206 protein-coding genes, 2 tRNA genes and 1 pseudogene (1 of these 209 running past the window's edge) are annotated in these 230,686 nt (G+C 54.6%); 106 read left to right on the forward strand and 103 right to left on the reverse strand.

The genetic code is table 11. The features are described 5' to 3' along the window. Nucleotides 1-406 precede the first annotated feature (406 nt). From HED22_RS15810 to cysE, 13 genes are all read right to left on the reverse strand, one after another. Nucleotides 407-483: transfer RNA gene (locus HED22_RS15810), tRNA-Met, on the reverse strand. 195 nt (nt 484-678) lie between these two features. Further along, nucleotides 679-1,824: a tRNA 2-thiouridine(34) synthase MnmA gene (gene mnmA, locus HED22_RS15815; RefSeq protein WP_167723990.1), complete on the reverse strand. Its 1,146-nt coding sequence runs from the start codon at nt 1,822-1,824 to the stop codon at nt 679-681. 129 nt (nt 1,825-1,953) lie between these two features. Next, nucleotides 1,954-2,658 carry a thiaminase II gene (gene tenA / locus HED22_RS15820; protein ID WP_167723992.1) on the reverse strand — a complete coding sequence of 235 codons (705 nt, stop codon included), beginning with the start codon at nt 2,656-2,658 and terminating at the stop codon, nt 1,954-1,956. 122 nt (nt 2,659-2,780) lie between these two features. Further along, nucleotides 2,781-2,978, reverse strand: a complete 198-nt coding sequence (iscX, locus tag HED22_RS15825) for a Fe-S cluster assembly protein IscX (protein WP_167723994.1) — start codon at nt 2,976-2,978, stop codon at nt 2,781-2,783. A gap of 55 nt (nt 2,979-3,033) precedes the next feature. Further along, nucleotides 3,034-3,369 carry a ferredoxin family 2Fe-2S iron-sulfur cluster binding protein gene (locus HED22_RS15830; protein ID WP_008890652.1) on the reverse strand — a complete coding sequence of 112 codons (336 nt, stop codon included), beginning with the start codon at nt 3,367-3,369 and terminating at the stop codon, nt 3,034-3,036. Nucleotides 3,370-3,523: 154 nt separating this feature from the next. Further along, nucleotides 3,524-5,422, reverse strand: coding sequence for a Fe-S protein assembly chaperone HscA (hscA, locus tag HED22_RS15835; protein ID WP_167723996.1), 1,899 nt, complete (start codon nt 5,420-5,422; stop codon nt 3,524-3,526). Nucleotides 5,423-5,447: 25 nt separating this feature from the next. Continuing rightward, nucleotides 5,448-6,068 carry a Fe-S protein assembly co-chaperone HscB gene (gene hscB / locus HED22_RS15840; RefSeq protein ID WP_167723998.1) on the reverse strand — a complete coding sequence of 207 codons (621 nt, stop codon included), beginning with the start codon at nt 6,066-6,068 and terminating at the stop codon, nt 5,448-5,450. Between the two features lie 146 nt (nt 6,069-6,214). After that, the gene (locus tag HED22_RS15845) at nt 6,215-6,556 is read right to left on the reverse strand and encodes an iron-sulfur cluster assembly accessory protein (RefSeq protein ID WP_167723999.1); all 342 of its coding nucleotides are present in this window, start codon (nt 6,554-6,556) and stop codon (nt 6,215-6,217) included. Nucleotides 6,557-6,600: 44 nt separating this feature from the next. After that, the gene (iscU, locus tag HED22_RS15850; RefSeq protein WP_167724001.1) at nt 6,601-7,005 is read right to left on the reverse strand and encodes a Fe-S cluster assembly scaffold IscU; all 405 of its coding nucleotides are present in this window, start codon (nt 7,003-7,005) and stop codon (nt 6,601-6,603) included. 74 nt (nt 7,006-7,079) lie between these two features. Further along, nucleotides 7,080-8,303 (reverse strand): IscS subfamily cysteine desulfurase, encoded by a 1,224-nt coding sequence (locus HED22_RS15855; RefSeq protein WP_167724003.1) that lies wholly within the window; start codon nt 8,301-8,303, stop codon nt 7,080-7,082. A 28-nt stretch (nt 8,304-8,331) separates the two neighbouring features. Continuing rightward, a complete protein-coding gene (locus HED22_RS15860; RefSeq protein ID WP_167724006.1) occupies nt 8,332-9,459 on the reverse strand; it encodes a cysteine desulfurase family protein in 1,128 nt (375 codons plus the stop codon). A 49-nt stretch (nt 9,460-9,508) separates the two neighbouring features. Then, nucleotides 9,509-9,991 carry an Rrf2 family transcriptional regulator gene (locus tag HED22_RS15865; protein WP_167724008.1) on the reverse strand — a complete coding sequence of 161 codons (483 nt, stop codon included), beginning with the start codon at nt 9,989-9,991 and terminating at the stop codon, nt 9,509-9,511. An 80-nt stretch (nt 9,992-10,071) separates the two neighbouring features. Then, nucleotides 10,072-10,791 (reverse strand): serine O-acetyltransferase, encoded by a 720-nt coding sequence (gene cysE, locus HED22_RS15870; protein ID WP_167724010.1) that lies wholly within the window; start codon nt 10,789-10,791, stop codon nt 10,072-10,074. Between the two features lie 245 nt (nt 10,792-11,036). On the opposite strand from cysE, the gene HED22_RS15875 reads away from it, so the two are divergent. Then, entirely contained in the window at nt 11,037-11,675 is a 639-nt protein-coding gene (locus tag HED22_RS15875; protein ID WP_167724013.1) for an alpha/beta hydrolase, read from the forward strand. 43 nt (nt 11,676-11,718) lie between these two features. Here HED22_RS15875 and HED22_RS15880 read toward each other — a convergent pair whose 3' ends face one another. Next, complete coding sequence (locus tag HED22_RS15880) at nt 11,719-12,834, reverse strand: anhydro-N-acetylmuramic acid kinase (protein WP_167724404.1); 1,116 nt, start codon at nt 12,832-12,834, stop codon at nt 11,719-11,721. A gap of 127 nt (nt 12,835-12,961) precedes the next feature. Here HED22_RS15880 and HED22_RS15885 point away from each other — a divergent pair, with 127 nt between their 5' ends. After that, nucleotides 12,962-13,624, forward strand: a complete 663-nt coding sequence (locus tag HED22_RS15885; RefSeq protein WP_167724015.1) for a cupin domain-containing protein — start codon at nt 12,962-12,964, stop codon at nt 13,622-13,624. A 154-nt stretch (nt 13,625-13,778) separates the two neighbouring features. Next, nucleotides 13,779-15,032 carry a tyrosine--tRNA ligase gene (tyrS, locus tag HED22_RS15890; protein ID WP_167724017.1) on the forward strand — a complete coding sequence of 418 codons (1,254 nt, stop codon included), beginning with the start codon at nt 13,779-13,781 and terminating at the stop codon, nt 15,030-15,032. Nucleotides 15,033-15,107: 75 nt separating this feature from the next. On the opposite strand, the gene HED22_RS15895 is transcribed toward tyrS, so the two are convergent. Continuing rightward, nucleotides 15,108-18,632: an AsmA-like C-terminal domain-containing protein gene (locus tag HED22_RS15895; RefSeq protein ID WP_167724019.1), complete on the reverse strand. Its 3,525-nt coding sequence runs from the start codon at nt 18,630-18,632 to the stop codon at nt 15,108-15,110. A gap of 274 nt (nt 18,633-18,906) precedes the next feature. On the opposite strand from HED22_RS15895, the gene HED22_RS15900 reads away from it, so the two are divergent. Both HED22_RS15900 and bcp read left to right on the forward strand, forming a co-directional pair. After that, a complete protein-coding gene (locus tag HED22_RS15900) occupies nt 18,907-21,882 on the forward strand; it encodes a bifunctional [glutamine synthetase] adenylyltransferase/[glutamine synthetase]-adenylyl-L-tyrosine phosphorylase (RefSeq protein ID WP_167724021.1) in 2,976 nt (991 codons plus the stop codon). A gap of 91 nt (nt 21,883-21,973) precedes the next feature. Next, a complete protein-coding gene (gene bcp / locus HED22_RS15905; RefSeq protein ID WP_167724023.1) occupies nt 21,974-22,438 on the forward strand; it encodes a thioredoxin-dependent thiol peroxidase in 465 nt (154 codons plus the stop codon). On the opposite strand, the gene HED22_RS15910 is transcribed toward bcp, so the two are convergent. Further along, complete coding sequence (locus HED22_RS15910) at nt 22,425-22,610, reverse strand: hypothetical protein (protein ID WP_167724025.1); 186 nt, start codon at nt 22,608-22,610, stop codon at nt 22,425-22,427. The genes bcp and HED22_RS15910 overlap by 14 nt on opposite strands. 55 nt (nt 22,611-22,665) lie before the next feature. Here HED22_RS15910 and HED22_RS15915 point away from each other — a divergent pair, with 55 nt between their 5' ends. The 3 genes from HED22_RS15915 (at nt 22,666) to adhP (ending at nt 25,552) form a co-directional block, all read left to right on the forward strand. Further along, complete coding sequence (locus tag HED22_RS15915; protein ID WP_167724028.1) at nt 22,666-23,436, forward strand: response regulator; 771 nt, start codon at nt 22,666-22,668, stop codon at nt 23,434-23,436. A gap of 134 nt (nt 23,437-23,570) precedes the next feature. Then, entirely contained in the window at nt 23,571-24,398 is an 828-nt protein-coding gene (locus HED22_RS15920) for a ferritin-like domain-containing protein (protein ID WP_167724030.1), read from the forward strand. Nucleotides 24,399-24,529: 131 nt separating this feature from the next. Next, entirely contained in the window at nt 24,530-25,552 is a 1,023-nt protein-coding gene (gene adhP, locus HED22_RS15925) for an alcohol dehydrogenase AdhP (protein WP_167724032.1), read from the forward strand. Between the two features lie 62 nt (nt 25,553-25,614). Here the strand turns inward: adhP and HED22_RS15930 are convergent, their stop codons facing one another. The 3 genes from HED22_RS15930 to HED22_RS15940 all read right to left on the reverse strand — a co-directional run bounded on the left by HED22_RS15930 (nt 25,615) and on the right by HED22_RS15940 (nt 28,399). Continuing rightward, a complete protein-coding gene (locus tag HED22_RS15930) occupies nt 25,615-26,247 on the reverse strand; it encodes a glutathione S-transferase family protein (protein ID WP_217701902.1) in 633 nt (210 codons plus the stop codon). 113 nt (nt 26,248-26,360) lie between these two features. Continuing rightward, the gene (locus tag HED22_RS15935) at nt 26,361-26,882 is read right to left on the reverse strand and encodes a methylated-DNA--[protein]-cysteine S-methyltransferase (protein WP_254870128.1); all 522 of its coding nucleotides are present in this window, start codon (nt 26,880-26,882) and stop codon (nt 26,361-26,363) included. A 2-nt stretch (nt 26,883-26,884) separates the two neighbouring features. Continuing rightward, nucleotides 26,885-28,399 carry a DNA-3-methyladenine glycosylase 2 family protein gene (locus HED22_RS15940; protein WP_254870130.1) on the reverse strand — a complete coding sequence of 505 codons (1,515 nt, stop codon included), beginning with the start codon at nt 28,397-28,399 and terminating at the stop codon, nt 26,885-26,887. 247 nt (nt 28,400-28,646) lie between these two features. Here HED22_RS15940 and HED22_RS15945 point away from each other — a divergent pair, with 247 nt between their 5' ends. Further along, a complete protein-coding gene (locus HED22_RS15945; protein WP_167724038.1) occupies nt 28,647-30,785 on the forward strand; it encodes a methyl-accepting chemotaxis protein in 2,139 nt (712 codons plus the stop codon). Nucleotides 30,786-30,925: 140 nt separating this feature from the next. On the opposite strand, the gene HED22_RS15950 is transcribed toward HED22_RS15945, so the two are convergent. The 6 genes from HED22_RS15950 to HED22_RS15975 form a co-directional block, all read right to left on the reverse strand. After that, a complete protein-coding gene (locus HED22_RS15950; RefSeq protein ID WP_167724040.1) occupies nt 30,926-31,531 on the reverse strand; it encodes a nucleoside deaminase in 606 nt (201 codons plus the stop codon). Nucleotides 31,532-31,649: 118 nt separating this feature from the next. Then, entirely contained in the window at nt 31,650-31,904 is a 255-nt protein-coding gene (locus HED22_RS15955) for a hypothetical protein (protein ID WP_167724042.1), read from the reverse strand. A 256-nt stretch (nt 31,905-32,160) separates the two neighbouring features. Next, nucleotides 32,161-33,289 (reverse strand): peptide chain release factor 2 gene (gene prfB, locus HED22_RS15960; protein WP_167724044.1). Its coding sequence is split into 2 segments (ribosomal slippage): nt 32,161-33,219 and nt 33,221-33,289, totalling 1,128 coding nucleotides; the frame shifts between segments, so codons are not numbered across the junction. Nucleotides 33,290-33,462: 173 nt separating this feature from the next. Next, entirely contained in the window at nt 33,463-35,034 is a 1,572-nt protein-coding gene (locus HED22_RS15965) for an alkaline phosphatase (protein ID WP_167724046.1), read from the reverse strand. A 259-nt stretch (nt 35,035-35,293) separates the two neighbouring features. Beyond that, nucleotides 35,294-37,717, reverse strand: coding sequence for a penicillin-binding protein 1A (locus HED22_RS15970; RefSeq protein ID WP_167724048.1), 2,424 nt, complete (start codon nt 37,715-37,717; stop codon nt 35,294-35,296). Nucleotides 37,718-37,975: 258 nt separating this feature from the next. Then, nucleotides 37,976-39,259 (reverse strand): N-acetylmuramoyl-L-alanine amidase, encoded by a 1,284-nt coding sequence (locus tag HED22_RS15975; RefSeq protein ID WP_254870132.1) that lies wholly within the window; start codon nt 39,257-39,259, stop codon nt 37,976-37,978. Between the two features lie 649 nt (nt 39,260-39,908). On the opposite strand from HED22_RS15975, the gene HED22_RS15980 reads away from it, so the two are divergent. Beyond that, nucleotides 39,909-42,917, forward strand: coding sequence for a ribonuclease E/G (locus tag HED22_RS15980; RefSeq protein WP_167724050.1), 3,009 nt, complete (start codon nt 39,909-39,911; stop codon nt 42,915-42,917). Between the two features lie 103 nt (nt 42,918-43,020). Here HED22_RS15980 and HED22_RS15985 read toward each other — a convergent pair whose 3' ends face one another. The 4 genes from HED22_RS15985 to HED22_RS16000 all read right to left on the reverse strand — a co-directional run bounded on the left by HED22_RS15985 (nt 43,021) and on the right by HED22_RS16000 (nt 47,225). After that, nucleotides 43,021-43,233 (reverse strand): hypothetical protein, encoded by a 213-nt coding sequence (locus HED22_RS15985; protein WP_167724052.1) that lies wholly within the window; start codon nt 43,231-43,233, stop codon nt 43,021-43,023. A gap of 36 nt (nt 43,234-43,269) precedes the next feature. After that, nucleotides 43,270-44,526, reverse strand: a complete 1,257-nt coding sequence (locus tag HED22_RS15990) for a hypothetical protein (RefSeq protein ID WP_167724055.1) — start codon at nt 44,524-44,526, stop codon at nt 43,270-43,272. 90 nt (nt 44,527-44,616) lie between these two features. Then, nucleotides 44,617-45,765 carry a pyridoxal phosphate-dependent aminotransferase gene (locus tag HED22_RS15995; RefSeq protein WP_167724057.1) on the reverse strand — a complete coding sequence of 383 codons (1,149 nt, stop codon included), beginning with the start codon at nt 45,763-45,765 and terminating at the stop codon, nt 44,617-44,619. A gap of 71 nt (nt 45,766-45,836) precedes the next feature. Continuing rightward, entirely contained in the window at nt 45,837-47,225 is a 1,389-nt protein-coding gene (locus tag HED22_RS16000) for a gamma-glutamyltransferase (protein ID WP_167724059.1), read from the reverse strand. Here HED22_RS16000 and HED22_RS16005 point away from each other — a divergent pair. From HED22_RS16005 to HED22_RS16015, 3 genes are all read left to right on the forward strand, one after another. Next, complete coding sequence (locus HED22_RS16005; protein WP_368484510.1) at nt 47,212-48,567, forward strand: M48 family metalloprotease; 1,356 nt, start codon at nt 47,212-47,214, stop codon at nt 48,565-48,567. The genes HED22_RS16000 and HED22_RS16005 overlap by 14 nt on opposite strands. Nucleotides 48,568-48,641: 74 nt before the next feature. Continuing rightward, nucleotides 48,642-49,250 carry a hypothetical protein gene (locus HED22_RS16010; RefSeq protein ID WP_167724063.1) on the forward strand — a complete coding sequence of 203 codons (609 nt, stop codon included), beginning with the start codon at nt 48,642-48,644 and terminating at the stop codon, nt 49,248-49,250. Between the two features lie 87 nt (nt 49,251-49,337). Further along, the gene (locus HED22_RS16015) at nt 49,338-50,099 is read left to right on the forward strand and encodes a DsbA family protein (RefSeq protein ID WP_167724066.1); all 762 of its coding nucleotides are present in this window, start codon (nt 49,338-49,340) and stop codon (nt 50,097-50,099) included. Between the two features lie 134 nt (nt 50,100-50,233). Here HED22_RS16015 and thiS read toward each other — a convergent pair whose 3' ends face one another. Further along, a complete protein-coding gene (thiS, locus tag HED22_RS16020; protein WP_167724068.1) occupies nt 50,234-51,229 on the reverse strand; it encodes a sulfur carrier protein ThiS in 996 nt (331 codons plus the stop codon). A gap of 321 nt (nt 51,230-51,550) precedes the next feature. Between thiS and HED22_RS16025 the strand changes: the two genes are divergently transcribed. From HED22_RS16025 to HED22_RS16045, 5 genes are all read left to right on the forward strand, one after another. Continuing rightward, nucleotides 51,551-51,838, forward strand: a complete 288-nt coding sequence (locus HED22_RS16025; protein WP_167724070.1) for a type II 3-dehydroquinate dehydratase — start codon at nt 51,551-51,553, stop codon at nt 51,836-51,838. Nucleotides 51,839-51,848: 10 nt separating this feature from the next. Next, the gene (gene accB / locus HED22_RS16030; protein WP_167724072.1) at nt 51,849-52,298 is read left to right on the forward strand and encodes an acetyl-CoA carboxylase biotin carboxyl carrier protein; all 450 of its coding nucleotides are present in this window, start codon (nt 51,849-51,851) and stop codon (nt 52,296-52,298) included. A 17-nt stretch (nt 52,299-52,315) separates the two neighbouring features. Then, complete coding sequence (accC, locus tag HED22_RS16035) at nt 52,316-53,665, forward strand: acetyl-CoA carboxylase biotin carboxylase subunit (protein WP_167724074.1); 1,350 nt, start codon at nt 52,316-52,318, stop codon at nt 53,663-53,665. Nucleotides 53,666-53,867: 202 nt separating this feature from the next. Further along, nucleotides 53,868-54,533: a leucyl/phenylalanyl-tRNA--protein transferase gene (aat, locus tag HED22_RS16040; protein WP_167724076.1), complete on the forward strand. Its 666-nt coding sequence runs from the start codon at nt 53,868-53,870 to the stop codon at nt 54,531-54,533. Nucleotides 54,534-54,576: 43 nt separating this feature from the next. Then, the gene (locus HED22_RS16045; RefSeq protein ID WP_167724078.1) at nt 54,577-55,059 is read left to right on the forward strand and encodes a GNAT family N-acetyltransferase; all 483 of its coding nucleotides are present in this window, start codon (nt 54,577-54,579) and stop codon (nt 55,057-55,059) included. Between the two features lie 82 nt (nt 55,060-55,141). Here the strand turns inward: HED22_RS16045 and serA are convergent, their stop codons facing one another. Continuing rightward, entirely contained in the window at nt 55,142-56,383 is a 1,242-nt protein-coding gene (gene serA / locus HED22_RS16050) for a phosphoglycerate dehydrogenase (protein ID WP_167724080.1), read from the reverse strand. A 244-nt stretch (nt 56,384-56,627) separates the two neighbouring features. Here serA and HED22_RS16055 point away from each other — a divergent pair, with 244 nt between their 5' ends. Beyond that, nucleotides 56,628-57,794 carry a GNAT family N-acetyltransferase gene (locus HED22_RS16055; protein ID WP_167724082.1) on the forward strand — a complete coding sequence of 389 codons (1,167 nt, stop codon included), beginning with the start codon at nt 56,628-56,630 and terminating at the stop codon, nt 57,792-57,794. A 79-nt stretch (nt 57,795-57,873) separates the two neighbouring features. Here HED22_RS16055 and HED22_RS16060 read toward each other — a convergent pair whose 3' ends face one another. From HED22_RS16060 to HED22_RS19830, 6 genes are all read right to left on the reverse strand, one after another. Further along, nucleotides 57,874-59,556 carry a methyl-accepting chemotaxis protein gene (locus HED22_RS16060; RefSeq protein ID WP_167724084.1) on the reverse strand — a complete coding sequence of 561 codons (1,683 nt, stop codon included), beginning with the start codon at nt 59,554-59,556 and terminating at the stop codon, nt 57,874-57,876. A gap of 11 nt (nt 59,557-59,567) precedes the next feature. Further along, nucleotides 59,568-60,185, reverse strand: a complete 618-nt coding sequence (locus HED22_RS16065; protein ID WP_167724086.1) for a hypothetical protein — start codon at nt 60,183-60,185, stop codon at nt 59,568-59,570. A 552-nt stretch (nt 60,186-60,737) separates the two neighbouring features. Further along, complete coding sequence (locus HED22_RS16070) at nt 60,738-61,280, reverse strand: hypothetical protein (protein WP_167724088.1); 543 nt, start codon at nt 61,278-61,280, stop codon at nt 60,738-60,740. Nucleotides 61,281-61,386: 106 nt separating this feature from the next. Then, nucleotides 61,387-63,705, reverse strand: coding sequence for an ATP-dependent Clp protease ATP-binding subunit ClpA (clpA, locus tag HED22_RS16075; RefSeq protein WP_167724090.1), 2,319 nt, complete (start codon nt 63,703-63,705; stop codon nt 61,387-61,389). A gap of 3 nt (nt 63,706-63,708) precedes the next feature. Further along, entirely contained in the window at nt 63,709-64,035 is a 327-nt protein-coding gene (clpS, locus tag HED22_RS16080) for an ATP-dependent Clp protease adapter ClpS (protein ID WP_008890601.1), read from the reverse strand. 314 nt (nt 64,036-64,349) lie between these two features. Beyond that, entirely contained in the window at nt 64,350-65,162 is an 813-nt protein-coding gene (locus HED22_RS19830; protein WP_167724092.1) for a phasin family protein, read from the reverse strand. Here HED22_RS19830 and HED22_RS16090 point away from each other — a divergent pair. Continuing rightward, entirely contained in the window at nt 65,128-65,571 is a 444-nt protein-coding gene (locus HED22_RS16090; protein WP_167724094.1) for a hypothetical protein, read from the forward strand. The genes HED22_RS19830 and HED22_RS16090 overlap by 35 nt on opposite strands. Nucleotides 65,572-65,839: 268 nt before the next feature. Here the strand turns inward: HED22_RS16090 and HED22_RS16095 are convergent, their stop codons facing one another. After that, nucleotides 65,840-66,589, reverse strand: a complete 750-nt coding sequence (locus HED22_RS16095; RefSeq protein ID WP_167724097.1) for a hypothetical protein — start codon at nt 66,587-66,589, stop codon at nt 65,840-65,842. Between the two features lie 215 nt (nt 66,590-66,804). On the opposite strand from HED22_RS16095, the gene HED22_RS16100 reads away from it, so the two are divergent. Further along, the gene (locus HED22_RS16100) at nt 66,805-68,073 is read left to right on the forward strand and encodes a D-alanyl-D-alanine carboxypeptidase (RefSeq protein WP_167724098.1); all 1,269 of its coding nucleotides are present in this window, start codon (nt 66,805-66,807) and stop codon (nt 68,071-68,073) included. Between the two features lie 86 nt (nt 68,074-68,159). On the opposite strand, the gene pgmG is transcribed toward HED22_RS16100, so the two are convergent. The 6 genes from pgmG to HED22_RS16130 form a co-directional block, all read right to left on the reverse strand. After that, nucleotides 68,160-69,575, reverse strand: a complete 1,416-nt coding sequence (gene pgmG / locus HED22_RS16105) for a phosphoglucomutase/phosphomannomutase PgmG (protein ID WP_167724100.1) — start codon at nt 69,573-69,575, stop codon at nt 68,160-68,162. Between the two features lie 8 nt (nt 69,576-69,583). After that, complete coding sequence (locus HED22_RS16110; protein ID WP_167724102.1) at nt 69,584-70,900, reverse strand: UDP-glucose/GDP-mannose dehydrogenase family protein; 1,317 nt, start codon at nt 70,898-70,900, stop codon at nt 69,584-69,586. 80 nt (nt 70,901-70,980) lie between these two features. Then, nucleotides 70,981-71,868 carry a UTP--glucose-1-phosphate uridylyltransferase GalU gene (gene galU, locus HED22_RS16115; protein ID WP_167724104.1) on the reverse strand — a complete coding sequence of 296 codons (888 nt, stop codon included), beginning with the start codon at nt 71,866-71,868 and terminating at the stop codon, nt 70,981-70,983. 113 nt (nt 71,869-71,981) lie between these two features. Further along, entirely contained in the window at nt 71,982-72,809 is an 828-nt protein-coding gene (locus tag HED22_RS16120; protein ID WP_167724106.1) for a DnaJ domain-containing protein, read from the reverse strand. Further along, the gene (locus HED22_RS16125) at nt 72,809-73,531 is read right to left on the reverse strand and encodes a VWA domain-containing protein (protein ID WP_167724108.1); all 723 of its coding nucleotides are present in this window, start codon (nt 73,529-73,531) and stop codon (nt 72,809-72,811) included. Before HED22_RS16125 ends, HED22_RS16120 begins: the two co-directional genes overlap by 1 nt. A 67-nt stretch (nt 73,532-73,598) precedes the next feature. Continuing rightward, a complete protein-coding gene (locus tag HED22_RS16130) occupies nt 73,599-74,498 on the reverse strand; it encodes a division plane positioning ATPase MipZ (RefSeq protein ID WP_167724110.1) in 900 nt (299 codons plus the stop codon). A 239-nt stretch (nt 74,499-74,737) separates the two neighbouring features. On the opposite strand from HED22_RS16130, the gene HED22_RS16135 reads away from it, so the two are divergent. The 6 genes from HED22_RS16135 to HED22_RS16160 all read left to right on the forward strand — a co-directional run bounded on the left by HED22_RS16135 (nt 74,738) and on the right by HED22_RS16160 (nt 82,054). After that, the gene (locus HED22_RS16135) at nt 74,738-75,727 is read left to right on the forward strand and encodes a hypothetical protein (RefSeq protein ID WP_254870143.1); all 990 of its coding nucleotides are present in this window, start codon (nt 74,738-74,740) and stop codon (nt 75,725-75,727) included. A 28-nt stretch (nt 75,728-75,755) separates the two neighbouring features. Continuing rightward, the gene (locus HED22_RS16140) at nt 75,756-76,892 is read left to right on the forward strand and encodes an NAD(P)/FAD-dependent oxidoreductase (RefSeq protein ID WP_167724112.1); all 1,137 of its coding nucleotides are present in this window, start codon (nt 75,756-75,758) and stop codon (nt 76,890-76,892) included. A gap of 32 nt (nt 76,893-76,924) precedes the next feature. Beyond that, nucleotides 76,925-78,100 (forward strand): endo alpha-1,4 polygalactosaminidase, encoded by a 1,176-nt coding sequence (locus HED22_RS16145; protein WP_167724114.1) that lies wholly within the window; start codon nt 76,925-76,927, stop codon nt 78,098-78,100. 149 nt (nt 78,101-78,249) lie between these two features. Beyond that, nucleotides 78,250-78,849, forward strand: coding sequence for a 2-hydroxychromene-2-carboxylate isomerase (locus HED22_RS16150; RefSeq protein WP_167724116.1), 600 nt, complete (start codon nt 78,250-78,252; stop codon nt 78,847-78,849). A 111-nt stretch (nt 78,850-78,960) separates the two neighbouring features. After that, a complete protein-coding gene (gdhA, locus tag HED22_RS16155; protein WP_167724118.1) occupies nt 78,961-80,310 on the forward strand; it encodes an NADP-specific glutamate dehydrogenase in 1,350 nt (449 codons plus the stop codon). Between the two features lie 67 nt (nt 80,311-80,377). Then, complete coding sequence (locus HED22_RS16160; RefSeq protein ID WP_167724120.1) at nt 80,378-82,054, forward strand: thiamine pyrophosphate-binding protein; 1,677 nt, start codon at nt 80,378-80,380, stop codon at nt 82,052-82,054. 97 nt (nt 82,055-82,151) lie between these two features. Here the strand turns inward: HED22_RS16160 and HED22_RS16165 are convergent, their stop codons facing one another. Further along, entirely contained in the window at nt 82,152-82,385 is a 234-nt protein-coding gene (locus HED22_RS16165; protein ID WP_167724122.1) for a hypothetical protein, read from the reverse strand. Between the two features lie 537 nt (nt 82,386-82,922). Here HED22_RS16165 and HED22_RS16170 point away from each other — a divergent pair. After that, a complete protein-coding gene (locus HED22_RS16170) occupies nt 82,923-83,972 on the forward strand; it encodes a Glu/Leu/Phe/Val dehydrogenase (RefSeq protein WP_167724124.1) in 1,050 nt (349 codons plus the stop codon). 90 nt (nt 83,973-84,062) lie between these two features. Here HED22_RS16170 and HED22_RS16175 read toward each other — a convergent pair whose 3' ends face one another. The 3 genes from HED22_RS16175 to putA all read right to left on the reverse strand — a co-directional run bounded on the left by HED22_RS16175 (nt 84,063) and on the right by putA (nt 89,110). After that, nucleotides 84,063-84,296 (reverse strand): bacterioferritin-associated ferredoxin, encoded by a 234-nt coding sequence (locus tag HED22_RS16175; RefSeq protein ID WP_167724125.1) that lies wholly within the window; start codon nt 84,294-84,296, stop codon nt 84,063-84,065. 164 nt (nt 84,297-84,460) lie between these two features. Further along, nucleotides 84,461-85,090 (reverse strand): BON domain-containing protein, encoded by a 630-nt coding sequence (locus tag HED22_RS16180; protein WP_167724127.1) that lies wholly within the window; start codon nt 85,088-85,090, stop codon nt 84,461-84,463. Nucleotides 85,091-85,306: 216 nt separating this feature from the next. Then, nucleotides 85,307-89,110, reverse strand: a complete 3,804-nt coding sequence (putA, locus tag HED22_RS16185) for a bifunctional proline dehydrogenase/L-glutamate gamma-semialdehyde dehydrogenase PutA (protein WP_167724129.1) — start codon at nt 89,108-89,110, stop codon at nt 85,307-85,309. A 204-nt stretch (nt 89,111-89,314) separates the two neighbouring features. On the opposite strand from putA, the gene HED22_RS16190 reads away from it, so the two are divergent. Together HED22_RS16190 and HED22_RS16195 are read left to right on the forward strand one after the other, a co-directional pair. Further along, on the forward strand, nt 89,315-89,788 hold the full coding sequence (locus tag HED22_RS16190; RefSeq protein WP_167724131.1) for an Lrp/AsnC ligand binding domain-containing protein: 474 nt from the start codon (nt 89,315-89,317) through the stop codon (nt 89,786-89,788). 135 nt (nt 89,789-89,923) lie between these two features. Beyond that, on the forward strand, nt 89,924-90,556 hold the full coding sequence (locus HED22_RS16195; RefSeq protein ID WP_167724133.1) for a 2-hydroxychromene-2-carboxylate isomerase: 633 nt from the start codon (nt 89,924-89,926) through the stop codon (nt 90,554-90,556). An 11-nt stretch (nt 90,557-90,567) separates the two neighbouring features. Here the strand turns inward: HED22_RS16195 and HED22_RS16200 are convergent, their stop codons facing one another. Next, a complete protein-coding gene (locus tag HED22_RS16200) occupies nt 90,568-91,425 on the reverse strand; it encodes a hypothetical protein (RefSeq protein WP_167724135.1) in 858 nt (285 codons plus the stop codon). Between the two features lie 340 nt (nt 91,426-91,765). Here HED22_RS16200 and HED22_RS16205 point away from each other — a divergent pair, with 340 nt between their 5' ends. The 5 genes from HED22_RS16205 to HED22_RS16225 are packed head-to-tail and all read left to right on the forward strand — an operon-like array spanning nt 91,766 to nt 97,637. Further along, the gene (locus tag HED22_RS16205; RefSeq protein WP_167724136.1) at nt 91,766-93,376 is read left to right on the forward strand and encodes a carboxyl transferase domain-containing protein; all 1,611 of its coding nucleotides are present in this window, start codon (nt 91,766-91,768) and stop codon (nt 93,374-93,376) included. Between the two features lie 7 nt (nt 93,377-93,383). Beyond that, nucleotides 93,384-94,196 (forward strand): enoyl-CoA hydratase/isomerase family protein, encoded by an 813-nt coding sequence (locus HED22_RS16210; RefSeq protein WP_167724138.1) that lies wholly within the window; start codon nt 93,384-93,386, stop codon nt 94,194-94,196. Nucleotide 94,197: 1 nt separating this feature from the next. Next, nucleotides 94,198-96,201 (forward strand): acetyl/propionyl/methylcrotonyl-CoA carboxylase subunit alpha, encoded by a 2,004-nt coding sequence (locus HED22_RS16215; RefSeq protein WP_167724140.1) that lies wholly within the window; start codon nt 94,198-94,200, stop codon nt 96,199-96,201. Continuing rightward, nucleotides 96,201-97,130 carry a hydroxymethylglutaryl-CoA lyase gene (locus HED22_RS16220; RefSeq protein WP_167724142.1) on the forward strand — a complete coding sequence of 310 codons (930 nt, stop codon included), beginning with the start codon at nt 96,201-96,203 and terminating at the stop codon, nt 97,128-97,130. Before HED22_RS16215 ends, HED22_RS16220 begins: the two co-directional genes overlap by 1 nt. A gap of 3 nt (nt 97,131-97,133) precedes the next feature. Beyond that, a complete protein-coding gene (locus tag HED22_RS16225) occupies nt 97,134-97,637 on the forward strand; it encodes a GNAT family N-acetyltransferase (RefSeq protein WP_167724144.1) in 504 nt (167 codons plus the stop codon). Here the strand turns inward: HED22_RS16225 and HED22_RS16230 are convergent. The 5 genes from HED22_RS16230 to HED22_RS16250 form a co-directional block, all read right to left on the reverse strand. Beyond that, the gene (locus HED22_RS16230) at nt 97,634-99,016 is read right to left on the reverse strand and encodes an MATE family efflux transporter (protein WP_167724146.1); all 1,383 of its coding nucleotides are present in this window, start codon (nt 99,014-99,016) and stop codon (nt 97,634-97,636) included. The two genes, HED22_RS16225 and HED22_RS16230, sit on opposite strands and share 4 nt — an antisense overlap. A gap of 61 nt (nt 99,017-99,077) precedes the next feature. Further along, nucleotides 99,078-100,424: a hypothetical protein gene (locus tag HED22_RS16235; protein WP_167724148.1), complete on the reverse strand. Its 1,347-nt coding sequence runs from the start codon at nt 100,422-100,424 to the stop codon at nt 99,078-99,080. A gap of 390 nt (nt 100,425-100,814) precedes the next feature. Then, complete coding sequence (locus HED22_RS16240; protein ID WP_167724150.1) at nt 100,815-101,342, reverse strand: DUF934 domain-containing protein; 528 nt, start codon at nt 101,340-101,342, stop codon at nt 100,815-100,817. After that, nucleotides 101,329-102,984: a nitrite/sulfite reductase gene (locus HED22_RS16245; protein ID WP_167724152.1), complete on the reverse strand. Its 1,656-nt coding sequence runs from the start codon at nt 102,982-102,984 to the stop codon at nt 101,329-101,331. Before HED22_RS16245 ends, HED22_RS16240 begins: the two co-directional genes overlap by 14 nt. Nucleotides 102,985-102,995: 11 nt before the next feature. Continuing rightward, nucleotides 102,996-103,289 (reverse strand): DUF2849 domain-containing protein, encoded by a 294-nt coding sequence (locus tag HED22_RS16250; protein WP_167724153.1) that lies wholly within the window; start codon nt 103,287-103,289, stop codon nt 102,996-102,998. A gap of 216 nt (nt 103,290-103,505) precedes the next feature. Between HED22_RS16250 and HED22_RS16255 the strand changes: the two genes are divergently transcribed. Next, nucleotides 103,506-103,922 carry a DUF1489 family protein gene (locus HED22_RS16255; RefSeq protein WP_167724155.1) on the forward strand — a complete coding sequence of 139 codons (417 nt, stop codon included), beginning with the start codon at nt 103,506-103,508 and terminating at the stop codon, nt 103,920-103,922. A 2-nt stretch (nt 103,923-103,924) separates the two neighbouring features. On the opposite strand, the gene HED22_RS16260 is transcribed toward HED22_RS16255, so the two are convergent. After that, on the reverse strand, nt 103,925-104,872 hold the full coding sequence (locus tag HED22_RS16260; protein WP_167724157.1) for a transcriptional regulator GcvA: 948 nt from the start codon (nt 104,870-104,872) through the stop codon (nt 103,925-103,927). A gap of 138 nt (nt 104,873-105,010) precedes the next feature. Between HED22_RS16260 and HED22_RS16265 the strand changes: the two genes are divergently transcribed. From HED22_RS16265 to HED22_RS16275, 3 genes are all read left to right on the forward strand, one after another. Then, the gene (locus tag HED22_RS16265) at nt 105,011-105,253 is read left to right on the forward strand and encodes a DUF1127 domain-containing protein (RefSeq protein ID WP_167724159.1); all 243 of its coding nucleotides are present in this window, start codon (nt 105,011-105,013) and stop codon (nt 105,251-105,253) included. Nucleotides 105,254-105,485: 232 nt separating this feature from the next. Beyond that, nucleotides 105,486-106,538, forward strand: a complete 1,053-nt coding sequence (gene ppk2 / locus HED22_RS16270) for a polyphosphate kinase 2 (protein WP_167724162.1) — start codon at nt 105,486-105,488, stop codon at nt 106,536-106,538. 123 nt (nt 106,539-106,661) lie between these two features. Continuing rightward, a complete protein-coding gene (locus HED22_RS16275; protein WP_167724164.1) occupies nt 106,662-107,531 on the forward strand; it encodes an NAD(P)-dependent oxidoreductase in 870 nt (289 codons plus the stop codon). Between the two features lie 78 nt (nt 107,532-107,609). On the opposite strand, the gene HED22_RS16280 is transcribed toward HED22_RS16275, so the two are convergent. Then, nucleotides 107,610-109,106, reverse strand: a complete 1,497-nt coding sequence (locus tag HED22_RS16280; protein ID WP_254870147.1) for a S41 family peptidase — start codon at nt 109,104-109,106, stop codon at nt 107,610-107,612. A gap of 384 nt (nt 109,107-109,490) precedes the next feature. On the opposite strand from HED22_RS16280, the gene HED22_RS16285 reads away from it, so the two are divergent. The 7 genes from HED22_RS16285 to rsmA all read left to right on the forward strand — a co-directional run bounded on the left by HED22_RS16285 (nt 109,491) and on the right by rsmA (nt 119,080). After that, nucleotides 109,491-111,257 carry an acyl-CoA dehydrogenase gene (locus HED22_RS16285; protein ID WP_167724166.1) on the forward strand — a complete coding sequence of 589 codons (1,767 nt, stop codon included), beginning with the start codon at nt 109,491-109,493 and terminating at the stop codon, nt 111,255-111,257. A gap of 214 nt (nt 111,258-111,471) precedes the next feature. Then, on the forward strand, nt 111,472-112,590 hold the full coding sequence (gene lptF, locus HED22_RS16290; protein ID WP_254870149.1) for an LPS export ABC transporter permease LptF: 1,119 nt from the start codon (nt 111,472-111,474) through the stop codon (nt 112,588-112,590). Further along, complete coding sequence (gene lptG, locus HED22_RS16295) at nt 112,587-113,690, forward strand: LPS export ABC transporter permease LptG (RefSeq protein ID WP_167724167.1); 1,104 nt, start codon at nt 112,587-112,589, stop codon at nt 113,688-113,690. Before lptF ends, lptG begins: the two co-directional genes overlap by 4 nt. Nucleotides 113,691-113,711: 21 nt before the next feature. Beyond that, complete coding sequence (locus HED22_RS16300) at nt 113,712-115,877, forward strand: LPS-assembly protein LptD (RefSeq protein WP_254870151.1); 2,166 nt, start codon at nt 113,712-113,714, stop codon at nt 115,875-115,877. Nucleotides 115,878-115,883: 6 nt separating this feature from the next. After that, nucleotides 115,884-117,164 carry a peptidylprolyl isomerase gene (locus tag HED22_RS16305; protein WP_167724171.1) on the forward strand — a complete coding sequence of 427 codons (1,281 nt, stop codon included), beginning with the start codon at nt 115,884-115,886 and terminating at the stop codon, nt 117,162-117,164. A 24-nt stretch (nt 117,165-117,188) separates the two neighbouring features. Further along, the gene (gene pdxA / locus HED22_RS16310) at nt 117,189-118,205 is read left to right on the forward strand and encodes a 4-hydroxythreonine-4-phosphate dehydrogenase PdxA (protein WP_167724173.1); all 1,017 of its coding nucleotides are present in this window, start codon (nt 117,189-117,191) and stop codon (nt 118,203-118,205) included. Between the two features lie 5 nt (nt 118,206-118,210). Next, nucleotides 118,211-119,080 carry a 16S rRNA (adenine(1518)-N(6)/adenine(1519)-N(6))-dimethyltransferase RsmA gene (rsmA, locus tag HED22_RS16315; protein WP_167724175.1) on the forward strand — a complete coding sequence of 290 codons (870 nt, stop codon included), beginning with the start codon at nt 118,211-118,213 and terminating at the stop codon, nt 119,078-119,080. Between the two features lie 23 nt (nt 119,081-119,103). Here rsmA and gmk read toward each other — a convergent pair whose 3' ends face one another. Together gmk and HED22_RS16325 are read right to left on the reverse strand one after the other, a co-directional pair. Further along, a complete protein-coding gene (gene gmk, locus HED22_RS16320; protein WP_167724177.1) occupies nt 119,104-119,736 on the reverse strand; it encodes a guanylate kinase in 633 nt (210 codons plus the stop codon). A 21-nt stretch (nt 119,737-119,757) separates the two neighbouring features. After that, nucleotides 119,758-120,642 (reverse strand): YicC/YloC family endoribonuclease, encoded by an 885-nt coding sequence (locus tag HED22_RS16325; RefSeq protein ID WP_167724179.1) that lies wholly within the window; start codon nt 120,640-120,642, stop codon nt 119,758-119,760. 193 nt (nt 120,643-120,835) lie between these two features. Between HED22_RS16325 and HED22_RS16330 the strand changes: the two genes are divergently transcribed. Beyond that, a complete protein-coding gene (locus HED22_RS16330; RefSeq protein ID WP_167724181.1) occupies nt 120,836-121,627 on the forward strand; it encodes an SDR family oxidoreductase in 792 nt (263 codons plus the stop codon). A 63-nt stretch (nt 121,628-121,690) separates the two neighbouring features. On the opposite strand, the gene mltG is transcribed toward HED22_RS16330, so the two are convergent. The 5 genes from mltG to fabD all read right to left on the reverse strand — a co-directional run bounded on the left by mltG (nt 121,691) and on the right by fabD (nt 126,440). Then, the gene (gene mltG / locus HED22_RS16335; RefSeq protein ID WP_167724183.1) at nt 121,691-122,665 is read right to left on the reverse strand and encodes an endolytic transglycosylase MltG; all 975 of its coding nucleotides are present in this window, start codon (nt 122,663-122,665) and stop codon (nt 121,691-121,693) included. A 296-nt stretch (nt 122,666-122,961) separates the two neighbouring features. Beyond that, complete coding sequence (gene fabF / locus HED22_RS16340; RefSeq protein ID WP_167724185.1) at nt 122,962-124,221, reverse strand: beta-ketoacyl-ACP synthase II; 1,260 nt, start codon at nt 124,219-124,221, stop codon at nt 122,962-122,964. A gap of 87 nt (nt 124,222-124,308) precedes the next feature. Then, nucleotides 124,309-124,545 (reverse strand): acyl carrier protein, encoded by a 237-nt coding sequence (locus HED22_RS16345; RefSeq protein WP_008890547.1) that lies wholly within the window; start codon nt 124,543-124,545, stop codon nt 124,309-124,311. A gap of 170 nt (nt 124,546-124,715) precedes the next feature. Next, on the reverse strand, nt 124,716-125,456 hold the full coding sequence (fabG, locus tag HED22_RS16350; protein ID WP_167724187.1) for a 3-oxoacyl-[acyl-carrier-protein] reductase: 741 nt from the start codon (nt 125,454-125,456) through the stop codon (nt 124,716-124,718). Between the two features lie 42 nt (nt 125,457-125,498). Next, nucleotides 125,499-126,440 (reverse strand): ACP S-malonyltransferase, encoded by a 942-nt coding sequence (gene fabD / locus HED22_RS16355; protein ID WP_167724189.1) that lies wholly within the window; start codon nt 126,438-126,440, stop codon nt 125,499-125,501. A gap of 637 nt (nt 126,441-127,077) precedes the next feature. On the opposite strand from fabD, the gene rpsF reads away from it, so the two are divergent. The 12 genes from rpsF to HED22_RS16415 all read left to right on the forward strand — a co-directional run bounded on the left by rpsF (nt 127,078) and on the right by HED22_RS16415 (nt 138,313). Further along, nucleotides 127,078-127,455 (forward strand): 30S ribosomal protein S6, encoded by a 378-nt coding sequence (rpsF, locus tag HED22_RS16360; RefSeq protein WP_167724191.1) that lies wholly within the window; start codon nt 127,078-127,080, stop codon nt 127,453-127,455. A 22-nt stretch (nt 127,456-127,477) separates the two neighbouring features. Further along, complete coding sequence (gene rpsR / locus HED22_RS16365; protein WP_033067602.1) at nt 127,478-127,711, forward strand: 30S ribosomal protein S18; 234 nt, start codon at nt 127,478-127,480, stop codon at nt 127,709-127,711. 47 nt (nt 127,712-127,758) lie between these two features. Next, nucleotides 127,759-128,697 carry a DUF2232 domain-containing protein gene (locus HED22_RS16370; protein WP_167724193.1) on the forward strand — a complete coding sequence of 313 codons (939 nt, stop codon included), beginning with the start codon at nt 127,759-127,761 and terminating at the stop codon, nt 128,695-128,697. Continuing rightward, complete coding sequence (rplI, locus tag HED22_RS16375) at nt 128,697-129,320, forward strand: 50S ribosomal protein L9 (RefSeq protein ID WP_167724195.1); 624 nt, start codon at nt 128,697-128,699, stop codon at nt 129,318-129,320. The genes HED22_RS16370 and rplI overlap by 1 nt, the downstream gene beginning before the upstream one ends. Before the next feature lie 206 nt (nt 129,321-129,526). Then, complete coding sequence (locus HED22_RS16380) at nt 129,527-131,065, forward strand: replicative DNA helicase (protein WP_167724198.1); 1,539 nt, start codon at nt 129,527-129,529, stop codon at nt 131,063-131,065. A gap of 49 nt (nt 131,066-131,114) precedes the next feature. Next, complete coding sequence (gene alr, locus HED22_RS16385; protein WP_167724200.1) at nt 131,115-132,236, forward strand: alanine racemase; 1,122 nt, start codon at nt 131,115-131,117, stop codon at nt 132,234-132,236. A 59-nt stretch (nt 132,237-132,295) separates the two neighbouring features. Next, a complete protein-coding gene (locus HED22_RS16390; protein WP_008890538.1) occupies nt 132,296-133,069 on the forward strand; it encodes an ABC transporter permease in 774 nt (257 codons plus the stop codon). 18 nt (nt 133,070-133,087) lie between these two features. Next, complete coding sequence (locus HED22_RS16395) at nt 133,088-133,864, forward strand: ABC transporter ATP-binding protein (protein ID WP_167724202.1); 777 nt, start codon at nt 133,088-133,090, stop codon at nt 133,862-133,864. A 57-nt stretch (nt 133,865-133,921) separates the two neighbouring features. Then, the gene (gene radA, locus HED22_RS16400; RefSeq protein ID WP_167724204.1) at nt 133,922-135,334 is read left to right on the forward strand and encodes a DNA repair protein RadA; all 1,413 of its coding nucleotides are present in this window, start codon (nt 133,922-133,924) and stop codon (nt 135,332-135,334) included. Nucleotides 135,335-135,391: 57 nt separating this feature from the next. Beyond that, nucleotides 135,392-136,078, forward strand: coding sequence for a CvpA family protein (locus HED22_RS16405; RefSeq protein ID WP_044827423.1), 687 nt, complete (start codon nt 135,392-135,394; stop codon nt 136,076-136,078). A gap of 64 nt (nt 136,079-136,142) precedes the next feature. Then, on the forward strand, nt 136,143-137,603 hold the full coding sequence (purF, locus tag HED22_RS16410) for an amidophosphoribosyltransferase (RefSeq protein WP_167724206.1): 1,461 nt from the start codon (nt 136,143-136,145) through the stop codon (nt 137,601-137,603). Then, the gene (locus tag HED22_RS16415; protein ID WP_167724207.1) at nt 137,600-138,313 is read left to right on the forward strand and encodes an SDR family NAD(P)-dependent oxidoreductase; all 714 of its coding nucleotides are present in this window, start codon (nt 137,600-137,602) and stop codon (nt 138,311-138,313) included. Before purF ends, HED22_RS16415 begins: the two co-directional genes overlap by 4 nt. A gap of 85 nt (nt 138,314-138,398) precedes the next feature. Here the strand turns inward: HED22_RS16415 and HED22_RS16420 are convergent, their stop codons facing one another. From HED22_RS16420 to HED22_RS16435, 4 genes are read right to left on the reverse strand one after another with little or no spacing between them, the layout of a single operon-like run. Then, nucleotides 138,399-139,970 (reverse strand): ABC transporter permease, encoded by a 1,572-nt coding sequence (locus tag HED22_RS16420; RefSeq protein ID WP_167724209.1) that lies wholly within the window; start codon nt 139,968-139,970, stop codon nt 138,399-138,401. After that, nucleotides 139,957-140,727, reverse strand: a complete 771-nt coding sequence (locus HED22_RS16425) for an ABC transporter ATP-binding protein (protein ID WP_167724211.1) — start codon at nt 140,725-140,727, stop codon at nt 139,957-139,959. The genes HED22_RS16420 and HED22_RS16425 overlap by 14 nt, the downstream gene beginning before the upstream one ends. A 1-nt stretch (nt 140,728) precedes the next feature. Continuing rightward, on the reverse strand, nt 140,729-141,709 hold the full coding sequence (locus HED22_RS16430) for an ABC transporter substrate-binding protein (protein ID WP_167724213.1): 981 nt from the start codon (nt 141,707-141,709) through the stop codon (nt 140,729-140,731). A 52-nt stretch (nt 141,710-141,761) separates the two neighbouring features. After that, nucleotides 141,762-142,499, reverse strand: coding sequence for a 5-formyltetrahydrofolate cyclo-ligase (locus HED22_RS16435; protein ID WP_062957494.1), 738 nt, complete (start codon nt 142,497-142,499; stop codon nt 141,762-141,764). Between the two features lie 113 nt (nt 142,500-142,612). On the opposite strand from HED22_RS16435, the gene HED22_RS16440 reads away from it, so the two are divergent. Both HED22_RS16440 and HED22_RS16445 read left to right on the forward strand, forming a co-directional pair. After that, nucleotides 142,613-143,461, forward strand: a complete 849-nt coding sequence (locus HED22_RS16440) for a MurR/RpiR family transcriptional regulator (RefSeq protein ID WP_167724215.1) — start codon at nt 142,613-142,615, stop codon at nt 143,459-143,461. A gap of 119 nt (nt 143,462-143,580) precedes the next feature. Further along, nucleotides 143,581-144,021 carry a c-type cytochrome gene (locus HED22_RS16445; RefSeq protein ID WP_254870162.1) on the forward strand — a complete coding sequence of 147 codons (441 nt, stop codon included), beginning with the start codon at nt 143,581-143,583 and terminating at the stop codon, nt 144,019-144,021. Between the two features lie 82 nt (nt 144,022-144,103). Here HED22_RS16445 and der read toward each other — a convergent pair whose 3' ends face one another. The 3 genes from der to HED22_RS16460 form a co-directional block, all read right to left on the reverse strand. Then, nucleotides 144,104-145,639, reverse strand: a complete 1,536-nt coding sequence (gene der / locus HED22_RS16450; protein WP_167724217.1) for a ribosome biogenesis GTPase Der — start codon at nt 145,637-145,639, stop codon at nt 144,104-144,106. Nucleotides 145,640-145,754: 115 nt separating this feature from the next. Then, complete coding sequence (locus HED22_RS16455) at nt 145,755-147,089, reverse strand: PQQ-like beta-propeller repeat protein (protein ID WP_254870164.1); 1,335 nt, start codon at nt 147,087-147,089, stop codon at nt 145,755-145,757. Nucleotides 147,090-147,158: 69 nt separating this feature from the next. Next, complete coding sequence (locus tag HED22_RS16460; RefSeq protein WP_167724219.1) at nt 147,159-147,809, reverse strand: tetratricopeptide repeat protein; 651 nt, start codon at nt 147,807-147,809, stop codon at nt 147,159-147,161. Between the two features lie 495 nt (nt 147,810-148,304). Here HED22_RS16460 and HED22_RS16465 point away from each other — a divergent pair, with 495 nt between their 5' ends. The 3 genes from HED22_RS16465 to HED22_RS16475 all read left to right on the forward strand — a co-directional run bounded on the left by HED22_RS16465 (nt 148,305) and on the right by HED22_RS16475 (nt 150,002). Further along, nucleotides 148,305-148,730, forward strand: a complete 426-nt coding sequence (locus tag HED22_RS16465) for a hypothetical protein (protein WP_167724221.1) — start codon at nt 148,305-148,307, stop codon at nt 148,728-148,730. A 135-nt stretch (nt 148,731-148,865) separates the two neighbouring features. Continuing rightward, nucleotides 148,866-149,222, forward strand: coding sequence for a DUF2794 domain-containing protein (locus HED22_RS16470; RefSeq protein WP_167724224.1), 357 nt, complete (start codon nt 148,866-148,868; stop codon nt 149,220-149,222). A gap of 75 nt (nt 149,223-149,297) precedes the next feature. After that, nucleotides 149,298-150,002, forward strand: coding sequence for a tetratricopeptide repeat protein (locus tag HED22_RS16475; RefSeq protein ID WP_368484511.1), 705 nt, complete (start codon nt 149,298-149,300; stop codon nt 150,000-150,002). Nucleotides 150,003-150,041: 39 nt separating this feature from the next. Here HED22_RS16475 and fliN read toward each other — a convergent pair whose 3' ends face one another. Beyond that, nucleotides 150,042-150,344 (reverse strand): flagellar motor switch protein FliN, encoded by a 303-nt coding sequence (gene fliN / locus HED22_RS16480; protein ID WP_167724226.1) that lies wholly within the window; start codon nt 150,342-150,344, stop codon nt 150,042-150,044. Between the two features lie 238 nt (nt 150,345-150,582). Here fliN and HED22_RS16485 point away from each other — a divergent pair, with 238 nt between their 5' ends. Beyond that, nucleotides 150,583-151,695 carry a PLP-dependent cysteine synthase family protein gene (locus HED22_RS16485; RefSeq protein ID WP_167724228.1) on the forward strand — a complete coding sequence of 371 codons (1,113 nt, stop codon included), beginning with the start codon at nt 150,583-150,585 and terminating at the stop codon, nt 151,693-151,695. Nucleotides 151,696-151,809: 114 nt separating this feature from the next. Here the strand turns inward: HED22_RS16485 and HED22_RS16490 are convergent, their stop codons facing one another. Continuing rightward, nucleotides 151,810-152,313, reverse strand: coding sequence for an Hsp20/alpha crystallin family protein (locus tag HED22_RS16490; RefSeq protein ID WP_167724230.1), 504 nt, complete (start codon nt 152,311-152,313; stop codon nt 151,810-151,812). Nucleotides 152,314-152,625: 312 nt separating this feature from the next. Between HED22_RS16490 and HED22_RS16495 the strand changes: the two genes are divergently transcribed. Then, complete coding sequence (locus HED22_RS16495; protein ID WP_167724232.1) at nt 152,626-153,720, forward strand: NADH:flavin oxidoreductase/NADH oxidase; 1,095 nt, start codon at nt 152,626-152,628, stop codon at nt 153,718-153,720. Between the two features lie 136 nt (nt 153,721-153,856). Here HED22_RS16495 and groL read toward each other — a convergent pair whose 3' ends face one another. Further along, entirely contained in the window at nt 153,857-155,515 is a 1,659-nt protein-coding gene (groL, locus tag HED22_RS16500; protein WP_167724234.1) for a chaperonin GroEL, read from the reverse strand. A 60-nt stretch (nt 155,516-155,575) separates the two neighbouring features. Next, on the reverse strand, nt 155,576-155,863 hold the full coding sequence (groES, locus tag HED22_RS16505) for a co-chaperone GroES (RefSeq protein WP_175581279.1): 288 nt from the start codon (nt 155,861-155,863) through the stop codon (nt 155,576-155,578). A gap of 131 nt (nt 155,864-155,994) precedes the next feature. Here groES and HED22_RS16510 point away from each other — a divergent pair, with 131 nt between their 5' ends. Further along, entirely contained in the window at nt 155,995-156,309 is a 315-nt protein-coding gene (locus HED22_RS16510) for a hypothetical protein (RefSeq protein WP_167724238.1), read from the forward strand. A gap of 53 nt (nt 156,310-156,362) precedes the next feature. Beyond that, nucleotides 156,363-157,088, forward strand: coding sequence for a hypothetical protein (locus tag HED22_RS16515; RefSeq protein WP_167724240.1), 726 nt, complete (start codon nt 156,363-156,365; stop codon nt 157,086-157,088). A gap of 39 nt (nt 157,089-157,127) precedes the next feature. On the opposite strand, the gene HED22_RS16520 is transcribed toward HED22_RS16515, so the two are convergent. The 4 genes from HED22_RS16520 to glmU form a co-directional block, all read right to left on the reverse strand. Beyond that, nucleotides 157,128-158,609: a hypothetical protein gene (locus HED22_RS16520; RefSeq protein ID WP_167724242.1), complete on the reverse strand. Its 1,482-nt coding sequence runs from the start codon at nt 158,607-158,609 to the stop codon at nt 157,128-157,130. Nucleotides 158,610-158,735: 126 nt separating this feature from the next. After that, nucleotides 158,736-160,559, reverse strand: coding sequence for a glutamine--fructose-6-phosphate transaminase (isomerizing) (glmS, locus tag HED22_RS16525; protein WP_167724244.1), 1,824 nt, complete (start codon nt 160,557-160,559; stop codon nt 158,736-158,738). Between the two features lie 133 nt (nt 160,560-160,692). Then, complete coding sequence (locus HED22_RS16530; protein ID WP_167724246.1) at nt 160,693-160,977, reverse strand: hypothetical protein; 285 nt, start codon at nt 160,975-160,977, stop codon at nt 160,693-160,695. 40 nt (nt 160,978-161,017) lie between these two features. Next, on the reverse strand, nt 161,018-162,373 hold the full coding sequence (gene glmU / locus HED22_RS16535) for a bifunctional UDP-N-acetylglucosamine diphosphorylase/glucosamine-1-phosphate N-acetyltransferase GlmU (RefSeq protein WP_167724247.1): 1,356 nt from the start codon (nt 162,371-162,373) through the stop codon (nt 161,018-161,020). Nucleotides 162,374-162,631: 258 nt separating this feature from the next. On the opposite strand from glmU, the gene HED22_RS16540 reads away from it, so the two are divergent. Both HED22_RS16540 and HED22_RS16545 read left to right on the forward strand, forming a co-directional pair. Beyond that, complete coding sequence (locus tag HED22_RS16540; protein ID WP_167724249.1) at nt 162,632-163,303, forward strand: HAD family hydrolase; 672 nt, start codon at nt 162,632-162,634, stop codon at nt 163,301-163,303. A 138-nt stretch (nt 163,304-163,441) separates the two neighbouring features. Further along, nucleotides 163,442-164,419: a methyltransferase domain-containing protein gene (locus HED22_RS16545; RefSeq protein ID WP_167724251.1), complete on the forward strand. Its 978-nt coding sequence runs from the start codon at nt 163,442-163,444 to the stop codon at nt 164,417-164,419. Between the two features lie 404 nt (nt 164,420-164,823). On the opposite strand, the pseudogene HED22_RS19695 reads toward HED22_RS16545, so the two are convergent. The 6 genes and pseudogenes from HED22_RS19695 to chvE all read right to left on the reverse strand — a co-directional run. Continuing rightward, a pseudogene (locus HED22_RS19695) lies at nt 164,824-164,970 on the reverse strand (dihydroxy-acid dehydratase); the annotation flags it as partial. Between the two features lie 196 nt (nt 164,971-165,166). Next, on the reverse strand, nt 165,167-168,121 hold the full coding sequence (locus HED22_RS16555; RefSeq protein ID WP_167724253.1) for a cytochrome P460 family protein: 2,955 nt from the start codon (nt 168,119-168,121) through the stop codon (nt 165,167-165,169). A gap of 355 nt (nt 168,122-168,476) precedes the next feature. Beyond that, nucleotides 168,477-170,225, reverse strand: coding sequence for an L-arabinonate dehydratase (gene araD, locus HED22_RS16560; RefSeq protein ID WP_167724255.1), 1,749 nt, complete (start codon nt 170,223-170,225; stop codon nt 168,477-168,479). A 152-nt stretch (nt 170,226-170,377) separates the two neighbouring features. Then, a complete protein-coding gene (gene mmsB, locus HED22_RS16565) occupies nt 170,378-171,562 on the reverse strand; it encodes a multiple monosaccharide ABC transporter permease (protein WP_167724257.1) in 1,185 nt (394 codons plus the stop codon). Between the two features lie 10 nt (nt 171,563-171,572). Continuing rightward, nucleotides 171,573-173,096, reverse strand: a complete 1,524-nt coding sequence (gene mmsA, locus HED22_RS16570; protein ID WP_167724259.1) for a multiple monosaccharide ABC transporter ATP-binding protein — start codon at nt 173,094-173,096, stop codon at nt 171,573-171,575. Between the two features lie 162 nt (nt 173,097-173,258). Continuing rightward, nucleotides 173,259-174,338: a multiple monosaccharide ABC transporter substrate-binding protein gene (gene chvE / locus HED22_RS16575; RefSeq protein ID WP_167724261.1), complete on the reverse strand. Its 1,080-nt coding sequence runs from the start codon at nt 174,336-174,338 to the stop codon at nt 173,259-173,261. Nucleotides 174,339-174,571: 233 nt separating this feature from the next. Here chvE and HED22_RS16580 point away from each other — a divergent pair, with 233 nt between their 5' ends. The 4 genes from HED22_RS16580 to msrB all read left to right on the forward strand — a co-directional run bounded on the left by HED22_RS16580 (nt 174,572) and on the right by msrB (nt 177,334). Further along, nucleotides 174,572-175,558, forward strand: a complete 987-nt coding sequence (locus tag HED22_RS16580) for a LysR family transcriptional regulator (RefSeq protein ID WP_167724263.1) — start codon at nt 174,572-174,574, stop codon at nt 175,556-175,558. Between the two features lie 161 nt (nt 175,559-175,719). Next, complete coding sequence (locus HED22_RS16585) at nt 175,720-176,274, forward strand: AAA family ATPase (RefSeq protein ID WP_167724265.1); 555 nt, start codon at nt 175,720-175,722, stop codon at nt 176,272-176,274. Nucleotides 176,275-176,286: 12 nt separating this feature from the next. After that, nucleotides 176,287-176,763, forward strand: a complete 477-nt coding sequence (locus HED22_RS16590; protein ID WP_254870172.1) for a thermonuclease family protein — start codon at nt 176,287-176,289, stop codon at nt 176,761-176,763. Between the two features lie 130 nt (nt 176,764-176,893). Continuing rightward, nucleotides 176,894-177,334, forward strand: a complete 441-nt coding sequence (msrB, locus tag HED22_RS16595) for a peptide-methionine (R)-S-oxide reductase MsrB (RefSeq protein WP_167724266.1) — start codon at nt 176,894-176,896, stop codon at nt 177,332-177,334. Nucleotides 177,335-177,396: 62 nt separating this feature from the next. Here the strand turns inward: msrB and HED22_RS16600 are convergent, their stop codons facing one another. From HED22_RS16600 to HED22_RS16625, 6 genes are read right to left on the reverse strand one after another with little or no spacing between them, the layout of a single operon-like run. Then, on the reverse strand, nt 177,397-177,870 hold the full coding sequence (locus tag HED22_RS16600) for a polynucleotide kinase (protein WP_167724268.1): 474 nt from the start codon (nt 177,868-177,870) through the stop codon (nt 177,397-177,399). Then, nucleotides 177,867-178,457: a histidine phosphatase family protein gene (locus HED22_RS16605; protein ID WP_167724271.1), complete on the reverse strand. Its 591-nt coding sequence runs from the start codon at nt 178,455-178,457 to the stop codon at nt 177,867-177,869. Before HED22_RS16605 ends, HED22_RS16600 begins: the two co-directional genes overlap by 4 nt. A 25-nt stretch (nt 178,458-178,482) precedes the next feature. Further along, nucleotides 178,483-179,571, reverse strand: a complete 1,089-nt coding sequence (locus HED22_RS16610) for an MBL fold metallo-hydrolase (protein ID WP_167724273.1) — start codon at nt 179,569-179,571, stop codon at nt 178,483-178,485. Beyond that, nucleotides 179,571-180,653 carry an ABC transporter ATP-binding protein gene (locus tag HED22_RS16615; protein WP_167724275.1) on the reverse strand — a complete coding sequence of 361 codons (1,083 nt, stop codon included), beginning with the start codon at nt 180,651-180,653 and terminating at the stop codon, nt 179,571-179,573. Before HED22_RS16615 ends, HED22_RS16610 begins: the two co-directional genes overlap by 1 nt. After that, a complete protein-coding gene (locus HED22_RS16620; RefSeq protein WP_167724277.1) occupies nt 180,641-182,377 on the reverse strand; it encodes an iron ABC transporter permease in 1,737 nt (578 codons plus the stop codon). The genes HED22_RS16615 and HED22_RS16620 overlap by 13 nt, the downstream gene beginning before the upstream one ends. Next, on the reverse strand, nt 182,377-183,354 hold the full coding sequence (locus tag HED22_RS16625; RefSeq protein ID WP_175581280.1) for an ABC transporter substrate-binding protein: 978 nt from the start codon (nt 183,352-183,354) through the stop codon (nt 182,377-182,379). The genes HED22_RS16620 and HED22_RS16625 overlap by 1 nt, the downstream gene beginning before the upstream one ends. 202 nt (nt 183,355-183,556) lie before the next feature. Between HED22_RS16625 and HED22_RS16630 the strand changes: the two genes are divergently transcribed. Further along, the gene (locus HED22_RS16630; protein WP_167724280.1) at nt 183,557-184,339 is read left to right on the forward strand and encodes a DeoR/GlpR family DNA-binding transcription regulator; all 783 of its coding nucleotides are present in this window, start codon (nt 183,557-183,559) and stop codon (nt 184,337-184,339) included. Here HED22_RS16630 and HED22_RS16635 read toward each other — a convergent pair whose 3' ends face one another. After that, nucleotides 184,340-185,113: a class II glutamine amidotransferase gene (locus HED22_RS16635; RefSeq protein WP_167724282.1), complete on the reverse strand. Its 774-nt coding sequence runs from the start codon at nt 185,111-185,113 to the stop codon at nt 184,340-184,342. It lies immediately after the preceding gene. A gap of 205 nt (nt 185,114-185,318) precedes the next feature. Between HED22_RS16635 and HED22_RS16640 the strand changes: the two genes are divergently transcribed. The 13 genes from HED22_RS16640 (at nt 185,319) to HED22_RS16700 (ending at nt 193,248) form a co-directional block, all read left to right on the forward strand. Continuing rightward, nucleotides 185,319-185,394, forward strand: a tRNA-Thr gene (locus HED22_RS16640). Nucleotides 185,395-185,611: 217 nt separating this feature from the next. After that, the gene (locus tag HED22_RS16645; protein ID WP_167724284.1) at nt 185,612-187,138 is read left to right on the forward strand and encodes a hypothetical protein; all 1,527 of its coding nucleotides are present in this window, start codon (nt 185,612-185,614) and stop codon (nt 187,136-187,138) included. Further along, a complete protein-coding gene (locus HED22_RS16650; RefSeq protein WP_167724286.1) occupies nt 187,135-187,650 on the forward strand; it encodes a hypothetical protein in 516 nt (171 codons plus the stop codon). The genes HED22_RS16645 and HED22_RS16650 overlap by 4 nt, the downstream gene beginning before the upstream one ends. A 243-nt stretch (nt 187,651-187,893) precedes the next feature. Beyond that, on the forward strand, nt 187,894-189,102 hold the full coding sequence (locus HED22_RS19765; protein ID WP_167724288.1) for an RNA polymerase sigma factor: 1,209 nt from the start codon (nt 187,894-187,896) through the stop codon (nt 189,100-189,102). A 167-nt stretch (nt 189,103-189,269) separates the two neighbouring features. Next, nucleotides 189,270-189,593, forward strand: coding sequence for a RebB family R body protein (locus HED22_RS16660; RefSeq protein WP_008890488.1), 324 nt, complete (start codon nt 189,270-189,272; stop codon nt 189,591-189,593). A gap of 241 nt (nt 189,594-189,834) precedes the next feature. After that, nucleotides 189,835-190,158, forward strand: coding sequence for a RebB family R body protein (locus tag HED22_RS16665; RefSeq protein WP_167724291.1), 324 nt, complete (start codon nt 189,835-189,837; stop codon nt 190,156-190,158). Between the two features lie 248 nt (nt 190,159-190,406). Further along, a complete protein-coding gene (locus HED22_RS16670) occupies nt 190,407-190,742 on the forward strand; it encodes a RebB family R body protein (protein WP_167724293.1) in 336 nt (111 codons plus the stop codon). A 127-nt stretch (nt 190,743-190,869) separates the two neighbouring features. Continuing rightward, nucleotides 190,870-191,169, forward strand: coding sequence for a RebB family R body protein (locus tag HED22_RS16675; protein WP_167724295.1), 300 nt, complete (start codon nt 190,870-190,872; stop codon nt 191,167-191,169). An 11-nt stretch (nt 191,170-191,180) separates the two neighbouring features. Continuing rightward, nucleotides 191,181-191,489, forward strand: a complete 309-nt coding sequence (locus HED22_RS16680; RefSeq protein ID WP_167724297.1) for a RebB family R body protein — start codon at nt 191,181-191,183, stop codon at nt 191,487-191,489. Nucleotides 191,490-191,658: 169 nt separating this feature from the next. Further along, on the forward strand, nt 191,659-191,883 hold the full coding sequence (locus HED22_RS16685) for a RebB family R body protein (RefSeq protein WP_062957537.1): 225 nt from the start codon (nt 191,659-191,661) through the stop codon (nt 191,881-191,883). Nucleotides 191,884-191,966: 83 nt separating this feature from the next. After that, nucleotides 191,967-192,290: a RebB family R body protein gene (locus tag HED22_RS16690; RefSeq protein WP_167724300.1), complete on the forward strand. Its 324-nt coding sequence runs from the start codon at nt 191,967-191,969 to the stop codon at nt 192,288-192,290. Between the two features lie 57 nt (nt 192,291-192,347). Further along, nucleotides 192,348-192,611, forward strand: coding sequence for a RebB family R body protein (locus HED22_RS16695; RefSeq protein WP_167724302.1), 264 nt, complete (start codon nt 192,348-192,350; stop codon nt 192,609-192,611). Nucleotides 192,612-192,687: 76 nt separating this feature from the next. Continuing rightward, nucleotides 192,688-193,248 (forward strand): hypothetical protein, encoded by a 561-nt coding sequence (locus HED22_RS16700; RefSeq protein WP_167724304.1) that lies wholly within the window; start codon nt 192,688-192,690, stop codon nt 193,246-193,248. A gap of 5 nt (nt 193,249-193,253) precedes the next feature. On the opposite strand, the gene HED22_RS16705 is transcribed toward HED22_RS16700, so the two are convergent. The 3 genes from HED22_RS16705 to HED22_RS16715 all read right to left on the reverse strand — a co-directional run bounded on the left by HED22_RS16705 (nt 193,254) and on the right by HED22_RS16715 (nt 197,108). Then, nucleotides 193,254-194,558, reverse strand: a complete 1,305-nt coding sequence (locus HED22_RS16705; RefSeq protein WP_167724306.1) for an adenylate/guanylate cyclase domain-containing protein — start codon at nt 194,556-194,558, stop codon at nt 193,254-193,256. A gap of 226 nt (nt 194,559-194,784) precedes the next feature. Continuing rightward, on the reverse strand, nt 194,785-196,386 hold the full coding sequence (locus tag HED22_RS16710; RefSeq protein WP_167724309.1) for an ATP-binding protein: 1,602 nt from the start codon (nt 196,384-196,386) through the stop codon (nt 194,785-194,787). Continuing rightward, the gene (locus HED22_RS16715) at nt 196,383-197,108 is read right to left on the reverse strand and encodes a response regulator (protein WP_167724311.1); all 726 of its coding nucleotides are present in this window, start codon (nt 197,106-197,108) and stop codon (nt 196,383-196,385) included. Before HED22_RS16715 ends, HED22_RS16710 begins: the two co-directional genes overlap by 4 nt. 210 nt (nt 197,109-197,318) lie before the next feature. Between HED22_RS16715 and HED22_RS16720 the strand changes: the two genes are divergently transcribed. Together HED22_RS16720 and HED22_RS16725 are read left to right on the forward strand one after the other, a co-directional pair. Next, nucleotides 197,319-197,996 carry a hypothetical protein gene (locus HED22_RS16720; RefSeq protein WP_167724313.1) on the forward strand — a complete coding sequence of 226 codons (678 nt, stop codon included), beginning with the start codon at nt 197,319-197,321 and terminating at the stop codon, nt 197,994-197,996. 219 nt (nt 197,997-198,215) lie between these two features. After that, nucleotides 198,216-198,668 (forward strand): GNAT family acetyltransferase, encoded by a 453-nt coding sequence (locus HED22_RS16725; RefSeq protein WP_167724315.1) that lies wholly within the window; start codon nt 198,216-198,218, stop codon nt 198,666-198,668. An 11-nt stretch (nt 198,669-198,679) separates the two neighbouring features. On the opposite strand, the gene HED22_RS16730 is transcribed toward HED22_RS16725, so the two are convergent. Further along, the gene (locus HED22_RS16730; protein ID WP_167724318.1) at nt 198,680-200,467 is read right to left on the reverse strand and encodes a Na/Pi cotransporter family protein; all 1,788 of its coding nucleotides are present in this window, start codon (nt 200,465-200,467) and stop codon (nt 198,680-198,682) included. A gap of 135 nt (nt 200,468-200,602) precedes the next feature. On the opposite strand from HED22_RS16730, the gene HED22_RS16735 reads away from it, so the two are divergent. Further along, the gene (locus HED22_RS16735) at nt 200,603-200,872 is read left to right on the forward strand and encodes a TfoX/Sxy family DNA transformation protein (RefSeq protein WP_167724320.1); all 270 of its coding nucleotides are present in this window, start codon (nt 200,603-200,605) and stop codon (nt 200,870-200,872) included. A gap of 5 nt (nt 200,873-200,877) precedes the next feature. Here the strand turns inward: HED22_RS16735 and glpD are convergent, their stop codons facing one another. The 3 genes from glpD to HED22_RS16750 form a co-directional block, all read right to left on the reverse strand. Next, nucleotides 200,878-202,431, reverse strand: coding sequence for a glycerol-3-phosphate dehydrogenase (gene glpD, locus HED22_RS16740; RefSeq protein ID WP_167724322.1), 1,554 nt, complete (start codon nt 202,429-202,431; stop codon nt 200,878-200,880). Between the two features lie 252 nt (nt 202,432-202,683). Next, nucleotides 202,684-204,618 (reverse strand): asparagine synthase (glutamine-hydrolyzing), encoded by a 1,935-nt coding sequence (gene asnB, locus HED22_RS16745; protein WP_167724324.1) that lies wholly within the window; start codon nt 204,616-204,618, stop codon nt 202,684-202,686. Nucleotides 204,619-204,716: 98 nt separating this feature from the next. Then, nucleotides 204,717-206,618, reverse strand: coding sequence for a sigma-54-dependent Fis family transcriptional regulator (locus tag HED22_RS16750; RefSeq protein ID WP_167724326.1), 1,902 nt, complete (start codon nt 206,616-206,618; stop codon nt 204,717-204,719). Nucleotides 206,619-206,982: 364 nt separating this feature from the next. On the opposite strand from HED22_RS16750, the gene adh reads away from it, so the two are divergent. Continuing rightward, on the forward strand, nt 206,983-208,503 hold the full coding sequence (gene adh, locus HED22_RS16755) for an aldehyde dehydrogenase (protein ID WP_167724328.1): 1,521 nt from the start codon (nt 206,983-206,985) through the stop codon (nt 208,501-208,503). A gap of 72 nt (nt 208,504-208,575) precedes the next feature. After that, nucleotides 208,576-208,974 (forward strand): DUF779 domain-containing protein, encoded by a 399-nt coding sequence (locus HED22_RS16760; protein WP_167724330.1) that lies wholly within the window; start codon nt 208,576-208,578, stop codon nt 208,972-208,974. A gap of 164 nt (nt 208,975-209,138) precedes the next feature. Here the strand turns inward: HED22_RS16760 and HED22_RS16765 are convergent, their stop codons facing one another. After that, a complete protein-coding gene (locus tag HED22_RS16765; protein ID WP_167724332.1) occupies nt 209,139-210,149 on the reverse strand; it encodes a YeiH family protein in 1,011 nt (336 codons plus the stop codon). 111 nt (nt 210,150-210,260) lie between these two features. Between HED22_RS16765 and HED22_RS16770 the strand changes: the two genes are divergently transcribed. Then, on the forward strand, nt 210,261-211,154 hold the full coding sequence (locus HED22_RS16770) for a LysR substrate-binding domain-containing protein (RefSeq protein ID WP_368484512.1): 894 nt from the start codon (nt 210,261-210,263) through the stop codon (nt 211,152-211,154). A gap of 34 nt (nt 211,155-211,188) precedes the next feature. Here the strand turns inward: HED22_RS16770 and HED22_RS16775 are convergent, their stop codons facing one another. Next, the gene (locus tag HED22_RS16775) at nt 211,189-212,112 is read right to left on the reverse strand and encodes a hypothetical protein (protein ID WP_167724334.1); all 924 of its coding nucleotides are present in this window, start codon (nt 212,110-212,112) and stop codon (nt 211,189-211,191) included. Nucleotides 212,113-212,444: 332 nt separating this feature from the next. On the opposite strand from HED22_RS16775, the gene HED22_RS16780 reads away from it, so the two are divergent. Genes HED22_RS16780 through HED22_RS16790 form a run of 3 tightly spaced genes read left to right on the forward strand, consistent with a single transcriptional unit; the run spans nt 212,445 to nt 214,950 of the window. Beyond that, nucleotides 212,445-213,833: a cytochrome ubiquinol oxidase subunit I gene (locus HED22_RS16780; protein ID WP_167724336.1), complete on the forward strand. Its 1,389-nt coding sequence runs from the start codon at nt 212,445-212,447 to the stop codon at nt 213,831-213,833. Continuing rightward, nucleotides 213,830-214,828 (forward strand): cytochrome d ubiquinol oxidase subunit II, encoded by a 999-nt coding sequence (cydB, locus tag HED22_RS16785; protein ID WP_167724338.1) that lies wholly within the window; start codon nt 213,830-213,832, stop codon nt 214,826-214,828. The genes HED22_RS16780 and cydB overlap by 4 nt, the downstream gene beginning before the upstream one ends. After that, nucleotides 214,828-214,950: a DUF2474 family protein gene (locus HED22_RS16790; RefSeq protein ID WP_167724340.1), complete on the forward strand. Its 123-nt coding sequence runs from the start codon at nt 214,828-214,830 to the stop codon at nt 214,948-214,950. Before cydB ends, HED22_RS16790 begins: the two co-directional genes overlap by 1 nt. A gap of 98 nt (nt 214,951-215,048) precedes the next feature. Here HED22_RS16790 and HED22_RS16795 read toward each other — a convergent pair whose 3' ends face one another. From HED22_RS16795 to HED22_RS16805, 3 genes are all read right to left on the reverse strand, one after another. Further along, nucleotides 215,049-216,269, reverse strand: coding sequence for a PLP-dependent aminotransferase family protein (locus HED22_RS16795; RefSeq protein WP_167724342.1), 1,221 nt, complete (start codon nt 216,267-216,269; stop codon nt 215,049-215,051). 249 nt (nt 216,270-216,518) lie between these two features. Next, the gene (locus HED22_RS16800) at nt 216,519-217,721 is read right to left on the reverse strand and encodes an MFS transporter (protein WP_217701903.1); all 1,203 of its coding nucleotides are present in this window, start codon (nt 217,719-217,721) and stop codon (nt 216,519-216,521) included. 201 nt (nt 217,722-217,922) lie between these two features. After that, nucleotides 217,923-218,807 carry a hypothetical protein gene (locus HED22_RS16805; RefSeq protein WP_167724343.1) on the reverse strand — a complete coding sequence of 295 codons (885 nt, stop codon included), beginning with the start codon at nt 218,805-218,807 and terminating at the stop codon, nt 217,923-217,925. A gap of 356 nt (nt 218,808-219,163) precedes the next feature. Between HED22_RS16805 and cysD the strand changes: the two genes are divergently transcribed. From cysD to HED22_RS16850, 9 genes are all read left to right on the forward strand, one after another. Beyond that, complete coding sequence (cysD, locus tag HED22_RS16810) at nt 219,164-220,069, forward strand: sulfate adenylyltransferase subunit CysD (protein WP_167724345.1); 906 nt, start codon at nt 219,164-219,166, stop codon at nt 220,067-220,069. Beyond that, a complete protein-coding gene (cysN, locus tag HED22_RS16815) occupies nt 220,069-221,988 on the forward strand; it encodes a sulfate adenylyltransferase subunit CysN (RefSeq protein ID WP_167724347.1) in 1,920 nt (639 codons plus the stop codon). The genes cysD and cysN overlap by 1 nt, the downstream gene beginning before the upstream one ends. Nucleotides 221,989-222,150: 162 nt before the next feature. Continuing rightward, a complete protein-coding gene (locus HED22_RS16820) occupies nt 222,151-222,954 on the forward strand; it encodes an ImuA family protein (RefSeq protein ID WP_167724349.1) in 804 nt (267 codons plus the stop codon). Continuing rightward, on the forward strand, nt 222,866-224,491 hold the full coding sequence (locus HED22_RS16825; protein ID WP_254870181.1) for a DNA polymerase Y family protein: 1,626 nt from the start codon (nt 222,866-222,868) through the stop codon (nt 224,489-224,491). Before HED22_RS16820 ends, HED22_RS16825 begins: the two co-directional genes overlap by 89 nt. A gap of 4 nt (nt 224,492-224,495) precedes the next feature. Continuing rightward, nucleotides 224,496-227,867: an error-prone DNA polymerase gene (locus tag HED22_RS16830; RefSeq protein WP_167724351.1), complete on the forward strand. Its 3,372-nt coding sequence runs from the start codon at nt 224,496-224,498 to the stop codon at nt 227,865-227,867. A 161-nt stretch (nt 227,868-228,028) separates the two neighbouring features. Continuing rightward, nucleotides 228,029-228,634 (forward strand): hypothetical protein, encoded by a 606-nt coding sequence (locus HED22_RS16835; protein WP_167724353.1) that lies wholly within the window; start codon nt 228,029-228,031, stop codon nt 228,632-228,634. 95 nt (nt 228,635-228,729) lie between these two features. Then, nucleotides 228,730-229,443, forward strand: coding sequence for a GNAT family N-acetyltransferase (locus HED22_RS16840; RefSeq protein ID WP_167724355.1), 714 nt, complete (start codon nt 228,730-228,732; stop codon nt 229,441-229,443). Between the two features lie 117 nt (nt 229,444-229,560). Further along, complete coding sequence (locus HED22_RS16845; RefSeq protein ID WP_167724357.1) at nt 229,561-230,199, forward strand: CDP-alcohol phosphatidyltransferase family protein; 639 nt, start codon at nt 229,561-229,563, stop codon at nt 230,197-230,199. 150 nt (nt 230,200-230,349) lie between these two features. Next, nucleotides 230,350-230,686 carry the start of an ABC transporter substrate-binding protein gene (locus tag HED22_RS16850; protein ID WP_167724359.1) on the forward strand. Its footprint extends 767 nt past the window's final position, so the window shows 337 of its 1,104 coding nt (coding positions 1-337); its start codon is at nt 230,350-230,352; its stop codon lies off the right edge, out of view.

The following is a 230,686-nucleotide window of genomic DNA, read 5'->3' on the forward strand; positions in this document are numbered from 1 at the left end:
TTGTCCGTTACATTTGATATTGTTGCCATAAAAGTCAACTACCAATTCGGATATATCATCTATGCCAATTGTTCATGCGCTTCAAATTTGACCAAACATCAATCAGAATCACTTAATAAAACTATAAGCAGCAAAACACCTCAAGAAAAGACACCCATCAAACAAACACTTGTGTTCCGAAATATCGAAATCACCTCACTGTGACGCTTCTCTGGAGGGAATTGCAAAAAAACCAGCCTTTGGGCTGCTTTTTATCCTTGGGCGTTGCCCGGCGGACCGTTGCGCTTCGCGCAACGTCTCTCGAAAGCTGCGTCCCTCGCTTTCTCGCGAACCAGGGGGTTTAAGCCCTCTCCTGCCGCGTGCGAATCAAAGAAGCCCTGAACCGTTGGTTCAGGGCTTCTTTGATTGGTAGCGGAGGAGGGACTTGAACCCCCGACACGCGGATTATGATTCCGCTGCTCTAACCAGCTGAGCTACTCCGCCACAAGCAATTTTGTGGTGCTCCGCGCGGTGCGGAACGAGGCGGTTTTTAAGTCAGGGAGCCGTCCCCGTCAAGCGCCTTTTTGCCGATTTTGTCAAAAAACCTTTCGGTAAAACTTCTGGCAAAACTTCTGGTGAAACTGGCGGGCGAGGAACATCTGCCCTCGCCCGTCCTATTTGGTCATCAGGCGTGATGGATCAGGCAGCGCTTGCCGCCCCGCCGATCAGCTCTTCGCGGGTGATCCAGCCACCGCCAAGGACACGTTCGCCCTGATAGAACACACCCGCCTGCCCCGGTGCGATGCCAAACTGCGCATCGTGCAGTTCAATGCGGGCTTCGCCAGATGCTTCGGGGAAGATGGTGGCTGTGGTCGGCTGCATAGCAGAGCGCAGTTTGACTTCGACCTCAACCCCGTTTTCATCAATCTGATCGCCATCAAGCCAGTTAAGCTCGCGGACATAGACCAGTTTCTTGGCCAAGGCCGCCTTCGGCCCGACAATCACCTGACGTTTTTCCGGCGAGAGTTTGACGACATAAAGCGGTTCTGCCGTGCCACCGATATTAAGCCCACGCCGCTGCCCGACCGTGTAATGGATCAGGCCGCGATGATCGCCCAGCACATTGCCATCAAGGTCAACGATCTCGCCCGGCTCGCCCGCTTCGGGACGGAGGCGTTCGACCAGACGGGCATATTTGCCATCCGGGACAAAGCAAATGTCCTGACTGTCGGGCTTGTCCGCAACTTCCAAACCGTATTTGGCCGCCAACGCACGGGTTTCTGCCTTGCTCATCAAATGACCCAGCGGGAAGCGCAGGAAATCGAGCTGTTCCTGGGTGGTGGTGAACAGGAAATAGCTTTGATCACGGTTGGGATCGGCCGCACGGTGCAGTTCGGCCCGACCATTGGCGCCGAGTTTACGCTGCACATAATGGCCGGTTGCCATGCAATCGGCCCCAAGGTCATAGGACGTTTCAAGCAGATCGCGGAATTTGACGGTCTGATTGCATTTCACGCACGGGATCGGGGTTTCGCCGCGCATGTAGCTATCGGCAAAATCATCAATCACTTCTTCGCGGAAGCGTGATTCGTAATCGAGCACGTAATAGGGAATGTCGATATCCTCGGCCACCTTGCGCGCATCATAAATATCGCGCCCGGCACAACAGGATTTCGCACGGGTCGGGGCATTGGCCCCCATATCATAAAGCTGAAGCGTGATGCCCACCACGTCATAGCCTTCTGATTTCAGAAGGGCTGCAACGGCAGAGCTATCCACCCCGCCCGACATGGCGACAACCACGCGGGTATCTTCCGGGGCTTTATCAAAGCCAAGACTATTCATTTTTCCCACCCATCTGCGGGTCAAGGCCGCAGCGACAAGAAGTTGTACAAAGATCGATCTCAAACGACCAACGGGCAGCGCGTACGCCACCCGTGACGGTTTATTCGGGCTTATATAGGCGATATTGGCCTATTTTGCCAGATCAAGTCCCATCTGCCAGAAATCGGCTTCTAGGCGGCTTGCCATCGTAAAGGTTTCGACCAGCCCTTCGAGGCGGCGATGCCCCCCACGCGTGGCAGAGGTATGTTCAAGCAACTCGATCTCGGCCTTTGCCACGTCCTGAAATTCATCGGACGCGTACATTTCAATCCATGCCCAATATGGATTGCCTTCAAGCACAGTATCAGAACTTGCCATCAGGCGGTTTGCGATTTCGGCATAGCCCACCATACAGGGCATCAGGGCGACCTGAAGGTCCACCACATCGCCTTGATGACCACGATCGAGCACATAGCGGGTATAGGCGACACAGGCGCGGGCCTCGGGCTCAGCGACGATATCAGCCTCGGACAGGCCCCAGCCTTTGCAGAAATCGAGATGCAGGCTCATTTCCATATCAAGGATGGCATGCACGGTGCCGGAGAATGCGCGCATGGCATGCAGGTCTTCGGCCTTATAGACCGCAAGCGCATAGGCGCGCGAAAACTGGATCAGAAACAGGTAATCCTGAATGAGGTAATGCTTGAATGCGGCTTCTGGCAGGGTGCCGTTGCCAAGCTGTTTGACGAAGTCATGCGTGACATAGCTTTGCCATGCTTCGGGGGCGCAGGTGCGCAATTTGCCAAACAGGCTGTTAACCGGGATGATATCGGTGAAGGTGGCGGGTTGACCCATGATGGTGCTTTCCCTTTTTTCTGTTTGCTCAAACAAAAACGGACCAGCCCGCATTTTGCAGGCCGGTCCGGTATTTCGTGATCAGGGTGCAGGCCATCTGGCGCACATCACGCTCATCAAAATCAGTCTTCGCGCTCGTCGATCCAGGCCATCTGGATGGCTTCGAGGATTTTCTCGTTCGATTTCGCGGGATCGTCTTCGAACCCTTCAAGCTCCGTGACCCATTTATGCAGGTCGGTAAAGCGAAGGTTGAGGTTATCCTTGTCAGGATGGGCGTCCTCAAGCTCGATCGCGATGTCCTGAATGTCTGTCCAACGCATATCCGTCTCCTTTGGTGCCGGGGCGGCATGCCGCCCGGTCAGCAGAAGGTGAAACTTACTTGTCGACCATCATGTTGCGGGTCGCGGACGGCAGTTTGACACGCAGACCGTCAAGCTCGTCGCTCATGATGATCTGGCAGCCAAGACGCGAGGTCTCGGTCAGGCCAAAGGCAAGATCAAGCATGTCTTCTTCGTCTTCGGACGGCTCGTCCAGCTTGTCAAACCAGTCATCTTCAAGAATGACGTGGCAGGTCGAGCACGCCAGTGACCCTTCGCAGGCCCCTTCAAGGTCAATGCCGTTCTTGTGGGCGGCTTCCAGAACAGACAGGCCGTCGGCAACTTCGAATTCCTTTTCGGTGCCATCCGGCTCAACAAAAACGATCTTAGGCATTTGTGCCTTTCTCCTCGATAATACTTTTCGTTCGATCTCTGTTAGTGCGCCCCACTTTGCGGTGCGCTTATCCGGCCTGACCTTGGCGGTTGTCGGGGACAATCGCCGCAGTTCGCCGGTTTGTCAATTCCACCGGTGTCGATTAATTCACTTCTTAGTTCACTTCATCGACATTTTGCCCGGCCAAGGCCTGGCGGATCCGGCTATCCATTCGCGCCTCGGCAAACGGGCGCGATGCATTTTCAAGTGCCTCGGCGGCGTCATTGATCGCATCGCGGTCCTCGCCTGCCATGGCTGTTTCAAGGTTGGCAATCGCCTGATTGATATTGGCCTCGTCTTCCTTGGTCAGAAGGGCGCGATCAGCCTCCATCGCGGCATTGACCGCCAGGATGTTGCGGCGCGCCTCAACGCGGGCCTCGGTCAGGACGCGCATTTCCATGTCTTCGCGGGCATGAACCATGCTATCGCGCAGCATGTTCGCCATATCGCTTTCATTGATGCCATAGGTCGGCTTGACCGCGACTTCCTGTTCGGTGCCGGTGGTTTCTTCGCGTGCCGAAACAGTCAAAAGGCCATCGGCATCGACGTTGAACTGCACGCGAATGCGCGCAGCCCCGGCGGCCATCGACGGAATCCCGGTCAGGGCAAAGCGCGCCAGTGAACGGCATTGATCAACCATTTCACGTTCGCCCTGCACCACATGGATCATCATGGCCGACTGGCCATCCTGATAGGTGGTGAATTCCTGTGCCTTTGACACAGGGATCGGGGTGTTGCGGTCAATGACCTTTTCAACAATCCCGCCCATGGTTTCAAGGCCGAGCGACAGCGGGGTCACATCCAGAAGAAGGTTGTCAGAACCGCCTGTCAGCGCCTCTGCCTGAAGGGCCGCGCCAAGGGCAACAACTTCATCCGGGTCGATGTCAGAAAGCGGTTCCTGTTCAAACAGATCGGCCACCGCCTTGCGCACGGCAGGCACGCGCGTGGAGCCGCCCACCAGCACCACACCCTTGACGTCCTCAGCCAGGACATCGGCGTCATCAAGAACCTGTTCGGTGATGGTCGCTGTACGCGCGACCAGCTTGGCGATCATCGCATCGAACTGATCGCGGGTAATACTGTGTTTGGTTTCCGTGCCGTTCAGCGCCACGGTAACGTCGACACTGTCCTGATCGGTCAGGCTTTCCTTGACCGTGCGCGCGGCCTTCAGCAGGCGTTTGGCGTCCGACGCATCAAGGTCATCGGTTGCCCCGCCATCCTTGCGCGCGGCCAGAAGATGTTCGGCAATGGCGTGATCGAAATCATCGCCGCCAAGGGCCGCATCACCACCGGTGGCTTTTACCTGGAAGACGCCCTTTTGCATTTTAAGCAGCGAAATATCGAAGGTGCCACCGCCAAGGTCATAAACAGCATAAAGCCCCTCTGCCCCGTTATCGAGGCCATAGGCAAGAGCCGCTGCGGTTGGTTCATTGACCAGACGCAGGACTTCGATCCCGGCCAGCTTGGCGGCATCCTTGGTCGCGGTGCGCGCACCATCATCAAAATAGGCCGGCACCGTGATCACGGCCTTTTCGACCGGCTGATCAAGGCTTTCTTCGGCACGGGCACGCAGTGCGCGAAGGATATCGGCAGAAACCTCCACCGGGGTCAGAACACGATTGCCGACATTCAGGCGCACCATCATCGGTTCGCCATTCTCGGTTTCGGATTTTTCCGGCACTTCGACGTGATAGGGCAGCGTACCGGCGATTGTTTTGACGTCCTCAATCCCGCGGCCCATCAGGCGCTTGACCGAGGACACAACACGGCTGGCATCGGTATTGATCTGATCACGTGCGGCTTCGCCGACCAACGGTGTGTCATCGCCATAATAGACAACAGACGGCACAATCGCATTGCCACCGGATTTATCGCGCAGAACTTCGGGCTTTTCGGAGTTGGAAATCGCAACCACCGAATTGGTGGTTCCAAGGTCGATCCCGACAGCGATCTGGCGTTCATCCTCGTGCGGGAGGGGTGTTTCGCCGGGTTCGTGGATTTTTAGCAGGGCCATCTTTACGTCCAGTCTTTTTGTATGATCAGGCAGCGGCAAGGCGCGATTTCTTCGCGCGCGCTTCCTCGGTCATTTTCACGAGATACCTCAGACGGGTAGCCAGTTTCTTGGCCGCGTCATAGGATTTTCTGTCAAAGGCGGTGCCCAGTTCCTTCTCACAGGCACGCGCCTGTTTGCGGGTATCCTTGATCATCGCATCGATGGTGGTCTTGTCCGCCGCGTCATCAAGGGCCTCGCGCATTTCCATCGCTTCCATCAGAAGCTCCGGATCATTGACGGTATGGCCTTCGCCGCCTTCGGGCTCATGACCGGCCTGACGCAGCATGTAATGCGCACGTGCAACCGGGTTCTTGAGCGTCTCGAACGCTTCATTGAGGCTTGCGGCCTGCTGCGATGACAGCGCCTGCTCACGGCCGGATTTTGAGGCAAACCGGTCGGGATGGAGCATTTGTTGCTGTTTGAGATAGGTCGCCTCCATCGCATCGACATCAACGTCAAAGCTGTGATCCAGACCAAAGCGGGTAAAATGATCCAGCTGGCCGGGGGCCTGAATGGCGTTGCAGGTTTCGCAAAACAGTGCGCTGGCCGCGACCGGCCCCTTGCAGGACCAGCAAACCTTGTGCGCAGATTGTTCGGTATTGCTCACGCGATGCACTTCCGAGGATTTAAAGACAAAAACAAATCAGTTTAAAAAGGTGACCGGAATTCGGTCAGATCACCCTTTTCAGGCGATGGCCCCGGCGATGTCGCCAGGGCCATAACCATTCAGAAAGCAGGGAAAGCCCGGCCTGATCAGACGTGGAAGGATTCACCGCAACCGCAACGACCTTTTTCGTTGGGGTTCCGGAAAACAAAGCCTTCTTCCATCTTGTTGACCTCGTAATCCATCTCTGTGCCAAGCACGAACATGATGGCTTTGGGGTCGATCAGGATTCTCACGCCGTCATCAAGTTCGACGACTTCTTCAAAGCCATCGGCACCATCCGCATATTCCAGCGTGTAGGACAGGCCCGAGCACCCTTTGCTGCGCACACCAAGCCGGATGCCATGCGAAGGTTTCCCACGGCTATCAAGCAGCGCCTTGATGTGATCAAGGGCGACCGGTGTGACAGAAATTGGTGACGGTAGAGCCATTTTATTCTCCCAATATTCCGAAAACGATGGGAACGTGACGCTGCTTATTCAGCAGCGTCAACGTCCGCTGCGCCGTTTTTGGTTTTGTAGTCGCTGATGGCGGCTTTGATCGCGTCTTCAGCCAGGATCGAGCAGTGAATTTTCACTGGCGGAAGAGCCAGTTCCTGCGCAATCTGCGAGTTCTGGATCGCACCGGCTTCGTCAAGCGACTTGCCTTTGACCCATTCGGTGATCAGCGAGCTCGACGCAATGGCCGAACCGCAACCGAAGGTCTTGAACTTCGCATCTTCAATGATCCCTTCCGGGGTCACCTTGATCTGCAGCTTCATGACGTCACCGCAGGCCGGTGCACCAACAAGGCCGGTACCAACAGACGTTTCGTTCTTGTCCATGGAACCAACGTTGCGCGGGTTTTCGTAATGGTCGATCAGCTTTTCACTATAAGCCATGATAGGAATCCTCCTAAAAGTCCTGTGTCTCTCTCACGAGATTGATTACGTCAAACGTTTGTTTTCGGCCGTGCTTAGTGTTCAGCCCACTCGATCGACTTGATGTCGATGCCTTCTTGCGCCATTTCCCAAAGCGGGCTCATTTCGCGCAAACGCTCAACTGCGGTGCAGATCGCGTCAACAGCTTCGTCGAGCTCTTCCTTGGTGGTGTAGCGACCAATGCCGATACGAAGGGATGTATGGGCCAATTCTTCATCAACACCAAGAGCACGCAGAACATATGACGGTTCCAGCGATGCCGAGGTGCAGGCAGAGCCTGACGATACGGCAATGTTCTTGATGTCCATCAGAAGGCTTTCACCTTCGACATAGGCAAACGAAATGTTCAGGTTGCCGGAAACACGCGCGTGCTCGTCACCATTGACATAGATGTCTTCAAGACGATCACGGAAACGCTGCAGGGTGTAGTCACGCAGCTTTTCGATGCGGGCGTTTTCTTCGGCCATTTCATTGGACAGAATGTCACACGCCTTGCCAAGACCGACGATCAGCGGGGTCGGCAATGTACCCGAACGCATGCCGCGTTCCTGACCACCACCGGTGATCTGGGCAATGACACGTACACGCGGGCGACGGCGAACATACAGCGCACCAATGCCTTTCGGGCCATAGATCTTGTGACCGGAAATCGACATCAGGTCGATTTTCATGTCATCAACATCAAGGTCAATCTTGCCAACCGCCTGCGCACAGTCGGTATGGAAGAAGACTTTGCGTTCACGGCAGATTTCACCGATTTCCTTAAGCGGCTGGATCACACCGATTTCGTTGTTCACACCCATGATAGACACAAGTGCGGTTTCGTCGGTGATGGCAGCTTTAAGCTCTTCAAGGTCGATCAGGCCGTTTTCCTTAACGCCAAGATAGGTCACTTTGTAACCTTCCTGCTCAAGGTGACGGGCACTGTCGAGCACACATTTATGCTCGGTCACGACCGTGATCAGATGCGGCTTTTTCTTGCCATAGAACTTCATCACGCCCTTGAGTGCGAGGTTGTTTGATTCGGTCGCACCCGAGGTAAAGATGATTTCCTTGGCCGATGCGCCAATGATCTTGGCAACCTGGCCACGTGCAACTTCAACCGCGTCTTCTGCTTCCCAGCCAAAGCTGTGGTTGCGTGAATGCGGGTTACCGAATTTCTCGGTGAAGTATGGCAGCATTGCCTCAACAACCCGCGGGTCGGTCGGCGTCGTTGCCTGGTAGTCCAGATAGATCGGCTTTGCTTTAAGCTCGTTCATTTTAAAGGCTTCCTCACTCACTCTCTTGTCAGGCAGCGTGACGCGCTTTTTTACGCGCTGCATTGCCCCTCATCCGGCTCCAAACGCGGACAAATGTATCAATATCCTCTTTGGTGCTTTCCAGCCCCAGACTGACCCGAATGGCCGAGCCTGGCTCGTCAACACCCATCTCTTTGAGTACGTGGCTTTCACGTACTTTGCCTGATGAACAGGCTGATCCCGAACTGATGGCCACACCTGCCAGATCCAGCGCCATGACCTGGGTTTCCCCGGGCATTCCAGGCAAGATCAGGCAACTTGTATTCACCAGTCGATCCGTTCCCTTGGCGGCAATCAGAAGCTCTGGCGCCTCTGATGCCAATTCTGTTTCGAGACGGTCGCGCAAGGTTGCGATATCCGCCATCTTTGCCATGTTGGCTTCGGCACGTTTGGCCGCGGCTTCAAAGCCTGCAATGCCGACAACGTTTTCCGTACCACCACGACGGTATTTCTCCTGCCCGCCACCCCGGATCTGGGGGACCAGCATCACGCCCGGTGCAATCGCAAGCGCGCCAATGCCTTTGGGACCGCCGATCTTGTGGGCCGAGACCGACAACATATCGACCAGCAAGCGGCCCATATCGACCGGCATCCGGCCCAACGCCTGTACAGCGTCGCAATGGACCTTGGCACCATATTCGCGCGCCAGCAGACCGACCTTGGCAACCGGCTGGATAACGCCGGTTTCGTTATTGGCCAGCATGACCGACACCAGAACCTTTTGCCCCGCCTCGGATGCGTCTTTGAGCATCGCATCAAGGGCCGCCAGATCAATCACACCATTGGCATCGACCGGGATGCGCTTGGCATCGCTTCGTGCTTCAATGACCGATGGATGTTCAACCGCACTTGTAAATACGGTGACATCTTCCAGTCCGTTCAATGCCAGATTGTTGGCCTCTGTCCCGCCACTGGTGAAGACGATCCGTTCTGAATCACCACCCAGCAAATCAGCAATGGTGCGCCGGGCATGATCAACGATCTTGCGGGCCGCACGGCCACTGGCATGAACCGACGACGGATTACCTGCCACATCCATCGCAGCGATCATGGCCTGCTTTGCTTCCATGCAAAGCGGCGCGCTGGCGTTGTAGTCGAGATAAACCTGCTCGGTCATCAGTTTAAAATCATCCTTATTCGCATCTGCCCTCGATATAGAGGAGCATTTACTGCGCCGCAACCTGCGACGGTTCTTCGATCTGGGTTGTATTACCGGTGAAAGACCGAAGCGTTCCCGCCACGTTGCGATCCACCACATCGGCAAGACTGACAGAGGCCAGATACAGGTAAATCTGATTACCCAACTCTTCCCACAATGCGTGGGTCTGGCAGCGGCCCTTGTTGGTCTTGCAGCCTTTTGGCGAACCGGATTTGCAACGGGTTGCGCGGATCGGCTCATCGACAGCCAGAATGACATCGGCAACACGGGTTTCCGTGGCTGTGCGTGCCAGCAGATACCCACCGCCGGGACCACGCACGGAACGGACCAGACCGCCCTTGCGCAATTTGCCAAACAGCTGCTCGAGATATGAAAGTGAAATTTCCTGACGGTCCGCAATATCTGCAAGTGCGACCGGTCGGTCCTTGCTGCTTTCAGCGAGATCGACCATCGCCATAACGGCATAGCGGCCTTTTGTACTCAGCTTCACGGTGCGTCCTCCTGCCTTGCTTTCGGGTTACCCCATCAGCGGGCTTGTTCATTCACATTGCGCGGCTTACTACGCAAATTCTATTCCGATGATGCGACGATACGCGGTTTCTCCGGTGCGGGTTCCTCGCCGGCTTTTTCAGCCTCAAGCGCCACGACCTTGTCGCGCAGCGTCTGAACTTCACGACCGAGTTCATCAAGGGCACGTGCCACCGGATCGGGCAGATCGCCAATCGGCGTACCATAGGCGCAGAACCGGTCATCCTGTTCGCGGCGCACGATCTTGGCCGGGATACCAACGACAGTCGCACCTTCGGGTACTTCGCTCAGAACCACGGCATTGCCGCCAACACGTGCATTCTTGCGCACGGTAAACGGACCCAGGATCTGTGCGCCGGACCCGACAATCACACCATCCTCAAGGGTCGGGTGACGTTTCAGGCCGCGCTGGCCATCGCTGTTGACACTGGGTGACGTCCCGCCAAGGGTAACCCCCTGATAAAGCGTGACATCATCGCCAAGTTCGGCGGTCTCGCCGATCACAACACCCATGCCATGGTCGATAAAGAAGCGTTTGCCGATCTTGGCACCCGGGTGAATTTCAATCCCGGTAAGCCAGCGCAAAATCTGCGACAGGAAACGTGCTGTCAGGCGGAAACCACGCTGCCAAAGCCAGTGCGTACCGCGATATCCCATGATCGCATGGAACGCCGGATAGCTGATCACGACTTCCCAACGGGATCGCGCCGCAGGGTCGCGGGCAATCATCGCGTCAATTTCCTGACGAATTAGCTTGAACATGGGGCGGTCCACTGTGTAATTAGTACCTTCGATTCCCGGCAACCGAACCTACGCCCGACCTCGCGCAAATCGCGAAAGCGGGTGAGACAGGCACCATCGGGTTAGCCGGAATATAGGATAACCGAGTAACTTGGTCAAGTATTTGCCCAAAGCAATTTATGCGCAAACACGAAAAAACTCACAAAAACACTCGGATATTTTTGTTACACACATCTTTCCATTCGTGGACAGGAGCAGTCTGATCCATGCCTGAGGTCATTTTTAACGGCCCCGAAGGTCGCCTTGAAGGTCGCTACCATCATAACGGCGCTGACGATTCGCCCATCGCACTTATCCTCCATCCGAACCCGCAACAGGGTGGCACAATGAATAACAAGTTGTGCTTCAACATGTTCAACATGTTCAAGGATCGCGGCTATTCCGTGATGCGCTTCAACTTCCGCGGTGTTGGCCGTTCGCAGGGTGTGTTCGATCAGGGGATCGGCGAACTCTCGGATGCGGCATCCGCCCTTGACTGGATGCAGACATACAACGCCAATGCACGTGCAACATGGGTGGCTGGCTATTCGTTCGGTTCCTGGATCGCGATGCAGCTTCTGATGCGCCGCCCGGAAATTGACGGCTTCATTTCAGTCGCTGCCCCGGCAAGCGAGCATGACTTCACTTTCCTTGCTCCCTGCCCGTCTTCAGGCATTCTGATCCACGGAACGCAAGACACCAACATTCCGGTCGCCTCGGTCAACAAGCTTGCCGACAAGCTTAATGCCCAGAAAGGCATCGAAGTTGACATGTGCGCGATTGACGGTGCGGACCATTACTTTGCCAAACAGCAAGATGATGTGATCAAGCATTCGGCTGCCTATCTCGACAAGCGCGGCGCGTAAGCACCCCGCCTGCTTTGACGCAGACAAACAAAAGGCCGCCTGATCAGGCGGCCTTTTTTGTTCGATAAAGCTTACCGCCACAACACGGTTCCGGCACGCCGGTCGTTCCAGGGAAACTCAGTGGCAAGTCGCGCAAATGGCGCACGGCAAGGAAGCCGAAACATTCTGCCTCAACCGCATCCCCGTCCCAGTCGAGATCATCAACAGATCGCACCGGGACACCAAGACGATTTGCCAGCGTATTCATGATGTAGTCATTATGCCGCCCACCACCGCAGACAAACCAGCTTTTCGGCGCTGTCGGCAGGTGGTTTACCCCGGCAACGATGGCAGCCACCGTGCAATTGGCCAGCGTCGTGGCCCCGTCAGGCACATTCAGCTTGGCCTCGACCACCAATCCATCGATCCGTAATGCCATGTCTTCGCGGTCCAGGGATTTCGGCGGAACACGATCAAAGTATGGATCCTCAAGGAATTTGACTTCGACCATCGGATCGCCTGTGCCAGATGCCGCGGTTGCCCCGTTCAAATCAACCGGGTTACCGGTGTGGCGCAACATCCAGTCATCAAGCCTGGCATTGCCCGGCCCGCAATCAAACGCCAGCAACGCATCATCCGCATCGATATAGGTGACATTCGACACACCACCAATGTTCAGAACCGCGACGGGCAGTTCGACACCGGCACTTTTGATCAGGGCCGCATGATAGATCGGCGCAAGTGGCGCCCCCTCTCCGCCGGCCGCCACATCAGCCAACCTGAAATCAGCCACAACCGGAATACCGGTTTTTTCAGCCAGCATGTGCGGCGTGCCGATCTGGCGCGTCAGGCCATTGCCCGGTTCATGAAACACCGTCTGCCCATGAAAGCCGATCACGCCAATTTCACTGGCAGAAACACCTGATTTATCAAGCAGCATGTTAACGGCATCAACATGCACCTGGGTCAAGTCGTCGGCAACAACATGTTCGGTATTGGTCGCAGCACGATTGCCAAAACAGGCCCGCATACGTTCGCGCAATTCCGGGATATAGGGCACGAAAACCGAGTGCCCGGTCCGGCGCACTTCAATGCCATCGGTTTCAATCAGAGCCGCATCAACACCATCAAGCGACGTGCCGCTCATCATGCCGATTGCCTTGATCCATCCGCGATCCATTTCGTACCCCATTCATCACTCAATTTTGATAGCTTACTTCCGCGTATGGATGCGCCACAAGATTGAATCCGTCCGTCAGACGTGGTTGCTTGTTTTTTTGCCGACCCGCCCACTGGAAATGAATGTCATGAGACTGAATGCAGATTTCACCAAAAGAGTTGTCGTCCGGCCGGATGACTATCACTGGCAAAAATCCCCTGCCAACGGTGTCGAGCGCATGATGCTTGATCGCATCGGCGACGAAGTGGCCCGCGCGACAACGATTGTGCGGTTTGCGCCAAATTCCTATTTCGATGCCCACACTCATGACGGCGGTGAAGAAATACTTGTTCTGGATGGCGTGTTTTCCGACGAAACCGGTGACTATGGTGCAGGAAGCTATATTCGCAATCCAATCGGAACCCGGCACCAACCCTTTACCAAGGAAGGCTGCACCATTCTTGTCAAACTGCATCAGTTTGATGCCGCCGATGATCAACAAGTCAATATTGATACCCGATCACAACCGTTTCTTCCCGGTGTCGCGCCGGGTCTAACGGTTTTGCCGTTGCATGACCACGGCACCGAACATGTTGCGCTTGTGCGCTGGCAACCGGGAACACAGTTTTCTGCGCATCGTCACTGGGGCGGTGAGGAGATTTATGTCATCGAAGGGACATTTTCCGACGAGCACGGCACCTATCCGGCGGGAAGCTGGCTGCGCACTCCACATCTGAGCATGCATACGCCTTTTACCGATGAAGGCTGCCTGATTTACGTCAAGACCGGCCATCTGGATGCTGCGGCCTGAGACTGGTTTTCAGGCGGGTCAAATCAGTCAAAAATCATTTGGGCAATGGTAGCCGGGTCTATCGTTGCCCATTTTGCTGTGAATGTGCTAGATCATCGCGTCCGCACCTTTGTGCGGCCCTTATTTTGATCACAACCAACATAGCGCAAAAACCATGACTGAACTGAAGTCTGATTTTCTCCGCGTCATGAATGACCGCGGTTACATCCACCAATGTACTGATCTTGAAGGCCTTGATGCCTATGCATCGGATAATACGGTGGTGTGCTATGTGGGCTATGATTGCACTGCAGACAGCCTGCATGTCGGATCGCTGGTATCGATCATGATGCTGCGCTGGTTGCAGAAAACCGGCCACAAACCGATTGTCCTGATGGGCGGCGGCACCACCCGTGTTGGCGACCCGACAGGCCGCGATGATGCGCGCCCGGTTCTGACCGATGAAATCATCGAAGCCAACATGGCCGGCATCAAGAAGGTGTTCCAGCAGTTCCTGAGCTTTGGCGATGGCCCGACCGATGCGGTCATGGTCAACAATGCCGACTGGCTGGATAAGCTGAACTATATCGAATTCCTGCGTGATTTCGGTCGCCACTTCTCGGTCAACCGGATGCTGGCATTTGATTCCGTCAAGCTGCGCCTTGAACGCGAACAGTCGCTGAGCTTCCTTGAGTTCAACTACATGATCCTGCAGGCCTATGACTTTGTGGAGCTGAACCGCAATTATGGCTGCACGCTGCAGATGGGCGGATCGGATCAGTGGGGCAACATCGTTAACGGTGTCGAGCTTGGCCGTCGCGTGGATGACAAGTCGCTGTTCGGCCTGACCACGCCGCTGATGACCACCGCATCCGGTGCGAAGATGGGCAAGACGGCGTCTGGTGCCGTGTGGCTGAACGAAGAACGCCTGTCGTCGTATGACTACTACCAGTTCTGGCGCAACACCGAAGATGCGGACGTGATCAAGTTCATGCGTCTGTTCACGGAAATGTCGCTTGATCAGATTACCGAATACGAAAAGCTTGAAGGCTCGCAGATCAACGAAGCCAAAAAGGTTCTGGCATTCGAAGCCGTCAAGCTGTGCCGCGGCGAAGAAGCCGCCCTTGCCGCTGCTGAGACAGCGCGCAAGACCTTTGAAGAAGGTGTACTGGCTGATGACCTTCCGACCGTCGAGGTTGCAAAGGCTGATCTGGATGCCGGTATTCCGGCCTTCGATCTGTTCCGCCGTGCAGAACTTGCAAAATCGGGCGGTGAGGCCCGTCGCCTGATCAAGGGTGGCGGTGCGAAAATCAATGACGAAAAAGTCAGCGACGAAAACGCAACCATCGCGGCAGACGCAGTGAACGCAGATGGCGTCATCAAGGTTTCAGCTGGCAAGAAGCGCCACGTCCTGATCAAGCCGGTCTGATCTCGTCATACCAAGCTTAAAAACAAAAAAGCCCCGCCGATGATCGTGCGGGGCTTTTTTGTTTGCGCGGGTTACCTAGCCTGGTTCCGCACCAGTAATCAGGTTGCGGAATACGCCGGGTACAAAGGTCGACAGCGGATTGACCGTGATGTCTGGCTCGTCCAGATCGCCTTCAATCGTGTAGGTCGGCGCAAAGATCCCACCGCCCTCTTCCCCGACCAGAATATCACCAAGGATCGGAATGGCGCCGAGAGCCGAATTCAGCGCATAGATCGGCACGATAGAGCCGGCAAGGCGGATTTCCGATTTCGCCAGATCGATCGAGCCATTTGCCGTCACCCCGACGGCAGCACCGTTTGCCGCAACCTTTGACAGGGACAGCACATCATTTACATAGGTGAAGTCGCCATTCAGCTCGTTAAATGAAATGCCGTTGCCCTGCAAAACGTCCCCAAGACCGGTGAGCGAAGCCGCACTGAGCACGCGGGCCGCAATCGGCGCATTAACCACACGAAATTCGGCGATACTGGCCTGACCAGTGAAAGGCTGGGCAAGGTCGCGCTCATCGACTGTGCCTTCGATCGTCAGGCGTCCCCCCAGAAGATTGTCATACATATCGACCGCACGCAGGAAGCGCCCGGCATCCTCGCTGGTCAGGGTGACCTTGCGGGTCTGGAAATCCTCGCGGGCAACCTGGGCAAACACATTGGCGCGGTCGCCAAATGCCCCATTAAGCACAAGACGATCCCATTCCTGCCCGATGGTATGGATGGAACCGCGCACATCGGCCAGCAATTCACCATTGGCCATGACCATTTGTTCGATATTCAGGAACACCTCGGTGGAGCCGCCGGTACGTTCAGCACGTTCACCGATCCCGCCACTATAGGGGCCTGACAGGTCCTTGCCCGCAATATCATCATCGCCTTCGTCATCAACGATCCAAGGGGTGGCGATCAATTGGCGAGCGGTGATTTCAAGTTCGCGTTGATCAGATTCCTGACGCAGCGTGATTTTGCCGTCATTCAGAAGCGGCTCTTCCCCCTTTAACAGGAAGCCGCCAGCTTCAAGCGTGACAAGATAGTTTTGCGCCTCGGGTTCACGATCAGCCGTGTTTTCATCAGACGCGCTAGTGTCAATGAAGGGACGTAAATCAAACTGCGCGCCGCGAAGGTCAACCAGCAAACGACCGCCTTCATCCATACGAAGGGTACCGGCAAGATCAATATTCTCGCGAAAACGGGTGTCTTGCAGATCAACCAACCACCTGTCAGCCATCGCGTTATCACCGCGCCAGTTGGCGCGACCGCTGGCTTCAAGTGCCGGTGCCGAGATGGCAAAACTGTCAATCACACCACCGCCATCAAACTGGACGGCAACATCGAACTTCGCCGATGCGGCAGCGCCCGGTTCCTTGCGATAGCCCATTGCCTCAATCGGAACGGAAATGCCAACATCGGCCAGATCAACATCACCGACCACGCGAACCTGACCGGAAGCAACGCGGATATCAAGATCCCCCTTTGCCATCCCGTTCAGGTAGGGACCCGGATCGAGTTCGATATCGGGTAAAACAGCAAGATCAAGGTCGCCCGATAGTTTGTATTGGCTTTTGACAGCTGCATCTGCGTCAAACGTTTCAACCCAACTGATGTTGGTTTTACCTGCTCCAACCGTTGCCGTACCGCCCAGTTCCAGTCCCTTGGTATTGACCTGCAGTTCAAAACTGCCATCAGCGATATCCATGCCGCGGAATGCCGACAAAATCTCGGCATTCTCGATGCGCGCCGCTGCAGCAACATCAACATCGTCAAAGGTCACATCCCGCAACAGCGGGAAATGGAGGCGGACACGTGTCGCCTGTTCACCACTGATCCGCGCCGGGTCAATGCCAAGGCGGGTGGCAAAACCAAGCGGTTTTGCCTCGATCAGTTCAAGCGCCTTGCGGGCACTGCCCTGTGCGACAATTTCGATATCGGCATAGGGTGTCGGCTCATCAAGCTTGGTAAAAATGATGCTGGCATCGGTGACCTGAATACCATCTGCCTCGCCGGTATTTACAAAGATGCTGAAACTTGTCTCGTCAAACTCTGCACGTCCGGCGGAATTCAGCACTTCGGGCATTTCACCCAGATAATGCACCGTTACACCCGACATCGTCATCTGACCACCAAGGTCATCCAAGACGACGTCACCCGCCTCATCCTGATGCAGTTCGGTATGCAATGTTGCCTGATGGACAATGCCTTCGGACAGGTTGGTCACAACCCAAGTGCGGGCATCATACCCCACCCCTTCGGGCCAGAGCCGATCCAGATCACTGGTCGCAACATCCTTGGCAGAGAGATCAAGGTTCACCTGCCATTGCCCGAACGGATCAAGCACAACCCCCTGAAGTTTCGCCGAGGCATCACCGACATTGAGCACAACATTATCAACACTGAACCGGCCGGGCACGAAACTCGTGACAATCTGTCCATCCGTGACGCGGTAGGTCGCACGCATTTCTTCGGGGAGCGTGATAACGCCAGCCCCGACACTCAGATCCGTTGACGCAGAAATCAACTCGCCATCCTGATCAAAGCGCGCCGCCACTTTGCCCGAGACAGGAACATAAAAATCACGAAGCTTTTCAAAGATATCAGAGATACTGACAAGCTCGGCAAGTTCCACCTCGCCCAGATCGGCCTCAAGATCAACCTCACCGCTTTCGATGCTGTAATCGCCGGTTACCCGGACCTGGGTTGAAATATCACCGGCACTGACCTGTAACGCGGCCTCTGCCCCGATGCCGAAAGCCCGGCGCGTTAAGAGAATATCGGCCTGTGGTGCTGCCCAGACGATGCCGAGTTTCTCGTCACGTACCTCAAGGTCTGCATTGACGACCCCAAAGCTTTCAAAATAGGCCGCAGCCGGAATATCGGTACGTTCGCCCGACAGGATGGAAAAGATGTCGTGCAGAACAGAATTGCCAGACCGTTCGACCGATGCTGTTTCAATGCCCGCGGTTTCGGTCCGGTTCACGGCTTCTTTCGGCTCAATGTCGTTAGCGCCGGGCAAATCAATCACGACGGATGATCCACGGCCCTTCTCATAGGTTTGTCCGACCGGGGCCGTCGTGCCATTCCCTTCGCCTTCGGCTTCAGCAAGGGTCGCGACATCCTCTGCCGCCTCTTGGGCAATGTAGCCGACATCAATTGTGCCATCAGCACTTCGTTCAAGGCGGATGCGCGGGCCAATCAGATTAAGCTGACGCAAGGCCAGAACACCTTCAAACAGTGCCTTGCTGGAAAATACGACATCGGCCTCGGGGACGTGGAGGAGTTCCTGATTATCCGGGCCAAAGACGCTGACATCGCGCAATCCGACATCAAATTTTTCATCCCAGCCACGCCAGCGCAGAACGACGTCGTCCACTGCCAACCGGTTATTGCCCATTGATTGATTAAGATGGTCGACCAGATACGGGGTCAGGCGATGCAGGGACACCGGTTCCTGCGACAGCCGCCAAATCGTGACTGCTGCGAACACGCCGACAAACAGGACGATGGCTGATAAAGTCAGCGCCAGCCATCCGGCAAAGGTCTTAACGTGGCGCACTCTTTGGTCCCTGTGTTCCCGATGTCATATGCTGCGATATCAATAATCTGTCATATCTGGCATGGTTGTCGATGTGTCATTGGCAACCATATTATCCGAGAATGCCAGACAGTTATTGATCTATATCCCTTTTTGTCCGATCACAGAAAAGCTAGAAACAGATAAGTCATCCTGTTGATCAGGACGTCCAACTCCTTGCAGAGATTATGCAATCAGGCGCAACCCTTTGCATAGCGCGGTTTGTGACCATTTCGCAATACAAGGAACGCAAAAAGTGTCTCTTTCCTGGATTTCACAGGACCTGCCCAAACCCTTCGATTCCGACCGTGTTACCAATGCGTTCGAACGCTGGAACGCGCTGGGTGATCGACCCGTGTTTGAAAGCCTGTCAGAAAAAATTGGCGAGATTGCGTCCAATCCCAAAAAACGCGCAGTTCTTGAAGCCCTGTTTGGCAACAGCCCCTATCTGACCAACCTTTGCTTACGCGATCCTGAAACGGTCTGTGACGTTTTTGACAGTGGTCTTGAGCAGGCCTTTGCCAAGGCCCTCAATCCGGTCCGGACCAGCGCGGATGCCCGCGATCTGGATCAGGCATCCACCATGGCCACTGTTCGCATTGCAAAGCGCCGGGCTGCCCTTGTGATTGCCATGGCAGACATCAGCAAGGCCTGGCCGCTCGATCGTATCACATCCGCCATAAGTGAAACCGCCGAACGCACGCTTGATTTCACCATGGCACATTGTCTGTCGGCGATGGCGCGCCTGCGCAAATATGATCTGCCGAACCCGGAAAACCCGCTTGAAGGATCGGGCATTTTTGCCATTGGCATGGGCAAGCTTGGTGCGGGGGAACTGAACTATTCATCAGATATCGACCTGATCTTCCTGCATGATCAGGATGTGACCGGCTATATCGACCCGGATCGCATCCAGCAGGATCTGGTCCGCATGGTGCGTGACATTACACGGATCATGGAAGAACGTACCGGCGACGGATATGTTTTCAGAACCGACTTGCGGCTGCGCCCTGATCCGGCATCTACACCGCCGATCCTGTCGATGATTGCGGCTGAAACATACTACGAAACGGTCGGGCAGAACTGGGAACGCGCTGCCATGATCAAGGCGCGCATCGTCGGCGGCGACCGCGTTTCCGGTAACGAGTTCCTTGAAATTCTGCGCCCGTTTGTCTGGCGCAAGCATCTTGATTTCATTGCCATTCAGGACATTCATTCGATCAAGCGCCAGATCAATGCCCATAAGGGCGGCAGCAAGATCAACATTCCCGGACACAACATCAAGCTCGGTCGTGGTGGCATTCGCGAGATCGAGTTCTTTGCCCAGACACAGCAATTGATCTGGGGCGGGCGTGAAATCGCGCTGCGTGGCAAGGCGACCTGCGACACATTGCGCACGCTGACCAAATTCGGCCAGGTATCGGAGAAGGTCCGCGATGAAATGCTTGCGGCCTATGATTTCCTGCGCACGGTCGAACACCGCCTGCAAATGATCAACGACCAGCAGACGCAAACCCTGCCCGACAATGATGAGGGTTTGCTGGCACTGGCAACCTTCCTTGGTTATGACGCGCTTGAAGCATTCAAGGCGGATTTACTGCTTCATCTGCGCAATGTTGAAAACAATTATGCCGAATTGTTTGAAGACGACACGACCCTTGCAGGTGCCAGCGGAAATCTGGTTTTCACCGGTACGGAAGATGATCCGGAAACCTTGGCCAACCTGCGCGAGATGGGCTTTGAAAATGCGGAAAATGTTTCGGTCACAGTCCGGGGCTGGCACCATGGCCGCTATCGCGCCACGCGATCACGCCGTGCGCGCGAAATCCTGACCGAATTAATGCCGACCCTGTTGGGCGCACTTGGCAAGACAACCAACCCGGATATGGCGTTTCGGGCGTTTGACGATTTCCTCAAAGGTCTTCCTGCCGGTGTGCAGCTGTTTTCCCTGTTCACGGCCAATCCGCAATTGCTGGAACTGCTGGCGCAGATCGCCGGAACGGCCCCGCGCATGGCGAAATATATCGGGCGCAATGCCGCGGTGCTTGATTACGTTCTGATGTCGGGCTTCCACGAAGAACTGCCCGATGCTGATGCCATGATCACCGAACTGGATGCCCGGCTGTCGCGTGAAGACATGGTCGAAGACTGGCTGGATGCCGCACGCCGCTGGGCGAATGACCAGAAATTCCAGATTGATGTGCAAACCATCCAGAACCGCCACACGCCGCACGAAGCTGGCCGGGCCTTGGCCGATGTTGCCGACGTCGCCATTCGCGCCCTGTTCCCGCGCATTGCAGATGATTTTGCCACAAAACATGGGAAGTTTGCCGATGGTGGGCTTGCCGTCTTTGCACTTGGCAAGCATGGCGGTCAGGAACTCTCACCGGGTTCCGACCTTGATATGGTGTTCATCTATGAGGTGCCCGAAGACGCAGAGGAATCCGATGGCGAGAAGCCGCTGTCGCCGGGGCACTATTACATCAGGCTCAGCCAGCGATACATAAATGCCCTGTCGGCGCCGACTGCCGAGGGCGTGCTGTTTGAAACCGACCTGCGCTTGCGCCCCAGTGGGTCCAAAGGGCCGCTTGCCACCCATTTCAAAAGTTTTGAGACCTATCAGAACAACGAAGCATGGACGTGGGAGCATATGGCACTGACGCGCCTTCGTGCCGTTTATGGACCCAAGACATTGTGCGACAAGGTAATCGACACCACCAACAAAGTGTTGTGCAAACAGCGCGATCCAGACCAGTTGGTCCGCGCAGTCTATGACATGCGCAATCGCATGGAAGCGGGCAAAGGCGACAATCACCCTTGGGCGATCAAGATGCGTCGCGGCGGTTTGGTGGACCTCGAATTCATTGCGCAATATCTGCAATTGCGTCACGCCCACAAGCACCCCGAAATCCTGTCACCGACAACCCGCGAGGTTTTCAAAAATCTTGGCGCGGCAGGTATTATTGATGGGGATGAGGCCGAGTTTCTGGCAAATGCCAGCTCGTTCTGGTTGGCCTTGCAGGCGATGCTGCGTCTGACGACCGAAGGCCCGTTTGATCCCGACAAGGCCAGCGAGGATTTGCAAACAATGTTGGCCAGTGCCGGAAAATGTGATGATTTCGCGGGCTTGCAGGACAAGATGGAAAATACCGCTACGCGCATCAAGGATGTCTATGATCGCGTGATTTCTGCACCTGCCGAAAAGGTCGCGCCACAGGATCCACCACAATGATCCAATGGCCCTTGCCAAGCTTATAAGGCTTTGTATTTTCACGGATGCAAAACATGTCCCAAAAGGGCAGCGAACAGATAAAGGATGGACCATGACAGTTGATGTTGGTGACAAGGCCCCGGATTTCGAACTGCCAACCGATGGCAATGGCAGCGTTAAACTGTCTGATTTGGCAGGCAAGCCGGTGGTGATCTATTTCTATCCCAAGGACATGACGCCCGGCTGCACGACCGAGTCTTGCGAATTCCGCGATGCAGAACCCGATTTCAGCGCGGTCGATGCGCAGATTATCGGCATTTCCAAGGATAGCGCGGAACGTCACGACAAATTCAAGGCCAAGCATGACCTGAACTTCATTCTCGCTTCTGACGAGAACGGCACCACCTGCGAGGATTACGGTGTCTGGAAAGAAAAGAACATGTATGGCAAGAAATTCATGGGCATTGAGCGTTCCACATTTGTCATTGATGGCAGTGGTGTCATTCGCAATGCCTGGCGCAAGGTCAAGGTCAAAGGCCATGTCGCCGAAGTTCTTGAGGCCGTCAAAGCCCTTTGAGTTCAGCATTTTTCAGCAACAAGGCCCGGCGTTTCAGTGCCGGGCCTTTGTTTTTTTCAGCACAAAAAATGTTTTCTTTCAGGCTTCTGGCAATATCGCAATTTGCTGATTTTGTTGCCATCCCTTGTTTGTCGGGATAAAAATTCGGATATGGGAGTGATGGGTGATGCATTGTCCTCACCTGTTTTATGAAAACTCACCGGCATGCCGGCAAAGCGGGTAATTCAATGAGTAACAATGTTGTCGATCTCGACGATCAGATGCTGGCGGATTTTCGCGACGAAGCAAATGACATCATCAATTCGATTGACGTTCATCTGCAGAACGCACGCGGTAAAAAAGATCCTGCCCACCTGACCGCCATCCAGCGCGAAGTATTCAATCTGCGGTACAAGGGCAAGTCGGTTGCAGCACCGCTGATCAACCTGACCAGTCATCGTCTTGCCGATTACGTCACGACCTGCAAGGAACTGAATGATGGCTCGATTGAGGACATTCAGGCCTTTGTCGATAAAATCCAGTCCCTGCTTGAAGGTGACATGACAGCCGGTGGCACCGACACCGCCGAATTTGTGCGTGAACTGCCATCCAAACGGGCCCCTGATATTGATCCGGCCTGGTTGAAGAAGGCCAATGTCGAAGCACTGCTGGTCATTCCGCAACGCTCGATGGCAACCATTCTGGAACGCGAACTTGCCGCCTGCGGGTATCGCAGCTCGGTCACGCAAACTTCGTTCGAGGCGATTGAACTTGCGGTGCGCACCCGTCCGGATTTCATCATCGTTGCGAAAACCATTGATGAACTAAGCGGCGTTGATGTGGCTAACGCCCTGCAGGCGATGCCAAAAACGCGCGGCATTCCGACCGCCGTTCTGACCTCGGATGCACCGAACCACCCGTCGCTTCAGGACCTGCCATGCCGAACCGCGATCATCCGCAAGGGCAATGCCTTTGGCGAGGATCTGGCAGAGGCCCTGGCACGCTTTAACATCACCTAGTTCATCCCACCGACGAAATTGATCAAGGGCGGACCGACACCATGACGGACCGCCCTTTTGCTTTGGCATTGACCCGGTCCCCACCAAGTGGCAGACAAAGCGCACCCGAAACACAATCCCTTAGCCGGATGATCATGACCAAGCTGACCCTTGCCGAAGCCGCCCAAAAGGCGCTTCTGACCGAAGATGCCACCGAAAAGGCCGACGTCACTGCCGAACTGGCAGCCATGTGGCGCAATGGCGAGATTTCCGAGGTCGGGTCAACCGATCTGCCTGACCGTCCCGGCCGCCCGGAAAAGCCGGAATTGCTTCCGCCTAACAAGATGCCGAAACGCAAAAAAGGCAGCGTTCAGGGGCGCATCGGGCTTTTGCATGCGCTGGCCCATATCGAACTGAACGCGATTGATCTGGCGTGGGATCTGTGTGTGCGCTTTCCCGAAGCCGCCATGCCACGTGATTTTCACGATGCATGGGTGCAGGTGGCCGATGACGAAGCGCGTCATTTCAAAATGATCAACAAACGGCTTGGCGAGCTGGGTGCCGCCTATGGCGATTTGCCCGCCCATGACGGGCTTTGGCAGACATCGATGGATACGGCCTATGACATCCTGCCACGTCTGGCTGTGGTGCCGATGGTGTTTGAGGCGCGTGGCCTTGATGCCACCCCGCCGACCATCGAACGGCTTCTCGCGCATGGTGATACGGAAAGTGCGCGTATCCTTAAAATCATCGCCCATGATGAAATCGCCCATGTCGCAGCGGGCCGGAAATATTACGAGTATGTCTGTGATCAGCGCGGCCTGCCCTACTACACCACATGGCATGACATGCTGCGCAAGCATTTCCGAGGGCCACTGAAACCGCCCTTCAACGACGAAGCCCGCTATGAGGCGGGCATGCCCCCGGACTATTACCAAGACTATGTTCTGGAACTGCCCGACATTGATGGCGATGCGACTTAGGCCTTGAGCATTAAATCATCAGACAATTGATGCACGTCATGGTGGTGGTGTTTGAATTCATCGATACTCCCTTGCGCGATATTTGACGAAAAGAGCGATCTTTTACCTGTCATCAGCAAGGAGATGTCATTATGCCCTCCACCATGAAAGCCGCTGTCGTCCGCGATTTTGGCAAGCCCCTGTCGATAGAAGAAGTCACCGTGCCCAAGGTCACGCCGGGAAAAATCCTGGTCAAGATCGAGGCATCCGGTGTCTGTCACACCGACCTTCATGCTGCCGAAGGTGACTGGCCGGTCAAACCAAGCCCGCCCTTCATTCCCGGTCACGAAGGGGTCGGCATCGTTGCCGAAGTTGGTGAAGGCGTTTCGTCTGTCAAGGAAGGCGACCGGGTTGGCGTGCCATGGCTTCATTCGGCTTGCGGACATTGCCATCATTGCATTACCGGCTGGGAGACCCTGTGCGGGGAGCAGCTTAATACCGGATACTCCGTTAATGGCGGCTTTGCCGAATATGTTCTGGCAGACCCCGACTATGTCGGCCACCTGCCCGATCCGCTTGAATTTGGCAACGCTGCCCCGGTGCTGTGCGCCGGTGTGACGGTTTATAAGGGGCTTAAGGAAACCGAATGCAAACCCGGTGAAACCGTCGTGATTTCGGGGATTGGCGGCCTTGGACATATGGCCGTGCAATATGCCAAGGCGATGGGCATGAAAGTTATCGCTGTTGACATTGCCAATGAGAAACTCGAACTCGCCAAGAATCTTGGCGCAGACTGGACCCTGAACGCCGCTGAGACCGATGTTGTTTCCGAAGTTCAGAAACAGATGGGTGGTGCCAATGGTGTTCTGGTGACCGCCGTTTCGCGGGCGGCCTTCAAACAAGGCGTTGGCATGCTGGGTCGCGGGGGCACGATGGCGCTTTGCGGTCTGCCACCCGGTACGTTCGAGCTTGATATTTTCGATACTGTCCTGTCGCGCAAAACCATCCGCGGATCAATTGTCGGCACCCGTGCCGACCTGCAGGAAGCGCTTGATTTCGCCGGTGATGGCAAGGTGCATTCGCACTTCACGACCGAGCCGATGGAAAACATCAACTCGATCTTTGATCGTATGCGGGGCGGCAAGATCGACGGTCGCATCGTCATGTCGATCTGAGTGCATTGAGCTAAATACAAATGCCAAACACGGGCTTCTGAACGGAAGCCCGTGTTATTTTGTCAGAGATCACCTTTGCTGTGCGGATCTTCTGCGTAGTAGCGCACCGGCACCTGATCCCCGACAATCTCACCGATACGATCAATCCACGCCGTCACCGCCGGAAACGCCGTCATTTCCAGGGCGGCCTCGTGGGCGAGATGGGTATAGGCGTAAACAGCAATATCAGCAATTGAGTAGCGATCATTGGCAAGAAAGCACTTGCCTGTCAGATAGCGTTCAAGATTGCCCAACACACCTTGCGCAGCAGTTCGGCGTTTTTCAAGTTGCCCAAGATTGCGTTCATTCTTTCCGGTCAGATTCCAGTGACGCAGTGTCGCAATCGTTGACTGGACATAATCGGCTTCGAAAAACAGCCACTGGGCAACCTTGGCCCGTTCATACAAATCATCTGGCAAATAGTCGCTGCCGTCGGCCAGATAAAGCAGGATGGCATTGGATTCCGCGATGCATCGTCCATCATCAAGCTGCAATACCGGTACCGCCCCCGCCGGATTGCATTCAAAGAACGCATCGGTGTGACTTTCGCCTTCAAAGATCGATAGCCATTCGGTCTCATATTTAATCGACAAATGGGCGCAGAGCTGCCGGACTTTCCAGGCGTTTTGCGATCCGGGGTAATCATAAAGCTTCACGGCTGTTCCTTTCACAAGACAAAGGGGTAGCATTCCAGCCAAGTGATTGGCTGGTTGGCACATTCGGATTTTGGGAATTACGCGGTCAGGTCAGATGTCACGACCACAAGGGCCTAGGCTGCGTTCGCAAGCATCGCCGCTTCATGATCAAGCAGCCATTTCTTGCGATCAAGCCCACCGGCATAACCGGTCAGGGTACCGTTTGATCCGATCACCCGATGACACGGCACAATGATCGATACCGGGTTCAGTGCGTTGGCCCGTGCCACCGCACGAACAGCCTTGGGATTGCCCAACTGATCGGCAAGCCCGGCATAAGACAGGCTTTGACCACTGGGGATCTTGGTCAGGGCATCCCATACCGATTTCTGAAAGTCGGTGCCGATCATATTGATCGCATGCATCGGCAGAGCCCCGACGTTTCCGGCGAAATAGCCGTCAAGCCAGCTGATGACATCGGCTGGTGCCGTGCCGCCCTCAATCCATTCAAGGTTTTTGAAACGTCGGCTTTGAATGGTTTTAAGGCGATCATCATTATCTTCGAAATCAAGATGCACCAGCTTGCCATCGATGCTGGCGAGTGAGAGTTTCCCGAGCGGGCTGGCGTACCGCACGACATTAATCTGGGTGGACATCATCATTCTCCTTCCAATGCGGACCAAAGATACTGCGCGGCATAGGCCCGCCATGGCCGCCAGTTTTCAGAAATACTTTCAAGTGCATTGGGCTTGTCGGGTCCACCGCCCATACTTGATGCCTTAAGGATACCAAGATCTGCGGCCGGAAATGCATCCGGATCCCCAAGCCCGCGCAGACCGAAATAGTTCAAAGTCCAGGGGCCAATCCCCTTGATCGCAGTCATGGCAGCAATCAGATCATCGCCAGACACCTGATCGCAATCAGGGGCGGCAAAAAGATCAATCACGTCCGCAAGGGTCTGGGCGCGTCGCGTTGTCAAACCAATCGGAGTCAGTTCCTGCCCGATCAGGCTTTGCGGCGTCGGAAAGACATGGGTGATGCCGGTTCCTGTCACCAGATCATCGGGCAAAGCTTCACCAAAGCGCGCGACCAGCCGTCCGGCCAAGGTGCGTGCCGCGGCGACCGAAACCTGTTGACCGAGCACCGCACGCAAGGCGAGTTCAAACCGCTCCCAGCATCCAGGCACCCGAAGACCGGGACGTTTTTCCACCAAGGGCGCCAAAAGGGTGTCTTCGGCAAACTGTGCGGTAATCGACGGCACATCGGCATCAAGATCAAAAAGCCTGCGCACACGTCCGCCGATTTCCAGCACCGCTTCGCGGGCCGGGCCGCGCAGGATGACATCGACACCGGATTGATCGCCGCTGAAATGACAGATCATCAACCCGACGCGCCCATCAATCTTGAAGCCGCGCGCATATGTCCGTTCACGCACGGTCTCAAGGCCCGGAATGGCGCGCGCACGGAAAAAGGCCAGAAGATATTCGGCGTCAAACGGTTGGCGCGCCCGAAGCCGTAAAATCAGGTCATCATTGCGCGCGGCAAACGGATCATCCGATTCTGCGAATGCCTGTGTGCTGGTTTTAATGCCCCGACGAAACGCAGTCGGCGCCTGACCATAGGCCTGTTTCATCGCGTCGTTAAACCGCCGCAAACTGCCAAATCCTGCGATATTGGCGATTTCCGTCATGGTCAGGTTGCTATCGACAATCAGCTGGCGGGCGCGCAAAAGACGCCGCGCCTTGGCATGTTCCTGTGGCGTGACACCGGTGTGTTCCTTGAAGATACGGCGCAAATGCCGATCCCCGACGCCAAGCCGATCTGCCAGACCGGCAATCGAACCATCTTCAAGCGCACCCTGATCAATCAGGCGGACCGCACGGGCGACGGTGGCATGTACACCTGCACTCGCCGGGCTGCCCGGTGCAGCTTCTGGTCGGCAACGCAAGCACGGGCGAAACCCGTGGGCAATTGCCGCCTCGGCACTGGGATAAAATTCCACATTGTCGCGCTTGGGCGTGACGGCCGGACAAATCGGGCGACAGAAAATCCCGGTGGTGCGTACGGCCGTATAAAAACGTCCGTCAAACCGACGGTCCCGGGTTTTGAGTGCCTGATAGCAGATATCGTTATTGAGCTGTTCCATGCCCGGCAGTTTAGCAGAATGGATCAACAAAACTCGCCAGATTCGGACTCCGACGACATTTCGGTCGCAATTTCAGATTTGGCTTACACATTTGATCATTTGATCATCATCCGAAGAAATGCTTTGCGTTTTGTTCAACCTCCCCATATAGGGATATTAAAGGATAGTAATACCCCATACCTTAGATTAGTTATTTTGGACAATACGCGCAAAGATTGCGCAGCCCAGAGCCCGATGAACGACCCGGGTTTTGCGGTAAAGGGAGTAAATTGGCATGAAACGCATCTCGGTCAAATTGCCGACAATCATCGCTGGACTTATTCTTTTTACTTCAATTACAGCTGGTGGCGTCCTGTCATTCGAGCTTTGGCAAACTCAAATGACCGAAGTCGAAAGCAAGCTTGAAGCGCTGACGGATGCGCGCAAGCAGTCTGTCGAGCTTTATCTGAAATCCATTGAAGAAGATCTGGAAATCGAATCTGACAGCAGCCTGACCCGTGACGCGCTGGATGCATTCTCGGAGTCCTGGGATGTTCTGGGATCCGATCCCGGCAGCAAGCTGCAAAAACTGTATATTTCGGACAATCCCAATGTCCTTGGTGAAAAGCATCTTCTTGATGATGCCGGGGACGGTTCGGACTGGAGCACTGCGCATCATAAATTCCACCCCCACTTCCGGGAATTTCTGGACCGCAAGGGCTATTACGACATATTTCTGATCCGTCCTGACGGAGAACTTGTCTATTCGGTCTTTAAGGAAGCAGACTTCGCCACCAACCTTAAGTCCGGTAAGTGGGCGGATACGGACCTGGGCAAAGTCTTTCAAGAGGCAATTGCGCAGAAATCCACGAACGAATTCGTCTTTGCCGATTTTCGTCCCTATGCGCCAAGTGCCGACGCACCGGCAAGCTTTATTGCACGCCAGGTTCGAAGTGAAAGTGGCGAGGTTCTGGGTGTGCTTGCATTCCAGATGCCGATATCGCGCATCAATAAAATCATGAATATCTCCGTTGGAATGGGTGAAAGCGGCGAAACCTACATCGTCGGGACTGACAGATTTATGCGCAGTGATTCCCGTTTTTCAGAGGAAAGCACGATCCTGAAAACCCGTGTGAACAACGATGCCGTTGAAGCCGCACTTTCGGGGGAATCAGGCGTTCATGAAATTCTTGATTATCGCGGCGTCCCCGTCATTTCTGCCTTCATGCCCATCAGCTTCCACGGCGTCGACTGGATTGTGCTGGGCGAAATCGATGTCGCAGAAGCCCGTGCACCGATCTATAACGCGCTGATAATCGCCGCAATTTCGGTTGTGATTGTGGCTGCGATTAGCGTTGCGATCGCGATTTTCTTTGCCCTTTCGATCACCAAGCCGATCGAAAACATTGTCACGAGCATGGGCAGCCTTGCCGACGGAAACCTGGATACCGCGATTTCCGGGACCGGACGCTCTGACGAAATCGGTGATATTGCCAAGGCAACAGAAGTATTCAAAATAAACATGATCCGGGCCAAAAAGCTTGAAGAAGAAGCTGAACAGGCCGAACAGCGCGCTGCCCTTGAAAAGCGCGAAAACATGAACCGGCTGGCCGATACCTTCCAGAGCAAAGTCGGGTCCATTGTGACCGTCGTTGCATCGGCTGCAAACGAACTCGAAGCAACGGCACAAGGCCTGACCGCAATGATGGCGCAAACCAATCAACAGGCAAACTCGGTGTCCAATGCATCCTCGGATGCAAGCACGAATGTCGATACGGTTGCGTCTGCCTGCGAGGAAATGGCGGCTTCCATTCGTGAAATCAGTCTTCAGGTTCAGAATGCAACGACAGTTACAACCCAGGCCACAGACACGGCGATTTCAACACGCGAAACCGCCAATGATCTGGCGCAGTCGGTTCGGGAAATATCAACCATCGTTGAACTTATTCAGGATATTGCCGCACAAACCAACCTTCTGGCATTGAACGCCACAATCGAGGCCGCACGTGCTGGCGAAGCGGGCAAAGGATTTGTCGTGGTTGCACAGGAGGTCAAAAACCTTTCAGGGCAGACCGCACGTGCCACCGAAAGTATCAACAGCCAGATCGAAAAGGTTCAACGGATCACCGACAACATGGTAACCGCCGTTGAAGAGATCGCCAATGTGATCGAACAAAGCAAGGAAAGCTCTACCGTGATCGCGACTGCTGTCGAGGAACAGGATGCAACAACATCCGAAATCACTCACAGTATTTCACGCGCGGCAAAGGGAACTCAGGAAGTCGAAGCAGCGATCAGTGACGTGACCAAAGCCGCAACCGAGGGCTCTGCCTCCGCCGAACAGGTTCTGGCCAGTGCACGTGAACTGTCGCAGTCGGCCTCGCGCCTTGGGGAAGAAGCCGAAACATTCATCGCATCGGTGCGCAGCGCGTAAGACGCCATTAAGGCGATATCGCTTACGACGACAAACCAGCCCAAAAGTTACGCCCCGGCCAAACATGCCGGGGCGTAACTTGTTTGATGGATATAAAACTGCGTTCGCAGAACTGCTGCCGCGCAGGCTACTTTCCGTCCTTAGTTCAGTGGGATGTCGTTATCAGACTTGCTTTCCTGATACTGGGCAGACAGACGGTCATATTCATCCGAAATCGCCTTGGCACGTGCGAGATAGGCCGTCTTCTGGTCCTCTACCATCTCTGCAACCATGCCCATCATCGAATGGCTATCCCAGAAGGCATTTGATTTATTGTATTCGCCGTCTTCAAGGGTGAAGACCTCCTTCATGATTTTCAGATCATGGGGAATGGCAAAGGCATCGCGCGAATCTTCGTACGAGAAGAAGTAATAGAAATTATCAAAACCCGCCCAGGTGATAGCGGAAAGACACATCGAGCATGGCTCGTGCGTGGATAGGAAAATCAGCTCCGACGTTGCCGGGCGCTGGTCAGCGGGCATTTCATAGAACCGCTTCAGGCAATGGACCTCCCCATGCCAAAGCGGGTTTTCCGTTTCATTGTTGGTTTCGGCAATCACCAGTGACAGGTCGTCCTTGCGCAGGATCGCCGCACCGAAAAGCTTGTTGCCGCCCGAAACACCGGCACGGGTTTTCGGCAAAATGTCATCCTCAAGCACGGAAAACAGGCGGTCGAGGATTTTCTGATCGGTCTTGGTATCGGACATGTTGGCGGTCCCGGATGACAATGAATTCGAAGCATGCCATTTCATCGCGTCCGGGCCGCCAAGCCAACCTGTTTTTCGTATCCCCTTGCGCTAAACAGCCTATTGATACGCTTTACAATCAAATACCGCGCAATATGCCGTCATTGTCGGGCATCTGGCGCCTTTCCGGCGGAACCGGGATATAGAAATCACGATCCAGCAAGGTCGTGATCGCAATCAATGTCGGGGATTTGGTATCGCGCACCTTGGTGATCAGGGCATGATCAACCGGGGCCATTTCGCGGATCTTGATAACTTCGAAAATCGGACCGTTGGGTGTCGCAAGTTTGAACTGGTCACCAACTGCGACCGGACCGTGGGACTGATGGGCCATGTGGATCTTCCCGTGAGAGTATGGATGTTTGCTCTTCACGACCTGCCAGTGTCCCGTGCTATCGGGTGTTTCGTTGTTTTTGACAGATCGCGATCAGCCATACCCTTGCAGAGCTATCCGGCAATTCTGTGACAGAAATGGGATATTTGCGGTCGAATTGCGATTTTCCGGGAGTCAGAGCACCTGAAACAAAAAAACACCCCGCCACCAAATGCTGACGGGGTGTTTGCAGGTTCAATCCATGATTAGCAGGTAATCAATCGATATCTTCGACCTCGCCGGCCGATCCGGTGACCTTGGCGGCCAATGCGGCGGCCATGAAGGCATCGAGATCACCGTTCAGAACACCCTGGGTGTCCGAGGTTTCCGTGCCCGTGCGCAGATCCTTGATCATCTGATAAGGCTGCAGGACGTAGGATCGGATCTGATGCCCCCAACCGATATCGGTTTTGCTGTCTTCGACCGCCTGTGCTTCGGCTTCGCGTTTTTGCAGCTCTGCCTCATATAAACGGGCTTTCAGCATCTTCATCGCCGTTTCACGGTTTTTATGCTGCGAACGGTCGTTCTGACACTGGGCAACGATCCCGGTCGGAATATGGGTCATACGCACAGCAGAATCGGTTCTGTTGACGTGCTGACCACCGGCACCTGATGCGCGATAGGTATCGATACGAAGATCCTTATCAAGGATTTCAATCTCGATATCGTCATCAATCACCGGATACACCCAGACCGACGAGAAGCTGGTATGGCGACGCGCCGAGCTGTCATAGGGCGAAATACGCACCAGACGATGCACGCCCACTTCGTTCTTGAGCCAGCCATAGGCATTATGGCCGGTGATCTTGTAAGTCACCGATTTGATGCCGGCTTCCTCGCCATCGCTTTCTTCAAGCATCTCGAGCTTGTAACCCTTGGACTCTGCCCAACGGTAATACATGCGGGCCAACATCGATGCCCAGTCCTGCGCCTCTGTCCCGCCGGCACCGGCATGGATTTCAAGATAGGCGTCATTGGAATCGGCTTCGCCCGACAGCAGGCTTTCAAGTTCGCGCTTTGCGGCAATCTCGCGGATCGAACGCAGGGCTTCTTCGCCCTCTTCGACGGTTTCGCTATCGCCTTCGGCTTCGCCAAGCTCGATCAGTTCAACACTGTCTTCGAGTTCTTGGGCGAGCTTTTTATAACCATTGATGGCGTCATCAAGCTGGGTACGTTCACGCATGACTTTCTGCGCGTTTGTCGCATCGTCCCAAAGGGTCGGGTCTTCGGCAAGTGCGTTCAGTTCGTCAAGGCGTCTAAGAGCGTTATCCCAGTCAAAGATGCCTCCTCAGCAGTGCCATCGACTGCTTGATTTCATCGACCAATGCCTGTGCTTCGGCGCGCATTGATGTCTCCGTTATTCGTCTGAAAATCTGTTTCGCCACACGGATGATGCGGCAATGTCGGCGTGGCTTATAACAGTTTTTGCCCCGCTTGAAACCCCTGCAACAATGCAAAAACCCGGCGCGGTTGGTGCGCCGGGTTCTATTGCAAAAGCCTGATTAAGCAAAGTTGCCGATCAGCTGTAAACCGGATCAAGCGTTACCGTATAGAGTTCCTCGTCGGCGACATCACGAAGCGAAACGCGGAACTGTTCTGTATCGGCATCAATATCCACCAGCCCGAAGAACTGAAGCCCATAGGATGGCGGCAGGTTGATCCCCTGCTCCTCGGTCGGGTGTTTGGTGAATTTGACCTGCGGACCGAATGTGTTGTCCATTTCATTCGGACCAAAGGTTCCGGCATGCAACGGACCAGAGACAAATTCCCAGAAGGGTTCGAAATCCTGGAACTGTGCCTTGTTCGGATCATAATAATGGGCCGCCGTGTAATGCACATCCGCCGTCAACCAGACGGTATTGTTGATTTTGGCGTTCTTGATGAAACGCAGCAGTTCAACGATTTCAAGTTCACGACCGGCTGGCGCACCATCACCATTGGCAAGGTTTTCAAACGTGCTTTTGTTTTTCCAGTCATCATAAACGATCATGCCAATCGGCATGTCGGCTGCGATCACTTTCCAGGTCGCCTTGGAATTCAACAGACCACGTTTGAGCCATTCCATCTGGGCACGACCAAGGAAGTCGGTGTTATCCGTGGGTACGGCACTATTGTTGGCGTCGTTGGTGCCACGATAGGTCCGCATATCAAGGAAGAAAATCTCCAAGGACGGCCCATAAGAAACCTTGCGGTAAATGCGACCGGGTTCGGATGCGTATTCGGTCACCGGCAGCATTTCGCGGAAGGCACGATTAGCACGCGCGGCCAGAAGCGACACCGATTTTTCGCTATAGCGGTCATCGCCAAGCAACATCTCGCCGGGATACCAGTTGTTGGTCACTTCGTGGTCATCCCACTGATAATATACCGGCACCAGACGGTTGAACTCGCGCACATGCTGATCAAGCATGTTGTATTTATAGTTGCCACGAAACTCATCAAGCGTCTCGGCGACCTTTGCGGTGTCTTCGGTCGTGATGTTTTTCCAGATTTCGCCGTCCGGTGTTTCCTTGGTTTCGGCAAACGGCCCATCGGCATAAATCGTATCGCCGGAATGGATGAAGAAGTCCGGGTTATGTTTGGTAATCGTTGAATAGGTTTTCATGCCACCGCGGTCTTCATCAATACCCCAACCCTGCCCGCCGGTATCGCCGGACCAGCCGAAACGAATGTTGCGCTTGGCTGCTGGTGCCGTCCGAAAATGACCAATAATCGGTTCGGACGATGCACGTGTATCATCCAGATTTTCGAAATGTATCTTGTAAAAGATGTCCTGACCTGCTGGCAGATCGTCAAGGGAAAGTTTCCCGGCAAAGTCACGTTCTGGCAGCACATCGACATGCGGAATACGCACCGAGTTTTTGAACCCTTCCGTGGTCGCGATTTCGGTCACCATGCGCGACGCACGATCTGCACGTCCCCAGATGCAAGCAGTGCTTTGCGTAACGTCACCACTTTGAACACCGTGGGTCATGATCGGACGATCCGCAGCACGTGAAATCGACGGCATAAAGAAACCACCCATCGCAGTCGCGGCGCCTGCCGTCGCGCTGGTGGTCAAAAACTTTCGGCGGGAAAGACGAAAAGTCATTACAAGAACCTCATCAGGGTATGAAACAAAACATTGAAGATCATGACAAAGTCCGATGACAGCCTGATGTCAGTGTCTTGATTGTTTTGTCATGCTTTGATGACTCAACGCGTTTGTGAAAAGGCCGACCCGAAAGCCAACAAGTTCAAGTGAACCTGTTCCTGAACGAAAAAGGCCAGATGCTGATCACATCCGGCCTTAATCATATACCCCAACCAAACCTGATGGTGTTTGGCGCGGTCGGTAAAGCACGAACCCGCTAGTAAATGCCACCCGGTCCGGAGACAGAGCCACCGCTGCTATCGGATCCACCTGAACCGCTATATCCGCCATCAATGACATTGTCGTTCGAAGCCGGAATGGTGCCGGGCTTGAAGGCCTCCCAAATCACGTCCTGATCGCCCGGGCGGGCCGGAAGGCCGGTACGCGCTTCGACACGGACCATTCGAATGCCCGGCGGGGTCCGGAACGGGATGGCCTTTGTGCCTTCAAGTGCCCCGCGCATGAATTCCTTCCAGATCGGGGCGGCCGCACTGGCGCCCTGTTCACGATCACCAAGGGATCGGTTGTCATCAAAGCCAACATAAACACCAACTGCCAAATCCGGCGAGAAGCCGACAAACCAGGCATCACGCGAATCATTGGTCGTGCCGGTCTTGCCTGCCAGCGGATAGCCAAGCTCTGCAATACGGCGGCCCGTCCCACGGGTAATAACACCTTCCATGATGTGAACCATCTGGAATGCGCTGGCAGGGTCGGTCAGCTGTTCGCGGGTGTCAGGCAGATCAGGCGGCATCTGATTACGGAACGCCACGTCCTGACATTGCGCACATTCGCGTTCGTCACGACGATAAATCACGTTGCCGCGACGGTCCTGAATACGGTCGATCAGGGTCGGGGTGATTTTCTTGCCGCCATTGACCAACTCGGCATAGGCCGACGTCAAACGCATTACTGTCGTTTCAGCCGCGCCCAGCGACATCGACAACACGTCTGGCATTTCATCAACAACACCAAAGCGCTCGGCGTAATCGACCACGGTCGGCATGCCGATGGTTTGGGCCAGACGCACCGTCATCAGGTTTCGCGACTTTTCAATCCCAAGTCGCATGGTCGAAGGACCATAGAACTTGCCGCTATAGTTGCCCGGTTTCCACTTGCCAAGGCCGGGGCCCTGATCAATCACAAACGGCGCATCAAGCACCAGTGTCGAAGGCGTAAAGCCCTGATCAAGGGCGGCAAGATAGACAAACGGCTTGAAGGCAGAGCCCGGCTGACGGCGGGCCTGTGTTGCGCGGTTAAATTTCGAAAGATCATGTGAAAAACCACCCGACATCGCCAATACGCGCCCGGTATGCGGATCCATTGCCACCAGACCGCCATTCACATTCGGGATCTGACGCAGGCCATAGGTATTTGGCGGCAACTGTTCGCCATCAAGTTCGGCGAAATGTTTGACGTAAACAACATCGCCGGGCTTCAGCACATCTGACGGACGGTTCACAACCGCGCCCAAAGTCTGGCCCTTTTGCCATGGGCGGGCCCATGTCAGGAAGCGCAACGGAATACGCCCCTGCTCGCCATTCATCAGGCCCAGTTTTGCTTCATTGGCGTCGGTATCCAGCACAACGGCACGATCCCAGGGGATATCTGCCGGAGTTTCAACTTCGCGCAGCGTCTGCTGCCAGTTGCCCGACAGATCAATATTGGTGATCGGGCCGCGCCAGCCATGACGACGGTCATATTCAACCAACCCGTCAAACAGTGCCTTGTCGGCGATATCCTGCAAGCGCGGAACCACGGTGGAACGCACAGAAAGGCCACCGTCATAAAGCATGCCCTCGCCATAGCGATCCACAAGCTGGCGACGGACTTCCTCGGCAAAGAAATCGGCGCGGTAAGTGTCAACCGACTCTCGGGTCTTGCCTTCAAGCGGGGATGACCATGCCGCCTGCGCTTCGGCCTCGGTGATGTATTTTTCTTCAAGCATCCGCCCAATCACCCAGTTACGGCGCGCCTTGGCTTCGTCATGGTTGCGGACCGGATGATAGTTAGATGGTGCTTTTGGCAGGGCAGCAAGATAGGCGGCTTCTTCAACATCAAGCTCATCAAGCGACTTGTCGAAATAGCGCAAAGCAGCTGCGGCCACACCATAGCTGCCACTGCCGAGATAAATCTCGTTCAGGTAAAGCTCAAGGATATGTTCCTTGGAAAAGGCCCGCTCGATACGGAAGGACAGAATGGCTTCCTTGATCTTGCGCTCGTAGGATACTTCGTTGGTCAGAAGGAAGTTCTTGGCGACCTGCTGGGTGATGGTTGATGCGCCGACCGGACGTTTGCCGGTTCCCAAATTGACAACGTTGGTGACAGCCGCGCGCAAGACAGAGGCAAAATCGATCCCCGGATGAGAAAAGAAGTTCTTGTCCTCAGCCGCGACGAACGCATCAATTACTTTGTGCGGGATAGCCGAAATCGGCACAAAGACACGCTTTTCACGCGCATATTCGGCAATCAGGGCACCGTCGGATGCATGCACACGTGTCATAACCTCGGGCTCGTAATTTTCAAGCTGTGTGTAATCAGGCAGTCCTTGGCCAAAGTGCCAGAAGATCGCCAGCATACCGGCGCCGCCCGCAACCGCCATCAAGAACAGAAAGCCGAAAATACTAAGTAGAATGCGCATGTAAGCAGGTCTTTTTCATTTTGTTGGCCTGATCGGTCAAGGGCGCATATTCATGCACTCTTACCGGAAATGCAACGTCCCGACCGACATTTCGCCTGTCAGGATCGTAAACACGGATTTGCCCGCATCATAGCGGCAAAATCATGACGAGGTTGTGACAGCCACCACGCCTGAGGGCTTTTTATTCCCAGAATAAAGCGTATCGGTATCTTTCCCGCCTATGTCAGACGCAAATCACGATACCGACAGTCCCAGCTTTTAGAACTTGTGTTTCTCGAAATAAATATCAATTGCCCGCATGACGGCCTCGGCAATCTTTTTGCGATGGGCCGGGCTTTGCAACAGCTTGGCATCCGTTGCATTCGACAGATATCCCATTTCAAACAAGGCAGACGGGATATCAGGTGCCTTCAGAACCGCGAAACCTGCAAAGCGATGGGTGCGGCGTTGCAATTCGATGCTTTGGGCAAGCTGGGTGACCATATTTGCCGCCAAGGTTGCCGACAGGTTCATGGTTTCGCGTTGCGCCAGATCGATCAGGATGCTTTGCACCAGCGTGTTTTCATCGGAAAGATCAATACCGGCAATGACGTCGGCCTTGTTTTCCTTTGATGCCAGTGCGGCGGCCTCTTTGTCCGATGCGTTTTCAGACAGGGTATAAACCGATGCGCCGCGATGCTTTGGATTGGCAATCGAGTCTGCATGCAACGATATGAACAGATCCGCCTCGGCCTTGCGCGCGATTTCGACGCGTTGCCGCAGTTTCAGGAACACGTCCTTGTCACGCGTTAACAGAACGCGATAGCGCCCGGATGCCGTCAGGGTTTCGGCAAGCTGGCGCGCTGCGGCAAGGGTCAGGTCCTTTTCATAGACATTGCCCACGCCAATCGCACCGGGATCGACCCCGCCATGTCCGGCATCAATGGCAATCAGCGGCTTTTCATCACCGCCGCGGCCCGATTGAACGGCGACATCAACACTTTGCTCGGTCGCACTGGTATCGTTGCGACTGCGCGCAGAATAGGCTTCCATGCTTTGACGCGATGCGGTCAAAAAGGCGTCACGCCCGGTCGGTTTCAGATCAACCACCAGACGATTGGGCTTTCCCCCGCCCGGTGGCAGCGAGAAAATCTTCGAAACGAGCGACGGCTGCGCGACATCGAGAACCACACGGAACGTGCCCGGTTTGAACAGGCCATAGCGCAGGCCCGAAATCAGCCCCCCGCCAGAGGTCACCTTGCTTGGCGGTGCGTTCCAGTCGATTTCCGGCATATCAATGATGATGCGATAGGGATCTGGCAGCAGGAAGTAGGTAAAATCGACTTCCTGATCGAGATCGATCACAAAGCGCGTGTAATCGGGATAAACCCCAAGCCGCGCGCCAAGCACCTTGGCCGGTTGGGCTGATGCTTCTGACACGGTGATCACGAATGCACACAACAGCGCAAACACCACCATCATCGTTCTGGCGATATTGACCAGGAAAGACCCTGATGGTGCATTTTTCGTTTTGGAAAGCGAAGTTGCGTGCTGTGAATACATCTGTCGTTTCAGCGCCTATTACCCTGCAAGAGCATCTGTTAAGCGCTTATAGCAATGCGTTGGTTAACGGGCAATTGACCAACACCAGAACTTGCATGACAGATCTTTCAACTTTGCGCGATGGGCGGAACATGGGGCAGAACCGTAAAAACAGTGTCTTTTCATATATTTGCCGAAGATAACTCACCCAAAGGAAAATCGCGCGGATTTCTGTGTGTTTTTACATGTTACTGTCAGAAAGTCGTTACATCACGCAACAAAACTGTTTGTAGCAGACGCATAAAAGGGATATGTTGCACCCGAGATTCCTATGCTTTGTGGTAAGCAACCAAAATGCCACCAGGCTGAGGACGCGACGAGTGCAGTTCTTACGGTCGGTGTCTCGGTGACGCGGCAATTCCCGCTCCCGATAGAGCCCTCCTCAAAAAGGCTGTCTTGGCGCGCTCGAAAGACACGCAATCTAATTCTTTTGTTTCAACACCAAAACCAGGTCCAACCGGAAGAGCAGCCGACACGCGATGACCCAGATACATACAGGACATATCGCGACCTTTATGGGCGGCGCCTCCGGACATGCCGGTTTGTTTGCATATCAGCGCAATTGCGCCCATAGCATTGAACTGGCGGGGCCCCCAGGAACAGGTTCCGAATGGTCAAACGTATGCTTATCGATGCAACGCACGCGGAAGAGAGCCGCGTCGTTGTTATTAATGGAAATCGCCTAGAAGAATACGACGTCGAAACTTCGACAAAAAAGCAAATCAAGGGTAATATCTATCTCGCGAAAGTCACGCGGGTAGAACCGTCGCTTCAGGCGGCCTTTGTTGACTATGGCGGAAACCGTCATGGTTTCCTTGCGTTTAGCGAAATCCATTCCGACTACTATCAAATTCCGGTTGCCGACCGCGAGGCGATTGCCCAAGGCAATGCCCAGGTGAAGGACGCTGAAATCGTCGAAGACAACATCGGCGATTCCGAAGACAGCCCGAAAAAAGAAAAGAAGCCGTCGCGTACACGTTCGCGCCGCAAACCGCGCGCTCAGAGCAAGGACGATACATCCGACACGCCCGAGGCAGAAGCCCCGGAAGCGGATGCCACGACCGAGGCGCCTGGCCAGTCCGATGCCGCAACCGAGAAAACCGGTTCTGGCGAGGAAGAAGAAGCCAAACCGCGTCGTCGCCGTCCGCGCAATCGTCGCAAAAAAAGCGACGATGTCGAGGCATCGGGTTCGGATGCAGAAGCAACGCCGTCCAGTGATGGCAATGATGACAGCGGTTCGAACGGTGATGACACCCCGACCGGTGGCAATGCCGCGATGGCAGCCGAAGTCGCCGAGCTTGACGTTGATGTCGTTACCGATGACGACGCTAACGAAGTCACCGCTCTTGATCCGAATGCCGACGTTGAAGAAGACATCGAAGACCTTGGTGGCGATGACAGCGACGAATTCGTCGAATCACACAGCCGTCAACTTCAGAAACGCTACAAAATTCAGGAAGTCATCAAGCGCCGCCAGATCATTCTGGTTCAGGTCGTCAAGGAAGAGCGCGGCAACAAGGGTGCAGCGCTTTCGACCTTCCTGTCACTGGCCGGTCGTTATTGCGTGCTGATGCCAAACACCCCGCGCGGTGGTGGCATTTCGCGCAAGATCACCAATGCCAAGGACCGCAAGCGTCTGAAATCCATTCTGGCAGAGCTTGAGATTCCGGACGGCATGGCGGTTATCGTTCGTACCGCCGGTGCAGAACGGACCAAGGCCGAAATCAAGCGTGACTTCGATTATCTGATGCGTCTGTGGGATCGTATCCGCGAAACCACCCTTCAGAGCCAGGCACCGTGCCTAATTTACGAAGAAGCCGATCTGATCAAGCGTTCCATCCGTGATCTTTATGCGCGCGATGTTGATGAAGTTCTGGTCGAAGGTGACGAGGGTTACCGCGTTGCCAAAGACTTCATGAAGATGCTGATGCCATCGCATGCCAAGCGTGTGCAGCCTTATAAAGATCAGGGCGTGCCGCTGTTCCACCGTTTCCAGGTGGAAAGCCAGCTTGATGCGATGCTCAACCCGGTCGTGCAGCTTAAATCCGGTGGTTATCTTGTCATCAACCCGACCGAGGCTTTGGTTGCGGTTGACGTCAACTCCGGCCGTTCGACCCGTGAACGCAACATCGAAGAAACCGCTTACAAGACCAACCTTGAAGCAGCCGAAGAACTGTCACGCCAGTTGCGCCTGCGTGACCTTGCGGGTCTGATCGTTGTCGACTTCATCGACATGGAAGATCACCGCAATCAGGCCTCTGTCGAACGCAAGCTTAAAGAAGCGATGCGCAACGACCGCGCCCGTCTGCAGATCGGCCGTATCAGCCCGTTTGGCCTGCTTGAAATGTCGCGTCAGCGCCTGCGTCCGTCGCTGGTCGAAAGCGCGTTTGAAGTTTGCACCCATTGCCGTGGTGTCGGCCTTGTTCGCTCGATCGAAAGTGCAGCCCTTCATCTGCTGCGCGTGATTGAAGAAGAAGGCATGCGTCGTCGTTCCGGCGCACTGACCGTCCATGTCGCAAGTGAAGTTGCCCTTTATATTCTGAACCGCAAGCGTGACTCGCTTGGCGAAATCGAAAGCCGCTATGGTTTCAGCGTCATGATCTTTGGTGATGACAGCCTGATTTCGCCAGACCATCGTATTGAACGCACCCGTGCGAAAAAAGGCGATGAAGTTGACGAAACGCCGTCTGTTCTCAACACCGACAGCGTGTCGCTGACCGCGATTGAAAATCCGGTTGATGCAGACGACGAAGAAGAAGAAACTGAACGCAACGAAGATGACGATCAGGGCGGCAAGCGCCGTCGTCGTCGCCGTCGTCGCCGTGGCCGCAATGATGACCGCGATGATCGCAACAACGATCAGCAGCAGGATGCATCTGGCGACAATGAAGACGCGTCTGACAACAGTGATCGCAACAACAACAATACGAATGACGACGATGATGATGAAAGCAACCGCAAGCGCCGCCGTCGCGGCAAACGTGGTGGTCGCCGTCGTTCGCGCCGTCAGGACTTTGATGGCAACCGGACCCGTTCGCCTGCTGATGATCCGGCCCTGACGGCAGCACGCCGCAACCGTGACCACGAAGCACCCGACGGCACAGCAGAAGACACCGTGATCGACGCTGATAGCGAAGGTCAGGACGCAGACAGCTTTGAGCAGGAAGGTGTTCGCGCCGGTCGTTCGCGCAGCACCACGGCCCCGGCCCCTGCCCGTCCGCGCCGTGATCGCAATGACAACCGCCGCAATCGTCGTGACCGCAACACCCGTTCGGATCGCAATGACGAGGGCAATGATCGCGATGTGAAGAACATCCCGATCCAAAGCGGCCCGGCCCCGGAAGCACAGTCGGACGCCCCGGCTGAAGCAAAACCGGAAGCAGCCGCGGCACCGGCCCCGACCCCGGCAGAAGTCAGTGCCCCGGCTCCGAAGGAAGAAGCACCCAAGGCAGAAGCCCCGGCTGAAAAACCGGCTGAGCCAAAAGCTGCTGAACCGGCCAAGGCCGAGAAAGCAGAACCGGCTCCTGCCCCGGCACCGGAAGCAACCCCTGCTCCCGAGCCGGCCAAGGACGAAAAACCGAAGCCGAAAAAACGCGGCTGGTGGAGCCTTGGTCGCTAAGACGGGCTACCAGAACAAACAAAAAAAGAAGGGCTGCCATCTGGCAGCCCTTCTTTTTTTTAGTCAACCGCCTGTCGGGCAATTCAGAGAAGCGTTCCCAATTCTAAAGGGCCTTCTTCAGAAGCGCTGTAAGTTCGACCGGACTGTTTGTCGTGCGCACATATCGCACAATCTCGCTATATTGAGTTTCTTGAGCTTCTTTTTTTGAATTGTCTTCTGGTGTGTCGAATATCTCAAACCCGACAGCACCTGAAGAGAAACTATCTGGCAATGGCCGCTTCATGATATCATTGATCACTTCAGCGTATTTGCTCATTTTCACTCTCCCTAAAGCTCATCCAACACGCCAACCTTAAAACTCTTTCTGCTGGCGAGAGAAGAATCGCCCATTAAGCTTACCATCAAAATAATGTTTGCGCTTGATCCAAATAAAACCATCAGCTTTAGATATGACGGCAACATCAATCGGTCCACCAACGGACTCACTAGGTTTTGTCACCTTTTCTTTCAACGACTGGAGGTTAACAAGAGTTTCAGCTAACTCAGCCATTTCGTCCAATGGCAATGCCCCGATAACATTCCCTAGCGGTACGTAATGGGTTTCAACTGCTGCTTCTACCCAATCCCTCACATGCGTCTTCGATGCCCCTTCTACCAGTTCGTCTAAGTTTGGGGCCTCTAAATGCATATCTTCAGCAAATTTCTTAAGCGTCTTACGAATTAGATCAGATGTGTTTCCGTAGACGTCAGGACTAAACCCCATCATGAATGTGTTGATCATTGACGACGTCGCAAAAGGCTTGATGTGAGAAATTTTGTCGTTACTCACGGTTTCGCTATCGATAGGCGTTTCAACAATCTTATCAAGTACAAAACCAAAGCATTCTCTCGCGATATAGCGAGGATAAAACTCATTTTCCCCGTACCCAGCAAACACTATACCGGTCGGGCTAAGCACATTTTTGAACCTTTTAAAGAGAATTTCAAATGAAATTCGACAGATTGTCGATACATGCTTCTTTGTCAAAAACGTTTTATTGACAAAATCAGCCTCAAGCTTGTCTACAAGGGTTGATTGGTACTTCTGTATAACTTCGGCAATTTGTTCGTCACCAAAACATTCTGGCGTTGGTTCTGAATCAAGCTCATTTTTCTTAAGACTCAGATACTCTGTCAAATTCTTTCGATTTGTACTAATTTTATCATCTTTGTCATAATTATTTTCCAAAGAACCTACAAAAACTTCCCAAAATATATCTTCAAGTTTCGAAAGGAGTATTTGTTCTTTCACATCTGCCGGAAAAATATGGGCATGACTTGCTATGTACTCAAAGAACTCATCCACGTAACCTTCTAAGTGCGAGAACTGTTTATCGCCGATATGCTGCCTAAAATCTTTAATTAGAATTTCCCAAGGCACACCATGAAGGTCCGCAGAATTATATATCATCACGCCAACCGGGTGATGACTGGAGAGTTGGAAAATCTTGTTCGCACCTTTGAAGTACCTCTCCTCTCTCTTCCCTTTGACAGTTCGTGTAACCGTAGTCGCACTATCAGCTGCCAAAACTATGGCATGACGGTTCATTATAACAATTTCAGAAGTCATGAGCGCACCCCAACGTGAATATAAGAAAATCATGCAACCATGAGATTAAATTGAGGTAAACTCAAAGCGCGCAAAACATCAACAAATAATCTATCTCCAGTTCTGGAGCGCTTTGACCGCACCAATCATGGTGTCTTCGCTGTGTGCAAACGAGAACCGCACATAGCCCTTGCCACGCAGGCGGTCGAAATCTGTGCCCGGCGTGGTCGCAACACCGGTTTCTTCGAGCATCTGTTTACAGAAGGCTTCGCTGTCACTCGTCAGTTCGCGCACATCGGCATAAAGGTAAAACGCACCATCGGCCGGGGCGAACTTGGTAAAGCCTGCCTTGGGCAAACCATCAAGCAGGATTTCGCGATTGCGCGCGTAGGCCGCGATGTTGGCCTGCAATTCGTCTTCGCAATCGAATGCCGCCACCGCCGCCAGCTGCGAAAGCGCCGGGGCAGAGATAAACAGGTTCTGCTGCAAGCATTCGACCGCGCGCATCAGATCAGGCGGGACAATCGCCCAGCCCAGACGCCAGCCGGTCATGGAAAAGTATTTCGAGAAGCTGTTGATGATGATCGCTTCATCACCGAATTCAAGGGCGGTGCATTCGGCAACATCACCAAATGAAATGCCCTGATAGATTTCGTCACTGATCAAACGAATGCCGTTGTCGCGGCAATAGGTTGCCAGTTCCCGATAGGTTTCAACATCGATCATGCTGCCCGCCGGGTTGGACGGGCTGGCAACGATCAGGCCGTCAACCGGTCCATCCAGATCACGCAACATCTGCACGGTCGGCTGATAATGGGTTTCCGGCCCCGCCGGCAGATTGACCGTCTCAATCCCAAGCGCGCTTAGAATGTTGTGATAGGCAGGGTATCCCGGGGCTGCCATCGCCACCCGATCGCCTGCGTCAAAGGCCGCGAGAAACGCCAGCACGAAGATCGAGGATGAGCCACTGGCCACACAAACGCGCGCCGGATCAACTGATACACCGAATTTGGTTTTGTAGTGACCGGCAATTGCTTCGCGCAGCGGATCAATGCCCATGGCGTTGGTGTAGCCGATCAGATCACTTTCAAGCGCCTTGGCAGCGGCTTCGCGCACCTTGCGCGGGGCGGGTGTTCCGGGCTGTCCGACTTCAAGATGATAGACAGCCTTGCCTTCGGTTTCACGCGCATTGGCTGCGCGCATCACATCCATCACGATAAAGGGCGAAATTGCACCACGAAGGGATTGTTTCAATGCCATTTGTGGGGTCCTGACATGTGTTTAAGAACAACAGGGCAGGATATGATCCCTGCCCTGTTGGTGATAACTGATTAGCGTGTGCCGGCCATGCCGCCACCTGCCGGATCGGCAAGGAACTGGCAACTTTCCGGATGGGGTGGCGTACCTTCAAGGCATTTGATCACATTGACCGAAGACGCCCCGTCGGAGTTCATCGCAATACCGGCCGCCGCACCTGAACCAATCAGGTCTTCAGCCATGGTGGCGATCTGTTTGGTCGCACCAGCCGGTGTCCCCGTGCCTGCGATACCGTAATAGTATTCCCAAACGAACGGGTTAATCATGAGTGCCGGGCCCATCAGCGGGGTCGAGACCATGGCGGCGTCACCCGCCGCAAGGTTAAGGCCAAACGCATCCGCGCCAAGCCCCGCACCGAACGGCTCATTCATGGTGGTCACGCAGGCCACCGCATTGGCCGCACGGTCGACGACGACAAAGCCACTGCGACCAGCACCAGCCTGAGCCGCTTCGCTGCCTGACGCAATGTCAGCCAGATAACGGTTCAGGATATCGGCAAGTTCGCTACCATCGGTGATTACGGCAGCACCGGCGTTGGATCGCGGCGGATACGCAAGATACAGCGTTTCATTGCCAACCTTGACCTCGGTCGCGGTTTTCCATTGCGGGCGATAGCCGCGCATGTCATCGGCTGTCAGAGTCCCGCCAGCGGCCTCGACCGCATGGGCAATATCCGCACCAAGTGCACCGTTATAAAACTCGCCCGGTCCCTTGACGCGCAGAGAAGTCAGCAAGGCTGCGAGATTGACCGCACGAATACGATCACCGACCTCAAGCATCTTGCCATCCGGCATAAACGTCGCGCGCAGAGACGGGCTTGCTTCAATGCGAGCCCGGTTTGCCTCGATGTCTTTGACCAACGATCGCGAAACCGGCACGCCAAGGCGGGCATATTGTTCGGCCGCACTGATCAACGAGCCCCACTGCAAACGACCATAACGTGCGCTAAGCGCATAAAGGCCGCGCGGTACGGTCGGAATGGTGGTTGCGGTCTGATCCGAGCCGGTACGCGTGCCCGGTTGCGGCCAGAAATCAAGAACTTCGACCTTTTGGGTCGCACGATCATGCACCACGCAGACCCCGCCGCCACCGATACCGGCAACAGAAGGCTTGGTCACGGTCATGGTGGCATAAAGCGCCACAGCCGCATCCGCAGCAGTCCCACCTGCGGAAAGAACATCGCGCGCATTGCGCACCGCACGCGGCTCATCGGCAACCACACCACCGAAATAGCCAGAGACTGCCCCTATTTGACCAAGATTTTCTGTTTCATTAGCACTACATGCAGCAAGTCCGGCAGTCATTGCGATTGCGACCGCGATCCGCCATGATGGCTTGCGCGTCGGCACGGAACCGACATCAGTCGAACGAAAATATGGAACGCACATTTTGCTCAGACGCATTATTACTCTCACTGCCATTTTCCTTATTGCCCTGCCTAGCACGGTTTCCGCGCAGGGTCGTTCTTTTATCCGCGATACAGAGATCGAGGAAACCCTCCGGATGTATGCCACGCCCATTTTCAGGGCGGCGGGCCTCGATCCGAATGGCGTGTCAGTTTATATCGTGTCCGACAACAGCTTGAACGCATTTGTTGCCGGGGGCCAAAAGCTTTTTATCAATACTGGGCTGTTGTTAAAAGCAGAGACTCCGGAACAGGTTATCGGCGTTGTCGCCCACGAGACCGGTCATATTGCAGGTGGGCACCTTTCGCGCGTTCATGATCAATTGCGCAACGCGTCTGCGATCTCAATTCTTTCAACGATTGCCGGTGTAGCGGCAGGGGTTGCAGCCGGTCGTTCCGATGTCGGTACGGCCGCTATTTTAGGCGGCCAGAACGTCGCAACGCGAAACTTCCTGGCCTATTCACGCACCCAGGAAAGCAGCGCAGACCAGGCGGGTGTGAAGTTCCTCACCAATTCCGGGATTTCATCGCGCGGGATGCTGGAATTCATGCAAACCCTTGAAGGGCAGGAATTGCTCAGCACCGCCAGCCAGGATCCGTATTTGCGCAGTCACCCGCTGACCATCGAGCGTGTTGATTTCCTTAAAAACTATGTGTCCAACTCGCCGCTTAAGGACGCCAAGGTCAGCCCGGAGCTGTATGAGCGCCATGAACGCATGCGCGCCAAACTGTTTGCCTTTACCAACCATATTCAAAACACGCTGCGCACCTATCCCGAAAGCGATACCAGCATCGCTGCCCGCTATGCGCGCTCGATTGCCTATTACCGCGACTCACAGCTTGATCCGGCGCTTGAAATCATTGAGGGCCTGATCGCCGAAGAACCGTCCAATCCATATTTCGAAGAACTGAAAGGCCAGATTCTTCTGGAGTTCGGACGCGCCCGCGAAGCGATTCCGCCGCTCCAACAATCAGCAGAACTGTCAAACGGCGCACCACTGATCCGATTGTTGCTGGCCCATGCAATGATTGAAACCGGCGATGAACAATATCTGGCACCGGCCAAGGAAAACCTGATCGGCGCCCTGTCACGTGAACGGGGTAATGCGTCCGCTTGGCGTTTCCGCGCAATTGTTGAAAACCGCCTCGGCAATGAAGGAGAGGCATCGCTTTCGCAAGCCGAATACAGCCTTTTGACGGGCGACCGGCAGGCAGCGAGCTATCACGCCGTTCAGGCCGACCGGAAACTTGAAAAAGGCTCTGCGGCATGGCTGCGGGCGCAAGATATCCTGCAGGCCACAAATCCTGACGGTGTGCCGGGCAAGGACAAAGCGAATTGAGGACGCAGGCCGCCCTGCGCGCAATTTCGCAAGTATCCCGAATGGTCACGCGGGCACGATTTCTTGGGTCTTTGGTGACGATTATCGGGTCCTTGGGTCTTGCGGGCTGCACCCTGCCCGATGCGGGTGTGGATGTCAGCGGAGACCTGAAACTGCTGTATGCGCCATTTTCACTGAACAATCCGCCGCGCTATTGGCAGGTTCACCAAGCCCACGACACGATACCGGCACCGCTCAGCTGGGAGGACAAGGACGGTCGCATCGCACTTGCGGCCCGTCCGGGAATGGGGGCGTTCGAAATCGGACGTCGCACCAATGTGATTGTGCTGGCCTCGCCGTTCCTGTCGTTTGACTGGCAGTTCAACAATGCAGCCCAGGTCGGTGATGTTGAACTGGTGCTTGGCTTCCGGCGGCAGGCACAGGGAAGCTGGACGGAAAGTGATCTTGGCTCGGGAAAACCGACGATGGATCAGGAAGTGCGGATTGCGGTCGGTCAGTATTCGGTGCGCTACGGCGAATGGCAGCACGAATATTTTGATCTTGCAACGCTTTATCGCCGCTACTGGCCCGATAGTCCTGCCGATGAAGTTAGGCTTGTCTGGATCGGGCTTGTTTCAGGCAAGGATCACGTCGCGCATGAGAACAGTGTCACTCATCTAACGCATATTTTACTTTCCCGTTAGCAGGCATATCACGTATCAAAAACCATCAAATGTAATCAGGGTCAGGACCAAGCCGTCACCAACTGACCAAAGACAAAAGGACGCCCTATGACTTCCCAGATCGCAAAGCGCTTTCTTGCCGGTACGGCACTTGGTTTTGGTATGCTGCTTGGTTCACAGGCAGTGATGGCGCAGGACGCGCTGAACCCTGAACAGAAAGCCGAAATCGAAGGCGTTATTGAACAGTACCTTCTTGATAATCCGGACGTTCTTCTGCGCGCCATTCAGAATGTTCAGACCTGGCAGGCCGCAGAACAAACCCGCCAACAGGCCGCCGCCATCACGCCGGTCTGGGATGCATTGGTTGCCGACAGTTCTGTACCATCCGTTGGGCCGGTTGACGCCCCGGTCACTGTGATCGAGTTTTTTGATTATCACTGCGGTTATTGCAAACGTGCCTTTGACGGCTTGATGGACATTGCCGAGCAGAACGAAGGCAAGGTCCGCACCATCTTTGTCGAATTCCCGATCCTGCGTGAGGAAAGTGGTGTTGCCGCTCGCGCAGCACTGGCCGCGGCCAAGCAGGGCAAATACATGGAAGCCCACGAGGCCTTCATGACCAATCGCGGCCTTCTGGATCAGGCCCGCATCAATGAACTGGCCGCTGGCGTCGGCATTGATGTTGATCAGATGGAAGCAGATATGAAATCGCCTGAAATCAGCGGTATGCTGGCGCAGTATTCGGCAATGGCCCGTTCGGTTGGCATTTCGGGCACACCGGCATTCCTGATCAATGGCACCATGGTTTCAGGTGCTGATATGGATCGCGTGAACGCGCTGGTCGATGCCGGATTGGAAGAAGCTTCCTGATCTGAGAAATATGACGAACTTAAAACTGCCTACATCTGCAGTTTGGTAGTTTCGAAATCTCAACAAAAACAACAAAGAGCCGTTTCGAAGATGAAACGGCTCTTTTGCATTGCGGGTTTTCCAAATGATCTCGCCTAGATGATCCCGGCCAGTGGCGACGACGGATCCGCGTATTTCTTTTTGGGCATCCGTCCGGCAAGGAAGGATTCACGACCGGCGATGATCGCGTGTTTCATCGCACGTGCCATACGGATCGGGTCCTTGGCACCAGCAATTGCGGTATTCATCAAGACACCATCACAGCCCAGTTCCATGGCAACAGCGGCATCCGATGCCGTACCAACACCCGCATCAACCAGAACCGGCACATTGGCATTTTCCTTGATGAGCGCGATATTGACCGGGTTCAAAATCCCCATGCCAGATCCAATCAGGGAACCCAGCGGCATGATTGCACAGCAGCCCATATCCTCAAGCATCTTGGCCTGAATGGGATCATCACTGCAGTAAACCATGACATCAAAGCCATCCTTGATCAGGGCTTCGGCGGCTGTAAGCGTTTCAGGCATATTGGGATACAACGTTGCCTGATCACCCAGCACTTCAAGCTTCACCAAATTCCATCCCCCGGCTTCGCGTGCAAGGCGCAGCGTGCGGACGGCATCATCAGCGGTAAAACACCCTGCCGTGTTGGGCAGATAGGTGTATTTTTTCGGATCGACGTAATCGACCAGCATCGGCTGGTTCGGGTCGGTCAGGTTCACGCGGCGCACTGCCACTGTGACGATTTCGGCCCCGGATGCCTCGATGGCAATTTTGGTTTCCTCGAAGTCCTTGTATTTGCCGGTTCCGACCAACAAGCGCGACGAGAATTTCTTGCCCGCGACAACAAAACCATCGTCGTCTGCGGCTGCCAGCCCAGCCTCTTGCGAACCGCCACCGATGAAGTGAACGATTTCGAATTTGTCACCCTCGGCAATCGGGGTTTCGCCATAGGCGGTCTTGGGAACGATTTCCAGATTACGTTCGACCGCGACCTTGGTCTGGGCGATCCCGAGTTCGCCAAGAAGTTCGGCAACGTTTCCGGCAGTTTCGATAGTGCGGTCTTCACCGTTGATCGTCAGACGCATCTTTTCGCTTCATTCCTGTGGTATCAAAATCTTCACGATTGCCGCGCAGTATGCGCAGCACGTTTGCCTTAAGCAAGATGTCATGCGCAGCTTTTTGGCGTTGAGCATCAATACACCGCGCTTCCCCGGCAAATGTGGCGGGCACGAAGCCTCAAGGTGGCGTTGCAAAGGCCACTGCAAAGTTGCGTCAGACTTTAGTCGTGTTATAAACGCAACTCCAAATGTTGGGCATGCAGTTAGCTGTTGCTTCGCGGTTCGAGCGTTTTTTTGACGGTCGTGACATCTGGCGGGCAGACACGCAACGGATGCTCGGAAGCAAGAATGGAAGTGAACGAGTTGACTGGTTTTATTAAAAACCGACAAGAAGACTCTGGCGTTCTTGGCAATGCTAAGGCATATACGCACACATTGGTTGCGATCCCTGATGCTTTCGCCGCGTCGACCAAGGCGAAACGCGGGATTCATCTGTCCAACATTCAAAAGCGGAATGCATTCAGACACAATCCATACGTCTCGAAAGCTTTACACGGCATGATCTATGGCTTTGGCTCCCGGAGCACCAAGAACGCCCTGGATGCCATGCGCGGATTGATCCACAAACCATCATAAAGATATCGAAATGAGCAAGTTCAACATCGACAATGACGCCATTCGCCAGCTCGCAGAGCTGCTGGACGACACCAATCTGACCGAAATTGAAGTTGCCGCAGGTGACAACCGTATTCGCGTCGCCCGTCAGGGCACCATGGTTGCCGCTGCTCCGGCGGCTGCCCCTGCTGCGCCTGCAGCTGCTGCGGCACCGTCCGCTGCCGCACCGGCAGATGCAGGTGCCCATCCGGGTGCTGTCAAATCGCCGATGGTCGGCGTTGTTTACTTCGCACCGGAACCAGGTGCAGCAGCATTCATCTCGGTTGGTGCAAGCGTTACCGAAGGCCAGACCCTGATGCTGATCGAGGCAATGAAAACCTTTAACCCGATCCGCGCACCGAAATCGGGCAAGGTCACCCAGATTATCGCGACCGACGGCCATCCGGTCGAATATGACGAGCCGCTGGTCATTATTGAATAAGTCGGGGTATCAACCGCATGTTCGACAAAATCCTGATTGCCAACCGTGGTGAGATCGCGCTTCGAATTCAGCGCGCCTGCCGCGAAATGGGCATCAAAACTGTTGCGGTGCATTCCACTGCTGATGCGGACGCTATGCATGTGCGTCTGGCCGACGAATCGGTCTGCATTGGTCCGGCTGCATCCAAAGACAGTTATCTGAATATTCCGGCCATTCTTTCGGCTGCTGAAATCACCGGGGCCGAGGCCATCCACCCGGGTTATGGCTTCCTGTCGGAAAGTGCTGACTTTGCATCGATGGTCGAAGAGCACGGCTTTGCCTTTATTGGCCCGACGCCCGAACATATCCGCACCATGGGCGACAAGATCACGGCAAAACAGACCGCTGAAAAGCTCGGCATTCCGTGTGTACCGGGGTCTGATGGCGAAATCACCACTGTTGACGAAGCCCGTAAATGCGCCAAGGACATCGGTTATCCGGTCCTGATCAAGGCATCGGGCGGCGGCGGCGGCCGCGGCATGAAAGTGGTCGAGCGTGACGAAGACCTTGCCGAAGCCTTTTCCATGACCCGTAAGGAAGCATTGCAGAACTTTGGCAATGCCGCCGTTTACATGGAAAAGTACCTTGGCAAACCGCGCCATATCGAATTGCAGGTGATTGGTGACATGCATGGCAACGCTGTTCACCTGTTTGAACGCGATTGTTCCTTGCAGCGTCGTCACCAAAAGGTGCTTGAAGAGGCCCCGTCACCGACTCTGACCCCCGAAGAGCGCGAACGTATCGGGTCGACCGTTGCCAATGCCATGATTGGCATGGGGTATCGCAATGCCGGCACAATCGAATTCCTTTATGAAAACGGCGAGTTCTATTTCATCGAAATGAACACCCGCCTGCAGGTGGAGCACCCGGTCACTGAAATGATTTCGGGCGTCGATCTTGTGCGTGAACAGATCCGTGTTGCGGCCGGTCTTGAGCTGTCATTCAAACAGGAAGACCTTGAAATTCATGGTCATGCGATTGAATGCCGTATCAATGCCGAAGACCCGCAGACCTTTGTTCCCTCACCGGGCAAGATCAAGGAATATCATGCACCGGGCGGCCTTGGTGTCCGTGTTGATAGTGGTATTTATACCGGCTATTCGATCCCGCCCTATTACGACAGCATGATCGCAAAGCTGATCGTTCATGGCCGCGACCGTGAAGAATGCATGATGCGCCTGCGTCGTGCACTGGCAGAATATGCGATTGGTGGCATCAAAACCACCATTCCGCTGCATCAGACGCTTCTTGCCAATCCTGACATCCAGAAAGGGGATTACGACATCCACTGGCTGGAAAAGTACATGGGCATGAACAAGACGCTTTGATCAGTGCTTGGGCAGATTTCAAACGGGAACCTTCGGGTTCCCGTTTTTCGTTTGCGATTTAAATCAAAAATTTAATCAAGCTTCCTTATTCTTGAAGACCGGTTCAGACTGGAAGTTGTGATGATCTTGTCACATGCGACCAGTCAACTCATATGTAAGCAACCATCAGACAAACAGGACCAAAGCAATTATCACTGCGATCATGTCAAACCAACTGACCCCTGATCTTTTGATCCGTGCCTATTCCGTCGGCCTGTTCCCCATGGCCGAAAGCCACGATGATCCAACCCTGTACTGGATTGATCCGGAATGGCGTGGAATCTTGCCGCTCGACGGGTTTCATGTCCCGCGCAGCTTGCGTAAGGCCGTGCGCAAGGGAACCTATAAAATTCACGTCGACAGGGCCTTTCCCGATGTCATTCGCGCCTGTGCGGAACCCTCCGACACCCGCGATGATACCTGGATCAACGACAACATCCTTGAAGCCTATTGCGCGCTTCACAAGATGGGGTGCGCCCATTCGATCGAAGCCTGGAAAGACGGCGAACTGGTTGGTGGACTTTATGGCGTTAGTCTGGGCAAGGCATTCTTTGGCGAAAGCATGTTTTCACGCGCAACAAACGCGTCAAAGGTTGCGTTGGTACATCTGGTCGCGCTGATGCGTCAGGGCGGATACAGCCTGCTTGATACGCAGTTTGTTAATGATCACCTCAAACAGTTCGGGGTTGAGGAAATCCCGCGCGAACGATATCGCAACGAACTGGCCAAGGCCCTTACAGGCCGCGCGAAACTTCCGTTTGAAGTCGATCCGGAAATCCTTGAAGAAACGCTGACAGGTGGCGATAGTAAGGCACCACTGCAGTCCTGAGTTCTGTATAAGGACTGCCATTCCCGCCACAACGAGTTCCGCCATGCATATCCGCCCTGCCACCCAAGAAGATACCTCCGCCATTCTTGATATTGTCGCGCCGATCCTTCGGGCTGGCGATACCTATGCCATTGACAGCAACATGACCGACGATGAAGTCATCGGCTATTGGATGGGACAGGATAAAGTCACGCTGGTGGCAGAGGAAGACGGCAAGGTGGTTGGCACCTATTACATCCGCCAAAATCAGGGTGGCGGCGGATCGCACGTTTGCAATTGCGGCTATATGACCTCACCCGCGGCAAGTGGCCGCGGCATTGCGCGGCGGATGTGTGAAGATTCACTCGTGCGTGCCAAGGAAATGGGCTATCGCGCCATGCAGTTCAATTTCGTAATTGCCAGCAATGCAGCAGCCGTTCACCTGTGGCCGAAACTTGGTTTCGAGGTGGTTGGCCGCCTGCCCGGTGCCTTTATGCACCCGACATTGGGCGAAACCGACGCGTTGGTGATGTATCGAAAGCTCTAGGCTGACGAAATCAGACAAATAATACGGGCGGGCGCCATACGGCACCCGCCCTTTTGCTATCTCAAGATCGTATCTGATGTGATCAGAACAGGAAGCGGACGCGAAGCGTGCCTTCGATCGCCGAAAGCTCCTTGCGGACGCCCTCGCCCGGTTTGATTTCCTCGTCGACCTCGACCACAACATAGCCAACGCCGCCTTCGGAACGCAGATACTGGCCACTGATGTTGATGCCACGACGTGCGAAGACATCGTTGATCTTAAGCAGCACGCCCGGCACGTTGCGGTGAATGTGCATGAAGCGGGTATGGGTGCGGTCCTTGACCGGAAGCGAGACTTCCGGGAAGTTCACAGCACCCAGGGTCGAGCCGTTATCAGAATAGGTGATCAGCTTGTCTGCCACCTCGACCCCGATATTTTCCTGCGCTTCCTGGGTGGAGCCACCGATATGCGGTGTCAGGATGACGTTGCTCATGCCGCGAAGCGGACTTTCGAACTGCTCGTCCTTGCCAGCTGGCTCAACCGGGAACACATCAATGGCGGCACCGGCCAGATGACCGCTTTCAAGGGCGGCTGCCAGATCTTCAATGACGATGACATTGCCACGTGCGGCATTAATCAGATGCGCACCCTTTTTCATCTTGGCGATTTCAGCACCGGTGATCATGTTCTTGGTCTGATCATTGGCCGGAACATGCAGCGATACGACATCGGATTTTGCAAGAAGTTCGTCCATCGACGAACAGGAGTTCGCATTCCCCATGGCAAGCTTGTTGATCACATCATAATAGATGACGTTCATGCCAAGCGATTCCGCCAGCACCGAAAGCTGGGACCCGATATGACCATAGCCGATAATACCCAGCGTCTTGCCGCGTGCTTCATAAGAGCCATGGGCATTCTTCAGCCAATCACCGTCATGAGCGGCCGCATTACGCTCGGGAATCCCGCGCAGCAGCATGATGATCTGGCCCAGTACCAGTTCGGCAACCGAGCGGGTGTTGGAATACGGCGCATTGAACACCGGGATCCCGCGCATCGCTGCGGCCTGCAGATCCACCTGATTGGTGCCGATGCAGAAACAGCCGATGGAGGTCAGCTTTGAGGCGGCATTAATGACGTCTTCGGTCAGTTTGGTACGGGAGCGAATGCCCAAAAAGTGCGCTTCGGAGACAACGGACTTCAGTTCGTCCGCGTCGAGCGCAGCTGGATAATGGTCGACATTTGAGTAGCCGGCCTCTTTGAACATTTTTACAGCGTTTTCATGGATACCTTCGAGCAGGACAACCTTGATCTTGTCCTTCTCCAACGAAAGTTTGCTGTTCACGGCGCACCATCCTTTTCTTCGTGAGGGCGACACGGGAAAATCCCCGAGCCGTTTACAGACCATTTCCAAACGGCCTGTGGCACAATGAAATAGGACTTAGATGCGCTTCCGTCAAAGGCTTTCCCTTGCGTAAATACGCATTGCGCCTATCTTCTGAACGCATATACCGGCTAATGCGTATAAAAATCAGGCCCCTTGAACGGGCCTATGACGTCTTTGGGGACCCGCTTTAAGGTAGCTTGCTTTGCCTGTCGAAATCAGAACCGTCACCGATATTCATCAGATCGGACAAACCAATTGGGACAACTGCGCCGGGGCCGATAACCCGTTTGTCAGTTTTGCCTTTCTTTCGGCGATGGAAGACAGCGGCTCAACCACTGCGGAAACCGGTTGGCAACCCTTTCATCTGGTCGCCGAGGACGAAACAGGCGCGGTGATCGGCATCGTGCCGCTTTACGTCAAAGCCCATTCATATGGCGAGTATGTTTTCGACTGGGCATGGGCAGAGGCCTATGAGCGCGCGGGCGGACGCTATTACCCGAAACTGCAGTCAGCAGTGCCTTTCTCGCCGGTACCGGGACCACGATTGCTGGTCGCACACAATCATCCTGATCCCGACGCTGTGCGTCATGCCCTGATTAGCGGTATGACGATTTTGCCCGAGAAGCTTGGCATGGCAACGCTGCATGTGACCTTTTGCAGCGGCGAAGAAAGCAGACAGATGGAAGAGGCCGGTTTTTTGGCACGCACCGGCATGCAATATCACTGGCGCAACCGGGACTATCAGAATTTCGATGATTTTCTGGGCGCGCTCAATTCACGCAAACGCAAGAACCTGCGCAAGGAACGCAAACAGGTTCTGGAAGCCGGCTACAGCTTTGCAGCGCTTCGCGGTGATGATTTGAAACCCCATCATTGGGACCGGTTTTATCATTTCTACCGCGATACATCCGACCGCAAGTGGGGACAGGCCTATTTGACGCGCGAGTTTTTTGAACTGCTCCATGAGCGTATGCGCGACCGCACCGTTCTGGTCTGTGCCTTCAACGATGATGAAATGGTTGCCGGGGCCCTGAACATGATGGGGAGCGAAACACTATATGGTCGCAACTGGGGCACCATGGATCGCACACCGCTTCTGCATTTTGAAACCTGCTACTATCAGGCCATCGATATCGCGATTGAACATGGCCTGAAAACGGTCGAGGCCGGCGCACAAGGTGAACACAAAATCCAGCGCGGCTATGAACCGGTGATTACCCATTCAGCACACCTGATTGCTGATCCTGGACTGAAGCGCGCTGTTGCACAATTTCTGGCACAGGAACGAAATCATATTGCCCAGGATCGCAATTTCATCCTGTCCGAGCATAGCCCTTATCGCCAGGAACCGCTTGCACCGAAAAGCTGAAAGATGATTCGGATATCAGGACCAAAAAGAAAAGGCGCGGGGAAATCCCCGCGCCTTTTACATTGAGATATCTGATGCGTCAGACGGTTCGGACGTCATCAAGGAAGCCATTCACGTGACTGCGGAGCTCATCATTGGCTGCGGCCAAGCGGCCGACGCTATCAAGCTGTCCACTGGAAAGATCGCCACTTTCGGTGGTTGCGCTGGCAACACTTTTGACAGCGTTGGTGATGGCAACGTTACCGTTGGCTGCACCTTCCACACTGCGTGAGATTTCCTCGGTTGCAGCGCCCTGCTCTTCCACCGCACTTGCGACAACCGACATCAATTCATCAATCTTGTTGATGGTGTCGGCAAAGCCGCGTACAGCTTCGGATGCAGCACCGGTTTCACTTTGCATCTCGGCAATTTTGGTGGTGATCTGCTCGGTCGCCTTGACCGTCTGCGAAGCAAGGTTTTTGACCTCGCCAGCCACAACGGCAAAGCCTTTGCCGGCCTCCCCGGCACGCGCTGACTCAATCGTCGCATTCAGCGCCAGCAGGTTGGTCTGATCGGCGATGTCACTGATCAGATTGACAACTTCACCCACGCTATGAGCGGCATCATTGAGTTTTTCAACACGCTCGTTGGTGCGTTCCGTTTCGCCGACAGCAACCTGGGTAATTTCCGTTACACGGGCAATCTGTGACGAGATTTCCGAAATGGAGGCCGACAGCTGTGCGGTTGCAGATGCCACCGTTTCGATATTGGTCGAAGACTCTTGTGCCTGTTCGGCAACATCCTGGGCATCCTGATTGGCACGTTCTGCGTGTGAGGTCAGCGTCTCGGATGCCGAACGGACATCGTCAAGTGCTGCATTCACCGCCTGGAGGACACTTTGGATTTTTTCATCAAAGCCCTTGGTGAGTGACCCCATGCGCTGGGTACGTTCAACCTGACGCTGCGCTTCGACTTTTTCCTGTTCGGCCATGCGAGCACGTTCGCGCGCATTTTCCCGGAAAACTTCAAGCGATTTCGCCATCGCACCGACTTCATCGGTGCGCTTCATATCAAGCGTTTCGATATCAAGATTACCGGCTGCAAGCTTGCCCATCGCCTCGGTCATTCTGCGGATCGGTGTTGCGATCATCCGCGACAATGTGCCACCAAACAGGATCGCCATGACAATCAACAGGAGAACACCTGTACCCAGAGTGATCTGGAAAATGCGCATCGCCTGGTCGACTTCCGCCCCAACGTCTTGGTTCATCTGATCGATGTTCTTGGCAAGTTCACCAGCAATCGTAGAAACCTGATCTGCAAGTTCGCGCGGCTCACCGGATGCTTCGATTGCGCGGGCATGGTTAACGGTCAGATAGTGACGCATCAACTGGACCTGCTCCACCGCGATTTCTTCCCAACGGTCAATTGCCCCGTCCATTTCCTCAATCAGCGTCGCAATCTGTGGATTGATTGAAGCATATGTCTTGAGCACGTCAGTCCGAATGTCGATTTCTTCAAGTGAAGTCTCGTAACCTTGCAAACCGGCACGGTCACCTGTTGTCAGGAAATAGATAAGTTCCTGACGCGCAACGAGATAGGCGCGATCAAGGTTGCGATAATCACGTTCGAACTGCGAAAGATAGTTGCGTTGCTCGTTAGCACTGTTGACCTTCATCGTTGCGAAGATGCCCGCCCCAGCGACCATCAGAATCACGGCAATCATGACCGCGAAACAGGTCATCAGTTTTGCCGGGATCGAGAGGTTTTTGAAAAATCTCATCACTGTTCTCCCTACAGACCACGACGGCGCGCAAGTTCATTCAGATTGACCTCGATGGTCACGGCACCGATCGGCTGACGGTCGGCATCGCTCATCGTCATATTGAGCTGAGCCAACCATGCGTCAGCATTTTCGTTGTATTCGGCTTCATCAATGAAAACCGCATCAGGCCCATTGGGATAAGTATTCTGAAACTTTGCCTCATCCCCCTGCCAGAAGTCCGAGGTGATAGAGCTTTGCCCGACATTGAGCCCCACAGCATCCATCACAAAGATTTCGGCATACATCCCGCCGGAACGCGCTTGAACCTGTGTAAGGTAGCTTGAAAGCGGGTTGGTCAGGATCGCTGCAACCAATGGCTGGTCTTCTGCTTCACGTTCTGCACGCCATTGTTGGTCAGCAGCATCAATCTGATCCTGCGTCATATCTGTGCGCAGCTTGTTCTGGGACGTAATGGAAAGCGCCACAACCGGGTTTGCCAACCATTCCCGTACATCACGGATGAACTGATCCGTGATGAGTGCGTTGGGATCCCCGGGCAAGTCTGCCTTGGCAAAAGCGGCATGCGGAGCAGCCAATACTGCTGCCATAAGCACCCCTGCCAAAGCCACACCACTTTTGGATATCATTCGTTTCACTCCCCTAGCCTATGCCATCGGCAATTATGGACTATCTACTAGTATAGATTCTTATACAAAGGATGAAATTCGAATACAACCTTTTTTAGAAACCAAGGCAACGTGGAGCCGCATGAGAAGAACATCCACATATGCCATATGTGAATGCCGCAGCTGGAAACAACAGGGTGATCAGGATATCTCGGGGAGTGAAAGGCTCGAAAACCAGACAAGAAAAAAGCGGCGGTATAACACCGCCGCTGAGTTTGGTTGGGACACGAGCAAACTGCAGAAGATTACGTTGTTCCAGGCGCGTAACGCGCCCCTGCAAAGAACAACTGTCCACCCTGACCTAAGCAGGAAGCATGCCAACTTTATAAAACCCCGGAAATCCTAGATTTTTGGGGAATATAGACACACTGACCGCAGGCCACAGAAACATTACCGCATAATCTTTGCATTTCAAAATGCAAAGATTGCAAATTGCAAAGTGCGTTCTTTGCAATTTGCAAATACCTACTGGTAATTTAGAATATCCTAGTATTTGCACGCATCTTAACGTCCCTATCTGGTACGTTTTTTCTTTTTCGCGCCACCAAAATTCAAGAGCGCGGGCGCCTTCTCGATGATTTCCTCGAGAATCGACTTCGCGATATCAAGATCTTCCTTTGCAGACTCGTCCAACTGGCTGATATAGCGCGGATCAGAGATCATGCGCTCCGCTTCATATAACGTCCTGAGCTCGCTTTGGAACATTTCGCGCGCACCAAGCGGCAAGTTTTCCTTTGCACTCATAACAAAGAAGAATTTCAAGCTGGTCTTAATGACAATCCTGAGCATGACGACCTGTAGCTTATGAAACTGTTTTTCCAGTTCTTCTTTCTTGGGGTGGCTTTCAAGCTTCTTCATCCGCTCGGCAATCACCAGAGACAACGCCTTGAAGTTGTCGACTTCTTCGCGAAACGGCCGATAACCCGTGACATCAGATTTGTCGGCATTTTTCTCCATCACGTCTGCCAAGGCAACAAGCTTGCGCGCGCGCAATTCCAGCCGGGAGAGAAACTCCTCGACTTCGTTTCGGTATTTTCGTTGTGCTGCTTGACTCATAATATTCTGGCATTCTTTATATGACGGTGCCCGGGAACAACGTCCCCGGGCACCAATCTATACTGCCAATCATTAACAACAACCTGAGAACCGTGAAAGGCTTGTTTTAGCCCGCCATCTCAGGATCTTTTTTCTGTTGTTTTTGACCGTTTTCATCTTCCGGATAGCGGAAGACAACAGCGTCATCTTCAATATCAACAAGTACAGCACCGCCCTTGGACAGCTTGCCAAACAGCAACTCTTCGGCGAGCGGTTTTTTGACATGCTCTTGAATGACGCGGCCCAACGGACGCGCACCGAAGGCCGCATCATAGCCACGTTCAGCCATCCAGCTTCGCGCAGCTTCGGTGAGTTCAATCGAGACATTCCGATCCGCCAACTGCACTTCAAGCTGCAAGATGAACTTGTCGACCACCATCTTGACGACTTCCGGCTGCAAATTGGCGAACGGAATAACCGCGTCCAGACGGTTTCGGAATTCCGGCGAGAAGGTACGTTTAATCGCCTCCTCATCTTCGCCGACACGCATTTCGCGCTTAAACCCGATCGGCGGCTTGGCCATGTCGGATGCGCCCGCGTTGGTCGTCATAACCAGCACAACGTTGCGGAAATCAACCGTCTTGCCGTTGTTATCGGTCAGCTTGCCATGATCCATGACCTGCAGAAGAATATTAAACAGATCCGGGTGGGCTTTCTCGATTTCATCAAGTAGCACAACCGCATGCGGATGCTGATCAACGGCATCGGTCAACAGGCCACCCTGATCGAACCCGACATAGCCGGGTGGCGCACCAATCAGGCGCGATACGCTGTGGCGTTCCATATATTCCGACATGTCAAAGCGGATGAACTCGATCCCCATCACAGTTGCAAGCTGTTTGGTCACCTCGGTCTTACCAACACCGGTCGGGCCCGAGAACAGATAACTGCCAATCGGCTTTTCCGGTTCGCGCAAGCCTGCACGGGCCAGCTTGATCGCACTGGCAACCGCTTCGATTGCCTTGTCCTGACCAAACACAACCGTTTTCAGGTCACGCTCAAGGTTTGCCAACGCCTTGCGGTCATCGGTCGAAACCGATTTTGGTGGGATGCGGGCGATCTTGGCGACGATCTCCTCTACATCACGCTTGCTTACCGTGCGTTTGCGTTTACTTGGTGCCACCAGCATGCGCGATGCACCAACTTCGTCAATCACGTCAATCGCGCTATCGGGCCGCTTGCGGTCGCTGATGTAACGCGATGCCAACTCGACTGCGGAACGCAGGGCTTCGTTGGTGTATTTGACCTGATGATGCTCCTCGTAATAGGGCTTCAGGCCCTTGAGGATCTTGACGGTATCGGCCTCTGATGGTTCTTCGACATCGATTTTCTGGAAACGACGTACAAGGGCGCGGTCCTTTTCGAAGTGACCACGGAATTCCTTATAGGTGGTTGAACCGATGCAGCGCAGCGACCCGCTTGCAAGTGCCGGTTTCAGCAGGTTGGAGGCATCCATTGCCCCACCTGACGTCGCACCAGCACCAATCACGGTGTGGATTTCATCAATGAACAGAACAGCACCTTCGTACTCTTCAAGTTCCTTGACCACTGCCTTCAGGCGTTCTTCGAAATCGCCGCGATAGCGCGTTCCGGCCAGAAGAGCCCCCATATCAAGGGCAAAGATTGTTGCGTTTTCGAGAACCTCGGGCACATCGCCATCATTGATACGGCGCGCGAGACCTTCTGCAATCGCGGTTTTACCAACACCGGGATCACCAACATAAAGCGGGTTGTTCTTTGTCCGGCGGCAGAGAACCTGAATGGTCCGGTCAATCTCGTTTTGACGACCTATCAGTGGATCGATCTTGCCGCTCTGCGCCTTGACATTGAGGTTCACACAATAGGCTTTAAGGGCCTCGCCCTCAGCCGGGCCACTTTCGTCACTTTCCGGTGACATGCCAGCAACTGGTTCTTCGTCGGCACCACGCGGGATGCGACGCTCATTCATTTCGGTTGCCTTGGCAATGCCATGGGAAATGTAGTTCACCGCATCGAGGCGCGTCATATCCTGCAGTTGCAGATAGTAGACCGCATGCGATTCCCGCTCGGAAAACAGGGCAACCAGTACGTTGGCACCAGTAACCTCTTCCCGGCCGGAGGATTGGACATGGATCGCAGCACGCTGGATCACGCGCTGAAAACCGGCTGTCGGCTTGGGATCCACCAATCGTGCGCTGATCAGGCCGGAAAGCTCGCTATCGGCGAATTCCAGCAGATCGGAACGCAGCCGATCAATATCAACCCGGCACGCTTTAAGCACCGCCAAAGCATCCTGATCCTCGGTCAGCGACAACAGAAGATGTTCAAGAGTGGCATATTCATGCCTGCGCTCCGACGCATATGCGAGCGCACGGTGCAGGCTTTCCTCAAGATTGCGCGATAGCATATGTCACTCCTTCTCTAAGGTACACTGCAGCGGATGCTGATTCTGGCGGGCCAGGTCCATGACCTGGTTAACTTTGGTTTCTGCGATTTCGTAGGTGAAAACACCACACACCCCGACACCCTTGCGGTGAACCTGAAGCATGATCTCGGTGGCTTCTTCACGTCCTTTTTCAAAAAACCGTTCCAGTACGTGAACAACGAACTCCATCGGCGTGTAGTCGTCATTCAGCAACAGCACCTTGTACATGGACGGCTTTTTGGTCTTGGGCCGTGTCTTTGTTACGATCCCCGTGTTCGGCAGATCAGTGCCGTCATTATCCTGTTCAGTCATCGTCTACTTACCGGAACCCTTATTTCCTGCATGATCTCCATGATAGGTCATTGCCAAACTCTTTCAAAGGGCGCAGCGCATCGTTGCGCCATGAATTTATTGTGCATCCGTATTTCGGTGATTGTCCATCTCCGATTCATTTAGGCCACGAATAACGCACTGCAAGATCACACGACAAACTTCCTTATCTTTGCCACTATGACGGAGGCAAAACGGAAGCCTCATCTGAAAACACAAAGAAAAAGCGGGCATGACCAAATGCCATGCCCGCCCGGAATTCCGCGTTCAAGGATGTTTGACATCCATTTCCCGCATCACTTCGTTGTGACATTCGTTGCCTTGCTGATCGCGTCCAATCCGTCCGAGATCGCAGCAAACATCAGCTCTTGCATCTTTTCACCTTCGGCCATGCTGTTGGCATAACAACGATTGATAATGCGCGTATGCAGGTCCTGAAGGTCGGCAATGCTTTCGACCTTGGTCAATTCATCAAGGTCATCCTGCGATGCCTCAAATTCCTTTTGCATCCAGCTTGAAAGCTCGGTGCCGATGCCACCGGTCTTTTCAAACATTGCCATGGTTGCCTGCCAAACTTCCTCGAAACTTTTCTTTTGCGTATCAAGCAGCTCTTCATACTGGGCCGCAACCCGCGACCCGGCACCAGAGAACACATCAGCCTGGCCGGTCATGGTTTCAAAAATTTTGCCAAATGCTTCGTTGGCTGCAGAAACGCTGTCTTCAAAGGCGTCATTGCCAGCAGACACCATTGCTTCGACCTCGGGGGTTTTCCAGAGCTCGAAATAGGGCTCCATCCCTGTTCCATCGACGAACAGAGCACCGAAACCAAAAACGTCGCCCTTCTTTGCTTCTGCCTTCGGCTTCGCGTCGGCCGGTTTCGGATCAGCAACAGATTTGGCCGGGGCCGGTTTGGCCGCAGGCTGTGATACAGGTTTGGTCGCAGCAGGGGCAGCCGACTTCGCCGGAGTTGCAGCCTTTGGAGCAGGAGCGGATTTCGACGCTGTGGTTGCTGGTGCCGCAGCAGCCTTTTTGGGCGCTGCTTTGGCTGCGGTTGTCTTTTTCGGAGCGGCAGACTTGCTGGATGTCGCAGATTTACTTTTCGTACTCACAGTATTGGCCTTTTCGCTTTTGGGGGAGGATGCGGGCGCTGTCGACTTGGGCTCTGACGGTTTTTCCACGTCATCAGGTCGCGCGGCCCCGGGCTTAGCAATTGAAGATTTCTTGGCAGGCGTCGCCTGCTTTGGAGCAAGTGACGACGAAGACGCTTTTGGAGCCTGTTCGGCTTTCGGCGTTGGGGCGTCGCTGTTTGCTGTCACGCTCGGTTTGTCACTGTTGACCGCGCCTTTGGCAGCGGCCTCTATCTCGGAAGACGTCATAACCCTCCGTTTGGGAGGCTCAACGTCTTTGCCCGAGACATCAGGCGGGGATGCAGACTTTGACGACGGCTTGGCAAGCGTCGCGCTTGCAGTTTTTCCGGCCACCTTCTTTTTGGAATCAGTCATTGCCTCAACCTCCTGACGGCCGGGATATTCACCCCGGCTTGATGTTGCATTGCAACATAACCCTAGATGTAAATACCCCCATACGTCAAGTACAGTTTAGTGACAATCGCGCTAAAACCCTGCACCCAATGAGTACATAAAAAGCCGGATTTCTGCCGAAAATTCAAAACCCCAGTCTGATCAAGGTATTAGCCCGCAGCCTTGTTGCATTGCAATAAATCAAGATCATCAGACGACGACACCTGCAAATCATGTCATCGTCTAACAAGTGGCAATCAGAAACCTCAGCGCAGCATATTTCCGCGCACTGTTCGATAGAAATCACCAGAGTCGCTGTTCTGGACATGATGCAGTTGTGCTGCGCCTTGTGACCGGGCGTTTTCCGCTGCCGGTGGCTCGGGAAGGTCTTTCTCAACCGAAGAAAGCTTTGCAAGGACTTCCGGGAACGCGAGAGTGCGCAAATCATCAACGCCAGATGCCCAGGCGCCAAGCGTGACGCCCCCTGACGAGCACCCTATCGCAACCCAATAAAAATCGTCGGAATACAGGCGCAGCCCATCACGGCTTTGCGTCCCGAAACCTTCTGCCTGCAAGGCATCGGTAATGGCAATGTAGGAATCCCGGTCAATCCGGTCTACAGCCTCTTCACCACCGAAAGCGCCAAGCGGCGCGTTGAGCTCAACATTGATGTCCTTGACCTGCAGCGGCCCGAAAACACGGGTGGTGAGGTTGAATTCCTCAAAGCCGGGATAGGGATCAAGTTCAAAGACACGAACTTCCTTGTAATATTCCGCGTTATAAATAATACGGATTTGCCCTTCGGCATCGCCTGCCGCACAGGACTGACGAAGGTCATCGGCATTCAGATACGAGAACCAAGATGCCTTGCGTACAAGTGGATTACTGACATCACTGGTCTGTGTGAAAGTGCACCCCGCAAGGCCTGCGACGACAAGCACAGCCACGCCTGAGCGCACCCATGGAGCAAAGATGTTGCTTGCACCGGCGTGAACTGGAACCCTGTTTTCAGACATTCGATCCTCGATTTTTTGCCAATCTGGAGATATAAGAAGTTACTTTCGCGTATAAAAATGGCCATCTCAAGGCCCGAATGACGACTGCCAAAAATTGATGCTCTTAAACATTTGTTTAAGGCTGGGATGCGACATTGAGCTTATTTAGTTCTTGGGGAAACCTCAAAGCCGAGCCCGATATAATGCGTTTAATGACCCTTTCCGGGCCAACTGCAATGGCCAAAGTTCAGTCTGTAACACGCTCACTTTGCGTGCGCGGCTTTGTTTCTGTGCTTTTGTGTCTGGTCGCAATCATCTCAGTTACCGCCGTTTTGCCGTCCGCTGCACAAGCACGGACCTATACGGCAATGATCATTGATGGCGACACCGGCGAAACACTTCATGAATATCGTCCGGACCATAAGGTCTATCCGGCCTCGCTGACCAAGATCATGACCCTTTACATGGTCTTTGACGCACTCGAACGCGGCAAGGTTTCGCTTTCGACTCGCATGAAGGTTTCCAAGCGTGCCTGGGGACAGGCCCCCTCAAAGCTGGGCCTGAAGCCCGGTGAAACCATCACGGTCAAGGACGCGATTCTGGCACTGGTCACAAAATCAGCCAACGACATCGCTGTCGTCGTTGCCGAACATCTTGGCGGCACAGAAATCAAGTTTGCGCAGATGATGACATCCGAAGCACGCCGCCTTGGCATGTCGCGCACGACATTCCGCAATGCGTCAGGCCTGCCCAACCGCGGACAGATGACAACCGCGCGCGACATGATCAAACTGGCTGTGGCCCTGCGCAAGAACTACGGCAGTTACTATCATTACTTTGCGACTCAGAAATTCCGCTTTGGTAACCGTACCTATGGCAACCACAACAATCTTCTGGCGTCCTATTACGGCACCGACGGGATCAAGACCGGTTATATCAATGCATCGGGCTTTAACCTTGTGGCGTCGGTGAACCGCAATGACAAACGACTTATTGGCGTTGTGTTCGGTGGCCGTACCGCGCGTACCCGCGATGCCCAGATGAAAAAGCTTCTTGATCAGGCTTATGTCAAACTGACCAAGGAAGGCGAAATTGTCGTTCCGCGCCCACGCATCAGCCCGGAAGACAAAATCCTGCCGGCCGATGCCCAGTTGCTGATCGCAAAACGCAACTCTCTCCGCGAAGCTGAACAGCCGGGCCGTATTGATACCCAGACAGTTGTAACCCGCATGAAACCGGATACACCGAACGGCTGGGGCATCCAGGTCGGTGCATTCAGCGATCAGCGCCGCGCACAGGAAGCGGTTCTTGCCGCCGCGCGCACCGCGCCTGAGGTGCTGCGCCTGACCCGTGCTGCGGTTGAACAGCAGACCAGCGGCACCGGCATCGTGTATCGCGCGCGTCTGCTGGGCTTTGATGGTGAGAACGAGGCACGCGCCGCCTGCGCCGCACTCAAGCGCGAAAATGTGGCCTGCATCCCGGTCAATGCAGGAGATGCGGGCTAAAAGCCGCAAGAAACAACGACAGATACAAAAAGCCCGTCAGATTGATCTGACGGGCTTTTTCGTTTTCTTGGTTAACAGGACTTGGTCTAGTGACCACCGCCCGGGGCAAAGAAATCGTCGGAAGACAAACCGCTTTTGTTAAGCTGATCTGTCACTTGCCCTTTCAGACGTTCCAATCCGGCCGCGTCAGCAGCCTCACAACGCGCAACGATGGCAGGTTGAGTGTTCGATGCCCGAAGCAGCCACCAGCCGTCCTTGGTGGCGACACGAACGCCATCAATGCCACTTACCTCGGCACCGGCTTCTGCCAGGCGGGCACGGACTTCCTCAATCAACGCGAACTTGCGATCATCCGGGCAGTCGATGCGGGTTTCTGGCGTATTGACGGCAATCGGCATGGCTTCACGCCATTCAGCAAGGCTTTTGCCGCTTTGAACCAGAATGCGGTAAAGACGCACAGCAGCATAGGTTGCGTCGTCATAACCATAATAGCGCTCGGCAAAGAAGATGTGCCCGCTCATTTCACCGGCGATGGGTGCCTTTTCCTCGATCATCTTGGTTTTGATCAGGGAATGCCCGGTCTTCCACATGATGGCCTTGCCGCCAATCCGATTAACCTCATCAAACAGGGTCTGGCTTGCCTTCACATCGGCAATGATAGAAGCACCCGGCTGACGCTGCAAAACATCCGCCGCATAGATCTGGAGTAACTGATCGCCCCACAGGACATTGCCCTTGCCGTCAATCACACCAATCCGGTCACCGTCACCATCAAAGGCAACGCCCCAGTCGGCATTGTGCTTGGCAACTGCCGCCTTGAGGTCAACAAGATTGGCTTCAACCGTCGGATCCGGGTGATGGTTCGGGAAATTGCCATCGATATCGTCAAACAACAGGTGATGCGTGCCTGGTAGTTTTGCCGTCAACTTACGGACAACATCACCGGCCGAACCATTGCCGCAATCCCAGACAATGGTCATCGGATTGGGGACATCGCAGTCAAGCTCGGCCAAAAGACGTTCGACAAAGCGATCTTCGATATCTATATCGGATGCCGTGCCCTGCCCGGTTTCGAAATCACCACTGGCTGCAATTTTTCCCAGTTCCTGAATGGCATCACCGAAGACCGACTTACCGGCATTCAGCATCTTGAAACCATTATAGTTCGACGGGTTGTGCGACCCCGTGACCATGATACCGGCATCGGTTTTTTCGTCATACACGGTGAAATACAGCATCGGGGTCGGCCCACGACCAATACGGACCACATCGCAACCGGTCGACAGAATGCCCTCGGCAAGGGCAGCGGCCAGTTCAGGCGAACTCAGACGCCCGTCGCGGCCAAGTGCGACGCGTTTGCCGCCGGATCTGCGAACCATGGTGCCGAATGCCTTACCCAGCGCATTCGCGTCTGCGGGGTGAAGGGTTTCGCCGACAACGCCACGCACGTCATATTCGCGCAAAACAGAGCTATCAAATTGATGTCCGGCGGAATTCGTCATGATTTGGATTAGCCTCCGATAGATGCACGACCGACACAGGAATAGCTGAAACCGTTCTCAGCCATCTCGCTCGGATCATAAACGTTACGCAGATCAACAACGATCGGGTGTTTCAGCCCGTCCTTGACGCGGTCAAGGTCCATACCGCGGAACTCGTTCCACTCGGTCAGGACAACCATCGCATCCGCGCCTTCAATCGTATCATAAGCGTTATCACAGTATGAGATGCCATCCAGAAGCTTTTTGGCTTCTTCCATGGCTTCGGGGTCATAGGCCTTGACCGTTGCCCCTGCCGCAATCAGGGCAGGCACGATATCAAGGCTGGGTGCATCGCGCATGTCATCGGTATTGGGTTTGAAAGCCAGACCAAGAATACCGATGGTTTTGCCCGCAACAGACCCCCCACAGGCCGAGATCACGCGATCTGCCATCGCCTTTTTACGCTTTGCGTTCACATCGACAACCGTCTCGATGATGCGAAGCGGGCTGTCATATTCCTGTGCTGTACGCACAAGCGCAAGCGTGTCTTTCGGGAAGCAGGACCCGCCATAGCCCGGACCGGGATGCAGGAACTTCTTGCCAATTCGGCCATCAAGCCCGATGCCACGTGCGACGTCGTGGACGTCCGCCCCGACCTTTTCGCAAAGATCAGCAATTTCGTTGATGAAGGTGATCTTGGCCGCAAGAAAGGTGTTGGCCGCATATTTGATCATTTCCGAGGTTTCACGGGTGGTAAACACAATCGGCGTTTCGATCAGATAAAGCGGACGATAAAGATCGGACATAACTTCGCGGGCGCGTTCATCACTGGTACCAATCACCACACGATCCGGACGCATGAAATCGCCAATGGCCGATCCTTCACGCAGGAATTCAGGGTTTGAAACCACGGCAAATTCGGCATCCGGGCGCTTTTCACGAATGATGCGCTCGACCTCACGGCCTGTGCCGACTGGCACGGTCGATTTGGTGACAACAACCGTAAAGCCGTCCATCGCCTCGGCGATTTCCTCGGCCGCAGCGTAGACGTAACTCAGATCAGCGTGACCATCACCACGACGGGTCGGGGTACCCACTGCAATAAAGACAGCGTCGGCGTCCTTGACCCCTTCCTTGAGGCTGGTAGTGAAACTCAGGCGGCCTGCCTTGACGTTATTTTCGACCAGAACATCCAGACCGGGTTCGTAAATTGGCATGATACCGTCTTCAAGACGGGCGATTTTTTCCACATCCTTGTCGACACAAACAACGTCCGTACCGAACTCGGAAAAACAGGCACCGGAAACAAGTCCGACATATCCGGTCCCGATCATAGCTACGCGCATGGAGGTTCTATCCTGGTAAGTAGGTCCCGACCGAAACAGATCACTGGGCTATTCCGGTCGGTCAATGTTGACATAATTGGTTATTGCGCCGCTTCGCCTTCGGCAAATTCGTGAATGAGCTGGCGGACATCGTCACGCATATCTTCACGGGCAAGGGCAAATGACATGGTGGCTTTCAGGAAGCCGATCTTGTTGCCGCAATCGAAACGACGGCCTTCAAAGTTATATCCATAGAACGGCACGTGACCGATCATCGCTGCCAGTGCATCGGTCAGCTGGATTTCATTGCCGGCACCGCGCGGAATGTTTTCAAGCACCTCGAAGATGCCCGGATCAAGGATATAACGACCAATGGCAGACAGGGTCGACGGGGCCTCTTCCGGTTTGGGTTTTTCAACCATGCCGCAAGCACTCACAAGGCGACCATTGCGGCCTTCGACTTCCAGAACGCCATAACGGTGAACTTCTTCGCGCGGCACATCCATTACAGCAACCATATTGCCACCCGTCCGGCCGTAGCTATCCACCATCTGCTTCATGCAGGGAACTTCCGATTGAATAAGGTCATCGGCCAGCAGCACGACAAATGGCTCGTCGCCAACAAGTGACTTGGCACACAAAACGGCATGCCCAAGGCCCAGTGGGTTACCCTGACGGGTATAGGTTACGCGACCATGTTCCGGGATCATTTCAAGCGCCTTGGACAGCGCGTCTTCCTTGCCGCGCTCGGTCAGGATGGCTTCGAGTTCTGCGGAGCGATCAAAATGGTCCTCAATCGCGGTTTTGCCACGACCGGTGACAAAAATGAATTCTTCAATGCCTGCAGCAATGGCTTCTTCGACAGCGTATTGAATAAGCGGCTTGTCAACGACCGGCAGCATTTCTTTTGGCATGGCCTTGGTGGCGGGCAAAAAACGGGTTCCCATACCTGCGACCGGAAAAACTGCCTTCTTGATTCTTTTTGACATTCAATACTTTCCTTTTTCAACCGCTGCATGCCCGTCCGTATCGGAATTGCCTGCATATATACTTCTGCCACATTTACAGAACACGGATCAAGCAAGCGCACGCATTATCAACGTTAATCTTTACATAGCCGTAACAAAAGGCTTCGCGCAGCATTGATCTTTGAGGCCAGATAGTCAGATCCGCCGTGATCGGGATGAACGGCCTTGATCTGTTTCTTGTAGGCCCGGTTGATCTCTTCGCGGGTGGCATCCTGCCCCACACCAAGGATTTTACGGGCCTCGTCGGCCGTCATGCCAGATGCGCTTGAACTCCTTTCGCCTCCGTGGCCTTGCTCGTTATAGTTGCGGTCGTTTCCTCCGTTTTGTGCCCCGTCTTCGCCATGATCTTCCTGGCGCCAGTTTTGCCATCCCGCACAATCAGGACGACGGTCAAGATAGGCCTCCAGAACCGCCCGGCTTTGGTCGGTTGCACTGCAACAGTCAACATAAAGTGACTGCAAGTCGTCAAGTCCCAAGCTGTCAAGGTCGGCCCCGGCATAGCGACCGCTGACAACACCACCGCGCATTTGCCCGCTTTCAAGATCAAGCACCATATGCAAAAACTCGGTGCGAATTTCCGAACTTGATCCCGCCCCGGCCGTTTGATTGCCAAAACTTCCCGGTTGGGCACGCTTTTGTGACGCGGAAAAGATCCTGCGAAAAATCGGCCACAGGAATCCGAACTTCATCAGTCGGACCAGAAACGGCACGGCAGCGACCAAAGCCGCCCCCATCGCCGCAATCTTGCCGGTGAGCAACAACCAACCAGCAAGCAGGATCAACACCAAGATGATCAGAAATAAGACAATTTTACGGATTTCTTTGGGCTCGGCCTCAGTCATCCAGCGGATGAAGAACCCAACACCGACAAAAACCGCGATGCCAATCAAAAACCACTGCATCAACGCGGCTTTCGCAATTGGTGACCAAGCCTGAGCACTTCCTCGGACCCGGTTTTCTGCTGATAGATCGAAAGCCCCGACTGGCCACCCACGGCATAGCTTGCCACCGCACCGAGCAAATCACGAAGCTTGCCAGCCGCACTGGCATCAAACTGCATGAAGGCACCGCCGGTTATGCGGGCAATTTCGCCAAAGGCAAACGCTGCATCCCTGTCATGACCCTCCTGAAACATGAATGTCTTAACCCCCTTGAGCGCCAGTTTCCCGGCGATCGGGGCCAGATGATCAGGGTTTTCTTCGATACAGTCGCCGACATAAATCAAGGCATCGATTTTTTTATCCCCGGCTTCACGTTCGACATGGGCCAGAACCCGTTCGATCTGCGTGTGACCGGCCCGACACGTGACCTTGGTGATATAATCGCGGAAGGATTTGGCATTGCGGCACCAGCCGCTTGATTTGCATTCCGACAGTCCGCGAAAGAACACAAGCTGCACATCAAGGGCACCAACACCGTCAACGGCATCAAACATCTCGGCCTGAATTTCAGCGGCGTGGTCCCAGCTCGGCTGGCGACTGGCGGTTGCGTCCATGGCAAAGATCAGACGCCCCTGTGCTGGCCCGGATGAGGGTGCATGAACCGCAAGTTCGCGCGCTTTACCAAGGAAGTCTGCAACTTCTTCGGCGCCGGATGTTTCTGGAATGATGTCTTTGCGCGTCAATGAGACCTACCTGCTTGATAATCCGGTGGGAGAGCTTCGTAACCCACAAGATATAGGCCGGATGCCCTCAGATCGGCAACTCCTCGCCGTCAGCCGGTTTGAAACCGATAACTTCCAAAAGCGACCTGACTTCCTGACGCGCTGCCATATGCGACATGCTCATCGGGATACCAACGCCCTTTTCACGCAGATCGAGCAAGGTCAGACCTTTCAGGAACAGTTCGCGGTAAATCACACGCTCCCCAAAGCCTGGCGCCGGACGGAACCGGATGCGTTCGGCCAGTTTTTCGACAATTTCGGCAATGTCGCGCTTGTTGCGCGCATCAAGATGCGAAAGACGGTTGCGCATGACAATCCAGTCGATCTTGCCGCCGTCGATTGCCGCGCGACGCTTGCGCGCATCCCAGACCATCTCGGCGTAGATACTGGGCCCCTTGATATCAAGACTGTCCGGATCAATCCGGGCCAGCATATCAAGATCGATAAAGCTGTCATTGATCGGCGTGATCAGTGTATCGGCACAGGCATGGGCCAAACGTGACAGGTAATTGTCACTGCCCGGGCAATCCATAACGATGAAGTTGCAGCTGACCACCATTTCACCAAGGGCAGTCGTAAAGCGTTCACGCTCATCAAGCTTGGCTTCGTTGGCGTCAGGCAATTCACTGCGATAGATCGGGCGATGTTCGGGCACCGGAAGTGAAAGGCCCTTTTTTTCGTTAAAGGCATTCCGGTTTTCGACATAGCGGGTAAGCGTTCCCTGCCGGGCATCAATATCGAGCGAGCCGACCTTGAACCCCATCTTCATCAGAGAAACGATCAGGTGCATCGCCGTTGTCGATTTGCCCGATCCCCCCTTTTCGTTGCCGATCACGATTACATGGGCGCGATTGGACGGCGGTTGCTTGTCCGTTGCCGTCTGTTGGCCCGCGCTGTCCCCGTCCGCGCCGGTCTGTTGCACCGTCATGATAATATGCTCCGTATCTTCAGTCTTAGTGGCTTTGTCCCCAAGGCCAACCTCCCCAATGAGCCAGTTTACAACGAAAAATCAAGGTAAAAGCGATCTTGCTCACATGGTACAGGTTACTGCCCCCTAGCCAATCTAGAAGCACAAAGGTAAAGATAAGGGTAGCGCAACGCAAAAACGCGCCTGAAAACAAACTGAAAGGACGCAATGTGAGGTATCGGGCGGCTTTGATCGGCAGCATGTTTGCAAGCCTTCTGCTGGCAACACCACAGATCGCCAAAGCACAGCAAACCAGTGGGTTCGAGCAGATCCCGCAAGACCAAAGCCCGGTTCTGTTTGCCACATCTACCGAGGGCCAAAACAGCTTCCTGCGTCAGTATCGCGACAATAGCACGGTATTCGTCGGGCGCTGGTACGCGCCGCGCTCGGTAAGCGAATCACCAGCCGCCGCAAGCGACCTTTACCTTGAAACCGTCTATACGACCTCAGCACCCGGCTTTCGGTTCAGCACCGCCATGGCGTCCGAGCAGTTGCTTGATATGTTCGATGCCCTCAAGGGACGCAGCAGCCTGAATGGCGCGAACTTTGTTCAGGAAACCCGATATGGCAACATTGCCCTGTCGCCCTTCACCCGCGATGGATCGCAATGCGTTTCCTTTGTCGGACAGTGGGATCCGCAAACACCCGCGCAACGCGGCAGCCGCCTGCTTGGCTATTACTGCACCCCGACACAGGTTCAGGCGACAACTGGCAACAGCGCTCCGCTTAATGGCCTGCCAATGATTGACGCTCAGGAATTTGCCGCCCGGTTCTTTGGCCGCCTGAACCTTGAATTGCCGGAAAATTCGGCGATTGCTGCCGCGGTAGCCGGACCGGGTGATGACACTGTCCTGCAGCAGCCTGAAGGTGAAACCACACCGCCACCGATTGACGGCATTGATATTGTTACCAACTGGCAATCGGTGCGCGGCACAGGCAAACTTCGCTTTGATCAGCCATCGGGCGAAGGCACAATGATCCTTGACGATGACCAACGCCATTGCGAAGGCATATGGCGCCATGAAGGCGGTGCGTATCAAAGCAATACGCTGCCGTTTGGCAGTTGGTATGTCTATTGTAACGACAGCAGCTTTGCGCGCGGACATTACACCAGCGAATCACCCGCAGTTGTCACCGGCAATGGCAAGGACAATCAGGGACAGGCTGTATATTTCAGACAAGCCAACTAATCGCCACCATAACCAAGATACAAATATCATGACTGCAGATATCCAAACCATCGTGATCGGTGCTGGCGTCGTCGGACTGGCCTGTGCCCGTTCTCTTGCGCGATCCGGGCGCGAAGTGCTGATTATTGAACAACATGATGCGATTGGTACCGAGACCAGCGCGCGCAACAGCGAAGTCATTCATGCCGGGATTTACTACCCAAAAGGCAGCCTGAAGGCCGAGCTTTGTGTGACCGGACGCGAGATGCTTTATCGTTATTGCGAAGAAAACGGTATCGAGCACAAGCGCACCGGCAAACTGATCGTTGCAACTGCCCAAGAGCAAATGAATGCACTGGCAGGCATCAAGGACAAGGCATCCGAAAACGGTGTCACCGACCTTGTCTGGTTGTCACGCGAAGAGGCACTTGAACGCGAACCTGCGCTGCATTGTGTCGGGGCGCTTGAAAGTCCTTCGACCGGCATTGTTGATAGCCACCAATTAATGGTTACCCTGCTTGGCGAAGCCGAAAATCATGGCGCCACACTTGCACTAAACACCAAGGTAACAGCTGTCAGTTTCGAGAACGGGCTTTACACTGTCAGCACCACCGATGCCGACGGCGAGGAAATGAGCCTGACCTGTGCGGAACTGATCGTTGCCGGGGGGCTGCATAGTCAAACACTGGGGCGGAACTTTGCAGGCCTGCCAAAGGCGTCCGTCCCGCCACAGAATTATGCGCGTGGCTGTTATTTCACGCTGTCGGGCAAGGCACCATTTTCCACCCTGATCTATCCGGCCCCCGAACAGGCTGGACTTGGCATCCACCTGACCCTTGATATGGGCGGACAGGCGCGCTTTGGTCCGGATGTAACTTGGGTTGATGCGCCGAACTATGACGTGCCTGAAGAACGCCGGGCAGCCTTTGCCGAAGCGATCCGCAAATACTATCCCGACCTTGATGAAAGCGCCCTTCAGGCCGGTTACGCCGGGGTGAGGCCGAAAATTCAGGCCCAGGGAGAAGCGTCGCATGACTTCATGATCGCTGATGAAAAACAGCACGGGATTAATGGTCTTGTAATGCTCTATGGTATTGAATCGCCGGGTCTTACTGCATCCCTTGCAATCGGCAACCGGGTGACCGAGTTGATCACACAGCAAGGTGACAAGCAGGCGGCATCATAATATCGCCAATATAATCAGCGATGGATAAAGGCATGGCCAAGCAACGTCACAGCAAGTCACGGCAGATCCCACAGACACCAAATACGTCTGATGGATTTGCCACGCCCAAATCCATCTCGCGCAGACGGTTCCTAGGCAGTGGTGCTGCCGGGCTTGGTGGCGCTTTTCTGGCGACTACACCACTTGGCGCATATGCGCAGGAACTCGAACCCTTTATCCCACCTCCCAACAGTCTCAGCAGCGGTAATGCCGGCGGGATCAATACTGGCAAACCGGAAAAAGACTTTGTCGAGGAAATGCGCAATTACGTCATCGCGATCAGCCGATGGGCCAAAAGCTATCGCAGTGATTTTACAATCATTGCGATGAATGGTCTGGAACTGACCGAGTTCCTCGAAAAAACCCTGTTCGCGACACGCGGCGTTGCCGAGCCTGCCCGAAACTATCTACGTGCGCTCGACGGCATTATGGTCGAAGCACCTTTTTATGGTTTCGACAAATACGGCGAAGCCACCAACGCCGAAGAAACCAAGTACATTCTGGGCTATCTCGAACGGCTGAAGCTTGAAGGCCTGCAATATCTTGCAGTCGACTATACCGAAGACCGGGCCAACATGGACACTGCGCGCGCCAAGCTTAAGGGTCTGGATGCGCTTTATTACGCAGCACCACCGCCGGGCATGCAGCTATCATCGCTGGCAAAGGTTCCAAACACGCCATTTGGGTCAAACCCGCATGTGATCGACAATATCCGTCAGGCCAAGAACTTTGCCCTGGTGCTTGATAGCTCGCCCTATGGCACCAAAGAGGCTTATGTCGAAGCGCTGGCTGCGACAAACTACGACACACTGATTATCGATCCGTTCCATCGTGGCACCATCCCGCTGACCTATGATGATATGAAACGGCTGCGTTACAAGAAGACCGGAACGCCGCGAAACTTGATTTCATATCTCAATATCGCGACGGCCGAGACATATCGTTATTATTGGCAAAGCGGATGGCGGGCCGGAAATCCTGAGTATGTCAGCGAAGGCAATCTGTTGGCGCGCTGGGGTGAGGAACATCACGTCCACTACTGGACCCGCGAATGGCAAAGCATCATCTTTGGCAGCGAAAACAGTTATCTCGGCAATATCATGAAGCTTGGCTTTGATGGCATCCTGATGGGCGGCATTGATGAATATGCCTGGTGGCTGGATTACTAAGCCACGCGCATTGCCTGCCAAAATCATCACAAACATATGAACTGATTTCCTCCATCGCACCGCGACAGACATTTGACGAAGTACGCCTCCTTGGGCAGTGTTATAGTTTAGAACAAACATAATCCGCATCGCGGCGCCAGGAGGCCCATATGTCCGAGCCAATCATCCATTATTTCTTCGTGCAATCACCCTGGTCCTTTTTCGGGTTTCGCCGCGTTGTCGACATCGCCAAAAAGCATGGCGTGGAAATTATTCATAAACCCTGCCGGGCGGCGGATGTCTGGGAACATGGTGGTGGGGTGCCTTTGGCTAAACGCCCGAAACCGCGTCAGGAATATCGTCTTGTCGAATTGAAGCGCTGGTCGGATTATCTCGGCATCCCGATCAACTTCCATCCGGCCCATTTCCCGGCTGATGAAACACTGGCGGCACGCACCATCATTGCCGTTCAGGAAGACGGCAAGGATGTCAGCACGCTGACAGAAACCCTGATGGGGGATATCTGGCTGCGTGAACGTGATGTTTCCCTGACCGCCACCGTGCGCGAGGCGCTGATATCAAGTGGTCTTTCGAGTGAATATCTCGAATATGCCGATCTGCCAGAGACGGCAAAAATCTATGACGAGAATTGCCAGTCTGCACGTGATCGCAACATTTTTGGTGTGCCGACCTACTTCGTCGGCAACGAGATGTTCTGGGGCCAGGATCGCCTTGATTTTGTTGAACGAAAACTCCAACAAGACACCTAAACCACATGCGCCACCCAACCTGAAACTCAGCAACGCAAAAGATTATGCGGGCACTTTTTCGACTCTGACACGTTAAACAGAGCAGCAGAAACAGTGAAAGCCCGCAATTAAATGACAAAACGCGCATCTGACTTCAGTAAGGACTTTGTGACCCGCCTGGAGGAAAAAACGCCAAACGAGCCGGAATTTCACCAAGCTGTGGAAGAAGTCGTGGGGTCCGTTGCCGGTTGGTATGTCGATCAAACCGAGATGCGCAAGAACGCCGTTCTGGAACGGTGCACAGAACCGGACCGCGTGCTGCAATTTCGTGTCGCGTGGGAAGATGATGAACAGCAAATTCACGTAAACCGTGGATGGCGGGTGCAGTTCAATCAATCGATGGGCCCTTACAAAGGCGGCCTTCGCTTTGCCCCCACAGTCAGCACCAGCATCTTTAAATTTCTGGGTTTTGAACAGACGCTGAAAAACAGTCTGACCGGCTTGCCGATGGGCGGGGCCAAAGGTGGCGCGGACTTCTCGCCAAAAGGCAAGTCACCGCAGGAAATTGGCCGGTTTTGTCAGGCATTCATGCAGGAACTGTATCAGCATATCGGCGCCGATACTGACGTCCCCGCCGGTGACATCGGGGTTGGCAAACGCGAAATCAGCATTCTGTTTGGTCACTATATCAAGCTGACGCAGCAATGGGCGGGCGCACTGACCGGCAAAGGATGCGATTTTGGCGGTAGTGCGGGCCGCACAGAAGCAACCGGTTTTGGCTGCATCTATTTTCTGGGTCATATGCTTGATCAGCAAAGCGAAGAACTCAAAGGCAAACGCATCGCGATCAGTGGTGCGGGCAATGTCGCACTTCATGCCGCGCGCAAGGCAATCGAACTTGACGCCAAAGTCATAAGCCTGAGTGACAGCACAGGAACCATTCACTTTGCTGATGGCATGACCAACGACCTGCTTGACCAAATCGACGACTGGAAAACCAACCAACGTAAATCACTGTCAGACTTTGATGGTGGCAAGGGCTGCGAGTTTCTTGAAGATCAAAAGCCCTGGGGGCTAGAATGCGATATCGCCCTGCCCTGTGCGACCCAGAACGAACTGGATGAAGACGACGCCAAGCAGCTTGTCGACAACAAGGTGATGATGGTGTGTGACGGCGCAAACATGCCACTGACGGCAAAAGCACAGACAGCGTTCCTTAATGCGGATATTCCGCATGCGCCCGGCAAGGCCTCTAACGCGGGTGGCGTCGCCGTAAGCGGCCTTGAACAGAGTCAGAATGCCCAGCGTCTTAGCTGGGATACCGAAAGCGTCGACAAGCGCCTTCGCGAAATCATGTCCAACATTCACCAGGACTGTATCGAAAACAGTCCGGACGGAAAAATCATCAATTATCGCGACGGCGCCAACTTGGCGTCTTTCAAACGCGTCGCGGAAACCATGAATGCATTCTGGCTTTCGTAATCAAATCAGGCCGTTGATGTGATCTTAATTTGCGGCTCTCTCAAGCATGAGACCAAGGAGTTTCCCCATGAAAGTTGCCGATCTCGCAATCGATTTACTCAGCGACCTTGGCGTCAAACATGTGTTTGGCATTCCAGGTGATGCCATCAATGACATTACATTTGCCCTTGAAAACCGTGATGACATCGACTTTGTGCTTGTCCGCCATGAGGAAGGCGGCGCCTTTGCCGCATCCGCACAGGCAAAACTGACAGGCAACCTTTCATGTTGTGTTGGCACCGCAGGCGGCGGCGCGATCCATCTGTTGAACGGTCTTTATGACGCACGTCACGACCATGCCCCGGTTCTTGCAATCACCGGACAGGTGGACTCGGAATTTATCGGCACCGAATATCATCAGGAAGTTGATCTGAAAAAACTGTTCGAGGACGTGACAGTTTATTCCGAGACAATCATGGACCCGGCACAGGCCCCGCGCATCCTTAAGGAGGCCTGCAAAGCCGCAATTGAAAACCGCGCGCCTGCACATGTCTGCATTCCGAACAACATCGCCAGCGAGGATTGCGCAGATGATCCAATCAATATCGCAACGTTGATTGCCACCCGCGAGGTGTCACCATCAAGCGATAACCTTGACCATGCTGCCAAGCTGATTGAACAATCATCCAAGCCCGTCATTCTGGCTGGTATTGGCGGTGCCGAGGCCGCACAAGAGGTCATTGATCTGGCGCATCGCATCGATGCCCCCATTGTCAGAACCCTGCGAGCAAAGGACTGGTTGGATGATGACGATCCCAACTGCATTGGCGGCTTGGGCCTTCTGGGTGGCAAACCGGGTCAGGATGCTGTCGCAGAGTGTGATTTGCTGTGCATCATCGGTGCGGATTTTCCCTATCAGGAATTTTTCCCCAAAGATGCCAAAACCATCCAGATCGACACCAAACGCAGCCAGATCGGCAAGCGGCTTGATATCGATGCGCCCCTGATCGGAAGTGCCAAGCTATCGGTAAAGGGCCTTTTGGATCGCATCACGCCCAAAGATACTGAAACGCAGCGCAAACACTGGATCGAGAAAGTCCGCGACCAGCAAGACGATTGGTCAAAGATCGAAAATTCTGACAAGAACCCGCTTCACCCCGCAAGCGTAATGTCGGCAATTGGCGAACATGCGGCCGATGACGCCATTTTCCTGGTTGATACCGGCACGACCACAGCCTGGGCTGCAAGGCATTTGCGGGTTAAAAGAAACCAGCGTTTCACGCTGTCATCCGGGCTTGGCACCATGGCCTTTGCATTGTCCGGCGCCAATGGGGCGCAGCTTGCCTATCCCGACCGTCAGGTTGTGGCAATTGCCGGCGACGGCGCATTTAACATGCTGATGGGCGAACTGTTGACCGCGGCAGAATACGACCTGCCGATTACAGCTATTGTCTTTGACAACAGCAAGCTTGGCTTCATTGCACTGGAACAGGAAGCCAAAGGTCTGCCAGAACATGCCATCGGGTTTAACAACCCCGATATGGCGGCAATTGCACAGGCCTGTGGCTGTCTTGGACTGCGCGCGGAAAATGCCAAGGAACTCTCAAGCGCGCTGTCACAGGCATTTGCCAGCAATAGACCAGCCGTCATTCAGGTTCCGGTTGATCCCGATGCCTTGATCATGCCACCGCATCCGACCTTTGCGCAGGCACAGAAATTTGCCGTCGCCAAGGGCCGCGAAATGCTTGGCAAACTGACGTCATAGGCCAAAAGCACGAAAAACGGCCTCTCGACGCAGAACCAAATCAAAAAAAGCGTGGCAGCAAAGCTGACCACGCTTTTTTCGATGATGTCGGTAACTGTTATCCGAGGCGTTTGACGTGATCGACAACAAAGCCATCTTCTGACGGATAGCTATTTTCGATCATGGCAAGGGCCTTCGTTTCGTCGCTGGCCGCAACTTCATGAGTTTGAACATCAGCCCAGCGGTCATCAAAGAGTTCGTGGGAACGGTTCTCTTTGACACATTCGCGCACAGCCTGATTGTGCAGTTCAACTTCAAATACGGTTTGGCGATGGTCTGTGAATGCAGACATTTCCGCCGCTCTCCTTAAATTTTGTTCGCTGACGCCGCCCAGACGCCAACCTGTCCTGAACCGGGAATCTCAACCACAAGATACCCAACCTGGAGTCTACGTTTCGTACCTTAACGAGCCGTAAATTGTCCGGTTAATTGATATTTCCAGATTAATTGCTCCGGTTTCAAGTGCGAATTTGACATGGCCGCATGATAATTGCCCTGATTCAGGACAAATCACAGAAAGTGCACTGCACCATATGAAACGCTGCAAAACCGTCTGAAATCAGTGCCAAAAGAATCTCGAAAACTTGAAAGCGGGTCCATACCTTCACAGGCGTGTCATGCTGCGCTGCAAAGTGTGCGTAATAAAATTACAAAACAGCCCCGGCAGGCTGCGAAGAATTCCACACGACAGATCCTGCTCAACCGAAACGATCTTTTTTCTGCATTCCGGGAATTAGAAATTGATCAATCGCCGTATGCATCAAACATCAAGGGATAAGCAGGAAACAGCCTGCACCAGAAAAATGATGCTGCCAGGAGGCTGCAAAGGATGAACGTCTTTTCCGATATCGCCTTTGATGATCATGAACAGGTCGTCTTTGCCAGCGACAAAACCACCGGTCTGAAAACCATCATCGCGGTTCACAACACCAACCTTGGGCCGTCGCTTGGCGGCTGTCGCATGTGGCCCTATGCCAGCGAACAGGAAGCCATCCATGATGTTCTGCGCCTGTCTCGCGGCATGACGTACAAATCGGCCCTTGCCAACCTGCCACTTGGCGGTGGCAAGTCCGTCATCATCGGCGATCCGCGCAGCCAGAAAACACCGGAGTTTTTCCGTGCGATGGGCCGTGCCGTCGAACAGCTTGGCGGGCGCTATATCGTCGCCGAGGATGTCGGCACCAGTCCTGAGGATATGGAACATATTGCAAGCCAGACCAAACATGTTGGCGGCATCAATGACTGCAAGGATCCGGCGCGCACCGGCGATCCTTCGCCTTTCACCGCCTATGGCGTTTTCATTGGCATCAAAGAAGCGGTTCGCTTCAAACATGGCAGCGATTCCCTTAGCGGCATGAGGGTAGCGGTTCAAGGGCTCGGACATGTCGGATACCATCTGTGCAGGCAGCTTCATGCCGCCGGGGCCGATCTGATTGTAGCCGATCTGAATGCCGCCAGCGTCAAGGCCGCCACCGCAGAATTCGGCGCAACAGCGGTTTCGGTGGATGAAATCCTGTCGGTTGAAGCCGATATTCTGGCCCCCTGCGCCCTTGGCGGCGTGATCAATGACCTATCAATTGAGGCGCTCAAGGTCGGCGTGATCGCCGGGGCTGCCAATAACCAGCTCGAAGATGACCGCCATGGCGAGATGCTGCGCGAAACCGGAATTCTGTATGTTCCGGACTATGTGATTAATGCTGGCGGTGTCATTGAGGTTTACTATGGCCGCGAAGGCAAAACGGTTGCCGAAACCAACAAGCATATCGAAGGCATCGGTGAAACCGTGCGCGAGATTTTCGAGCGCGCCAAACAGCAGAACCAGTCAACCGGCTTTGTTGCCGACAGATTGGCCGAGGAACGCTTTGGCCTGAAGAAATAAAGCTGCCCATCAAAAACGTCAGGCACAAACAACAAAGGCGAGGCCCAAGTGGCTTCGCCTTCTTTGTTTAGCTTGATGTTCGAAAGCGCCTTACTCAGCAGCAATCGGTTCGATATTTGCTGTCACGGCTGCCGCGTCATCACAATCGCAATTGCCACAGGTTTTCGCCTGCATCAGCTCTGCACGCATGTGGCAGGCACATTTACCACATTGCGGCGCGCATCCATGGAAACGGAAAACTTCCCCCGGACGTGTCGCCCCGCCCTGCTTGGCAGCACGGCGGACGTCTTTTTCCTTGAGCGCATTACAAATGCAGACATACATGGTGCGATTGCAATCAGTTATTAATTACGTAGTGCCATCACTATGATAAATGCGAATGGTTTTCAAACACTTTTGCATCTAACCCGACCAAAAAAATCCCCGCAAGGCCGAACGCCTGCGGGGATTTTCCAAAAAACTGTTTAATCACAAGGCGATCAGGATGATCAGGCCTTTGCGATGTGGCTTACGACCTTGGTCACACCTTTGATCCGGCGCACAATCGACAGGACCTTTTCAAGCTCTGCATCGCTTTGGGCTTCGCCCATGATGTAGACAACATTCTGGACGGCCTGCCAACGATAGTTGACTGAACTCACACCTTTTTCGGCCAATAACAATGCCTTGATCTGACTTTCGATCCAGACATCGGACACAGACTGGGTGGCCGAATCGGTCGGAACGGCGTTCTTGCCGTATTCGTCCTCGGCCTGATGATAGGCATCAATGGTTTCCTGATCGGCAATCACGAGGTGGTCATAAACCGTCTTGATCCGGTTATCCTGTTTGACCAGCGACATCACGTCGTAATACTTGCCCTTGGAGTCCACCATGCCGGTGACCATGACATTCTGTTCCCAGATATCGATATTCACATCCATCAGATAGGTGTGATCGACCTTCGAGAACTCGCCAAGGATGCCAGACTTGATCTGGGTATCGAGCCACTGGTCATTGCCTGTGCGGTCTTCCAACGGCATCTGCAGCGGCCCACAGGCCGCAAGCGGCACCGCCAGCAGCGCACATACCGACACCGTTTTAAGGACACGGCCAATAGCACCGTTCACCTTGATCATTCCTGTTCTCCTTGTTCATGCCTGCCCGACATGGATCATTATTCTTGCATCAGTTTCAACGCCGCAGGACGTCAACTGTTCCAGCCACTATCTATTGCAGCCAATTTTGACGAAAAAAAGCCCGACCTGAGTTCAGGCGAGCACATCCTACATCAGAGATTATGAATAAAATAAAGAAAAATGGACCGGGAATTCCTTCCCGGTCCACTTGGCAGATCAGTCTTCTTCCATCGACATCAGCGATGCGTTACCGCCCGCGGCCGTGGTGTTGATCGTGATCGTCTTTTCAGTCGCAAAACGATGCAGGAACGCTTCATCAGGCAATGCGCCATCATCCTCGGCCCCGCTATCGGAAATCAGCGACAGGATCGCGCCATCGCGCTTGGCCAGAAGCTGCTTGAATGAGGTTACACGATCAAGTGATGCCACACAGGACACCCCGGCGATATCACCATCATACATCGCCCCCAGTCCGGTGTTGGTTCCAACGGCCTTAACAAGCTTTGCCGGAAGACCTGCCTTCTGTGCGAGTGCCGGGATATCAACAAGCCACTTCTGATCGCCAGCAAGAATAACCGCGTTGCTTGCCGCCAGCGCCGCGCCAAGATGACGGATGACCTTTGCCGGTTGCGCATCCTTGTCTGCCTGGATCAGGTAAACTCCACGACCCTGACAATACAGGTCGTTGGTCTCGCCGGTCGGCCCGGGCATCCGGGTCGGCGCGACAAAACCGTTTTCCGAAAGGGCGGCAAAGTTCGCAACATGATCCGCCCCTTCGATCAGGGCCTCATTGCCAGATGCCTCCATCTTGGCAGACAGCTTTTCAAGGATATTGACCCGCGCATTGCCATCTGTTGCCTGCCATTCTTCCTGAGCAGACAGCATCGCGGCATATTCGTTGGTCGCAATTACATCCTTGACGATGATCGGCGCGCGATCATCTGAAACATCATCGGCAGAAATCATATCTGCATGTGCAACCGGCTTGGCAAAACGTTCAACATAGTGCGGGCCACCGGCCTTCGGACCGGTCCCGGATTTGCCCTGCCCGCCAAATGGCTGCACACCAACCACGGCACCGATCTGGTTGCGGTTTACATAGCAGTTGCCAACCCGCAGCTTGTGGGAGATTTCGCGCACGGTCGTATCGATACGTGAATGGATGCCAAGGGTCAGGCCATAGCCAGACGCATTGATCTGATCAAGAATCTTGTCCATATCCCGCGCCTTGTAACGCACCACATGCACAACCGGGCCGAACACTTCACGTTCAAGCACCTCAATCGACGGAATTTCGAAGCAATGCGGGGCAAAGAAGTTCCCGCCTTCGCATTCCGGCAGCGTGTCGCAGGCATGCAGAAGCTTGGCTTCCTTTTTCATGCGTTCGGCATGGGCTTCAAGCACCTTGCGTGATTTCTCGTCAATCACCGGACCAACATCAATATCAAGGAATTTCGGATCCCCGACGCGAAGCTCCTTCATCGCACCGACCAGCATCTCACACAGCTTGTCAGCAATGTCTTCCTGAACAAACAGAACACGCAGTGCCGAGCAACGCTGACCCGCCGACTGGAAACCGGAAATGATCGCATCCTGCACCACCTGTTCGGGCAGTGCGGTTGAATCAACGATCATCGCATTCTGACCCCCGGTCTCCGCAATCAACGGCAACGGAACACCCGGACGCTTTGCCAAAGCCTGGTTGATCAACTGTGCGGTTTCGGTCGACCCAGTGAAGGCCACACCGGCAATGCGCGGATCATTGATCAGCTGATTGCCAATCACGCGCCCCGGACCAGGCACCAGCTGGAACGCGGAGCCCGGAACACCGGATTCAAGGATCAGTTCTGCGGCACGCGCTGCGACCAGTGAAGTCTGCTCTGCCGGTTTGGCAATGACAGCATTTCCTGCTGCCAGTGCTGCGGTCACCTGCCCCAGGAAGATCGCAAGCGGAAAGTTCCACGGGCTGATACACACAATGACGCCACGACCTTCAAGCGGGCTGCCTTCGCGGAAGGTTTCCTCGGCCCGGTTGGCGTAATAGCGGCAGAAATCGACGGCCTCGCGCACCTCGGCAACACCATCAAGATAAAGCTTGCCGGCTTCGCGCTGACAGAGCGCGATGAACTCGTCCATGTTTTCTTCAAGCAGATCCCCCAAACGACGCAGGGCGGTTGCCCGGTCACTTGCCGGTGTTTTGTTCCAGGTTTCATAGCCCTTGACGGCCGCAACCACGGCGGCTTCAACGTCGGCCTCAGTCGCCTGCACAAGATCCCCGACCTTTTCATCAAGCTTTGCCGGGTTCATCACATCAATCGGCGTCCCCGAGACAAGTTTGCCATCAATCAGTGGGGCTGCGTTCCAGGTCTTGTCCTTGATTTCGGCAAGCTTGGCACTGAGCGGCAGCAGCTTTTCGGTGTCTGTCAGGTCAATGCCGCGCGAGTTCACCCGGGTTGCGCCATACAGGTCAATCGGTGCCGGGATCTTCGGATGGCCTTTGCGCGGCAGGGCCGCCATCTTTTCGATCGGATCGGCGATCATTTCCTCGATCGGCAACTGTTCATCCTGAATGCGGTTCACAAAGCTGGTGTTTGCCCCGTTTTCCAAAAGACGACGGACCAGATAGGCCAGAAGGTCTTCGTGGGTGCCGACCGGCGCATAGACTCGGCACGGAACGTTTTCGCCGTTTTTGTCGACGATCTGCTCATAGAGCGCCTCGCCCATGCCATGCAGGCGCTGGAATTCAAAGGTGCGGTCATTGCCCGCCATTTCCAGAACCGATGCCACAGTATGGGCATTATGGCTGGCGAACTGACAATAAAATGCGTCGCGCCGCGACAGCATGTATTTCGCACAGGCCAAATAAGACACATCGGTCGATGCCTTGCGGGTAAAGACCGGATAGCCGTCAAAACCGTTTTCCTGACTGAATTTGACTTCGGTATCCCAATAGGCACCTTTGACCAAGCGCACCATCATCTTGCGCCCGACCTTGGTCGACAGATCCGCCAGCCATTCCAGAACATGATAGGCGCGCTTCTGATACGCCTGAACCGCAAGCCCATAGCCTTCCCAGCCATCAAGGTCAGGATCGGCAAAAACCGCACCAATCACATCAAGTGACAGGTCAAGACGGTTGGCTTCCTCGGCATCGACGGTAAAGCCGATATCGTATTTCTTGGCCAGAAGTGCCAGTTCCTTAAGGCGCGGGGTCAGTTCGGTCATCACCCGTTCGTAGTTGGCAAAGTCGTAGCGCGGATGGATCGCCGACAGCTTCACGGAGATACCCGGGCTGTCAATCGGCCCACGGCCATTGGCAACGCGCCCGATATCGTGAATGGCTGTTTCATAGGCCTTGTAATAGCGATCGGCGTCTTCCATCGTGCGGGCGGCCTCGCCCAGCATGTCATAGGAATAACGATAGCCTTTTTCTTCGTTTGCCTTGGCGCGCTCAGATGCCTCGTCAATGGTGCGACCCATCACGAACTGGCGACCCATGATCCGCATCGCATGGTTAAAGGCCTTGCGAATGACCGGCTCGCCGGAACGGCCGATCATACGTTTGATCAAACGACCCGGGTCGGCTTTTTCCGCCTTGCCGAACTTGATCACCCGTCCGGTCAGCATCAGCCCCCAGGTCGACGCATTGACAAAGAAGCTGTCGGAATGGCCCAGATGGCTTTGCCAGTCGGCGTCAAACAGCTTGTCCTGAATGAGTTTGTCGGCCGTGACCGCATCCGGAACACGCAGCAATGCCTCGGCCAGACACATCAGGATGACGCCTTCTTTGCTGGACAGTTCATATTCATGCAGCAGGGCATCGATACCGCTTTTGCCGTTATCGGCCTCGCGGACGCGCGCGACAAGCTGATAGGCGCGATCCTGAACACGCGCGGTCTGTTCTGGGGAAAGACGCGCCGCTTCAATCATGCGCTCAACGACAGCCTCTTCATCGGCACGATAGGAATCGCGGATCGTCTGGCGAATTTCGTTTGGTTGGGGCAGTTCGGTACGGAACATATTTTAAAGCCTCTCCCTGATATCTGACTTTTGCCAACTCCGAAGAACGCACGTTTTTCAAGCGCTTCGGGGCCTGTTGCACCTCTATGTTGACCGACAATATTATTTCACTCGAAAAATGTGCTGCCAATTTTGCAAAAAATACGATATATCATCCACGGTTTTTACATTCCTGTAGTCATAAACACTGGCTGGATATCGATAATGCAGAAGAACCACAAAAGCCTCGACAAGATCGACAAACAGATCCTCCGCGAGCTGCAAAATGATGGCCGCATGTCCAATGTTGAGCTATCACGCCGGGTCCATCTGAGCCCGACACCGTGCCTTGAACGCGTCCGCCGGCTTGAGCAGCACGGCTTTATTACCGGCTATATGGCAACACTTGACCCGCGGAAACTTAACCAGTCGCTGGTCGTGTTCGTTGAAATCATTCTTGACCGCACCACGCCGGATGTTTTTGACGTTTTCGCCGCTGCGATCAAGAAGCTCCCTGAAATCGAAGAATGCCACATGGTCGCGGGTGGCTTTGACTATCTTGCCAAACTACGCGTTGAGGACATGTATGCTTATCGCGAGTTCCTCGAACGCCTGTCTTCTGTTCAGGGTGTCGGTCAGACTCATACATATGTCGTTATGGAAGAAGTGAAAGTCCGGCCAGGCATTGTCATCCCGTAACCAAAACTAGGATCTGTTAATTTTTTTGTTGATTTGCAACAACTTAATAGATCAAAATCACACCCGAAAAGCAGGCATAAGATCTGCATATAACAATTTCTGGTAGAATCAGTTACAGAAAGCGGGTGCAGAAACATGTCTGAGGTCAGCTTCTATTTTGATTTCTCGTCACCTTACGGGTATCTGGCCGCCGAACGGATGGAAGAGTTTGAAGCCCGTCATGGCGTGACGGTCGTCTGGCGCCCCTTCATGATAGGTGCCGCCTTCAAACAGACCGGGCAAAGCCCGCTTCTGGATCAACCAATCCGCGGTCCTTATTTCCGTCACGACATGGAACGCTGTGCACGCCTGCAAAACGTTCCATTCAGCATCCCCGAAAACTTTCCCTATGCGGCCCTGGTACCGACCCGGGCTTATTACTGGATTGAATCGCGCTCGCCGATACTGGCGCGCAAGTTCGCCAAGGATATTTATCGCGGCTATTTCGCTGATGGACTTGATATGTCCAACCCGGAAAATGTTTTTGCCGCCGCAACCCGCCACTCGATCAATGCCACTGAAATGCGTGCCGCTGTCAAATCCCCGAAATGGAAAGACCACGTGCGCACTGTCACCGAAGACGCAATCAATATGGGGGCCTTTGGCTCGCCGTTCTTCTTCTATGAAGACGAACCCTTCTTCGGGAATGACCGCATTGATCAACTGGCCCAGTGGATTTCACTGCGTAAGGGGGCCGCAGGCAGCTTGATCGACACCCCTTCGGATTAGTACGCAGACTTCTAATCCAGCAAATGCTGCTGCGCTTTCTCTGCCGACATCCAAACGCTGGCATTATGATCAAGTGCTTCGCGCACATCACTACGCGCCAGTAGTTTGTCTAGCAAAGCAACCGCTTGCTTGCCCCAGTCGTTCTTTGCACATGCCACATGATAGTTGATTTTCGCGGCGGCCTCGCGAAACGGATGAGTGACGATCATTGGCGTTTGGTCATCCTGAAGCTTGAGTTTCCGGTTCACAAATAGCCACGTAATGACCCATGGCGGTGCGAGTGAAAAATCCACCCGCCCGATTTCAATCATCGATAAAATCGGCTCGATAAAATTCGGCGTCGGATGAAGAAGCACACCAGACTGGTCTGAATGGTTTTGGATAACCTCGTCAACGCCGTCGCCATAGGAAATGCCGGCCCCGACCCCGACCACAAAGCCATCATCAAGCAATTGCTGTAGCGAGACATCTTCATCAATTTTGTCGCGCAACTTCCTGTTGCCGGCGGCATAAACCAGGTGACTGCTGTCAAGCACGGCGCTTGGAAGGCTGGTAAAATAGACAAACTCTTCACGTTCCGATGTCTTGATCATGCCGGGCACACAATAGTTCCCTGATTGTATCAGGGCATATAAACGGGCCATATTCGCGTGGCCCTCAATCTTATCGGGATCAGGTTTGCGCCCCAAAAGGGCTTCGAGAATACCACCATGCAGCCCTTTGCCAGCCAAGGGACCACTCGTGATACCGATCGGCGGAACATCTGCCTTAAGCCAGTGAATGTCGTGCAATGGATCAAGCTCGTTCGCGGACACATCCGCAGCAGCAAAGATCAGAAACCCAATTCCTAACGCGGTCCTTAACAACATTCCTCGTCCAGTCGCCTTCAAAACCAACTCCACAAACCGATGGTTCTTTTCCCAAACAATATGCGCATTTCAGGAGAGTATTACAGCCTCCAAGCCCCCTAAGGCAGGCCCCGAAAGGAAAAGATTTCCACGGAATGCAATTGCGGAAAACCTATGTGATACAGGTAAACAAAACACCACCAAAAGGGCTTCTGTATCGACATTCAGGATAATTTACATAAATTCGGTACTGAAATACCTATTTAATATTGACGTTTACGTAAACTTCACCCATAACAACAGTCATAAACACCCTGCACGCGGGCCGGTTTGCCCACAACAAAAACGGTGAAAACGGACGATGACGGTACTGAAATCTGCGGTGAACGCTCGTTCAGAAGAATTCCGCAACAATGCCGACCACATGGAAAAGCTGGTTGCCGATCTGAAAGACCAGATTGCAACCGTCAAACTCGGTGGCGGCGAACGCGCACGCGATCGTCATACCGGACGCGGAAAGCTTTTGCCACGTGAACGTATTCGCCAGCTTCTTGATATTGGCTCACCGTTTTTGGAACTTTCCCAGCTTGCCGCATATGGCATGTATGGCGATGAGGACGTTCCGGCGGCCGGCATCATTACCGGCATTGGCCGCGTATCAGGTGTGGAATGCGTGATTGTCGCCAATGATGCGACGGTCAAGGGTGGCTCTTACTACCCGATGACGGTCAAAAAGCACCTGCGCGCGCAGGAAATCGCGCTGGAAAACAACCTGCCCTGCATCTATCTGGTCGATAGTGGCGGGGCCAACCTGCCCCGGCAGGACGATGTTTTCCCCGACCGCGATCATTTCGGCCGCATCTTCTTTAATCAGGCAACCATGTCATCCAAGGGCATCCCGCAGATCGCGGTTGTCATGGGGTCCTGCACGGCGGGTGGCGCCTATGTCCCGGCGATGTCAGATGAAAGCATTATCGTCCGCAAACAGGGCACGATTTTCTTGGGTGGTCCGCCGCTGGTGAAGGCCGCGACCGGCGAAGTTGTCTCGGCCGAGGATCTGGGTGGTGCTGATGTTCACTGTAAAACATCAGGTGTCACCGACCATTACGCACAGGATGACAGCCACGCGCTGTCGATTGCGCGTGATGTGGTCAAAAACCTGAACTGGACGAAAAATCCCGGCCTGACGCTGACCGAACCGCGCACACCGGCCTATGACCCGCGCGAGATTTATGGCGTCGTCCCCTCTGACACCAAAAAGCCCTATGACGTGCGCGAAATCATCGCCCGCATCGTCGATGGCTCCGAGTTCGATGAATTCAAGGCGCAATACGGCACGACCCTTGTCACCGGCTTTGCCCGCATCTTTGGCTATCCGGTCGGCATCATTGCCAACAATGGTATCCTGTTCTCTGAAAGTGCGCTTAAGGGCGCACATTTCATCGAACTGTGTGCACAGCGCGGCATTCCGCTGGTGTTCCTGCAAAACATCACCGGCTTCATGATTGGCCGCAAGTATGAAAGTGGCGGCATTGCCAAGGATGGCGCGAAACTGGTCACCGCCGTTGCCACCGCCAATGTCCCCAAATTCACCGTTCTGATCGGTGGTTCATTTGGCGCAGGCAACTATGGCATGTGCGGCCGTGCGTACAGCCCACGCTTCCTGTGGATGTGGCCCAATGCCCGCATTTCGGTCATGGGGGGTGAACAGGCGGCAAATGTCCTGACGCAAATTCGCGCCGATGCCATGGAAAAACGTGGTGAAACCTGGCCTGAGTCCGAACAGGAAGAATTCAAGGGCCCGATCCGCCATCAATACGAAGAACAGGGTCACCCCTATTACGCATCCGCCCGCCTTTGGGATGATGGCGTGATTGATCCGGCGGATACGCGCATGGTTCTGGGCCTTGGCCTATCGGCAGCACTCAACAAACCGGCCGAAGAAACCCGGTTTGGCGTCTTTAGAATGTGAGGTGACCATGAACAATGTAAACACCGATAACATTTCAGACGCAGCACTTTGTGAAATTGCCCCCAATGGCGTGGCAACCATCACATTGAACCGCCCGGACATTCACAATGCGTTTGATGATGTCCTGATTGCCGATCTGACCGCCAAGATCGAAGCCCTTGATGTTGATCCTGCGGTGCGGGTGATCATTCTGACCGGGGCCGGAAAAAGCTTTTCGGCCGGGGCGGACCTTAACTGGATGAAGCGCATGGCAGGCTACAGCCATGCTGAAAACCTTGCTGACTCACAGGCACTTGCCAAGCTGATGAAGGTTTTGAATTTTGCGTCAAAACCAACCATCGCACTGGTCAATGGCGCTGCCTTTGGCGGTGGTGTCGGTCTGGCGGCCTGCTGTGACATCGTGATTGCGTCTGACCGTGCCAGTTTCTGCCTGTCCGAGGTCAAGTTGGGCCTGATCCCGGCGGTGATTTCGCCCTATGTGGTCGAGGCCATCGGGGTCAATCAGGCGCGGCGTTATTTCCTGACCGCTGAACGGTTTGATGCCAAGACCGCCCAACAGATCGGGCTGGTGCATGAAATCACCTCAACCGATGATTTGGCTGCCCGCGGACAGGAAATGGCAAAACTCCTTCTGGCCAATGGCCCGGATGCGATGCATGCCGCCAAGAACCTGATTTACGCCGTTGCCAACAAGCCGATTTCAGACGCCGTGATTGATGACACCGCGCAGCGCATTGCCGATCAACGTGCAAGTGCCGAGGGCCGCGAAGGTGTCGGTGCCTTTCTGGAAAAACGTCCCGCGAACTGGAGCAAGAAATAACATGCCGCGCAAACTTCTGATCGCCAACCGCGGTGAGATCGCCTGCCGCGTGATCAAGACCGCCCGTCGCATGGGAATTGCCACTGTCGCCGTTTATTCCGATGCCGACGCCGATGCTTTGCACGTCAAACACGCGGACGAGGCCTACCATATTGGTGCCCCTGCCCCCAAGGACAGCTATCTGCGCACAGACCGGTTGCTTGAAGTCATCGCGCAATCGGGTGCGGATGCTGTTCATCCGGGTTACGGCTTCCTGTCGGAAAATGCAGGTTTTGCCGACGCGCTGGAAAAAGCCGGATGTGTCTTTGTCGGCCCACCGGCCAGCGCCATACGCGCGATGGGATCAAAATCAGAAGCCAAGAAAATCATGGGCAAGGCCGGTGTGCCGCTGGTGCCAGGCTACCACGGCGAAGATCAGAACCTGGACTTGCTCGCGGCCGAGGCCGAAAAGATCGGCTATCCGGTATTGATCAAGGCCTCCGCCGGTGGCGGCGGCAAGGGCATGCGTGCAGTTGAAAACGCATCTGATTTCAAGGAAGCACTCGCCAGCTGCAAACGCGAAGCCGCCAGCAGTTTTGGCGATGACCATTGCCTGATTGAAAAGCTGATCGTCAAACCACGCCATGTTGAAATTCAGGTCTTTGCTGATGCCCATGGCAACGCGGTTTACCTTTTTGAACGCGACTGTTCTTTGCAGCGCCGCCACCAAAAGGTGATTGAAGAGGCCCCTGCGCCAAGCATGAGCGAAGAACTCCGTGCCCGGATGGGCAAGGCTGCCGTCGATGCCGCCAAGGCGATTGGCTATCAGGGGGCTGGCACGGTTGAATTCCTGCTTGATGCATCGGGTGCATTCTATTTCATGGAAATGAACACCCGCCTTCAGGTCGAACATCCGGTAACCGAAAAGATCACCGGCGAAGATCTGGTGGAATGGCAGTTGCGCGTGGCAGACGGTGAAAAACTGCCCAAGGCGCAGGAAGAACTTTCCATCAACGGCCATGCCTTTGAAGTCCGCATCTATGCCGAAGACCCGCAGAATGATTTCCTGCCGGCAACGGGCAAGCTTGTGCATATGCGCATGCCGTCTGAGACCGATCATGTCCGCGTCGACACCGGCGTCTATGAAGGCGGCGAAGTATCCATCCACTATGACCCGATGATCGCGAAACTGATCACGTGGGATGTGGACCGTCCATCGGCCCTGCGTCGTATGGCGTCCGCCCTTAATGATGTGCAGATCGTCGGCGTCACCACCAATACAGGCTTCCTTGGCAATATCGCCCGTCATCCGGCGTTTGAACGTGGCGAAGTCGAAACCGGCTTCATCCCGAATTATCAGGATGACCTGATCCCGGCACCCACCACCCCCGATAACGAGGCACTGGCCTTTGCCGCCCTTGATATTCTGCTGACCCGCGATGCCGAGGCCATCAAACACGCCGCCCAAAGCAGCGATCCCTATTCGCCCTGGCACAGCACGGCAGGCTTCCGGCTGAATGACGACAACCACCATGACCTGATCCTGCGTCATGACGGGTCGGATTTGCTGGTGAAGGTGCATTATCGCGCGCAGGGTTATGTCATCGACATGCCCGATGGTAGCGCTATCATCGCCAGTGCCGAACATGATGAAAATGGCGCCATCGTTGCCCGGCTTGATAACGTCCGCAAACGGGCCACTGTCCTGCGCGATGGCAATCGTCTGATGATTTTCCGCGATGGCCGTTCAGACCGTCTGGAGATTTTCGATCCACTGGCCGCGGCCGGTGGCACCGAAGGCACTGGTGGTGGCCTGACCGCACCAATGCCGGGCAAAATCATCGCCGTGATGACTGAGGCCGGTCAGTCGGTAACGGCGGGCGACAAGCTTGTCGTCATGGAAGCCATGAAAATGGAACACACCATCTCCGCCCCTGTCACCGGCACGGTCAAGGAAGTGTTCTTTGGCGTGGGCGATCAGGTTGATGACGGTGCCGAGCTGATCGCGATTGAGGAGGCCGAATAATGGCCCTGATTTCGGATCTGCCCCAAAGCGTGAAAATCGTTGAAGTCGGTCCGCGTGACGGCCTTCAAAATGAAAAGGCGATGGTGCCGACCGCAACCAAGGTCGAGCTGATTCATCGCCTTAATGATGCAGGCTTATCGGTGATCGAAGCCACCGCCTTTGTCAGCCCGAAATGGGTGCCGCAAATGGCAGATGCGCCCGATGTCATGGCACAAATCACCCGCAAACCCGGTGTCACCTATCCGGTTCTGGCCCCGAACATGAAGGGCCTTGAAGCCGCGATTGCAGCAGGCGCAACCGAGGTTGCCGTCTTTGGTGCGGCATCGGAAAGCTTCTCGCAGAAGAACATCAATTGTTCGATCTCTGAGAGCCTTGATCGGTTCCGCCCGGTCGCAGATGCCGCCCGCGAAGCGGGACTTGCGGTACGTGGGTATGTATCGTGTGTTTTGGGCTGCCCTTATGAAGGTGACATTGCCCCGCAACAGGTCGCAGAAGTCGCACGCGCCCTTTATGACATGGGCTGCTATGAAGTCAGTCTGGGCGACACGATTGGCACCGGCACCCCCGCCAAGGCGCAGGCGATGATCACCGAGGTCGCCAAATACATCCCCGTCGAACAGCTCGCCGCACATTTCCACGACACCTATGGTCAGGCGCTGGCAAACCTTTTGGCCGTGCTTCAGATTGGTGTCGCCACCATCGACAGTTCAGTGGCTGGTCTTGGCGGCTGCCCCTATGCCAAGGGGGCCAGTGGCAATGTCGCGACCGAGGATGTCGTCTATATGCTGAACGGGCTTGGCATTGAAACCGGCATTGATCTTGAAAAGCTTGCCGAGACAGGAAGCTGGATTTGTGATTTGATAGGAAAATCAAGTGCATCGAAGGTCAATCTGGCCTTGGCAGCGAAAAGATCACCAATCGGGGACTAAGGGATGGGCCCGTCAAAATACAGCTTCAGACGGGCAACCCCAAACGACCTGCCGATGATTGGCCGCTGGTTGCACGTGCCAGAAGTTGTCCGCTGGTGGGGCGACCCGGCAGAGCAGCTTGAACTGATTTCCGAAGATGTCGAACTGGCCGAAATCGCAACCCTGATTGTGTCTTACCGCAATCGGCCTTTCGCCTTTGTGCAGCATTACGACGCCCATAAATGGCCACAGGCGCATCTTGATCCCCTGCCTGAACATACCCGTTGTCTGGATGCCTTTATCGGCGTGCCGGACATGATGGGCTGCGGGCATGGGCAGATGTTTTTGAAAATACTGATCGGTCAGTTGTTTGAGCGTGGCGCACCGATGATCGGCATTGATCCCGACCCCAAAAATGAACGCGCCATTCGCTGTTACGAGGCCATCGGTTTCATCGCAGGACGGGAATACGAAACAGCCGAAGGGCCATGCCTTCTGATGACGCTGTCACCTGAAAAACCCGCCTAACTGACTTTTGGCTGCTGCGTGGCTGGAATGGGCTTTGTGACGGAAGAATTCAACGATCCGCGCTGGGATGCCAATCGATAACTCACAATACCGGTCAAAAGCCCAAACAACACAATCCCGCCTGCCTGCCCCCAAAGCACGCCTACAGCCCCGAAATAGATGCTGCCCAGCCATACCAGCGGGATCACGCCCAATAGCTCCTTGGCAAGATCGGCAATCATCGCAAGGTTCGGGCGCCCGGTGACGTTAAAGAAGGTGTGTGATGAAAACTGCAGCCCCAAAAACATGTAAAGCGGTGCAATCGCAGTACAAAAAACACTGAGCAAATATGCCGTATCAGGTGTTGCCCGAAATAGCGCGGCCAAATGGTCTGAAAGCAAAAACAACAACGCCGACACCATCAGACCATAGACAACAATCAAGCCCCAGACAGTATGCCAGATGGCGCGCACACGGTCACTTCGGCCTGCGGCAAAGTTTTGCCCGATGATGGGGCCGATGGCCTGTGGCAAAGCCATGAAACCGACAAAGGCAAACGGGGCGATCCGTTCAATGATGGCCATGGCCGCGACCGCGTCAGAACCATATTTCGCCACGGATGCCATGATAAATCCGCTGGCCATTGGCGGCCCGATTTTTGCCAACCCGACCGGAACGGTAACCTTGGCGATATCAGCCAGATCGCGCACAAACAGCTTGGCATCGAAGTGACCCAACATGTGATGCACGTTGCGCACCCCGTAAAAGGCAATGCCCATGATGACAACGCGCGAGATTACGGTTGCCCAGGCAGCACCCTCAACACCCCAACCGAAGCCAAAGATAAAAATCGGATCAAGACCCCCATTGGTAACGGCACCGGCAATCTTGGCCCACATGGATCGTTGCTTGGCCCCGATTGCGCGCAACAAGGCTCCTGATGACATGCTCAGCACCAGAACCGGCAGACACAGCATCACGATTTGCAAATAGCTGGTGCCCAGTGCATGCGCGCGGCCATCCGCCCCCAAAAGGGTCAACATGTGCGGCGCAGCCCACCACAGCACGATTGTCATAAGTACGGAAAGACCAAGCCCGAACACAAGGATATGGGTCGCAAGAATACGGGCGCGTTCCCGGTCACCCTGCCCCTCCGCCCGGGATACAAGGGCCGTCATTGCAGTCGAAATACCAAGCGACACGGCAAGTGTGAAAAAGATCAAAGGCCAGGCAAAGCCAAGCCCGGCCACCACATCAACATCGCCCAGAAGGCTCAGAAAAAACAAATCAAGCGCATCGACCAGCACCATCGCCACCAGCGCAAGCATGCTGGTATGCGCCATGGAAAAGATATGGCGCAGGATAGACCCGTTGACGAAATATTGCGGCTGCAATGACATGTCTTGTCGTTAGTCCACATGGTAAGAGACTGCGTGCAAAGCGCAGCACCGAAAACGACGATCAGTCGTTCTTGAATGACCGTGCCGAGGTATCCGCACTTGCCAGAAACTTGTGGCGGCGCGACCGGGCATCATTCTGCTGCCCCTTGAAGCTGTCCTCAGGCGCGCTGGTTTTGGGAACCGCCATCAAGTCCGTTCCGGCCTTCCATTTCGCAGCAATCACACTTGGATTATCGGCACTGAATTCATTCAGGCGTCCGATCACCCGATGCTGGATTGTGGCTGCTTCGGGGAAGGTCTGATCGGTCCAGAACCTTTTGCGTGGCCGGAAATAGCCGACTTCATCAAGGAACGAGACCCCAAAATAGTGACAGGACTCAAGCGAGTTATAGAAACGCTTGTCAAAAACAAAGCTGCCATCTTCACGCATCGACGTGTTCAGACACCATTCAAGCATATGACCAAGCTGCTCGGCTGCAAATACCTGCTGGGCATCTGTCATGCGGCCCCAACCGTGACGGAAGATTTTGGCGACATCGTAATTGTTGTGGTTGTTGAACTTCCCGCGGCTACGCCAACCAAGCGGGTATTCCGCGTCACGCCGATCAAAGGTTGTTCGAATGATATCGGGCCAATGACGGACATCCCCCTTGCGATAGGAAACAATGTGGAATGTGTAGCTCAGATCATCATAACGATGGATCGCCCCATCCGATGAATACCACGGCCCCCAATATCCGGTTTCCGGGTTTTGAATATCATCAAGGAAATCCGTGAAAGCCTTGATATAGGCGTCATCAAGCTCAATACCACGGACATTCTGGCGGGCGAAATTACGTAGACGCGGCTTAAAGCAAAGCTGTGCCAGACAACACAGGACAGAGCCAAGCTCATCACGCTTGTTGCGCCCGGTTGCAGCAATATCCGACACCAGAAGGCTTTCAAGATAATCGCGCATCTTGGGTATCGTCGAGACCGGTTCAAGAAAATGCAGTGGATGGCGCGGTGCACGTCGTTCAATTGCCAGTTCGTGCAAACGAACGATGGTCGCATCAAACTTGTGATGAAATTCGGTATATTGCCAGCCCCACGATCCATCGACAGCGGATTGCCGCGCGACATAGCTTTGATCGGCGTCGTCAAAACTGTTTTCAAGCCGAGTTACCAGATCATCAAGACGCGGCCAATAGGCGGTATATCGCGCAAGCCACTTGGCATAGATGTAAAGCTGCTGTGAGGCCAGCATGGTGCGGCTGAACTCGCTGAAGCGGCGCAATATGCCCGCCATCTTGCCAAGGTGGTCTTTGTATTTTTGGGCCCTGTCATGATAGCTGCGATCATAGCGGGTAAAGTCCCGCGCAATCACACATCCATCTGGCGCATCGATCCATCCCGGACCTGATTTCATTCAAAACCCCTGCCAACCAAACCAAACACGAAATTCCGGTAGAACTGCATGTTACGTCGTTTTGTTGTCCGAAACATGGCGGCACCAATTGTGGATTTTCCCCGCAAAGGTTGTTCAGACGCCACGCATTGACATCCCTAAGTGTATATCGAATTACGCAGCAAAATAACACCCTTTTGGATAATCACTTATACGATTTTCAATACTTAAGAATATACTTAAAATTCTACTACTTGTGCGTATTCAAGCGGCCTGCAGGCCCCGCCGAGAGCTTCAACGCCAACCCAAAGTTGGCATCCGACAAAAGAAAAGGGCGCCCAAAAGGGCGCCCTAAAGCCTGAGAATATTGCTTGGTCCGTAGTGCCGTGACGCTGCAATCCTATGGCAGGATTACGAGGCCTTCTGTTCCAGTGCTGCACGGCGGCGCTCACGCAGCGACTGTGCAGTAGCGCGTCCATCGCCGGTCGGCTGATAATAGACCGTCATTTCCTTGAGTGCTGCGCGCACCTTGTCCAGTGCGACTTCACCGTCAACCTGAAGGTCATAGGCATCAAATCCGCAACGATGCATCAAAAGGATCTGATCGCGCAAAACATCGCCAACCGCACGCAGTTCGCCAGTAAAGCCCATGCGTTCGCGCAACACGCGGCCATAGGAGTATCCACGACCATCTGTGTAGGCCGGGAAATTAACCGTGATGATCGACAGGCGATCGATATCACCAGCCAGATCTTCCGGGGTATCGCCCGGATTAAGCTCTACGCCAAGGCCGCCATTGCGGCCCAAAAGGCTGTCACGCTCTTCCTTGAACCGTGCCAGCGGCACAATGATGTTTTCATCACTGGATGGCAGGTCACCCTCGGCGTCAACCGTGATCCATTCCTGTTCGATCAGGCTGTCATTCTTAACGATCGCCATAAAGCACCTCCTTGAACGGGTCCATGCCGACACGACGGTATGTGTCAATGAACCGTTCGCCGCCGTCGCGGATATCAATATATTTGGTCACAAGGCTTTCGATGGCGTCGACAACTTCGGCTTCTGAGAAACCGGCACCGGCAATTTTACCAATCGAGGCATCCTGGCTGGCATCGCCGCCCAGCGTGATTTGATAGAATTCCTTGCCGCGCTTATCGAGACCGAGAATACCGATATGCCCGACATGGTGATGACCGCAGGCATTGATGCAGCCGGAAATCTTGATCTTGAGTTCGCCAATATCATGCTGACGATCAAGATCGCCGAACCGTTCGGAAATCCTTTGCGACAGCGGGATCGACCGTGCAGTTGCCAAGGCGCAGTAATCAAGGCCGGGGCAGGAAATGATATCGGTCACATAGCCCAGGTTGGCCGTGCCCAGATCGGCCTTGTCCAGCTCGCTCCAGACCGCGAACAGGTCGGCCTTTTTGACATGCGGCAGAACAAGGTTCTGTTCGTGGGTCACACGCACATCGCCAAAGCTGTATTTTTCCGAAAGATCGGCAACCAGTTCCATCTGGGTATCGGTTGCATCGCCCGGAATGCCGCCAATCGGTTTCAGCGATACGTTGGCAATCGCATAACCCGGCTGTTTATGCTCGATGACGTTCGAACGCACCCAGTTGGCAAAACGACGGTTTTCGGCCTTGTGACGTTCAAAATCGGCATCGTCGTCAGAAAGCGCCTCGAACGCTGGCGGCGCGAACTGTTCAATGTAATGCGCGATTTCGGCATCATCGACGCGCAACGACCCGTCCTTGATCTGCGACCATTCCTCTTCGACAAGCTCGCGGATCTTATCAATGCCTTCCTCATGCACGAGGATTTTGATACGCGCCTTGTACTTGTTATCGCGACGGCCAAAGCGGTTATACACACGCAGGATGGCCTCAAGATAAGAGAACAAATCGTTCTTGCCGATGAAATCACGGATGGTCTTGCCGACAAACGGCGTGCGACCAAGACCACCGCCAACAAGCACTTCAAAGCCGGTCTCGCCCGCTTCATTCTGATGCATGCGCAGGCCGATATCGTGCACCTTGACCGCAGCACGGTCGTTGGGGGATCCGGTCACGGCGATCTTGAATTTACGCGGCAGATAGGTGAATTCCGGGTGGAAGGTCGACCACTGACGGATCAGTTCGCAATAGGGGCGCGGATCTTCGATTTCATCGGCTGCGGCACCGGCATACTGGTCGGTCGTGGTATTGCGAATGCAGTTGCCCGATGTCTGGATGGCATGCATTTCGACCTTGGCAAGGTCAAGCAGCGCATCAGGAATTTCATCAAGCTTTGGCCAGTTGTACTGAATATTCTGACGGGTGGTGAAATGGCCATAGCCCTTGTCATAGACCCGCGCAATCATGCCAAGCTGGCGCAGCTGATCAGCGCGCAACGTGCCATAGGGCACGGCAACACGCAGCATATAGGCGTGAAGCTGCAGATACACACCATTCATCAGACGCAGCGGGCGGAACTGTTCCTCGGTAATGTCACCGGCAAGGCGGCGTTTTACCTGTTCGCGGAATTGCTCGGTACGTTCAAGAACAAGCTGGCGGTCAAAATCGTCATAACGATACATCGGGGCTCTCCTTATACCGCCTGATAGCCGAGGTCTTCGCGAACACTCGGACCTTTGGTGCGCAGAACTTCGCGGTATTTTGTCGGCACAAGATCCGTGCCCTGCTGTTCGACATCAATCAGATACGGCCCGACAATCACGATATCGAGTTCGGGCGCACTCGCCTCAGCCAGAAGCGCGTTTGCAGCTTCCTTGTCTTCGGCGATGCGGGCATCGTTGATGTTTTCGCTCCAGCCACCATCACTGGTCAGGAACACCACCAACCCGTCTTCCAGACGGTTTGCCGTGACAACTTGCAGGGACATTCGGTTCTCTCAGCCTGTAAATCTCTCGGGTTTGGCCCTGTCATGGACCTTTTCTGCACCAGAATTTGGCTGATTACCTCTTATTGGTCAAGTTTTTTTGTGAAATATGATATATTACACTAATTTTTGTGTTTTAATAATCCGCTATTGACCGCTTGGCGTACGGGTTCTACCTCATCAGTCATTGGACACCACCGCACAAGAAACCTTCCTGATATGCCTTTGAACATCATCAAACTGAGTGTCGGAACAGAAAGCCCCGAAAGCCTCAAGGAATGGCAGACCTATTTTCAGGCCATGCACGGGCGAATATTCCACACCACGCGCATGACGCCAAAGCGCAAGGCGGAGATCCTTGATGGTGGATCGATTTACTGGGTAATCAAGGGGGCTGTACGCTGCCGCCAGCGGGTCATCGATCTTGAGGAATTCGTCAATGAAGAAGGCACGAAATACTGCCGCATCGTTCTGGATGACGAACTGATCGCCACCCGCCCCTATCCGCACCGCGCGTTTCAGGGATGGCGCTATTTCCCCGATGACAAATGCCCGCCCGATGACAAGCTGGGCGGCGACACCGACGCCCTGCCCGATGACATGGCCGATGAGTTGCGTGACCTTGGGCTGATCTGAACTCAGTCCTTTGCAGGCGGGGCCGCGTCATCAGAATCAATTTCACTCAAGGTTTCCGCCACTTCGTTTTTAAGCCAGCTCACAAATGCCTTCACGCGTGGGCGCCGCAGGTGCTCCTCGGGGTAAACCAGATAATACGCCCCGCTTGAAGCAACAGTTTGCGCAAACGGACGCACGAGATTTCCCGCTGCCAGATCAAGGGCGGCAAGGCTTGTGCGGGCCATGGCGATTCCCTGCCCCATCAGAGCGGCCTGAATGACCATATCGCCGGAATTAAAGCGAAGACCGCGACTGACATCGACCCCTTCGGCACCGACGCCCTTCAGCCAGAATTCCCAATCTGCGGCATGCGGATGATCAATAAAGGTCGTGGCGTCATGAAGCAATTGGTGACAGGCAACGTCTGAAGGTACCTTCAAATCCGGATTTGCCTCAAGATATGCGGGGCTGCAGACCGGGAAGGATTCGTCACGCATCAGCATTTCACACACCAACCCCGGATAATTTCCGCTGCCAAATCGCACGGCCAGATCAATCCCCTCTGTTCGCAGATCGACAAGCCGATCATCGGCGTGGATGCGCACGTCAATATCCGGGTACGCTTCGCGGAAATGCCCCAGACGCGGCACCAGCCACTTCACCGCAAAACTCTGCAAGACACTGACCGTCACCACACCGGTTTCCTCAACCAGCATCAGGCGCTCGATCTCGTCTGCAATCCTTGAAAAACCCGCAGTGGTCGCCTGGGCCAGTTGCGCGCCCTCTTCGGTCAGATGGATCTGGCGTGGCAAACGATGAAACAGCTTGAAACCAATATATTCCTCAAGCTGGCGGACCTGCTGACTGATGGCCCCTTGGGTCACGAAGAGTTCTTCGGCCGCCTTGGTGAAGCTCAGATGGCGGGCGGCGGCATCAAAGGCGCGTACGGACTGCAAGGGCGGAAGCCGCATGGATATTACTCCAAAATCATGAATTAGAATTACTAATCCATCTGATCAGAAATACTCGTTTGTCGTACCTAAAATATAGCCGCAATATGGTTTCAACAGCAAACATTGCATTAGCAATATTAACTCATGGAGAGAATGATGGCTTATTCACTCAGCCCTGCTCCGTCTGCCGTGGAGCGCCAGCCCAAAGCACATGTCCGCCCATTTATCACCAACATTTTCGGTCGCCTGAATGATTTTTCAAACCGCTTTGCACGGTTGCTTGCCGTCCGCGAAGAACGTCGAATGCTGCTGAAGATGACTGACGCGCAGCTTTCGGACATTGGCATCACCCGCGCCCAGGCCGAAGAAGAATACCGGCAGTCTTTCAAACTGCGTTAATCCCGCACGGGATCTGTCCTGCCCCGCCCCAACGGAAAAACGCAAGACAGATCCACCCTTCGTGCCACCGCCCCCCTTTGGCCCGGTCAATGCCCTCACATTGACCGGGTTTTCTCATGCGCCACGCCATCAACATTCATATTCGCGATAATTTGATCCATTGCATTGAAGCAAATTGAATAATCCCGCAAAGTTATGGCTGTCTCTGGCCACAACCGACGGGAACCGGCGTATGACTGCGGAAAAGAAAGCGCCCAAAAAATCCGACAAGCTCGCCAAGTATGACGAAAGTGATGTCTTGGGTGTTGCAACGCGACGTACCGCCAAAAACCGATCTGCCGCCAACCGGACGGACGCCTTATCGACACTCGATACCGAGGCAAAGGACAGGTTCTTGCTGGACTCGGAGAACATGACGATGGATCGCCTTGACGATTTTCCGTCAGGTTCCAGCAAGGCAACCAGTCAAAATCTCAGCAACATTCCAAGCGATGCATTGCCGCCCGATATCGACCTGAATCCCAAAGCACGTGCAAAGAAGATGCGCGGCAAGCAGTATCTGGAACTGATTGCGCCGCTTCATATTGAACTTCTGAAACTGCAGAACTGGATCAAGGCGGAAAACCTCAAATCCCTGATCATTTTTGAAGGGCGCGATGCCGCAGGCAAAGGCGGCACGATCAAACGGTTTACCGAACACCTTAATCCACGTGGTGCGCGCATTGTCGCCCTTGGCAAGCCAAATGACCGCGAACTGACGCAATGGTATTTTCAGCGTTATGTCGAACATCTACCAAGCGGTGGGGAAATGACCCTTTTTGACCGATCCTGGTACAACCGTGCCATGGTCGAACGGGTTATGGGCTTTTGCAGCATGTTTGAAGTAAGCGAATTCCTGCAATCCGTACCCGAACTTGAACGGATGCTGATCCGGTCAGGCATTCACATGACAAAGTTTTATTTCTCGGTCAGCAAGAAAGAACAGGCACGTCGCTTCAAGCAGCGTCAGACCGACCCCCTTAAACAATGGAAACTCAGCCCGGTTGACCTGGCCTCCCAAAACCTTTGGGATTCCTATACCGAGGCCAAGCGCGACATGTTCTTCCATACTTCCACCACGGACAGTCCGTGGGTGATCGTGAAGTCCGATGACAAGAAACGTGCCCGCATCAATGCTATTCGTTTTTACTTGTCGCAGTTCGAATACCCCGGAAAGCGCCCGGAAATCCTTGTTTATGACCGCCGGATCATTCACAGCGTGGCCGAGGAACTTGATGAGGACTGACAAGCCACCTCATCCTCTGGTCTTCCAGATCGTGAAAACATTGTCTCGGTAACACTTGCGTTCATTGACATTGCCCGCGCTGCAACCTTTACTGGCTTCATATAAACCTTCGGGAGGCAAACAATGGCGAAATGTGCATTTATCGGTCTGGGTGTCATGGGATATCCGATGGCCGGTCACCTGCAAAAAGCAGGTCACGACGTTACCGTTTATAACCGTACCGCGGCAAAGGCGGAAAAGTGGGTATCCGAATATGGCGGATCATCCGCCCCGACCCCGGCCGAGGCCGCAAAAGGTGCGGAGTTCGTCTTTTCATGTGTTGGAAATGATGACGATCTGCGCAGTGTCATGCTGGGCGATGGCGGCATGTTTGCAGGAATGGACAAGGGATCTGTCCTGATTGACAACACGACCGCATCCGCAGATGTTGCGCGCGAACTTTATGCTGCGGCAAAGGACAAGGGCATCTCATTTATCGACGCCCCGGTTTCCGGTGGTCAGGCGGGTGCAGAAAACGGTGTTTTGACCGTGATGTGTGGCGGTGATCAGGATGCATTCGATCGCGCAGCCCCGGTCATTGATGCCTTTGCCAAATCCTGCAAGCTGATGGGTGAAAGTGGTTCTGGTCAGCTGACCAAGATGGTTAACCAGATCTGCATTGCCGGTCTGGTTCAGGGCCTTTCCGAAGGGGTTAATTTCGGTGTAAAGGCCGGCCTTGATATGGAAAAGGTTCTTGATGTGATTTCCAAGGGTGCCGCTGGCAGCTGGCAAATGGAAAATCGCGGCAGCACCATGGTTGAAAACAAGTTCGACTTTGGCTTTGCGGTTGACTGGATGCGCAAGGACCTTGGCATCTGTCTTGAAGAATCCAAACGCAATGGCGCGCGCCTGCCGGTCACCGCCCTTGTTGACCAGTTCTATGCCCAAGTGCAGGAACGTGGCGGCAACCGCTGGGATACCTCAAGCCTGATTGACCTGCTGTCGCGCGGCTAAGCGGCCAGCAACTCGATACAAAAAAGCGCGGCCCATATAGGCCGCGCTTTTTTCATGGATACTGTTTCAGACGCCAGATCACAGGCCTGCACGCAGAAGTGGTTCCACCTGATTACGATAATTTGCCAATGGGCCTTTATCGAAATAGCCGACCGCGCATTCAAGAACGGAATCCCGAATGGGCTCCTCACCCTCCGTCAGGTTTTCTTCAAGATTGTCACGGCTGGATTTTCCAAGACGTTCGATTTCGATATCCTGCTCGCAGCTTTTGGCTTCAAGGGTCGCCAAGGACTGACGCGGGTCACGACGGCGCGACGGCAATGCGTGCTCAAGATCGATTTCGCGTTCAAACTCTTCGGCATCTGCCAGTGTGACTTCGATATCGGGAATCACACCATGGCCCTGAACGATATGGTTTTCCGGCGTGGTGTAATACCCCGTCGTGACCTTAAGGCCGCCGCCAGAGGTCAGCGGCATGATGCGCTGCATGGAGCCTTTGCCAAAGGATCGCTCGCCAATGATGATGCCGCGGCCGTTTTCACGAAGGGCAGCTGCCATCAGCTCCGCCCCTGAAGCCGAGCCGCGATCAAGCAGAATCGCCATCGGCACGTCTTCGAAGAAATCAGACCGGTCGGCCTCGTAACTCCGCAATTTACGCTCGCCACGTCCTTCGGTCGCAACGATCAGCCCGTCACTGAGGAACTGGTCTGCAATATCAGCCGCACTATCAAGAAGCCCACCAGGATTGCGGCGCAAATCAACGATGATCCCACGCGGTGATGCAATTCGGCCTTCAAGTTCCTGCAAGTATTCCTGCGTCTGATCGAGTGTCGAGGCATCGAAACGTGATACCCGGATGTATCCGATATCCTGATCAATGATGCTTGCCGTGACGGATGGAACCTCGATGCGTGCACGCTTCACCGTAACGTCAAAGCTGTCTTCGACACGCTTGATCGTCAGGGTCACCGGATCACCAACGCGCCCACGCATCCGCCGCACAGCCTCGGAAATCGGTTCACCGACCATATGATGGCCATCAATGTGGGTGATACGATCATCGGGTTTCAGACCGGCACGCGCCGCAGGCGTGTCGTCAATCGGGGAGACAATACGAATACGCTTTTCATCGTCCAGTGCAATAACGATCCCGACACCTGCAAAGCTGCCCTCCGTGCTTTCCTGCAGACGGCGGAACATGTCATCCGTCATATAGGCGCTGTGCGGGTCGAGATCGTGCAGACTGTCATCAAGGACCGCACCGACAACACCGACAGGCGACGTATCATCGGTTTCAAGATCGCCCAGCATGGCGATGCTGTTATCGATAAACGCCATACGGTCGATTTTCTCGACATAGGTCTCAGAAAGAATAACGAGTGCTTCGACGTAAAGCTTGTCGGCATGGGCAAACTGTTCATCGCTCGCACCCGCCGTCACGCTGGTGCGGTAGGCATCAAGAAATCTGCGTTCTTCATCGCTTGGCCATGCCGGTCCGGCACAGGCGACCAGTCTTGTTCCGGCGAACGAGATCAGCACCGCAAACAAAATTGGCAATATTCCTTTACGCAGCAACAGCTTGCTCCTGTCCTTCGGTTTCTTCGAGCGAATCTATAACCCGATGTCATTCGATCATGTTTGACGGCAAGTCTAGCCTGCCTGTTTTCGATTGGCGACCCCTTGGCGTGCAATAGAGGTCAGATCACGCAACTTTTACCTGACCGATGGATCAAACTTGGGGCTTTGCAACATATCGGAAGCGTTTTGGCTTTTCGCCAGTGGCAACCTGCAGAACACCAAAACTTAAACCAGTGCTGGATACATCCATTTGCCGATCGGTACGAAACAGACTCGATCTTGCGCCATCAGATCGTTATGCTACGCAGAAATAAAACAAGGTTGGCAAAAAGCTGACTGTTCCGAGCGGGCGGCTCACATTTCAGGGAGACGTCTTTTTTCATGAGCGACTTTACGCCACCCATCTCAGACATCCGTTTTCTGATCCATCACGTGATTGGTCTCGATACGGTTTCCACATTGCCGCCATATGCCGAAACCAGTCCGGATCTGGTTGACGCTATCCTTGAAGAAGCAGGCAAGTTTGCAGCTTCGGTCCTCGCCCCGCTGAACCGGGTGGGCGATCAGGAAGGTGCAAAGCTCCTTGATGACGGCACTGTCCGCACACCAACCGGCTGGCGTGATGCCTATGTGCAGTTCTGCGAAGGTGGCTGGCAGGGCATTTCTGCCCCGGAAAGCGAAGGTGGCATGGGCTTGCCGATATTACTTGGTGCTGCAGTTGCCGAGATGTGGCAGGCCGCCAACATGTCGTTTGCGCTTTGCCCGATGCTGACGTCTGGCGCGATTGAGGCCCTGATCGCGCATGGATCGGACCAACAGCGTGAATTGTATCTTTCGCGCCTGATATCGGGCGAATGGACTGGCACCATGAACCTGACCGAACCTCAGGCTGGCTCAGACCTTTCGAAGGTACGCAGCACTGCTGTACCGCAGGATGATGGCACCTATAAAATCTCCGGCCAGAAGATATTTATCACCTATGGCGATCACGAGATGACCGAAAATATCGTGCATCTCGTTTTGGCCCGGACACCGGATGCACCGGCCGGTGTCAAAGGCATTTCGCTGTTTATCGTTCCCAAATACCTGGTGTCGGACAGTGGCGAAATCGGCGCGCGCAATGACGTAACCTGTGTTTCGCTAGAACACAAACTTGGCATTCATGCCAGCCCCACAGCCGTCTTGCAGTTTGGCGACAAGGGCGGTGCAACCGGCTATCTGGTCGGCGAAGAAGGCAAGGGTTTGGCATACATGTTCACCATGATGAACGATGCGAGGCTTGCAGTTGGCCAACAAGGTGTCGCAATTTCCGAACGCGCCTATCAGCAGGCGCTGGAGTATGCCAACACCCGTAAACAGGGCCGGGACAGCAAAACCGGCGAAGAAGCCCCCATCTCTGTCCACGGCGACGTTCAGCGCATGTTGATGCGCATAAGGTCCTCGACCGATGCAGCACGCGCCCTTTCGCTTTATGCCGCTGCACAGCTTGACCTTGCCCACCATCTTCCGGACGAACAGGATCGTGCAGCAGCACAGGCACGCGCAGACCTTCTGATCCCGCTGGTTAAAGGCTGGGCAACCGACCTTGGCGTGGACAACGCATCGCTTGGTGTGCAGGTTCATGGCGGCATGGGCTTTATCGAGGAAACTGGTGCTGCCCAACATCTTCGCGATGCCCGCATTGCGCCCATTTATGAGGGCACGAACGGCATTCAGGCGCTTGATTTCATCGGACGCAAGGTTCTGCGTGATCAGGCAAGTGCGCTCCACAGTTTGCTATCGGAGATCAAAGAAGCGATCACCAAAGTTCAAAACCGCAATGACACCGACGATCTTGCACTGGCAGGCGATGAACTGGGGCAAGCCATCGCCGATTTTGAACGATCTACCGAGATTGTTTTAAGCCGCTGCGTTGAGAATGCTGAAATGGCACAAGCACTTGCCACGCCCTATTTACGTCAGGCAGCGCTGTGCATTTCGGGATGGTTGATGTTGCGCGCGCTTGAAGCCGCCAAGCAGCCTGAGATACCCAAAGAACTGCATGATGCAAAATCGAAAAGCTGCATGTTCTTCTTTGCCCAGCTTCTGCCAGAAGCCGCCTTCATGGCTACTCAGATCAGAAATTGCACGAGCCCGGCATTGCTCTAGACACAGCCATATTTTCGCCGCGCTTTTTGATCAAGTCTGGGGCGCACCGCGATTGTTTTAAGACCATGACGGTGCGTCCTTTCTTCTGTTCGTTTTCAACTGTGCCGTTCTTTACAGCGATTGCCGCCCAACATTCGGAAATTCCGTAAGATTTGACCGAATTTGACGACAATTTCCTGTTTCGGTTTTTGATTGCTTCTCTATAATCCGCCCAATGAATCGCTTAACTCGATATATGCTCAAACAGCAATTGATCATGATGGTCTTTGTGACGCTGGGCCTTCTGTGTGTCATATGGCTGTCGCAGAGCTTGCGCTTTGTCGAAATGATTGTGAATCGGGGCTTGTCGATTTCGGTATTTTTGCAGCTGACATCACTGCTGCTGCCCAGCTTTCTGACGATCATTATTCCGATCGCACTTTTTTTCGTTATTGTCTTTACCTATAACAAACTTATTCAGGACCGCGAACTGATCATCATGCGCGCGGCAGGACTCAGCCAATGGGCTCTGGCAAAACCGGCGCTAATCGTCGCGCTGCTCTCAACGGCGGTATGTTATTTCCTGACATTGTTCTACCTTCCCTACAGCTACACACAATTCAAGGAACTGCAATTCTCGATCCGCAATGATTTTTCGTCGGTTCTATTGCAGGAAGGAAGCTTTACTGATCTTGACGGTCTGACCGTCTATGTCCGTGAAGTCGGTCGCGAAAACGAGCTGCTTGGCATTCTGGTCCATGATGCGCGCGATCCAGACGCGCAAACCACCATGATGGCAAAACATGGCGCCTTGGTGCGAACCGACGAGGGCCCACGTATCGTTCTCCTTGACGGCAATCGCCAGGAAGTCAATGCCGATGACGGCACCATGTCGATCCTGTATTTTGATCGATATGCGGTCGATATTGCACACAGCGCGACCGAGGAAGGCCTTCGATATCAGGAAGCGCGTGAGCGCAGTGTTTATAACCTTTTGACCGGAACCCCACCCGATATTGCCCCGCACGATCTGGGCTCCTTTCGGGCAGAAGGACACGACCGCCTGATCTCGCCACTTAACGCGATTGCTTTTGCAAGCATTGCATTGGCTGTACTCGTTTCAAGCAGCTTCTCAAGACGTGGTCAAACGGGTCGGCTTCTGATGGCGATTGGATTCATGGTTTTGTGCCAAGCAACCGGTATCGCCATGAAAAACCTGGCAGCCAAAAACCCAGCCCTCGTCCCGCTAATGTATATGAATGCGATTATTCCGATTGCGTTGGGACTTTACTGGACATTCCGAGGGCCAGTGATCAAAGCGCGGCGCGCACTGAGTCAAGAGGCGGAAGCATGAGGATTTCACCGCTTCTGACATGGTATTTTGGCAAGCATGTCCTGATTTCCATTCTGTCTATATTGGCACTTTTGATTGGTCTAATTCTGATCGGCGACGTCATCGAACTGCTTCGTCGTGCAGGAAACAAACCCGATGCGACAGTTGGCATTGTCTTGCAAATGGCGACCAGTCGAATTCCGTTCATGACCGAGAAGGTCCTGCCCTTTGCCGTCTTGTTTGGTTCAATGTTTTCGTTCTGGAAGTTAACGGGCAATCAGGAACTGGTCGTAACGCGGGCAGCAGGTGTCTCCGCGTGGCAGTTTATGCTGCCACCGATCCTCTGCGCGATTATGCTTGGCAGCATTCAGGTTGGGGCACTCAACCCGTTGTCCTCAATCCTGCTGCAAAAATACGAAACACTCGAAGCGCGCTATCTGCAAAACAACGCGAGTGTGATGAACCTCTCATCAAGTGGTTTGTGGCTGCGTCAGGGTACGCAGGATGGGCAGGCAGTCATCTATGCGCGTTCGGTCAGCAGTCAGCAAGGTGACCAGCTTGATTTGCGAAACGTCACGATATTCCGGTTTGAAGACACTGATGATTTCACGACCCGGATTGATGCCGGGCGTGCAGTTCTGGAACCGGGAACGTGGCATTTCTATAATTCTTGGACCTTTGTCCCGGGGCAGGCTAGCACTTACTCTGAAGAAATGATGCTGCCGACAAACCTGACTGCTCGGAAAATCCAGGATAGCTTTGCCTCGCCGGAAACCATGTCATTTTGGGACCTCAAGCCGTTTATCACCTTGCTTGAGCGAGCAGGATTTAACGCGACCCGACATCAAATCCATTTTCACAGCCTGTTGTCGAGACCTTTACTTTTATGTGCAATGGTTTTGATCGCAGCGGCATTTTGCCTTAAATTTTCTCGACGTCGGCGGGCCTCGCTTGTTATCGGTGGAGGTGTTGCGACCGGTTTCATACTGTATTTTTGCACGGACGTGATTTCGGCACTTGGCGTTTCCGGTGGTATTCCGCCGGTTTTGTCGGCTTGGGCGCCTGCCGGAATATCTTTGTTGCTGGGTGTTACTACATTGCTACATCTTGAGGATGGCTAGCGTATGGTCATGGCGGGGGGAATGATAAAAAGACTGGCAACAGGCACCATTCTGGGCTGTGGGATTTTCGTCGGCGGTTTGGCGAATTTGCATGCAGCCAAGGCACAAACGACAGCCTCCGAAGTCCCTAAGCAAGAACCAGCCATTCTGTTCAGCGCAGATGAGGTTGATTACAATCAGGACCTTCAGACCGTCACCGCGCGCGGAAACGTCGAAATTTCTCGTGAAGGACGAATTCTACTTGCCGATACCGTAAGCTACGACCAATCGCAGGATGTTTTGACGGCTTCCGGAAATGTAAGCATTACCGAACCAAGCGGAGAGGTAACATTCGCGAGCTACGTCGAACTCAGCGGTGATTTCAAGGAGGGCATCGTAAAGGACATCTATGTCCTGCTTGATGAAAACACCCGAATTGCAGGATCTGGCGCGCGACGTAGTGGCGGAAACTTCACCGAAATAGCCAAAGCTGTCTACTCACCCTGCAAGGTTTGCGAGGATGATGGTACAGACGCAACCCCTTTGTGGCGTATTCGTGCCGCCCGAGTCTTGCATGACGCAAATAGAAAAACGGTTGAATACGAGGATGCTCGCCTGGAAGTTGCCGGGATTCCTGTTCTCTACACACCGTATTTCCAGCACCCTGACCCCACCGTAAAGCGTCAATCTGGCCTGCTTGCTCCGTCGTTTGGTAGCACCAGCCATGTCGGCACCTACTTCAGTCAGCCGTATTATTGGGCGATAGACAAAAGCAAGGACATGACTTTCACCCCGACCTACACAACGGATGAAGGACCTTTGCTTGCCACCGAATATCGGCAGCGCTTTGAAAGTGGTCAAATGAATGTTGTCGGCAGTGCGACCAACGACAGCGAAGACAGTTGGCAAGGCCATATCGACGCTGAAGGCCGGTTCGACATTGACCCAACTTGGCGGTGGGGTTTCGATGCGGAACAGGCAACTGAAAAAACCTATCTTTCGCGATACGGATTTGCATCCCCGTCAGTTCTGACCTCAAACCTGTTTACTGAAGGCTTCCGGGGTGCAAGTTACACGCGCGCGGACGCGTATTACTTTCAGGGTCTGAAAAGTGACGATGATCGGGATACTACGCCGATGGTGCTTCCGCATATGCAATTCCATGGACAGTCGGCACCAGCAAAATATGGCAGTGTCACAACGCTTGATCTTGATGCACTGTCCCTGACAAGAGAAGATGGCGCAGACTCACACCGTCTTTCGGCGAAGGCCGGCTGGGAACTACCACATGTTGGCACCATGGGGGACGTGACTAAACTCAGCCTCTCCTTAAGAAGCGATAACTACATTGGCTCAAATGTAAGTCGTGAAGGAAGAGACGACTATAGTGGATATGCTGGCCGAATTTTGCCGCTCGCCGCAATCGACTGGCAAATGCCGTTTGTCAATAATGAAGGCGCCTACCATCAGGTTATCACCCCAATAGCAATGGCTGCTTGGTCTCCGAATGGAGGTAACCCCGCAGAAATATCAAACGAAGACTCTCAATCTTTCGAATTTGACGACATTAACCTTTTCGCTCATGATCGCTTCGGCGGCCTTGATCGTGCAGAAGATGGTCTCAGGGCCAGTTATGGTCTTGAATGGGGCGTTTATGGTCCCGATGGTGGTTATACCAGCGCCATGTTCGGTCAAAGTTATCGTGCAAACGACAATGATACCTTTGCGGTCGGCTCCGGCCTTGAAGAGCACCTTTCTGACTATGTCGGGCGAGTTACCGTCTCGCCGAACCGGTACCTAGACCTCACATACCGTTATCGATTAGATAACGATGATTTGTCTGCACGGCGTAACCAGGTAATCTTGGACGCAGGTTCTCTCGCTACTCTGAAAATAAATACATCCTACGTACACTTTACGGATGACGCGGGGAGTGAGGAATTTGACGAGCGTGAGGAGTTCTATTTCCAAGCTGAGCGCCAATTCAACCAGTACTGGACCGGTCGTGCATACGGACGCTATGACGTCGATCAATCTGATCCCTTGGAATATGGTATCGGGTTCGTTTATGAAGACGAGTGCTTCATCTTTGATGGACGCGTCCGCCGCACCTTCTACCAGGATCAGGACCTTGGCGAGTCTGACGAGTTCCTTTTCCGCCTGGTCTTCAAGACATTGGGCGAATTCGCATCTGCAGCCGGATTGTAAGAAAACATGATTTCCAAGCTTTCGATTTCTTCCTATGTGAAAACCTGCACCTTGCTGGCTGCTGTTGCGTTGGTGATGTTGACTTCACCCGCTCGTGCGCAGTCTCCTGTCGGCGTAGCGGCAGTCGTCAATGACGATCCGATTTCGATCATTGACTTGGTGGAGCGCATCAAGCTTGTTGCCGTCTCTTCCAATATCGAAATGACGCCCCAGCGCAGCAATGAAATGGCGCCGCAGATTTTACAGCAGTTGATTAATGAAAAGCTGCAAATGCAGGAAGCCGAGCGCCGCGGCATCGAAGTCAGCGATGAGGACATCGCTCGCGGCAAATCGATGATTGAGCAAAACGCCGGGCTTCCTGATGGTATGCTTGACACCTATCTGACGCAGCGGCAAATCGCATCTGGCACGATTGAAAACCAGATACGGCCGCAGGTTGCCTGGCAGAAGGTTCTGGGTAGCATGCGTAATGAGGTTGAGATTTCCGAAGCCGAGATTGACGACAACCTCGAACGTATCATCAGCAATCAGAACAAGCCGCGTAACCGGGTTCAGGAAATCTTCCTGCCGGTCGATAATCCGCAGGACAGTACGCGCGTTTATCAAACAGCACAGGAAATCCTCAATGCCTTGAAACAGGGTGCTGATTTTGCGGGGCTGGCGCGGCAGTTTTCCGCAAGCGCCAGTGCGGCAAATGGCGGCGATCTTGGCTGGCTTTATGCCGGTGAGATGGCAGGCGACCTGCAGCAGGTGGTCAACCAGCTGCAACCCGGCGATGTGAGCGATCCGGTCCAGACCATTCGGGGGTATTACATCCTGAAACTGCTGGATCGTCGTGTGGGTGACACCGATGCAGTCACAGATACCCGTCTTGACCTTTATCAGTTGTTTGTGCCGATCAGTGGCGATATGCCACAAGACCAGATTGATGCCAAAATCGCGGTTCTGCAAAACACCAGGGAAACAGCCGATAGCTGTGAGGCCATGGCGAATGTTGCTGTTGACCTTGGGTCTGATCTGAGCGGCAAGATGGACGGTATTTCGCCCGGCGAACTGTCCGGCCCGATCCGACAGGCTGTAGGCAATCTTGATGAAGGTACACCATCGAACATCATTCGGGTTGATGGTGGTGCACTTATGGTCATGATCTGTAACATCACCGAAGAAAGCAATTTGCCGGACCGTCAGGACATTGAAAACCGTCTACGCCTGGAACGCCTTGATATTCTGGCGCGTCGCAAACTTCGCGAACTGCGCCGTCAGGCATTTATTGATATCCGGATCTGATCCGGTTGGCAGGGCCCAGACAGGATGACACAAATCGCACCCATCGCGCTGACCATCGGCGAACCCGGCGGCATTGGGCCGGAGCTTGCCGTCAAAGCATGGCTGCGTCGCAATCAGGATGATGTTGCGCCATTCTGCTTGATCACCCCCGCTGGCATGGTCAAACACGCCATCGCCCAAAGTGGCACTGAAGTTCCGGTATCGGTCATCAAGACCATTGGCGAAGCGGCATCCATATTCAAAGACGCCCTGCCGGTTCTTGAGATTACTGATGGCACTGCCGAGGTTATATCTGGCACTGCATCGGCGAAAACCGCCGGGGTTGTAATCGAAAGCATCACAAAGGCGGTCGAACTGGCAACCAACGGAGAAGCCAGCGCGGTTGTTACCAACCCGATCCAGAAGAGCGCGCTTTATGAAGCGGGTTTCAGTCATCCCGGCCATACGGAATTTCTGGCGGAACTGGCCGGACCAGGCACAATCCCGGTCATGATGCTGGCCAACAGCAAACTGCGTGTGGTGCCGCTGACCATTCATATCGCGCTCAAGGATGTTCCTGGACGACTGACAACCAAGCTGATTGTCGAACGTTGCCGGATCACGCATCAGTCATTGCAGAATGCATTTGGAATCGCTGCGCCCCGTCTTGCCATTGCCGGACTAAACCCGCATGCGGGTGAAGATGGTGCGATGGGCACTGAAGAACAAACCATCATGCGACCTGCCATCGAACAGCTTCGCCGCGAAGGTATCGATGTTATCGGTCCGCTTCCTGCAGACACCATGTTCCATGACGAAGCACGCGCCAATTATGACGTGGCACTTTGTCCCTACCATGATCAGGCACTGATACCGGTCAAGACACTTGATTTTCATGGTGGTGTGAATGTCACCCTTGGATTGCCATTTATACGAACATCGCCTGATCATGGCACTGCACTCAATATAGCGGGCAAGGGAGTTGCGCGGCCAGATAGCCTGATCGCGGCGCTCAAGATGGCAGAAGATATGGCAACCAAACGCCTTGCGACAGGAGCCTGACGACAGTGTCAGAAGATAACGAAAATACTGGCAAGCTCGCCAATGATGGTCTTCCGCCCCTGCGCGATGTGATCGCAACCCATGACCTATCAGCGCAAAAGAAATTCGGGCAGAACTTTCTGTTTGATCTCAACCTGACCGGGCGGATCGCGCGCGCTGCAGCCCCGCTTGAAGATGCGACCGTCATTGAAATCGGGCCGGGCCCAGGTGGTTTGACGCGTGCTTTGCTGTTTAATGGCGCAAAGAACCTGACCGTGATTGAGCGTGATCCGCGTTGCCAGCCGGTTCTGGAGCAAATCAGCAATCATTATCCCGGCGCACTGCGCGTCATTGATGGCGATGCCCTGGATGTCGATGTCACAACACTTGGCCCTGCCCCGCGCAAGATCGTCGCCAACCTGCCCTATAATGTCGGCACGCAATTATTGCTGAACTGGCTGATGCAGATTGATCAGTTCGCCAGCCTGACCTTGATGTTCCAGAAGGAAGTGGCCGAACGCGTTGTTGCCCGCCCGAAAAGCAAGGCCTATGGGCGTTTGTCGGTGCTGTGTCAGTATCTGTGTGATTGTGACATCCTGTTTGATGTTCACCGCAGCGCCTTTACCCCACCGCCAAAGGTGACTTCCGCGGTCGTGCAATTACGCCCCAAGACGGATCGCGGTAAAGACATAAATCTTGATAGCCTGGCTAAAATCACCCAAGCCGCCTTTGGTCAGCGCCGCAAAATGCTTCGCGCCAGCCTGAAGACGCTCAATATCAATGTGGGTGAGCTACTTGAAAAGGCCGGCATTACCGAAACGGCCCGGGCCGAAGAACTCAGTGTCGCAGATTTCGTGCGCCTGACACAGGTCCATGACGAAATGGCCGCTTCGTAAAGCGGCCATTTTCGTAGTCGATATCAATCGGTCAGAAGCTTTTTGACAAAGCCCGGCAGGCCCGTCTGGCGTTCGCGCTTGATCCGTTCGGCTCCGATAATGTGTTGAACGTCGGCAATGCAACGATCCAGATCATCATTGATCAGAACATAATCGAACTCTTCCCAATGGCTGATTTCTGCACCGGCCTTGGCCATACGTTTCATGATGACATCATCGGCATCCTGCCCGCGATCACGCAGGCGGCGTTCCAGTTCGCCAGATGACGGCGGCAAAATAAAGACCGACACCACATCGTCCCCGCCTTTATCACGCAGCTGACGGGCTCCCTGCCAATCGATGTCAAACAGGACGTCTCGGCCTTCCGAAAGGGCTTTGTCAACGGGTTCCAGCGGCGTGCCATAGTAATTGCCAAACACCTCTGCCCATTCCAGCAACGCGTCATTGGCAATCATGTGTTTGAAATCATCAACCGACTTGAAGAAGTAGTGTTCGCCTTCTTCTTCTCCCGGACGGGCCTCGCGGGTGGTCGCCGATACCGAAAGCGATATCTTGTCATCATTTTCAAGCAACTGACGGGTGATGGTCGTTTTGCCGGCACCAGAAGGCGCACAGAAAACCAGCATCACGCCACGGCGGTTATGTGGATCAGTCATGTGGGTACCTTTCCTGCCCGCTTATTCGACGTTCTGAACCTGCTCGCGGAGCTGATCAATGATCACTTTAAGCTCCATGCCGCAATTGGTCAGTTCAATGTCATTGGCCTTCGAGCACAGCGTATTGGCCTCGCGATTAAACTCCTGACACAGGAAGTCAAGCTTGCGCCCGATGGAGCCGCCCTTTGAAAGCATATCACGTGCAGCCGTGATATGGGCCTTGAGTCGGTCAATCTCTTCACGGATGTCGGCCTTGGTTGCCAGAATGGCGGCTTCCTGATGCAGGCGTTCGGGATCAAACTTGCCAGCATCCATCAATTCTTCGACCTGACGTTTCAGACGGTCCTTGATCGCCTCAGCCCGGGCCGCTTCGCAATTTTCAGCGCGCGCCACCGTTGCCTCGATATTATCGATATGACCGCGCAGCATCGCATCAAGCTTTTCGCCTTCCTCGGCCCGGTGGGCAGCCATCTGATCGATCGCTTCATTGAGGCTTGCCAGCACTGCTGCATCATTGGCTTCGCGGGTTGCTTCGTCTTCCCGCGGCTCATAGGCCTCAAGCACGCCACGCACATTCAGAAGGTCGGCAATCGTGCCAGAGGACAGGCTGCTGGTATTATCAAACTCTTCGGCAACCTGCACCAGTTCGGACAGCAGTTCACGGTTTACAGAATAGGCATTGGTATCGCCGGAACGCGACACATTCAGGGTCACACCCATATTGCCGCGTTTGAACCGTTTGGAAACCGCGTCGCGCACCTTTGCTTCAAGGCGTTCGAAACCGCCATTGAGACGCAGCCGAACATCAAGGCCCTTGCCATTGACGCTGCGCAATTCCCAGGTCCAGCCAAAACCATCCGCTGCGCCATCAACGCGCGCAAAGCCGGTCATGCTTGAAACGGTCATACTTTCATCCAATCTGCTTTTATGTTTCGGCGTTTATAACGATTGGCCCCTGTCCCGCCAAGGGTGAACACCGATCATCCACGCGATATCGACAATATGGTAATTATAGCCGGTATTTCATAATGCTGCCCTATTGCTGCAGCATGTTCCGCAAAAATCGATATTGATAATTCAAAACCGCAAACGAGCAACAATGTCCTTTCAGTACAATGCCATTCTGATCACAGGTGCCAGTTCTGGCATCGGGGCTGCCCTTGCCCGTCATTTTGCCCGCACCGGTGTGACGCTTTTCATCAGCGGGCGCAATCAAACCCGCCTGCAATTGGTGGAAAATGATTGCCGTGCTGCCGGGGCAAATGTCTATGCCGACGTTCTTGATGTCACCGCGCGCGAGACAATGGAGGCCTATGTCACCCATTGTGATGAAATCGCCCCGCTAAGCCTCGTCATTGCCAATGCTGGTATTTCGGCTGGCACCGGCGGCCTCGGCGAAAGCCCGGAGCAGGTCCGCGATATCTTTGCCACCAATGTCGCGGGTGTGCTCAACACGATTGATCCGGCGATCAAGATCATGCGTGCACGCAAGCGCGGTCAGATCGCACTGGTCGCATCCCAGGCATCGTGGCGTGGTTTGCCCTCTGCCCCGGCCTATTGTGCCAGCAAGGCAGCCGTGCGGGTTTACGGCGAAGGATTACGCGGCGCCCTGGCCCCTAATGGTGTGAAGGTCAATGTCATCTGCCCAGGCTTTGTTAAAAGCCGTATCACCGATGCCAATGATTTCCCCATGCCGTTCTTCATGCAGGCTGACAAGGCCGCGCGCAAAATCGTGCGGGGCCTTGAACGTAACAGGGGCATGATCGCCTTCCCCTGGCAAATGAACCTGATCATCGGCATGCTTAAAATGACGCCGCAGTGGTTGCTTGATCTTGCCGCGTCAAAGATACCGAAAAAGACATCATCGCCCGATAGCCCGGGCGACAATTAACAACAATAAAGGCGGCACCAAATTGGTGCCGCCTTGTCATTTTGCTCAGCCATTTCGTCGTGTTCACTGTCCGTCGCGGATACGCCGCCACTTGGCGACATTGCGATTGTGTTCCTTGAGCGTACGGGCGAAAGCATGACCGCCCGTCCCATCAGCAACGAAATAGATATCCTCGGTCGCGGCCGGATGCAGGACCGCATAGAATGCATCACGCCCCGGATTGGTGATCGGCCCCGGCGGCAAACCACCCGTGACATAGGTGTTATAGGGGCTTTCGAAACGCCAGTCCTTGCGCGTCAAAGGGCGTTCGAGACGCTTGTCCGGGCTGATCGCGTAGGCAACGGTCGGATCAGACTGCAGGCGCATATCACGACGCAGTCGATTGACAAACACACCGGCAACACGTGCACGTTCACTCGCGACGCCGGTTTCGCGCTCGACAATAGAGGCCAGAATGACGGCTTCTTCGACAGTGTCGAACGGCAAGCCTTGCTGACGGCCCGGCCAAAGCTGTTCGACCATCTGGTCGTGAGCTGCGCGCATACGATCAATGATGCTTTGCTTGGTATCACCAAACGAGAACTGATAGGTCTCGGGCAACAAGGTGCCATCTGGCGGGATATCGGCAATCTCGCCGCTTAACCCATCAACCAGATTAATCCGCTCGACAATTTCACCGGACCGAAGACCTTCAGGGATGGTGACAAACCGTTTGACCGTATCCCCGTTTGCAAGGATTTCGGCGGCCTGTTTCGGACTGACCCGGGCCGGGAAATGATACTCCCCTGCTCGAAGCGAACGATCAAGCTGACTGACACGCACACCGGCAAGGAAGATCAGTGGGTCGGTGATGATGTTTTCGCGTTGGAAAATCTCGGCAATACCGCGCACACCGGTTCCCTGCGGGATAATGATGTCGCGTTCCTGCGCCATATTGCTGGGCGAAGTGTATTGCACATAAACATACACCGCTGCCCCACCTATGGTGAGAGCAGCGGTGATGATCAGAAAGCCAAGAAAAAGCAGAAAACGCTTCAAGGGAGAACTCCCGTTAAGGTCAGGGTCAGGGCCTACTGATTTTATTGAAATGGCAACCGTTATATTTGTGAAATCCAAGGAAAAACCCGCTGTTCGGGCCGCCACCCCGAACAAGGGGTTTGATGCGGGAGTTCACAAATATAACGGTTGTCCTTTGGATCAATCGGATTTTCGCGGGCTACTTTGTCGCAAAACCTTGAAAGATATTGATCTTACTGCAGTTTTGCTTCGCGTATCCGCGCAAATCTGATTGACCATTACAACAAAATCAGTAGGCCCTGACCCTTGTCTGCTGTTTAAACGGCCTTGAACACAAGCGATGCGTTGGTGCCACCGAAGCCGAACGAGTTCGACAGCGCGACATTGACTTTACGCTGTTTGGCTTCAAGCGGGACCAGATCGATGCCTTTGCATGCTTCGGACGGATTGCGCAGGTTCAGGGTCGGCGGAACGACACCTTCGTGGATCGCAAGGATCGAGAACACAGCTTCAATCGCACCAGCCGCACCCAAAAGGTGACCGGTTGCCGATTTGGTCGAAGACATCGACATTTTCTGGGCATGATCACCGAACAGGCGTTTAACCGCACCCAGTTCAATTTCGTCACCAAGCGGAGTCGAGGTACCGTGGGCGTTGACGTAATCGACGTCTTCCGGGTTCAGGCCGGCATTGCGAATAGCATTGCGCATTGAACGGAAGCCACCATTGCCGTCATCTGCCGGCGCGGTGATGTGATAGGCATCACCCGACATGCCATAACCGGCAACTTCGGCATAAATCTTGGCACCACGCGCCTTGGCGTGTTCGTATTCTTCAAGAACGACACAACCTGCACCTTCGCCCATGACAAAGCCGTCACGGCCTTCGTCCCACGGACGGGATGCTTCGGTCGGGGTATCGTTGTAACCGGTCGAAAGCGCACGGGCAGCAGCAAAGCCCGCCATGCCAAGACGGCAAACAGCCGCTTCGGCACCACCGGCAACCATGACATCGGCATCACCAAGCATGATCATGCGCGATGCGTCGCCGACAGCGTGTGCACCTGTCGAACAAGCGGTAACAACCGCATGGTTCGGACCTTTAAGACCGTGCTTGATCGATACCTGGCCAGAGACCAGGTTAATCAGGCAGGACGGAATGAAGAAAGGACTGACACGGCGAGTCTTGCCGTTATTGACCAGATCGGATGCCTCGGAAATCCGCGGCAGACCACCGATACCCGAACCAATCAGAACGCCGGTGGCTTCCTGATCTTCGTCGGTTTCCGGTTTCCAGCCAGAATCGGCAATTGCCTGATCGGCAGCAGCAACGCCATAGACGATGAAATCATCCATCTTCTTCATGTCTTTGATCGAGACATGATCTTCAGCGTTGAAAAGTCCGTCACCCTCACCGCGCGGCACGAGGCCTGCGATTTTGGCAGGAATATCCGACACGTCAAACGTATCGATGCCTTTGATCCCGGATTGGCTGTTCAGCAGTTTCTGCCAAGTATTCTGTGCTCCGCTTGCAAGCGGAGTAACAGCACCAAGACCGGTAACAACTACGCGTCTCATCCCGCATTACGCCTTTATTTTATGAATCCAGCAAAGACGAAAAGGGCGCCTGAGGATGCCCTCTGGCGCCCATGTCTGACAGCAAACTTAGCTGTCCGCCTTTTCGATGAAGTCGATCGCGTCTTTAACGGTCAGAATTTTTTCAGCCGCGTCGTCCGGGATTTCACAACCGAACTCTTCTTCAAACGCCATAACCAGCTCAACGGTGTCCAGGCTGTCTGCGCCCAGATCGTCGATGAAGCTTGCGTTTTCGGTGACCTTGTCTTCTTCAACACCGAGGTGCTCGACAACGATCTTCTTCACGCGATCTGCGACATCACTCATAGCTCAAATCCTTCAATAGGTTTTCTGTCAGTTAGTGTACACGTGGTGCCCGTTTCGTCCCCCTATTGAAGGAGTTCCCGGGAACCGGAAACCGGCAACAAACAATCGCCAGTTTCAATATTTGGTATAGCGGCCTCTTTTAAACAGAAAAGAAGGCAACCCGCAACGGGTTAAATCATCGCCATTCCGCCATTCACATGCAAGGTCTGTCCTGTGACATAAGCTGCTTCGTCACTTGCAAGATACAGAACCGCTGCTGCGATCTCTTTGCTGTCGCCCATGCGACCTGCCGGAATACCGCCCAAAAGCTTTTCTTTCTGGGCATCTCCGAGTTCTTCGGTCATCGCCGTGGTGATAAAGCCCGGTGCCACACAATTTACCGTGATCCCGCGTGCAGCAACTTCCTGTGCCAGCGATTTTGACCAGCCGATCATGCCAGCTTTGGCCGCGGCATAGTTGGTCTGGCCCGGGTTACCGGTCACACCAACGATCGAGGTGATGTTGATGATACGACCATGACGACGCTTCATCATGCCGCGCAGCGAGTTACGCGCAAGCTTGAAAGCAGCCGTCAGGTTCACATCGAGAACCGCCTGCCAGTCTTCGTCCTTGAGGCGCATGGCAAGCTGATCACGGGTGATACCAGCATTGTTGACCAGAACATCAAGCTGACCACCAAGGGCTTCCTCGGCATTTTTGATCAGGCTATCGACCGATTCTGAATCCGAAAGGTTGCCCGGAACCACAACCGCATTGTCGCCAATTTCAGCAGCAACCGCTTCGAGGCGTTCCTGACGGGTCCCTGACAGAGCAACCTTCGCACCAGCGCCAGCCAGAACCTTGGCGATTTCGCCGCCGATTCCGCCAGTCGCACCGGTTACAAGTGCCGTTTTCCCTGCAAGATCAAACATAAATTCTCGTTCCCTTTGGGTTCGTTCGTGTTCACAACACTCTTAAAGAGTGCCGAGGAATGCTTCGATATCCGCCGGACCATTAACAGCCGTGCCGCTCAGATCGCGGTCAATACGACGTACCATGCCGGTCAAAACCTTGCCTGCGCCGATCTCTACCAGATCGGTGATGCCCTGCTCTTTCATGTAAAGAACCGACTCACGCCAGCGCACCGTGCCGCAAACCTGCTCTACAAGGAGTTTACGAATGGTTTCCGGATCGTCGGTTTTTTCGGCGGTCACGTTTGCGACAACCGGCTTGCCCGGCGCATTCATGCTCACCGCGGCAAGGGCCTCTGCCATGCGATCAGCAGCCGGTTGCATCAGGGCGCAATGGAATGGTGCAGATACCGGCAACAGAACGGCGCGCTTTGCACCTTTTTCCTTGGCGATTTCGATGGCACGTTCAACAGCTGCCTTGTGACCGGAAACAACGACCTGGCCGTTGGCATTGTCATTGGCCGCAGTGCAGACGTCACCTTGTGCGGCTTCTTCGGCAACGGCAACAGCGTCTGCGTAATCAAGACCAAGAAGCGCTGCCATCGCGCCAACACCAACCGGGACCGCGGCCTGCATCGCCTGCCCACGGGTTTTCAAAAGACGCGCTGCATCGGAAATGGCAAAAGTACCAGCCGCAGCAAGGGCCGAATACTCACCAAGCGAATGCCCCGCAACCAGATCGCATTTGTCGGTCAGGGTAAAACCGCCTTCGTTTTCCAGAACCCGGGTCACGGCAAGACTGACCGCCATCAACGCCGGCTGCGCATTTTCTGTCAGCGTCAGTTCGTTTTCCGGTCCTTCGAACATCAATGCGCTAAGCCGTTGGGAAAGCGCGTCATCAACTTCCTGAAAAACTTCGCGGGCAATCGGGAATGCATCTGCCAGTTCCTTGCCCATACCTACCGCTTGCGACCCTTGGCCGGGGAAAACGAGTGCGCGTGTCATACTATTAAATATACCCTTGTCAGCTTCTACGACGGCTGTGCCGAAAACCGGCCCCTTGAAATTGAGCCACCCTTGATAACGTGCGCAAGCGGACTGTCAAGAACTGAAACCCCTTGAACGCGGTCCGTTCGGCTTTTCATTTCCCGAAAATGCGCATCACATTATAAAGTACACACATTCGGACTTCTCAATTGCCTGCGCGCGTTTATGGCATATTTCACGCCATTTACGAAGGATTGGGTGTTGCGCAGCGCACAATTTCCCGTGAATTCGCACGTTCCATCCCTTTGCCATACATATACCTGAAAAACCGTGTATTTCCGGCCTTTTGATCGCAGCCTTGCACCTCATTACCGCTTAAAAGGCGTCTTAACAAAGCAACCCATGCCGGTTATTACAAACCCGCAACGCTCGGCAGTCCGGATGGCTTTGTCTGAAACCTTCGGGTTCCTGCGGGTCAGGCTGAAATGATCCCGCTATCCCGTAAACGGTAAAAAGCTGCATTTGGCGTTGCACTCATGGGCGAAAAGTGTATATTCCGCCGTCTCACGGCTCCTTGCCGGGATTGCCCGGCTATGCCTGCATGGCACGAGGTCATGTCAGGAAGAGATAAGCCAAAAGGAGTAATAGGAGTATTATGAGCAAGTACGAAAGCGTGTTTATCGCACGTCAGGACTTCTCGACCGCACAGGTCGAAAGCCTGAACGAAAAGCTGACCCAGACCATCGAAGGTCTCGGCGGCAAAATCGCCAAAACCGAATATTGGGGCCTGCGTTCCCTGGCATACCGTGTCAAAAAGAACCGCAAAGGCCACTATACTCTCTTCCAGATCGAAGCCGACAACGACACGATCGCGGAATATGAGCGTCAGATGCGCCTGAACGAAGACGTTCTGCGTCAGATGACTGTCAAGGTTGACGAGTTCGAAGAAGAACAGTCTGCCATTCTGCGTAACCGCGACGAACGCGGCGGTCGCGGCGGTAATCGTCGTGGCGGTCCCCGTCAAAACGGCTAACAGATAGCGAGGAGATAATATCATGGCTGGACGTCGTCTGTTTTTCCGTCGTCGCAAAACCTGCCCGTTCTCGGGTGCGGATGCGCCGAAGATTGACTACAAAGATGTCAAACTGCTGCAGCGTTTCGTTTCCGAACGCGGCAAAATCGTTCCGAGCCGTATCACTGCGGTTTCGGCCAAGAAGCAGCGCGAACTGGCGAAAGCCATCAAACGTGCACGCTTCCTGGCGCTGCTGCCTTACGCAGACCAGGTCTGAGGCAGTCGGCAAGAGACCCTTTTGTGGTCTCGGGCCGGGAGTAAATGATGCAACGTGACACCCTCATAGCGATTGGAACAGGACTTGGCAGTGCCGTTCTGTTTCTGCTGGTTCTATCAGGAAATCCGTTTGCTCTTTTGCTCTCATACTTCGGGCATCTGCCGCTTTTCCTTACGGGATTGTGGCAAGGGCCCAAACGCCTGCTGGTTGCGGCATTTGCCGCATGTATTGCCCTCGTTCTTTTGGGGGGATTACTGCCTTTCACGGTCTTTATGGTCGTGTTTGCCGGACCGGCGATGTTGTTGACCCGCATGGCGCTGGTCATCCGGAAAGATAAAGATGGCAACGTTGCCTTTCTGCCTTCCGGAATTGTCGTAAGCGCCATGGCCGTCATGGTCGCGACGGTAATGATTTTCGTTACCGGAACACTGACGGCGGAAGGTGTGGACATTCAGGACTTCATCGCGAAGTTCCTGAGCCAGATGTACTCGGAAATGGGTGTCCCTATGACATCCGATGTTCAGGGTCTGATTGGTATGTTCCAGACTTACTTCCCGGCGGTTGCAGCGGTGAGCTGGCTTCTGATGCTGTTCGCCAATGCCGCAATCGCACAGGCAATTTTGGTGCGTGCAGGCAAAAACCTGCGTCCGACACCAAGTATGGCAACCTTTGCCTTGCCTGGCTGGTCACTGTTTGCGTTTGCTCTGGCCGGGTTTACGGTCGGCTTTGCCGATGGTTCGCTGGCTTATGTGGCGCGCAACGTCGCGGTGGTACTGGCAGTGCCGTTCCTGTTTCAGGGATTGGCGCTGGTGCATGGGCAGGCAGCCCGATGGCCGCAAAAACGTGTAATTCTGACGGTGTTTTACATCGTCGCGGTTCTGTCCACTTGGTCGTTTATCGCGATCACCGGACTTGGAATTGTTGAGCATTTAATCAGGCTGCGGGGGAAAGAACCGATGACCCGTAGCAATGAGGAGGATCGGTGATGGAAGTTATTCTGCTCCAGCGGGTAGAAAAACTCGGTCAGATGGGTGACGTAGTCACTGTCAAGCCGGGCCACGCCCGCAACCGCTTGCTGCCGCAGGGCATGGCCCTTCGTGCAACCAAAGCAAACATCTCTGTGTTCGAAGCACAGAAAGCACAGCTCGAAGCTGACAACCTGGAACGCCGTAAGGAAGCAGAAGCTGTTTCCGAGAAGATGGGTGAACTCGCAGTCACCATCGTTCGTCAGGCATCCGACGTTGGCCAGCTTTACGGTTCGGTCACTGCCCGCGATATCGCAAACGCAGTAACCGAAGCAGGCTTCACTGTTGCCCGTACCCAGGTCGTTCTTGATCAGCCGATCAAGACCCTTGGTCTGCACCAGGTTCGCATCAACCTGCACCCGGAAGTTATCGTTGAAGTAACTGCCAACGTTGCACGTTCCGAAGAAGATGCCGCTGAACAGCTCCGTAAGGGTTCTGCTGTTCTTGGCACCATCGAGGAAATGGAAGCGGAAGAAGAGGAAGCTCTGGAAGCCGCTGAAGAACTCTTCGAAGAAGAAGTTCCGGCTGACGTTGCAGAAGCTCTCGAAGCTGCTGAAGAAGACGAAGAAGAAACCAACGCTTAATTGCGGGTTCTTCGACACCATTCGAAAACGGCACATCCGCAAGGATGTGCCGTTTTCTTTTGCAGTGCCCAAATGGCACGTGATCTGTTTCCCGACCCTTTCAAAAGGTCTTCCGACCAGCGACCCCTGCGCTTCCGGAATACCGGCTATGAGAATCAGAGATTAGCTCTTTGCGGTCATGCTGATGCCTGCTACCTTTTGCGCCCATGACAGATCCCAATTTAGATGCCCTGTTTGCACCGCTTGAGCCCGACCATGGTGACGACGCCGAAATGGTGCTCGAACGCATGGCGCCGCACAATTTTGAGGCGGAGGCAGCCCTTCTTGGCGCGATACTCAATAACAACGCCGCCTATGAGCGCGTGTCCGATATCCTGCGCCCTGAACATTTTGCAGATGGGCGCCACGGCCGCATCTTTGAAGCCTGCGGCAAGCTGATCGAACGCGGCCAGCTGGCCAACCCGGTGACGCTGAAAGCCTATTTCAAGCAGGATGAACATCTCGCCGAAATTGGCGGTGCACAATATCTGGCAGAACTGTCAAACAATCTGGTTTCGGTGATCAATGCCGGTGACTATGGCCAGTTGGTCTATGACCTGTATCTGCGGCGCGAACTGATCGAGCTTGGCGAGGAAGTCGTCAACGAAGCCTATCAGTACGAACTTGATACCGACGCCACCAACCAGATCGAAAAAGCCGAACAGAAACTGTTCTCGCTGGCGACGGCCGGTTCAGCAGAATCGGGCTTTGTGGCATTCGGCCCTGCCCTTGCCAAGGCTTATGAAAATATCGATCACGCTTACAAAAACGCCGGGCGCGTTGTCGGTGTAACGACCGGTTTGCGCGACATTGACCGCAAGCTGGGCGGCTTGCACCCGTCTGACTTGCTGATCCTTGCGGGACGTCCGTCGATGGGTAAAACCGCACTTGCGATGAACGTGGCTTTTAACGCCGCCATCGCTTCGCACCAGAATCGTGCCGCGGGCGAAGACACCCGCGATGAGATCCGCACCGGTGCGGTTGCCGTTTTCTCGCTTGAGATGGCGGCTGAACAGCTTGCCGGGCGACTTCTGTCGCAGGCGGCCGAGGTTTCTGGCGATAACATGCGCCGTGGTGACCTGAACGAGCAGGATTTTGAACGCCTGTTGCTCGCCACTCAGGAACTCAACACTGTTCCGCTTTATATCGATGACACGCCGGCCCTGCCGGTATCGACATTGCGCACACGTTGCCGACGTTTGAAGCGCCAGCACGGCCTTGCGATGATCGTCGTCGATTACCTGCAGCTTCTGGCACCGCCGACCAACTTCCGGGGTGATGGCCGTGTGCAGGAAGTCTCCGAGATTACCCGAATGCTCAAGGCCATTGCCAAGGAGCTTGAAGTTCCGGTTCTGGCCTTGTCGCAGCTTTCACGTGCGGTCGAACAGCGCGAAGACAAACGTCCGCAGCTGTCTGACCTTCGTGAATCCGGCTCGATCGAGCAGGATGCCGACGTCGTGATGTTCATTTATCGCGAACAATACTATCTCGAACGTGCCGAGCCGGCCCAGCGCCCGGAAGAAGCCACCGACAAGTTCGGTGAACGCTATTCGCAATGGCAGGACCGCTTGAATCACGTCTACAACACCGCAGAGGTTATTGTTGCCAAACAGCGTCACGGCCCGGTGGGCAATGTGCGCCTGTTCTTTGACGGGAACTACACCAAGTTTGGCGATCTTGATCACACTGAAGAAGAACATGAATAGAGGATAGGGCGTCCACCCATCCAACAACGGATTCCACGGGGTATTACGAATGACCGTTCTTCCCGCCGTCGGCCGTGCTGCCGAGTGCGCGGAACTGCAGATCAATCTGAAAGCAGTTGCCGACAACTATCAGACCCTGACCAAGCGTTACACCGGGCGCACCTGTGCCGCCGTGGTAAAGGCCAATGCCTATGGTCTGGGTGCCGAAACCATCGTACCGGTCCTCAAAAAGCAGGGATGCCGACTGTTCTTTGTCGCACAGGCAAACGAAGCAGCCGAACTGTTCCCGCTTTTGCGCGGCGGCGGACGGATTGCTGTTCTGAACGGTGTTCTGCCCGGTGACGAGGCGTTCTTTATCGAAAACGACGTCATCCCGGTTTTGAATGATCTGGAACAGATCGAACGCTGGTCAAACCTGTGCCGCGAATATGAACGTCCTGCACCGGCCTTTATCCATCTTGATACGGGCATGAGCCGCCTTGGCCTGACACCGCGCGACGTCAGCGAACTGGTGGATCGTTATTCATCGCTGCTGTACGGGTTTGAAAAAGCCGGATACATGACCCACCCGGTCGCAGCCGACGAGGCAGAAAACCCGGTCACCAAGGAACAGTATGACCTGTTCATGAAATGGTACCGCCGCCTGCCCCCGGCCCCGCGCGGCTTCTGTAACTCGTCCGCGATTTTCCGCAATGACGACTACCATCTTGAATTCTGCCGTCCGGGCATCGCCCTTTGGGGTGGCAACCCAACGCCGGAAACCACCAATCCGATGCGTTCTGTCGTCAACCTCAAGGTCAAGGTCCTTCAGGTTCGCGAGATCGATGAAAATCAGGCTGTCGGTTATGGCGGCACATGGCAGGCAAAACGCAAATCCAAAATCGCTACCATTGCCCTTGGCTATGCCGATGGCTGGCTGCGGTCATTGTCGAACTCCGGCAAACTGATCATCAAGGGCCATGAAGTTCCCTATGTCGGGCGTGTTTCGATGGATGCCATTACGGTCGATATCACCGACCTTCCGGGCAAGCCATTGAAGACAGGCGACATGGTTCCGCTTCTTGATGAAAAGATGACGGTTGACGATGTCGCATCTGCTGCTGGTACAATCGGTTATGAAATTCTAACTTCGCTTGGACATCGCTACCGGCGGGTTTATACAGAAAGCTAAATCATAAGCGCCAGCCAGACAGTTCCGGCCGGTCGATAACAGGGGACTTCGAAGTACAGATGCCGATCTTTGCGCCGGTTGGCCATATGTTTCTGACCTTTTTGGCCCTTGTCGGTCGCGTCACGGTATTTGCCGGTCGCACCATCGGCCACATGGTCACACCGCCGATCTATTTCCGCCTGATTTTCAAACAGATGCGTGAAATCGGCTATTTCTCGTTGCCGGTTGTCGCCATGACCACCCTGTTTGCCGGGATGGTTCTGGCCCTGCAATCCTATTCCGGGTTCTCACGCTTTTCGGCCGAAAGTGCGGTTGCGACCGTCGTTGTCATTTCCATGACCCGTGAATTGGGCCCGGTTCTGGCGGGCCTGATGGTGGCGGGCCGTGTGGGTGCCGCCATTGCCGCAGAAATCGGTACCATGCGCGTCACCGAACAGATCGACGCACTGGTGACGCTTTCGACCAACCCTTTCAAATATCTGGTGGTCCCGCGCGTGATTGCCGGTTTGATCACCCTGCCCGTTCTGGTTCTGATCGGCGATATCATCGGGGTCATGGGCGGCTATCTGGTGGGCGTGAACAAACTTGGCTTTAATGACGGATCCTATATCCGCAACACCTTCCAGTATCTCGAACAGCTTGATGTGGTTTCGGGCCTTGTGAAGGCGGCGGTGTTTGGTTTCATCATCACGCTGATGGGCTGCTATCACGGATATCATTCCCGGGGTGGCGCACAGGGCGTTGGTCAGGCAACCACCAATGCGGTTGTTTCAAGCTCCATCCTGATCCTGATTTCGAACTATATCGTCACCGAATTGTTCTTCACGCGATAAGGACCGGTTGACAGGATCATGAGCAGCACAGCCAAGATATCGCTTCGCAACGTTCACAAGGGCTTTGGCCCCAAAAAGGTGCTTCAGGGTGTTGACCTTGATGTCGCAAAGGGTGAGTCGGTTGCCATCATTGGCGGATCGGGCACCGGCAAATCCGTCACCCTGAAATGCGTGCTTGGTCTTCTGACGCCTGATCAGGGTTCCATCAAGGTTGATGGCGTTGAAATGACCACCGAATCTCAGGCGCAGCGCGACGCGATGCTTGCCAAAACCGGCGTGCTGTTTCAGGGTGCCGCCCTTTTTGATTCGCTTACCGTCTGGGAAAATGTCGCCTTTGGCCTGATTGAAGGCCAGGGCATGAACCCCGCCAAGGCGCGTGATCTTGCGATTGCGCGGCTTGAGGATGTCGGTCTGGCTTCTGATATCGCCAACATGTCCCCGGCTTCGCTTTCGGGCGGCATGCAAAAGCGTGTTGGTCTGGCGCGCGCCATTGCCACCGAACCGGAAATTCTGTTCTTTGACGAACCGACCACTGGCATTGATCCGATCATGGGCGATGTCATCAATGATCTGATTGTCAAATGCACCCGTGAACTGGGCGCCAGCGCAATGACGATCACCCACGACATGGCCAGCGCGCGCAAGATCGCCGACCGTGTCGCCATGCTGTATCAGGGCAAGATCATCTGGGATGGTCCGGTCAAAGATATCGATGATTCCGACAACCCCTATTTGAAACAATTCGTTGCCGGTGATATCGAAGGCCCGCTTGAACTTGACCTCAAGCATCTTTGAGCACGGTCTGCTGGCCGGCACTCTTTACTGACACTTCTTTGATCTGCGGAGCATTCTGTGGCCAAAACCCAAAGCCGTTTCATCTGCCAAAACTGCGGTGCCGAATACCGCAAATGGACCGGGCGCTGTGATGCCTGCGGTGAATGGAACAGCATCGAAGAAGAACGCGTTGAAAGCGGACCAAAGGCCACCGGCGGCATTGCCGGCGGGGCCAAGGGCAAGACCATCGACTTTGTCGCACTTGAAGGCGAAAGTGCCAGTCCGAAACGCCTGATCAGCGGCATCGCCGAGCTCGACCGGGCGTGCGGCGGCGGTCTTGTGCCGGGTTCTGCCCTTTTGGTGGGCGGCGATCCGGGGATCGGTAAATCAACCATCCTTTTGCAAGCCGTCGGTGCGATGGCTGCCAAACACAAATGCGCCTATATCTCGGGCGAGGAAGCGGTCGATCAGGTCCGCATGCGTGCGGCCCGTCTGGGCCTTGAAAAATCCAAGGTCGAATTTGCCGCTGCGACCAGCCTGCGCGACATCATCACCACCCTTGAAGCCAGCAACCACGAAGTGGTGGTGATTGACTCGATCCAGACCATGTATGCCGACACCCTTGATAGTGCGCCAGGCACGGTGTCACAGGTGCGCGCCTGTGCACTGGAACTGATCCGGCTGGCAAAACGCAAGGGCTTTGCCGTGCTGCTTGTCGGCCATGTCACCAAGGAAGGCCAGATTGCCGGTCCGCGCGTTCTTGAACACATGGTCGATACCGTCCTGTATTTCGAAGGCGAACGCGGCCATCAATTCCGTATTCTGCGCGCGGTGAAAAACCGTTTCGGTGCCACTGATGAAATCGGCGTGTTTGAAATGGGTGATGCGGGGCTGGTCGAAGTTCCCAACCCGTCCGCACTGTTTTTGGCGGATCGTGATTCGCCGGTCAGTGGCACTGCCGTCTTTGCCGGGCTTGAAGGCACGCGCCCGATGCTGGTGGAAATTCAGGCGCTGGTGGCGCAATCTGCCTTGGCGACCCCACGCCGTGCGGTCGTTGGTTGGGATTCCGCACGCATGAACATGATTTTGGCCGTGCTTGATGCCCGCTGTGGCCTGGCACTGGGCCAGTTTGATGTCTATCTGAACGTTGCCGGGGGCTTGCGCGTTGGTGAACCCGCGGCCGACATGGCGGTTGCCGCAGCCCTGATTTCCGCCGTTGCCGATACGCCTGTGCCGAGCGAAACCGTCATTGTCGGTGAAATCGGCCTGTCGGGCGAAGTCCGCCCGGTCGGGCAACTCGAATCGCGCTTAAAAGAAGCCACCAAACTTGGCTTTGGCAATGCCTATACCCCCAAGAATGGCACGCAGGGCAAGAAGAAGATGTCGATCAAGGGGCTCAATCAGACCGAAATCGGACATCTTCAGGATTTGGTAAACCTCTTCGGCGACGATGTGCGCGACAAGGTGCGTCCGCGCGAAGGCATGTATTAAACCGCCTTCAAGCCTACTGCCCCCGCCACCGGACAGACGAACAAGGTTTACGAGTAAATGGACTTCTCCGCCCTTCCCGATCTTGGCGCACGCGATGTGTTTGACCTGATTGTTGTCGGCATTTTGCTGATCTCGGGGATCTTTGCCTTTTTCCGCGGATTTATCCACGAAACCCTGTCGATGATGGGCTGGGTTGGTGCCGGGCTTGTTGCGCTTTATGGTTATCCGGTCGCACGGCCCTATGTGCGGGAACTGATCCCGTCCGAACTGATTGCCGATCTGGCAACCGGCGTTGGCCTGTTTCTGATTTCGTTTTTGATTTTCTCGTTCATCAGCGGGCGGATTGGCCGGGCGGTTCAGAACTCCGGTCTTGATAGCCTTGATAGCACGCTTGGCTTTGTCTTTGGGCTTGTGCGTGGCGCATTGATCGTCTGTATCGGTTTTCTGGCGCTGTCCTGGTTGCTGCCAGCAGATTCGCAGCCGGACTGGGTTCGCGATGCTCGGACGCGGCCAGTTCTGGAAGAAGGTGCCTTCCTCATTATGCGCATGGCACCTGACGAAATTTTCGATACCACCGCCCAAGAGCTTGAGCGCGCTCAGCGTGAGGCCGATGCGAACGAAAAAACCTATCGCCAACTTCTTGGTCCGGAACCAAAAGGGACTGGACCCGCGCCCCTAAACGGGTATACAAGGCCCTCGCGCGATGATTTGGATCGCCTGATCGAGGCGACCACTAACGAGTGAGGCGTGTGGGTTTCGTAAAGATGACGAACTCCGTGCGCCACCGGCGAGAGAGCGGAACCCACTCATGCTGACCACCAATCCATTTGATGACGACAAGCTACGTGAAGAATGTGGCGTCTTTGGCGTTTTTGGCTCCCCCGATGCAACGGCACTGACGGCCCTTGGCCTGCACGCCCTGCAGCATCGCGGACAGGAAGCCGCAGGCATTGTGTCCTATGACGGCGAAGATTTTCCGGCACACCGGGCATCCGGCCAGGTTGGCGATATCTTTGGTTCAGAAGATGTCATCAAAAGCCTGCCCGGCCATCGTGCGGTTGGCCATGTGCGCTACTCCACTGCGGGTGGCAAGGGCCTTCGCAACGTGCAGCCGCTTTTTGCCGATTTCGAATTCGGTGGTCTGGCGATTGCCCATAACGGCAACCTGACCAACTCGCTTGCGGTGCGTGAACGTCTGGTCAAACGTGGCTCGATTTTTCAATCGACCTCGGATACCGAAACCTTCATTCATCTGATTGCGACCAGCCTGTATGAAAAGATTGTTGATCGTCTGATCGATGCGGTTCGTCAGGTCGAAGGTGCCTATTCGCTGGTCGTCATGACCCAGAAGAAACTGATAGGTGTGCGTGATCCGCTCGGTGTTCGTCCGCTGGTTCTGGGCAAACTCAATGATGCCTATATCCTGTCATCGGAAACGGTTGGCCTTGATATCGTTGGCGCGGAATTCATCCGCGACGTCGAACCGGGCGAAATCGTTGAAATCACCGATAATGGCCTGCGCTCGATCAAGCCGTTCAAACCGCAAAAGTCGCGCTTCTGCATTTTCGAACATGTCTATTTCGCCCGCCCCGACAGTATCGTCGAAGGCACGAGCGTCTATGACGTGCGCAAGAATATCGGCCGTGAACTCGCCATTGAATCTGCTGTTGATGCCGACGTTGTCGTGCCGATCCCCGATTCCGGTGTACCGTCCGCCCTTGGCTATGCCGAGGAAAGCGGTATTCCGTTTGAGCTTGGCATCATCCGTAACCACTATGTCGGGCGTACCTTTATTGAGCCGACCGATCAGATCCGCCACCTTGGCGTGAAGCTGAAACATAACGCCAACCCCGGCAAGCTTAAGGGCAAGCGCGTTATTCTGGTCGATGACTCGATCGTGCGTGGCACCACCTCGACCAAGATCGTCGATCTGGTCCGTCAGGCCGGTGCAGCCGAAGTCCATATGCGCATTACAAGCCCGCCGACCATGAACCCGTGCTTCTATGGCGTTGATACCCCGTCAAAGGACAAATTGATGGCGGCAAATCACGACATCGAAAGCATGGCCAAGATCATCGGCGTTGACAGTCTGGCCTTTGTCACCATTGATGGTCTTTATCGTGCGACCGGCCTTCCGGGCCGCGACAACGACGATCCGTCCTTCTGTGATGCCTGTTTCACCGGCGATTACCCGATCAAGCTGACCGACCACAATGCCGAAAACAAGGACCGCAAGCTCACCCAGTTGGTGGAAAGGCAGTCTGCATGACCGACACCAAACGTCTTGAAGGTCGTGTTGCCCTGATCACCGGCGCATCGCACGGGATCGGCTGTGCCGTTGCCAAACGCTTTGCCGCCGAAGGCGCACATGTGATTGCGGTTGGTCGCAATGTCGGCGCGCTTGAAGAACTAAGTGACGAGGTGACTGACGCTGGTGGCAAGATCACCCTGTTGCCACTTGATCTGACCATGTTTGACAAGATCGATATGCTGGGCCCGACGATCTATGAGCGTTTCGGCAAGCTTGACATCGTTGTTGGCAATGCTGGCCTTCTGGGTGAAATCGCCCCGGTCGGCCATATTGATGCACAGGTGTTCCAGAACACCTATGCCACCAATGTCACGGCAAACTTCCATCTGATCCGCACCACGGACAAGCTGTTGCAGCTGTCTGACGCCGGTCGGGCAATCTTCGTGACCTCGAACGCATCAAGCAAGGGACGCGCCTTCTGGGGCCTTTATGCGTCGACCAAGGCAGCGCTTGAAAGTCTTGTTTTGTCCTACGCGCAGGAACTCGAAGAAACCAAGGTCAAGGTCAATCTCGTCAATCCAGGCCGCATCCGCACCAAAATGCGCGCCGAAGCCTATCCCGGCGAAGATCCCGAAACCCTACCGACCGCAGACAGCATTACCGATGTATTTGTCGATCTGGCAGAGGCGTCCTGCACCAAACATGGTGAAGTGGTCAACGCTTCCTGAGCTTGCCCCGCGCACAGTACTTAAATTTGAAAAAAGGCCTTGCTGCATCAGCAAGGCCTTTTGTTTGCGTTTGATTGGGTGCGACCTACTCGGCCGTACTCATTCCCATACGCTGCAAGACGCGGCGCTCAACGACAACGACCAGTTGGTAGAACACAACAGCCAGGATGACGGACAAGGCAGCCACAGTCCAGATCATGCCGTAATCCATATAGCCGCGCGACTGGTTCAACAAATTGCCAAGCCCCTTACCCGTCGCAAGCCATTCAGCAATCATCACTCCCAAAAGCGCGCGCGGCACCGTCAGGCGCGTTGCCGCAAACAGATAGGGCATCGATGCCGGGATGGTGATGATGCGCAATTCCTGCCGCGCAGACGCCCCATAGGCCATGGCCAGTTCGCGGGTCGCGCGTGGCACCATCGATATCCCCTGTGCCAAAATCACGAATGCCGGGAAGAAGGTGACCGAAATCGTCACCCAGAGTGTCAGTGACGTGCCACGACCCAACAGCAAAACCAGCAACGGCGTCAGCGCGACCAGCGGCATGGTCTGGGTGACCAGCGCGACTGGCATGAAGGCGCGCAAGAAGCCGGGAAACAGCCGTGATGAAATCGCCAGCAAAAAGGCAAAACTCAAACCACACAACAATCCGATACCGGTGATCGGAAGCGTTTCCCAAAGGGCAGCAATCAACCGTTCCTGCGCACTTTGCGCCGCGGGTGAGAGGAACAGATATTCGACCACACCAATTGGCGTTTTTGAAATCATTGCCGGCACTTCAAGAAGCCGAATAAACGCCCACCAAAACAGGAAAGGCAACAGGACCGCCATCGCCCCGGCCAGCAGTGATGACAGAGGTGTGCTTGATCCATCCCCTGCCTTTTCGGGCACGGACATATTCATGGTGACAGCCCGGCTTGCCCCGACAAAGCGATGCGACATCACCGCAAACACCCCATAGGCCAAACCGGCAATCAGGGTGGCAACAACGCCAATTCCCCACAGCCGTTCGGGTTCCGCCCGGCCAAGCGACCCCAAAAGATACGCACCAAGTCCCCAGCGACCACCCCCACCAAATTCAGCAAGGATCGCCCCAAGCACCGCATTAGGGGCGGCAACGCGCAAGCCCGACAGGATGGATGGTAAGGCGCTTCTACACTGGACCATGCGCATGATCAGCCAGTTACCGCCGCCATAAACCCGGATCAGGTCCGCCGCCCGGCTATCGGACTGGGACAGGCCGATCACAGTTGCCGTCATGGTCACGAAGTAACAACCAAGGGCGGCCAGAACTACACGCGGCGTCAACCCCGACAGGGTCAGCGACAGGATCGGCGCAATGGCTATGGGGGGCAGTGCAAAGATCGCAATATTCAAACCGCGAAAGACACGCAACGATACCGGGATCAAAACAAAGAATACACCGGCCACCACACCAAGCAGATTACCAATCACAAACCCAAGTCCGGAGGCCTTGAGCGTTTCCCAAACATGGAGCGGATAATCGGACCGGTCATTCCAAAGCCCGATCAGAATTTCACTGATCCCGGGCAATGCGCCATCCGCAATCAGATCAAGTCTGCCGACGACCTCCCAGACCAGAAGCAGAATCGCAATATTGCGCAGTTGAACGGCCCACTGTTTACTGCCCGCCATGTAGCACCTCGGCAACCTTGTCGCACAGGGCATGAAAGGCCGGATCGGAAAACAGCTCGGGTTTGCGCGGGCGTTCGAACGGCACATCAATCATCACCGAAAGACGCCCCGGATTGGCCGACATCACCGCAATCCGATCCGCAAGGAAGACGGCTTCGTCAATGCCATGGGTGACGAGAAATGCGGTCGCCTGACTTTCCTGCCAGATGCGTTGCAATTCCAGATTCATCTGACGCCGCAAGATTTGATCAAGTGCGCCAAAGGGTTCATCCATGAACAGCACGCGCGGACGGGTGACCAGCGCACGGGCAATTGCCACACGCTGGCGCATGCCGCCAGAAAGCTCGCCCGGCAAAGCATTTTCATAACCCTTCAGCCCAACCAGCTCGATCAAATGTTGAACATCCGGGGCAAAATCGCGGACATTCTTTTTGAGGACTTCTAGGGGCACTTCGACATTCTGGCGCACCGAACGCCAGGGCAGAAGTGCCGCATCCTGAAAGGCAACACCGGTAAGACCGGCCCGCGTCGCATCCTTTGGTTCGCGATCCTCGATCAACACCGCGCCCTTGTCTGCATCCTCAAGACCCAGCGCAATCCGCATGGCCGTGGACTTACCACAGCCCGACGGACCAATGATCGCGGTAAACGACCCCGAAGGACAGCTCAGGGACATGTCCCTGAGCGCCTCGATGGTTTTTCCGCGCCCGCTAAAGGTCTTGCAGACACCGTGGAATGTGATCCCGCCCGCGGGCATCCTAGATCTCCTCAAGCAGCGTGGTATCGAACATGTCGCGGCTGCCATTGATGCCAATTTGGCCAAGGGCAGTCAGGCAGGCTTCGATGTCGTCCTCAGCCAGTGAGAAGATGCCATTCGGGCTTTCAACGAGCGGCTGCTGCGCCTTGTTGAAATAGATTTCGTTTTCGATGGTCCGGCCCGTTCCCTTGAACCAGCTATCGGCCCATTTTGGCGGCCAAACGGTCGGATCAACAAAGTTTTCTTCCCAGCCGCGACGTGATGCACGTAACCAGCCAACCAGTTCCTTACGCTTGGTTTTAAGCGTTTCTTCGGTCACGACGACTGTATCGTTAAAGATGGTAAAGCCGAAATCATAAAGCAGGAACGAAGTTGCCTCTGCCCCCTGCTGTGAAATCGTGAACGGGACGTTGGTGGTGAAGTCAAGGCTGGCGTCAATTTCACCCTTGATCAACGGGGTCGGATCATACGCATACGGAACAATGTTAACATCGGCCTTGTCGATACCGTTCAACTTCAACATCGCTTCGACCGAAATGACATTGACCGGCGGCACCGCAAGGGTCTTGCCGACCAGATCTTCGGGTTTGTTGATCGGGTTGGATTTCAACGAAACGATGCCGATCGGGTTTTTCTGATACTGGGTACCGATGATTTTGAACGGGGCGCCCTGCTCGGAAATCGCCTTGATGGTGGTATCTGGCGTGGTCAGGGTCAAATCGGCACGTCCGGTGATGATCGTGCTTTCGGGAATGACATCAGGCCCCCCCGACGCATAGCTCAGATCAAGGCCTTCTTCGGCGTAATAGCCCTTGTCGATGCCCAGAAAGTAGCCGGCGAATTCGGCGTCATTGATCCAGGATGCCTGCATCGCAAACGGTGATGCGGCCATTGCGCGGAACGATCCGAACGGCATGACGGATGCAGCAGCACCTGCGGCAGCGGCGCCAAGGAAACGGCGACGGCTCAGTTTCATATCCATAACTTAATCTCCCTGATGAGTTTCGGTGGTCGGACTTGCGCGTTTTTTGCGCTTATGCCAGCCCCTGAATACGTTGAAGTTCCTGAAGCGGAGGCGTTTCCTCTATTTGTTTTGGGTCCAGAAGCGGCCATTTCACACCGCTTGGACGTTTTGCCCGGCGCCCGACATCAAGCACGCGGGTGGGTGTCATGATCTGATCGACAAGAATGTCGGTTTCAGATGGCTGAAGCATTTCTTCGACCACCTGAACATCGTGGACAACGGCCACGACCGGGGTGGTTTCATCGACCAGACCAAGATCGGTGAACATGCCCCATTCAAGGTCAAAGAACCCATGGCCCTTGCCAAAGCGCACTCCGTTCATCGACACCGCCGACGCACCGGTAACCATGTAGTCAAAGCGCCCGCGTTTGGCGATTTCTTCAAGCGTGATCGGACGCCCGAAATGCTCCATGCCATCAAGCCACGATGCGTAAAGTGCGGCCCCGTCAGGCACCATCGACGGTTCAAGAAGCAGGAACCCGCGATAGATGCCATAAGTCGACATGACAAAGGTTTTGCCATCCTCGATCATGCGACGACGAAGATCAGCAAGGCAGTTATCCGGGGTGATGAAGGCAAATTCCGATTTCTGATAAGCTTCGGTTTCAACGATCTTGTCGACCGCCTGCTCGGAACCGTCAAAGTCCGGAATGACTTCAGCAAAGTTCAAATGAAAACGTGTATCGGGCTTCGCCACGTCATGAAGCTTTGACCAAATTCGTTCCCGAACCACCTTGGAGGTTGACATGATGCAATCCTGCGTCGTTTCATAATTATGCGTTTCACTGTTTCAAAATTACGAAACAACTGTTTCATTCGTCAAGGTATTTCTTGATACACCTCTAGGTACAAGGGTCGAAAATGGCCTCTCGACTGATCTTACGCATCCAGGAAAAACAGGCCCGCCTGACAAGCGGCGAAAAGAAAATAGCGAAAACTATCCTTGAAAATCAGGATATTATCGAAACCCACACGGCGACCGAGATCGCCAACCTGTCCGGCGTTTCAAAGGCCACAGCCGCGCGATTTTTTCGTTCTCTTGGTTATGCCGATTTTGAGGAAGTCCGCCTTCAGGCCCGTGAAGAACGCAATCAGAAACAGCCCTATCGCCAGACCGTCGTTTCAGACAGTGCTGTTTCACTGGGTCGTTCCATTGGTGATCATCTGGAACTGGAACTGCAAAACCTGACCCGCAGTTTCGAGGAACTCAGTTCCTATAAGCTGATGGAAACAATAGATATTGTTTCATCAGCCCCCAGCGTCTGGTTTCTTGGTTTCGGGGCAGAGGACGGTGTGGCACGCACCGGTCGGGCGATGTTTTCACGCCTGCGACATGGCGTTCATTACATTTCGGGAATCGGGCAAGACTGGTCAAGCGATCTGGCCATGGTCGGCCCGCGCGACGCCCTGATTTTACTTACGCTCGACACGCGACCCAAGGTGATGCGCCCGATCATCAATTATGCCCGCACATCGCGCATGCGCGTCGTCACCCTGACCGATCACAGCTATGAACGACAGGCCGCACGTTTTTCCGACGTGGTACTGCCCTGTCATGTTGCAAGCTACGGGCTGCTGCCAACACACGCGACACTGCTCTCCATGTTGCGCCTGATGGGCATTGCCTATGCCGGGAAGAATCCAGAGTCGGTCAAACAGCGCGCCGATACGCTAGATGCCATTGTCGAAGAACTCGACATCATGGAATAGGACACGCGAAATATTGCCGTTTTGCCTTGGCAATCAATTGATTGCCAAACAGCCCACGGCACCGTTACCATGCCCGCAAGAGGCCGATAACGAGATTGCAAAACGCAGAGGGACCCACGATGCGACAGACCTTCCGACAGCCCAAATCCGTCGCACTGATCACTGCAGCCATCCTTGGCACGCTTGGCTTTCTAAGCAGCCCGGCACAAGCCGAAATGGATGCCGAGCGTGGCAAAACCCTGTTTGCCGAGCGTGGCTGCGTAATCTGTCACTCGGTCAACAATGTTGGCAGCGACGTCGCGACGAGCCTTGATGCCTCAAACATGAATATCGCGCGCGAACCATTTGAATTCTTCGCCCGCATGTGGCGCGGCGCGCCAAAGATGCTCGCACTCCAAAACGCAGACCTTGGTTATCAGATCGATTTTTCAGGTCAGGACATCGCCGACATTTTTGCCTTTGTCCAGAACCGCGAAATTCAGGAAGGCTTCACCGAAGACGACCTTCCCGACCATATCAAGGAAATCATTGATAACGGTCCCTCTGCCGCATTTGAATAGACGCGTCCGACACAATACCAACACGAAAAAGCCGCCCTCGTTTCCGACGGGCGGCTTTCTTGTGTTTGGCAACAAGTCGAAACTAGCGTTTCTTTTTCTTGTTGGCATAGGGGTTGTCACTGCTGCGCAAATAGATGCGGATCGGAACGCCCGGCATATCGAAATCCTCGCGCAGGCCGTTGATCAGATAGCGCGTATAGCTTTCGGGCAGTTCAGCCGCCTTGGAGCAGTTGATAAAGAAGCTTGGCGGACGCGATTTTGCCTGGGTCATATAGCGCAGGCGAATACGGCGCCCGGAAATGACCGGCGGCAGATGGCGCTCGGTGGTTGCTTCGAGCCAGCGGTTCAGTTGGGATGTCGGGATGCGGCGGCTCCAGATATCGTGGATATCAAGAACAGTCGGCATCAAACGGTCGGTGCCGCGCCCCGTAAGCGCCGAGAATGTCAGGACCGGGATCCCCTTGGCCTGGGCAAAGGACGTATCAAGCTTGTCACGCAGGTCTTGCATGACGCCCTTCTTGTCGATGACCGCATCCCACTTGTTGACCGCAATGATCAGTGCACGACCTTCTTCAAGCACCATACGCGCAATCGTCAGGTCCTGCTTATCAAGCGTATTGGTCGCATCAAGCATCAGAACCACGACCTGCGCATAGCGGATCACGCGCAGCGTATCTGCAACCGAAAGTCTTTCAACGCGATCATCAATCTTCTTCTTGCGGCGCATACCGGCGGTATCGACCAGACGGATCGGACGTCCTTCGTAGGACCAGTCGACCGCAATCGAATCACGGGTCAAACCGGCCTGCGGGCCGGTCATCACGCGGTTCTCACCCAGAAGCTGATTCAGAAGGGTTGATTTACCGGCATTCGGACGGCCGACAATCGCCAACTGGATTTTCGAATTGTCCCGTGAACCTTCGACAATCAGTTCGCCATTTTCGTCTTCATCGTCTTCGCTGAATTCAATTTCATAGGACGGGAAGACTTCGCCTTCATCCTCGGCAAAACCGTCTTCATCGTCGAAATCGTCACCTGCAAGGGTATCGGCACGGGCATCTTCCAGGGCGTCCTGCGCGGCCTCGCGGGCATGCTGCTGGGCAACACGTTCGCGGTCTTTCCATTCCTTCCAGTGCGGCTCAAGCATGTCATAAAGCAGTTCGATGCCAAGACCATGCTCGGCCGAGATCGGCGCGACATCGCCAAGACCAAGGCCGTATGCTTCATAAAGCCCCGGGTCCTGATCACGGCCTTCATGCTTGTTGGCAATGACATAGACCGGCTTGTGGCGCTTGCGCAGCCAATCGGCAAAGTGGTTATCAAGCGGCGTCAAACCGGCACGGGCATCAATCAGGAACAGCGCAACATCGCATTCCTCGAACGCCATTTCACTTTGCTGGCGCATCATGCCTTCAACGGAATTATCAAACGCTTCTTCCAGACCGGCGGTGTCGATGATGTCAAATGACATATCGCCAAGGCGCGCCTTGCCGTAACGGCGGTCACGGGTCACACCGGGCTGATCGTCCACAAGCGCCAGCTTTTTGCCGACCAGACGGTTAAACAGGGTCGACTTCCCGACATTGGGGCGACCGATAATGGCAACTTTCAGCGACATCTGATTTTCAGACTCTCGTTATAAAAGGCGTTATGCGCCGCGGGCATATCGGCCCACGGCGCATCGCAAAAACCTGCAAGGAAACCTTGCGAAAACTGTATTCGTTCCTGACCGATCAGCGATATGCGATTAGATCGGCATCCGCAGTCAGGAAGTAAAGGCTGTCACCGGCCACAGATGGCGGCAAAGTGATCGGGCCGGATACTTCATCCTGACCGAGGATCTCACCGCTATAAGGGGAAACAGTCATTACTTCGCCCTGCTCGTTACCAACGATCAACCTGTCACCGGCCAGAACCGGCCCTGTCCAGACGATCGGGCCTTCCTGATCCTCGGGATCGGTAAAACGAGGCAGAACGGACACCCATTTAACCTGTCCTGTCTTTCGACGCAAGGCAATCAGGTCATTTGTATTGGTTAGCAGGTATACATAATCGCCCGCCACCCAAGGCGACTGGATCCCGCCCGCCTCAAGTTCCCAGACGCGGAACCCGGTACGCAGGTCAATCGCGGTCGTCAGGCCGGAGTTACTCGTCGCAATCACCAGATCATTATCAATCACCGGCAGACCGCGAATATCCGCAATCGCCGACACCGCATCGGTCCGCCCGGCAGCCGCCAGCGCATCGGACCAGATCACCTGACCGTTTTCGACACGAAGGGCATAAAGCTCCCCGGTTGAATAGGCAGAAATGACAACACCCTGATCAACAGCCGGGCTGGCACCACCGATAAAGGATGCGCCCTCAGCCGCGCCACGATGGTTCCACAGCGTCTCACCGGTGCGTGCATTCAGCGCCACTGTCTGGTTATCAATGGTGATAGCAAAGACACGGCCACCCCGCACGGTTGGCGCGGATCGCATCGGTGCACTGACCTGTTGGCGCCACAGCACCGTCGCACTTGGCGCATCAATGGCAACGATTTCGGCAAAGCCCGTCGTGGCATAGATGACACCGGCTTCATACGCCAGACCACCGCCCAGAAGGGTACTGTCTTCTTCGTCTTCCGGGGCGAGTTCAAGCGACCAGATGCGCTTGCCCGATGACGCAGCATAAGCGCGCACCTCGGCACTGGCATCAATGGTAAAGATCACACCGCGTGCAACAATCGCCTGATTGAGCAAAAGGTTGTCATCCATCGACCCGTCGCCGATATCAATCGACCAGTCCTGTTCAAGAACGTCGTTATCAAGGGCAACGTGATGGAGCGCATGGCTCGGATAGCCGCCATTCTGCGGCCAGTCGACCATCGGCTCAGGTTCGGGCAAAATCACACGCTGGTCGCTAAGTTCAACATCGGGCTGAACCGTGCTTTGCAGGGCAAGGACGGAAATACGCTCCCCCGGGAGTGGCGGGTCCTCTGCTTCGCCAAGCCAGCTTGAACACCCTGCCAAAAGGCCTGTCAGGCCCATTACGCAAAGAAGTGACTTAATACCGCGTGTGGTCAAAACCGTTTCCCCTGAAAGAACTCACGTCATATGGAACGCTTAACGCGTTCCAGTGCTGCCCGGGTGATGTCAGGCACCAACAGCCTTGAGAATTTCACTTGCACGTGCACGCATGCCCGCCGGTGCACTGTTATCATCGGCGATCTCGGTCAAAAGCGGTTTGGCCGCTTCCACCTCGCCACCGGCAATATGTAGAAGCGCAATCATTTCACGTGCCGAGTAATACCATGCGTTTTCCGGAACGGCGATCGGCTCAAGACGCGTGATCAGTTCCTGCGCGTTCGCTTCGCTGGCACTGTTCATCGCAATCTGGACAACGGCAAGATCGCGGTAAACCTGATCAATGTCGGAATTTCCGGCAATGGCTTCAAGCTCGTTGATTGCAGATGGTTTTGCATCGGCCCGCAGATAAACCGCTGCTTTCTGGAAATGACCAAGAGCAATAAAATCGGCATTGCCGTCAGCAATGATCGCATCAAGGGCGGCCAGTGCGGCGTCCTCGTCAGTTGCGCTGTCCTGTGCCAGTTCAACGGCATTGGCAAGACGGGTTCCGTTTTCAATGCTGGTGGTCTGTTCGTAAGTTTTCCAGCCTTCACGACCTGCAACACCCAGCACGATGGCCGCAGCAACGCCGATCACGTATTTCCCGTATTTGCGCCACAGCTCTTCGCTGCGTTCACGCTTCAGGTCTTCTTCGACTTCCTGGAAAATATCAACCACGAAAACGGCTCCAATCCGGTCACAATAAAGCGGGCAATCAGCCCGCTTATCTGAAAAAATTCTGGCAAGGATTTAACGCGCCAGCGGGTACAGGGTCAAGTCTGCTCAACACCATTGCCCGCATTCCTATGATTATTTTCACCCTCCCCACCGTTACGCGTGATTACAACGTCAGGCTTATGGTCAATATCAGCGCCATATGACCCAATTCGGGCAGCGCAGCCCCAAGGGGAAAGAATTGCCTGCCAGCTCCGAACATAAGCAGCGCGATCCCCGGTTTTAAACGGCTTTGAAAGATTTTCCCGGCACCATCACCGCAACCTGTCGGGTTTTGGCCGACACGCAAGCGGCTGAAAATGCGCGATATCGTTGCCATATATCGCTTTGTCGATCGTCAGCACGCAGTTCGGCACAGGGCTTGCTTATGTATGGGCAAGGGAACAGATTTGAACTTGCCATCGGTCATAATTGCCCGGTGCGCGGACGGAGACCACAATGAAACGTCGCGAAATTGCACATACTCAGCCCGCAAAACGGCGCATTATCCGACAGCGTATTCTTGCCGGGCTGTTTGCCGCTCTGATGGGAACGACGGTATCGGGTTGCAGCACAACGATGTCTGATATTGTCGGCACCAGCATCTTCACCGGCGGTGAATGGTATCTGGCCTTTGACGTGATCAGCATCGTCAATTCCGACAAAACGTTGATTGACCATGCGGTTTCGCTTTCGACCGGTCAGGATTGCTCAACCATTCGCAAGATTGATGGCAAGTCGTATTGTAAAAAGGATCCGGTCCCGGAAACGCCGCTTTATTGCTATCGCTCATTGGCTGCCGTCAGCTGCTATCGCACGCCTGATCCATACAACACCGGGGCACAGACCGTTGACTGGCCGCCGACCCGTTCGCGCAGCCTGTAATCCCCCTCACGTGGCGGTATGCTTTTCATCCATTGAAACTTGAGGCATCGGTAAATCCGCGCTACCGTGTCACATGGTTGTCATTTACCCGTCGGGGCCAAGGACGACCACGGACACACGCTGCCGGAGTAACCCATGGGAACATTGTTCGATTTGGCCAAATACCGCAAAGCCAAGAGCTTTGTGCATTTTGACCGGACTGAACTGATGAAACTCATGAATACCTATTCCCGACAGGTTGCCAGCGGCGCCTGGAAGGACTACGCCATTGACCACTTGGACGGCATGGCGATGTTTTCGATATTTCGCTCCACCCACGAAACGCCACTTTTCACGATCATCAAGCTGAGTAACGAGCACAAGAATGCCGGACAGTTTCTTGCCCTGCATAGCGGCGAGCGCATCAAACAAAGCTCCGACATCGCCAACGTGCTCGACGCCATCGAAAAACGCGCCCGCAAGGTCGTGCCACTGTTTAAAACAAATTCCTGACGGTTCCATAAAGTGACGCGCGCCCCTTTGGCCCGACCCACCAGTCGATGCCCCCTTTTCGCCCTTGCATGTCTTGTGTGTGCTCTGCTTCTGGCAGCTGGCCAATCCAAGGCCATGACCAAGGAATACCAGACTGGCTATCAAGCCTATCAGGCCGGCGACTTCCGGCGTGCGCAGTCATCATGGCAACTCGCCGCACAGGAAAACGATCCCCATGCCCAGTACGCCTTGGGCCTGATGTATTTTCGGGGTGATCTGGGTAAACCCGAATACGAACTGGCGGCCAGATGGTTTCAAAAGGCGGCAATGGCCAATCATGGCGGGGCGATTTATTATCTTGGCCTGATGCACTTCAATGGCTTTGGTGTGCCCTATGATCATTTCCAGGCAACGAAATACTTCAAGCGCGCACTAAGGATTAATCCGAACAACGGCAATGCTGCTTATATAATCGGATCACAGTATTTTCATGGCCGTGGTGCGCGGCAGAACTTCGTCGAGGCCGCCCATTACTTTGAAATCGCGGCAAAGCAAAACATGCGTGCCGGGCAGTTCATGTATGGGGCCCTGCTTGAACGTGGATGGGGGGTAAAACAAAGTTATGCCGACGCCTACTACTGGCTCAGGCGTGCAGCAAGTGGCACCATCACTTTCCCGATTGGTGCGGGCGAGGATGAACCATTGGACCCGAATGCTGCGATTGCCGAACTTGAACCGCGCCTGCGCCCCGAAGAAATCGCACGGGTAGAGAAACGCCTTGCAGCCGAGCGCCTGCTTTAAGCCGGGCAACCGCGAACTGACATTTAATGCCTGAACAGTTTAGTGATGAGTTTCGATCACCATACCGCTTTTGACAACTTCGGTAATGGTTACGCCAAGGTTTTCATCGACCACGACCAATTCTCCACGCGCGACCAACCGGTTGTTGACATAGATATCAACGGGCTCACCGACGCGACGATCCAGTTCAAGCACGGCGCCACGGGTCAGACGCATCAGTTGCGCGACCTGGATCTGGCTTTTGCCGATCACCGTTGAGACGCGCACAGGCACATCATAAGCCGCCCCGATGTCCGAGGCACCCATACGTACTGTGAACGGATCCTTATCGTCGTCAGCCATGATTTCGCGCTATCCAGTCAAATCGAAAGAATCGTGAACTTTGTATCTTAAAGGTGAGCTTTGAAAAAAGTGTTAGCAAGCCCAATCTGATGAAAAACAATTTCAGCCGATCTTTTGATCCTAAAATGTATCGGCACAATTTTACTGTCGTTTTTTGTATTATATTACCCTAAACAGATCGAAATTTCGGGCCGGGCCCAGCCTTGCCGAGTGATCCAACCAGACGTCAGGATGTTTCATGCCTTATGACCGCCAATGGGTGGCAGATGCCATCAGCACGATCGAAGCCGATTTCAACCGGTCTGCCGACACCCATCTGATCCGCCTTGATCTGCCAAAGCTTGGCGATATCGGCCTCTATCTGAAAGATGAGTCGACCCATCCGTCAGGCAGCCTAAAACATCGTCTGGCGCGCTCGCTGTTCCTCTATGGGCTGTGTAATGGCTGGATCACCAAAGACACCCCGATCATCGAAGCATCCAGTGGTTCGACCGCCGTGTCAGAGGCCTACTTCGCCCGTCTTCTTGGGCTTCGCTTTATCGCGGTCATGCCCAAATCAACCTCCCAGCAGAAAATCGATCAGATCGCCTTTTATGGTGGCGAAAGCCATCTGGTCGATCACAGCGGTCAGATCTATGAGGAATCGCAGCGCCTCGCCCGTGAACTGGGCGGTCATTACATGGACCAGTTCACCTATGCCGAACGCGCGACTGACTGGCGTGGCAACAACAATATCGCAGAAAGCATCTTTGATCAGCTCAAGCGCGAAGCCCATCCTGTCCCGCGCTGGATCGTGGTTGGCGCCGGGACCGGCGGCACGTCATCGACCGTCGGGCGCTATATCCGTTATGGCAGAAGCCTTGGTCAGGGCTGCGAACTGTGCGTTGCCGATCCGGAAAACTCGGTTTTCTATGATGGCTATGAAACCGGTGACTGTTCGGTCACCAATAACAAGGGATCACGCGTTGAAGGCATTGGTCGCCCCCGGGTCGAACCAAGCTTCAACCCCACCGTGGTAGACCGCATGTATCGCATCCCCGATGCCGCAAGCTTTGCAGCACTTTATTACCTTGAAAAGCATCTTGGTCGGCGGTGTGGCGGTTCCACCGGCACCAACCTGATTGCGACCCTGGCCTTGATCTCAGAAATGAAAACCGCAGGACAAACCGGATCGGTTGTGACCCTGCTGTGTGATGGCGGGGATCGCTATTGCGATACCTATTACAATCCCGAATGGCTTAAGGCGCACAACATCGACCTGACGCCTTGGACAGCGGCTCTTGAACGCTTTGATGAAACAGGGCTGTTTGATATGCCCCTTGATCACTGCAGTGGTTATGCCGGACGTTAAGTGCCCCGTTAAGTGACCTACACCTCACAAAGCTGCAAACACAAAAAAGACGGGCGGTAAAACCGCCCGTCAGTCTTATCAGGGGATCGCTTCTTCAGGGAGGAGACAAAGCGCTTAGTCAGAAACCGCAATCTTGCGCGGCTCTGGCTTCTGTTCTGCTACTTTGGGGAGAGTAAGCACCAGAACACCGTTCTTGAAGGATGCCGAGATGTTGTCGGCATCAATGGCGTCATTCAGGCGGAAGGACCGCTTGAAGCTGCCATAGCTGCGTTCGACCACATGGGCACCGTCCTTGCTTTCACGGCTGAATTTCTTCTCGCCGGTGATGGTCAGAAGACCGTCAAGCACTTCGACATTGACGTCATCCTTATCTACACCCGGAAGTTCGGCGGAAAGTTCAAAGTGATCTTCGCCGTCATAGATGTCGATCTTCGGGCTCAGCAAAGGCGTGGAGACTTCGCCATCCTCAGCTGAGGCCTTGCCTGCGGCAAGAGAACGGTCGCCAAAGATCGAACCGATCATGCGGTCAAAATCACGGGAAATAACAGAAAAAGGATCACCATAAGCCGGTGCCGAAGACAGACGACGGGATCCATTAAGAGTCTGAAGACCAGTCATTGTAGTACCCTCCATTACAGACGAGTAATCTTGCGCCATCAGTCCAGACCAGGCCGCAACCTTGACGCGTATCGGGGCACCATGCCCCGTTCCAACCTTGAGATAGATCGGGTGAAAAATTCCGCAAGTATCGCGATGCATTTTTTTTTTGCGATTTTTTGCATTTTTCAGATCAGACCTTTGTCCTACCCCGTCCCGACATTCCATTCCTTGGAAAAATAGAACATCAGACTGGCGCGCATCCCGCCCGCGGATTAGCTTCATTTCATTGTCTGGCGCCCCCGCGCCACCATCCGCATTAAAGGAACGCTCATGAGCACTCTGTTCACCCCGCTTTCACTGGGCACACTGACCCTTGATAACCGCATCGTTATTGCACCGATGTGCCAATATTCAGCCGACAACGGCAAGGTCACCCAATGGCATGACATGCATCTGGGAAATCTTGCGCAAAGCGGCGCTGGCCTTTTGATCATCGAAGCCACCGCCGTCGAACCGGAAGGACGCATCACCTATGGTGATGTCGGCCTGTGGGATGATGAAACAGAGGCAGCCCTTGCCAAAACACTTGCTGCCGTGCGCAGCCATTCCGATATGCCGATTGCGGTCCAACTGGCCCACGCCGGGCGCAAGGCCTCGTGCGAAAAGCCATGGCTGGGCGGCCATGCCCTTTCCCCGGAACACGAAAACGGCTGGCAGGTCGCCGCCCCCTCAGCCGTGCCCTTCCGCGAAGGCGATCCGATCCCCGAAGCCCTGTCCAAATCACGCACTGCAGAAGTCACTCAGGCCTTTGTCGATGCCGCCAAACGTTCGCTGCGTCTGGGATTTGACGCCATCGAAATCCATGCCGCGCATGGTTATTTGCTGCACCAATTCCTCTCGCCGCACGCCAACAAGCGTGAAGATGACTATGGCGGATCATTTGAAAACCGTACCCGCATCGTGATCGAGATTTATGATGCCATTCGCAAGGCAGTTGGCGCAGACTATCCGCTGGGTATTCGTATTTCGGCCACCGACTGGGTGGAAGGTGGCTGGGATATTGATCAAAGCGTCGCGCTGGCCAAGCTCCTTAAGGATCGCGGCTGTGACTTTATTGATGTCTCATCGGGCGGGCTTCATATCGATCAGCAAATACCGCTCGGCCCAAACTATCAGGTCCCGTTTGCGGCGCGCATCAAGTCCGAAACCGGCATGACCACCATTGCGGTCGGCCTGATCACCGAGGCCGAACAGGCAGAAGCCATCACCTTCACCGGACAGGCTGATGCCATCGCGCTTGCACGTGGTATTCTGTATGACCCGCGCTGGCCTTGGCACGCTGCGGCAAACCTTGGCGCCGAAGTCAAAGCCGCCCCGCAATATCTGCGCTGCCAACCCCGAACGCTTAAAAAGCTGTTTGGCTGAGCAAGCCAAAGAAAAAACCAAGAGCCCGCTGTTATGCAGGCTCTTTTTTTAGGCCTTTTCTTTGCGCAAACGAAAAGGGGCCCCGCCGATGGCGAGGCCCCTTCCCTTATGCGATAGGTCGGTTGGTTGGTAAGGCTTAGAAGCCCATGCCGCCCATGCCGCCCATACCACCCATGCCACCCATGTCAGGTGCGCCGCCGCCAGCAGATTTCTCTTCCGGCTTTTCAGCGATCATGCATTCGGTGGTGATCAGCAGACCTGCGACCGATGCTGCGTCCTGCAGGGCAGTACGAACAACTTTGGCCGGGTCGATGATGCCAGCTTTGACGAGGTTGGTATATTCGCCTTTCTGGGCGTCATAACCGAACTCGACGTCATCCTGCTCGAGCAGCTTGCCAGCGACAACTGCGCCGTCAACACCCGCGTTCTGAGCGATCTGACGAACCGGTGCCTGCAGGGCACGGCGAACAATGTCAACACCGATGGTCTGGTCGTGGTTCTCACCTTCGAGACCTTCGAGCGCATTGACAGAGTACAGCAGAGCCGTACCACCACCAGCAACAATGCCTTCTTCAACAGCAGCGCGGGTTGCGTGCAGGGCATCGTCAACGCGGTCTTTGCGTTCTTTCACTTCGATTTCCGAAGCGCCACCGATTTTGATCACGGCAACACCGCCTGCGAGTTTCGCAAGACGTTCCTGCAGTTTTTCACGATCGTAGTCAGAGGAGGTTTCTTCGATCTGAGCGCGGATCTGGCCGACACGTGCTTCGATCTGTGCTTTCTCACCGGCACCATCAACGATGGTGGTTTCTTCTTTGGTGATGGTAACCGATTTCGCGGTACCGAGCATGTCAAGCGTAACGCTTTCCAGCTTGATGCCGAGATCTTCGGAAACAACCTGACCACCGGTAAGGATGGCGATGTCTTCGAGCATTGCTTTACGACGGTCACCGAAGCCCGGTGCTTTAACAGCAGCGATTTTCAGACCACCGCGCAGCTTGTTGACAACCAGGGTTGCCAGAGCTTCGCCTTCGATGTCTTCAGCAATGATCAGAAGCGGCTTGCCGGACTGAACGACCGACTCAAGCAGCGGAAGGATCGGCTGAAGCGAGGAGATTTTCTTGTCGAACAGCAGGATGTAGGGAGCATCCATTTCTGCGACCATTTTCTCCGGGTTGGTTACGAAGTACGGAGACAGGTAACCACGGTCGAACTGCATGCCTTCGACAACGTCGAGTTCGGTGTGCAGGCCTTTGGCTTCCTCAACGGTGATAACACCTTCGTTGCCAACTTTTTCCATGGCTTCAGCGATCATGTCGCCGACTTCACGGTCACCGTTGGCCGAAATGTTACCAACCTGTGCGATTTCGTCGCGACCGGCAACTTTACGTGCACGGCTCTGGATGGATTCGATGACTTTGGCGGTTGCAAGGTCGATACCGCGTTTCAGGTCCATCGGGTTCATGCCGGCAGCAACAGACTTGTTGCCTTCACGAACGATCGACTGAGCCAGAACAGTTGCGGTCGTGGTGCCGTCACCAGCCAGATCGGCGGTTTTCGACGCGACTTCGCGAACCATCTGAGCGCCCATGTTTTCGAACTTGTCGGTCAGTTCGATTTCTTTGGCGACCGAAACACCATCCTTGGTCACGCGCGGTGCGCCGAAGGATTTTTCGATAACAACGTTACGACCTTTCGGGCCGAGGGTCACCTTGACAGCGTCTGCCAGGATGTCGACACCGCGCAGCATTTTAGCGCGCGCGTCGGTGGAGAATTTTACTTCTTTAGCAGCCATAATATTCTTTCCTCTCTATGAGACGGATGAACGTGGAGTTAGTCACCCAAACGGGCTGACTTATTCCATGATGCCCATGATGTCGGATTCTTTCATGATCAGCAGCTCTTCGCCGTCGACCTTGACTTCGGTGCCCGACCATTTGCCAAACAGGACTTTGTCACCTGCTTTGACGTCGAGGGCTGCAACCGAGCCATCTTCTTTGCGAGCGCCAGAACCCACAGCGACGATTTCGCCTTCCTGCGGTTTTTCTTTGGCGGTATCCGGAATAATGATGCCACCGGCAGTCTTGGTGTCAGATTCGACACGACGTACCAGGACGCGATCATGCAGCGGACGGAACTTCATTTTAGACAACTCCGTGTTAAAGCTAAGGCTCGTTAATAACTAAGACTAACCGGGATGAGCCCGTATTAGCACTCACCCCCGGCGAGTGCTAACAGCATTTATTGGAGTGGCTGCTCAAAGTCAATAGGGAGATGAAAAAAGACGCGGAAATGTCACGATTTTTGCCAATTCGCGCCAGTGCGGCGCAGCAAGAATTGGGGCCCTTTTCAGTGCGACCGGATCAAAACATTTTAAGCCTGACGGCGCAAGCCCACCGCGGCAATAAACTGAGGTTCTCAAAACTGCTGATATTTGTTGTTGGTCAGCTTGGATGGCTGGACATATCCCTCGCTACAGAGTGCTCGTTTTCAAACGGCTATGAAAATCCCTCTCTCACCGCTAAGCTGTATAAACTCAAAAAGCTTCAACCAGTTCCAAATAACGACACAAGCATCTGTAGATATTGATAATGCCCCACCATTGTAATTCATTACTCCGAACGTGGCAGCTGCATTGCGGAATGCAGAACCTGACAGTTCGCGGGCTCTTCCTGCTTGTCCTCTGCGCAGCCGCGCCAACGCCGGCTTTGGCGGATAATCAGGAATTCAAGTGCCCGCAAAAAATCGCCTATGTCGAAAACGAACCGATGTCGCAAAAGTCGATTGTGATCCTGCAGAAGATATATGCGGATCTGGGCTGTCCTGTGCAGGCAGTCAAGCTACCCGGTCGTCGCGGACTGTTGCACTTCAACGAAGGCCTGGTTGATGGCGAATTGCTCCGCGCCATTGTTAATGAAAAAAACTATTCCCGCGCTTTTGTGCGCTCATCGGTTCCATTGCGAACGATTTCGAACCGGCTATGGCACAATCCAAACGCCAATGATCCGTCCGCGCCAATTGCCTTTACCCTCGGCGTGGCATGGCAGGAAAAATTCGTCGATGCCGACACCGCCAAAAGCGGCATCACGCATAAACCGATGATGTACAACACCGAAAAACACGAAGCCTACGCCAATGGGCGGATCACACGGTTCCTGTCTGCGGACACCAATATCCAGGACATGATCGAAAAAGGCATTCTGGGCGACACCCCGGCCCCGGTGATTGAGAAAACCGTATCTGTTCTGCCGCTATATCACTACCTCGGTGCAGAATACGCGCCGTTCATGGAAAAGTTCTCGGCACTGGTCGAACAAACGCAACCCTTCCTCCAAGACCCTGCCCCAAAAATGCAGATCCAAGAATAAGCCTGGCTGAACACGCATCAGCCCAGAACGGCAAACCATTCAATCAACAGGGCGGAAATAGCGATCCATCAGTGTGGCTTCGTCAAAATGCCGCCGCCCGACAAATGCCGTGGCATGGTGGCCCCACTGGCGCATGGCACCGGGCTTATCAACCCCCATCGGCCACAGAATGAGACTTTCCAACCGCTCCGTACCCGGCACAAATCCGGCTTCATCAAACAGGCTTGCCGTTCCCTGCCCGTTTTGCAGCGGCAAATGACCAAGTTCCTGTGCGGGGCGCAGCACTGCGGTTTGTCTGGCGATATCCGCCATCGACTGATCCGTCGCCGCACCCGTGACGGTCAGCAGATAATGGCTGGTCTTATCAATCCAAAGCACGGGTCGGCTCAACATGGATGACGTGAGGTAACCCGCAGGCATTTCAGCCGTTTCGCGAATGTCGTGATCCTCCGGCGCGCTAATCCGCTGCAAACCGTTGCTTGGGAAAAACATGTGGTAACAGCCGCAGCCATGGATCGTATCGGCAATCAACGGCGTACCATCTTTATCCAATGTTACCCGCCAGATCAGCGCATCCAGATGCCCGGCCAGGATATCAAAACTGCTGGTGGCAGGACGTTCCGGGAACCAGATTTCATAAACGATTTGTGGCCGCCAACGTCCGGCAAAATAGGTGTGGCTCAGCCGATAATAAACCGTCGGGTCATCTGTATCGATCATCGCCAAGGCATCACGGGCAAGCAAGTTTGGCCGCCCAACCTTGTCGCTATCACTTCCTGTCCGCACCCTAAATACCGGTGCGTAGGCCCGCGCCATGTTTTCAAGTTCCCGGTCGGTTGGCCGCCATTGACCAAAGGCATCCTGGGCAATATCCGCAACATCGAAACGGCCTGGCTCAGACGACGCCAAAGTATATTCACGCCATGCCCCGGAATGGATCAGGTCATCATCGTTGGCTGCAAAGCTTGCGAAGTTCTCCTGCTTCCATCCCTCATAGCCGAAATAGGCCGGGAAGGCGGTTAAGGGATACAGACCGGCGATGCGTTGAAAATCAAGGTAGTCATCGGGCACAAAGACAGCGGGTAAAAGTGTCTGATACTGATCAGGTGTCAGGGATGCAGCCATGGCGTTGGCACAGTTTTCCGCTGCCTCATACGAAATGCCCGATGCTGCCGGAAGATTGGCGATTTCGCTTTGCCGCGCCGCCCGGTCAAGGCCACGCATTTGCGAAATCAGCGCGTCCCACTGATCAGCGCGATCAACCTGCCCATCCCCATCTGCATCAAGCTGCCGCGCCATCAAGACAGAATTTCGATTGGCCCTCAGAAATGGATACCCGACAACCGGGGACGCCGACGCATTTTGCACAGCTTTATCGTCCACCACCGCATCGACATAGGATAGCCGATCTTCGCACGACATCGACTCAAGGTTCATCATATCGGGCGTCAAACCGGTACATCCCGATAAGGCAACCAGGGAAACAGCAAGTGCGGCAAACAAAAAGCGCGGCATGGGCATGGAAAACCTTCCATCTGATGAACAGCCTTCATCATGCGATGGGGCGATTACAGTCGCGAAAGACGACATGGTAACCCGGCCGCGCCCAAACCCGAATTCACCTTTCCGCGAACAGGTCGATTTGCCCTATTCGACCGTCACAGATTTCGCAAGGTTACGCGGCTGATCAACGTCGGTACCTTTATGGACCGCCACATGATAGGCCAGCATTTGAACCGGGATGGTATAGAGGATTGGTGCGACAAAGTCGGCGACCTTGGGAAGCTCGATCGTGGCAGAGGCCATATCACCAAGCTTGGCCAGTCCCGGCGCGTCCGAGATAAAGATCACGCGTCCGCCACGGGCCGCAGCTTCCTGCATGTTCGAAGCAGTTTTTTCAAACAGCTCGTCAGACGGCGCAATAACAATGATTGGAACCGACTGATCAATCAGGGCAATCGGACCGTGTTTCATTTCACCGGCGGCATAGCCCTCGGCATGGATATAGGAAATTTCCTTGAGCTTAAGCGCCCCTTCCATCGCAATCGGATAGCCAAGACCACGACCGAGATAAAGCACGTCGCGCGCATCGGCGACATCAAGGGCGAGCTGTCTGAGTGCGTCGTCATGATGCAGGACTTCGGCGGCATGTTTCGGCACCTCGGTGAGCGCGTTAACGATGGCGGCTTCCTCATCCTTGGCAAGGGTGCCGTTTTCACGCCCGATTGTCACGGCAAGGCACGCGAGAACTGTTAGCTGAGTGGTGAAGGCCTTTGTCGATGCTACCCCAATTTCCGGCCCGGCATAGGTCAGAAGCACCACATCGCTTTCGCGCGCAATCGTGCTTTCCGGCACGTTGACGATGGAAACGATTTTCTGGCCCTTGGATTTTGCGTAACGAAGGGCGGCCAGCGTATCAAGCGTTTCGCCCGACTGCGAAATGAACAGGGCAACGCCACCCTTGGGCAGCGGTGGGCAGCGATAGCGGAACTCGGATGCGACGTCGACATCCACACCCAACCCGGCATAGCGTTCCACCCAGTGCTTGGCGACCAGGCCCGCATAGAACGAGGTGCCGCAGGCAACAATCGTCAAACGCGTTGCGTCGGCAAAGGAAAACGGCATGTCCGGCAGCTTGATCGTCTGGGTGGCCGGATTGATGAAGGCATGCAGGGTATCGCCAATCACCGCAGGCTGTTCGAAGATTTCCTTCTGCATGAAGTGATTGTAGTTGCCCTTGCCCATCATGGCGCCCGAAACGGCGGACAGTTTGGTTTCGCGGGTAACGTCTTCGTCATTTTCATCGCGCACCTGAACGCTGTCACGGGTCATTTCGACCCAGTCGCCTTCTTCAAGATAGATCAGCTTGTTGGTCAGGTGCGACAAAGCCATGGCATCAGAACCAAGATACATTTCGCCCTCACCGAGACCAACGGCAAGCGGCGTACCGCGACGCGCCCCAAAGATAACGTCATGCTGGCCGGCAATCATAATCACCAACGCAAAGGCACCTTCGATGCGATGCAGGGTGGCGGCCACCGCGTCGCGCGGGGTTTTGCCCTGATCAAGGAAGTCGGACACCAGATGCACAACAACTTCGGTATCGGTTTCGGTGGCGAATTCACGCCCCTTGGCAGAAAGCTCAGCCTTGATTTCCTGGAAGTTCTCGATGATGCCGTTATGAACCACGGCGACCTTGCCGTCAGTATGCGGATGGGCATTGTTTTCGGTCGGCACACCATGGGTAGCCCAGCGGGTGTGACCAATACCAACATCACCGGCAAGCGGTTCATCGGCTAAACGATTGGCCAGATTGATCAGCTTGCCCTCGGCACGGCGGCGTTCGATATGGCCATTGACCAGTGTGGCAATACCCGCACTGTCATAACCGCGATATTCAAGGCGTTTGAGCCCTTCGAGAATACGCTCGCTTACGCTGTCTTTGCCGATAATCCCGATAATGCCGCACATGTCTTGTATTTTCCTGCTTCAAATCGCTTTTACTATTGGCTGCTCTTCGCAATCAGAGCGCCCAGTTAATTATCTCTAGTAATTATCTCGAGTTTGGAATTGTTGCCTCATCTGCATCAAGAGATACCGAAATCTACAACTGGCTCTTTACGGCATTTATGAATGCATTCGCATTGCCGAAAACCCAGTACTGCCGATCCTCTTTGCCTGAACGAAGCCTGATTGTCCCATTTCCGTTTGTCTCCACCCTCTCTTCCAAAATTTCCGAGCTTCTGTCGACCGGAAGAGTGTGCACCAAACTGGCTTTTTTCCAGAACATGAATACCGGTTTATCATAGGTTTCTAATTTTCCGTTGGCGACCAAGTAAAATGTGTGGTCATCTTTTGCGCCGTGAAGATAACTATAGTACTTTGTCATTGCTGCGGCCTTCCCATCATCTGTGAGTTGGTCATGTGCATTAGGTGGTTTGTTTCTTTCCGGTCAGGGCGCGCATTTTCTCACGAAACTTCGCAGCCCATCCTGCTTTTTCAATCCGCTCCGCACGGGTCAGCGTCAAGGCATCCGCCGCGACCTTACCGGTTACCGTACTGCCCGCGCCAACAATCGCGCCATCGCCAATTTCGACCGGTGCGACAAGCGACGAGTTGGAGCCGATAAACGCCCCTGCCCCAATGTCGGTATGCTGTTTGCGGAAACCGTCATAGTTGCACGTGATGGTCCCGGCACCAATATTGGCCTTGGCACCCACACGGGCATCGCCGATATAGCTCAGATGATTGACCTTGGCCCCGTCTTCGACGACGGCCTTTTTGATCTCGACAAAGTTGCCAACCTTTGCACCGGCACCGATTTCTGTCCCAGGGCGCAAACGGGCATAGGGACCAATATCGGCACCATCGCCCACCACACAGCTTTCAAGATGGCTGAACGCCTTGATCACGACATTGTCGCCGACCGTGACGCCTGGGCCAAACACCACATTGGGCTCGACAATAACATCGCTTCCAAGCTTGGTATCTGCACTGAAGAACACCGAGGGCGGATCAACAAGCGTCGCGCCCGCAGCCATCGCCGCTTCGCGCAGGCGGCCTTGCAGGATGGCTTCGGCCACGGCCAATTGTGTACGGGAATTAACGCCAAGCGTTTCGGCTTCGTCAACTTCCACCGCAGTACAGCTCTGGCCGTTCTTTTGGGCCACTTCGACGGCGTCGGTCAGATAATACTCGCCCTTGGCATTGGCGTTATCAATCGCCTCAAGGGTTGCGATCATGTCTTCGGCCTTAAAACACATCACGCCAGAATTGCAGAAATTGATCTGACGTTGTGCTGGGTCACATTCCTTGTCTTCGACAATCGCAGTCAAGGCACCTGTCTGACCATCCGTCACAAGGCGACCATATCCGGTCGGATCTTCCGGACGGAAGCCCAGAACCGCGACCGCATGATCGTTTTCCTCGCGTGCTGCCACAAGGCGCGCCAGCGTTTCGGCAGTGAAAAGCGGACTGTCGGCATAGAGCACCAATACATTGCCACGCAGGCCCGAAAGGCCTTCACGCGCAGCCAAAACGGCATGTGCCGTGCCAAGGCGGTCGGTCTGCTCAAACGTCGGGTGGGGGGCAACGGCCTTGATCAGGTCCGGCATATCCGGACCGACAACGACCATGGTCTTTGTCGCGTTAAGGTGGGCGGCGGTATCAATCACGTGACCCACCATCGGCTTGCCCGCGACCTTGTGCATGACTTTGGGCAGGGCGCTTTTCATGCGCGTGCCCATCCCGGCGGCCAATACAACAACACTTAGTTCAAGCGACATTTATAATCCTGTTGGCTGCGCCGTTTCGCAGCATCCCCTGAAAAGCACCATCACGATGATGTGTGATGCAAATAATCCAATTCGCAGCAAGTCTTAAAACATATTCCCGGGCAGCAAAAGTCCATAAAGAATCACGTTTTGTTACCGGCTGTTAGCAGATGTTACCGATTGTTAATGGCACGGTTTCCGTTAAGTTCCAATAAACCACGCAGCACCCGTCACCACCGCTGCACATTCACATCCAAGGAGCCCCACCCGATGGCAAAATTCATTCTGTTCGACCTTGATGGCACCCTGATTGACGGGGTCGATGACATCCTGTTTGCGATGAATGATTTGCTGGCTGCCCATGGCCACACGCCGCTTGTGCGCCATGATATCGAAGCGATGCTCGGTGATGGCACATGGATGCTGACCAAACGTGCCTTTGCCGCACGCGGTGAGACGCCATCTGATGATATGCTTGATGAACTCAATATTGATTTCAACGCGCGCTACGCCGAAACCGACTATGCCTATACTCGCCTGTTTGAAAATGCCGAAAATGTCCTGCGCCAACTGAAATCAGATGGCTGGACGATTGCACTGGCATCGAACAAACCTGAAGCCCCTTGCAAGGCAATCTTGGCCGAACTTGGCGTCGCCGACCTGTTTGGTTTCATCGCTGGCGGCGATAGCTTTGAAGTCAAAAAGCCCGACGGCCGTTTCCTTGAATTTGTACTGGAAAAGCTTGGGTTTGATCAAACCACTGACACCGCAATCATGGTCGGCGATCACGCAAATGATGTAAACGCAGCCATAGATGCCGGAATTCAATATCTATTCGTGAGATTTGGGGCACTTACGTCAAAAACACCTCAACTGCCTGAAAACCAAGTCACAACGAATTTCATAGGTATACTTGAATTCTGCCAAAAATCTACTTTGTGACTCTGCGAATTCAGGCCAATGTAGAAAGAGTTGCTATGCGCGTGATAGTTACATAAAACATATTGAAATCAGTGCTGGGCTACTCTCAAATTTGCGCAGTTGTCTTGAACCGGGAACTAGATATTTCACAGGGCTAAAATGGCTGATCATCGCACCAAGGTTAATATAAAATCGATCATCAGAAGAAAGATAAAATCAGCTGCTCTCAACGTGTTGCAAAGACTGCCTTCTGCCTTAAAAAAAGAACATTATCAGCACGCATTGGTTACCTATGACAAGCGTTCAGGCACGTATGTAGAAGAGTACAGAAATCGCAACAATGCAGACGGGCTTGTCTCCTTAGGCTATCATCTGGGTGAAGTTAAAGAAGTCAAGTACGGTGAATCCGTAGATTTGCACAATAGATGGTTAGCCGCGCTGATAGACGAGCTGCTCGGGTCAAAACCGGGATCCGTTCTTGAAGCTGGCGCTGGAGAATGCACAACCATTGTGCCAGTTGCACAGCAGATAAACCGCCCCGGAAATTCATACAGCGGGGTGGATATCTCTTGGTCAAGATGTAAAGTCGCCAGCGACTTTGCTAAAGAAGAAAATGTGGCTCTCAGCAGTTTGTCAGCAGCAAACATATTACAACTGCCATATGCAGATAATAGCATCGACATTGTGTATAGCCATTACTGCCTAGAAGAGTTGGGCGGCTTCGAAAGTGATGCGATCTGCGAGATGTTCCGCGTTGCACGAAAGTATGTTTTTGTTGTTGAGGCTTCGTACGAACTAGGTTCAAAAGGTCAGCGAAACAAACTTTACAACCGCGGATGGAACCTTGGAATCATTCCCGCGGTGAAAAAGCTCAAGTACAATGTGTTACGGCACGAGCTCGTACCCTATTGTCACGACACTTACCATCACGGAGCACTTGTCCTCATTGAGAAAAACGCAAATTGCTCGAACTCTGAGCAAGGTCCGTCTTATGCATGCCCAAAGTGCCATGGAGAATTGCATAAGATTGAAGGAAACTTTAAATGTCAGCCTTGTGGTCTAGTATATCCTAGCCTCAAAGACATTCCGGTTTTCTTAGTAAACAACGCCATCCTTGCTTCGCATTATGAGACTTAGGCCGTATAAAGAATAGCGATTGCATACTTCAACCAAAGTATTGATTTGAACTATGCTTTGACAATCAAAATAGACTGGACAGTAAAAACCAGCTTGCCAGTCTAGTTTGATAAAACGCTTTTAAGTTTAGTCTTTATGACCAGCTATTGAGAACACCCGCGTATCCCCGCAACCGTCAGTGACTGTCTTTCGGAATTGCCTTGCCGTGATGGCCGACGAGGAAGTGGAAATCGGCCCCGCGATCGGCACCAATCACCGACTTGTAATACAACTAGGCATAACCGCTTTCGGGAACCGGAACAGCGTTTGTCCAGTTTTTCAGGCGCTGTGCCAATTCTTCGTCTCTGATGTCGAAAGCGACGGTTGGGCACATCAAGTTCGATCATGTCGCCATTCTGCACGGCGGCAAGCGGCCCGCCAGCGGCGGCCTCGGGCGAGGTATGGAGAACCACGGTGCCGCCGCTCGTACGCGCGTCTGAAATACGCACCATGTCGGTGATGCTCTTGCGCAGCACCTTGGGCGGCAGGCCCATATTGCCGACCTCTACCATGCCCGGATAGCCTTTTGCCCCCCCCGGAATTCAAGCAATTGTAGTTGCCATGGAAGTCGATGCTGCCCGTGCAAACTCATTGGGCGCAGACGCAGTGGTTACCCGATATGGCGATTTGCGAAATGCGGTCGTGGGGATCACCACAGTAGCGAGCTAAATCCCCATACCACTAATGCCCAATCTGCGCGCGTCCGACCTAACGGATTGGTACGGCACCGGTGTTTACGATCTCAAACGCCCAATCCTTTGCCGGGCTATCATCAAGGTTCAAGTGCTCCACCAGATATGCAAGCCGTTCGGTATCTGTACCTGTGGCGGTGCAGAACCGATCTTGCAGATAGAATGGTGGTGTCGCCTGATATGACAGCTTTGCTCTGACCGATTTCGGATCACCTTTGATTTTCCTAAGATCAATCTTGTAGGTCAGTTTATCGCCTCCGGTGGGTGTCGGGTTGCGATAGTCAGGATCATCGCCAATCGCTGTAAAGCCCGCATCCTCCGCAAGATCGGCACCGGCACCTAGTGCGTTTGCGATCTGAATGCGTTCATCAAGGCCAAGATAACCAGCTGGCGGCAAGCGGTTATCTTTGACCTCGGCACAAATAGACAGGAAGCTTGTTGTCAGTTGCCCCTTGGGCGCAACATTGTGCCCGCAACTAAATGGAACACTGTCATCAAGAGGCGGCGTGCTGACCAGTTCCTGATAAATCTGTACTTGGTTCTGTTCGCGAACCGTCTGATAATGTGGCTGATGTTGCCGCTTCTCCGGTTCGATACGCGCCTTGCATTGCGCATCCCACCAAAGCTCACCCTCAACCGGATTATTGTTCTCATCAATAATCACCCCGGCACCATTCACCCTTCCCGACGCCCAAATGACATCATCTTTGGCATCAAGAACCTCAAAAGTGACAAAGGCGCGACGGAAGCCCACACCAGAGGGGAATTTGTGGCCGGTCAAACTTGCAATGGCGACATCCGCGCTGAGCGTTTCAGAACCAAGATTTACATTTTCGATCTTGATACTCGCGGTATCAGACCGGGCCTGTTCAACCATAGCCCGCTCTGTATAGGCCAATGGATCAAAACCCTTGGCACCCAGCATCGGATCGGCGGTTGGCACGCCCATCACTTCGGGGAATTGCTGGAACATTTCCACAAGGAACAGGTTCAAACCAACCAATGTATGACGGGCAAAGCCGTCCCGTGGTTCCATATCAAGAAGTTCCGGTCCAAAGGTATTGGCGGCTGCCGGGAAGTTTGAGTATTCCTGAATACTGGCAATTTTGCTGCGGAACTTCTTTCCATCCTCGCTGCTTGGCATGTGGCATTCCTGGCAACTGAGCGCCATTTTGCCTGCCCCGCCGGGCAGATCACCGTCAACTGTGTATCCAGTGCGGAAATCACTAAAGGCCCATTCCGCATATGTCGTTTGCTCATACACTGAAGCGATCTGCTTTCCATCTTTCAGCACAGGCAGATGGACGGTATGGCACGTTCCGCACATTTCCGATGTTTTGATGGCGTCCCCTTGGGCCGGAGTTATGCCCAGCGTATATTCCATCGGATGTTTTTTCGGCTTTTCGAACGGTCCATAAAGCGTGTTGGCGTCACCAACCAGGAAGCTCCCGGTGAATGTCTTTGCAAAGCCTTTTTCGTTCGGATTTAGCAACGCCTGCCTTTCCAGAACACAGGCATTCTGCGGCGCATCCTTGAATTTGGCAGTTGCTTCTGATCCCAACACCATCTGATGGCACGACATGCAGGAAATCCCGTCACGCGCAAGCGCCCCATAACTGGCATGTGCAGTATTACCATGTGCCGCGCCATAGGGGATTGCATCAACCATCGTGCGTTGGAAACTGCCGCACGCGTCCGCATCGGTGGCTTCCTTTGCAAGGTTTTGATCAATCTGGAACTGACGCTGCCCCATAATACCGTGACATCCGAAACAGGTATTCTGAACCAGGTCAGATTCCTGACTGTGGAATGTTTGAACTTCGCTGGCAAGCTGAGCAAAGAAAATCGGATCACGTCCGGCAAGCCCCATAGGTGACGAACGCCATGTTGCATAAGGCGACAGGTTCAGCAGACTGGTTCCAAGCGGGTCTGGCATCGTCATGTCAAACTGTAACCCGGTACTTCCCGCATCGTGGCAACCTGCACATTGATCACTGGTCATAAATTGGCTGTGCGGTGTCGGACCAGAAGCCGGCATCCAGACATTGTCATAGGTTTGCGACGGCATCTCATGTTTGGCCGCAAGGTCATACCCAAACGGACTTCCCCTCTGAGCAAATACAGTCAGCACATCGGCCATATCGGGATGACCATCTGCACGCGATTTGCCCAACGGCACTGGCACAACTTCTTTGTGGGCCCGAAGATTATGGATATCGCCACTTGGACTGTTTCCGGCAGTCGATTTTGGCAACTGTCGCGCGACACCGCCTGTCGTACCAAGAAACTGACCATTAAAGAAATCCTGCGACAGGAAAACTTCCGGCTCGCCCGGTTGGCCTTCAATATTGCGAAGTTCTGCAAATGTCATCTCACGTGCCGAGCCATGACAATTCACACAATACTGGCCAAATCCCATATTGGCAGGACCGTTACTATCGCCTGCAGGCCAATCGACCTTCCAAACCGACCCGGGCCATCCATACCACCCCCAGAACCATCCATCATAGGATGCGTCGGGGTCACGTACCATGATGGCCGCACCACTTGTTGGCCATAGATGAAGCGGGTCTTTATCCTGACACACCGATGCTGGGGCAGGATACATCTCCTTGACCATGATCGCACCAGCCGGGATCGGCTTTTGCCTGTCAGGTTGTACCCCGCTTTCACCACGGTTATTGGCAATCCATTTCACCATTTCTGGCGAATACCAGATAACAACTGGCGAATGGGTGCCATGATAGGTCCCGCTCCAACTGCTATTGATGGCGGTTGTATCGCGGCTGGCCGTAAAAGGACCGGTATCGCGAACAAACTTGTCGCGCACCCAGCCAGCATCCGTGTTGCGGTGACACCAATTGTCAAAGAAAGTTGAAAGTGCCTTTTCATATTGATCAAGTGGCAAGGCTGATGGGTCTGACACGGTTGCGGTAAGGGACTGACAAAGTTTGCCATCCGTCGGCACCATTGGAGTGTCCCGATAGGCCGAACACGTTTCCGCCAAGGCTGCGCCCGAAATGCAACATGCAACCCCCGCGACAATGAGCGTACGAAGTTGATGGCGGATTCCCTTGATGATCATTGGCTTTCCCCGGTACGTCGACCCCAATCGCGATACAACCATACAAAGTGTATGGTTTTTCAAGCGCGACCATCAACTTAAAATTACTTTTTAACGAAAATAATCGCGCCGAAGTAAAAATCGTACTGGATGCCAAAGTCAAAAAAACCGGCCAGCAAATGCATGCTGACCGGTTTGGTGTGGATCACATGCCGCCCCCCAGTGACATGTGATCGGGTATATCAAATTCCGGCAGGATCAATCAGTGACTGTCTTTCGGAATTGCCTTGCCGCGATGGCCAACAAGGAAATCGAAATCCGCCCCGCGATCCGCACCAATCACCGACTTATAATACAGCGAGGCATAACCGCTTTCGGGAACCGGAACAGCGTTTTTCCAGTTTTTCAGGCGCTGCGCCAATTCTTCGTCACTGATGTCGAGATGCAGGCGACGGTTGGGCACATCAAGTTCGATCATGTCGCCATTCTGCACGACGGCAAGTGGCCCGCCAGCGGCAGCCTCGGGCGATGTATGGAGAACCACGGTGCCGTATGCCGTGCCGCTCATACGCGCGTCTGAAATACGCACCATGTCGGTGATGCCCTTGCGCAGTACCTTGGGCGGCAGGCCCATATTGCCGACCTCTGCCATGCCCGGATAACCTTTCGGGCCGCAGTTTTTCAGAACCATGATGCAGGTTTCATCGATATCAAGGTCCTCGTCATAGATCTTGGCCTTGTAGTCATCGATGTCCTCAAACACCACGGCACGCCCGCGATGGGTCAGAAGTTCCGGGGTTGATGCAGACGGCTTGAGCACCGCACCATTCGGGGCCAGGTTGCCTTTAACAACGGCAATGCCGCCACTTTGGGTCAGTGCCTTTTCGAACGGACGAATGACGTCCTCGTTCCAGTTGCGCACATCCTTGACCTGATCCCACATGGTTTCACCCGATACGGTCAGGGCATCGTTATGAAGCTTGCCCGCCTCACCCAAAGCCTTGATAACCACGGGCAGACCACCGGAATAGAAGAATTCCTCCATCAGGTAGTCACCAGACGGCTGCAGGTTAACGATGGTCGGAATATCGCGCCCCAACCGGTCCCAGTCATCAAGTGACAGATCAATGCCGACACGCCCGGCAATCGCCAGAAGATGGATTACCGCGTTGGTCGATCCGCCAATCGCACCATTGACGCGAATGGCGTTTTCAAATGCTTCCTTGGTCAAAACGTCAGACGGTTTCAGGTCATCCTTGACCATCTGCACGATACGACGGCCAGTCACATGCGCCATTACGCGACGGCGACTGTCGACAGCCGGGATGGCGGCGTTGCCCGAAAGCGCCATGCCAAGGGCCTCTGCCATGCTGGCCATCGTTGATGCCGTACCCATGGTGTTGCACGATCCGGGCGAACGGGACATGGCGATTTCGGCTTCAAGGAAGTCTTCGGTGCTGATCTTGCCGGCCTTGCGCGCCTCGGCAAGCTGCCACAGGGATGTACCCGATCCGATATCCTCCCCGCGCCACTTGCCATTGAGCATCGGGCCACCGGTCACGACGATGGCCGGAATATCAACACTGGCCGCCCCCATCAGAAGCGACGGGGTGGTTTTATCGCAACCCACCATAAGAACAACGCCATCAAGCGGAGTTCCGCGCAGCATTTCCTCGACATCCATCGACGCCAGATTACGGAACATCATCGCCGTCGGACGCAGCGTGCTTTCCCCGGTTGAAAACACCGGGAATTCAAGCGGGAGACCACCGGCTTCGTAAATGCCGTGTTTGACCCGTTCAGCCAAATCACGCAGATGGGCGTTGCATGGGGTCAGTTCCGACCAGGTGTTACAAATGCCGATCACCGGACGGCCATCAAACAGATCCGATGGCAGGCCCTGGTTCTTCATCCAGCTGCGGTGATAGATATTGTCCTTGCTGGTTCCGCCGAACCAACCTTCTTGTGACCGCAAGGTGCGTGGCCAAGGTGCCGGTTTGAACTTCGTCATGCCCGTTTTCCTTTTTTACTTATTGTGGTGACGGACCCGCAAGATTGCAGACTGAGCGACTGCAATGGGGGACTGAGAACGGGCCATCATGGCAATCAACTGGCGCTGTTGATTGGTGTGTCCATAACGGCACCGTTCCGCGTCAATTAGTGTTACGCCTTGTTCTTGTTGTAGACGTCGAAGATCACGGCGGCCAAAAGCACGAGCCCCTTGATCACCTGCTGCCAGTCAATCCCGACACCGATAATCGACATCCCGTTATTCATGACACCCATGATGAGCGCACCAACAACCGCACCGATCACCTTGCCAACACCGCCTGACATGGATGCGCCACCGATGAAGACAGCGGCAATCACATCAAGCTCGAAGGCAAGACCGGCCTTGGGGGTTGCCGTATTCAAACGCGCAGCAAAGACCAGCCCGGCAAGGGCGGCCAGCATGCCCATATTGGCAAAGGTAAAGAAGGTCAGGCGTTTGGTGTTGATACCGGAAAGTTTCGCGGCCTTTTCATTACCACCAAGCGCATAGATGCGACGGCCCAGCGTGGTGCTGTTGGTGATAAAGGTAAAGATCGCAATCAGAAGCGCCATGATCACCAGAATGTTTGGCAATCCGCGATAGGTCGACAGCAGATAGGTCACAAACAGGATCGCAAGACCGGCAACCGCATGCTTTGTGACAAAGACTGCCATCGGTTCTTCGACAGCGGCAAACTTCGCCTGTTTGGCACGCGAACGCAGACCAATGATCGGCAGGATCGCGGCCAGTGCCACACCCAGCGTCATCGAAAACAGGTTAAAGCGGCCTTCGATCAAGCCACCGAAGAAGTCCGGGATAAAGCCCGACGACATGCCCTGAAATACATCCGGGAACGGACCAACCGATGCACCACCGAGAAGCGCGAGTGTCAAACCCTTGAAGACCAGCATCCCTGCCAGCGTCACAATGAAGGATGGAATGCGCCAATAGGCCACCCAATACCCTTGGGCTGCACCAATGATCGCACCGGCGATCAGGCAGACCGGGATAACAAGGGCGGTTGGCAAATCCCAATTCACAATCATCACTGCCGCAAGTGCGCCGATAAAGCCGACGACAGAACCGACAGACAGGTCGATATTGCCGCCAACAATCACCAGCAACATGCCAACAGCCATGATGATGATATAGCTGTTTTGCAGGAACAGGTTCGTCAGGTTGACCGGTTTAAGCATGATGCCGTCGGTCAGGACCTGGAAGAAGGCCAGAATGGCGACCAGCGCAACAACCATGCCGTATTCACGAATGTGGGTGCGCAGATAGTAGCCGATTGATTTGGTTTCAGTATCCGTCATTGTCCGTTCCTCACGCTTTCAGGATCATGCGCATGATTGCTTCCTGGCTTGCGTCTTTTGCTGCAAGCTGCCCTTTGATCTCACCCTCGTTCATGACGTAGATGCGATCGCACATACCCAGAAGCTCCGGCATTTCCGACGAGATCATGATGACCCCCTTACCGTCGGCTGCCAGCTGGTTGATAATCGTATAAATTTCGTATTTCGCCCCGACATCGATGCCGCGCGTCGGTTCATCAAGAATGAGAACCTCCGGTGCTGCAAACAGCCATTTCGACAAAACGACTTTCTGCTGATTGCCGCCTGAAAGGTTCATCACCTTCTGTGCGACATTGGGCGTGCGAATGTTGATTTTTTCCCGGTATTCCTCGGCAACAGATCGCTCTGCCCCGTCATTGAGAACCCCGTTTTCCGAAACACCGCCCAGATTAGCGAGCGTGATATTGGTCGTGATACTTTCTTCAAGGATCAGACCCATTTCCTTACGGTCTTCGGTGACATAGGCCAAGCCTGATGCAATCGCCTTTTCCACCGTCGACACATCGACAGCTTTGCCATTGATCAGGACTTCACCGGAAATGTCCGTGCCATAGGACTGGCCAAAGATGCTCATGGCAAGTTCGGTACGCCCCGCCCCCATCAGACCGGCAATCCCGACAACCTCTCCGGCGGCAACGTCGATGTTGACGTTGTCAACAACCTTGCGCTCGGGATGGAGCGGATGGGTCGCCGACCAATTGCGGACTTCCATCAGCTTATCTGTGCCGATGTTGGGCGTGCGATCCGGGTAACGGTGCGCCATATCGCGCCCGACCATGTCTTTGACAATGTCGTCTTCGGTGATGGTGCCACCGCGCGCATCAAGGGTTGAAATCGCCTTGCCATCGCGAATGATGGTGATGCGGTCAGCAACCCGGTTGATTTCGTTCAGTTTGTGCGAAATCAGGATCGAGGTAATGCCCTGTGCCTTGAATTCCAGCAACAGGTCGAGCAGCTTCTGGCTGTCATTTTCCTGCAGACTTGCCGTCGGCTCGTCAAGAATCAGAAGTTTGACCTTCTTCGACAGCGCCTTGGCGATCTCGACAAGCTGCTGTTTGCCGACCCCGATATTGGTCACAAGGGTCGCCGGGTTTTCTTTCAAACCCACCTTTTGAAGCAACTCGCCCGTGCGCGCAAAGGTCGCCGGCCAGTTCAAAACCCCGTTTTCGCTGATTTCGTTGCCCAGAAAGATGTTCTCGGCAATGGACAGAAGCGGCACCAGGGCCAGCTCCTGATGAATAATGATGATCCCGCGTTCTTCGCTGTCGCGGATATCCTTGAATTCCTGTACCCCGCCATCATAAAGGATGTCACCTTCATAGGTTCCATGCGGATAAACCCCGCTCAGCACCTTCATCAGGGTGGACTTGCCAGCGCCATTCTCGCCACAAAGCGCGTGGATCTCACCACGTTCCACTTTCAGGCTGACATCATCCAACGCTTTCACACCGGGAAAGGTCTTGGTGATGTTCTTCATTTCCAGGATGGTATCCATCCGGTCCTCCCACTGCCGTTGGCAAACCAACGGCGCCTTAATCTAGCTTGGTCTTTGTTTTTCTGGAAAACCAGTCGGGCTAGCCTGCCCTAGAGTCTGTAGAATTAAGAACCCGGCAAGCTGCCCAAAGACAGCATACCGGGTTCCAATAACAGTCGCGACTTACTTCACTTCGTCTTCAGTGTAGTAACCGCTGCCAAGGATGATTTCTTCCCAGTTGGACTTATCAACCATGATCGGCTCAAGCAGGTAGGACGGAACCACCTTCACGCCGTTATCGTAGGTGCTGGTGTCGTTGATGGTCGGCTTTTCGCCTGCAAGGACACTGTCAACCATCGACACGGTAACACGTGCAAGTTCGCGGGTGTCTTTGAAGATGGTGGAATACTGTTCACCCGCCAGGATCGATTTGATCGACGGCAGTTCCGCATCCTGACCGGTCACGATCGGCATTTTCATGTCGCCGGAACCATAGCCAACGCCTTTCAGCGAAGACAGGATACCAATCGACAGGCCGTCATACGGCGACAGGACACCATCGATTTCTTCGTCGGTGTAATGTGCCGAAAGAAGGTTATCCATACGTGCCTGGGCAACCGCACCGTCCCAACGAAGGGTACCGACCTTGTCCATGCCCATCTGGCCGGACTTGATCACGATGGTTCCTTCGTCGATCAGCGGCTGCAGGATCGACATGGCACCATTATAGAAGAAATATGCGTTGTTATCGTCCGGCGAACCGCCGAACAGTTCAACATTGTAGGGCGGCTCACCCGAAGCAATCAGGCCATCAACCAGCGAGGTTGCCTGCTGCACACCAACCTTGAAGTTATCGAAGGTGGAATAGTAATCGACATTCGGGCTTTCAACGATCAGGCGGTCATAGGCGAAAACCTTGATGCCTGCAGCGGCTGCGTTTTCCAGCGCGTTCGAAAGCGTCGTGCCGTCAATGGCGGCAATCACCAGAACATCAACGCCCTTAACGATCATGTTTTCGATCTGGGACAGCTGGTTGGGAATATCATCTTCTGCGTACTGAAGATCGGTTTTGTAGCCTGCAGCTTCGAACTGCTCGACCATGGAATTACCATCGGAAATCCAACGTGCCGAAGATTTGGTCGGCATTGCGATCCCGACATAACCTTTTTCATCGGCATGGGCGTAACCGCCGGAGATCATCGGGCTCATCATTGCGGCCGCGCCAAAGGCGACCCCTGCCATTACGGCACCGAGACGTTTCATAGCTATCCTCCCTAAAAGACACGGCATACCAGCCATTTTTCTTTAAGCCCGACTTTAACAGGCGTGCTTGGCCCGCATATGTCGTGTCTTTGTTTTCGATTGATACAGCATCCTATTTCCCAAAGGACACGGCGCCATTATTCAGAGGCGCTACATAACAATCAAATAAACATTTTCGAAACTTGCATATCAAAAATGATATATTAAAATCGGCGTTTGCAGAAGGAAAACACATGGCCAAAACATCAAATCAGCAACCGCTCAGCTCTGCGAAATCCCTGCTTTTCCGGTCCGGAAACCTTTTCCAGCGCGGGCTTAAGCTCAGTCACCTGCGCATGATTGTCGCGATGGAAGAAACCGGCCAGATCAGTCAGGCGGCCGATATGCTCAAAACATCGCAACCGGCTGCCTCTAGACTATTGTCTGAGATGGAAAACATTCTTGAAGCCAGATTGTGCGTGCGCAGCCCGCGCGGCATTGAAATGACCAATGCCGGCCGTGCTCTGGCGCGTCGGGCACGCAGCATGCTGATCGAGATCCGCGAAGCCGAACGCGAGATCGAGGATATCAAGCATGGCGGCGGCAGTGTCTTTATTGGTGCCGTAACGGCCGCAGCGGTTGATCTTGTGGTTCCGGCAATTCGCAGTGTTCAGGCGGTTAACTCGTTGCTTGAAGCCCATGTAAGTGTCGGGCCATCGCATTTGCTGATCAAGGATTTGCTGGCCGGCGATCATGACTTTGTCATTGGCCGCGTGCCCGAGGATATGGATCCCCGTCTGTTCAACATCCGCGAAATCCGAAGCGAGAAAATCCGCTTGATGGTGCGGACCGGCCATCCGCTTTTGGAAAGCAACAAGCCGATCACGCTTAACAAGCTTGCCCAGTTCGAATGGGTTTTACCGCCGCCGGGCAACCTGATGCGCCGCACGATCGAGGAGGTATTTATCTCGCGTCACCTGCCGCTTCCCCATTCAAGCCTGAACTCGGCATCACTTCTGGTGACGCTTGCGACCCTTGCCGATACCAACGCCATCGCGCCCATGGCCGAGGAAGTCACGACCCTTCTGACCAGTGGCGGGCTGATTACGGAACTGCCGTTTGACGGGGCGATCGAGATCAAACCCTATAGCCTGATTACCGCGCGCGGCCATCGGCTTTCGCCATCGGCACAGCTTGTTTCCGATCATATTCTTGCACGCATCGAAAAACCGGCGAGCTAAATCTTTGCTGCAAATCCTTTGTCATTGACTTGCCCCGCCAAGCCGGTAAAAGGCCGGTCTTGCGCGGGACACGCGCTGCTATCCAAAACCAACAACAATATTGCCATCCCCTTGCCGCAAAGCCCGACCAGAACGGCGCGCTTGCGGAGATACGAACACGAATGCAAACACCGATAACGTCCAACCTTGTTGTCCTTACCGGCGGCCCCGGTACGGGCAAAACCACATTAATCAATCACCTGAATGACCGGGGCTTTGACACCAGCCCCGAGGTGGCGCGTGCGATCATCGAAGAACAGCTTGAACGCGGCGGCACCGCCCTGCCGTGGGATGATAATGATGCCTATGCCGGTCTGATGTTCCGCCGTTCCATCCGCGCCTGGCAGGAAGACATCCAGAACCATCCACGCACGGTTTTCTGTGATCGGGGCCTGCCCGATACATTGGCCCACCGCAGGCTTTCCGGCCTTCCGGAAAACCCCGATCTGATGCGCGCGATCAAGACCTATCGCTATCACAGGATCGCGTTTGTCCTGCCGCCCTGGTCGGAAATCTACAAAAACGATACGGCACGAACACAAAGCTTCTCCGAGGCCGTCAGAACATATGTCGTGCTGTGCCGGACCTATCATGAATGCGGCTATGAACTGGTCGAAATCCGCAAAGGCTCGGTCGAACAGCGCGCTGCCCAGATCCTTGCCCGCCTAAAACTCTAAGAAAAATACCCCATGATGATGCCAAAGAGCTCCACATCCCGATTTACCAAACGTGCCGTTATGGCGTGCACGGCGATAGCGACCATACTGACCAGCATTGCCGCCGACGCTGCCTGCTATGACTGGCCGCTGCGCGATTATCGTGGCAACTACGCCTATGACGGCGACACCATCTATGTCGCCCTGCCCGGCCTGCCTGCTGAAATCGCCAAGATGTCAGTGCGCGTGCGCGGTGTCGACACCCCGGAAATCCGCGGCAAATGTGAAAGCGAAAAGCAACTCGCCCAACAGGCCCGCGACTATGCCCGCCAACGCCTGAAATCCGCGCGTTCTGTTCAGTTCTGTGAACCGGAATGGGGCCGGTATGGCGGGCGCGTAGTCGCATCCGTCCGCATTGATGGCAGCCCGCTTGACCTTGAATTGATCAATCAGGGGCTTGCGAGACCCTATGACGGCAAAACCAAACGCCAACCCTGGTGCCAAGGCTAAGTGTCAGTGGTGACCCGCCGCACAGCCAGCCTCACTTCAACGTGAAGCCACTGGACAAGCGCAATATTCCAACCATCTTTGGAAACAGGAAATTGCCAGACCGAAGACCAGAAAGGCGAGTTGACGAAATATGAGCAAATATCACAAAGACCCGGATGCCATCCGTGACCTGTCGCCCGAGCAGTATCATGTGACACAGGAAAGCGGCACCGAACCGCCGTTTCGAAATGATTTCTGGGATCACAAGGAAGACGGGCTTTATGTCGATATCGTCTCGGGCGAGCCGCTTTTCACCTCACGCGACAAGTTCGATAGCGGCTGTGGGTGGCCAAGCTTTGTAAAGCCGGTCGAAACCGACAATGTTATCGCCAAAGAAGACAACACCCACGGCATGCGCCGGATCGAAGTCCGATCCAAACATGGCGACAGCCATCTGGGCCACGTCTTTCCCGACGGCCCGCAAGACCGTGGCGGGTTGCGATATTGCATCAATTCCGCGTCGCTTCGATTCATCCCGATCGAGGATTTAGAGGCCGAAGGATATGGCGATTACCGCCAGCTGTTCGAATAATCAGACAAAAAAGACCGGCATCTGGCCGGTCTTTTTATTTGTGTGAAGATTAGCCCGAAAGCCTAGAATTCACCCGGCGCACATTGCAAACAGGTCAGGCCCATATCGCGCCATTTATCAACCACCCGTCTGCGATCATCGACCACCAGCCACGGGTTAAAGCCATCCTCGATGATCTTGGCGAGCAGGTCTTCCTTGACCTCTTCATCGGTGCGGTGATCGGCATCCATGGGGCGCAGATACATGCCATCAAACGGGATGTCATGTGCACGCAGCCAGGATTCTGATCGGTGTTGCCAGCCCGCCGGGCGACCTGAACAGATCAGGATCGCATGGCCCGATGCATGCAGGATGCGCAGCAGGCGTTCGATATTTTCAATTGGCTTGGCGTGATCCATGGCGTCAAAGAACGCATCCCACTGCTTTTCCACACCATGAACCAGATGCCCCAAAGCATCGGCATCAAAATGCGCCAGTGTGCCATCCATATCAAACACGACTGCATCACGCGCATCACGGGCTTTGGGTTCGGTCACGCAGAAATCTCCTTAATCAAACTATCGGTCAAATTTTCATAGTCCCAACCATCTTTGGTCGGGCGGAACAGGATCGGGGTGGCGTTGGGCACACGCGGGCCATCGGCCTCAAACCCGGTCATGTAAAGAATGCAGCGCGCCACCCCGGAATGGGCGACAATCACCGTCAGGTCGTCACTGACCTCGGCCAGTGCCTGTTGCATGGCAAAGGAAACCCGCTGACACATGGCATCGAACCCTTCGCCATTTGGTGGGGTATCAAAGCGCGGGCAAAGCTCGGAAATCGGACGCCCTTCCAGATCGCCCCAATGGCGTTCGCGCAGGCCATCAAGCACCTTGGCCTCGTAATCAGGCAGGACCAGATTGGCCGTTGTGCGGGCACGGTCCTGCGGACTGACATAGACCGAATGCCATTTTGCCATCGCCATCAGCGGTGCAATCGCCACCGCCTGTTCGCGGCCGGTTTCGTTCAATGGCGGTTCATTGGACCCGGCAATGATGCCAGCCCGGTTGGCATCGGTTTCCCCGTGCCGGATGAAAACAAACGGCAATTTTGGAAAATCGAACTTTTCAGCGGCATAGATCATGACCGGACATTACCTTTATTGTGCATTACAAATAGAACCGATCCGCAAGCTGTAGCCGCCCGTCAAACCCGTCGACAAGGCCAAAATCCTCTGGTCGGCTGGTAAAGAGTGGCACGACCTGCATGGCGTGGCACTGATTGGCAAGGTCAATCACGTGGCTTGCCAGCGGATGCACGTTCCAGCGCCGGAAATGGGCATGGCCCTTTTCAACCATTTTGCGCGCCTCAATCGGCATGAACCCGGTAAAGATCACATGCGCGCTTGATCCCATCCGACCAGATTCCTGCCACTGGTCAATCAGTTCGCGCGCCTTGCCGAATGTCGCACATGGCGCATGACACAGCAGCAACCGCGCATCGGGGTTGAAATGCTTTGCCTTGTCCTTGAGGCTGCGTAACTGGCGGATCGCGTCACTTGCAACATAATCCGATCCATGGGCATCAAGCACCTGTTTGACCTGCCCATAGCAGCGATCATCCATCGACCAGTCTGTCAGGCCATGGCGTTCAAACAGCAACGCCATTTCAGCCGCCCGGCCACTGGGCGGCACGGGAAACAGGATTTGCCCATCCAGCTTGGTCATGGTGGTCAAAAGGCTATCAATACGGACCTGCTGGGTCAGTTGATCCATGCCGTAAGATGCGTCAAGCAGCACGGTGGCAGCATCGGGCGGCGTATCATAAAGGAAGTAATCGGATTCCTGACAAAAATCGCCGGAATAGAGCACCCCGCCGCCCAGTTCGAAATGCAACCACACCCCACCAAACGAATGGCCGGTACGCCCGGTGGTGACGGTGACCCCATCGACCTGAATTTCCCCATAGGGCGGCAAGGGGATGACATTGGCGCCCTTGGGAAGCGACTTTGCCGTAACTTCGGTGCAATAGATCGGCAAACCGGCATCAACGATTTCGCCCGCAGCACCAATATGATCGATATGGTCATGGGTAATGAAAACAGCGTTAACTTTATTCCGCCACGCCGGATCAAATCCCTGATCACTTTCGGGACCGACCCCACAATCAAGCAACCAGCGGCGGTTAAAGAATTCCAGCCTGAGACACGCAGGGCCTTTTTCACCAAGACCGGAAAGAACACGCATACGGGCAGACATCAGGCGGCCTCACCCGACATGCGATCAAACACCCAGCCGTCATTGACCTTGAGACCAACCTTTTCGCCGATGCGCGCCCGGCGGTTGGCATAGACCGGCAATGTCTGATCATCGCCAATACGGACAGAAAGCCTGAACCGCCCGCCAAGATAGACGCAATCATCGACCTGCCCGCGCAAGGGTGCGTCATCGCTGACCCAGACGTCTTCGGGCCGCAGGCAAAGACCGACATTGGCATTCGTCATGCCATCGGCCAGTTTGGGGCAGATGCGTGCGATAATATTGCTTTCGCCCAGTTGTACCGAACAGGTGCCATTGTCACCCACCGCAATATCGCGCACCGGCAAAACCGCGCCTGCCCCGACAAAGCCCGCCACCATCAGATCGGCCGGTTCGCGGTACAGGGTTTCCGGGGCCGCCATCTGGCGAATATGGCCCTTGTCCATCACGGCAATCCGGTCGGCCATTGCCATGGCCTCGGACTGATCATGGGTGACGTAAATCATCGTCGCCCCGGTGCGGCGATGGAAATCCAGAAACGCCTGCTGCATGGTTTCGCGCAAATGCACATCAAGGTTGGCAAGCGGTTCATCGAGCAACACCGCCCGCGGTTCCATGACAAGACAGCGCGCCAGTGCCACGCGTTGACGCTGCCCACCCGAGAGTTCCGACGGACTGCGATTGGCATAAGGACCAAGGGCAACGATATCAAGCGCCTCGGCGATCTTGCGATCCTGCTCCGTGCGGTTAAGCCCGCGCACTTCAAGCGGGTAGCCGACATTGCGGGCAACCGTCATATGCGGCCACAGGGCATAGGATTGAAACACGATGCCAAGATTGCGGTCCTCGGGACTGATCATGATGCCATTTTCCGGGCTAGCCATGACCTGCCCGCCCAGTGAAATCTGCCCTTGATCAGGTTCTTCGAAGCCTGCCAGCAACCTTAGAAGGGTCGTCTTGCCACAGCCTGACGGGCCCAGCAGGGCAACAAATTCCCCATCGGCAATATCAAGCGACACCTGATTGACCGCCCGATAATCGCCAAAGCATTTGGTAATGCGCGAAAGATTTATGTCTGCCACGGTACAACTCCTTTGGGCAAACGACGCGCGGCAAGCTGAAAGCAGCTCATCAGCGCGATCACCACCAGCACGACCAGAACCGCCACGGCCGAGGCCAGAACGGTGTCGCCGCTGTCATCAAGATTGAAAATCAGAACGCCCAACGTCTCGTTCCCGGCAGACCACAAAAGGGCCGAAACGGTCAGTTCGTTAAAGGCGGTCAGGAAAACCAAAAGCGCCCCGGCCGCAGCCGACGGGGCCGCAAGCGGCAACAACACATCGCGCAAGCGGCGAGACAATCCTGCCCCGCAGGCCTGGGCGGCTTCTTCAAGGGCCGGGTCAAGCTGGGTAAAGCTGTTCATCACCGGGCGCAGCGCGATCACCAGAAAACGCGCAAGGTAGGCGACAAAAATGATCGCAAGCGTGCCATACAAACTGACATCAATCAGCGGAATGCGAATGAACAGCAAGATGCAGGCAATCGCCAACACCACACCGGGCAATGCATAAGGCACTTCGACCAGAAGGTTGATCAGCTTGGTCAGGTTGGAGGAACGCCGCACCATGACATAGGCCAACGGCAAGCACATCAGAACCAGCGTAATCGCCGCCCCCACTGACAAAACAAAGCTGTTTTGGAATGCGCGGATGGTCGATGGCTGTACGAACATGACTTCGCGAAATGCCTCGAACGTCGCGTTGGCAAATGTCAGCTTCACGCCAAAGGCCGGAACCAGTGCAGTTGCAAACAAAGCTAAAAGCGGAATGACCAGAATGGCCACCAACACCGCCCAAAGCGCTATTTCAATCGCACTCCGGCGCGCACCAAGTTTGACATCCAACGGACGCCCAACCATCCCCATCAGGCGATAGTCGCGTTTGGACAGCAAGCGGTGATGTAGCGCGACCCCGCAAATCGCAATCGCCCCGATCAGCATCGCCAGCACGGATACCTCGCCCAGAACAGACGGGCCGAACCCGGCAAGCTTCTGATAAATCAAGGTTGGCAGGGTCTGATAGCCTGCGGGGATGCCAAGCATCGCCGGAATACCAAAATTGCCAAGGGCGGTGACAAAGGCCATGGCGGTACCGGCAATCAAACCGGGGCTTGTCAGCGGCAAAATGATCTGCCACCACAAACGCCCACCACGCGCCCCGGCCAAACGGGCCGCTTCGATCTGTTCGCGCGGCAACATGCGCAGATTTGCCCGCAAGGTCAGAAACACGATGGAGGCATGCTGAATGCCCAGTAAAAGGGCGATGCCCTCTGCCGAGTAAAGCGGCTGTGGCGATCCCATCGGTGGGGCCATGCCAAGGGCGTTCAAAAGCGCACTGCTGGGCCCGGTCAATTGCACCCAACTAAGGGCCGTGATCTGTGGCGGGATCATCATCGGGATCATGAAACAGAACACCAATGCCGCCTTGGCACGGATATCGGTCAGTGCGACCAGAAAGGCAAAAGAGCCGCCAATCAGAAGGGAAATAATCGTTCCCAGACCGGCGGTGTAAAGACTGTTTGCCGTGGCACGCCAAGTTGATGAGTTGCCCAGCACGTCTTGAAAATGATCAAACGAAGGCACGCCACCGACCATCACACCTTCAAAACCAAGGCGCAGGATCGGCAAAATTGAAATAATAAATACCGGCACCACCAACCAGATGAGCAACCGGTCCGAAGACCGGTTGCCATTTGGTTTGGCGATTATGCCAGGCAGAACGCCGCGAAGGCGACCTGTAGCCTGCATTATTCAGCCCCAAACATGTCTGCAAATTTTTCTTTGTTGGCTTCGGCCTGTTCCAGCGCAATCGCCGGGTTGAAGTCCATCAGCTTGATGTCGCTACGCGCCGGGAAACCAGCCGGAAGATCCGTACCATTGCGCGCCGGGATGTAGCCCATATCCAGAACCAGTTCCTGACCGTCTTCGGACAGAAGGAAGTCAACGAACTTGTGCGCGGCATCAACGTTCTTGGCGTTTTTCATGATCGCGACCGGCTCGGTCACATAGGTCACGCCTTCTTCCGGGAAGACGAAATCAACCGGCGAACCTTTGGCCTTGCCACGGATGGCAAGGAAGTCGACAACCACGCCATAGGGCTTCTCACCCGATGCAACCGCCTTGAAGGTACCGCCATTGCCACCTTTGGCGCGCGCATCGTTGGCCGCCAGTGCCTGATAGTAATCCCAGCCAAGATCCTTGTTCTCGGTCAGGGTGGACAGATGAATAAGCGCTGCACCGGAATATAGCGGGCTTGGCATCGCGATCTGGTTTTTGACCGCCGGATCGGCAAGGTCTTTCCAGGATGTCGGGGCTTTGACGGCGGTGTTGTATACAATGCCGCTGGTGATCAGCTTGGTCGAATAGTAATAGCCTTCACCGTCATAAAGGCCGTCTTCATAGGCGCTGGCCTCAGATGACTTGTAGGCCTGAAGCTGACCATCCTGCTTAAGACCTTCAAGGGTCACCATATCGGCAATCAAAAGAACATCCGGGCGCGGATCACCTGCGGCAATTTCCGCACGCAGTTTGGCCATCAGTTTGGTGGTGCCATCACGGACCCACTCAACTTCAACATCCGGGTTGGCAGCCATAAAGGCATCGACAGTGGTCTGGGCATCCTTGGTCGGCTGGCTGGTATAAAGAACCAGCTTTTCAGCAGCCTGACCCACAACCGGCAGCATCATCGCGGCTGAGGCAACCGCAGCAAGAAGAACGTTACGCATGATCGGCATCCCTTAGAAGATCGGAAAGAAGGTTTCGTTCGAAAATGTTTCGATCCGGAAGCTATCGGGATTTCGATTTCAGTTGTGTGACAACACCAAGAATTAAATGTTTCAATAGGAAAACCGGGCTATGCAGCGGCGTTTGTCGCTGTTTATAAGTATGCTATAAGCGAAATAACAACTTTCGAACGAAAGCACAGCTGTGTCCAACAACCCCGATCCCGTGCCCCTTGATCGCCGACGTGACCGCATCGTCGCCCTTGTCAAATCGACCGGCTTTATGGCGGTCGAGGAACTGGCACGCCGGTTCAACGTCTCGGTCCAGACGATCCGCACCGATTTGCGCGATTTGCATGAACAGGGCCGCGTGTTTCGCCGTCACGGCCTTGCCGGTCCGGCCCCGGATCCGGATAACTCGGCCTATGAAAAACGCGAAGTCTGGAACCGGACGGGCAAAATGGCGATTGCCGCCAAGGTCGCCGACCTGATCCCGGAGGGCTGCACAATCGCGATTGGCACCGGCACGACGGCCGAGCTCGCTGCCCAGCATCTGGCATCGCATCGCAACTTAACAGTGTTAACCAACAATCTGCATGTGGTGATGACCCTGCAAAATGCGCCGAATGTCACGCTAAGGCTTGCAGGCGGCACGGTGCGCACCCGTGACCTGGACATCATCGGCGCGGACAGCGCGGACTTCTTTGGCAGCATGCGCGCTGACTTCGGGATTGTCAGTGTTGGCGGGATGTCTGATGATGGCGATCTTCTCGACTTCAACATGGATGAAGTCCGCGCAAGGCGTGCGCTCGTATCGTGCTGCGACCACGCGATCCTGATGATCGACGAGAAAAAGGTTGGTCGCAAGGCGCTCTGTCGCGACGGCCACGCCAGTGATTTCCAAACTGTGCTGCTCAACACCGCCCCAAGCGACGCCCTGCAACGCGCACTCGTCAAGGCGCGCAGTCAGATTGTTGTCGTGTCGTGATCAGCAAACGAGTGTCGCGTCTTCGTTGACAGACAGATCAGCCTCGACATGCAGGGTATGGTTGGGCGCAACGGCAATCCAGCTGTCGCTTTCGGCATCAAGGGGCTCTGAGACGACGATGACGTGATCATCGCGTTTGCGCCAATACAGTGATGGCGGCTTGTCATCGCTGGCATGGCGGATGGCACAGACGCTTTTGCCGTTTGACAGGCAGGCGGTGAAGCGGAACGGTGCCCTTGCATCGCGCAGCTTCATTTCGTTTTCGACCACTTCAATCGTGCGACGAATGGCGCGATGCGGGTCATCACGCAGTCCAAGGGTCAGCATCAGGCAAAAGATCAGCTCGCTATCGGTTGATCCCTGCCGACCTTCATAAAACTCATCCTCGATCATCATTTCAAGCGACCGGCGGACCAGCGGGTAGTCACCAATCTGGCCGTTATGCATGAACAGGTTCTGGCCATGGGAAAACGGGTGGCAGTTGGTACGACTGGTGTGCGTCCCGGTGGAGGCCCGCACATGGGCAAAGAAAAGACCGGATTTGATGTGATGGGCCAGCGATCGCAGGTTCGGATCATTCCAGGCCGGCAGGATTTCACGATAGAGCCCCGGTGTCGGGCGTTCGTCGTACCAGCCGATGCCAAAGCCGTCGCCGTTGGTTGGCGTTTTGGCCTGTTCGGCATGCAGGCTTTGTTCGACCAGTGAATGGCGCGGCTCAAAGACCAGCTTTTCCAGATAAACCGGATCCCCGATATAGCTTAGCCAACGACACATGATTTGCCCCCGCACATTGATTTTGGTCGATTTCGATCGCGCACATCTAAGCCGGATTATTACAGCATGGTCAATGTGATATTGTGTGTCTCTGCCCTGATTTCGGGGCATGGCTGAAAGTCGGGCATTTGTTGGCAAAAAGAATAACAAACCTCTTGCCAAGGGCGGTGTTTGTCCGTATTTTCCGCGCCACAAAATGAATCGTGCTGGCGTAGCTCAGCTGGTAGAGCAACGCATTCGTAATGCGTAGGTCGTAGGTTCAAATCCTATCGCCAGCACCATTTTGATTTACAAAACCCCGTCGGGACATTCCCGACGGGGTTTTGTGTTTATTCTGCACTGCCAGAAAATTTGCAACCGCCAATTGCTGGCAAAACTTTTCACATCCCATGGCTAGAAGCGTCTGTTTGCAAGGAACCGTTATAACTTCTTGCAGATCAAGGGCGGCATGATAGCGGCCCTTTTGAGTGCTGCAAGGCACCATTGGGGAGTGCAGGCATGACCGACAGTGACGCGCCCAAACCAGCCAAGGCTTCTGGCAAAACAAGCAGCAAGCCCGAGAACGGGAAAAACGCATCCGAAGCCGGAGCGGCAGAGGCCGAGAACAATCTGCAGGAACCAAGCGAAAATCCCACAGCAGGCAGTCCCGAGCAAGCTGCCATGGATATGATGGCATCCCTTTGTCGTAACTTGGGGATGACTGGATTTGCCGCAGATTCTTCTGGCACGCAAGATCAGCAGCCGCAACCGATGGAAACCGCATTTCAGATCATTCAGCGCTATTTGCTTGATGGTGATGTGAATGCCGCTGTACCGACACCTGATCTGGCTTCGGGCAGCTATTCCGAGGGATTTGGCGGATTGGGAGAGAGTTACATGCCAGGCGAACACACCGAACATCAAGGTACAGCCACCACCAGCGCGGCGCATGTGAGCGATGCCACATGGGGTGTCCGCACCACCCATGCTGACGGCAGCACGACCAATATGAGCGGCCCGATCATCCGGGATGACATGTTCCGAACCGCAATGCCATCGCTTGAGGGCAAGGCGGAAGGTGGATCTGACACGCCGGACTGGTCGATCAGCATGGAACAGGGTCATCCCCAATCGCCGACAAAGACCACGGCCCAAACAGCTGTTGTCGCCAGAATGCAGGCATCCGATGCGCCGATATCCTTGCGAAAATGGTCGCTACATGTCGGGATATCGCCAGATGGCCAGTCAGAACTTTCGGTCACGGTGCCAAACGCGGTCCCGTCACTGTTGCGCGCGCTATTGTTTGATACGGCTGATGCGGATGGTGCCGCATCGCAGCTTTCAGAAGTTCCGGTTTATGGCGGGCCGCCACATGCGCTTCATCTGGAACAAACTGTTGGCACCACAGGCAGCGAAACAACACCTGATCTGGCCCTGATCCGATTGATTTTTGCCGATCACGCACCGGTGCCGATCCATCTGGAATATACCGGCACCCTGCCCAGTCCGATTGTGGCCGGCAGTGTCGCGGTCGGACCAAACAGCAATGTTCCGTTCTGGGTACAGATCACCCCACCCAGCGAGGGCAAAAAGGGCGCTGGTCTGGTTGTTCTGGTCCGCTATGAACCAGAAACCAGTTTTGACGTCACCGCCCAGTTGATGACCGAGGCCCGCAAAAGCACCCCGACAGCGATCCTGAGCTGTAGCGCACAAAACGACCATTCGGCTTGCCGCGCGGCAAGCATGATTTCAGACAGCCGGGGACGGCTTGAAACCAGCCTTACCGGCCTTCCGGATGATCCCGATGCAGCGCAGCTTAAAAAGTACGGCTTTATTCCGCCGGCCTTCATGCTGGAAACGGACAAGGCCCCCTCAGCAACGGCCAAAGCAACTGCGCAAAACAATACGTCCGGCGATACAAACGGCGATGCAAACAACAAGCCCGATCCCAAGCAAACCGAAACCAAACCAATCAGCCGCACGACCAAGGGCAAGACCGGAAATGCGGGCAGCTCTGGCGGCGGTAGCAAGGGAGGAAGCTCATGACCGGTCCGGCCCAAAATGATATTACGACGGCAAGCGGTCGCAAGGATGCCGTCAGAAAGGCGTTTAATCAGGAATATCTTGCAACCCAGCAGGCCATGTCAAAAGCGGCCGAACGGGCACGTGCGCAGGTGCTTGATCAAAAACAGACCATTGCAAGCCATGCCCATAACGTAAGCTCCGGCGCCCAGGCACCACAGCCACCAATTGGTGCTCAGACCACAGGACAGCCGACCGCATCCCCCTCACAAGGTTCACAACCGGGCCTGCATGCCGGGGCGCCACAGATGGTGTCTGACCCAAACGCGCAAAATGGTCAGCAGGTGATGTTCGAGATCGCCAATGAAATCCGCAACATCATCGCGCTCGAGATCGATTTGCGGATGCAGGCACTGTCTGAAAAAGTAGAAACAGCCCTTGCCGAGGCATTTCCGGCACGCCAACCAGACCAGGAAGACAAGCCCGAAACGTCCGGCGCTTCGCCACAGGAACCACCAAAAGGCAAGAAAACCTAGGCGCAGGGCCATCGACCGAACATGGTCGAAACACCAACAATAATAACAAGCGCATCAATGCGCGATGTCGCGTCCCGACAAGTCCTACGCCCCGCATTGCGACGGCTGTGCCGTTGCGTATATCGATACAACTTTAGGATGTAAAAAAACTTTTCTTCACATTTTAGTTGCGGCTACGTCATAATGATTACCGCAAAACCCAATCATCCTATGGTTGTATTCAACCAACCGGAGGGGTCCATAGTGCAGAATGAAAAGAACAGTCCGCAGGATGAGGCAACCCTGACAGAAGCCGAGATCAGCTTTGCCAAAACGCTTGAGCAAAGCCTTACGCTGGCGTTGGGCGATGATGACAAGGTGACGTCGATCTGGTCACGTTTGAAACCGGAACAGCGCGCGCGGATCGCCGAAGACTATCTGGCAAAACTTGCCAAATCGGAAAATCCGGACAAGCTGTCGACCGATACGAACTGGTCAGGGGTAAGCATTGATACCGCGCTTGATGCACATGCCATCAGCCAACCGACAGAACCGGTGATAGACGCAGAGCAAACCTCTTCCCCGGTGACCAATCAACCTGACAATTCTGCGCGCCCGCCACATACCGGGCAACAACAATACAGCCCGCCACCCGGTTACCCGGCTGACTTCAATCCGCTGGCCGGTTTTCCCGGACTTGAACCATCGCGCACCGGACCAAGCCCGGAAGACATCATTGCCGGTGCGTTGGGCACGCCGGGTGCAAACCCGACAGATCCGCTCGATATCCTCCGTGGTCTTGTTCCGGGGGCAGACAGCCCGGCCCTGCGCCAACCGGTCAAGCAAGCACCGGTCACGCCAACGGCCCCTTCAGCGCCACAGGAAAATCCCGATACCGCCGAACAACCAATACCGCAAGGCCACCCGCAGCAAGAAGCCGATTTGGGCCCTGCCGCGCCGAATTTCTGGCCGCTTTGGATTGATCAGCAGGACACGCTTTTAAAACAATGTCTGAAACTGATGTCCGGCAATATGGACGATGCGCAGGATGCGCTGTCCGAGGCGATGGTCAAGGCATCGACCAAGTTCGAAGATTCCATGGATGAGATCCGCAATCATCGCGCCTGGCTTTCACGCATTGTCCATAATGCCTGCATTGATTTGCATCGCCAGAACCGACGCAAGGCGGAATACCGCGAAGAAACCCATGGCGCGGCCGATACGCCGGCCTCCCCCATGACTGCCCCGATCACACCAAGCCCCGAAGAATCCTATCTGGCGGGTGAAAAACTTGATCAGCTTGAAACGGCTCTTCTGGCGATGCAGGAAAAACTGCGCAAACCGCTTCTGATGCGCTGTGTCCAGGACCGTACTTATGACGAGATCGCAAGTGCCCTTGGACTAAGCAACTGTGCCGTGCGCAAGCGCGTTCAGCTCGCACGTGAACATCTCAGGGCATCGGGCATTCAATAAGCGATACCTTGGGCAAAAAAATAATCACCAGGCCAAAAAAGACGCGTCACAACGATAAACACCCAGCGTCGATAGACTGAAAACGGGACGGCGAAACCCCGACAGAAACACGATAGAAACACAACAGCAAGCAGCATACCGCAAAGCGTAACGAAGGAGAGTTTACAATGGCGATTCCGACCCCGGTAAATGGTCAGATCACTGATGCTGTCACCCAGGCTAACGTGAAAGTTCTGGGCGACGCCCCGGCAATGGCAATGGGCTCGATCTTCCAGTCCCTCGCACATTCCACCGGCATTCTTTATGAAAACGCCGTCAGCGCCCAGCAGCAGATCGGCATCACCTCGCAGGCCGCAACCAACCAGGGTGTCATCCAGATCTACTCGGTCGACACGATGGCAGACTCTGTTGCGACCTCGAAAATTGCCAAAAGCGACGTACCCGACAACATGCTGTCGCTTCTTACTGCCCTGCAGGCAACCAAGGGCTGATTTCCGCAAAACTTCTGGCCCGGATGGCCGGTTTCAAATCGGGCGGTCGCAGATGGATGCGATCGCCCGATTTCTGTTTGACCGTGCTTTTTTTCCAGCCCCCATGTTTTGACCATCACGGCATCACAGGGGCTTAAGCTCCCCGTCAAACCTTTGGACGCACGATATGCGGAAAGGGAGCGGTCTGGCCGAGGCCTTCGTTTTCCTTCCGGTACATTCAAAAGCAATCAGGAGATACACAGTGGCTGATAACACTCCGCTCAATGGTCAGATCACCGATTCTGTCACGCAGGCTAATGTGAAAGTTCTTGGCGATGCTCCGGCAATGGCAATGGGGGCAATCTTCCAGTCCCTCGCACATTCCACCGGCATTCTTTATGAGAACGCCATCAGCGCCCAGCAGCAAGTCGGTGTCACCTCGCAGGCTGCAACCAACCAAGGGGTCATCCAGATCTATTCTATCGACACGATGGCAGGTGCGGTTGGGACCGCCAAAATCGCCAAAAGCGATACCCCAGACAATATGCTGTCGCTTCTCACAACGCTTCGCGCGACGGCAGGCTAACTTTCAGTCGGTCGAAAGCATAAATCTTTCGGCCTGTCTGGCCATTTTCCGATCAGGCGGTTGTATTGATCTGCGACCGCCTGTTTCGGGTTTGGCCATCCTGTTTCGAAGGCCCAAGTTTTTACCAGGCCTGCGTCACAACACCCAAAGCCCTCCGTCATTTGTCTGACCGCAAGACATGCGGAAAGGGCCGGTTGCAAGCCTTGCATTTGGGATCGGCACTTCTTTAGGCAATCAGGAGATACACAATGGCTGATAACACTCCGGTCAATGGTATGATTACCGACGCTGTCACCCAGGCCAATGTCAAGGTCATGGGTGATGCGCCGGCAATGGCCATGGGCTCGCTTTACCAGTCGCTGGCGCACTCGCATGGCATTCTCTACGAGAACGCTGTCAGCAGTCAGCATCAGGTGGGCATTTCCTCGCAGGCGGCCACCAATCAGGGCGTCATTCAGGTCTACTCCGTCAACACCATGGCGGGGGCTGTTGCGACCTCGAAGCTGGCCGCAAGCGACGTTCCCGACAATATGCTTTCGCTGTTGTCGGCTCTCAAGGCAACGACCGGTACGGCCGTGTCTTAACATCAAGAATGGTTTCGCCGCCAACACCGCCCGGCATGCATGCGCTTGCCGGGCTTTTTTCTTTCACAAACATCAAGGCCGCACGTCATCACGATACGCACCACTTCCGCCAGCCAAGGAGACGGACATGCCATCGGCACCACCCGCGCAAGACGGCAAAAAACCCCCGCACAACCATGTTGAACAAAGTGACGACATGCGCCATTGCGAGGTTTCCGATCAAATCACCGACAGCGTCGCCCAGACCAATGTCGCCACCATGGGGGCAGGTCCGGGTTATGCCGCCCTGCAATCCATGCTGGGACAGGCGCAGTCGCAGAACATCCTGATGGCGAACATGGTCTCTGCCCAGAAGCAGAACGCCATGATTGGCATGACGACCATGACCCAAAGCGTTCTGCAAATGATGAATCGTCGCAACCAATAAGGATTATCCCGATGAGCAACCCAAATGAAGTCGACGAACAGATCACCGACAGCGTAACCCAGACCAACACATCGGTTATTGCCAATGGTCCGGCGATGGGGGCAATGCAGTCCTATCTGTCGCAGGCCCAGGCGCAAGGGATCCTGTTTGCCAATATGGTCAATGAGCAACAGCAACAGGCGGTTGCAAGCCTTGCAACCACCATGGAATGCGCCAAGGCGACCCTTTCGGTTCAGGACAGCAAACCCAATTTTTTTACCAGCGCCGCCCCGGTGAGTCGTCCGCAGAAACCGGCGGACGTCAACAACAACCCAACCTGAAGCTCGGCGCGGGTTCATCGGATGATGGTGAAGACACCGGTCAGCAAGAGACGGAAGCCCACTGGTATGAATCCGCATGGGGCGAGATGGATGAACGGTTTCGCAGCACCACCCAGCCGGGTGATGGCAGCAACTCCGCAGGAACCGGCGAAAGCAGCGAGGTCATAGCATGAGTGATATCGTCAATCCGCAAGTCACCGATGCCGTAACCCAGACCAACGTCAAGGTCCTGGGCGAAAGCCCGGCCCAGGCGGTTTCCATCGCCATGCAGTCGCATTCACATGCCACCGGCCTTGCCATGGAAAACGCCACCCTGACACAGGGCAACATGCAGCAGGTCGCCAACACCTCGACGTCAAAGCTTGTTGCGATGATTACCGCTCAGGCGGGCTGATGGTTTGGCAAATTTGATCACAATCGCGTCCGTGCGACGTCTAGAGGTGTGCGGTCAGATCGATCGCTTTTTCGGAGGATAACATGGCAATTCCAACCCCGGTGAATGGTCAGATTACTGACTCTATTACCCAGAGTGCGGTCAGTGTTCTTGGCTCTGCGCCTGCCAATGCGATGGGCGCGATTTATCAAAGTGCAGCGCACTCGACATCGATCCTGTTCCAGAACGCGGTTCAGGCACAGCAACAGGCGTCGATGTGTTCGCAGGCAGCCACCAACCAGGGCGTGATGCAGCTGTATTCCGTCAACACCATGGCGGGCGCACAGGCCACCGCCAAACTGGGACGGTCCGACACCAGCGATACACTTTTGACACTTCTTGTAATTTTGGCAGCAACCCGCCGCTAGGCACCTGACCGGTTCGGTCATTTGGACCGACAATGGTCACAAACGTGAGGGCGTGAAATGGCAGACAACACCCCTGTAAATTCACAAATTACCGACGCGGTGACCCAGAACAACGTCAAGGTTCTGGGCGAGGCGCCGGCACAGGCCATGGGGCTTGTGTATCAGACGATGGCTCATTCCATCAGTCTGTCGATGCAAAACGCCATGCAGACCCAGGGCGGTCTGCAACAAATCGGCAATGCCGTTACGTCCAGTGCCTGCAAAATGATTCTGGATAGTTCCGGCGGCGGCATGGGTGGTGGCGGCAAGGAAAGCGGCTAGCAGCTAGCCACTTTCGACCAAACCCCGCACGCATGATGCAAACCAGTCTTTCGACCAGTCGTAAATGAGGTTTCAGATGGCAGACGAAGACAACAAACCAAACGAAGATCCGAAACCTGAAAACAACGATCCGGACGCAGCACAGGGTGGCGCCAATGCCGCTGGTGCCGGCGGTGATGATGGAGACGGAGCCAAAAAGGACGCGGCGGAAAACCAAGACAATGCTGATGGCGACAAGGCCGCAAGCCCCGCCGACCCTATGGCGCCTGACAATCCCGCAGGCACGCCACCGCTTAGCACGGCATTGAACCCGCAAATCGTTCAGGCGGTCGGCACGACCAATCATGCGGTTCTGAATGGCGCCGTTCCCGGTGCCAACGGGGTCGCCTATCAAAAGGTCGCCCAGGCAGCGGCCTATGCGGTGCAGGATTCAACAGACTATCTGCGCAACATCATGTCCATGGCCTCTGCCACCACCGGTGTCGCCATGCAACAGATGTTGGCCAAAAAAGAAGTCGATCCGTATTCCAAGATCATCAAGGCCGCGACAGACGCCGTTACTGACGCGCAAAAGACATTTTCCAGCGTCGGGGAGTCTGCAAGCAGCGTCGTGAAGGATTTTGATAATCTGGCCTGAATGAATTAGCCCGCGCGCATCAGTTCGATACGATGGCAGGCCTCGGAGAAGTCCGGGGCGAACAGTTTGACGCTAAGACCGGTCCCCTGAAGCTCAAACGCACCCATTTCCTCTGTCGGGCAGGAAATGAACCGGGCCACGGTCGAGCTGACAAGAACGCGTTTGCCAAGCTGTTTGGTAAGTTGTTCGATCCGGGCCGCTTCGTTTGCCGCCTGCCCCACCACGGTAAAATCGACGCGTTTGGAAACGCCGACATTGCCGTAAATCACATCCCCGACATGCATGCCAAGACCGTAATCAAAGGGCAGCTTGCCCTCTGTCTCACGCTTGGCATTCAGCGCATCGATATTTAGCTGTGCCTCCGCCGCGGCATAAAGCGCGGCATGACAGGCGGTCTCAAGATTGGTGTCGTCTTCATCAATCGGGAAAATCGCAAGCGTCGCATCTCCGATATAGCGCAGAACCTGTCCGCCATGCTTAAGCACGGCACCGGCTGTTGCGCCGAAGAAATCATTCATTTCCCCCAGGAACTTATCATCGCCGACATGGGTCGCAACCGAGGTCGAATTGCGCATGTCCGAGAACCAGATCACCGCGCGGGTCTTGGTGCTGTCGCCCAGTTTGATCTGGCCATTGCGCACGCGCTGCCCGGCATCGGTACCAAGATAGGTCTCAAGGATGGTGCGGGTTTCTTCATGGTTGATGCGCATTTTGCACGACACGGCAAAGCGGCGCTGAATACCTGAAAGGATCGCCAGATCCTCGTCCGAAAAGCCGCTGGGGCGGCGCGTCAGATAGGTCATGAAAATGCGGTTGCTGTTCAGCGTGCTGTCGGCATCTGTCACGAACGGGGTCATCAGCGCGTAATAGTCTGTGCCCTTTTGTCGGCGGAAGGATTCAAGAATTGGGAAATCAACCACCGCACTGGGGCCAATCAAGTGACGGCGCAGAAAGCTGACATCGGTATCGAGCATCCATTTCATCGGGCTTTGCGCCCAGTCACGGTCCTTGTTGTCATCGCCCATATGGGTGGTGCGCACAACCTGCCCGTTTTCCTTGGTCCAGATATAGGACACACCTTCATATAGCGGATGCAGCGTCTTGAACGCGACCATGACGCGATCAACCGGAATACCGGATGCAACCAGACGGCTTGCCATGCCAGACAAAAGCTCGCTGATGTCGGTATCATCCAGCGCGCATTCCATCAGCCAGTCATTCACAGAGCGCACAAAACCGCGCGCAGCCTGTGCGTTATTGGTCCCGGGAAGTGCGGTTACCACCCCCGAAGAAGACTGGTTATTGGTCATGAGTAGGCTCCGTCCGTTCGTATGCTTGATTGTTGCATTGCCATGCGATCAAATCCAGACCTCAAATAGAACAGCAACACAATTTCGCAATTCTTGATTTGGAAACAGTGAAATTCCACGCAACAAATGACCACTGGTCATATAAATTGCAAGTGCTAACTGTCAAAAAACTGTCGCACTGTGGCAGGAGAGAAATCACACCCATAAAAATCGACGGAACGCACCATTATTGCGGCTGCGCCGGTGGCAGGTAAATGCGCGCCAGAAGCCCGCCTTTCTGCGATTCTTCGAGATAGATTTCACCACCGTGCGCCCGGATCGCGGTGCGCGCAATAGCCAAACCAAGGCCAATACCGCCGGTGTCACGATTACGTGACTGTTCAATCCTGAAGAACGGCTCAAACACCTGTTCGCGCTGTCCAACAGCAATCCCCGGACCATCATCGGCAATTTCGATCCACAAGCCACCGTCATCGGCATCACGCACGGCAACCTCGACCGTATCACCAAAGTTAAGGGCGTTTGCCACCAGATTGCCAAAGGCGCGCTTGATCGACAGCGGCCGGCACGGATAAACGCGGGTGTCGACCTCGCCAATATATGTGATCGGACGTCCGGTTTCGGCCAGATCCTCGACCGCGGATTCAACAAGCGCGGTCAGATCGATCTTGCGGGTTTCCTCGTTGGCGGTCTCTTCACGGGCAAAGGTCATGGCCGCTTCGACCATCTGTTCCATCTCATCAAGTGTTTCGATGATGCGTGCACGATTTTCAGGATCTTCGACAAATTCCGCCCGCAGACGCAGCGACGTGATCGGGGTGCGCAGATCATGCGAAATGGCGGCCAGCATCCGGGTGCGATCCTCGACAAAGCGCTTGAGGCGTGCGGTCATCCGGTTAAAGGCCTTTGTCGCCCGCCTGATTTCAATCGGGCCGGTTTCAGGGACCGGTTCCGGGTAATCGCCCCGCCCGACACGGTCAGCGGCACGCGTCAGCACATCCCAGGACCGCGAAATCCGGCGTGCCAGGAAAAACGCAATCACAGCAATGACAAGCCCGGATGCCAGAACGCGCAAAAGATTATCGAACACAAACCACGGCGGTGCCACGGCCCCGCCAATCATCGCCTCAAGCCAGACATCGGGTTCTGAACCGGTTGGCGTGCCATCCGGGCCAACGGTCCTGATAGGGACGAAAAGGCGCATCACCGGTGACGTGTCACAATCAAACCGGTCAAGATATCGCAACGACCAAGGTGCCCTTCGATCATCATCGTCATCATCATGGTGGTCATCATCACGGGCGTGATGATCATCGTCCTTCCGGGCGTCCTTGTAATCATCATCATCTTCATCGTCGTGGCTGGAATGCTCCTTGCGGTCACGTTCCAGAAAGGCAACTTTTTCGTGCCGAAGTGCTTTGCGTTCGGTCCAGCACTCATCGCCGGACAGGATTTCAACCCGTGCCGGAATACCGGTTTCAAGGTCCAACGCCTCGTTCAAACGGTGGGTCAGACTATCGGATACAGACCCATCCCCGGGTTGGAGATCGGTTTCGGGCACAAGGCGCAGACGGTTTTGTGGCGATTGCGCCACGCGCAAGACATCGCCCCAGGTATCGCGCGGAGTTGTCGTCAGGATGCGCGAAATCGCGGCCACGCGTGCCAGGGCATAGCCACGCCGTTCAGACGCCACCGCATCACGGCGTTCCTCGGCCAGCATCACACCAAGCACAATATGGGTGAAGATGATCGCGCCCAGCAGCAAACATACAAGCTGCGCAGTCAGGCTTTGCGGCCAAAGGCGTTTGATCAGGCGGCGCTTGGTCATTTCTCGGCCACCTCGCAGGTGAACATGTATCCTCCGCCCCAGACGGTTTTGATCAGGGCGGGGTTCCGGGCATCAAGTTCGATCTTTTTGCGCAATCGGCTGACCTGATTATCAATGCTGCGATCAAACGGGATGGCTTCGCGCCCCTTGGTCAAATCAAGCAGCTGATCACGGTTAAGCACCATATTGGGATGTTCGACAAAGGCACAAAGAAGGCCATATTCACCAGCACTGAGCGGGACGACAACATCATTGGCATCGCGCAATTCGTGGCGCGTACGATCAAGCACCCACCGGTCAAAATGCACCTGTCCGCCCGGAAGCGGCCCCTTGCGGCCGACCGGAAGACTTTGCGCACGGCGCATCACCGCCTTGATCCGTGCCAACAGTTCGCGCGGATTAAACGGTTTGGCCAGATAATCGTCTGCGCCCATTTCAAGACCGATGATGCGATCGGTTTCCTCGCCAAGGGCGGTCAGCATGACAACCGGCACATCATAATTTTCACGTAACCAGCGACACAAACTAAGCCCGTCTTCACCGGGCATCATCAGATCAAGCACGATCAGATCCGGCGCAATGTTATCGGCCATCAGTTTGCGCAATTCGCGCCCGTCGGACGCCAGTGTCACGCGATATTCATGCTGACGCAGATACCGGCCCAAAAGGTCACGGATATCACGATGGTCATCGACAACAAGGATGTGGGGCTGGTCGCTCATATGCGGTCCTGAAATCAAAACTCTTTGCTAAGCCTAACCTAACGCGTTGGTCATCATCGCAGAAACGGCAATTTGTATCAGATTGTCGCAAACGGGCCGTTTGGCAAATCTTGCGACCATTTTCGCCGGTCTCCGGGATCATTTCGCGACAATCATAGGCGATAACGGTCTTCAACACATTGATCCCCAACAAACCTGATGAGGCTGACCATGAAACGCAAAAACACCCTTAAAATTGCCGCTGCCCTGATCGCGACCACCATGATCGCAACGCCATTTGCGGTTTCTTATGCATCGCCTGGCGAACGTGAACACAAAGGCGAATGGTCGATGTTTGGCGGCGACCATGATGACGACAAATACGAATATAAGCGCGGTGAACGTGAACACGGTGAATACCGCGAACATGGCAAGTACGGCAAAGACCGTGCACGGGCTGTCCCGCTGACCACGGATGAAGCTCGCACACTGGTTGACGCAATGCTTCTGAAAATGGGCACATCTGAACTTGCGACCGGTGATGCCATGGCCGCCGAAGAGGACGGCAAAATTGATGTTCTTCTGGTAAATGCCGGTGGTGATGTCGTCCTGGTTCTGAAATTTGACGAAAAGACCGGCCGTATGGACCGCGGCACCCGCCACGACCTGCGCAAGCTGGTTGGCAAACCAAACAAGGGCCACAACGCCCGCTTTGATCGCAAATTCACTGCCGATCAGATGACGGTGCTGGCCAATGCGATGGTGATCCGGTTTGGCAAGGGTGAACTCAAACTGGGTGATCTCACCGAAACCGAACGTGGCACCTATAGTGCTACCGTCACCAATCAGGCGGGCGACATTGTCCGCGAAATGGAACTCAGCAGCGTAACCGGCCGCCCGATCAGCTAAATCTGAGCAGATGATCGTCGCGCACTGATCACGTCCCCACCCCGGTCCGGGGACTTTCCCCCAACCGATACCCCGGACCCGCAGCGCGCCCCCAAGGCTCCCCTTGGGGGCGTTTTGCTGTTTAACGTCATCACCTTGCCCGGCAATAGGATTTGACGACACGGTGCATTCCAACCATTGTTACGCGCTTCTAAATATTGCCCCATGAAAGAAGCCCCTATGACAAGCACCCCCGCAAAACCCGCCTCCAGAACGGCCACCCTTGATGATATTGCTGCCCTGACAACCCTTTGGCAGGAAACCGGGCTTTATCGCCCGTACAATCCACCGGAATGGGATGTCCGTTTCGCCCTTGATAGCAAGGAAGCGACCCTTTTCGTCTGGGAAGATAACAGTGATAACATTATCGGTTCGATCATGGCCGGGCACGACGGACATCGCGGCTGGATCTACTATATGGCCGTCACCCCAAACCTTCAGAAATCAGGACTTGGCCGCAAATTGATGGAGACTGGCGAGAACTGGCTGCGCGATCAGGGAGTCTGGCGCATGCAATTGATGGTGCGCGCCGATAACCACGCGATGCAGGATTTCTATCGCCATCTTGGCTATCGCGCCTGTGATGTCACCGTTTTGCAAAAAGACATCAACACGCCACCTGCCGAGCGCTGATCGATCACGATTTACATGGCATCGGCAATGGTCGATGCCGCGTTCTGTTCATCCGGGGCCGGCTCTTGATCATTTTTAATCGCGATAGAGGCATGGGCGATCCGGCGCGCGCGTTCATAAAGGCGGTTGATGCGCTCAACCATCGCGACCTCGATCCGGTAACGGCGAATATCAAGATCGCGCGGGCCGATTTCATCACTGACCTTGCGAAGCGTTGTATCAAGCTTGGTCTTAAACGCTGCCTTGCGATCCAGCACACGGTTGGCAGCCTCGATGTCTTCGGCCGAAAAAGCGGTCATCGCCTGTTTCAGACAATCTTCGGCAATCTCGTAAAGTTCTGCCATTTTCTGGCGGTTTTCGTCTGATGGCATATGACGAATATCAAGCCATTCGCCGACCAGCTTGACCATTTCCTCGCTGATCAGATCGCTCACCGCTTCAAGATGATTGCTGACGGCCAGTTCGTTCTGCAGGCGGTTGATGTCGCCGGGCAGCAATTCAGCCCGGTGCAGTTTCGCAGCAAACAGCGCAATCGCATCCTGCAGGCTATCAACCCCGTCATCAAGCTCAGCCAGTTTTTCCAGTTTCGCACGCGTCGGGTTGCGCAGGTTTTCACGCCCACGGCGCACAACATCAATCACCACATCGCCCATATGCACAACCTCGTTGCGCAGCAGGCTCAGTGCAGCAGCCGGTGCGACGCTGAGTTCATGGATGACGTATTTCGGTTCGGGACTGAGACGTGGTTCGGTATCGATTTCGGCCGGAACCAGTTTTTCAATCAGGCGCGCAATCCACGGCACAAACCCGATCATCAGGACGACGTTAACGACATTGAAAATGGTATGCGCATTGGCAATTTCGCGCGCGATATCTGTTGTCTCGGGCGTGCGACCGGTCGTGATGAATTCCACAAGCTTCACCAACTGATCAATAAACGGCAACCAGATCAAAACACCAACCACGTTAAACAGCACATGCCCAAGAGCTGTGCGAAACGCCTCGCGGTTCTTGCCAATCGTCACCAAAAGCGCGGTGACGCAGGTGCCGATATTGGCCCCGAAAACAAGCGCGATACCGCCATCAAGCGGCACCAACCCCTGCCCGGCCAGAACAATTACAATCCCCATGGTCGCGGCACTCGATTGCACCAGCGCGGTAAAGGCGGCTGCCACCAGCATGGCCAGAAATGGATTGCCCATCTGGCTCATCAGATCGATGAAGGGTGCGTAGCTTCGAAGCGGTTCCATGGCAGTGCTCATCATGCCCATGCCAAAGAACAACATCCCCAAGCCCAACACCGCCTTGCCAATCAGGGCAAAGCGTTTGCGATCCGCCAGCATGGTCATGGCAAAGCCGATGGCGATGAAAAGCGGTGCGATGGCATCAACGCGAAAGGCAATGATTTGCGCTGTCAGGGTGCTGCCAACATTGGCCCCCATGATGACAGCAATCGATTGCGCAAACGGCATCAACCCGGCCGACACAAAGCCGACCACCAGCACAGTGGTAACACTTGATGATTGAACCAGCCCGGTAATGACCGCGCCCGATACCGCTGCCCAAATGCGATGGCGCGTCATGCCCGAAAGAACGCGTCGCAGCCGTGCCCCGGCAAGGGTTTTAAGCGCACCGGCAAGATGATCCATCCCGTATAAAAAAAGGGCAAGCCCGCCCACCAGACCGACAAGCATCGACCAGGTTTCAAGCGGAACAACGTCGTCTGCCGCCCTTGCAACCGGGATGGTCAGAAGAAGCAGGATCGCACTTGCCAGAATGGATTTCAGAAATGGCGGCATGGGCACCGGTCGAGGTAATCGGTTGAAAACAAACCGACCATAGCGCAGTTTAGGGTCTGAACCCAATCAAACTGTCAGCCAGCAGCCGTATCCCCACCCCGGCTTTGGTTTTGACATCCGAAAGGAAGGTTTGGCATGCGCAATATCGGCCCGACATCATCGCGTGAGCTCCGTGAAATCGGGATTGAAAGCCGCGATCAACTTGTCGAAACGGGGATTGCGGAAGTCACACGCCGACTGCTGTTTCGCTTTGGCAGCGAAAAGAACATCAGCCTGAACTATCTCTATGCACTTGAAGGCGCCATCCAAGACCGCGATTGGCGCGACATAACGCCCGCGCGAAAGCCGGAACTCAAAGCCCTGCTTGACGCGCTGCGTTCTGAATTGGCTGATAAGCGGGATTGAAGCTGTTATTCAGCAGCAACCGAGTGAGGGGCGCGCTTTTCCTGTGCCAGACGTTCGCGCAAAACGGCAATCTGATCGCCCGACAACCGCAGGCCAAGCTTTGAACGGCGCCAGATCAGGTCATCGATATCGCGCACCCATTCCTGATCGATCAGATAGCGGACCTCTGCCTCATACAGATCATGACCATAGCATTTGCCAAGATCGCCCATCGCCTTTGCATCGCCAATGATCTGTTCGATCCGCGTGCCATAGGCGCGCAGCAGGCGTTTGAGCATCACGGCATCCAGCCACTCATAGCGTGCCGCATAATCTGCAAAGGCTGCCTCATAGGACGCGTTGGGGAAATCCCCGCCCGGCAGCACGGCATCTGCCGTCCAGGGTGCATCCTTGGTGCCCAGTTCGTTTGAGATGATCTGCAGCGCATGTTCGGCCAGCTTGCGATAGGTGGTGATTTTACCGCCGAACACATGAAGTGCCGGTGCCTTGTGATCTTTGGATTCAAGTTTCAGGGTGTAATCGCGCGAGACCTTGGATGCGTTTTGGCCTTCGCCACCTTCGCCATTACCGGCATAAAGCGGACGAACCCCCGAATAGGTCCAAACGACGTCATCGGATGTAACGGATTTCTTGAAATAGCCGCTGGCAAGCTTGCACAGGTAATCGATTTCGTCCTGATCAATTTTGACCTTGGCCGGATCGCCGTTGAAATCAACATCCGTGGTGCCGATCAGGGTAAAGTCATCCTGATAGGGAATGGCAAAAACAATCCGGCCATCCCCGTTCTGGAAGATGTAGCAAAAATCATGGTCGAACATCTTGGGCACGACAATGTGGCTACCCTTGACCAGACGGATATTGGCCTTGGTATCGGATTTGACGACACCGTTTTCAGGATTGATCAGGTCGGCACACCACGGCCCGGCCGCATTGATCAGCATGCGGCCTGAAACCGAACGGTTTTCGCCGGTTTCCTGATCGCGCAGGGTGACATTCCACACATCATCAGACTGACTTGCGCCAACGCATTCGGTGCGGGTCAAGATCTCCGCGCCGTTGGCCTTGGCATCCATCGCGTTCAGAACAACAAGGCGCGCATCATCAACCCAGCAATCGGAATAGACAAACCCCTTGGTCATGTCTTCGTGAAGCGGTTCGCCCGCAACATGTTTGGCAAATGAAATACCCTCGGATGCCGGAAGCTTTTTGCGCCCACCCAGATGGTCATACAGAAACAGACCAAGACGGATCATCCAGGCCGGGCGCAAGTCCTTGCGATGTGGCAGCACAAAGCGCAGCGGCCAGATGATATGTGGCGCGTTATCCAGCAACACTTCACGTTCGGTCAGCGCTTCGCGGACCAGACGGAATTCGTAATGCTCAAGATAGCGCAACCCGCCATGGATCAGTTTCGTACTGGCCGATGAAGTGGCACTGGCCAGATCATCCTTTTCACACAGCAGGACCTTCAGTCCCCGGCCCGCCGCATCGCGTGCGATCCCGGCACCATTAATGCCGCCGCCAATAATGATCAGATCATAGTTCGAAGTGCCAGCCATGGGGCCCTCTCATCGCCAAATAAAAACGCGTTGAGGCTCAAAATAGTTCATTTTCGAAAATTTTCAAGTTTCGAATTGTGACATTTATTCGGCACAGCCATGCGTGAGCAACACGCATGCACTTCAAGTACGGATGATAAAAGCAGTAAAACTGCGAGGAAGAAAACGTTCATTCGTGAACGAAATTGAAAACCCCGCCTGAGGATCAGACGGGGTCCAAAGAGTGCGCAATACGCAAGATGCGTGAAAAGATCAGGCCAGCCAGCGTTTCTGCCAGTCAGACAGCATAGAGATCGTCCAAAGCTGATGGCCCCAATTGCGCTTGCCCGACATATGCTCGGCGCGGAGTTTCTCGATCTGGCGGCGATCAAGGCCGAAGTCGGTATAAAGCGCATCATTCGCCAAATGATCGCCCATCCATTCATTCAGCGGCCCGCGCAGCCATTGTGCCAGCGGCACACCAAAGCCGGTCTTGGGCCGGTCAATCAGGTCACGCGGGACATATTTATACAGGATCTGGCGCAGGGCATATTTGCCCACCGGCCCATTCATCTTAAGCCGTGCCGGCAATCGCCAGCCAAACTCGATCACCCGGTGATCAATGAACGGGACGCGGACCTCCAGCGAATTGGCCATTGATGCCCGATCGACCTTGGTCAGGACATCATCAACCATATACATCATCGTATCCATCGCCTGCATCGAGGACACATAATCCAGATGACGGTTGCGACAGAACATTTCACCCGGCACACGGAATTTCTTGGCCGTCCCGCGATTGCCGCGCAGCTTTGCCGGATCAAACAGGGAAATCAGCGCCTGATAGCGATCAATGTCATCGCGGATCGCCAGAAGCGGTGCCGCCTTGTGGATTTTATCGCCAATCGCACTGGTCGATCTCTTGCCCGGTATCAATCCGACAAGCGTATCCCAAAGTTCGGGAGACAGCATGGTCATCCCGCGCGATACAAGCCCGCTGCCAAATGGAATGCTGCCGGCGGCACGGCTGAGCTGCCTGGCCCACAAATAGCGGTTATACCCGCCAAATGTTTCATCACCGCCATCACCAGACAAGGCCACGGTGACATGTTTGCGCGTCAGGGCCGAAATCAGATAGGTCGGAATGGCAGAGCTGTCAAAGAACGGCTCGTCATAGGTTTCCGAGAGTTTCGGCACCAGATCAAGCGCATCCTTGGGCGTGACATAAAGCTCGGTATGATCGGTATTGAGGTGCTTGGCGACTTCGCCAGCAAAGGCGGCCTCGTTAAAGGCTTCATCCTCGAACCCGACAGAAAATGTTTTGACCGGTCGATCTGAAACCGACTGCATCAGGGCAACGACGGTCGAGGAATCAATCCCGCCCGACAGGAACGCCCCCAACGGCACATCGGCCACCATGCGGCGTTGAACTGCATCACGCAGCAATTCTTCAAGCGCATCAATCGCACTTTGATCATCACCACTCCAGGCGTGGGTCTGCCCATTCAAAACGGCGTCTTCGACCGACCAATAGGCGGTTTCGGTCGCCTGATCGTGCGATGATATTTCAAGGATATGGCCGGGCTTGAGCATCTTGGCATGGGCATAGATCGAAAGCCCGGATGGCACATAGCCAAAGCGCAAATAGGCATCAAGGCCGGACTGATTAACCTCGCGCGAAATTGCGTCGCCTGCCAGCAGCCCTTTGACCTCGGAGGCAAAACCGATATGGCCGTCATAGCGCGACCAGTAAAGCGGCTTGATGCCGAGCCGGTCACGCACAAGGAAAAGCTTTTTCTTCTGCCGGTCCCAAAGCGCGATGGCAAACATGCCAATCAGGCGCTTGATGGTGTCGCGCAGGCCCCAATGGGCAATGCATTCAAGAATGACTTCGGTGTCGGAATGGCCGCGCCATGTGATGTTGGCCGAGGCCAGCTTTTCACGCAGTTCCGGGGCGTTATAGATCTCGCCGTTATAGACCATGACATAGCGGCCATTGGCCGAATGCATCGGCTGCTTGCCGGCGTCGGAAAGATCAATGATGGCCAGCCGGCGCTGGCCAACCGCCAGTCCGTTTTCATCATCGACCCAAACGTCACCGCCATCGGGACCACGGTGATACAGCGCATCATTCATGCGCGACACACGATCGCCCAAGCCCGTTGCATCAGCTTGATCAGATAGCCATAAACCGGCAATTCCACACATGAAAATATCCTGTAAAGCCCTGCCGTTACTTAAAACAATAACGGCACGCCCTACAATGAAAACATTCGCAAATTTGACCCAGGACCTTCTGAGACGGATCAGCGCCGCTCAATACCCAGCCGGGCCATGCGACGATACAGCGTGTTCCGCCCGATCCCCAGCGCCTTGGCGGTGTTGCTGATATGCCATTGCTGATCTTCAAGAAGCTGACGCAGGGCATCGGCCTCAGCCCTTGCGATGGTCTGGCGTGGCGACGGGGCTTCATCGCCCTGCGTGACCTGGAAATCATCGGGCAGATGATCGCGTTCAATCACACCGTCTTCTGCAAACACCGCGGCATATTGCAAAACATTGATCAGTTCGCGCACATTGCCCGGCCAGCCATGCCCGGTCAGAAGGGCCAGAACATCATCTGTGCATTCGACATAATCGTCTGACAAAGCCGCGATAAGCCGCCCGATCAGATCGACAAGATCACTGCGTTCGCGCAAGGGCGGCACAGCAAGGCGCGCACCCTTGATCCGATACAGCAAATCTTCGCGGAACTTCCCCTCGGCCACTGCGCGATTGAGGTCGACATTACTCGCACAGATCAGACGGAAATCGACTGGCACCGCCTTGGTGCTGCCAAGCGGTTCGACCGTGCGACTTTCAAGGACACGCAGCAACCGGCCCTGAGCGGCAAGCGGCATGTCACCGATTTCATCCAGGAACAGCGTGCCGCCATTGGCCTCGCGAATGCGACCACCAAAACCGTCGCGCGCAGCCCCGGTAAAGGCCCCACCGGCATGACCAAACAGTTCGTTTTCAATCAGTCCTTCAGGAAGCGCAGCACAGTTGATCGCAACAAACGCCTTTGATTTGCCAAGGGTCGCGTCATGAATATGGCGCGCCAGATATTCCTTGCCGCTGCCAGTTTCGCCTGACATCAGAACGTTGATGTCACGCGCATGCAGGCGTGTGCCGATTTCAAAAATACGCCGAAGGGCAGCGTCCTTGTCAGGGATGCCGGCCATGCTTCGGGTCGGCAATGCAGGCGCCTTGCGCGCGACCGGTGTTGAGCGGCCGACATAGCGGCGGCGCATGCGTTCCGGGATGGTGACACTGCCAAACAGCACCCCGCCCCCCGCGATATTAAGCGGGGTGGCCGACGCACTCTGTCCATCGGGGCTTGCCAGTCTGGCGACAAGGTTTTCGACATCCATCTCGAACATGGCGGAGATGTCGCTGGAATTGTTGGCTGCGGCCAGAATACGCCGCGCGGTCGATGTCGCCCCGCTGATCGTGCCATCGGGGGCAATCGAAATCATCGCATCGCGGGTTGATCCGACATGGCGGGCATCGGGATGCAGATGCAAGATTACATCCCCTGCGCGTTCGTCAAAGAACAGGATACGTTCAAGCGCATCGGCATAATCAGCCACCATGCCGCGCACCCGCAGGCAATCGGGGCGTTTGATATCTTCGCGCACCGCTGACACATCAAGGACCGAACACACCTTGCCATCGGGATCAAATACGGGGGCTGCCGTACAGGTCAAAACCGAATGCTGCGCCAGAAAGTGTTCATCCTTGTGGATGGTGATCGGTTGGCCTTCGACGATACAGGTGCCAATACCGTTGGTCCCTTCGCGCTCCTCGCTCCAGACAGCGCCGGGCAAAAGACCGTTGGTGCGAAATGATGGCAGCAATGAATGGGCCGCAACACTATCAAGGATCACGCCGCTATTGTCGGTGAGAAACACCGCATAACCCGATGCATCAATCTTGCGATAAAGCGTTCGCACCAGATCGTGGGCATGGTGATAAAGCCGCCCGTTGCGGTCACGCAATTGCCGGGTTTGGCTTTCGGATATGACTTCGGGACGGCGCAAGGTGTCATGAGCCAGACCAAAGCGCTCTTCACACCTTTGCCAGCTTTCAAGCACCGCACGATTTTGCGCCCCGCCGCTCAGCTGCAGGGCTGCTTCTATCCGTCCGCCGGGAAGGTTTCCTGACATAGACGCTATCTCCCTTGTGTCGGTGTTTTGGCCCGGATTTTTCCGGTGCGTGGCTTTTGCCACAGCCGATCACAGGCGCAATCGTACCACACTTGAACCCGCCCACGCCAAACAGTTTCGCGCGTGAAACCTTCCAAAACCGCGAGTGTTCCATTTTTGGAACATTTTGCGCCACACGCCCTGTTCCATTGATCCGGTTGGCACAGAACAGCACCTTCAACTGGCATGGTTCAACCGTCTGAAAAACGGACTGTTTCTATCAAATCAGTATGTAAATGGCCAAGTGGCATGACCTTTGCGGGTAACGGATCGTCATAAACAAAAATGCGGGCGGCCAATCGCCCGTTATCTCGGAGGAACCCAAATGATCTACAAGAATCCAAATGACACCGGCAGTCCGGTCAGCTTCAAAGGCCGCTATGAAAACTTCATCGGCGGTGAATGGGTGGCCCCTGTAAAGGGTCAGTATTTTGAAAATGTGTCGCCGGTAAACGGCAAGCCATTCTGCGAAGTCGCACGGTCATCGAGTGACGACATCGAAAAGGCACTTGATGCCGCACACGCTGCCTTCCCGGCATGGGGCAAGACCTCGGTCACGGAACGGGCCAACATGCTCAACAAGATTGCCGATCGCATGGAAGCCAATCTTGAAATGCTGGCTGTGGCTGAAACATGGGATAATGGCAAGGCCGTGCGTGAAACGCTGGCGGCTGACATTCCGCTTGCCATTGACCATTTCCGCTATTTCGCCGGTGCCATTCGCGCACAGGAAGGATCGCTTGGCGAAATTGATGACAACACGGTCGCCTATCACTTCCACGAGCCGCTTGGCGTGGTCGGCCAGATCATTCCATGGAACTTCCCGATCCTGATGGCGGTCTGGAAACTTGCACCGGCCCTTGCTGCTGGCAACTGCGTGGTTCTGAAACCAGCCGAGCAGACCCCGGCATCGATCTGCGTTCTTCTGGAACTGATTTCCGATCTGATCCCGGCGGGTGTGGTCAACGTTGTGCAGGGCTTTGGCGTTGAAGCCGGCAAGCCGCTGGCACAAAGCAACCGTGTGGCCAAGGTCGCCTTTACCGGTGAAACCACCACCGGCCGCCTGATCATGCAGTACGCATCGGAAAACATCATTCCGGTGACCTTGGAGCTTGGCGGCAAGTCGCCGAACATCTTCTTTGAAGACATCATGGCCGCTGATGACGATTTCCGTCAGAAAGCCGGCGAAGGTCTGGCGATGTTTGCCCTTAACCAGGGCGAAGTCTGCACCTGTCCGTCGCGCGCGATCATTCAGGAAAGCATCTATGACAAGTTCATGGATGGCGTTCTGTCGCGTGTTGCCAGCATCAAACAGGGCAACCCGCTTGATACCGACACCATGATGGGTGCGCAGGCCTCGACCGAGCAGATGGAAAAAATCATGTCCTATCTGGATATCGGCAAACAGGAAGGTGCCGAAGTCCTTTGTGGCGGTGACAAGGCCGATCTCGGCGGTGATCTTTCCGATGGTTTCTATATCCAGCCGACCATCTTCAAGGGCCACAACCGCATGCGGATTTTCCAGGAGGAAATCTTTGGCCCGGTCGTATCCGCCACCACGTTCAAGGACGACGCCGAGGCGCTTCATATCGCCAATGACACGCTTTATGGCCTTGGTGCCGGTGTCTGGACGCGCGATGCCAACCGTTCGTACCGCTTTGGCCGGGACATCAAGGCCGGTCGCGTGTGGACCAACTGCTATCACCTCTATCCGGCACATGCTGCCTTTGGCGGTTACAAGCAGTCGGGCATCGGGCGTGAAAACCACAAGATGATGCTCAACCACTATCAGCAGACCAAGAACCTTCTGGTTTCCTACGATCCGAAACCGATGGGCTTCTTCTGATCTGATCATCTTCACAACCGGACGCAGGCAAAGTCTTGCGTCCGGTCACCTTTCATAACGAAGGAGGTGACATTGAGCGGATCAGAAAGTGTTCCCAGCAGGGTGGTTGCAACAGAAGCTGCAACTGCGCTGATCAGGAAGCTTAAGGATATCCACGGGCCGGTAATGTTTCATCAGTCCGGGGGCTGTTGCGATGGCAGTGCACCGATGTGCTTTCCCGACGGGGAATTCAAAACCGGTGATCAGGATGTGCTGCTGGGCGAGATTGAAGGCAGCCCGTTCTATATCGGGCGGGCACAGTTCGAATATTGGCGCCATACCCAACTGATCATTGATGTGGTTGATGGGCGTGGTGGCATGTTTTCGCTGGAAGGGCCCGAAGGCAAACGCTTCCTGACCCGATCACGTATCTTTAGCGACGATGAATGGAACGCGCTTAAAAACGCCGAGGAAAAAGAACCAATTACCTGATTATCACGCGCAAACTGCACCTAACCGTGGCGTTTCGTTTTTGGCATCGCCTCCCAAGGTGTCTTCCCGGCGAAACGCAAGAAGAGGCCATCTCATTTCCCATCGATGCGAAGCTTCTTCCTCCCTGCCCGCTGCCTCCCCCCACTTCAGGCGGCGGGCATTTTTTATGCCGACCCAAGGACGACCAGAACACCAGCGGAAAGCGCACACAACACCAGCAAAGACAAAAGCGCTGCCATCACGACACGTCCGCCAACATGCATGACATTGCGGATATCAACACTCAGTCCCAGGGCCGCCATGGCAAGAATGGTCAGAAATGACGAGGTCGTTTTGATCGGCGCACGCGCAATATCGGGGATCAGACCAAACGAACAGGCGACCATCATGGCGATAAAACCGATGATGAACCACGGCACGACCTGTGCGACCGGAAGCCTTGTTTCACGCGCCCGCCCACCAATAAGCGCCAGACTAAAGATCACCGGTCCCAGCATCAGGACCCGGATCAGTTTAACAAGCGTCCCGACCTGCACCGCAAGGGTTCCGGCCGGTGCTGTTGCCGCAAGAACCTGTGGCACGGCATAAACCGTGAGGCCGGAAAAAATACCATACTGGGTTGCCGATAATCCCAACCCGGCATGGAGCATCGGCAGGACAAAAACAAACAACACCCCAAGGACCGCGGTAAACGAGATCGAGGCGGCAACGTCATCTGATTTGGCTTCAATCACCGGCGCGGTCGCGGCAATTGCCGAATTGCCACAGATCGAATTGCCACACGCGACCAGCATTGAAAGATGACGCGATAACCCCAGCGCGCGACCAATATGGAAGCTGACAAACAGGCTGATACAGACCACAGCAACGATGGCCGCGACCAACCCGCCCCCGGCCGATCCGATGGCTTGCGCACTGATCGACGCGCCCAAAAGCACAATGGCGATTTCAAGCACGGTTTTGGCACAAAACCGCACACCGGCAACATAGCGCGGCGCCAGACCAAACACGGATCGCACCACCACCCCGATCAGAATGGCAAAGACCAAACTTTCCACCCAGCCACGTCCAAACAGCGCATGCTCGGCCTGTTCGGCCAGTTTGGCGGCAAGCGCCACCAGAAGGGTCACGGCAAGCCCGGGCAGGATCGGTTTGAGGCGGGTATAGAAAAACATGATTTTCCTGTGTTTTGATCACAGTCGGAAAATCTCACGCCCGACCATTTACTTCCATCGAATAAAAATTCATATTTCATTCGATTAAATTGAATGATTGGGCGCTTGGCCATGATGACACTCGAACAGCTTCAGATCTTTGTCGCGGTTGCCGAACGCGAACATCTGACCCGCGCGGCCGAGGCGATTGGCCTCACCCCGTCTGCTGTCAGCTCGGCGATCAAGAACCTTGAAGGGTTTTATGGCGTCGCGCTGTTTAATCGGGTGGGACGGCGCATCGAACTAACCCAGACCGGGCGGCTGTTTCTGGATGAAGCCAAATCAACACTGGCCCGTGCACGTGCCGCAGAACTGACTCTGGCCGAACTTGGTGGCATGCAGCGCGGAGAATTAAACGTTTATGCCAGTCAGACGATTGCCAGTTACTGGTTGCCGCCATTTTTGATGAAATTCCATGACCAGTATCCCGGCATCGAAATTCGCCTGACGATTGGCAACACCAAAACCGTATCCGACGCGGTGCGTGGCGGGGCGGCTGATATCGGCTTTATTGAAGGTGATATTGATGAACCAGCGCTCGCCAAACGCGAAGTTGCCGAAGACGCACTGGTGATTGTTGTCTCCCCCAAACATCCGTGGGCCAGCGGAAAACCGCTAAGCCCGCAAGCCCTCATCACCCAGACCAACTGGATCCTGCGTGAAGCCGGTTCGGGCACAAGGTCGGAATTTGAAACCGCCCTTCGTGATCAGGGGGTTGATCCCACGCGGATTAATATCGCCTTGGTCCTGCCCAGCAACGAGGCCGTGATTACCGCAGTTGAAAACGGCATCGCCGCCACCGCCGTTTCGCAGTTCGCGGTCAGTTCGCTCATCGCCCAGGGCCGCCTTGCACGCGCCAACTTCCCGATCCCGCCACGCAAATTCATGGTGCTCCGCCACAAGGAACGCCAGCAAACGCAAAGTTCGCTGGCACTTGAGAAGTTGACCATCACTGGCGACTTGTAGGTCAGTAGGATATTAGAAATTGACTACCCACGAACTAGGATTCTCCTGAGATTTGAGCTTCTAAACTTTCAGAACCACCGAAAGTATCATTCAAACGCGCCTCGCCAACCAAGTAGGCTCTGGAAATGATCACGGCTTCCACATAGCAGAAAAAAGTGAACATAATCCCAGTGAAGATACCAATTGCGATTAACGTTCCCAACGAGATATTCGTTACTCCTGCCTCTACATTATCCAGGAAGATCTTTGCCATAGTTGGCGCCAAAATCGCAGTAAAAAAAATCTGAAACGGTAGTAAAGCAAGCCCAATCAACAAATTTTTGCCGATAAAAAACCAGAACGTTTTTTTACCACGTGCAAGAGCGCGGCTTAGCGATTGACCAGCATCTCGAAACACAGAGACAGGCCAAGTCAACAAAAGAATAAACGCGACAAACAAACATGTATGTAAAGCAAAAGGCCCTAAAAACATAATTGACGGAAGCGTCGACTGTCCGCGATCTAGAAACGAAGGGATCAAAAAGGAAAATGCCAATCCTTCGGATACGATAAGACCAAAGCCGATAAAAACGAACACGTTTAAGCGCTTAATAAAACCGAACATAAGAGGGCGCTGTTCTCTTGCGAATGCAGCCCAACACACCACCCCGTTCAAAACCATGGAGTGGACCAAATACGCAATTAGCGAGAAAGCGACCCCGACAAAAAGAATATTAAGCGCAGAATTAACTGTATTCACGGTTATGATCCGCGCGATGTCTGGCGTTCCAATAACAGCATCAAAAGCTGAAAGCTGAAGCTTACTCATTACAACGCTGAACGCTGACATCCCGATAACAATAAGAAGGTTTATTGGGAAATTGTACCAAAACCCATCCCAAGCATCTCGCAGAATCCAGCGCTCAAAATACGGATCATTGGCATTTTTAGGTTGTTTTTGAGCTTCATCCTCAGTCATAAGTTCCCCCGACTTTCCGACTACCAATCCGGCTACATACAACTGATAAGCGAGTTCTGAAACTCAAACAAACCTATTTTATCTCCCACCAAAAAAAACACAGTCTTACGTATCTCGCCATTACTTGTCTTGCGCCGGTAATTTAAAAATATTCCAAATGTAAATTGCGCATTCGCAATGCAGCATTTTCCTGTCACTCTTAATGCTCTATCTGACAGGGCAACCTGTGCATGCGCCACCCATTAACGACACATGCATCCGTCAAGGAGCACTTCCGATAATGGAAGATGCAGAGTTGTCCTGAGGCTTCGCCACCTTAGAGGACCCTGCCAATGCTTGATGCAGAACTATTGGCGCGCATACAGTTTGCCTTTACCGTCTCGTTCCACATTATCTTCCCGTCCTTCACCATCGGACTGGCAAGTTACCTGTTCGTGCTTGAAGCCCTTTGGCTTCGCACCAAGGACGAGACCTATCTTTCACTTTACAAATTCTGGATGAAAATCTTTGCCCTCGCCTTTGGCATGGGCGTCGTATCCGGAATTGTCATGTCCTATCAGTTCGGCACGAACTGGGGACCGTTTTCCGAATTTACCGGCGGTGTCGTCGGCCCGCTTCTGGCCTATGAGGTGCTTAGCGCCTTCTTCCTGGAGGCCGGCTTCCTTGGTATCATGTTGTTTGGCCTAAACCGTGTCGGTCCGAAACTGCACTTTACCGCCACCACCATGGTCGCCATCGGCACGCTGTTTTCGGCCTTCTGGATTTTGTCGGCCAACAGCTGGATGCAGACCCCGGATGGTTATGTAATCGAAAATGGCCGCGTGGTTGTTTCAAGCTGGATCGATGCGATCTTTAATCCAAGCTTCCCGTATCGTCTGGTCCATATGGTGCTGGCGGCTTACCTCACCACCGCGCTTGCGGTGGGTGCGGTTGGCGCTTGGCATCTGATGAAGGATCGCGAAAACCGTGCTGCAAAGGTCATGTTTTCCATGGCGATGTGGATGGCCGCCATTCTTGGTCCGATCCAGATCTTTGCCGGCGACCTGCACGGGCTGAATACCCTTGAGCATCAACCGGCAAAGGTCGCCGCAATGGAAGGGCATTTTGAAACGTATGAAGGTGCCCCCCTGATCCTGTTTGGCATGCCCGACATGGAAGAAGAGGAAACCAAATACGCGGTCGAAATTCCAAAACTGGGTTCGATGATCCTGACCCATGAATGGGATGGCAAGATCACCGGCCTTAAGGACTTCGCCCCCGAAGACCGCCCGAATGCACCGATTGTGTTCTGGACCTTCCGGATCATGGTTGCGTTGGGTGTTCTGATGGCGCTTTTGGGGATTGCCAGCCTGGTAGCCCGCATGCGCAAGAAGCTTTATAGCTGTGGTTACTTGCATCGCTTTGCGCTTTTGATGGGGCCAAGTGGCTTTATCGCCATTCTGGCGGGCTGGTTTACCACCGAAGTCGGACGGCAGCCCTGGGTGGTTTATGGCCTGATGCGCACATCCGAGGCCGGATCACCGGTAGCCCCCATGGCCATTGCCGGATCGCTGATCGCCTTTGTGGTGGTCTATGCCATCGTGTTCGGGGTCGGTACGGCCTATATCCTGCGCGCCATGGTCAAGGACCCGCGTAGCGCCCACGTTCCCGAAGAAAGTGAAATCATGCGCGCGGGTGGTCGTCAGTCAACCGCAGCACATCCCCCAGTGGCAGGAGAATGATCATGGATTATCAACTGATCTGGGTTCTTTTGATCGCGGTTGCCGTCTTTTCCTATGTCACGCTCGATGGCTTTGACCTTGGCATCGGCATCCTCTTCCCCTTCATCAAGGATCCGAAAAATCGCGGGCGGATGATGAATACCGTCGCGCCCGTGTGGGATGGCAATGAAACCTGGCTGATCCTTGGCGGGGGTGGCCTTTATGCCGCCTTCCCGCTGGCCTATTCGTTACTGATGACAGCCTTTTATATTCCGGTCTTCACCATGTTACTCGCCCTTGTGTTTCGCGGCGTGGCATTTGAATTCCGGTTTAAAAGCAAGAACCATCAGAAACACTGGGACTTTGCCTTTTCAGCCGGGTCAATCATTGCGGCCGCCATGCAGGGTGCGATGCTGGGCGGCTTTATCGAAGGTATTGCCGTTGAAAATGGACGGTTCGTCGGCGGTGCGTTCGATTGGCTGAGCCCGTTTTCGATCTTCTGTGCCACGGCGGTTGTGGTGGGCTATGGCCTGCTTGGTACCGGCTGGCTGATCATGAAGATGGAAGGCGATTTTCAGGGCAATCTGCGCAAGCTCGCCAAACCGGCGGTGATCTGGATGGCAGCCAATCTTGGCGTGGTATCGCTGATGACAACCTACGTCAATCCGGTCTACGCGCAGCGCTGGTTTGAAGCGCCCAACATCTTCTATCTCGCCCCGATCCCGCTTGTAACCGTCGGGTTGCTGTATTGGCTTTGGCATGCGGTCAAGAAGCGCGAGAAAACCGTGTTTGGCATTACGCTTGGGATCTTCTTCCTGAGTTACGTCGGCTTCGGGATTACGCTTTTCCCGAATATCGTGCCGCCGGTGATCACCTTCCGCGATGCGGCAGCGCCGGAAAACAGCCTTGCCTTCATGCTGGTGGGGGCTGTGGTTCTGCTGCCGATCATTCTGGGCTACACCGCCTATGCCTATTGGGTATTCCGCGGCAAAACCGGGGATGAGGGGTATCACTAATGATCAGTCTTAAATCACCAAAGGCCCGCAGGTGGCTGTGGTTCATTGGCCTTTATGTCGGCGGCGTTGTGTCACTTGGGGCATTGTCACTGTTGCTGCGCGCCCTGATGGGACAGGCATAGCAAAGACCTGCTTGATATAACTCCCGTGACCTGCTGCCCCCGGCAGCAGGCCCTCCGCCCGGCAGCAATCCCTATCCGCTGCCGGGTTCTTTTTTGTCTTACTGATTGTCCTTGCGCCGAATCAGATCGGCCAGTCGGGTAATCCCGTCCTTGATCCGGTCCATCTTCTCGGTCGAGAAGCTGAGCCGCGCGGTGTTCTTGCCACTGCCATCGGTAAAGAAGGCCTGACCGGGCACGAAAGCGACCTGAACATCTTCCAGCGCCTCTTCAAGCAACTGACGGGCATTGATATGTTCCGGCAAGGTCAGCCAGACGAACATGCCTCCCTCGGGCCTTGTCCATGACACATCTTCGGGCATTGTTTCAGTCAGGGTTTGCAGCATCACATCACGCTTGGCGCGATAGGACGTGCGCAGTTTTTCAAGATGCGCCGGGAACAGTTTTGTCGCAGCACGCAGCGCTGCTTCCTGATTGACTGTCGAAACATGCAGGTTACCGGCCTGCATCATCAGAACCAGTTTATCGATCACAGGACGCGGCGCACAGACCCACCCAATACGAAGGGCCGGGGCCAGCGTTTTGGAAAACGTCCCCAACTGAATGACATTGCCCGATGACAGGTCGCTACCCTGATCATCAAGGCTAAGCAGTGATGGCAGGCTTTCCGCACCGCTATAGGACAGCTTGCTGTATGCGGCATCTTCGATCAGGACCGCACCATGACGGCAGGCCAGATCCAGCACGGCCTTGCGGCGTTCAATGGACCAGGATCGGCCCGTGGGGTTCTGGAAATCCGGGGCGACATAGGCCACCCGGGCGCCCTTGGCAAAGGCGTCTTCCAACTGGCTCAAGACCGGACCTTCATCCTCGGCATCAACACCGACATAGTTTGGCAAGCGGGTTGAAAAGGCCTGCATCGCGCCCAGATAGCTTGGCTTTTCAACAATCAGGTCGCGCCCTTCTTCGAGCAATAAACGCGCAAGGATATCAAGCCCCTGCTGTGCCCCATTGGTGATCAGGACATTGTCAATCGTGCGCCTAGCCCCCTGTTCAGCCAAATCATCGACAATCCATTGGCGCAGGGCGGGCAAACCTTCACTGACCGAATATTGCAGACTGCGGCGCGCCTGCGCGCCGTCCTGCATCATCGCGCCATAAATGTCGCGAAAGGTCTCAACCGGAAACAGATCAGGGTCCGGCACGCCACCGGCAAAGGAAATGACTTCCGGGCGCTCCGCCACTTTCAACAAATCCCGAATTTCAGAGGCCACCAGCACCCGCGCATCCCGCGCAATCAGATCATTCCAGCTTACAGACATTTCAAACTTCCAATTAGGTCAGTATTCATGTCCTTTAAATGGAGCTTTCCACCACGTAAAATCAAGTTATTTTCAATACGAAGATAAAATTTGAAATAAAATTACTTAAAATTCGCCATTTCGGCACATTTCCGGAATGCGAAATAAAGCCGCGAGTAGCAACCCGCAATGTTTATGCATGGCAGAACAGCCGCAGGAGAAAACCTCCCCTGCTGCTGTTGTGAAATTGCAATAGTGTGCGATCAGGTTTCAAAGCTTCTCGGGCGCACGCACATTGAAGCGCGGCAATGACAAAACAAGGCCTGCAACCAGCATAACAAAGCTCAACCCAAGGATCAGCCAGCTGGTCTGCGCAAGACTGCCTGTTAGCCCCACCAGAAGCCCTGCGACTGGCTGTGTCATATTGTTGAATAAAATAATCACGCCGGTCGTTTTGCCATAGTCTCTGGCCGGGATGATCTTTTGTCGAACGGTGCGAATGTAGATGTTAAACATCCCGTCAAATCCCAGCACCACGGCAAAGCCAACCATATAAAGCCAGTAATCGGGGCTAATCGCGGTCAGCACACCACCAAGAAAGACCCCGGCGAATGATATCAAACCGATGCGCCCCACCGAAAGACGGCTCGCCCCAACCAGCATCAGAACCACAATGGTAAATGCCGCACCAACAGTCTGCACAAGGGCGTAATATTCCTCGCTTTGGCCGTGTAACCCGGTAACCATCGCCGCCGAAGTCGCAAGCGTGATGCCAAAAACAAGGTTCACGCTTGCCGTCAGTGCGATCACACGTTTAAGCCCCGGCAGGCAAATCAGATGTGAAAATGCGGTTTTAAACGGTGCTACCCAGGACGGGTTTTCGTCCGTTGCCGTGATCATGGTCTGGTTAAAGCGACGCCAGATCATCATGGAAATTTCGGCAATTCCAAACAGAACTGCCGCAACGACCACAACAGTTTGCCAGTTGCTGATCGCAAACAGGGTGGCGGCAAACAACGGTCCAAGAACGATGCTCGCCTGATTGACACTTTGCGAGACAGATTGAATCTTTTCAAACCGGACACTGGCAAAGACCTGCGGCAACAGAACTTCGCGTGCCATGAAACCCTGCGTGGTCAGCAGACCACAAATCGCAGAAATGCCGACAACCCAGCCAAGCCCGTCAAACAAGGCAAAACCGATCAGTCCCAGGACACAAACAAGGGCCCGACCGAGTTGACTAAGCTGCATCAGTCTAAGCGGCGAATACCGATCAGAAAGAACACCGCACACCGGATAAAACAAAACGCGTGGCAATGTTTCGGCGGCGTAAGCCAAACCTGAAAGCGAAACGCTTTGGGTTGTTTGATAAACCACCAATGGCACGACAAACAAAAGAAACTGGTCGGCAAGCCTGGCGGCAAACATGGATGTGAAAAACAGACCGGCAGGCTTTCGAAAATCAAATCGCACCGCGATGCATCCTTTTGAAATCAGTTCAAAAAGTCTGCCTTAACCTTGCGTCGATTACACTTGTTCCAAAAGCAGCAATCTTGCATGGCAGTTGCGCAGCTTTGGGTCGTGACTTTCACATAACCCCCGCGAGAACAGAGTCCTTTGTTGCAAATAAACTTGCCGTACTGCTTGTTCAGAGTCCAACTTGAAATAAGCGTTTCACGCTGCGTCTACCACTGCGGTCTCTTGGCTCTGCCGATCTGGCTTAGACAGACGGGTTTCGCCATATCGGTAAGCTTTCGAAAGAACAATCCCGAGCATGAGCAATGACAGCAGTTTGAATATTTGGCTGGCAAACGAAAGTAATGCCAACAAAGATAAATGGCCGATTTCTCTTGCCAACTGCAAATCAAATTGCGCGCCAAAGAGCTTGATCCAAATTGCTGCAGTGACTGTCAAACCAAGTCCGACCAAAAACACCGGAACAGGACCAATTAGAACTCTTGAAATGATGTAGCCTGACGCCAAACATCCACGCTTCACTGTTTGCCTAAGTGGTAACCGACGCTGCAAAAGAGCTGCGGGCAAGGCTGTACCGAACAAAACCAGCACCATTAACATCCACAGATATTCAGTCAGATCTGCCGCAAGGACCCAAAGCAGTTTGCCGACACTGCTTTCTGGCCAGAATTCCTCAAGTCTCAAAAACCCACCAAACAGAGTGTTACCTTTGGCAGAAAAAAACCAAGCGTCAACAAGCTTCAGCAGCACGAGAAGAATAAGTGCCTTGATCGTGAATCGTATAAGGTCACTTTTACTTGGACGAGCACTCGCTCCCATAACCTCCAAAGAGCATCCTGTATAAAACGCTATTCCCGCTGAGACAAAAAACACGATTCTCGAAAAAATCCACAGTCCTTCTTGAAATAAGAGAGGATAAAGAACCAGAGGCAGATTGACCAAAAGAAGGGCAAACACCAAAACGGCCACCCTTATTTTGTTTAGAGCGATGGCGGATATCGCCGAGCACCAGATTCCAAGCTCCTGTTGGCCTTGGCTACTCTCTTCGCGACAAGCTGTACCGTCAGGATTTTGTGCCTTCACGTCAGATTTCCCCAAGATGCCCTACCCCAACCTAAAGACTATAAAGATTTTATATACAATTCAACTAGTTGAAGAATTTTATAAAACCTGTCTCCGACCATAAACAACTTCTGGAATGCCCGAATGAGTTTGTCTGCAATCAACAACCATGAAATATCCTTGCTCTGAAGAACTTGACACATTAAACAACTAAACACTGTTAAATTAAATTCGACGACATTTTTTTGTGTAAAAATAGAAATCACACTTGCTTTGCGGGGCATTCCATATTACCCATCAAAGCCAAGTGAAATACTTTCATAAACACCAAATTATGTGTTAATTGCCACAGTTATGATTGATCGGCAGGAAAGAGAATGCAGCCTAATCTGACCCATCTCCGCCAGCTTGAGGCTGAGAGTATCCATATCATCCGCGAGGTGGCGGCATCGTTTGAACGGCCGGTGATGCTTTATTCCATCGGCAAGGATTCATCGGTTTTGCTGCATCTGGCGCGCAAGGCGTTTTATCCCGCCCCGCCACCCTTTCCGTTGATGCATGTTGATACCACCTGGAAATTCCGCGAAATGATCGAATTTCGCGACCGGATTGCTGCCGAATACGGCTTTGATCTGATTGTTCATATCAATCAGGACGGCGTTAAGCAGGGCATTGGCCCATTCACCCATGGGTCGAGTCTTCATACTGACGTTATGAAGACGGAATCTCTCAAACAGGCGCTGAACAAATACAAGTTCGATGCAGCTTTTGGCGGCGCCCGCCGGGACGAGGAAAAAGCGCGTGCCAAGGAACGTGTGTTTTCCTTCCGCACCGAAACCCATCGCTGGGACCCGAAAAACCAGCGTCCGGAGTTGTGGGATATCTATAACGCCCGGATCAACAAGGGTGAAAGCATCCGTGCCTTCCCGATCTCCAACTGGACCGAGCTTGATATCTGGCAATATATCTATCTCGAACAGATCCCGATTGTACCGCTGTATTATTCTGCCAAACGCCCGGTGGTCGAACGTGACGGCATGCTGATCATGGTTGATGACGACCGCATGCCGCTGAACCCCGGTGAAACGCCAGAAATGAAATCGGTGCGGTTCAGGACGCTTGGCTGCTATCCGCTGACCGGGGCGGTTGAGTCCGAGGCCGCCACCCTGCCCGAGATCATTCAGGAAATGCTTCTGACCCGTTCAAGCGAACGTCAGGGCCGTATGATTGACCACGACCAGGCCGGGTCGATGGAGAAGAAGAAGCAGGAAGGATACTTCTAATGGCGCACCAATCCGACCTGATTGCTGATGACATTCTTGGCTACCTGAAGTCTCAGGAAGAAAAAAGCCTGCTGCGTTTCATCACCTGTGGCAGCGTGGACGATGGCAAATCGACCCTGATTGGCCGTTTGCTTTGGGATTCCAAGCTTATCTTTGAAGATCAGCTGGCCGCCCTTGAATCTGACAGCCGCAAAGTTGGCACCCAGGGAGGCGAGATTGATTTTGCCCTGCTGCTTGATGGTCTGCAGGCCGAACGCGAACAGGGCATCACCATTGATGTTGCCTATCGCTTCTTCTCGACCGACAAGCGCAAATTCATCGTCGCCGATACGCCCGGCCACGAACAATATACGCGTAACATGGCAACCGGGGCCTCGACCGCCGATGTTGCCGTGATCCTGATTGATGCGCGTAAAGGGATTTTGACCCAGACCCGCCGTCACAGCTTCATCACATCCCTTTTGGGCATCAAGCATGTGGTGCTGGCCGTCAACAAGATGGACCTGATCGACTATGACCAGTCGAAGTTCGATCAGATTGTTGCCGAATACAACGCATTCGCCAAACAGCTGAAGTATAGCTCGATCACCGCAATCCCGCTTTCGGCGCTTCGTGGCGACAACATGATCGCGCCGAGTGCCAATACCCCCTGGTATTCCGGCCCGACCTTGCTTTCCCATCTTGAAGATGTGCAGGTCGAACAGGACGCGATTGAAAAACCGTTCCGTCTGCCGGTTCAGTGGGTCAATCGCCCGAACCTTGATTTCCGGGGCTTTTCCGGCACGATTTCATCTGGCCGCGTCAAACCGGGGGACGAGATTGTCGTCACCGCATCGGGCCAGACCAGCAAGGTCAAGGATATCGTCACCTTTGATGGCAACCTGGATGTTGCCATCGCCGGTCAGGCGATTACGCTGACCCTTGAAGATGAAATCGACATTTCGCGTGGCGATGTTCTGGCCGCATCTGACGCCAAGCCGGACTTCGCCGATCAGTTCGAAGCCCGCATCATCTGGATGCATGAAGATCATCTTCTGCCCGGTCGCCCCTATCTGATCAAGATGGGCGCACAAGTTGCCAATGCGCAGATCAGCGACCTTAAATACAAAGTCAATGTGAATACGCTTGAACACGAACCGGGCAAAACGCTGGAGCTGAATGAAGTCGGCATCGCCAATATTTCGGCTGATAAAGCATTGGCTTTTGATCCCTATGACGAAAACCGTCATTCTGGCCGTTTCATCATCATTGACCGCTACACCAATGCCACTGTTGGGGCGGGCATGGTCAACCATTCCCTGCGCCGTGCGACCAACATCAAATGGCAGGAAATGGACATCAACAAGGGCGCACGTGCCTATCAGAAAGGCCAGAAGTCGGTCATTCTGTGGTTCACCGGCCTGTCGGGTGCGGGTAAATCGACCGTTGCCAACCTGGTGGAGAAAAAGCTCCATGCGTTGGGCAAGCACACCTACACCCTTGATGGCGACAATGTCCGTCATGGCCTGAACAAGGATCTTGGCTTTACCGATGCGGATCGCGTGGAAAACATCCGCCGTGTTGGCGAAACCGCCAAGCTGTTTGTTGATGCAGGCGTCATCACGCTGGTGTCCTTCATCTCGCCATTCAAAAGCGAACGTCAATTGGCGCGCAGTCTTGTTGAAGACGGCGAATTCATCGAAGTCTTCATCGATACCCCGCTTGAAGTCTGCGAACAGCGCGATGTGAAGGGTCTTTACAAAAAGGCCCGTGCGGGCGAAATCGCGAATTTCACCGGGATCGACAGCCCCTATGAGCGGCCTGAAAACGCCGAGATCACGGTCAACACATCCGATCAAACCGCCGAAGAAGCCGCCGAGGCGATTGTCTCCAAGCTTGAAGAATTCGGCGTTCTCGGGGCCTGGTTCCCGGAAATCTGACGCCGTCTAAAGACATGTATTCAGGAAAACCCGGCATTTCTAAATGTCGGGTTTTCTTTTGCTTCAGCCACATATCCACCACCTCAATAAACCTGATTGGATACGCCTTGACTCCTGTTCTCGTTTCATCACATAAAAGAGAACAAAATAGGAACAAAATCCATGTCAGAAGAACGTATTCATCAGGCGCGCGCGGCCTTGGCCCGTGCCGAGCAGCACTGGAAGGTACAGGTTTCCTGTCTGTCGGGCGGGGCAGACGGGGTGATTGCGCGTGCCTTTGGCGATACGTTTCTGGGCGATCATATCAGTATTGGCGGCCTTGCCCCGATTGGCTTGCATGAAGTGCTGTGCGGGCATGATGATTGTGCAGCGTCGCTTCTGGCGTGGTATCTGGCAACTGTTTCTGGCCCGGACGCAGCATCCCCAGAAGTCCCCAAGGGCATCTTCTGGATCCGGCAACGTCGCGCGCTGGATCAGGGCGGGTTTTATGCCCTGTCCCTGCCGATGGCGGCCATGAAACCCGAACCGTTGATGATGGCGGTGGATCAACAGGCCACCGCCCTTTGGACCTGTGAGGAAGTGGCAAAATCCGGTCAGGTCCATGCCGTGATCCTGGAAACCACCGACTATGACCTGACCACCGCAAGGCGCCTGCAACTGGCCTGTGAAAGCGGGGGCGCACGCATCATCGTTTTGCGCCCGCTTGCCAGAGATGGGCGCATTCCAACCTCAAGCGCATGGACGCGGTGGCAAATCACACCTGTAAACGCCTTATCATCACCGGGGCCATCAACAGGACGACCAACAGGAAACGATCATTATCTCAGCCTGATCGGGGGGCGCGGGGTCCGACCGGGAAGCTGGAAAGTCAAAACCGATGCAACAACGTTTTCTTTATCTGTGGCTGACCCACTGGAAAACCGACTGTCAGCGGACATCCCAAAAGACAGGCACGCCCACGCCTGATCATCCCCGCGATGCTGACAGCCAAAAAACCGCCCAAGAAGCCCTTGCCACGCCGCACGTGATCACGCGCAGCGATCACAAGGGCGTGCTGGTCTGTGGCTTGAACGCAGCGGCGCAAAAGGCCGGGTTGCACGGCGGCATGCGGCTTTCGGATGCGCGCAGCATCCTGCCCGACCTTAAAGACAGCCCCGAAGATGCTGAACTGTGCGATGGCAAATTTGCTCGTCTGGTACGTTTCATGGACCGTTACAGCCCGTGGATTGCGCCGGATCGTGACCTGCATGCACGGGGGCTTCATGGTGATGCAGGCATGTGGCTTGAAATCACCGGTGGCAGTCATTTGTTTGGCGGCGAGAGTGCCATGATCAAACAAATACTGCGCGATATGAAAAACCAAGGCACTGCTGCCCGGGCCGCGATTGCCGATACCGCCGGGGCCGCATGGGCCGCTGCCCGGTGCCATCCGGGGGCATCACATGAACGTATTTTATCCCTGCCACGTGATCACGGGGTGGCGGCCGGGTTTCCGGTATCGTGTCTGCGATTATCCGATGACATCATTGCGGTTCTGGCGCGCCTTGGCCTGAAACAGCTTGGTGATATCACGCCCCTGCCACGTGCGAATATCACCACCCGCCTTGGCCCGGATGTATTGCATCGTCTTGATCAGTTTTATGGCCGCCTGCCCGAACATCTGAATTTCGAACTGCCCGATGCCCCTTGGCTGATCAAACAAAGCTTTGGCGAGCCCTTGGGGAGTGCGGACACGCTGGCACATGCGATTGAAAGCATGGTGGCGGATCTGTGCGCAAAGCTGCGCTCTGATAATCTGGGTCTGCGGCGATTGCTGGTGCGCGCAATCCGGGTCGATGGCCAAACGCACACCATCACCACCACCACCGGCACAGCCTGCCAGTCCGAAAGCCATATCCTGCGTCTGCTGGCGGAAAAGATGCCCGGGGTTGATACCGGCTTTGGCATTGAACAGGTGATTGTCTATGCCCCGTGGGTCGAACATGTTGCCTTTCGACAGGTCCGCCTTGATCGCAAAAACGATGATAGCAGCGATGCCATCGCCCTAGCCCAATTGCTTGATCGCATTGCCCATCATCTGGGGCCGAAGGATATCCTTTATCGCCCGGCCCATCACGCCAGCCACCTGCCCGAACGGGCTGCCATCCGGCAATCGCCGACCGGCCCGCCCAAACTGGCACGGCTTTCGGATGCACCGTTGCCCAAACGCCCGGTGCGGTTGATTGACCCGCCAGAACCGGTCGATGTCATCGAACGCAGTGCGACCGGCGCACCAACCAAGCTGCGCTGGCGCAAAATGATCCTTGAGGTTTTGCGGGCCGACGGGCCAGAACGCATTTGCCCGGAATGGTGGGGATATCTGGATCGGGATAATTACGCCCTGTCACAGATGACACGCGATTATTTCCGCATCTGCGATCAGCAAGGCCGGATGATCTGGCTGTTTCGCAGTGGCCATGCCGGGCAGGATATCTGGTCGGTACATGGATTGTTTGCCGGATGATGTCATGAACAAACCAAACAGCACCAACACCACCGCTGATCATCCGGCCTATGCCGAACTCCATGTCAGCAGCAACTTTTCCTTCCTGCGCGGCGCATCGCATGCCGAGGAACTGGTCCTGACCGCAGCCACCAAGGGCCTGCAGGCGATTGCAATCACCGATCACAACACATTGGCTGGCGTGGTGCGCGGCCATACGGCACACCGCAATTATGCCGACCGGCTGAATTACATTGTTGGATGTCGGCTTGATCCGATGGATGGGCCATCCTTGCTGTGTTATCCGACGGATCGGGCATCCTATGCCCGGCTGTGTCGGTTACTGACCCTTGGCAAGCGCCGCGCACCCAAGGGATCGTGCGAGATTTATATCGCCAACATCCTCACCCACAGTGACGGATTGCTGTTCATTGCCGTGCCGCCACAGGTCCCTGATGACACCTTCCGTGCTGAATTGATCCGCCTGAAGCCCCATCTTGACGGACGTTTATGGCTATCTGTCGGACGGTTCATGGACGGGTTTGATAGCGAACGGCTTGAATTTACCGAGGCGGTCGAGGCCGACCTTGGCATTCCCGCCGTGGTGACCAATGACGTGCATATGCATTTGCGATCGCGCAAACCATTGCAGGATGTCCTGACCTGCATTCGCCATCACTGCACGCTTGAAGATGCCGGGTACCGTTTGTTTCCCAATGGCGAACGGCACATCAAATCGCCGCGCGAAATGGCACGGTTGTTTCCCGATCACCCGCATTGGCTGGCCCGCACCATTGAGATTGCCGATCAATGCACCTTCAGCCTTGATGAGCTGCGCTATGAATACCCCGATGAAAATGATGGCACCGGCGAAGGCACACAGGAACGCCTGATCCGCCTGACCTGGGAAGGGGCGCATAAACGCTATCCGGACGGCGTGCCCGACAAAGTCAAAAACCTGATCGAGACCGAGCTTAAACTGATCGACGAGCTGGGCTATGCCCCCTATTTCCTGACCGTACATGACATCGTTGCCTTTGCCCGGTCCAAGGGGATTTTGTGTCAGGGGCGCGGATCGGCGGCCAATTCATCGGTGTGCTTCTGCCTGCATGTCACCTCGGTCGATCCCAACGAGGTAGAGCTGCTGTTTTCGCGTTTCATCAGCAATGCGCGCAATGAGCCGCCTGATATCGATGTCGATTTTGAACATGAACGCCGCGAAGAAGTCATTCAGTTCATCTATGAACGCTATGGCCGCGACCGTGCAGGCCTGACCGCAACGGTGATTTCATACCGGTCGCGTAGTGCGATGCGCGATGTCGGCAAGGTGTTTGGTTTGACGGAGGACACCATCGTCAAACTGACCAAAACCATCTGGGGATCCAGCAGCAAGGGCGCACATGACACCATGATGCGCCAGTCGGGCATTCATCCCGATGAACCGCGCCTGAAGGCCGTTCTGGATATCGCAGGCGAACTGACGGGCTTTCCCCGTCATCTGTCGCAACATGTTGGCGGCTTTGTCATCACGCGCGGGCCGCTTTGCGAACTGTCGCCAATTGCCAATGCCGCCATGGCCGATCGCACCACCATTGAATGGGACAAGGATGACATTGATGCGCTGGGGATATTAAAGGTCGATATCCTTGCCTTGGGCATGCTGACCTGTATCCGAAAGGCCCTGGATGAACTGCGCACACACAAGAACATCAATTACGACCTGGCAACCCTTCCCAAGGAAGACCGCGCCACCTATCGGATGCTTGAAAAGGCCGATAGCATCGGCACTTTTCAGGTGGAATCACGCGCACAAATGAGCATGCTGCCGCGCCTGAAACCGCAAAGCATCTATGACCTGACCATTCAGGTGGCGATTGTGCGCCCCGGCCCCATTCAGGGCGGCATGGTCCACCCGTTTTTGCAACGGCGCATGGGCCGCGAAAAGGTCGAATACCCATCAAAGGAACTCGAAGCCGTCCTGAAACGCACCTGTGGGGTGCCGCTGTTTCAGGAACAGGCGATGCAGATCGCCATTGTCGCTGCGGGCTATTCCGGCGGGGAGGCCGACAACCTGCGTCGGGCCATGGCAACGTTCAAGCGCACCGGCACCATTGGCGAACATCGCACCAAATTCATCAATGGCATGCTCAAAAACGGCTACGACATGGAGTTTGCCGAACGGTGCTTCAAACAGATCGAAGGCTTTGCTGATTATGGCTTCCCCGAAAGCCACGCGGCGAGTTTTGCCATTCTGGCCTATGCGTCTTCCTGGCTGAAATGCCATCACCCGGATGTGTTTTTATGTGCACTGTTGAACTCTCAGCCGATGGGGTTCTATGCCCCGGCGCAATTGGTCAATGATGCGCGCAATCACGGGGTGCGCGTGCTTGAAATCGATATCAATCACAGTTTCTGGGACAATCAGCTTGAACGGGAAATGGGCCGCACAGCGGGCTATCATTCGGTGCGCCTTGGTTTTCGCCAGATCAAGGGATTTGGCGAACTTGATGCCCTTGCCCTGATTGCCAACCGGCCGCAAGGCGGATTTCAGGATGTCTATCTGATGGCGCGCCAGACGGGATTGTCGCCAGCAGCCCTTGAAAAACTGGCCGAGGCCGATGCGTTTGGATCGCTGGGGCTGTCGCGGCGCGAAGCATTATGGGCGGTGCGCCGCTTTGGCAAGGGGCGCAAGGCCCCAGCCGCCCTGCCGCTTTTCGAAGCAGCCCAGAACTTCAACCACAATATGGGCGTTTCGGCCGAATTTGGCGCAGAGGCCCCGGTGGACCTGCCGATCATGGGCCCGGGTGAAGAGATTATCGAAGATTACGCAAGCTTGCGCCTGTCCCTTAAAGGCCATCCGATGTCGATGCTGCGCGATGCAATGACCACGGCGGGCATCTGCACGGCAAGCGACATTGCCAATGTCCGCGACGGGCAACGCCTGACCCATGCGGGGCTGGCGATTGTCCGTCAGCGGCCCGGTACGGCATCGGGCGTTGTTTTCATAACCTTGGAGGATGAAACCGGCATCACCAATCTGGTGGTCTGGAGCAAGGTGATGGAAAAATACCGCCGCGAAGTCATGACCGCCACCGTGCTGGGCGTGACCGGCAAACTGCAACGCGAAGACGGGATCACCCACATCATTGCCGACAAGCTGGTCGATCTGACCCATATGCTGCAATCGATGAGCGAGAACACAAAAATCGCACGCGATGCCAACAATCATCCGCGCAACCTGCGCTGGGCCAGTCCGCGCACGGCCCTGCCAGCACAGGACAATGCATCATCCCCGACATCCCAGACTTCTGGTGATCTGGATCAGTTGGGGGCAAAATCCGGGTCCTCTACCGCCAATCACAAGCGCCTTAAGATCGACAGTCATGATTTCCATTAAGTGTTCGCAAGGAGACGCGCCTGATCTTGTAAATCCGACAATCAGACGTAACATCAATGATATGGTGCAAAACAGAGGTGTTCATGCGGATCTATCTGCCCCCCGTCTTGATGTGCATTTTTTTACTTGGGTCTTCGCTGCTGTTCTTCGGTCATTCAAACTTGGCCGTCGCACAGACACCCGCTTTACGCATCGGCGCCCATGTTATCCTCGATGAGAAATGGTCGAAAAATGCCTCGCGCGAGAACAGAAACTTCGTTGCAGCCCTTAAGGCACAGACCAAATCAGGCAGGATCGAAACCCTGCCATCTGACCGGCTTTATCAACTGTATCAAAGCGGGCAACTTGATTGCATCCTGACGGGTGGCTGGCCGCACGATGATCCGCAATTAATATCCAAACGCGTGCTGACATTCGAAGTGCGCCTGTTGACCCTTGCCAATACTGACCTTCCAGCGCGCTCACAAATTCTTGTCGGTCGCATGAAGCAGTTCCCACCGCCTGCACTGCCGCTTGAAACAACGCTGGTCGACTGGTTGCCATTGCAAAACTTAAAGCAAGGATTTGATCTTTTGCGGGCTCGGCGAATTGATGCGCTGCTTGCCGATCCGTCCCATATCCAGAATGCACCACAACAGACACATGAGGATATCATCGCAGCTGACCTGCCGGCTGTGAAACGGTTTAGTGTGCCGCTGTTATGCCATGACACGGATTATAACCGTGATATGATTGACATGCTTGATCAGGAAACCCTGACCCAATAACAAATTGGCCCCGTCAGATTGGCAAAAATGGCCCTTCATCAAGGCACCATTCCATATCAGTCTGGCAGCACAATAACACCTAGTCAGGATTGAAAATGGCCTCGCCCCACAAAGATACCTTTGGCAAACCCGTCGGTCATCCGGTTGAAAACTGGACCGGATGTGTTTTTCCGCCACGCACCGACATGGTCGGTGATCATGTGATTGTCAGCCCGATTGATGTCACGCGCGACGCCCGGCATCTTTTTGACGCCAACAACAAGGCGCCAGACGGGTCGCGCTTCACCTATCTTTCGATCGAGGCATTTACCGATTTCGACGCTTACAAGGCCTGGCTTGATGATATGGCCGCCAAAAGCGACACGATACTGCATGCCATCATCGACAAGACCACCAATATGGCCGTTGGTGTGGCTGCCTTCATGCGGATTGATACAAACAATGGCGCGGTTGAAGTCGGCAATATCAATTATGCCCCGGCCCTTTCCAAAACCCCGGGCGGGACAGAGGCAATGTATCTGATGATGAAGCGCGCCTTTGATGAGCTCGGCTATCGCCGCTATGAATGGAAATGCGACGATCAAAACGCGCCGTCACGTGAGGCGGCGGCCCGATATGGCTTTACCTATGAAGGCACGTTTCGCAATCACATGGTCTATAAGGGGCGCAACCGCGACACAGCATGGTTTTCCATCACGATTGAAGAATGGCCTGCCATCAAGGCCGCATTCGAGGCCTGGCTGGCCCCGGAAAACTTTGATGACGCAGGCACGCAGCGCAAACGTCTGGAAGACTTTCGCACCCGCTAGGAAATCCGCGTAAAAATAAATATCCCTCTGCCCCAGGCAGCAAACGAACTGGTGATTTTCATTTTACGGTTGTTGGGCTTATAGTCGCCATCTCAACACGTTAAATGGAAATCCCTGATGTTTGACGCCCGCCTGCGCCCGTTGATTGATGTGCCATTGAATGCGATTGCGCGTAAGCTTTCGGGCACGGGCATCACGCCAAACATGATCACGGGGTTTGGCTTTTTCCTTGGCCTTCTGGCGGCAGCCTGCCTTGCCTTGACACTTGATTACGCCGCCCTCGCCCTGATCCTCGGATCACGCTTTATGGATGGGCTTGATGGAGCGGTTGCAAGGCATGCCGCCCCGCGGTCACGCCATCCGGGCGCCAAAACTCAGGAAAGCGATCTTGGCGGCTATTACGATATCGTGTCGGACTTTCTGTTTTATTCCGGCATCATTCTGGGGTTTGCCATTGGTCGACCCGAACATGCCCTGATGGCGGCATTCCTGATTTTCTGTTTTGTCGGAACGGGATCAAGTTTTCTGGCCTATGCGATCATTGCGGCCAAACAGGGACGCAACACAGAAACCGCCCAAGGCAAGAAAAGCTTTTTCTACCTCACCGGCATAACCGAGGGCAGCGAGACCATACTGGTCTTATGCCTCATATGTGTGTTTCCGCTCTGGTTTAACATGATCGCGGCCATTTTCGGGGGCTTGTGCCTGCTGACCACGATGGGCCGGGTGCTTCAGGCCCGCCGCGACTTTGGATAGGCATCAAATATCGTTATGCCAATTGCTTGAAACGCATTCTGCGAACTGCCATATCGAAATCGTCACCGAACTCCTGCCGATCAAGGCAAGATAAGGTAGTATTCAGGGGCCAGTATTGCCGACCCCACAAGAAAAACTGCTAGGAACAAAATGCGGTCAATCAGGTTTCTGTGCTCTGTGCTTGTCGGATGCTTTTTGCTCGTTGCCTGCGATCAGTCAGGCCCGATCAAAATCGGTTTCATTGCCGGCTTGTCCGGCCCAGGGGCAGATGCCGGAACAGATGCCCTTGATGCCCTGAAGCTCGCAGCCCAGCAGGTCAACGGCGAAGGCGGGATCAATGGTCGCACGGTGGAAATCATTGCGCGTGATGATCTGAAAACCCCCGAAGTTGCCCAAAATCACGTGCGCGAGCTTAAGCGCCTTGGTGTTGATGCCATTGTTGGCCCGATCATCAGTTCAATCGGCATGGCGATGCTGCCGGTCATCA

Origin of the sequence: Thalassospira sp. HF15 (assembly GCF_011806525.1) — a bacterium.
Classification (GTDB): domain Bacteria; phylum Pseudomonadota; class Alphaproteobacteria; order Rhodospirillales; family Thalassospiraceae; genus Thalassospira.

Excerpts from the sequence above, each read along its gene's own strand:
- mnmA (WP_167723990.1), bottom strand. The coding sequence starts at position 1,824 with ATGAATAGTCTTGGCTTTGATAAAGCCCCGGAAGATACCCGCGTGGTT.
- tenA (WP_167723992.1), bottom strand. The coding sequence starts at position 2,658 with ATGGGTCAACCCGCCACCTTCACCGATATCATCCCGGTTAACAGCCTG.
- iscX (WP_167723994.1), bottom strand. The coding sequence starts at position 2,978 with ATGCGTTGGACAGACATTCAGGACATCGCGATCGAGCTTGAGGACGCC.
- HED22_RS15830 (WP_008890652.1), bottom strand. The coding sequence starts at position 3,369 with ATGCCTAAGATCGTTTTTGTTGAGCCGGATGGCACCGAAAAGGAATTC.
- hscA (WP_167723996.1), bottom strand. The coding sequence starts at position 5,422 with ATGGCCCTGCTAAAAATCCACGAACCCGGCGAAACACCCCTCCCGCAC.
- HED22_RS15845 (WP_167723999.1), bottom strand. The coding sequence starts at position 6,556 with ATGGCTCTACCGTCACCAATTTCTGTCACACCGGTCGCCCTTGATCAC.
- iscU (WP_167724001.1), bottom strand. The coding sequence starts at position 7,005 with ATGGCTTATAGTGAAAAGCTGATCGACCATTACGAAAACCCGCGCAAC.
- HED22_RS15855 (WP_167724003.1), bottom strand. The coding sequence starts at position 8,303 with ATGAACGAGCTTAAAGCAAAGCCGATCTATCTGGACTACCAGGCAACG.
- HED22_RS15860 (WP_167724006.1), bottom strand. The coding sequence starts at position 9,459 with ATGACCGAGCAGGTTTATCTCGACTACAACGCCAGCGCGCCGCTTTGC.
- cysE (WP_167724010.1), bottom strand. The coding sequence starts at position 10,791 with ATGTTCAAGCTAATTCGTCAGGAAATTGACGCGATGATTGCCCGCGAC.
- HED22_RS15875 (WP_167724013.1), top strand. The coding sequence starts at position 11,037 with ATGCCTGAGGTCATTTTTAACGGCCCCGAAGGTCGCCTTGAAGGTCGC.
- HED22_RS15880 (WP_167724404.1), bottom strand. The coding sequence starts at position 12,834 with ATGGATCGCGGATGGATCAAGGCAATCGGCATGATGAGCGGCACGTCG.
- HED22_RS15885 (WP_167724015.1), top strand. The coding sequence starts at position 12,962 with ATGAGACTGAATGCAGATTTCACCAAAAGAGTTGTCGTCCGGCCGGAT.
- tyrS (WP_167724017.1), top strand. The coding sequence starts at position 13,779 with ATGACTGAACTGAAGTCTGATTTTCTCCGCGTCATGAATGACCGCGGT.
- bcp (WP_167724023.1), top strand. The coding sequence starts at position 21,974 with ATGACAGTTGATGTTGGTGACAAGGCCCCGGATTTCGAACTGCCAACC.
- HED22_RS15910 (WP_167724025.1), bottom strand. The coding sequence starts at position 22,610 with ATGCATCACCCATCACTCCCATATCCGAATTTTTATCCCGACAAACAA.
- HED22_RS15915 (WP_167724028.1), top strand. The coding sequence starts at position 22,666 with ATGAGTAACAATGTTGTCGATCTCGACGATCAGATGCTGGCGGATTTT.
- HED22_RS15920 (WP_167724030.1), top strand. The coding sequence starts at position 23,571 with ATGACCAAGCTGACCCTTGCCGAAGCCGCCCAAAAGGCGCTTCTGACC.
- adhP (WP_167724032.1), top strand. The coding sequence starts at position 24,530 with ATGCCCTCCACCATGAAAGCCGCTGTCGTCCGCGATTTTGGCAAGCCC.
- HED22_RS15935 (WP_254870128.1), bottom strand. The coding sequence starts at position 26,882 with ATGTCCACCCAGATTAATGTCGTGCGGTACGCCAGCCCGCTCGGGAAA.
- HED22_RS15945 (WP_167724038.1), top strand. The coding sequence starts at position 28,647 with ATGAAACGCATCTCGGTCAAATTGCCGACAATCATCGCTGGACTTATT.
- HED22_RS15950 (WP_167724040.1), bottom strand. The coding sequence starts at position 31,531 with ATGTCCGATACCAAGACCGATCAGAAAATCCTCGACCGCCTGTTTTCC.
- HED22_RS15955 (WP_167724042.1), bottom strand. The coding sequence starts at position 31,904 with ATGGCCCATCAGTCCCACGGTCCGGTCGCAGTTGGTGACCAGTTCAAA.
- HED22_RS15965 (WP_167724046.1), bottom strand. The coding sequence starts at position 35,034 with ATGACTTTTCGTCTTTCCCGCCGAAAGTTTTTGACCACCAGCGCGACG.
- HED22_RS15970 (WP_167724048.1), bottom strand. The coding sequence starts at position 37,717 with ATGCGCATTCTACTTAGTATTTTCGGCTTTCTGTTCTTGATGGCGGTT.
- HED22_RS15975 (WP_254870132.1), bottom strand. The coding sequence starts at position 39,259 with ATGTATTCACAGCACGCAACTTCGCTTTCCAAAACGAAAAATGCACCA.
- HED22_RS15980 (WP_167724050.1), top strand. The coding sequence starts at position 39,909 with ATGGTCAAACGTATGCTTATCGATGCAACGCACGCGGAAGAGAGCCGC.
- HED22_RS15985 (WP_167724052.1), bottom strand. The coding sequence starts at position 43,233 with ATGAGCAAATACGCTGAAGTGATCAATGATATCATGAAGCGGCCATTG.
- HED22_RS15990 (WP_167724055.1), bottom strand. The coding sequence starts at position 44,526 with ATGACTTCTGAAATTGTTATAATGAACCGTCATGCCATAGTTTTGGCA.
- HED22_RS15995 (WP_167724057.1), bottom strand. The coding sequence starts at position 45,765 with ATGGCATTGAAACAATCCCTTCGTGGTGCAATTTCGCCCTTTATCGTG.
- HED22_RS16000 (WP_167724059.1), bottom strand. The coding sequence starts at position 47,225 with ATGCGTCTGAGCAAAATGTGCGTTCCATATTTTCGTTCGACTGATGTC.
- HED22_RS16015 (WP_167724066.1), top strand. The coding sequence starts at position 49,338 with ATGACTTCCCAGATCGCAAAGCGCTTTCTTGCCGGTACGGCACTTGGT.
- thiS (WP_167724068.1), bottom strand. The coding sequence starts at position 51,229 with ATGCGTCTGACGATCAACGGTGAAGACCGCACTATCGAAACTGCCGGA.
- HED22_RS16025 (WP_167724070.1), top strand. The coding sequence starts at position 51,551 with ATGGAAGTGAACGAGTTGACTGGTTTTATTAAAAACCGACAAGAAGAC.
- accB (WP_167724072.1), top strand. The coding sequence starts at position 51,849 with ATGAGCAAGTTCAACATCGACAATGACGCCATTCGCCAGCTCGCAGAG.
- accC (WP_167724074.1), top strand. The coding sequence starts at position 52,316 with ATGTTCGACAAAATCCTGATTGCCAACCGTGGTGAGATCGCGCTTCGA.
- aat (WP_167724076.1), top strand. The coding sequence starts at position 53,868 with ATGTCAAACCAACTGACCCCTGATCTTTTGATCCGTGCCTATTCCGTC.
- HED22_RS16045 (WP_167724078.1), top strand. The coding sequence starts at position 54,577 with ATGCATATCCGCCCTGCCACCCAAGAAGATACCTCCGCCATTCTTGAT.
- HED22_RS16060 (WP_167724084.1), bottom strand. The coding sequence starts at position 59,556 with ATGAGATTTTTCAAAAACCTCTCGATCCCGGCAAAACTGATGACCTGT.
- HED22_RS16065 (WP_167724086.1), bottom strand. The coding sequence starts at position 60,185 with ATGATATCCAAAAGTGGTGTGGCTTTGGCAGGGGTGCTTATGGCAGCA.
- HED22_RS16070 (WP_167724088.1), bottom strand. The coding sequence starts at position 61,280 with ATGAGTCAAGCAGCACAACGAAAATACCGAAACGAAGTCGAGGAGTTT.
- clpA (WP_167724090.1), bottom strand. The coding sequence starts at position 63,705 with ATGCTATCGCGCAATCTTGAGGAAAGCCTGCACCGTGCGCTCGCATAT.
- clpS (WP_008890601.1), bottom strand. The coding sequence starts at position 64,035 with ATGACTGAACAGGATAATGACGGCACTGATCTGCCGAACACGGGGATC.
- HED22_RS16095 (WP_167724097.1), bottom strand. The coding sequence starts at position 66,589 with ATGTCTGAAAACAGGGTTCCAGTTCACGCCGGTGCAAGCAACATCTTT.
- HED22_RS16100 (WP_167724098.1), top strand. The coding sequence starts at position 66,805 with ATGGCCAAAGTTCAGTCTGTAACACGCTCACTTTGCGTGCGCGGCTTT.
- pgmG (WP_167724100.1), bottom strand. The coding sequence starts at position 69,575 with ATGACGAATTCCGCCGGACATCAATTTGATAGCTCTGTTTTGCGCGAA.
- HED22_RS16110 (WP_167724102.1), bottom strand. The coding sequence starts at position 70,900 with ATGCGCGTAGCTATGATCGGGACCGGATATGTCGGACTTGTTTCCGGT.
- galU (WP_167724104.1), bottom strand. The coding sequence starts at position 71,868 with ATGTCAAAAAGAATCAAGAAGGCAGTTTTTCCGGTCGCAGGTATGGGA.
- HED22_RS16120 (WP_167724106.1), bottom strand. The coding sequence starts at position 72,809 with ATGCAGTGGTTTTTGATTGGCATCGCGGTTTTTGTCGGTGTTGGGTTC.
- HED22_RS16130 (WP_167724110.1), bottom strand. The coding sequence starts at position 74,498 with ATGACGGTGCAACAGACCGGCGCGGACGGGGACAGCGCGGGCCAACAG.
- HED22_RS16135 (WP_254870143.1), top strand. The coding sequence starts at position 74,738 with ATGTTTGCAAGCCTTCTGCTGGCAACACCACAGATCGCCAAAGCACAG.
- HED22_RS16140 (WP_167724112.1), top strand. The coding sequence starts at position 75,756 with ATGACTGCAGATATCCAAACCATCGTGATCGGTGCTGGCGTCGTCGGA.
- HED22_RS16145 (WP_167724114.1), top strand. The coding sequence starts at position 76,925 with ATGGCCAAGCAACGTCACAGCAAGTCACGGCAGATCCCACAGACACCA.
- HED22_RS16150 (WP_167724116.1), top strand. The coding sequence starts at position 78,250 with ATGTCCGAGCCAATCATCCATTATTTCTTCGTGCAATCACCCTGGTCC.
- gdhA (WP_167724118.1), top strand. The coding sequence starts at position 78,961 with ATGACAAAACGCGCATCTGACTTCAGTAAGGACTTTGTGACCCGCCTG.
- HED22_RS16160 (WP_167724120.1), top strand. The coding sequence starts at position 80,378 with ATGAAAGTTGCCGATCTCGCAATCGATTTACTCAGCGACCTTGGCGTC.
- HED22_RS16165 (WP_167724122.1), bottom strand. The coding sequence starts at position 82,385 with ATGTCTGCATTCACAGACCATCGCCAAACCGTATTTGAAGTTGAACTG.
- HED22_RS16170 (WP_167724124.1), top strand. The coding sequence starts at position 82,923 with ATGAACGTCTTTTCCGATATCGCCTTTGATGATCATGAACAGGTCGTC.
- HED22_RS16175 (WP_167724125.1), bottom strand. The coding sequence starts at position 84,296 with ATGTATGTCTGCATTTGTAATGCGCTCAAGGAAAAAGACGTCCGCCGT.
- HED22_RS16180 (WP_167724127.1), bottom strand. The coding sequence starts at position 85,090 with ATGATCAAGGTGAACGGTGCTATTGGCCGTGTCCTTAAAACGGTGTCG.
- putA (WP_167724129.1), bottom strand. The coding sequence starts at position 89,110 with ATGTTCCGTACCGAACTGCCCCAACCAAACGAAATTCGCCAGACGATC.
- HED22_RS16190 (WP_167724131.1), top strand. The coding sequence starts at position 89,315 with ATGCAGAAGAACCACAAAAGCCTCGACAAGATCGACAAACAGATCCTC.
- HED22_RS16195 (WP_167724133.1), top strand. The coding sequence starts at position 89,924 with ATGTCTGAGGTCAGCTTCTATTTTGATTTCTCGTCACCTTACGGGTAT.
- HED22_RS16200 (WP_167724135.1), bottom strand. The coding sequence starts at position 91,425 with ATGTTGTTAAGGACCGCGTTAGGAATTGGGTTTCTGATCTTTGCTGCT.
- HED22_RS16205 (WP_167724136.1), top strand. The coding sequence starts at position 91,766 with ATGACGGTACTGAAATCTGCGGTGAACGCTCGTTCAGAAGAATTCCGC.
- HED22_RS16210 (WP_167724138.1), top strand. The coding sequence starts at position 93,384 with ATGAACAATGTAAACACCGATAACATTTCAGACGCAGCACTTTGTGAA.
- HED22_RS16215 (WP_167724140.1), top strand. The coding sequence starts at position 94,198 with ATGCCGCGCAAACTTCTGATCGCCAACCGCGGTGAGATCGCCTGCCGC.
- HED22_RS16220 (WP_167724142.1), top strand. The coding sequence starts at position 96,201 with ATGGCCCTGATTTCGGATCTGCCCCAAAGCGTGAAAATCGTTGAAGTC.
- HED22_RS16225 (WP_167724144.1), top strand. The coding sequence starts at position 97,134 with ATGGGCCCGTCAAAATACAGCTTCAGACGGGCAACCCCAAACGACCTG.
- HED22_RS16230 (WP_167724146.1), bottom strand. The coding sequence starts at position 99,016 with ATGTCATTGCAGCCGCAATATTTCGTCAACGGGTCTATCCTGCGCCAT.
- HED22_RS16235 (WP_167724148.1), bottom strand. The coding sequence starts at position 100,424 with ATGAAATCAGGTCCGGGATGGATCGATGCGCCAGATGGATGTGTGATT.
- HED22_RS16240 (WP_167724150.1), bottom strand. The coding sequence starts at position 101,342 with ATGGCGATCGTTAAGAATGACAGCCTGATCGAACAGGAATGGATCACG.
- HED22_RS16245 (WP_167724152.1), bottom strand. The coding sequence starts at position 102,984 with ATGTATCGTTATGACGATTTTGACCGCCAGCTTGTTCTTGAACGTACC.
- HED22_RS16250 (WP_167724153.1), bottom strand. The coding sequence starts at position 103,289 with ATGTCCCTGCAAGTTGTCACGGCAAACCGTCTGGAAGACGGGTTGGTG.
- HED22_RS16255 (WP_167724155.1), top strand. The coding sequence starts at position 103,506 with ATGCCTTTGAACATCATCAAACTGAGTGTCGGAACAGAAAGCCCCGAA.
- HED22_RS16260 (WP_167724157.1), bottom strand. The coding sequence starts at position 104,872 with ATGCGGCTTCCGCCCTTGCAGTCCGTACGCGCCTTTGATGCCGCCGCC.
- HED22_RS16265 (WP_167724159.1), top strand. The coding sequence starts at position 105,011 with ATGGCTTATTCACTCAGCCCTGCTCCGTCTGCCGTGGAGCGCCAGCCC.
- ppk2 (WP_167724162.1), top strand. The coding sequence starts at position 105,486 with ATGACTGCGGAAAAGAAAGCGCCCAAAAAATCCGACAAGCTCGCCAAG.
- HED22_RS16275 (WP_167724164.1), top strand. The coding sequence starts at position 106,662 with ATGGCGAAATGTGCATTTATCGGTCTGGGTGTCATGGGATATCCGATG.
- HED22_RS16285 (WP_167724166.1), top strand. The coding sequence starts at position 109,491 with ATGAGCGACTTTACGCCACCCATCTCAGACATCCGTTTTCTGATCCAT.
- lptF (WP_254870149.1), top strand. The coding sequence starts at position 111,472 with ATGAATCGCTTAACTCGATATATGCTCAAACAGCAATTGATCATGATG.
- lptG (WP_167724167.1), top strand. The coding sequence starts at position 112,587 with ATGAGGATTTCACCGCTTCTGACATGGTATTTTGGCAAGCATGTCCTG.
- HED22_RS16300 (WP_254870151.1), top strand. The coding sequence starts at position 113,712 with ATGATAAAAAGACTGGCAACAGGCACCATTCTGGGCTGTGGGATTTTC.
- HED22_RS16305 (WP_167724171.1), top strand. The coding sequence starts at position 115,884 with ATGATTTCCAAGCTTTCGATTTCTTCCTATGTGAAAACCTGCACCTTG.
- pdxA (WP_167724173.1), top strand. The coding sequence starts at position 117,189 with ATGACACAAATCGCACCCATCGCGCTGACCATCGGCGAACCCGGCGGC.
- gmk (WP_167724177.1), bottom strand. The coding sequence starts at position 119,736 with ATGACTGATCCACATAACCGCCGTGGCGTGATGCTGGTTTTCTGTGCG.
- HED22_RS16325 (WP_167724179.1), bottom strand. The coding sequence starts at position 120,642 with ATGACCGTTTCAAGCATGACCGGCTTTGCGCGCGTTGATGGCGCAGCG.
- HED22_RS16330 (WP_167724181.1), top strand. The coding sequence starts at position 120,836 with ATGTCCTTTCAGTACAATGCCATTCTGATCACAGGTGCCAGTTCTGGC.
- fabF (WP_167724185.1), bottom strand. The coding sequence starts at position 124,221 with ATGAGACGCGTAGTTGTTACCGGTCTTGGTGCTGTTACTCCGCTTGCA.
- HED22_RS16345 (WP_008890547.1), bottom strand. The coding sequence starts at position 124,545 with ATGAGTGATGTCGCAGATCGCGTGAAGAAGATCGTTGTCGAGCACCTC.
- fabG (WP_167724187.1), bottom strand. The coding sequence starts at position 125,456 with ATGTTTGATCTTGCAGGGAAAACGGCACTTGTAACCGGTGCGACTGGC.
- fabD (WP_167724189.1), bottom strand. The coding sequence starts at position 126,440 with ATGACACGCGCACTCGTTTTCCCCGGCCAAGGGTCGCAAGCGGTAGGT.
- rpsF (WP_167724191.1), top strand. The coding sequence starts at position 127,078 with ATGAGCAAGTACGAAAGCGTGTTTATCGCACGTCAGGACTTCTCGACC.
- rpsR (WP_033067602.1), top strand. The coding sequence starts at position 127,478 with ATGGCTGGACGTCGTCTGTTTTTCCGTCGTCGCAAAACCTGCCCGTTC.
- HED22_RS16370 (WP_167724193.1), top strand. The coding sequence starts at position 127,759 with ATGCAACGTGACACCCTCATAGCGATTGGAACAGGACTTGGCAGTGCC.
- rplI (WP_167724195.1), top strand. The coding sequence starts at position 128,697 with ATGGAAGTTATTCTGCTCCAGCGGGTAGAAAAACTCGGTCAGATGGGT.
- HED22_RS16380 (WP_167724198.1), top strand. The coding sequence starts at position 129,527 with ATGACAGATCCCAATTTAGATGCCCTGTTTGCACCGCTTGAGCCCGAC.
- alr (WP_167724200.1), top strand. The coding sequence starts at position 131,115 with ATGACCGTTCTTCCCGCCGTCGGCCGTGCTGCCGAGTGCGCGGAACTG.
- HED22_RS16390 (WP_008890538.1), top strand. The coding sequence starts at position 132,296 with ATGCCGATCTTTGCGCCGGTTGGCCATATGTTTCTGACCTTTTTGGCC.
- HED22_RS16395 (WP_167724202.1), top strand. The coding sequence starts at position 133,088 with ATGAGCAGCACAGCCAAGATATCGCTTCGCAACGTTCACAAGGGCTTT.
- HED22_RS16405 (WP_044827423.1), top strand. The coding sequence starts at position 135,392 with ATGGACTTCTCCGCCCTTCCCGATCTTGGCGCACGCGATGTGTTTGAC.
- purF (WP_167724206.1), top strand. The coding sequence starts at position 136,143 with ATGCTGACCACCAATCCATTTGATGACGACAAGCTACGTGAAGAATGT.
- HED22_RS16415 (WP_167724207.1), top strand. The coding sequence starts at position 137,600 with ATGACCGACACCAAACGTCTTGAAGGTCGTGTTGCCCTGATCACCGGC.
- HED22_RS16420 (WP_167724209.1), bottom strand. The coding sequence starts at position 139,970 with ATGGCGGGCAGTAAACAGTGGGCCGTTCAACTGCGCAATATTGCGATT.
- HED22_RS16425 (WP_167724211.1), bottom strand. The coding sequence starts at position 140,727 with ATGCCCGCGGGCGGGATCACATTCCACGGTGTCTGCAAGACCTTTAGC.
- HED22_RS16430 (WP_167724213.1), bottom strand. The coding sequence starts at position 141,709 with ATGGATATGAAACTGAGCCGTCGCCGTTTCCTTGGCGCCGCTGCCGCA.
- HED22_RS16435 (WP_062957494.1), bottom strand. The coding sequence starts at position 142,499 with ATGTCAACCTCCAAGGTGGTTCGGGAACGAATTTGGTCAAAGCTTCAT.
- HED22_RS16440 (WP_167724215.1), top strand. The coding sequence starts at position 142,613 with ATGGCCTCTCGACTGATCTTACGCATCCAGGAAAAACAGGCCCGCCTG.
- HED22_RS16445 (WP_254870162.1), top strand. The coding sequence starts at position 143,581 with ATGCGACAGACCTTCCGACAGCCCAAATCCGTCGCACTGATCACTGCA.
- der (WP_167724217.1), bottom strand. The coding sequence starts at position 145,639 with ATGTCGCTGAAAGTTGCCATTATCGGTCGCCCCAATGTCGGGAAGTCG.
- HED22_RS16465 (WP_167724221.1), top strand. The coding sequence starts at position 148,305 with ATGAAACGTCGCGAAATTGCACATACTCAGCCCGCAAAACGGCGCATT.
- HED22_RS16470 (WP_167724224.1), top strand. The coding sequence starts at position 148,866 with ATGGGAACATTGTTCGATTTGGCCAAATACCGCAAAGCCAAGAGCTTT.
- fliN (WP_167724226.1), bottom strand. The coding sequence starts at position 150,344 with ATGGCTGACGACGATAAGGATCCGTTCACAGTACGTATGGGTGCCTCG.
- HED22_RS16485 (WP_167724228.1), top strand. The coding sequence starts at position 150,583 with ATGCCTTATGACCGCCAATGGGTGGCAGATGCCATCAGCACGATCGAA.
- HED22_RS16490 (WP_167724230.1), bottom strand. The coding sequence starts at position 152,313 with ATGACTGGTCTTCAGACTCTTAATGGATCCCGTCGTCTGTCTTCGGCA.
- HED22_RS16495 (WP_167724232.1), top strand. The coding sequence starts at position 152,626 with ATGAGCACTCTGTTCACCCCGCTTTCACTGGGCACACTGACCCTTGAT.
- groL (WP_167724234.1), bottom strand. The coding sequence starts at position 155,515 with ATGGCTGCTAAAGAAGTAAAATTCTCCACCGACGCGCGCGCTAAAATG.
- groES (WP_175581279.1), bottom strand. The coding sequence starts at position 155,863 with ATGAAGTTCCGTCCGCTGCATGATCGCGTCCTGGTACGTCGTGTCGAA.
- HED22_RS16510 (WP_167724238.1), top strand. The coding sequence starts at position 155,995 with ATGAAAAAAGACGCGGAAATGTCACGATTTTTGCCAATTCGCGCCAGT.
- HED22_RS16515 (WP_167724240.1), top strand. The coding sequence starts at position 156,363 with ATGCAGAACCTGACAGTTCGCGGGCTCTTCCTGCTTGTCCTCTGCGCA.
- HED22_RS16520 (WP_167724242.1), bottom strand. The coding sequence starts at position 158,609 with ATGCCCATGCCGCGCTTTTTGTTTGCCGCACTTGCTGTTTCCCTGGTT.
- glmS (WP_167724244.1), bottom strand. The coding sequence starts at position 160,559 with ATGTGCGGCATTATCGGGATTATCGGCAAAGACAGCGTAAGCGAGCGT.
- HED22_RS16530 (WP_167724246.1), bottom strand. The coding sequence starts at position 160,977 with ATGACAAAGTACTATAGTTATCTTCACGGCGCAAAAGATGACCACACA.
- glmU (WP_167724247.1), bottom strand. The coding sequence starts at position 162,373 with ATGTCGCTTGAACTAAGTGTTGTTGTATTGGCCGCCGGGATGGGCACG.
- HED22_RS16540 (WP_167724249.1), top strand. The coding sequence starts at position 162,632 with ATGGCAAAATTCATTCTGTTCGACCTTGATGGCACCCTGATTGACGGG.
- HED22_RS16545 (WP_167724251.1), top strand. The coding sequence starts at position 163,442 with ATGGCTGATCATCGCACCAAGGTTAATATAAAATCGATCATCAGAAGA.
- HED22_RS16555 (WP_167724253.1), bottom strand. The coding sequence starts at position 168,121 with ATGGTGCCGACGGATGGCAAACTTTGTCAGTCCCTTACCGCAACCGTG.
- araD (WP_167724255.1), bottom strand. The coding sequence starts at position 170,225 with ATGACGAAGTTCAAACCGGCACCTTGGCCACGCACCTTGCGGTCACAA.
- mmsB (WP_167724257.1), bottom strand. The coding sequence starts at position 171,562 with ATGACGGATACTGAAACCAAATCAATCGGCTACTATCTGCGCACCCAC.
- mmsA (WP_167724259.1), bottom strand. The coding sequence starts at position 173,096 with ATGGATACCATCCTGGAAATGAAGAACATCACCAAGACCTTTCCCGGT.
- chvE (WP_167724261.1), bottom strand. The coding sequence starts at position 174,338 with ATGAAACGTCTCGGTGCCGTAATGGCAGGGGTCGCCTTTGGCGCGGCC.
- HED22_RS16580 (WP_167724263.1), top strand. The coding sequence starts at position 174,572 with ATGGCCAAAACATCAAATCAGCAACCGCTCAGCTCTGCGAAATCCCTG.
- HED22_RS16585 (WP_167724265.1), top strand. The coding sequence starts at position 175,720 with ATGCAAACACCGATAACGTCCAACCTTGTTGTCCTTACCGGCGGCCCC.
- HED22_RS16590 (WP_254870172.1), top strand. The coding sequence starts at position 176,287 with ATGATGATGCCAAAGAGCTCCACATCCCGATTTACCAAACGTGCCGTT.
- msrB (WP_167724266.1), top strand. The coding sequence starts at position 176,894 with ATGAGCAAATATCACAAAGACCCGGATGCCATCCGTGACCTGTCGCCC.
- HED22_RS16605 (WP_167724271.1), bottom strand. The coding sequence starts at position 178,457 with ATGATCTATGCCGCTGAAAAGTTCGATTTTCCAAAATTGCCGTTTGTT.
- HED22_RS16610 (WP_167724273.1), bottom strand. The coding sequence starts at position 179,571 with ATGTCTGCCCGTATGCGTGTTCTTTCCGGTCTTGGTGAAAAAGGCCCT.
- HED22_RS16620 (WP_167724277.1), bottom strand. The coding sequence starts at position 182,377 with ATGCAGGCTACAGGTCGCCTTCGCGGCGTTCTGCCTGGCATAATCGCC.
- HED22_RS16625 (WP_175581280.1), bottom strand. The coding sequence starts at position 183,354 with ATGCGTAACGTTCTTCTTGCTGCGGTTGCCTCAGCCGCGATGATGCTG.
- HED22_RS16635 (WP_167724282.1), bottom strand. The coding sequence starts at position 185,113 with ATGTGTCGTTGGCTAAGCTATATCGGGGATCCGGTTTATCTGGAAAAG.
- HED22_RS16645 (WP_167724284.1), top strand. The coding sequence starts at position 185,612 with ATGACCGACAGTGACGCGCCCAAACCAGCCAAGGCTTCTGGCAAAACA.
- HED22_RS16650 (WP_167724286.1), top strand. The coding sequence starts at position 187,135 with ATGACCGGTCCGGCCCAAAATGATATTACGACGGCAAGCGGTCGCAAG.
- HED22_RS16660 (WP_008890488.1), top strand. The coding sequence starts at position 189,270 with ATGGCGATTCCGACCCCGGTAAATGGTCAGATCACTGATGCTGTCACC.
- HED22_RS16670 (WP_167724293.1), top strand. The coding sequence starts at position 190,407 with ATGGCTGATAACACTCCGGTCAATGGTATGATTACCGACGCTGTCACC.
- HED22_RS16675 (WP_167724295.1), top strand. The coding sequence starts at position 190,870 with ATGCCATCGGCACCACCCGCGCAAGACGGCAAAAAACCCCCGCACAAC.
- HED22_RS16680 (WP_167724297.1), top strand. The coding sequence starts at position 191,181 with ATGAGCAACCCAAATGAAGTCGACGAACAGATCACCGACAGCGTAACC.
- HED22_RS16685 (WP_062957537.1), top strand. The coding sequence starts at position 191,659 with ATGAGTGATATCGTCAATCCGCAAGTCACCGATGCCGTAACCCAGACC.
- HED22_RS16690 (WP_167724300.1), top strand. The coding sequence starts at position 191,967 with ATGGCAATTCCAACCCCGGTGAATGGTCAGATTACTGACTCTATTACC.
- HED22_RS16695 (WP_167724302.1), top strand. The coding sequence starts at position 192,348 with ATGGCAGACAACACCCCTGTAAATTCACAAATTACCGACGCGGTGACC.
- HED22_RS16700 (WP_167724304.1), top strand. The coding sequence starts at position 192,688 with ATGGCAGACGAAGACAACAAACCAAACGAAGATCCGAAACCTGAAAAC.
- HED22_RS16705 (WP_167724306.1), bottom strand. The coding sequence starts at position 194,558 with ATGACCAATAACCAGTCTTCTTCGGGGGTGGTAACCGCACTTCCCGGG.
- HED22_RS16710 (WP_167724309.1), bottom strand. The coding sequence starts at position 196,386 with ATGACCAAGCGCCGCCTGATCAAACGCCTTTGGCCGCAAAGCCTGACT.
- HED22_RS16715 (WP_167724311.1), bottom strand. The coding sequence starts at position 197,108 with ATGAGCGACCAGCCCCACATCCTTGTTGTCGATGACCATCGTGATATC.
- HED22_RS16720 (WP_167724313.1), top strand. The coding sequence starts at position 197,319 with ATGAAACGCAAAAACACCCTTAAAATTGCCGCTGCCCTGATCGCGACC.
- HED22_RS16725 (WP_167724315.1), top strand. The coding sequence starts at position 198,216 with ATGACAAGCACCCCCGCAAAACCCGCCTCCAGAACGGCCACCCTTGAT.
- HED22_RS16730 (WP_167724318.1), bottom strand. The coding sequence starts at position 200,467 with ATGCCGCCATTTCTGAAATCCATTCTGGCAAGTGCGATCCTGCTTCTT.
- HED22_RS16735 (WP_167724320.1), top strand. The coding sequence starts at position 200,603 with ATGCGCAATATCGGCCCGACATCATCGCGTGAGCTCCGTGAAATCGGG.
- glpD (WP_167724322.1), bottom strand. The coding sequence starts at position 202,431 with ATGGCTGGCACTTCGAACTATGATCTGATCATTATTGGCGGCGGCATT.
- asnB (WP_167724324.1), bottom strand. The coding sequence starts at position 204,618 with ATGTGTGGAATTGCCGGTTTATGGCTATCTGATCAAGCTGATGCAACG.
- HED22_RS16750 (WP_167724326.1), bottom strand. The coding sequence starts at position 206,618 with ATGTCAGGAAACCTTCCCGGCGGACGGATAGAAGCAGCCCTGCAGCTG.
- adh (WP_167724328.1), top strand. The coding sequence starts at position 206,983 with ATGATCTACAAGAATCCAAATGACACCGGCAGTCCGGTCAGCTTCAAA.
- HED22_RS16765 (WP_167724332.1), bottom strand. The coding sequence starts at position 210,149 with ATGTTTTTCTATACCCGCCTCAAACCGATCCTGCCCGGGCTTGCCGTG.
- HED22_RS16770 (WP_368484512.1), top strand. The coding sequence starts at position 210,261 with ATGATGACACTCGAACAGCTTCAGATCTTTGTCGCGGTTGCCGAACGC.
- HED22_RS16775 (WP_167724334.1), bottom strand. The coding sequence starts at position 212,112 with ATGACTGAGGATGAAGCTCAAAAACAACCTAAAAATGCCAATGATCCG.
- HED22_RS16780 (WP_167724336.1), top strand. The coding sequence starts at position 212,445 with ATGCTTGATGCAGAACTATTGGCGCGCATACAGTTTGCCTTTACCGTC.
- cydB (WP_167724338.1), top strand. The coding sequence starts at position 213,830 with ATGATCATGGATTATCAACTGATCTGGGTTCTTTTGATCGCGGTTGCC.
- HED22_RS16790 (WP_167724340.1), top strand. The coding sequence starts at position 214,828 with ATGATCAGTCTTAAATCACCAAAGGCCCGCAGGTGGCTGTGGTTCATT.
- HED22_RS16795 (WP_167724342.1), bottom strand. The coding sequence starts at position 216,269 with ATGTCTGTAAGCTGGAATGATCTGATTGCGCGGGATGCGCGGGTGCTG.
- cysD (WP_167724345.1), top strand. The coding sequence starts at position 219,164 with ATGCAGCCTAATCTGACCCATCTCCGCCAGCTTGAGGCTGAGAGTATC.
- cysN (WP_167724347.1), top strand. The coding sequence starts at position 220,069 with ATGGCGCACCAATCCGACCTGATTGCTGATGACATTCTTGGCTACCTG.
- HED22_RS16820 (WP_167724349.1), top strand. The coding sequence starts at position 222,151 with ATGTCAGAAGAACGTATTCATCAGGCGCGCGCGGCCTTGGCCCGTGCC.
- HED22_RS16825 (WP_254870181.1), top strand. The coding sequence starts at position 222,866 with ATGCAACAACGTTTTCTTTATCTGTGGCTGACCCACTGGAAAACCGAC.
- HED22_RS16830 (WP_167724351.1), top strand. The coding sequence starts at position 224,496 with ATGAACAAACCAAACAGCACCAACACCACCGCTGATCATCCGGCCTAT.
- HED22_RS16840 (WP_167724355.1), top strand. The coding sequence starts at position 228,730 with ATGGCCTCGCCCCACAAAGATACCTTTGGCAAACCCGTCGGTCATCCG.
- HED22_RS16845 (WP_167724357.1), top strand. The coding sequence starts at position 229,561 with ATGTTTGACGCCCGCCTGCGCCCGTTGATTGATGTGCCATTGAATGCG.